Origin of the sequence: Streptomyces sp. NPDC002730, assembly GCF_042888805.1 — a bacterium.
In the GTDB taxonomy this organism is placed as follows: Bacteria; Actinomycetota; Actinomycetes; order Streptomycetales; family Streptomycetaceae; genus Streptomyces.
The window spans coordinates 1-227,658 of the sequence record NZ_JBIAQG010000017.1 but is presented as its reverse complement, the minus strand read 5'-3'; the positions used below and the strand labels follow the sequence as shown (position 1 = coordinate 227,658).

The following is a 227,658-nucleotide window of genomic DNA, read 5'->3' as shown; positions in this document are numbered from 1 at the left end:
CGCCGAGCTGCTGGAGAACGGGATGCCGAATGCCGGCGAGTTCCTGGCCGTCGACGACCAGTTGATCAAGGAACTACGCAGCCGTATCCGCACCCAGGAGCCCGGCGGCTTCATGTTCGACGGCGCCCCTACGTCCGGTGAATCGCTGTGGCTGGCCCACAACGTCCGAGCCGGCGTGCGACGCTCCGCCGACTCTCTCAGTTCCCTGGCATGCGAGAGGTTGCACAAGCTGCTGAATCCGCTGCAAGGCACGCAAGGCATCAACAGCCGGGAACAGCTCGAGGGCTGGCTCGGCGGGCTGGAGCCAGAACGCCTTGGCCACACCGCAGTCCAACGGGTTGTGGAGTTCAAGCGTGATCTGGGTGTCTGCGCTTTAGCCGTCACCGTCCTTGAGGAGACCTTCGGGGACGCTCTGACCGATGACTTGCTCCGCAGGGCAGCGGCGCGTGCCGGGTTCCCGCTGGAGGTGGTGGTCCAACTGCCTTGCCCTTCCCTGCGTGACATGGTGGAGTACGCGGTCCTATGCCAGTCGGCCGTCGCCCCTGCGGGACAGAGCCGGACGCTGGTGCATTTCGTCGCCGCCCTTGCCCACCTGATCAGTCCCCGGGATGTTCTTCCGCGGCAGCTGACCGTCTGGGCGGCCAAATCGGGTGTCGGCACTGCTCTGAACAGCCGGCTGATCGAACTGAGCGGGGCAACACCCCGCCTGGTCCTGGTGGCCGCCGACGACGGCGGTGAGGACGTCGTCCGTGTGGAGGCGTCGCTTCTCTTCGGCTCGGCCGTGGTACACACCGCAGAGTTCCCGTGCGGGTCCGGGCCGGGGCCGGGTGCCCTGGTGTCCGCCCTGGATGACGCCCTGGGCTGGGCGTTGTCCAGGCTGGCGGCCGCGGGCGAGCGGCTGGTCCCGGTTGATGTGTCGGTCCCGACCTTTCTGCTTCTGGATTCCCCTCCGGAGGAATGGCGGGTGGTCCGCGGCAGACGCATGCTGGGCGTCGACTACGACGTCACGACCCGCTGGTCGGGTCTGCTGACACCCCCGCCCGGCGTGCGCCTCGATGACATGCTGCACGCTGGCAGCCAGTTGCTGTCCTCCTTGCAGACCAAGGCCCAATCCGGACCGTCGTGGCTCGACTCCGATGACCTCAGCAGCGTTGAGACGCTGCAGGAGTTACTCAGCCGTCGTCGTATGGGCGGCTGTGTATGGGGAGTGAGCACCCTGCCGGAGAACGACTTCGACCTCATGCTGGAGGAACTCCTCATCCACACCCCGGCCTTGATCTGGCCCCGGCATGGGAGCGTCTACGACACACGGGCGCTGCAGGATGCGGTCGCGGAGCACTGGCAGTCGCTGCCGGAGAAACTCCTCCGCGCCTTCCAGGAGCGGTTAGAGAACAGCCTTGGCGAGGGCAGTCCCGGTCATCTGGCTGACATTCGCACAACATGGCACGACGCGCACTGGCAGGACTTCTGCCAACGACGCGCCGGCCGGGCGGTCGTCGCCCCGCAAGACGTGACGCCGAAGGAGCAAGCATGAACTGGACTCCGTACTACACGGGTACGGGAAGCATTCCTGAGCAGCCTCAGAGGCTTCCTCCCCCGCCTCCGTGGCGCGCGCCGACGGGCACGGCAGGCGCAGCAGACGCAGTGCAGTCACCGTCCCCGGCGAGCACCTACCGGGCGGACCCCGAACTGGTCGACGCGGTCAACGCCGCGCTCCATCTGCGTCGGCCTCTGCTGCTGACCGGGCCGGCCGGCTCCGGGAAGTCCTCCGTCATCGAGCAGATCGCCGCCGAACTCGGGCTCGGGAGTGTGCTGCGCTGGCACATCACCTCCCGCAGCACCCTCGCCGACGCGCTTTACCGCTATGACGCCCTGGGCCGCATCCACGCCTACAACCTCCGCGCCATCGACCGTCCCGCCACGTCCAAGAACGGGCGGGCTGCGCGCCGCGCCACCCGGTCCGCGCGCGACGACATTGGGGACTTCGTCCAACTCGGCCCTCTCGGCACTGCCTTGCTGCCCGGCCCTCTCCCCCGCGCCCTGCTGATCGACGAGATCGACAAGAGCGATCTGGACCTGCCGAGCGACCTCCTCGACGTTCTGGAACGCGGGCGCTTCGAGATTCCCGAACTGGCCCGGCATTCGAGGAGTCACGTCACCGTCCGCACCGCCGATCCCGGTATCCGGCATGACGTCAACAACGGGCTGGTGGAGTGCGCGGAGTTTCCGGTCATTGTCCTCACCAGCAACGGCGAGCGCGACTTCCCCGCCCCCTTTCTGCGGCGCTGTGTGCGCTTCGACATGCCCGCGCTCACGGTCTCGACCCTCACCGGCATCGTCGAGGCCCACCTGGAGAAGGTCGAGGAAGACACCACCCATACCCTGGTGAGCGCTTTCGTGGACCGGCTGAACCGCGGTGAGAACCTCGCCGTCGATCAGTTGCTGAGCGCCGTTCACCTTCTGCGTGGCGACCGCATCCAGGACGACGGGCAGCGGACGCGGTTGCAGGAGCTGCTCTTCCAAGGGCTCGGGCGTGGCTGAGAATCGGGCCGCACAGCTGCTGGCCGCCCTGGCCCGTGCCGGCCTGGACGACATCAACGCCAGCGCGGAGGGGGACATCCGGGAGGCTCTCGACGCTCTTGTTCTCGCCGCCGCCAGATCCGGCGCCAGCCGGATGGGGGACATTCCCGCCGATCCGCCCTCGGCCGCCGAAGAGTCACCCGCAGATGCGCCCCTGCAGCCCGAAGCGGACACCGACGACTCCTGCGCTGGTCCGGCCCCTGAACCCGGTTCGGACGCAGGCGTTCTGGGGGCCGCCTCGGTCTGGCTGAAGGACGACAGCAGCAGCCACTCGATCCCCGGCAGCCCCTTGAGTATCGGCCGCGCCCCGGCCCTGCCGAACGCTCTCGACATCGGCCGTGCCCTGCGCCCGCTGCGCCGCTTTCGGCCGTCACGGGTTCACCAGCGCCTCGACCTGGACGCCACCGTCGACCACTACACGCGAACCGGTGTGCTCGTCCCCCAGCTCGCGCCTGCCGGAGAGCCCTGGCTGGAGGTCGTCCTGGTCGTGGACCGCGGCACCTCCATGACGGTCTGGGACGAGACCTCACTCGCCCTCACCCAGATGCTGTGCACTCTGTCCGCTTTCCGCAGCATCCGCGTGTGGCACCTCGAGCATCCACCGCAGGCCGAACCCGTACTGCGCGACCACCACGGCCGGCCTCTGCCCATGGACCCGTCTGATCCCCGCCACAGCCAGCCCGCCCACCGGCTCCTGCTCGTCGTCTCCGACTGCGCGGCTCCCGCCTGGCGCCGAAGCAAGCTGTGGCAGACGCTCCACACGTGGGGGCGGACGGCCCCCGTGGCCCTGATCAACCCGCTTCCCAAACGCCTGTGGCAACGCTCCGGCCTCGACCTGCCCCGGACCACCGCAACCGCCTCGGTCCCGGCATCCCCCGGACGGCTCCTCGCCTACCGCCGTCCCCGCCTCTTCCGCGACGACGCCCCAGGGACGCAGCCCTGGCAGGCGTTGCCCGTGCTGCAGATGGATGCCCAGCACATCCTCGCCTGGGCACGCGCCGTGATGCGTACCGACCCCAGTGGCTGCGAAGCCGTCCTCGTCCCGGCCTCCGGGCGAGTGCCCCCCAGGAACCGCAGTCGACGACCCAGCGCCGCCCCGCCCGATGCGCTGGCGACCGACGCACACGTCACCGCCGCGGCCCAAGCCTTCACGCACAACCTGCACTCCCCCGCCGTCCGACTGGCGATCGCCGCCTCATCACTCGACGTGTTCACGCTCCCCGTTCTCGACGTCCTCCGTGAGCGCATCGTCCCCGAAGCCGCCCTGGCCGACACCGCAGAGTTCCTCACCGCCGGACTGCTCACGGCAACACGGCACGACAGGGCAGACATCGTGTACCGATTCCACCCGGCTGCGGCGAAGCACCTGCGTGGGCTGCTGAGCCGCGACCAGGCATGGGACACCCACTTCGCCCTCACCGACCATCTCAAAGCTCACCCTCAGGCCCCGCACGGAATCGTCGCTGCGCTTCACTCACCCACAAGCCAGGAAATGCTGCCCACCGGGCTCCGGCCTGTCGCCCAAGCGGCTGCGGCAACGGCGCGTCTCCTGGGCGTCGAGCCCACCGAGCCTTACTCCGGCCTCGCGGCTCGGTCCGGCGATGACGAGAAGGGCGACGCCCAGCAGACCCCCGCCCCAGCGGTGCCGGACGATCCCCCCGAGCCTGCACCCGATGTGGAAGTCGCCCCGCACGGCCCCCAGTTCGACGGGGCGGTCATGTTGCATGCCCACCAGCGCAACATGCTTGACCGTCTGAACGCCAAGCGCGAACTCCACGACCAGCACCGTAATCTCCTCGTCGCTCCCCCCGGCACCGGCAAGACCGTCATGGCCGCCTTCGACTACCAGCACCTGTGCGAGCAGCACCAGCAAGACCTGCGTCTGCTCTTCGTCGCGGGCTCGGTAGAAGCAGTGCACCAGGCGCGCCAGACCTACCAAGACGTCCTCACAACCCCACAGTTCGGAGAGACCCTGCACGGCGCGGGGACCCTCAAGCGTGGGCATCACGTCTTCGCCACGTGGCCGTCCCTCGAACGAGTCATGGACAAGCTGCCACCTGATCACTTCGATGTGATCGTCATCGACGAGTCCCACGGAGCAGGAACGCGGACGTTCGCCAACATCCTGGGGCGCTTCGCGCCGAGGGAGTTGCTCGTCCTCTCGGCGGCTCCCGAGCGGACGAACGGCCCCGGCATCCATGAGGAATTCTTCGAAGGTCGTATCGCTGCGGAGATGCGTCTTCCGGACGCCCTGGCAAGTGGTCTGCTGTCTCCCCTCCACTACTTTGGCTTTGCGGACGGCACCGACCTTCAAAGGCTGGACTGGAAGCAGGGATGGTACGACCGGGCTTCGCTGAACGCCCTGCTGATTGCTGACGACGCGCGGGCAGGGCTGGTCATCCGCGCTGTCCGGGACACAGTTCCCGACGTGAGGGCCATGCGCGCCGTGGGCTTTTGTGAGTCCGTGGCACACGCCGAATTCATGACTCGGTGCTTCCGTGACGCCGGCTTCCCTGCCGCTACTCTCACTGCGAGGGATCGCCTGGCAACACGTCAGGAGACGCTTTCGTCTCTCAGAAGAGGCGGCTTGCAGGCCATCTTCTGTGTGGACGTGCTCAGCGAAGGCGTCCACATTCCCGAGGTGGACACACTGCTCCTGCTGCACCCGACGCGGAGCACCATTCGGTTCGTGCGGCAACTGAGTGCCGGCCTTCCACGCTTTCCGGGCAAGCCCGTACTCACCGTGCTCGACTTCATCGGGCGCCACCGTAAGGAGGTCCGCCTCGACTACCAGTTCCGGGCCATGACGGATCTGACGGGCAGGCAGCTGCTCGACCATCTTGAGCACGGCTTCCCGCGGCTCGGCTCCGATTCCATGATCACCCTTGATGAGACGGCCAAGATTCTCGTCATCGACAGCCTCAGGGAGCAGATGCGGAGCAGCGTCACCGACGCGGCAGATGGCAGCCGCCGGGTGGGTGAGGAACAGCCGGTCCCGGATCTGCCGACGGACACCGAGACGGCATCCGACCCCCCGGCCACGAACCGATCACGGGCTTTCGATCAGTCCCCGCGTGTCGTCATAGTGAGAGGGGCGAACGGCACGGACACACACACCGCCGGCATCATGCTGACCCCCCGTCTCGTGCTGACGTGCGCCCACATGGCGAATGCCGCGGGGTTGCGAATCGCACGCACGGACGGCACGGAGATCACCTGCCGAACCGTGTGGAAGGGGACGGGGGCCCTGGACGCCGCCCTGGTAGTCACGGACGAAGACATCCTCGATAGCGAGGATTGGGAACGTCTCCTGCCATCCAGGCTGAAGTGGGGGCGTATGCCCAGGGGGGTTATGTCACCCGTGCGCATCACCAGCTTCGGGCGGTCCGGCAAACGGACTGAGCTACGTGGGCAGGCACAGCCCCCCGCAGTGATGCTCACCATCGAAGTCACAGAGCCCGTCACAGCAGGGGTGTTGGCTGTAACGTCCGGTGCACTGGTCTCCTGCGACGACTTCTTCGTGGGAATGGTCGTCCTGCGGCATCTACAACGCCCGCAGCTCATGGCAGTGAACGCGGGTTTCCTCCTCCAGGACGAGGGATTTCGCCGGACACTGGCGGCATTCATGACCACGCCGTATGAGCTGGAGGACATAGGAAGCGAGCCGCCTGCCGATTCCTCAATGAGGCCCTCTACCGTATGCCTTGCCGTTGAAGCGCACATTGTCAGTGGCCGCAGGAGTACCCATGCTCCCCGCACAGGACTCGAGTTGGCGCACGCCATCAGGGATTCTCTGACCACGCTCATGCGCCGCGCAGGTATTGACGGGGTAGTCGCCGAGGAAGCGGCGGCTGATACGAGAGCAGACCTGCTGGTGACACTGGACGGCCCGACGGCCGTGCAGGACATGGGCCGAGTGCTCGCCGAACTGCAGACCGCTGTCGCCGGCCATCATGATGTGACGCTCGGGGTCGGGGCCTCTGTGGGTGAGGTGACGGACACTCACCTTGGTCTTACCGGTGGAGCCGTGTCGGAGGCGGTTCGGCTTGCGAGCAACACATATTTGAGGGAGCAGTTGCACCAGGCGGCGCGCTTCACCGACTCACCCGTGCACTTCGCCATGTCCAACGCCCTGCGTGCCCTGACGGCGGGAAGGCTGGACCCGGCCGTGGAGGGCCGGTTTGTGCCGCTCGAACCGACTTCCCAACCGGATCCCGAAGCCGGCTGGCTGTACGAGGGTTCCACTGAGCAGCTGGGTGGAGCGCTCGCCGCTGTTTCGACACCGAAGAGTATGCCCAACACGGTCAGTTACCACCGGAGCCAGCTGGACAAGAAGAATAAGGGCCGCGACGATGCGGAGAAGAAGGCAGGCGAATTCCGAAGAAAGGAAGCCAACCGACGAGCATTGGCCTCAAGAGAGCGGGCGTCCGCGGACAGGACGAACAACGCCAACACCCGGTCGAACAGACTGCGCAGCGCGCAGCGGCACGAGGACGAAGCGAACAAGGCCAGCCGCGAGGCGGGCACTTGGAGCGCGAAGGTGGCCCGGTACGCCAAGGAGGCGGCGGACCTGGCGGCCAAGCTCACCAAGGCGGAACAGGCCGCACGGCGCACTGCTGCCAGTGAGGCCGCGATCGAGAACCGTCTGCCGACGGCCAAGGGAAACGTACGCACCGTGCTCACGGAGGTTCGGGCCCCAAAACCGGAGAAACTGCGAGTACTGCTGCTGAGCGCCGCCTCTGACGACGACCTGCGAGTCGAGCGGGAGCAGCAGAGGATCCATGCGGCCGTGAAAAGTGCCACGCACCGCGACCTGATCGAGCTCGAAGCCCACACGGCTGCAACCACCGACGTGTTCCTGGACGCACTGAGCCGGTTCCGCCCGCACGTCGTGCACTTCACCGGCCACCACACACAGGACCCGACCGCCTACGAGCAGGACGAGGACGGCTTCCACGACCAAGCCGTCCTCAGCGCCGACGCCTTCGCACGGACCGTCGCGACCGTCGACGACAAGCCGCTGATCGTGCTGCTCAACACCTCCTACTCCGCAGCCCAGATCACCCGCCTCGTCGACACAGTCCCGTTCGTCATCGGCATGTCCGACTCCATCGGTGACGGCGACGCCATCACCTACACCGCCCGGTTCTACGCCGCCATCGCTGATGGCCAGTCCGTCCAGGCCGCTCACCTCCTCAGCCGGGCCGCCGTCGAATTGACCGGCCTGCCCGACCACGACCTGCCAGTCCTGAGCTATGCAGCAGACGCCGACTCCCGCGCTACGAAGCTTGTGACGCCACCTCCGGTGTAATGCTGCCGGGACGAAACGAGTCACGCGAGGCGCCACGCGTTGGGCTCACCGCGGCGGAAGGGAGGCGAGATGAGACCGGACGCGTCGGCTGAGCTGAGCTGCGCAACGGGTGTCGCGCACGAGCGCGGCCAGGTTGTGCCACACGATCTGGCGGATGTTCTCGGGTGTCGTCCGGTGGTGGCGTGCGAGTGCCTGCTCCACGAGTGTGACGTTGCCGGGCAGCGGTTGGTCGGAGCTGCGGTCGCCGAAAGGGTGGTCGGTCTCGGTCAGGACGCGGTCGAGGGGGATGGCTTCCAGCAGTGCGGTTTTGCGTACGGCGGAGGCGTTGAGGGAGAAGTAGCAGCCGAGGCTGACGGCACGGGCAGTCTGAGCCAGGTCGCCGAGCCACCAGTGGAGGACCATGCCGGGTGCCGGGGTCCGTTCCAGCTCGTGGAGGACCTGCTCGCAGGCGGCGTAGCTGTGGATGCTGGCGATGCGCGGGGTGCGGGCGAGGATGTCGAGGACGCGGCGGAGTGTGGCCTGTTGGCGGTCCATCGGGACGCGGCTCTTGCCGTCGAGCCCGATCTCGCTGACCAGTGGGGTGCGGTCGATCAGCTGGGTGAAGGTGTCGGGGTCGAAGCCGGTGTGGCTGCGGGCGAGTCCGGGGTGGATGCCGACTCCCCAGATGATCCGCTCGTCGTGCCGCTGGATGGCTTGGGCGGCCTCGGTCAGGGAGCGGGTGGCGGCGAAGACGACTGCGCTCAGGCCGGCGAGGTCGTCGGCCGGAACGCTGGTGTCGATGTGCGCGTGCAGGTCCAGCGGCGGCAGTGCGCTCGTCCTCATGGGTACAGCAGCTCCAGTTCCGCGACGCCCCGCCTGCACAGCTCGTAGGCCTGGCGGGTGGGGTAGTCGGGGGGCAGGTTCAGGGTGGTGATGTCGGCTGGGCGCAGGCCGCGGGCGAGGAAGGTGCGCAGTGATGGTTCGACCGACTTGCTGTGCAGGTATGTGTTGAGGTTCTCGTCGTGGCGGGTGTGGAGGTAGTCGGTCGAGTCGTCGAGCTGTGCCGCGCGGAAGGAGGCCCGGCGCAGCAGGCAGCCGAAGCACACTCCGCAGTGGGTCCGCACGGGGATGTGGTGGCTGCGGTGTCCGGTGTGGGCGCAGGAGTGGGTGCGGCTGAGCAGCCGGGCGGCTGGGGCGGTGCCGACCAGTTCGGCGGCCTGGGTGAACATCTCGCCTTTGGTGTGGGTGGCGAAGGGGTTGTGGATGACGGCGTGGGCTCCGGCATCGCTGGCGATGGCGGCCAGGGTCTGCAGGAAGAAGGGGTGGGTGGTGCGGGTGGACAGGGCGCCGCGCTGGTCGGCGGTGAGCGGCACGTTGAGGGATGCGAAGCCGTTCTCCGGGATCCACAGCGGTACCTTCTCCACCGCTGCGGCGGCCAGGCCCAGGGCGAGGAAGAGCAGGGAGCGGGTGCGGGTGGAGTACTCGTTGGGCAGTTTCGCGCCGGTGGGCTGACGGTTTTTGCGGGAGAACCGCAGGGCCTGATGGAGCTGTGGGGGTCCGTCGATGAGGTGGGCGATGTCGGCGGCGATGTTCCGCTGGATCGGCGCGAGGGTGGTGGCGCCGACGTGGGAGAGCAGCAGATGCTGGCCCGGGCCGAGGTCGTGGCGGGAGAGCAGGGCTCCGATCGCCGAGTCGGCGCCGCCGCTGAGCAGGACCACGCGCCGCACCCCGGGATGTGGTGTGTCGCGGACCGTTTCTTGCGGGGTGTCGGCGCGGCGGAAGCGGATCGACCACCGGTCGCCGGACAGGAATCCCAGGAGGGTTTCGAGCCGTTCGCGGAGCACATCCCAGCGGGTCGGAGCGTAGACGGGTACGTCCAGTTCAAAGGTGCGTTGTGTCCAGTTCGAGCGGGCGGCGCGGCGGGGTGTGGTGCGGTCGGCGGCATAGACCAGGGCGGCCAGGCGGACCAGTTCGATGTTGGGCTCGGGGACGGGGCCCAGTGCTCCCAGGCATGGTCCGAGGGTGGAGACGAAGGAGCCGCCCGGGCCGGGGGGCCACCAGAACGGGGTGAGGTCGGCGGGCTCAGGCTGTGAGGGGTCCGCGGCGTCCAGGCACAGGGTGTAGGCGGGCATCAGGGCTCCATCCAGATGGACCGCATCGCGTCGATGCCCTCTTCGACGGCTCGGGTGATCTCGGCGGTGCTGGGGCCGGTGATCGTGAGGGAGGCCCGGCCGGCCAGGGCGCGCGCGGTCTCGCGCAGTTGGCGTTCGCCGTCGGCGGTGGCCCAGGCGGGACGGGAGCCGTCGTTCATCTTCGCTGCGGTCTCGCTGATGACCGCCTCGAAGATGATCAGAGCCAGGGTTTCCCGGACGACTTCTTCGGAGCTGGGGGGTGTGCTGTCGGTGCCGGCTTCCAGGACCCATTGGGCCACCTCGCTGGCGACGAAGCGGCGTTCCTGGTCCTCGATGGTGCCGTCGGACAGCGGCCCGCAGGCGGCCTCCACGATCCGGCGGGTCCAGTCGATCGGGTCGCCGGCTGCGGCCTGCAGTTCTGCGTAGTTGAGGCCGAGTTCCTGCAGCGCCTGCACGTTGCCGGTGCGGTAGGCGTAGGCCGCAGCCGCGGCGCGGCCCGCCGTGCGGGAGGACTGGGCGATGGTGCGCTGTGCTCCTCCCCCGGTGCGGCCTCCTCCGACGCCCCCGGCGCCGCCTGCTCCGCCGCCGGGGCCGTCTGCGCGCCCGCCGGAGGGCCTGAACAGGCCGAGGGCAGGCACCAGTTGATCCGGGTTGAGGTTGTGCGGGGGTGCACCGGGGCCGGAGCCGGCCAGGGCGTCGAGCCACTGTGTGATGTTGTGCTGCAGTTGTTTGCTGGCCGGTGTGCCGTTTCCGGTGTAGGAGCCTTTGGTGCCCATCAGGGACGGCTTTCTGTGTCCAGGGCCATCTCTAGGGTGCGCTTGATCCGGTCCGGGTCGGCCGGGGCATGACTCTTCCAGTGTTCCAGCACACTGCGGAAGGCGGCGTCGGACGGGAGGGCCAGGATGGTGGCCGGTTCCAGTTCACCGGCCGGGATGGACTGCAGGAGCAGGGCGGCCCGGTCGGTGGTGGCCGGGTAGGCGGTGGCGATGCGGACCAGGCCGCGTACGGCTGCGGTCTGTTCGGTTGGGCGGTCCCGGCCTGCCCGGCCGAGGTACTCGACCAGGCTCAGGGCGTCGTCCTCACCGAGCGCGGTGATGTCGGCGTCGGTCACCCGGCGTTGGTCAAAGCGCACCGTGGACAGCAGGTTGGCCGCGATGTCCCGCAGCCTGCCCGGCAGCCCGGCGTCGAGGAGTTGCTCGCCGGAGAACGCTGCCGCCAGGTAGAGGTAGGGGGCCAGGTCCACGGTGTCGAGGCCCGGGGGAAGTTTGGCCCATCGGATCAGTTCGTCCTCGAAGGCCACCGGCTCGGTCTCGTCCGCATCCGGCGCCGGGTTCTGCTCTTCCTCCGAGGATTCGGCGTCATCGGGTGTGGAGGGCTCCGGCGCGGGCCGGCCGGCAGCTGCTTCCAGCTTGGTCATACGTGAACGCAGTTCGCCGCGGGCCAGCCAGCCCAGGACGGTGGTGAAGGCGTCGGGCAGAAGCTTCTCCAGCACCATGAGCTTGGCCACGATGTCCGGTTCGAGCACGATGCCGCGATGGCCGGCGACGGACTGACGTACCCGTAGGTCGTTGAGGAAGCGCTTGATGCGGCGGGGGCTGCCTTGGAGCTTCTCGTAGAGGATGGGCGTCATCCGTGAGGCAAAGGCCAGTTCGGCGGAGATGTCATTGCCGTCCACGGCTGCGGCCAGGTCGTCCAGCAGACCCTTCTCCCGCCGAAGGAGTACACAGGCGTCGATGTAGGGGGTGAGCCCCTCGACAGGCAGGCGCTGGGACAGCTGCAGCAGGACGAGGAACGCCTCGGTGTCGAAGCGGCTCAGGGTGGGCAGCGGCACTGTGGTCTGCACGATCTTGTGCAGGTAGAGGCCGGCGGGTTCCTCGAAGTACCGCTCGCCTGCACCTTGCTGCCCGTTGCCGGGATCGGGGAAGCGGACCCGCAGAGCATCGGCCACCCGGTGCTCGTCGGCGGCAACGACGAACGCCATCTTCGGCACCGCCAGAAACAGCCGGATGGTCTCCAGTGTGTCCACGACCGTTTCGGGCAGGCAGCGGTCGAGGTCGTCGACGAGCACGACCACCCGCCTGAGGTGGCTGAGCTCCGCAGACTCCATCAGTGTGCGGAATTCGGTGCGGAATTCCTCGAGTCCGCGTGAAGGAGGGTCTGTTGCGTCGGCGTCCTGGTTGTCCGGCTCGGTGTTGATCAGGCTGGTGAGATCGTCGACGGACGGCAGTTGCAGGGTCAGTGACGTCTTCGCCGCCAGTTGGAGCGCCTTGGCCCAGTCGACCCGCTTCCTCAGCTTGGTCAGTAGTACCCTGGTGCGGCTCGGGGGCTGGTCCGGTTCTTCTCTGCTGGCGAGTTCGGCGGCGACGGCGGTGAGCACCTCGCCGATCAGCGTTTCCTTGGCGCCGACCCCAGGGTCGTAGCGCCACGGATCCGTACTGATCACGAGAACGGTCGTGTCTGTCTCGGGGGGCTGCGGGGCAAGCGCATCCTCGATCAGGCGGAGCACCGTGGTCTTGCCGCTCCCCCAGGCACCCGATACCCCCACGGTCACCGGATCAAGGGCGTCGTCGAGCACAGCCTGGACCACGGTCTTGGCCACCGCGTCGAAGGACAGCAGATCCAGGCGTGTCGGCTCGTCCGACCACAGCCGTGAAGACACACCGCTCATGCCATCCCCCAGCCTGCGACCTCTTCGTCGCAGTCAGTCCTCTTGCCAAATCACCACGCACCCGACTGATCTCAAATGTGCAGCGAACGCACACGATAACTCTCGAATCCCCCTCAACAACAGCAACAGACGCATTCGTTGCCGACATCTGCCGGGACACCAAGAACGTCGCCCCGCTCCGCAGGCGCATCCCAGCGCCCTGATGAACCGCCGGCCCCCCGGGGTTGGGTGGACCCACCCGTGCTAGTCAGCCGTCCCTGGCGTGGAGACGGCACGCACCACCACGCGCCCTCCTCGCGGCGGTGTGCCTTGGTCCCTGGAGAACCTCACGGACCGCCGCTGAGGCGACCGGCAGCCCCCGCCCGCGCTCCGGAGAACAGCACCAGCGTCTCAAGGTGGCCGGCGCGCAATACCTGCACACACGCACCGGCCGGTCAGATCGTGTCGCCCTCCGCGGCCTGCCAGCCGAACGGATCCGTGTGCTCGATGTCGTCCGTCCAGTAGCCGTACCGGTCGCCGAGTACCGACAGCAGTGCCTGAGGGTCGAGCGCGCCGGGGCGGATGGCGAGGCCTAGGCCGCGCGCGGTGCTCACCGCTGCCACGGACAGGTGTGAGCGCAGAGCTTGTTCGGTGAATGCCTGGGCAGGAACAGGCGGGTCGTCGGGGTGCTCGGGGGCCTGCATGGCGGCGAGGATGCGGGCTCGGTGTTCCGGGGAATCCCCCGGGGAGGGGCGCAGGCCCTGCTGCTGGGCGCGATGGTTTCCGGCGGCGTTAGCGATGGCGGTCAGCAGGTGCCAGTCGCGCCACCCTTCCTGCCTCAACTGCGTGGCTGTACGCCGGAAGCCGGGGTCCGCGGCCAGGCGGGGAAGGGTGTAGCGCACGATGGGGAGCAGGTTGGCATAGCGGTTGCGGACGGTGTCGAGGGCTGTCTCGTGCTCGTAGCCGGGCCCAGGCCCGGTCCGGGCTGGCAGGGCAGCCGGTTTCGCCTGGCCGCGCGGCGTGCCTGCTCCGACGGCCGGGTCGGCGAGCGCAGCCATCGTCTGGTAGTCGTCGACTCTCAGGAAGTCGGCCAGTTCGTCGTAGGGGCGGCCGACGAAGAGCTTGTGCCAGAAGCCGCCGGCGAGCGCCTGCTCGACGAGGTGCATGAATGCCTCGTCGGAGAGCAGCGACTGGGAGAGCACCACCTTGACCAGGGCGGTGAGCAGACGGGACGGTTCTGTTTCCAGGTCCGCGGGGGCGGTTGTGGGCAGGCGCAGCCTCCACCGGTTGGTGTCACGGTCGGCGCTCTGGTCGCAGACGGCGGGCTGGTCGTGGGGCAGGGTGGCGTCTGCGCGGATCTCGACGCTCAGGCTGCCGGGCAGGAACAGCGGGTCCCCTACGGCGAGTTCGCCGAGGAACACCTGGAGTGCTGCGGTGTAGCGTTCCGCGGCCAGCACCGACAGCCGTTCGTTCGGGCAGATGATCTCCCAGTCGACGCCGAGCGCGTTCCAGACATAGCGGCGTGTGCGGCCTGCGTCGCTAAAGGGCCGTCCCACGCCGTGGGTGTCGGCCTCCTCGGCGTACGCCTCTTCGGTTGCTGTGGGGTCGTCGGCGGTCGGGGCGAGCAGGTCGTCGATGACGGTGTCGATACCCACCGAGGCGGTAATCTCGCGGAGCAGGGGGACGAAGCCGGGCCGCACTGCGCCAGCTATGCGCAGGGTGAGCGCCTGGTCGGCCATCATCTCCCAGACGTACGGGTAGCGTTCGTTGTTGTACGGCTCGTCGCAGTAGGCGTTCTGTGCCATGAGGCCGATGCAGAACAGGCGGGTGGCGGAGATCCAGTTCCCGGCCTGGCGGTCGTACTGGGCGGCGAGGATGATGCCGCGAGGGATGAATCGGCTGAGCTCCGGGGCGGGTGCGGACTTTGCGGCGGTGGCGGCTGCGAGCGCGTACTGCTTGGCGGCGATGGGCAGGCCGAGTTCGCTGTAGAGGCGCGCGCACAGCAGCAGCATGATCAGGCCGCCCTCGAGGGTGTCGCCGCGCAGCCAGTTGGCCTTGGCTTCGTGAATCTCCTGAAGTGCGTGCGGAATGCGACCGCTCTTGATCAGGGCGTGGCCCCGGGACTGGGCGCGTTCGCCTCGTGCGGTCTGGCCGGTGACCCGGTCGGTTGCCTGATCGATCAGGTCACGGACCTCCCGGTACAGCGGGTGGTCCACCAGCACGGGGGTGAGGTAGTCGAAGAGGTCGGCAGTGTGCTCGATGGGGAACAGTGGCGCATTGTCCAGGTGGCGGCCCAGCCGCAGCAGGATACGCATGCCGGTGTCGAGGTCCGTGAGCGGCGGCCCCGTCTGCAGGGCAGGTATCGGTTCACCGGCTTCCACCGCTTCGACGACGGATGCGGTGACCTCCGCGACGGTCGGCAGGTCCTCGGGCACGGATTCGAGGTCGGCGGTCATGTCGGTGTGCAGGGCCAGGCGGGCCCGCATGGCCAGCAGATGAGCCATGGCGTTGGCGGGCGGGTCCGCGTCCAGCAGGCGGTCGATCTTGTCGGCCAGCAGGCGCTGCCAGCCGCACAGGTCGTCTGCATTCAGGGCGGTGAGATTGCGGATCAGTGCCCCGAATCCGTATCCGAGGAGCACGACGGCGTCCTCGAGGATTCCCGGGTCGGTGAGGGTGTCGTCGGCGGTGACCGTGTCGAAGAAGTCGCGGGCCAGTTGGTCCGCCGGGCGCATGTCGCCGAGGCCGCGCAGGGTGGCCACGACGATCTCGTAGCGGGCCAGCAGAGCGGTGTGCTCCCCCGCCGCGGCGATCAGCAGAGCTCGTGCGTGGCTGATCCATTCCGGTAGATCGGCCCGGGCCTCGTCGTGGAAGGTGGCGTGGCGCAGCGGGCCGCGTAGGTCCACCAGGTCGCCCAGGGTGTGGGGCGGCTCGTCGTTTGCCTGCCATCGCCGACGGGCTTCGGTATACCAGTCGGGCAGGTGGCCGGCTCCGTCCGGGCGCGGTGGTGCGAGATCGGAGGGCAGGTGGAGGTACTGGACGGCGAGGTAGAACAGGTCGTAGTCAGCGAGGTGGAGAGCGAGGGCGGCCGCGTCCCAGATCTCCAGTTCAACCTGGTGTGTCCGGGCGGCTTCTTCGATCAGGTCGTGCCGCTTCCTGGTGGGCACGGCGGTCACCGTGAAGTAGATGACGCGGTCAACGGCGGTGCCCTGCCCGCAGATCGATGCCAGGTCCTTTCGGATCTTGCCCGGGATGTCGGTGCTCTGGATGGTGCAGGCCATCACCACCCGCTGGGTGGAGGCCAGGGACGCGAACAGAGACGTCTCGGGCAGCTCCCGGGGAATGTTGCTCCAGTGGCTTTCGGCATCCCGGCCCTGGTCCCCGCCACTACTGACAGGGCCGGTCGCCGGCAGCAGATTGCTGGTGATCCTCCGGCGGGCCAGGCCCAGGCACAGGGCCTCGAACTCGTGGTGGCTGTTGCTCTCGCCGAGGGTGCTCAAGGCGAAGCGGATACGCTTCTCGAGCTGGACGGCATCGTCACTCACGTCGTTCCCCCTGGTCTCACTGCCGCAGTTACGCACGACCAGTGTCCAGTACCCCACTGACATCCCAGGGACCGTGCACGTCGTCTGCGGTGCTGAGCGGACCCCGCGTGGGCTGAGCCTCAGAGCCTCAGCAACGCGCGGTGCGCGAGGATGGGGCCATGGCCGACGACCCCGCTGCTCCTGATGTGCGCCCGGTACAGATCCCCGCGCGGATTCACGCGGTGGGGCCGGGCTGGCGGGGGCTGCTGGAGCGTCTGCATGAACAGATCTGTGCGGCCTTTCCCGGCTACTGCCTCCTCAATCTCAAAGAGAAACTCGGCGGCCTGCGCGTCTACGTGGAAGGGCCGCCGGGCAGCGGCGAAGCCCTGAGGAGCCTGATCGCCACTGCCGAGGAGGAGGCGGAGTGCACCTGTGAGTTCTGCGGCGCACCCGGCCGTATCCGCACTCGCGACGACTGGCCGGGAGGGTGGCGCAAGAGCGTGTGCGGCGCCTGCCACAGCGACTGGTCGGCACGTCGGATCATGATCGTTTGCGGTGTGGTGCGCGGCCGCGAGTGAGGTCACCAGCCCGACGGCGCCCCGTGGGTGAGTGGGCGCAGGAAGAACCTGTGGGCCTGCCCTGTTGCGGGCGGGTGCTGCTCATCCGCGTCGGCGACCGGGCTGTGCCCGGGCGTTGATGGTGTGCTCGGTCAGGTGGGCGAGGACTGTGTGGTTGGCCTCCCAGCCGTCGGCAACCTTGGAGGCGGCTCCGGGGTGTACGGGGTCGTTGGAGGGGTGGGCGTCGAGGAGTTCGGCGATGCCGGCGCGGGCGACGACGATGCAGGCGTGGCGGTGTCGTGAGGTGAGGACGCACAGGCGGCCGGCTTCCAGGTGGAAGGCGGAGGCGTCGCCGCGGCCGGAGAGGGGGTGCAGGACGATGGTGACGCGGAATTCGCAGCCTTGGAGCCGGTTGGCGGTGTCGACGGTGATGCCCTGGAGTTGGGGGTACTGGCGGGCAAGGAGCGTACGGATGTCGTGGGCCTGGCTGCGGTGGGCGGTGCCGATGGCGATGTCACCCGGCGCTAGGACGTGGTCTTCGGGATCTTCCTCGCAGATGGCGATGGCCTGACGGACCAGCAGCCGCTCGGCGATGCCGAGGACAGCCTGGAAGGCTTCGATGTCGTGCTGGCCGGTGATACGGGCCGGTAGTTCGAACAGGGCCCACCCGGTTCGGGCAGCGTGTTCGATGACCTCGTCGGTGGGGGTGCGCATACCGCGGATGGAGAGTGTGAGGGTGCGGTCGGCTTCACGGCTTCCGGCGTGGAAGGGCGTGAAGGGGTAGAAGGCGTTGCTGATGGGGGGGACGGCTGAGGGCGGCAGGCGCCAGGACACGGGCAAGGAGTGGACGGGCAGGTCGCGGTTGTTGGCGAGCAGGACGGCGACCGCGCTGTTCATGGGGTCGTGGGACAGGCCTTGGAAGCGGTCGGTTTCGACCGTGGAGAAGGGGTCGAGTTGGCCGGGATCTCCGACAAAGAGGGCTCGGTCGAAGAGGCCTGCGGTCCACAGAAGCATGTCGGAACGCATCTGGTAGGCCTCGTCGATGATCGCCCATGGCCATCGGCGCTCGGTGACCGTGGCCCATTTCATGGCGGTTCCCACGATGACGTCGGCTGTCTTTTCGAGGGCTTCGATACGGGTGCCGATCCGGATGCCGGGATGTGCCTGCAGCAGGTCGTGCGGGACTGTGTAATCCGTTGCAGTGAGCCGGGCGGTGCGCAGATGCGGGTGGTCCCGGGCGAATCGCCGCACGAGATGGTCGACCTGGCTGTTGGTCTGGGCGATGACAGGGCATGGGGCGCTGGACTGCGCGAGGGCGTCGGCGGCTCGGGCGACCAGGGTGGATTTTCCGGCACCGGGCGGGGAGTCCACGACGATTCCCCGGTGGGTGAGCGTGGACAGTTGCTCCAGGACGGCGCGGGCGGCCATGTCCACCTGCTGCTGCGGCGATGGCTGGTGGGGCGGTGTCACTGCTCTTCCTCACCCTCGTCCGCGTTGTGGTGGTCCGGCTGGTCGGCAGGAGGCCCGCCGTGGGTCCAGGGTGTCTGGGCTCGTGAGGGGAATTCCGGCATCCGGTAGAGGACCGGTGCAGTGGTGAACACAAGGAAAGTGCCGGCTTCGGGCAGGACGTCGTAGTTGGGGCGGTCGGCGTGGCCCATGCCGGCGGTGATCTCGAGTTCGACGAGAGTGTCGTCGTCGGCGGGAGTGATCTCGCAGATCTTGTAGCTGGCCTTGCGGTAGGCGTGGCAAGCCAGGGGCTGGCCGGGTTCCATGCGCAACAGGTCGGGGGTGGACACGGTGAACCGGGGCCGCCATTGTGGCCGTCCGGTGGGCCCGCGAGGGGTGTGCTTCGAGTCGATCGTGGTGACGGTGCCGCCGAAGGCTTCGCCGGTGGTGCGCAGTTCCGCTCGTGCGAAGGGGTCGTCGGCGGCGCATTCGGCAGCGAAGGCGGTGGCCGCGAGTTCCATGTGGGCCAGGCGGACGGCAGCGGCGACGGCTTGGTCGCGGGCCGGCCAGGGGCGTCCGTCCTGGACCAGGTGCAGGCATTCGTCGGTGAAGGCGGTGCGCTCGTGGTCCCAGCGGCGTGCGGTGCCCTTGGCTTCAGGGAGTGCTTGCAGGAGTGCGTATGCCTGCCACATGAGGTCCCAGGTGGGCTGCATGTAGGTAGCCAGCAGGCGGTCGAGTTCTTGCAGGGTGCGGGTCTGCTCCAGGGCCAGGGCCTGGCGCCGGGCGCGGGCGTAGGCGTCGAACAGGGGCGCCAGGTGGTCGTTGTCGAAGGCGGCGTCGGTGGCTGGTCCCGCTGGGCGGTGAGTGGCCGGGTCTTCTGCTGTGTGTGCGGCGTCGCGTCCGGAGGCTGCGTGGCGGGGCGGGTCGATCCAGGCCAGCAAGGTGGCGAGGTCATCGTCCTCCAGGGGGCTTTGGCCGCTGATCCAGTGCATGCCGAGGAAGCTGGTCATGGGGATGAGGGCGGCTGAGCCGGGGAGGTCGGCGCGGTCGGTGAGGTAGGTGAGCCAGTGGCCCAGGCGTTGGACGGTTCGGGAGCCGGGATTCTGGTCGTCGACGCTGCGGAACCTCAGATCGTCTCCGAGGATTTTCAGGTGCTGCACGGTCTGGGGGTTGGGAACGAGGATCTGGGGGGCGTCGGTGTAGCGGCGGCGGGCCGGCTTGCCTGAGATGGCCGGCAGGTGTTCGCTGTGCCGCTGGCAGGCGTCGATGTATGCGGTGACGGCATCTGCCAGGGCGGCGAGCATAGAAGTGGTGCTGCCTGAGGGCGGCGCGACGAAGAGCTGGGGGCGGTGCGGGTCGGTGCCCAGCATGACGGCCAGCGGTCGTGCGGCGGGCCCGGTTCGCGTCAGCGCCAGCAGCATCAGCGGCTGGTCGCTGAGGTGGAGGTGGCGCAGTTGGCTGGCGCGCAGAGCATTACCGGTGGCGGCAGCTCGCATCTTCAACAGTGAGGTGAGCAGGCTCATACGATGTCTGTCTGAAGTTCTGCGTAAATGCGCTGTGCTTGCTGCAGGGCCTGAGTGATGTCCTTCTGGTCCCGTGCCGGGTGCAGTTGGCCGTCGGTGAGGGCCAGGGCCGTGTCGATGGTTTCGATTCCTGCCAGGTCGTCGCGGACTTTGGTGCCCAGGGCATCGACCCTGCGCTGGTTGCGGGCCTCGGTGCGGCAGTGGAAGGCCAGGTCGCAGTGGTGGCGGCAGCCTGGGGTGTAGCGGGCTGGCACGGTGGCGAGTGCGGCAGTGAGTTCGCCGCGGGGCCGGGTCGGTGTCCCGTCGGGGCCGGGGGCCAGGTCGAGGGTGGTGTGGGACGGGAGCTTGTCCAGCAGTTCGGGCAGGCGCCTCAGTCTGCCGAGGTGGCGGCTCAGGGACTTGATCTGCTGGTAGGCGTTGTAGGGCGTGGCGGTGGGGTGCTGGCTGAAGTTGCGCGGGTTGACCAGGATCACGGTGTCGGAGACATGGTCTGGTGGGAGGCCGTCGTCGGCGAGGAGTTCACGCAGGGCCAGGACGTAGGCGGCGGCCTGGGTCAGCGCTGCGGCGACCTTGATGGGGTCGGGCTGCCCGTGGATGACGGGAAAGGATTTGATCTCGACGACGTGGAAGACGCCGTCGCGGTGGAAGGCGATGATGTCGGGCTCTAGGTAGGCCTGGTGGCCGGCGACGGTCAGGTGCAGTACGGGGTGGTTGAGCAGGGTGCGGTGCTGGCTTGGCCTGCGGCGTGCTGCGCTGCGGATGCGGGACCGGGTGTGGATGTGGCGTAGTTGCAGGGGGGACTTGTCGTCGTCGCTGCCGACGCTGTTGATGTCCTCGTAGGACGCCTCGGGCAGGGTCAGGCCCAGGGCTTGGCGTAGCAGCGGCACGAGGGGGGCTCCGGCTTGGGCGGTGACCTTGTGTTCGAAGGCGAGGCCGTAGTCGAGGGCTAGCTGGGATTTTCTCAGCGGCTGCGGCAGGTCCAGGTGGGCGGCGAGGGCGGCTTTGTCGATGCCGGCCGCGTCTATCAGGGAGCGGCGGTCGCAGGTCGGGTTGGCGGTCAGCGCTGCCAGGGTTCGTGCACTGTGCGGGATGGGCGGGGCGCTTCCGCGTAATACGCCCAGTCGTGCGTCGAGCGAACTCACTGTTCTTCCTTGGAGGGGCAGGGCACAGCCGTGCAGGCCGTAGGAGCGGGGTTACGAAGTGCGGCGCAGGCGAGAGACGTTGCGCAGGATGTTGCCGAAAATCTGCTCCGCGTCGCCGAGTTGCTGGCGCGCACGCCGGGCCGCTTCGGCGCGTGTGTCGGCGTCGTCGTCGGCGTGGATCTCCAGTTCCGCTGCAGCGGCCCGGCGGAGCGCGTCCAGGTCGAGCGTGCCTCGGGTGGTGTCGCCGTGAATGTTGCGGCTGTAGTGCAGCAGGAGCTGCTGGAGTGGCTGGGACAACTCGGTTTCGCCGACGAGGTGTTCCGTGGCGTCCGCGAGCCGCAGGGCCGAGGTGAGGAAGTGGACACGTTGGGTGAGTGGTCCCACTAGGCGCTGCTCCAGGGGCCAGGTGCTCAGGGCGAGCAGTGCGCGGGCCGGTGAGAGCAGGTCGAAGGTCAGTGCGGGACAGATGTAGTAGGCGCGGGCGTAGGGGGCGGAGCGGAAGGAGCGCTCCTCGTCGCGGCGCAGGGTGGTCAGGCGTGCCGTGTTCAGCGGGCTGGAGTAGAACGCGTGATGGACCTGGCTGAGCAGTTTGGGCGAGGCGGGGACGGTGAGCAGGGCCAGTGCCTGGTGGACCTGGTCGCGTACGGTCAGGCCGCTTGGGACAGGCTCGGCGTCGGTGGGGACGGGCGCCGGCTGGGCCGTGTCCGGGCTGCCGCTGTCGCTGATTCCGCACAGAACGTTCCAGGCGCGTTGGGTACGCGTCAATTCCTCGCCCAGGAGGCTGACTTGGGCGGTGTCGCGTTGCGTGAGCGCCTGCCGGATCGCTTCCTGCAGCTGTTGCATGCGTTTCTCGAGAGCGACCAGATGCTCGTCCATGCTCGCATGCTAGCAGGGACCAATGGCGCCCAGTTTTCTTCCTGTGTTTTTGGTGTAGTGTCCCGGGCTCGTAAGGCACCACCGGTGCCCTCCTACGCCTCGCTTCCCAGAAGGGCGCATGAAGGCATGAGACTCCTCCACACCTCCGACTGGCATTTAGGCCACGTCTTTCACGGGCACCCACGCGACGAGGACTTCGACGCCGTCCTGGCCGAGATCGTGGCCATCGCCCAGGAAAGCCGGCCGGACCTGATCGTCCACAGCGGCGATCTGTTCCACCACTCCCGCCCCACCATCCGGGCCATGACGCGCGCCATGGGCACCCTGAGCAAACTCGCCGCCATCGCCCCCACCGTGGTCCTGGCCGGCAACCACGACTCCCCCGCGTACTTCGAGTTCTTCGGCTCCATGAATGGCCCCTCCCGGGGTCGGGGCCTGTTCTTCGCCGACCGGTTCCGCCCCGCGCACGAGGGGGGCGTCCTCACCTTCGACGCCTGCGGCGGTGAGCAGCGAATCCGCCTGGCAGTCCTGCCGTTCGTGCATCCGAACCGTTTCTGGCCGCGCTCCGCGACCAGCACGTCATACGCCGACTACGCCGAGGGGATGCGCGAGCTGCAGGCGGAGCTGATGGGGGCCATGCACGAGGGGTACGACCCCGACCGGGACATCCTGCTGTTCGCGGCCCACGTGTACGTCACCGGCGCCACACGCTCCCCGAGCGAACGGGCCGTGGACGACGACTTCGAAACCGGCCCCGAGAACCTTCCGGAGATCTCCTACGCTGCCCTCGGGCACATCCATCGCCCGCAAACGGTGCGGGGCGCCAAGTACACCGCCCGCTACGCCGGGAGTCCGCTCGCCATGGACTTCGGCGAAGCTGACGAATCCAAGAGCGTCGTGATCGTCGACGCCGACCCCGGACGACCGGTCAGGGCCCTGCCTCGCCGGCTCTCGAGCGGACGGCGCCTGACGCGCTTCACCGGAACCCTCGACGAACTCAGGGCCTCAGCTGCCCAGTACGACGGGACCTTCCTCAAACCGGTGATCACCGGCGAGGAACCCGACGCACTCCTCAGCCACAAGATCGCCGAGATCGTCCCGCACGCCTTCCTCATCAACCCTGCACCGGCACGGGAGGCGACCGCCGACGCTGTCATGGACGGTGACCCCGGTGAGGAGCCGGAGCTCCCCGACGCCTTCCGCGCCTACCTGGCATCCGAGGGGCTGAGCGGCGCTGCCGCGGAATCCGCCGTCACCGCATTCACCGACCTTCTCAACGAGCTCGACGACGAGACGCTGCCCCCGGTCCCCGCCGAGGAAATGCTCCGCGCTGCGCTGGAAAACACCTGGACGGAGGCGTCGTGAAGCCCAACCGGCTCATCGTCAGCGGACTGCGCAGCTACCCCGGCACCTGCACCATCGACTTCACCGGGAAGCGCCTGTTCGGCGTCCTGGGACCTACCGGCGCCGGCAAGTCCACTCTCCTCGAGGCGATCATCTTCGCCCTGTACGGGGCGAACTCGTGGTCGAACAAACCCGAGGAAGCCTACGAGCTGATCAGCAACGGCTGCCCCAGCATGCACGTGACGTTCGAGTTCTCAGTGAACGGCCGCCCGTGGCGGGTGCGCCGCACCCTGTATGCAAACCGTAAGAAGCCGCAGGCCTTTCTGGAGTCCATGACCGAAGGCAGCACCGACCTGCGGGTCGACAACATGCGCGCGGTGACAGACGCCGTCACCCAGCTCATCGGGCTGGACTGGAAGGGCTTCATCAGTACGGTCCTGCTGCCGCAGGGGAAGTTCGACACCCTCCTCAAGGCGAACAAGGGCGACCGTACCGACATCCTGCGGCACGTCTTCGGCATCAACGAACTGGAACGCGTCCGCAAGCACGCCAGCGTTCGGCTGGAACGTCTGAGCGCGAGCATCCACGACGCCAGGAGCGCCCGGGCAGACCTCCTGCGATACCCCCATGCTGTCGCCACACAGGCGGCGCTGGATGTGGAACGTACGCGTGGCATCGCCGCCAGCCGGCGCGAGCGGCTGGCCGCTCTGCGCACGGCACAGGAGCGGGCCGTCAAACACAAGCACCGCAAGGCCGACCTGGACAAGGCGGCACGGCTGCTGCGTGAGCGCAGCGTCCCGGATGCGGCCATCACGCTGGCCACGCTGGCCACAGTGAAAACGGAACTCGATGCCGAAGCCGCAGCGCTGGAAGCGACCGGACGCGATCTGAGCCTGAAGCTGGAGGTGGCGCAGGCCGCTCTGGACACAGCCACGCAGGCCGGTGACACGGTCCGGTCCCTGTCCGGTGCGGTGACTGTGCTGTCCGGCCTGCCGGGCCGCACAGCCAGACTGGACGCCATGGTGCAGCGCCTTGAACAGGAGCAGCTACAGCACGGCGAACACGAGCAGGAGCACGCGCAAGCACAGCAGGAGCTGGCCGAACGCGAGCAGCGCCTTTCGGTCCTCGTCGAGGCAGCCGACCTGGCGCAGCACGCCGTGACTCAAGCCCGCGCACACACCGACCAGATCCAGGAGGCCGTCCGGGCCGCGCTGCAGGAAGGCACCGCTGCAGCGACGCATCTGCAGTCGGCCAACACGACGCTCGCGGCACTCGAGGAGCAGCGCGGCCGCGTCGCCAGGCTGGAAGCTGAGCTGCGTAAGCTGCGCGGGGTACGGGAAGCGGCCGAGGAAGCTCTTGCTGCGGTGCAGCGCGGCGAAGCCGCCCACACGGCAGGTTCCACTCTGGCGCCAGGGGACGCCTGCCCGGTCTGCACCCGGCCCGTCCCGAGCGACTTCACTCCCCCATCTCCGTTGGACAGCAAGGCGCTTGGGAAGGCCAACCGTGAGGTCACCAAATCCTCGAAGGCCGTGAACACGGCGGTGACCGCCGCGGCGGAGGCAACGGCCCAGCTGAGCACAGCCGAGCAAGCGGTTCAGAGGCATCAACACGCCCATCTGGCCGCCCTTGAGCTCATGGAGACTTTGCTGCATCAGCTGCAAGAGCTGGTGGACTCGATGCGACCGGCAGCCGCGCCTGGCGTCGCCACGGCCCTGGACACCCTGAGCCGGCAGACGGCCGAGCAGGCGCGTGTCCTCGCAGGCAGCGACTCCAAGAGCCGGGCCCAGATCACCCGCGCGGTCAAGGCACTCGTCCAGCCGCTGCGCGACACGGAAGCAGAAACGCTCGCGGCCCACACGAGCGCCCAGGCAGAGCTGGCGACGGCGCAGGCCGAGAAGGAGGCGGCCCGGGCCGACCTCAAACGCCAGCGCGGCCGCTTGCAGCGTGAACGCAAACGGCTGGAGAAGACCCAACTGCAGTATGAGAGCGACCTGCAGGCACTGCTGACCGAGGTCACCGGCCTCCCGGCCTCGGTACGACCCGCCCAGGACACACCGCAGGACCTCCCCTCCCCGCAGGACGTCACTTCATCGCTGGAGACAGCTGGCCAACGCCTCGCACAGCTCGAACAGACGGCACAGACCCGCGACGAGGCACAGCAGGATCTCACCGAGCACGCCGAGCACCGGCATGCCCTGGACGGGCGCCGCCAGCGCAAGGTTGAGACCCCCACCCGGAATCTCATCAAGAAGCTGGAGCGTTGGGCAGACGCCGCCACCGATGCCGAAAGTCTCCTTGGAAGCGAGACGCCCCAGGAACTGCCTCCTGCCCCGGACGGATCCAACCTGGCCCTTGTCGACAGCTACTACCTGGCCCTCGCCTCGCTGAGCCAGCAACTGGCAGGCGCACTGAAACAATCCGGGCAGCGGGCCATGGAGGAGATCCACGCGTTCGAGAAGGAACTCACCCTCCAAGCCGGGGCGGCCGCCGACGAAACCGATCATGACCCGGGCTTCCCGGTGCCGGAAAAGAGCGACCTGCTGGCACCCGCCGTTCTCGACCCACTCAGCCGCAAGACGAGCGACGCGGATGCAGCGCACGACAACGCCAAGTCCGACTTGCATAAAGCGCAGTCCCAAATCCCCTACGCCGAGGCCCTGGACGCTGCCATCACCGCCGCGGAGGAGCAGGCCGTCGTGTGGAGGAGAGTGAGTGAACAGCTCACCGACACGAAGTTCCTCACCTATCTCACTAAGCAGCGCACCCATTCGCTGCTCCGCCACGGGAGCAGAATCCTCCAGCAGATCTCCACAGGGCTCTACGCGTTCACCGAGGACTTCAAGATCGTAGAGTCCGCCACGAATCTCATGCGCGGCCCGGAGACCCTCTCCGGCGGGGAGAAATTCCAGACCTCCCTTGCGCTGGCACTGGCACTCGTGGAACTCCACAACCGCGGCAACAGCAAGCTGGAGTGCCTGTTCCTGGACGAAGGGTTCGGCTCGCTGGATTCCGACCGCCTGGACGACACCCTTTCCGTCCTGCGCAGCAGTGTGACCCGGGACAAGGCCGTCGCGGTCATCAGCCACCTGTATCCGGTGGCCGAGGCCGTCGATGACGTGCTGTTCATCGAAAAGACCGTCCAGGGTTCCACGGCCACCTGGCTCACGGAGCAAGAACGCGCCGCAGTCATCCGTGACGGGATCCGGCGCCTGCTGGAGCACACCTGAGCAGTACCGGGCTGGCCGACAGCGGCGCCAAGGAGCCCGCCCGCCCCCCGTGCAGCCTCTTTGGGCACCAGTAGCGGTCCTTCCTTCCTGTGCCCGTCCCATTCCCGCACTTCCTCCCGGCGCATCAAGGGCGCCCCTGGAAGGCTGCGGCCGGCGCTGACAAGCACTCAGCTCAGCGCCGGCCGCTGCCATCCGCCCGATGACGCCGTAGCAGGACCGGCCGGCGCCGGGCCGTCTTTGATGTCCCGGCACAAGAGTGCTCCTTGGAGCGGCCGGGCCATCGAGAGCACGCCCCCTCCCTCAGAGTCCCTGATGCTCGCACCCGGCGCGGCTCACGGCCCCCACCGTGCCCGCCCCCGGCATGACGCCGCGTCACAAACCCTGACGCCAGCCCGGGGACCGCCCGCACCGCCCTGCCCGGGCACTGCCAACCCCCGGGGGAAGCACGGCACTTCTGACCCTTTCCACGATTCGTATCTATGTAAGGAGTAGACCCATGAGTGACTCTTCTGCCGGCACGCAGGATGCCGACAAACCGGTGTTCACCGCCCGCTCGGGGCGGCTCGCCGCCCTGCCGCGGTTGCTGTCGCTGGACCAGAGCGGCGAGCTGACGAGCGCGCACGTGAAGCTGGTTGCCACGGCTGTGGGCCGCTCGGAGCGGGCGGTGTGGCGGTGGATCGCCCAGGCGCGCGCCACCGGCCAGGTCGATACGGCGTCCCGGACACGGTTCAGCGTCACCCCGGAGCTGCGGCGGCTGCTGGTGCTGTGGGGAGGCAACGCCTCCGCTGTGCACCGTGAGCTGCATCAGCGGGCCCTGGCCGATCCCCGGCTGCCTGCGGCCCCGTCGCTGTCGACGATCCACCGGGCGCTGCGGCGGGACCTGACGCCCGGGGAGCGGGCCGGGCTCGCCAAGGGGGAGGCAGCCCGGCGTGCCTTCGATGTGTTCGGGCAGCGCCCTCCCGCGCACCGCAACGCCGCCTGGGAAGGCGACCACAAGTGTGTGCCCGTGCGGGTGTTGCTCGAGGACCAGCTCGTGCAGCCCTGGGTGACCTGGTTCATCGACTGCCACGCCAAAGTGATCACGGGGGTGGCCGTGACGCCTCACGCACCCAGCGCGGATGCGGTGCTGGCGGCCCTGCGGATGGCCCTGGACCGGGCCGATCCCTTCGGCCCGGCCGGCGGCCTGCCGGGCCTGATCCGGGTGGACCGCGGCAAAGAGTTCCTGTGTGCCACCGTGGCCTCGGCCCTGGGCGCCTTCGCCGTGCCCGTCGTCGATCTCCCGGCCTACAGCCCGCATCTGAAGGGCACCATCGAGGCGCTCAACGGCGCGGTCGAGGACATGCTGTTCGTCTCCATGCCGCGCTACGTGCACCGGCAGACGCTCACCGGCGGCCGCACCGCGGATCCGGACGAGCCCGCCCTCTCCTTCGAGGCGTTCGTGGAGCTGCTGCTGAAGTGGGTGCACTGGTGGAACACCGAGCACCAGCCCAGGGCGCTGGGCGGCCGCACCCCGATGCAGGCGTGGTCTTGCGACCCCACTCCCCTGCACGACGTTGCCGCCGAACAGCTGGCCCATTTCGGGCTCCAGGACGACGGACGCACCCGCACCATCACCACGCAGGGCGTGCGGTGGCGCAACCGCCACTACATCGCCCCCTGGATGGTCGGCCAGGCCGGCGTCCACGTCGCGGTGCGCCACCTGCCCCACCACGACATGACCATCGAGGTCTTCGACCTCAAGGGTGCGTACCTGGGCAGCGCCGTTCTGGCCGAGGCGGCCAGCGAGGAGCAGGTCAGCAAGGTCCGCACAGCCCGCACCGCCAAGGCGCGGCGGCTTCGCGCGGACATGAAGGCCGCCGCCCGGCTGCGCCGCGAGCGCTTCAAGGCCGTCACCACCGCCGCCCCGCCCGAGCGTCTGGGTGCGCTGACCGAGGCGGAGGCCGAGGCAGAACTTGCCGACTCGGCCGCCACGGACCTGCGGCGGGCCGATCCCGGCTACATCCCGCACCAGCCCGTCCCGGACGGCTGGGCACGCCCGATCCCGCCGGACGCGGACGGGCCGGAAGACAACACCCCTGAGGAGAACGCGTGAGCGACGACATGGACTACGGCACCCTCCCCCCGGAGGACGACGACCACTTCCACCACCTGGACGCGCACCTGGTGGCCACCGACACGCTCATGGCAACACTGGACAACATCCAGGCGACGATCGAGGCCAAGGCCATGATGGTCGCCCACGGAGCGGCCGGCCACGGCAAGACGATGTCGGTGAACTCGGCGCTGCGCAAGGTCGCCCCCGACATCACCTACCGCCTCGAGCTGCGCTCGGGCCCGACGCCCCGCGACATCCGCCACGGGCTCTTCCGCGCCCTGGGGCTGCCCGGGGAACCGCCGACCCGGCCGATCGAATTCGACACCCTCTTGAAAGAGACGCTGTCACAGACGTTCCGCGTGCTGGTGTGCGATGAGGCCCAGTGGATGGGCCGCAGTTCGTTCGAGTACTGGCGCCACCTGTGGGACGACCGCAACACCGACATGGCAGTGATCTTCGCTGGCGGCGACAACTGCTACAAGGTCCTCAAGCGCGAACCGATGCTGGCGTCGCGGTCCGAGGACGAGGTCGTCGCCACGCTGCCGGCGTTCCACTCCCTGTGGGCCGGGGTTGACCCGCAGATGATCCGCAGCATCGACCGGGCTGCGGCGCACGGCAACTTCCGCAACTGGGCCACCATCACCAAGCACATGCTCACCGGCATGGAGAAGAAAGGGCTGACCGAGGTCAATCAGGACCTCGTCAACTGGGTGTACAGCAAGCTGGGCGGCATGTAGCAACGGCCGCGGTGCGCGGCGGCCCGACGAGTTCGGGCCGCCGCGCACCACCTCGCGCGCCGTACAGACCGGCCTGGCGCCTCCAAGTCCGGGGGCGGTGTGTCGGTGCGCGGCCGGGAGGGGGGTGGTGGCACTGGCGTACAGCGACGTCACGATCGTGGTGGACGAGCGGGACGACCTGTTCTACACGCGGGCGGCGCTGCGGGCACACCGTCCCGAGGAAGGCCGCATCACCGTGCAGCCGACGCCTGCCAATAACAGCCCAACCGCGCTGGCGCACGACATGCTGTATGCGCTGGGGAAGCGGTTGGCCCCCGGGCCCAACTCCCCCGACGTGTGGCTGGACTCGGTGAACGCGGCGTGGCTCGCCGCGGCTGCCTGGGGCGTCGCGACCGGAGTGCGGCACGTCGTGGTCCCCCGGGCCCATCTGCTGACCATCCGGCGGATCGACCAACTGCTCGCCTGGCGCGAGATGACGGGAGCTCAGCTGACACTGCTGTGGCAGAAGGCCCCACGCGGGCTGCCGCCGGCGCTGGCCCGCGTGGAACGCCGTATCAGCGGCCGGGACCAGTTCGAGGCGCTCCTCGCCGAGCCAGGACCGATACCCGCACGCCCGTCCTTCCCTCCCGCTCTCCCGGCAAAGACGGGACCGGCGGCGGTGACGGTGGTTCCGAGGCAGTCACCCGCCGCCCGACAGCCGCAGGAGACTCGGTCCGCGTCGATGAGGCCAGGGCAGCGGGCTCACCCTTGCACCGGCGCGATGGCAACGGCGCAGCTGGTCCAGGCCGCCCCTGCCATCGAGATCGCGTCCGAGGAGGCAGCCGCTCTGGCCGCTCTCGCGCACCCGCTCGCCGCCGGAGCGCTGAGCGTGCTGGCCTTCACCCGGGCCGGCCTGGGCAGCCTGCGCTTCACACGCGACCTCGACATCACCGGCGACGTCTCCACCGTCAAGATCCACGGGATCGGCCATCGGTACTGCCCTCTGTACCCTGTCCCGGCCTGGGCACGCCCGCTGCTGGCCGGCGCCCGCGCCCACCACCGTCTGACGACCCACCCGCCCGCGGACAGTGTGTTCGCCCCCGTGATGCTCGCCGAAGCACGACATCTGCGCGCGCACGCCGGACGCCTCCCCCGACTCGACCTGACCCTGCCCGTCGGCATCCTTGTCCCTTGAAACAGGTAGGCGCCCCGGATTCTCGCGCCGCTGCGGGGCCAGGGCTGTAGTGGGGGCGGGATGTGACGGGTCCGGCATGGGTGGTGCCCTGCAGTGGGCCCTGACGCGGGCGCGGTTCCTGCACGGTGAGAAGGCACGCGCATGGCGGTACTGAACCGAAGGAGGAACGACGTGCCTGACGCTAGCGGGATCTTCACACCGGCTCACTGTCTGGGTTGCCGACGGCTTGGGGATGCGGCAGCGGGGATGTTCGTGGAGGTGCAGCGGGCGGATACGAAGGCGACGACGTTGTGTGGCGTGGCCGGCGCTCTGCTGGCCGTGGATGCTGCGGCGCTGTCGAGTGTGCCGAGGTCTGGTTGGCTGTCGGTGACTGCTTTGGCGTGTGCTGCGGTTCTTCTTGGTGTGGCGCTCGTCGTGGCCTTGTCCGCGATTCGCCCTGTGGTACCGCGAGACGGTGAGTTCAGGGTGTTCGCAGGTTCTGTCCCGGGACAGGGTGGGCCTGAGGAGGTCCTGTCTGCTTTCTCGGGGATGAGCGCCGGTGAGCATGTGCGGGCGGAGGCGGAGCGTCTGGTGTTGTTCGCCGGCTTGGCGCAGCGGAAGTTCAGGGCTGTGAAGTGGGCGGTCGATTTCACGGCAACTGCCGTAGCAGTGGCCGGAATTGGGCTATTGAGCATATACATCACCGCTTGAGAACATCGTGGCGTGATGGGCGCCATACTCGGGGGGTGTATGTATCAGCCGCATGTCTCGGTCATCGGTGATGATCTTTGGTCGCAGTTGTGCAAGCTGGCTCCTGTTCGGGTGCGACCAGCCAGGAGCCTGCTCTTGCGGCAGGGGGACCCCGGCACTCACGTCATTCTGCTGGCCTCCGGATCCACCTTGATCACGCTCACCGGATCGCACGGCGAGCGGACTCTGCTGGCGGTGCGGGGCGCGGGTGAACTGCTGGGTGAACTGGCCGTGTTGGACAACCAGCCGCGGTCCGCGTCGGTCATCGCCGCGGAGGACTGCCGGGTGCACATCATCCCCGCTCCTGACTTCCTTGCATTTGTTGACCGCCACGGCCTGCTGGCTGCGCTGCTGCGTCACGCCATCGCGCGAGTCCGCGAAGCGGAGGCGGTACGTCTGGAGATGGCCACTGCGGCGGTGCCGGTGCGTCTGGCCTCGGCTCTCGACCGGCTGATACAGGCCGCTTCGGTGGCCGGCGCCGAATACATCGTGCGTCTGACGCAGTTGGAGTTGTCGCAGATGATCGGTGCGTCCCGCAACGCCGTGGGGTCGGCCCTGAAGCCGTGGCGGGAGCAGGGGTGGCTTGCCACGGAGGCCTCCGGCGGACTCGTCATCCGCGACATGGCGTCGATCCGGTCACACGCGAACGCCCAGAAGTGACCGACCGCACCGGTGCAGTGCCCAGCACTGGGCACCGCCTTGGCACGGGCGCGGCCAGCATAGGGCAGCACACCACACCACACGGTCCCTCCCGATGGAAAGGCTGCTGCCTCATGCCCTCTGTTGTCCTGTCCGACGCCGGCGATGTGCCGCCGGAGCATGCGCTTTTGACTGTCGACATGAAGGAGTACAGCCAGTTACCCGAGGCGAAGATGGCGCCCGCACGAGCCGATCTGGACAGCATGCTGGCGACGGTGTTCGCGCAGGGCGGGATCGACGATGCGACGCTGCTCGGCACAGTCAAGGACCGGGGAGACGGTGCCATCTTTGTGCTGCCGGCCCGGCACGCGGCGAGGCTGATCGATCCTCTCCTCATCCATCTCGGCCAGGCGCTCGAGCGCCGCGAGCAGACCCGGTTGGCCAGCGCGCCGCCGATTCGGCTTCGTGTCAGCGTGCATGTTGGTCCGCTTGCGCCGCCGGACCACCGGGGGGATGCGGCCAACGATGCCTGTCGGCTGGTCGACAGCGACGCGGTCCGCCAGGCCATGGCCGCTGCCGTGGACAACGGAGTGCTGCTGGCTTCTGTGGTCTCGGACACGGTCTTTAGCCGCACGGTTGCCGCGGGGCGCACCTCGGCCCTCAAGGAGCATCACTTCCATCGGGCCGCAGCCCGTGTCGAGGGCAAGCCAGGCTTCGATCAGACGTGCTGGCTCTTCGTCCCCGGCCTGGTCCCGTCGGTGATTGCCCCCTATCTCGCAGAGGGCAGCGACGCGATGCTCTCCGGCCGGCAGCACCAGGCCGCTCAGCCCCGTGCGAAGGACAGCACCAGCGGCGAGGGCAGGGACGGCGTGCGGCAGAAGGGCAAGGCCAGCGGCAAGGCCCGGCTGGTTCAGGTCGGCCGCGACTACATCACCGGCCCGGAGCAGTCATGACGGGCGTTGAGGGCACCGGGACGGTGCCAGTCCAGCAAGCCGAGGCATCCGACCACGCACAGGTGACACAGGTCGCTGGCGACTACGAGGAACACCACCACCGGTATGTACGGGGCTGGGAGTATCTGCGCAGTGTCAGCGTGGACGACGGCGAACTGGACCTCGTGGAGCATGCGTTCGTCGATCCCCCGGGCCCCCATGGGTCCGGTCAGGTGGCGCACGCCGCCAGCATGCTCAGCCGTTGCTACGGCAGGAGCCACGTACTGGTGTTGTGCGGGGAGGCGGGCACGGGGCGGCGCACCGCCGCGCTGCGTGCGCTGTGCCAGGCGGGGGTGCCCAGGAAGCGGATCAGCTGGCTGGTCCTTGACTGGGACCGGCCGCGCACCGAGCAGATCCCCCACACTGCGGGGCATGGCTTCATCCTGGATCTGACGGGCTACCGGATGCACGAGGACTTCTACACCGGGCTTGCGGATTACCAGCAGCAGGCTCAGGCCGCTGAAGCCGTTCTGGTCATCCTGGCCGATCCGAGCGGCTGGAATCCCGGGACGCTCGCGACCGTGCCGACCGTGCACCTCGCGCGCCCGTCGGCAGTACAGGTCGCCGAGGCGCATCTGCGCCACCTTGCGGCCGGTCGGGTGGACTGGCTGACGAATGATCCCCTGGACGGCTTGCTCGCCCAGGCAGCTTCGGCATCCGAAGGCGCGCGACTGGCCCGACTCATCGCGCAGGTCAAGGGAGACGACAGGTCCGCGGTCAAGCAGCAGTTCACCGACTGGCACGACCACTTGGAAGGCTGGTTCGAAAAGCACTCCGCGCCGGGGGACCTGCGTGAGCGCGCACTCCTTGTGGCGGCCGCCCTGCTGGAAGGAGTTCCGGCCGACGTCGTGCTGGGGGCAGCGGACCGGCTCTTTTCAGAAGTCGGTGGTGAACTGCCGCGTGGCGGTGCGCTGTCCGGCCGTGATCTGGACAAGCGGCTGGAGGCCATCTGCGCCTCGCCCACGGGTGACGAGGGCATCTCCCTGGAGGAGAAGCAGCGCGGGCTTTCCGAGGCCGTCCTGAAGTATGTGTGGCGGCAGAGGCCGCAGTTGCGTCCAGTGCTTCTGGAGTGGGCCTCCCAGATCAGTGCACCCAACGGAGTCGCCGTTCTCCATCTGCGGCGCATTACCGACTGTCTGGTGCAATTGTCCTTGCTGCCCGGCGGCTCGACGGTGCGGTCCGTGGCGAGCAAATGGATCGAGACCGGACACGAGGCGCACCGTCAGCTTGCCGTCGAAATCCTGGAGACCATGGCACTCCACCCGGTAACGGGTGTCGCCGTCCGCAAGCAGCTGTACAGCTGGGCGTACCATAAGACGACCAGCAAACAGCTGACCGCCGCCGTCGCCGCGATCTGCGCAGGTCGGCTGGGCCAGAAGTATCCCCGTGTCGCCCTGACCCGGTTGCGGCTGCTGGCCGCACGCGACGACGCCCAGGCTCGCGACGGTGTCGCCGACGCAGTGCGCACCCTGGCGAGCGATCCCGAGCAACGCGTCCTGGTGCTGTCGGAGATCGTGGACTGGGCCGAGTCCACCGACAGCACCATCCACAAGGCCGGAGCGAGCACGTTCCTGGCCCTGACCGACATCACCAGCGACACCCTCCTGCCACTGCCCGCGCCCCAGGAGAGCGCCGACGAGGCTCCCGATGCGCTGGCCGGTCAGCTGTTCGTCCGCGGCTGGCGCGCAGCCCTGCGGGAACCCACGGCGGCACAGGAAGCGCACCGGCATCTGGCAGCCTGGCTGGACTCCTCCAAATTGGAAGACGACCAGGTCCTGCCGCTGACGGCAGAGGTGCTGCGCGGATATCTCGGCCAGGCAGGTGCCGCCGACCTGCTGGTGGGATCGCCCGGCAGCTCCGACCTGGGACGGGTCCGGCGCAAGAAAGTCCTCGACCAGCTGATCTCCGAGGTGGCTTCCCCCGGCAGCCCCAGCACCGCTGTGCAGTCCGGTGACGGCGCCCCCGTGACGGCGTGAGCATGCGGCGCTGGCGCCGCAGAACGGCACGGCCGGCACCGCCTGCGGCCGACACCGGCACGGTTCATCCGCTCGTCCTGAGCGACGAGCGGATGGCCAGCCGCATCAGCAGTGTGTGTTTCACGGTCCACGTCACCGGTAGCTGGCGTTGGACGCATCCCGCTCCTGCGGACCACGACGACCCGACTGTGCTGGCGCGTGACCACCTGCGCCGGCAGACAGCGGGGATCCTGCGCTTGCACTCGGTTCGGAATCTCGCGGCGGCCCAGGACGCAGCCAACTCCGCCCTGATGCAGTGGAACCGCCTCGAATCCGGGCTGGAGGTCGCGGGCGCGGCAGAGCTGGACGTCCAGGCCGCGGACCGCAGCCTGGACGAGGAACACGCCCGCCGGCAACAGGGGGCAGACCTCGAACACGGCGAGGAGTTGCACCGCCTGGCGCATCTGCAGCGTGTACTCGCCGACCCGGACCTGCGCCGGGTGTGGTGGGTTGCCCGGTTTCCCGACCGCTTCAAAGACCTCGATGAGTTGACAACGGCGCTCAAGGGACTGCCTTTGCCGCAGGAAGACCAGGACGACGATCTCCGCGGTGACGTCCGGCGCTTCACCGACCAGCTCGTCACCGCCCTGCACACCCCGCAGCAGCGCGAGGTCTTCCTCCAAGCCCTTATCCAGACCCTCCAGGCCCTCGGCCACCACGACCGGTCAACCATCGCCGCCCTCTGGCGCAGCCCTCTCGATCCCGGGAGCACACCGGAATGAAACTCCACACCACACGCTGGCTCTTGGCACCGGTGCGGCAGCTGCGCACTCGCCAGCTCATGGCCCGGCACGGGCCGACCTTGCTATATGACACCGCCTGGGCCCTGATCACCCTGCACAGGGCACCGGCCGAAACCGCCCTCGTACGCGCCTGGGCCCGCGAGAATCCCGGCACAGCGCCAGGCGTCCACTACGACCACTGGGACGCACTGAGCGCAGCGGAAAAGCAACGCCGTCTCAGGTGGCTGCGGCGGCACGGACACTCCCCCATCCAGCTCCTGCGACTCGACTCGGGCCTCATCCACAGCGCGCGCCTCCACGTCCTCGACTGGGGACCCCCGCCAGGGCCTGCCGAAGAGCACAGCGCGAAGTTGCACCTCTGGTCAGAAACCCGCGAGCAGCCCTAGCTCCCCTGCCGCACGCACCGTGCCAGCAGGCGGTGGTGCGGCCAATCGGCTCCGCCAAAGGAATGTGTCTACGCGTTCGTCACGGCCCCTTTCCGGCGGGCCGCGTGAGCTGGGCCGCCGGTCTCTGTGGCATCAGGGCATGCTGCTGAGGCTTCCCGCGCCGCACGGGTAAGAAGCGGTGGACGGCCATGCCCGCCGGCACGGCCGTCCGAAGCGTGGTGGCGGGTGCGCATCGGTGCAGGGCCCGTGGTACAGCAAACAACCTGGGTCCGTGGCCGGCCCAACCGGCCCTGTTCCGGGGCCGCCGGTCCCGCGCGGGAATCAGCATGGGCGTCCATCATTGGTCGCTATCGTCGTCGACCTCGTTGAAGACGCGTTGCAGGGCTTCGACAGCATGGTCGTGTCCGGCTTCTGAGAGCTCGTTGGCTAGTCCTTTGACAATGAGTGCCTCGCCGGCGTCGATCGCCTTGCGTGCGAGAGCCGTTCCCAGCACGAGTGTGGCCGGATGCTGTAGCCGATGCCACAGCAGCACTCGAAGTGGCTGGACAGTTCCGTGGTCGCGGGCGGTGAAAGCATGTTCGTCGGCCTTGGTGTGTTCACCATGCTGCTCGGCCTGCACCATGAGCCCGGTGGTCTCCCCGGCTTCGATCCCTTCTGCGTACAGGTGGCGAGCCCCTTCGCTGTCGCCTTCCTGGCGGTGCAGCCGGATCAGGTCTTGGTAGCAGTCGACGAGTCCGGCGTCGATCGCCTTGCGGAAGTAGATCTTGGCCTGTGTGAGATCGCCCGCCCATTCATAGCGGTAGGCCAACCGGGAGTAGGCGTAGATGTCCCCAATCTCCGCGATCTGTTCGGTCCACTCGGCGGCCTCGTCGAACAGCCCGTCCTGGGCGAGCAGGAATACCAGGTCCTGCATGGCGTCGGGCTCACCGGCCTTCGCACCCTTGCGGCACCACTGCTCGGCCTCCGTCCGCTGGCCAAGTTCCAGGTAGTGACGCCCGACGTTCACGGACGCATCCGCGTAGCCCGCGTCTGCGAGCTCGCGCCAGACGGCCACGGCCCGCTCGGGCTCGCCGAGCCGTGTGAGGCAGAGTACTTCCTGGCGCCAGGAGACGTAGTCGGACAAGGCATTGCTCTGGAATGCCCCGGACGCCCGCTGCTCGCCGATCTTGGCCAGTGTGCTTTCTGTGCGGGCCATCTCGGCCTCTTGTCCCAACACGTAGGCGGAGCCGCGGTCGTACAGACCGAAGATGTCCACGCCGTCCGCGACCGAGGCGGACACGCGTACACGCCCTCGCTCGTAGGCGGACCGGGCGAGGGCCCGATGGTCCTCGTCGGTGAGGGCATGGCGTAGGGCGGCGGCCCAGAATGGCGTGGGTGGGCAGTCGTGGCGGAGCTCATAGCGCCCGAGTTCGAGGAGGTAGTCGGACAGCCGGTAGAGCCACTGGTCCGGTGGGCGTGTGCCGGGCCGGGGCCGGATCTGGCTCAGGGGACCGGGGACGCCCCGGCATGGGGCAGATAGGTACTCCAGGGCCTTCTCGAGCCACCCGGGGCGGGCGTGTTCATCCCACATAGCGTCAGGGGCGAGGGCGGCCGCGGTGGCTTCCAGCGCACGCACGGGCAGCGCCAGGCCGTGGCCAAAGCGGCGCAGCTCCACCGCGGCGACAATGAGACACTGGGCCATCGGCGCGGCGTGCTCGACACGCTCCAGGAGCGCCGGCACGCCCGCGAGGTACTGGGTCAGCCGCCCGCCATCAGCGAGGGCCGACGCCTCGGCCACGCGCGGGTCTGCCTTTGCCGCCTGGGCCAGGGCCGCAGGTGCGCATTCGAACCGGTCCGGGATCCGCGCGCTGGCGCCGCCCCCGGTGAGCAGCGCCCGGGCATGGGGGTAGCCGTCGTGAGGTGGAGCCGATGTGGCGGTGAGACGGGCCCAGTCCTCCGGGTGGGCGGTGGCGAACGCCAGGATGGGGCCGCGCTCGGGTGTCCGCAGCAGGTCACGCAGGACCGCAGCGACGCTCTCGCCGACGGCCGGGTCACTGGTGAGCAGATAATGCTGGATCTCGTTGAGCCAGAGCACTGTGCGGGGCCCGACCTCCGGCAGGCCCGCGAGCACACCTTCAGTGTGGTTCGGTGTGATCGGATGCCACAATCGCCAGTCATCCGGGAGGAGTTGGACCGCCTCCCAGCAGGCACGCGTCTTTCCAGTGGACGAACCACCGACCAAGGTCACCAGTGCGCTGCGCCCCTGCCGGGCACCGAGCACCGACTCACGCATTAGCGCGTCGTGCGCGCGCTCCACATACACCGGCAGCACCGGCAACGGGCTCACTCCGTCACAGCCGGGGCCTTCGATCGCCAGGTGGACCTCCAGGGCGAAGGGGTCACGGACGTCGCGCACTGGCCACCCCGGCCGGTCGCGAGCCTCCAACGTCGCCCGGGCCTGTGTCATTCGCGTGGCGGCGTGGCGTAGAGCCAGCAACGGCTCGACATCCGTGCCCAGAGCCTTCGCCAAGGCAACCAGCGTGGTCTCGGAGGGCAACTTGTGGCCGTTCAGCGCCTGGCTGACCGTTGTCCGCCCCAGTCCTGTCCGCTGCTGCAACCCGCCCATCTGCAGACCCCGCTGCGCCCTAAGGGTGCGCAGTCGCAGAGCGAGTTTCGCCAACGGATCCCCGTGCCCCTCCACCACGTCCTGCTTCTCCGTCTCTCGGGCGACCGTCTTCATTCATCTTTGTTCAGCCTGAACCCCGGTGAACACGAAAACCGCGAAATTCGCTGGAGTCACCGTCGTCGATCGTCCTGGGAAGAAGGCATGAACACCTCATCCATACACCTGATGCTCCTGCTCCTGCTCTTGGCAGTCGTCGCGCTCTTCTGCGCCTTCGTAGGCGCAGCGACCGGTCTGCTCGCTCGGATCGAAGGAGCCACCTATGCCACAGCCCTGCTGCGCGGTGCTGTGGCCTTCGCGGGAAGTGCCACCCTGTCCCTAGCGCTGCTGACCTTCGCTCTCACGGCGCTGTGAACCGAGGGATGCATTGCCGTTCTTCAACGCGCACGCGTGGCATCGGCGAGACCACTGGTCCCCAGGTGCGGGCCGCAGGAAACCGTACGGCACGCGGCCAGCCAGCACGGAGGACAGCCGGGCGATGCGGCAGCCGGTCAGCCCCAGGACCTTCGCGGCGCGTCCGGGGAGCGGCACGAACACCTCGCGTGCCAGTTGCAGGACCTGCTGGTAGCGGGCGCGGGCCTGGCTGGAGGGGCCGCCGTGCAGGACGTCCGACGTGCCACCGTAGATGTCGCTCCAGGCATCCAGGGCACTCCCCTGGGCTGCGCCCAGGCGCTGGCCCGTCAGCCGCTCGGCCACCCCCATTGCCCGGCGCCGGTGATAGCCGCCCGGCCGCTCGAGTTCGGGGCGCAGCACCTCTGCCGTGTCACGGATGCGGCTCAAGGCCGCCTGTGGGTCACGGGATGGGCGCTTCCTTCTGCCCTCCCCCGCCGCCGGTTGCTCGTCAGGAGGCCAGCGGGCGTCCACCGCCCTCAACAGGGCGCGGGCCGCGCCCTGCAGGCCGGGCGGCTGGCTCCGGTTGCTCTGGGAGCCGGGCAGGCTCAGCAGCACGTCCACCGCGCCCCGTACGCATGATTCGGGCGATCTCCGCCGGCTGCTCGTAGCCCTCGTCCCCCAGCATCCGGTACGCATCCCGCGGCAGCCCCAGCGCCCGGGCCCCCGGCCTGTTCCAGCCGACGCGGCCAACGCCCCGTCCACCGGCTCGAGATCAGGTTCCGGGCCGAGGCCAGGAGGCTGCCAGCGGTGTCGCGTCGTCCATGCGGGCCACCGTAGCGACAGCACGCGGCCGCGCACCCACGACGCAGCCTCGTGTGTCAGCGGTCCCTGGCAGACTTCAGCGATCCCCGGCCGTACACGTCAACGACAGGAGTTTCTTCGTGGGTCAGACCTTCACCGTGCATCTGAAAATTGCGGGACGCTCAATCCGAGGCGTCTCGCTGAATTGGGGATTAATCCAAGGCAGTGAGGTACGCCGGGAGGCGCCCAGTCACGGCCCTGACATCGAGGTCCCTGCTGTCATCGAGATCTTGGACCTGATCACATCTGGCGCCGTCACCGCCCAGGAGGCTCGTGACGTTCTCAACACAGTAGCGACGAAGATCATCGAGAAGAAGGCTTGCGAGTACGAGGACCTCGAAGACCTCATGGAGAGCATGGAGGCTGTGATGAACCTGCGTCGTCGCATTCCCAAGCAGCCTGCTCTGGATAGCCGTTGGGTGTATGTCGTGTCGTCGGAGGACAACCCGAAGACCCTGAAGATCGGCGTGGCCACAGAGGTCGAGAGCCGAATGAAGTCGCTCCAGACGGGATCTGCATCTCCCCTTGTCCTGCGTTGGAGCGCCCATGGGGGCTTCCTTCTGGAACGCCACCTGCATGACGGGTTCGACCAGCGGCGGATCAATGGCGAGTGGTTTGACTTTCGCCGTGTCGCGGACCCCGTACAGGTGATCGCCGAAGCGGCGGAAGAATTCCTACAACAGTTCGACGAGTTCAACCCTGACCAGGAATAGTGCACTTGAAGTTGCAGCAGTGTGACCCGGTCACCCGCGAGTCGCAGCGCTCGCTCCCCCACAGCCTCTTACGAGAGTCCCGCTTCGGCCTGCGTGATGCCCCGGCACGTGCTGCCTATTGCTCGAGTCGATGGCCAGGACGGCAATACCAGACGCCTGGCCAGGGCGAGTTGGCGCGTCACGCCGCGTGTGCCGTGGCTATGGTCCCGAACACATCGTCGAAGCGGTGGGCTTGGCGGGTGCTGATCAGGTAGTAGGAGCCGCTGGAGTGCCGGATCGCGTTCGGGTAGTGCATGACCTCCGGCGGTGTAAGGACTGCCAGGTCGCCGAACACGTAGTACAGGGGCACGGGTGCGTTCATCCCCAGGAATTGGAGGCTTGCGAGGAGGGACTTGCGCGATATGGCGTAGCGGTCGGTGGTGGTGCTGGGCATGCGGGTCTTGGCGTCGATGGTGATGAGGTCGGGGCCGCGGGCTGCGATCAGGTCGGGAAACTGGCGCAGTGAGGAATCGGTGCACCTCAGCGCATCCTGGATCGCGAGGGGGTACGTTCCTTGGCCGCACAACTGCACGGTCCATCCGCGGCGTTCGAGCTCTCGGGTGATGCGCTGCTCGTGCTGGTCGCCGATCTCCTTGCGTAAAGGCCAGTTGGCCACGTGCCCCTCCCCTTAATCTGGGCGTGGTACTAAGTCTCGCTATTTTGTATTACCAACTTAGCGGCTAGCATGCCCTCATGACGGCATACGTTGACCCACGTTTTCGTCCCACGCTCTGGCCCGGGACAGCGATCCCAGCCCCTCCCCTCACACGGCGCATCAGGGACGTCAGGATCAAGGGCGACTGGATTCTGTGGACGCCGGCCCACCTCGACGAACGCCCCCTCGTGCACTTGCCGGAGGACTTCTACCTGCGCGAACTCATGGAGCTGCCCCCGCACGACCTCGAAGGAGCGGCCGAGCTGTTCCGCACCTACGGACACCCGTTCGGCGCAGAACGAAACGATCTCCACGTGGACTCGGAAAATGTGTACGAGGAACTCCAGTCGATCCCCGAAGCCGGAGGTGACGAACAGCCCTACCCGTTCGGCATGCACCGCGACTTGGTCAGGATCTACCTGCAGACCGCCCAGGAAGCGATCACCACATGGCTCGCCTGCCAGAAGGAAGGCGGACTCGAGAAGCTCGTCAAGCCGGAGATCACCGAGGAGAACCTGGCCGGCATCCAGGCGCAGAACGAGGGCCATGAGCCGCCCTGGCCACCCTCCCTCGAGTACCTGGAGGCCCTGCTCATCGACAGCCGCATCAGCACGCTGAAGTACGTGTTGAACGATGCCCTGAGCCCCTTCAGCATCGGCATCGGCGACCTTGCGGACCGCTCTCCCACCCTCTACTCCGTTGCTTTCCTCCAGCTGTACAACCACCTCGTCGAGGGCGCAGTCGTCCGCCGGTGCGCCAACGAAACCTGTCGGCAGAACTTCGTACGCCAACGCGGACGCGCCGAATACGGCCAACACCGCACCACCGGCGTCAAATACTGCTCCCGTGAATGCGCCCGCGCCCAAGCCCAACGCGCCCTCCGCCGCCGACGCAAAAGCGCCAACTCCCCTTCGTAGAGACACCGGACCTGCACCACCTCTGCCCCGCCCCGGGCCACGGCGCAGAATCTGCTGACCGACGGCGCAGCGCCGCTGAGCCAAAACAAGCCGTCAGGGCCGCCCCGTGACTGCACTCCCACCGCGCGTGGCGGCACGAGGTAGAAGCGTGAAACGCGTCGGCAGCAGCTACTGCTCGGTCAGCGAGGCGACGAGGGCGCGCAAGGGTGCGACGAGTTCGGGGTGGTCACCGCGGGAGGCAGACTGCAGCAGATCGGCAGCAACGACCAGCTGCGCCGTGCGCCCGGCCTCGGTGTCCAGGACATACGCGAATTCGGCGCGGATCCGGGCGGCGGTGGCAGGCGCGAGCAGTGAGTAGGTGTATAGCAACGCTTGATCCCAGCCGCGGGGGGCCAGGCCGAAGCCTTCCCAGTCGAGGATGACGCCGGTGGTGGTGAGGTTGCTGGTGTGGAAGTCGCCGTGTGAGCAGGTCCATTCGGTGGTCTGAGGTGCGGGTACTCCCGCGTACGTCGGTACGGCGCGGTCGATCCACTGCTGACGGACGCCGATTCGGTCGGTGGCGACGGTAGCGATGGTGTCCAGGTCGGTGCGGATGGACTTGAACCAGGTGTCGGTCAGCTCGAGTTCGCCGCGCAGGACCGGTTCCGGGGACAGCACCGGGCTCTCGATGAACTCGGTGAGCTCGGCCCGATAGGCGTGTCCGTCGGCGGTGGCGTCGTGCAGGGCATGCAGGGAGGGCTTGTGGACACCGGTGAAGAGGCGGCCAGCAAGTTCCGTGCCGTCCCATAACTTGCCGCCTGCCTTCGCTGCTGGGGCGGAGAGAAGGCGCAGCCAGCACGCGCCGTGGACTGGGTGGTCTGCGCGCAGGCCGAGGGTGCGCCCGTGCCAGCCCCACACCGGATCGCACGTGGCGGTGGCGTCCAGTGCGGCGGCGGCCGCGGCGTGCGCGGCCGTCATGCGCTGGGCATCGACGTCATTGGGGGGCGGCGAGTACATCGAGCACCTTCCGCATGCTCTCGGCGGGAATGGGGCCTTCGTCGAGCGCGGCGAGGGCCTCGTCCCAGTGTCCCGGATTCCCGGTGGACAGCATCAGCATCGAGACACCTGGGCAGGAGGCGGATGCGGCCAGGCAGACGGCCGGGATGCTCGCGCCGGGGCGTAGCAGGCCTGCGAGCTCGCGGGTGGCCAGGGTAGGGAGTTCACCGCCGTGCAGGGGGGCGGAGGCGTGGACCTGCCAGCCGAGGGCGGCCGCGTCGGCGATCGGGCCGCGGCCGACCAAGGCCTGGTCGAAAGCGTCGGCCATGACGAGGCTGACGGGCAGCTGGAGCGCGCGCAGGTGGTGCTCCCGGGCGCCGGCCGCCTCGGCGGCCAGCCGGTCCAGGTCGGGCACCGTGATGCGGTGCTCGGTGAAGCCGGACCAGGTCGCGATGCCATACGTGGTGAGGTGGCCGGCGGCGGCCGCTTCTTCGAGGACTGCGAACGCGGCGCGCAGCTGGTCGTGGAGCTGGTCGGGCCGGGTGGTGCGTTCGGGGTTGTGGAGGAAGAGGGTGTCGAGCCGGTGTCGGCCGAGTTCGGCCCGGTTGCGTTCGAGCCGCCATCGCACATACGGCGCGTGGAGGCTGTGCCCCGCTGCGGCGTCCTCCTGGTCGAGCACGCCGGCCGCGAGCGCGGCCCGGGCGGTCCCCGGGGTGAGGAATCCGGTCTTCGTCGCCACCCGCAGGCCGGGGTGGTTGGCGAGGACGGGGGCGAGGAGGCGGTGGGCGCAGCCGCCGGTGTAGTTGGGGGCAGTATCGATCCAGGCCGCCGGGGAGGATGCTGCGCGCCGGGCGGCATCTGCGAGCTCCTCCCCCGCGATCCGGTACGTGCCCAGCCCCAAGGTGGCGTTCACCGGGCGCCTGTTCGTACGGCTGCGGCTTGGGCGGCGACGAGTTCGCCGACCACAGTGGCAGCATCCGGCACGGTCAGGCCGGCGGCGTCGGCGAGCTCGCCGAGCGGAAGCCACCCGCCGGTCATGAGGCGGCACAGCAGCGGGCCAGTCACTGGGGCGAGGTCCAGCTCGATCCCGGCTGCCGCGAAGCGGACCAGATTCTCACCGTCCACGCTGACGTCGGTCAGGCGGACGCGGCCGGTGGTGAGCCGCACCATCAGGTGCGGGTCGGCGGGGAGCTGATGCAGGAACGGCAGCGAGGGGCGCATCCGGCCGACGTCCTCGGCGTCACGGGCCGTGGCGTACCGCTGCAGCAGGGCCGGTTCGTCGAGGGCGGCGAGGAGTTCCTTGCCCAGGTCGGCCAGGAACTCTGCCTGCTGCTCAAGGCCGTCGTGCAAGGGCAGGTCGGCGCGGACCAGTTCGCTGGAGCGCAGCGTCTGCGACAGCCAGCCGATCAGGTCGGCGCCGGTGTGCGGGGTGATCCCGCAGGTGAGGTGTAGGGAGTGGGTGCCCTGGTCGGCGGTGACGGCATGCCACCAGCCGCGCGGCAGGTAGAGCACGTCACCGGGCTGCAGGACGAGTTCGGCGACCAGCTGGTCCGGGGGCGGTTGCGGGGCGGCGACGTCGCGGTACATCGGCAGGCGCCGGGTGGGGCCGAAGAGCTGCCAGCGCTTGGAGCCTTCGATCTGGACCACGATGACGTCGTGGTCGTCCCAGTGGGTTCCGAAGCCCTCCACCTGGGTCCAGGAGGCGTACGCGTTGACCTGGACGCGTGAGCGCAGCCAGCCCTCGATACCGGCGGCCAAGTCACCGATCGGCTCGTGGAGTTCATCGATCGCATCGATGACGAGGGAGGCGCCTTCGGCCAGGCGCTCGTGAAGCTCGGCGGGGTGGATGCGGTGCCAGACGGTCGCGCGCCGGGTGGTGACGGGGACGGCATAGCGGTGCTGGGGCAGGGCCTCGCCGGCGGCGGACAGGCGCAGCCGAGGGGGCTCGAGGCGGTGGGTGGCCAGCAGATGGTTGAGGGTGTCGAAGCAGACGAGGGCGCCCGGGTTGTCGAGCGCGCCGGGCACGTGGAGGAAGTCGCGGCCGTACGTCTGGGCCAGGAAGGTCTCCTGGCCCAGACGCTCCGCGATGAGCAGGCTGGTCATCGCAGGTTCACCGGTCCCGTGCTAGTCGTTGCCGTCCGAGCGGCCGGTCCCGCCGCCGTCGGACGGGGTGGCGCCGCGGGTACGGGCTGCGGCGATGGCCCGGCGGGCGCGGACCAGGCCGCCGCCGTCAGTGCCGGGGGTGCTGCTGGAGGTGGTCGTCGGCATCAGGTGCCTCCTCGGTAAGTAAGGCGGCCCCGGGGATTCGTGGCCGCCTGCTCAGCGTCGCGGCGCAGGTGACGTCCCGTCATTGCCACCCAGCGGCGCAGACATTGCGGGTCGTCCGCAATCGCGGCGCCCTGCCGGTGGCCGGGGTGCTCGGCTACCGTGAACAGGCTGATTCGCCGTCCGCACCGGGGGTGCGCCCATGGCCACAGTCACCCGCTCGCGCCGCGCCGCCATCCAGCGCGAAGCTGCCCAGATCCGGATGCGCTGCCAGCGCCAGCAGCACACCCTCGAGCAGACCGTGACAGCCATCCGCACCGTGCTGTCCGAGGTCTCCGCGCTGGAGGCATGGCGCTTCGCGCTGGGCTGGTCCAGAGCGGACACCGTCGCCCAGATCGCCGGCCTCTACCTCGCCGACGGACTCTTACCGCCCGGCCTGTCCGAGTCGATGCTGTGCCGGTGGGAACACGATCCGGACGAGTGGCCCGGCCCGGAGTACACGGTGATGCTCTGCCGCATCTACGCCGCCTGCCCCGAACAACTCGGCCTGCACCGCGCCGTGGAGCCGCCATGGGGATACCGGACGATCCGATACGGTCAGCCCGAGCACGCCGCATACGGGCCAGGCCCGCGGGAAGGGATGCAGCCGATGACCACAGCAGCCGGCCTCCCAGCCGTCCGAGAATCCCTCCACCTCGCCCTGCTCGCCCATCCCGACGGAAGTGTGCTGGCCGCCGAGACGGCCGAGGCCGCGGTCGAGCACTACGCCCTGAACTACTCCAAGCACCCACCGCAGGTGCTGTTCAACGAAGTCCGCGACGTGCGCCAACTGCTCGCCCCGCTGACCACCAACGGCAGCAGTGAGCTCGCCACTGAACTGCAGCGTCAGGTCGGCTGGCTCTCCGCACTGCTCGGCAACCTCGCCTTCCACCTGGACGACACCTCCGGCGCACGCACGCATCTCGCCGCCGCGGCCGCCTACGGCGAACGCGTGGGCGACCCGCGGCTGGTCGCGTGGGCGTGGGGCGCACAGAGCATGATCGCCCGCACCATCGGACGTCACGAGGCCGCAGTCGCGCACGCCGAGCGCGGGATCGCGGCCGCCCCGGCCGGTCTGGTGCGCGCCCAGCTCCACGCATGGGCGCTGCTGCCCGCCCTCGCCCGGCAGGGCCGCGGCGACGACGCCGACCAGGCCCTCACCGTCGCGCTCAGCGAGCTGGAATCGGACCGGGAGGGATCAGCGCCGGGCCGGTTCGGATTCGACGAGCCCGAACTCGCGCTCCACCAGGCCGAAGCCCATCTCGCCCTCGGCCGCACCGAACAGGCCCGCCACCGGGCCCAGGCCTCCGCCGACGCATGCCCGGCCGGGACACCTGGCTGGGCCGCCGCCACCCTCGTCCTCGCCCAGGCCGAAGCCACCACCCGCCCCGACGACGCCGCACAGCGAGCCATCGACATCCTCGAGCGAATCCCGCCCCAACGGCTCCGCTCCACCACCCGCGCGCGACTGACCCGCCTCGACCAGCTTCTCCCCGACCGGACCATCCACTCAGTAGCAGACCTCAACGAACGCCTGCGCGTACTCCCCACACCCATCGACGCACACGGACAAGCCCTCAGCAACTGACCACGGCACCCCGTTCAGCCCAGGCGCCAGCCTGTCGGCTCCGCGGGCGAGGGGGGTTCAGGGCAGCGCGGAAGCCGGAGCCCGCCCCGGGAGCCCTTCGCACGTCGACCGGGCGATCCGCCTCATCCGGAATCCTCTCCAACGCGCCCGCTGAGGCGACGGCTCCGCGAAATCGCGCTGGACCCGCCCGCGCGTTCTACCGGAGACCGCTTCCCGGGCAGCCATTCCCCGGTGACGTTGCTCATCCTGTAGAGGCGCCGCACGCAGTCAGGCTTGCCGCAGCGAAACGCCGTCCCGTAAAAGTGATTGGGGTGGATCGGGTGAATGGTCTGTCAACTAGCGGAAGGCGGAGCCGGACGCTGGATTGATTCGGGTTCAGCAGCGGGGTTTTGCCAAGCCTGGATCAGCCCACGGAGGCGGCGGGCAGGTGTCTCGCTGGGGATGAAGACAACAGCCGCCACCAATACCAGGCCTCCGATGGTCAGTGCTTCGGCAGCCCAAGCGGTCAGCCCGCCACGTGCCACTGCCATCACGAACGCGGCCATCGTTCCTAACGCACCCCCGATCCGGGCCGCCCCGCTCATCGGTGCCGCTCCACAGAGGGCGGGCGGCGCAGCGTCATTGAGAGTCGGGGCCCTGCCAGCAGGACACGGAGCGTGAAGCGAGTGCGAGCGCCGCGGGTGGCATGGGCGGCCAGTTCTGCACTCCATTCCTCTTGCCAGCGTGCCCGGTCCTGCACGGGCAGCAGGTGCGTAAGGGTGGTCAGAAGCCGATGTGCGAGTGCGCCTGACGACGGCGCGGATCGCAGGACAGCTGATGCCAGGTCCTGCAGTTCACGACCAACGCTCTCCATTCCTGTCGCGTGAGCCAATGGCGCGAATACGTCGAGGGTTTCGCGGGCATTGCGGTGTTGCCTGTCCTGAGGCACGAACGCGATGGTGCGCATGTTGTGCAGGCGGTCGGCGAGCCGGATGGCCTGCGCGGCCGCCGCCCGGGTCGGGTCGGCGGCCATGGCGGCCGTCTTCGCAGCGGTAGCAGCAGGCGGGAACGGACGGGATACCGCCGAGGGCACCGCTGCCACCAAGTCAGCGATTTCGTCGCCGAATTGGTCAGGGAGCCGAGATGGTGGGCAGTCCGTTTCCTCAAGTTCGTGCAGCAGGGCCGCGCACACCGCAGGGGGAGGCATACGAAGATCGGCGACGATGGCAGCGACGGTGAGACAGTGTGTGAGGACAGGATCTCCGTTGCGACGCGTGTGCCCTTCATGCCAGAACGCGGCCTCCGTATAGGCGCGTTTGAGCAGTCCGGCGTCAGCGTCGGGATGGTGCAAGCGGACTGCGACGAGAATACTGTCAAGGGACGGCACTGTTCCCCTGTGTGCGCTGGGCGGTGCAGCTAACCGCCGCCGGGCCTTCATGACGTCCCTCCGTCGACGGCCGGGCGGGCGGCAACCCATCCGGGAAGGGGCTGTCTCCTGGACCTGTAGGCACGCGCCAGAGCATCGCGGGCCTGCACGGCACCATCCTGTGTGATCCGGTAGAAGCGGCGGCGCGGCCGCCCGGCCTCCTCATGCACCACCGGATCCTCCCAGCTGCTGTCCACCCAGCCCACCTGCTCCAGACGGGCGAGGATCGGATAGATCGTCCCCGACGGCAATCCCGCCAGCTCGCACAGCTCTAGGCCGTACCGCTGCCTGGCGGGGTCCTCCAGCAAAGCCCGCAGCACCAGTTGAGTCTGCAGAGTCATACGCGGCATACCCATACTCGTACTCTACATAGCCTATATACAAGCTGTCTAGCGATAGCAACGGAGCCTCCAGGCGCACCCACTGCGCTCAACCACCCGCGCCCCAGCGCCGGGAGCAGCCACAGACAAGACCTTGATCCGGGTGAGAGCGCCACCACGAAACGGCGAGCTTCCTCATACGAGACGTTGCCTGTGCGGGCGAGGAAGCGTCGGAGGCCAGCCAACGGCCACGGTGAGACCACTCGCTGTTTGGTTCTTCGGCGTCGGAGGAGCGTCCGGCGGCCCCGCCGTGAGCGCGGCGGGGCTGGACGGGCAGTAAGGGTCAGAGGTGTCGCTCCACCCAGACGGCGAGGATGCTCACGGCTCCCGTGCCCGCCCCGTAGCAGGCGCCGCGCAGCAGGAGTCCGGTGGCGGTACGGCGGCGCCGGGCGGCCCAGCGGACCAGTTGGCGTACGGTTTCGGTGGTCTTGCTCCAGCGTGGGCGGGCTGGTCTATTGTGCATGTCAGATGTCCTTGTCTTCAGGGGCGTCGCGCGGGGAGCCCTTCCGACCGGAGGCCTAGGAACCGGGGTCGGAGCTGGGGCTCCTTTGCTTTGTGACGGATGGTCAGCGGCGGGTGAAGTCGTGGAGGCGGTCGGCCAGGCGCCGGTCGGGCCGGCGGACGATGATGCAGGAGTTCTTGCCGTCCTCCGCCAGCCGGTCGACTTCCATCTCGAGGCCTCCGGTGGGAGGACTTGCCGTGGAGCCGTTCTGGCGGACGTAGCGCGCGACCACCTCCAGCATGGTGAGGAAGTTCTCGTCCAGCGCGTCGGCGTCGATCACGGAGTTCGTGACCTGGTGCCGCCAGTGTTTGGCCTCCCGCGTCTCTCCCAGCGCGAGGTGGTGCAGGTGCAGGCAGTACGCCGCTGCCCGGTGACCGGCTCCGGCGGCGAGCTGCCACCAGAACTGGGCGCTCTCCGGGTGCCCGGTCAGATAGAGCAGGCAGGCGAAGACGGCGGCGCCTTCTTCGTCCAGCTGGACCTCCTCGACGGCGGTGGCCTGTGGGCCGTCGGCCAGCCGGTCCACATGGGCGGCGGCGCCGGGCCCGTTGAGGATCCAGCGGGAGACGACGGCCAGGCGCTGGCCGGCCTGAGCGGCCCGGGCCATGTCCGGTGGCGGCGCGGCCTGTGCCGCGTCAGCGGCCAGTCGGCGCAGCGCGGCTCCGACGTCGAAGGCGGCCGGGGATGAGGTCGGGATGACGGCGTCAGCGAGCAGTTCATCGATCGTGGGGGTCACTTCCCTCCCCCTTTCTTGTTCTTGCCCGGCGCAGCGGGCAGCTTCAGCAGGACGCGCAGCCGTTCCTTGCCCTTGCGGCCGTGGTAATCGACGGTGCGTACGTCCAGGCCCATGAACCGTGCGATCCGGGCGGTCTTGTAGCCCAGGAGGTGGCGAAGCACGATGACGTTGAACTGCCGGGGCGGCAGCTCCGCGATGGCCTCGTACAGCCCGCTGGTGCCGTCCCTGAGCTCCAGCTCGTTGCGGACCGCGCGCAGGTTCTGGGCTATCGGCCCGTTGATGACGAATGCCGGTGTGCGGCCCTCGCGCTCGAGACGGCGGGTTACATGGCGGTGCAGGACCGTGAGGGTCTGCTGCTCCAGATCGTCCTCCTGCAGCAGCTGCTCCCAGCCCGCCAGGATCTCCAGGAACACCTGGTGGACCACCTCCTCGGCCGCGCGGCGGCTGCCGAGATGGATCTCGGCGAAGGCGTGGAAGAACTCCTGGTGGCCGAGGTAGAAGCCCTCGTAGTCCAAGGGCAGGGACAGCGGGGCACGCACCGGCTGGCCGTAGCCGCCCTGGGGCGCGACGTCCCCCACGACGTCGTCGTCGCTCACTCGGGCCTCCTGCGTCCAGTAGTCATCGCAGTTCCTCTTCGTTGAGAGCAGCACGGCAACGAGCCCGCGCCGGGGGCCAGTTGGCCCTGACACCACGATGTCGAGAACGGCGCCCGATCACTCATCACGACGAAGAAAAAGTCACCCGATGATCACAAACAGGAACGCTGCGTAATTTCGACAGTCGCACTCCCGTCCATAAAGTCCCTCTGAACAGGACCAACGAGCACCCGCGCACTGGCCACCCACCAAGCCTGGCATCTGAAGTGACACATGTCACAACAGAGTTGGGCGAAATCGAGCGCCCCCGACCCTCCCCTGATCGCCTCCCGCTCACATCCACCGCCCCCGTCACACAAACGAGTGAGCCTCCTCGACTCCCCCTGTGCCCCCCTCGCAGCCCAATCGGCGCCCTCAGCTCAGGCCCTGAGCATGGCCCGCCTCCTCGGCGGCAACTCACTGCGCCTGGCTGTGGCAGGCGGCAGTGCCTTGCAGCTCCGTCCCGGGAAACGGTCGCCTAGCTGTCCGAGCGGAGCGCTACCGTTTCCTCTTCGACCCGATTGGCGGGTCATTGGGAGGTTCGAGCATGAGCGCTCTGGAGCAAGTGGCCTGGGTTCCTGACGATGATCCGAATCGACGATGGGACATCAGCGCAGCGCTCGCGGTGCAGTGGATCGAGGAAGGTTGCGTCGTGGAGGGCGCCCAGGCCCTCCTGGTCCTGGACCGGAGGGGCGCCGAGAAGGAAGTGCCCGCTCTGGCGTACTTCGCCAGCAGAGTGACAACCCCCAAAGCCCACACCCAAGTCCGCGAGGGCGATGGTCCTGTTCTTGCCTTCCTGCCTGATGCAAAGTCGTTGCGGTACGCGACATCCTTGGCCCGGCGGTCATCGCTGGCCGTGGTTTAGGACGTCTCGAACTTCCCGCTGCACGGCTGGGCAGCCGGAATCGGCGCGGTCTGTCGCGCCCTGTGCATCTCCGGAGCCGCTCGCCGGGAGCGTCGCGGCAGCGGTGAAGAACCTGAAGCAGTACGGGAACAACGGCTACACCAATGAATGAGCCCAAACTAACGCCCGTCGAATCCTCCCCGATCTGAGCAGGGACGGGCTCCTTGACAAGGATCTTGTGATTGGGGCCGTAGCCGCCACCAATGTCGTCTCCCCTGACGGGCTAGAGCGCCTCGGGCAGTTGATCGATGGCCTGGCTACGTGACCAAGCAACCCGTCCCGGAAACGGTGGGGCTGGGACGGGTGATGCGCTGGGACAGGGTTCAGGTCAACGTACGGGAGCGGTCCGCCGCCGTCTCTCCACGTACGCGGTAGGTGCCAGGGCTCACTTCCTCGGATAGGGCGTGTGCCTGTTGAATCAGCCCGTCAGGCCACGGCTCAGACCGGGTTGGGCTTGCAGGTCTGGCAGCTGCGGCGTCGAGTCGGCGTTGCCCGCAGTTCCTCGGCGGTGAACAGCTCAGGCAGGGCTGGCCAGTCGTAGCCGAAGCTGTCCTGGTAGGGGTCGGCCTCGCCCTTCCCCCACTCCTCTAGCGACGTCTCCAGGGCTGACATCTTGGACAACCCTGCACACGATCAGCAACGGCGACGCAGCCAAGGACTTCTGTGACCAGCATCGAGGGCCTCACACGACTCGCGCCGCCGCCGGCCGGCCCACCCCAGACGGAGATGTCAATGCTGCTCTTCGCGTGGTGGGGAGTCCCCTGACGGTTCCAGAGCCGCCAGCCGGCGCTGGGGACCGCGCGCTGGGTCTATATCGCGCAGAACTACCCGCAGGGGGCGGGCGGCTGACGGGCCATCGCCCTCGAGATAACGTCCATGCGCACCCGCAGAAGGGCGCAGATCCGCTTCGCTTCCCATCACTCGCTCATCTTGCTGCGAGAGTGGCACCTGGATCTACTCGAAGCGCCGCCAAGCATGACCGTCCGACCTCATGACTCCGACAACGCCCATTCGAGTTGGGTGCGGATCCTTTCGAGGGGTGGTTAAGCTGGGAAGACGCTGATTGGCGTGTGGGCGGTGCCGTCGTACTCCTGCCGTGACGGGGTGGAGGTGGGGCGCCGTGGTGTCTTTGCCAGAAGAGCTTCAGGCCCGGGAGGCCGCGGCTCGGCAGCGAGTCGAGGAACTTGAGGCCGAGGCCGTGGAGTTGGCCAGCGCCTCTACCCCAGCCCTGACCAGCGGATACAGCCTCACCGCTTGATCCCGGCCGCCACTTCAAAGGATCCGCACCTACCCCTATGGCGTTGCTGGGCACGGCCCGGTACCAACTGCGGTGATCGTGCCCCCGGCCTGGGGCCGAACCGGGAAGATGCCCCGCATGGGGGCATCACGCACACGCCGGGTCACTGTTGTCTATCTCGTCCTGCAGGTCGCTGCCGTCGCGCTGGCGCTGTGGCTGTCCAAACACTTCCAGGTGGCCCGCCTGGCCGCCACCGCCATCACCCTGGCGCCCACCGTGCCGGTCGCCTACCTGGCCTGGGCCGCCTACCGCGACGACCGCCGCGAGGCTGCGGCCGACATCGACGCCAAGGCCAAGACGCTGGCCGCCGCCGTGACCGCCGCCGAGACCCGGCAGCGGGCCCAGCTGATCGGCCCCGGCGCCCACCGCATCGACCTGGCCTTCACCCACCGCACCGAGCCCGCCAACAACGCCACCGGGCCCGACCCGCAGGGCCGCCTCACCGACATCGTCGCCTATTACCAAAGCCTGCACCCGGCCCGCCTGGTCATCACCGGCGAACCCGGGGCCGGCAAGACCCTGCTCGCCCTCGAGCTCATCCTCGGCCTGCTCACCCGCCCCGGCCGCAACCAGGCCGACCCCGTTCCGGTCCGCCTCTCCCTGTCTGGCTGGGACACCCACCGGCCCCTGCCCGAATGGCTCGCCGACCAGGTCCACGAGCAGTTCCGCGACCGCGGCCTGACCGCCGCCGACGCGGCGGTCCTGGTCGACCAGCACCGCATCCTGCCGGTCCTGGACGGCCTGGACGAGATGGACGCCGACACCACCCCGCCCGGCCGTCGCCGCGCCGTGCGCGCCCTGCAGCAGCTCAACGCCTACCAGGACCCCACCGGCAACGCCCCGGTCATCCTCACCTGCCGCACCGCCCAGCACGAGCAACTGGCCACCCTCGATATGCGGATGCGCGAGGCCGCCCGCATCGAGATCACCCCCGTCACCCCCACCCAGGTCACCGCCTACCTCACCGCCCGCACCACCAACCCGACCCGCTGGACCACCGTCCTGGACGCCCTGACCACCGCCCCCAGCGGCGTGCTGGCCCGCGCCCTGAGTACCCCCTGGCGGCTCAACCTGGCCGCCACCGCCTACGAAGAGCGCCACCCCGACACCCTCGCCTACCTCCGCCACCCCGCCGACCTGCTCACCCTGACCTCCCCCGACGCGGTCCGCGACCACCTCCTCGCCCGCTACCTGCCCGCCGCCGCCCGCCAACACCCCACCCGCCCCGGCCGCTACCACCCTGACCAGACCCACCGTTGGCTCGCCGCCCTCGCCACCCACCTCGCCAACACCACCTCCGCCTCCGACGGAAGCGGCACCGACATCGTGCTCCACCAGCTGTGGCCGATGGCTGGCCCCCGCCGCGTCCGCACCACCGACACCCTCCTCGCCCTCGCCTTCACCACCCTCGCCTTCACCGCCCGGCTGGCCCAGGTCCCCAGCGGCTCCTCACGCGGCGATCCGATAGGCGCCACATTTACGGCGCTGCTCTGGCTTGCGGCCGTCTGGGTGGCCAGCCGCGCCACCGTCCCCATCCCGCGAATAGCTCAGCTTCACCGGCTACGCAGCCCTGCTCACCTCCGCCAGCTAGCCGGAAATCTCACGGCCGGGTTCACGGCCGGGTTCACGGTCGGGTTCACATCCGGGCTCACGACCGCGCTCACGGAAGGGCTCGCGGTCGGGCTCGCGGTCGGGCTCGCGGTCGGGCTCGTGATCGGGCTCGCGACCGCGCTCGCGGTCGGGCTTACGGAGCCACTGACCAGCGATGTTGCATCCACAGACCCTCGCTATCCGGTACGGGACGATCTCGCGCTCGGGCTCGCGACCGCGCTCGCGACCGCGCTCGCGACCGGGGCCGGGCCCGCGATCGGGCTGTACCTCCTTACCGGCTCCGGCCGCCGCTACGTGGTCTTCCTCTGTTGCTCCCGCGGCCGACTGCCCTGGAGGCTTGGCGGCTTCCTGCACTGGGCCTACGGGGCGGGCCTGCTGCGGATCTCCGGCATGGCGTACCAGTTCCGCCACCGAGAACTCCAGGACTGGCTCGCCACCCACCCCCACCCATAGCACCCGCTGCTGCTCAATAAGGCACTGGACCCCATTCAGGAATGGTGCGGATCCTTTGAAGTGACGGCCGGGATCAAGCGGTGAGGCTGTATCCGCTGGTCAGGGCTGAGGTAGAGGCGCTGGCCAACTCCACGGCCTCGGCCTCAAGTTCCTCGACTCGCTGCCGAGCCGCGGCCTCCCGGGCCTGAAGCTCTTCTGGCAAAGACACCACGGCGCCCCACCTCCACCCCGTCACGGCAGGAGTACGACGGCACCGCCCACACGCCAATCAGCGTCTTCCCAGCTTAACCACCCCTCGAAAGGATCCGCACCCAACCGCGTTCGGTAGTCAGCCCAGTAGCGGGTTCCCCTCGGGGTGGTCGTGGATCCAGGACAGGCCGCCGAGGTCGAGGCGGCTGCGGGTCCGGGTGACGGCGACATACGCGAGGCGGGCTTCGCCGTCGTCAATCGGACCCGGCAGGGGGCGGCCGTTCTCGTCCCGTTGGTCGGTGTCCTTGGGCGGGGTGAAGTCGGTTGCGATCCTCACGTTCGCCCATTCACGCCCCTTGGCCCGGTGGGCGGTGGAGATGGTGACGTCGGCGTGCGCTTCCGGAGCGAGCTGGTCGACCGCTGCGAGGATGGCCTCGGGGCCGTGCTGGTCGATGAGGTCGACGAACGGCTTCAGGTCCCCGCCGGCGGGGTCGTGCTCGGCGTAGTCCTGCAGTTCACCCCAGGAGGGGAAGAGAAGGAGTTCCGGGTGCCAGGTGCGGCGCCCTTCCTTGAGGTCGCGGGCAGCGGTGGCCAGGGCGCGCAAGCTCTCCCCTCCCCCAGCCAGCGCCACCCGCCGGCCTGCTGCGAGATGGGTCATGACCTCGGTCATGGCCCCAATGTTGGTGCGGCACAGCACCGCGTCGGGATCCTCGACGGGGGCGAGTTCGGTGGGGATGGCGGTGGAACCGGTCAGGCGGATCGGGGCGTCGGCGATCGCGAGCCACCGGTTGGCCTCGGTCGCGAGGCGGGGGCCGAAGCGGAAGGACTGCGACAGGGACAAGGCCTGTCCGTCGAAGCCGGTCATGACGTCCCGGGCACCGCGCCAGCCGTAAATGGCCTGGGCAGAGTCGCCAACCATCACCAGCTGGGCGTGGGCGCGTTGGGCGATGAAGACCTGTTCGAGGACGGGGTTGGTGTCCTGCGCCTCGTCGAGGAGGAGAAAGTCGGCGTCAATCTTCGGATCCGACAGGGCCCAGATCTTCAGGTAGTGGTCGTGGTCGAAGCGGACCACGCCGTCGTCGGGATGTTGGAGATCGGCCCAGGCTTTACGGGCGAACGGCAGGACGACCTGGGCTAGTTGGGCGTGCAGATCCTTGTCCTCGAGGCCGCGCAGGGGCGGGACGTGGTGGCGGGTGAGGGTGCGGTCGGCGGAGTGGCAGTAGCGGGTCACCGTGTTCAGCACAGCGTGGGACAGGGCCTTGTGCGTCACGTCGCGTTCGCCGATGCGGACAGGTTTGGTGATGCCAAGGGCCATGCCGGTCCTCCAGCCAGCCTGGCGTGGCCCGTTCAGACGGCGGGCATAGCTGTGGCCGATCGCCGCGAAGGCCAGGGAGTGAGCGGTCTTGCAGGTCACCGTGGCCGGGAAGCGGGCGGCGGCATCGTGGGCGATGGCCTTGTTGAAGGCGATGTAGCGGCCCCGGCGCCGGGTGGAGGAGGCCAGCAGGATCAGCGTGCTGGTCTTGCCGGTTCCCGCGCCTGCCTGCAGGGCAAGGTGGTGGCCGGCGCGGAACACGTCGGCGGCCGCGGCCTGTTCGTCAGTCGGATTCAGCACTGTCGCGTTCCAGAGAGGGTGAGGGTGCGGCCGACGGCTGCCAGGAGCTGGTCTGGGGTGGTGTGGGCAAGCAGGGCATGCAGGGCGTGGTCGAGGCGTTCTGCTTCCTGACGGGCGTGGCGGGCCAGGGCACGGTGGATGGTCCGTTGGAGGAAGGCGCGGGGTGTTTGGCCCATCTGTTCGGCGGCGTGGCGGATGAAGGCGTCTGCGGTGGGGCTGAAGGCGGGGGTGAGAAGGACGTGTCCGTCGGGTGCCGGGTAGTGGGTGGTGAGGGCGTCGAGGGGCAGCAGCTCTTTGAGGCGGTGGTGGGCGCGGCTGAGGGCCCGGTCGGGATTCTTCGCCTTCGCCACGGTCATCAGGCGGGTGGCGTCGTGGTTGGCGGCGAGCGGCATGACGCGGACGGCACGGGCGAGTTCAGCTTGGGTGGCGGGCCGGGTCAAGGTGATCTCAAGGGCGTGGTGCGGCATGGTCGTTCCTCCGTGGCGTATGGGAGGGCCGCTCCGTCTGCCGGAAGCGGGGCGGTTGGGGGCAGGACGATCCGGCCGGTGGAGAACGTCTCACCCGGCCAGGTGCCCCTGACTGGGGGCCGCGTTCAGGGCCGTTCCTGGCGGCGTGGGGCGGTGGCGGGGAGGCGGGTGTGGATGTGCTGGTGGTGGAGCAGCGGGTCGAAGGTCTCCCAGTCTGCGAGCGCGAGGTCGGGTGCGGCAGGGGTGGCAGCGTGGCGGGGCAGCGCTGGGTGCGCCAGCGCAGCTGCTCCGTATAGGGCACGTGGGTGAGGTCATAGACGGCCATATCGGCGGCGGACAGGGCCAGTTGTCCGCGGGTGGCGGTGGCGGGCATGAGCGTCCAGATCCCCGCTGGCGTGTCAGGGGCGAGGACGTGGCGGGGGCAGCGGTGACGCCGGCGGGTCTGGGCGACGCACTGGATGTCATCGACCGGGCGGGCAGCAAGGTAGCGGCCGTACAGAATCTGCACGACGGGCCGGGCCAGCCGACAGACCGGCTCCGCCGCAGGAGTCGGTTCGCCGTCCGGAGGCGGTGCGAAGGCGCCGGTATCGAGCAGGCGCCGGGTGCGCATCGCGAGGCGGCGGCGCAGTTCGGCCAGTTGCAGCGTCAGCGGCTCGGCTGTTTCGTGTGCGGGGCACAGGACGGGGTGCGGGATGCGGGACCACCGGGTGCCGTCGCCCGCGGCGTGCGCGATGCCGGAGTCGACGAGCCAGCGGCAGGAGGCGGGGACGGCGGCTGCGGCGAGCTCGCGGGGGTGAAGGCCGATGGGTCGCCCGTGGGTGCGGGTGTACCAGTCGAGGCGGTTACCGCAGTCCCGGCACCGGCTGGGCTGAGCGGTGCGCAGGAGCCAGCTGGGGCTGTCCGCGTCAACGCGCAGCGCCCGCAGGTGTCGAGGGGCGGCGGGACTGCCGTCCCAGCGTCGGCCAGACGGGGTGGTGAGGGAGCACATGGCCGCGAAGGTGACAGGCGCCGCGCCGCAGGCACGGCGTCCGGGCCGCCTATGTCCCGCCAACGGCCCAAATGCTGGGAACCGATGCGCGATCCATCGCACGTGTGCGCGAGGTCGGTTACCGGATCGGGTGATCTGTCGACAGCGGTGCAGCCGGGCTATTTCGCAGCTTCTGCGGGCGGCGCGTGACCGTCGCAGAGGGTGGCGAAGAGGTGGTCGACGGGCACGTTCAGAGCGTGGGCGAGGGCGTGCCAGGTCTTGAGGGATCCAATCGTGCGGCCCTGCTCGATTTCGATGAGGGTGCGCCTGGCCAGGCCGCTACGGCGGGCCAGTTCGTCGTAGGTCCAGCCGCGCTCGCTCCTCAGCCGCGCCAGCTCCAAACGGAGGGCGGTGAGGTTCGGGTCGGGCGGGAAGATCGTCACCCCACCATCCGACGGTGCAGACACCTGCCCTGTCAGTGCAGACCTCTGCCCTATTTTCGCAGGTGGCCGCCCCAACGACAGGGCAGAGGTCTGCACTACGGTGCGGCCAACACCCCGCCCCCCACCGAGGCGAGCAGGAAGCGGACCGGCCCCGCGCCCACAGCAGGAGGAACGCGCGCCCCATGAGGCTGTGCACCACGCACCCACCGGTGCCCCGCACCTGGACCGTCGAACTACGCCCCTACCGCGGCGGGCCAGTGCTCCACTGCCCCCGCTGCTCACCCGGCGGCCAGGTCCTGCAGGCAGCCTCAGCCCGGCCCGCAGCCCTGGCGCACCTGGCCCGGCACGCCCGCAGCGACACCCTCCCTGCTCATCTGCGCACCTGTCAGTGCCACGAACGCGGCTGCCACTGGCACCGCCGCCACCGCGGCTGCGCCGGCCCCATCCTGCTCGTCCTCACCCGCGAACACGGCGGACGCATCTGGCGCCTGGCCGACACCTGCGCCGCATGCGCCGCCGCCACCCCGTACGCGGCCGTCGTGCCCGACACCGCTCTCGCTGCCCCGTCTAGGCGGCATCCGTCCGGTGACAAGCCCGGCTCCGGCCGTGTGAAGCGCGCCAGGCGGCGACGTGGCCCGTCCGAGCAGGTCCGCATCCAGGACATGCTCAGTTACCTCGCATCCGCACTCCCCCGAGGCACCAGCCCCGAGGCCCGGCTGCTCGCTCTCCAATGCGTACTGCGCGCCGACAACCACGGGCAGGTACGGCTTCCCGTCGGACTCCTGCGCGGCTTGCGCCTGGCCCACGACCCCACACTGTGGCACGAGTTGGAACACCACCGCTGGCTCCACCTTCTGCCGCAGCAGAACACCGCCTGCCCGCACGACAGAAGCCTCACCGCCCAGTTGGTCGACGCCTTGAGCCGGGCGCCCGGCCGCCCCGACCGTCTCCGGGCCGCCGACTGGGCACTACGCGCCACCTCAAGCCCACCACTGAGGGGCCTGCCCGCTGGCGTGCGGCTGGCTGCACTCGCACTGACGGCGCACCACTCGCCCGGCCAGGCACGCACCGGAATGGACGCCGACCTCATGCGCCGCGCATGCGGACTCGATCCCTCCGACCTCGCCCCACTGCTCGATCAACTCATGGCGGCCAGGGCGATTGCAGAGTGGATCTGTGATCCGGTCACCGACGAACTCCGCTGGACCACCCCCTCACGGCCACCGACACGCCAGCTCCGCACCGTCGAGGTGCCTGGCCAACCGGGCATGAAGGCCCGGCTGTACGCGGACGCGCGCCAGCCTGGAACCGAATGACGAAGAACCCGGCCCCGTGCGCCTACCCCGTGCATCGGGCGGGCACTGCGGAAGGTGCGGCGAGCTGGGATTGGGCCTTCTCCGTACGCGCCGTCCCCTACAGCGAGAACAGAGCGGCAGGAGCACTGTTGACCTGGTACTACTTCAGCGATCGCATCCTGTACGACCAGGATGAGTTCTGAGTGCAGATCCGGGACTGATCGGCCGCGCCGTCAGCGGTTCCCCGCAAAGCGGCACCCCCGCCCACCCGGGGGCGCGGCCCGCTGATGCCCCCGCCAGCGGGCATCGGCGGGCCGAAACCTGTCGGCCGGAGGGAACAACCATCATGCATGAGGCACGGATCCGCGCGGCGTGGAGCCGCATCGACGCGTGGCTGTCCTGCCACGCACGCGGCTATCAAGCACGGCTCAACCCGCCCGCGAGCGGCGAGCAATTGCTGCACGCGCAGGAGGTGCTGGGCTTCGCCCTCTCCGCCGACGCCCGACGTGGTGGAGCCAGGTCAACGGCCTGGCACCGGCGCCACCACCCGGCTCACCGCTCCCGGGCCACCTGCTGCCCGAGCATAACGACCCCTGCTCGCTCGCCGACGCGCTGCAGCGCCGCGCCGCGTATATGCAGGCAGCGCAACAAACCGTGTCGGCACCGCAAGCGGGACGACTCGACGCCTGGCTCGCACGACGCGGCAAGGATCCAGCCGGCACCCTATACCCCCACGAAGCGGCACCGGTCTGGCTCCCGCAATGGCTTCCCCTCGCCACAGACGCCGCAGGCGGCGGCCTGTTCACAGACCTACGACCAGGCGCCATGCACGGCTGCGTGGTGCGCCACACACGAACCGGCCATGCAGACACACCCGAATGGCCGAGCATCGCAAGCATGCTCACCCACGTCGCAGACGCCCTCGCCAGGGTCACACCCGAGACCGACGGCATCGGAGACGTCCTGCACATCGGCCGCTGGCCCATTCCCTGCCACTGACCTAGCCGGCAGGGGCGGGACCGCGGCCCCGGCCAGCACCGGCTACCACGCCGCGACACACGAAGGACCTTCTCGGCCTTCCGCCTCAACCCACCAGCTCCCACTGATGAGAGCCGCGCTCTACCGGACTCGACAGCCCCTCCCCGTACACCACCCGCCACGGACCCACCGACGGCTTCGCACCCTCTCAGGGGCACCGCGAACGAGGCTGCTCGGCGAGACGGCGACCGTGCCGGGCTGACACCAGATCGGCGGACCTGGAGCCCATCACCGGCCGTCAATGCTGCTTCTGCCGTAGCGGGCCGAACTGCCCGGCTGACCGTGCTCCCGCGTGTTGTGTCAACTCGGGTGCAGGGACCAGCCTGCGGGTGCTACTCGTTGCGGGTCGTACCGCGAGAGCTAAGGCGAGATCGTGATCATTCTGGACAGCTGCGTCATACGCGGTATGAGCCTCGACGGCAGCGAGGCGGAGGTCCTCCGCGCCATCAAGCGGACCAAGACGGAGCGCGTCGCTGCCCCGTGGATGGCGGTGGAGGAGCTCGCGGCCCAGAAGGCCCTTGAGTATGCCGAGGTGCATGAGGCAGCGGCGACCGCCCTTGCCCAACTGCAGCGCAAGAGCCACCAGGTGGAACCGGTGCTCGGCGCGGCGGACCCAGAGGGGGTTCGGAAGCTCTGGCGGTCGAAGTACGGCGAGCTATTGGAAGTGCTACCGACGAACGAGGCAGCGCTCCGCGAGGGTATGTTCAGGGAGGCCAACGTCCTGCCCCCTGCCAGGCGGAAGGGCGAGGGCAACAGGGCTGTGAAGATCGGCGCGCGGGACGTGGCGATCTGGTTGACGGCCATCGAGTACGCACGGGACCACCCCGACGAGGCCGTGTACTTCGTCAGCAGCAACCACAAGGACTTCACGAAGGGCGGGGGCGCTGCGTATCCCCCGCCGATGGACGCTGACATCGAGGGCCTGGGTGACCGGTTCAAACACCTGACGAATCTCGGCGAAGTTCTCGCGCTGGTCGCCCCGCAAGTGGCGGTCGACGAGAGCGAGGTGCGGACCGTGCTTGAGGAGAAGGCCATCACCTTCGTCCAGAACGCGGCGCGGAGCATCTGGGGCAGTCTCGACGCTCGGCGACCGTTCCCGGTCATGACACAGGCCGGCACGGTCGACGAGGCGCTGGGCTGGCTCAGATACGGGCATATGCCCGCGGTCAAGCTCGTGGACGTGAGCGGCGTTCAGGCCTACCGGCTCGGTGACGAAGAGTACTTCGTGGCCTCTACTCACTGGCAGATCGCCGGTCCGGCACTCGTCGGCGGTCGCTTCGTCATGGCCGCGTGCCACTGGGGCCCGCGCATCCTCGCGAACCTTGCGCCTCAGAACCTCCGCATCCAGATGCTCTCGACGGGAACGATTCAGGCCGTCCCGGATGCGGCAGAGGTCGACTGGCGGTCGCCGATCTACAACACGATCCCCCCCGACCGCATCCTCCAGGCAGCAAGGGACGAAGGCCGCAACCCGACATGGCCTGAGGTCATCCTCTCGGTGATGGCGACGCTGGGGATGACGACCAGCGAGAGGCAGGACTTCCTCAGCAGCAGGCAGCAGCTCGTCGACGCCATGTGGACGGACGGAGACCGTCAATGGGTGGTGGAGGCGAAGGATTACTCTTCGGCGCCCATCGAGGACGAACCGGAGGACGACGCGTAGCGGTGCCGCCTGGCCGGTGTGCCCTCACCGGCCCGACCGCGCCATACTGCTCCCGCCGACGCCCGTACCGGGACGGCACTTGGCTGCCCGTGCCCCCCTTCGCCGGGTCCCTGCACCGTCGACGAGGCCAGCCACGCCGCACCACCACAGGACCCGCGGGCCATGGACGGCACAACGGCGACGCAGGACGCCCGGGACCACGGGCACGGTCGGCGACGTCGGCGGGCCTGCGGCGCGACATCGCGGCGAGACAACCACCACGAGGCCGCCAACCGAGCTGGGCACGGCAACCTGCGACGCGACGCGACGCCGGCGGCCTACCCGCGGCGGGCGATCGACCGGCCGATCTCCATCTTTGTTCGAGGCGGTAGGTTGCTGCGTCATGCCTCTTCTGACCTACACCATGGAGTACTTCGACGAGAGTTCCGCGCGTCTGCGGAAGTGGGGGGTGGTCCTGCTCGCCGCCACTGGAGCCCTGTGGCTCTGGTTCGCCGTTCTGCTGTTCACCCCCTACACCGTCGACCAGGCGCACGGCAGCCAGGCGGACTGCGACTCCCGGTTCTTCACCGACCGGCGGGAAGCCAACGAGCTGGCCGCCGGCGGCGGCCGGTGTGAGGCCGAACGCGACTGGCCTGAACTACTTGCCGTCCTGGGCGCCTCCATTCCGACAGCCATAGCCGGCACAGCCCTCTTCACGACAGGCACGACCAGCATCCGCATGAACCGACACATATCCGAAGTGATCCACGCCATCACACCGCAGAACACAGCTTCCTGACGCGACATAACGCAGCCCCGCGACCGCTCCCACATTGAACACCCGCCGCGGGCTTTGCCGCGCTCGCAGCAGCATCCCCTCCAAACCACGCGACGGACATACCGTCACCCCGCAAACCACATTCATCGGTAGCCCACCAGACACAAACAGCACCCCAGTGCGCAGGGCCAGCCGAGAGCCGACAGCCCACCACCCGCTGAAACGGGCCTGCCGCTGGCCGTCCTCGCTGTCCCCTGCCGGGGAACAGCGAGGACGGCCCCTGACGGGATCCGGGAGACAAGGTGCGGGCCGGGGCCCGTTGGCCCTTGGATGAGTGGCAGCCAAGGCGACGCCCAGACCGACCGCGGCGGGGCTCCTCCCCCGCCGCGGAGCCGCCGAACTGCATGCCAAGTCACGAATAACCAGGACCGGGACGCATCCGAGGGCCCGCCGCGGCAGGCGGCGGGACCGGGGCAGGATCAGGCGGCCAAGGCCGGGCGGACGCGGCGGGCTACAGGCGCGCTTCGGCTGGTTCTCTGCGCTGTGTTCCAGGTCCGTGCAGGTCGCGGCTAGCATCCTGGCCAAGGCATGTCCGCTGAACCGAAGGGGTGCTCGTGGCGCAGGTTGTCCGGCGGCAGCGCGTGAGTGCGTACGTGGGGTACTACGCATTCGGGTTGCAGGAGTCCGACGACGCGGACCTTCCCGTTCCGTTCCCCGACGACTTCCACCGCGACGCATTCGTCGGCACCCATACGGGGCGTCTGGACATCACAAGTGGCGGTCACACCCACACCGCCACGGTGGACGTCGAGGTGTGGGACGCAGCTCCGCCGCCGCAGGATCCTGCGGACTGGGATGAGCAAGCCGAAGCTGATTTCGAGTCGACGAGCGGACAGCTTGCGGTGTGGTCGATGCACACGGGCCGGATGGACGAGGTCATCACACTGGCGGACTCAGGCGGCTCCTGGAGTGTCCGGGTCAGCTGTAGCGGCCGGGCCGAGGCCGCTGCGCTGTCGGAGGGCCAAGGCACCGGTGTCGGAGTGGAGCGCTACCTCATCCAGTTCTGGCCGGCCGACGCATAGAGACTGGTAGCGCTGCGGCGGGAGCGGGCTTGTGGCCGCCCCCGCCGGGCAAGCGCCAGATCAGGCGACGATCTTGACGATGAAGCCGTCTTCCAGTCCGTCGATGATGCGGTTCTTGGCGTAGAAGCTCTTCAGAATCAGGCCGCCGGCCTGGTTGTCGTCCCGGGCGATCGGCTTCACAGAGAAGTTGAACTTCTTGGCGTCCGGGTCGTACTGCGGTTGCGCGGCCCCTTCGTAGGTGCTGGCGAACGGGTACTCGTCGCATTCCTTGCCGCCGCTGGCGTAGTTGGGTCCCCAGTAGCGCTTGCACTGCTTGACCGCTTCATACCTGTTCTTGTCGATGCGGGCGCTGCTCACCGTGCGGTGCAGTGGATCCGCGGCCATCTGACCGGGGACCTTCTTCGCGGACATGTACGGCTTGGTGTCCTGCGGGACAAGGAAGGCCTGACGGATGTGCGCGGCCTCTGCCTGTTCCTCCGCGCCCTGCTTGGCGCTCAGCGTGAGCGCGGTGATGTAGCTGAACGTCGCGGCGCCCCTCCTGGCCGGGTTGCCGCCGCCGGTGGAGTTGGCCAGGTAGGACGCGGCGTCCCAGCGCGGGGCGAGCATGAACAGCTTGCCGCCCGTCGAACCGCTCAGCTTCCACGGCGGTGGGGCCGTGTAGGTCACGACCGGCTCGTACACCGAAAAGATCAGGTCGGTAGAGCCGCTGCTGCCCTGCCCGGGCGCGGCGGTCACGGTCTGGTTGAAGGTGCGCGCCGCCTTCAGCTGAGCGAACGTCTTACTGCCGGCGGGCAGATTTCCGCCGCGCGTGTAGCGCACGCGGGAGGGCCAGCTCTGCGGAATGTTCCCCTTGGTGGTGATGGGCATGGAGGCGGCGCCGGTCCTGCCGGTGGTGATGAAGTCGGTGAAGTAGTACTGGAAGTTGATGGTGCGGCTGTTGCTCGCGATGGTGCCGATCACGCGGACGTTGAACATGCTCTGGCCGACCGGGCGGTTGTTCTGCAGCCAGGTCTGCAGGAACGATGCCCCGTCGCACACGGCGAAGCGAGACTTGACGAAGAACTTCTTGTCGCTGCCCAGGCCCTTCTTGCACTCATCGAAGGTCATCGTCCGGGCAGGCTCCGGAGCAGCCGCCCGCGGCGCTGCAGCCGCCGGGGACCGGTCCCCCGCCTGCCCCGGGACGGCCGGCGAGCCGGACCCCCGCCGCGAGAGGGGAGCGTAGGAGGCGGCCGGTCCCACCGTCTCCAACGGCATCTGCGCCTGTGGCTCTGCCCCGGCGGCGAGCTGCCGCAGTCGTGCGAAGCCGTCCCCGTTCTGCAGCTGCTCAAGTGACGGCTTTGCCGCGCCGGCAGGCAACACGTAAGACTCCACCCGCAGCCCGCCGGTGTCGCTCGCGCTGGCCACCGTCGGCATCACCGCGAAAACCGCCACCGGCAGCATCACGGCCGCAACCTGGCCCGCGAGACGTCTCACCCATCTGTGGTTCATCAGGTCGAACCCCCGAACTCGTACAGTGCCGGGCCTGATGCCCGGCACCGGGTCGGAAGAACACCTATCGAACGAATGATCGACACGCCCAGCGGTACGCCTGACATGGCGTGATATCAGCGCCAGCATGGCCGAGACCACCACAACGGCGGCAGCCGATCCATGGCTGCCTGCGACCCACTCAGACGACGCACCGGCCCTGGTGGAAGACACGGTGCGTGACCCGGACGCTGCCGGACCCGACGCACACGGTCCGTAAAAGCTCCGGGCCTTGGCAGGCACACAGGAAGCGCCCGGCCGCGGGTCCGGATCCGAAGACGGCTGACCATTAAGAGGCTGAACGACCCGGCGCGGCAAGGCGCGGCAACCGGGGGCGCCTGCGTGGGCAGCGGCGGCACCTCCACCGCCATCTTCACGATCCTGGCCGGACGGGCACCCGCTGCGTTCATCGACCAGGTCGCAGACTGCATCGGCGACGAGAGCACGCTCGACGGGCCGCCCGGATGCTGGCCGGCGAGCTCGACGGTGAGCGGCACCCCCTTGGAGGATGCCGCAGGCGGATATGCGAGACACGGTGGGGCCCTTGCACAGCACTAGGCTCTAGGAGTGACGACACCCGCCCCTCAACCCTCCGATGCCGGCAGACATCTGCTCTACCTCGTGGTGTTCGACCCGGAGGACGGCGCTGCTCCCACTGAGATCTCTCCGGTCATCGACGCACCGCTTGAGGACCCCGATCAATTCGCCATCCCTCACGGACTGGCACGGGACGTGGCCCGGGCGCTGCCCGGACTGTGGTACTGCCTGCACCTGCCGCAGTCACGAGGAGACCTGGTCGACCTTGAAGCATGGAAGCTGAAGGGCCTGCAGCAGCTGGCGATGGGACATCACGTGATGCCCGTTCCTGTGACCGCGCTCAACAGCCTGGCTCTGGCACCGTGGTGGCGGCCGATGCTCGCGTTATGCCCGGACGAGCTTGTCGAGCGGACCGCACAGGGTGCGGTCGCGCTGGGGGTCGAACTGCCCGTCGCCTCCTTCTCGTCTCTGGGCGACGCGAGTCTTGAAGAACACTGGCAGGCCATCCAGGAGCGCGTGTGCCCCAACATCCCTCCGCTGGCGAAGAAGGTCACTCTCAGCCGCCGACTGGACCTGGCCGCGCTGGACCTGCCCTGGCGTCTCATGGCTCGCCGGATGGGCTGGAGCATCGATGCGCTCGCCGACGAGGAACCCCGTACGCTGCTTCATCGCACCCTGCAGGGGCACACGCTCGTCGCGGCCACCGCCCGACTGGAGCGTCAAGGCCTGACTCCCGAAGAAGCCGAACCGGTCTTTGAACTGACGGTCGTTGAGGAGAAGGCACGACTGCGGCTGCCGGTTGCTCTGGCGCTGCCCGGGGTCGCACCCGCATACGTACGCGGCGCCTACCCCCCTCAGCTGCGCAAGGGCCGCGTCCGCCCGCTCGCCGCCGTGGACGCCGGCGACACCTGGTCGACCGAGATCGGTGAACGCGATGATGCCCACGTCGAACGGGCGGCCATCGAGTACACGCTGACCCACCGGGCCGTCGCCAACGACAGCCTGGGACTGATGATGCCCTCCGTTCCCCCCAGCGCGTTCACGCTGCTGGCCGACCTGGAAAAGCACTTCCGGGACTCTGCCGCGGACCGCCCCCGCTCGGTGGAGAAACTGCTCAGCCGCCTCAACGTCGTCGTCAGGCCCTTGTTCACCGAACCGGTGATGGAGGCAGTCAACCGGGCGTCGATGCTCACGGTGTTCTCCAACTTCCCGCTGGGCCTTGCCACCATGCCCGGCGACACCGCCCCGCTGGCGGCGCGCCTGCCACTCACGTACGAACCACTGCTGCCCTTGACCCGCACCGTGCAAAACGCCGGTGCCGTCGCCCTCGGCGTCGAGTGGAACAACCGCATCCGTGTCCTGGTGGCGGAATGCATCCCCGCCAACGACCGGGTGGGACAGATCTCACGAGACGGCTGGCGGATCACTCAGGACACCTTGAAAGACGTCGAGGGGCTGAGTATCCACACGGTGCAGACGCTCTCCCTGGATGCCCTGCGCGAGGCCGTCAGCGAGCACACACCAGACCTGCTGATCATCAGCGCGCACGGCACCCTCATTGCCAACACAGCGGCCATCGTCATCGGCAACGAACCACACATCGAGCTCGGCCTGCAGCACACCCCGCCCGTCATCGTGCTCAGCGCCTGTCACGTCGCTCCCCGGGGAGCCAGTGCCGTCTCCATCACCGATCTCCTGCTGCGCGAGGGGGCACTGGCCGTACTCGGCACCCAAGTGCCCGTGGACGTGCGCCGCAACATGATGCTGACCGGCCGCCTGCTGACCAATCTCGCCGACCACCTCATCAACCAAGGACGTCACGCCACACTGCTGGAGGTGTGGCATCACACCCAGACCACCAACACCGTCAACGACATCCTCATGTCCACACCGTCACTCGGCAGCTGGGGACGAACCCCCAGCCCGGGCGGCGGGCCGGCCCCGCTGCAGGAATTCATGATCAGCAGATCGGCCGGGCGGCTGCGCGGTGCCCACATCTACCAGGACACCGAACAAGTCCTCGGCGAGATCGCAGATGATCACGGACGCGGCGAACAGGTCCGCAACTGGTTCCGCCGCCCCGGCTACGTCCCCGAATCACTCTTCTACCTCTTCGCAGGCCGTCCGGAACGGATCCTCATCTCCTCCATGGAGGAACGCGTCGCAGCGCTCTGGCCGCACTCCGACACTCCGGGGACGTGACCCCTCTGACCAGCGCAAACCCAGCACCCGCTATAGCGGTGTGCACGAGAACGACATGGCCCTTCGTCAGTCATGTCAGAAGCAGATGAGCACCACCCGTCAGTGCCAACCGCCAGGTCACCGGGCTTGCGCCACTGACACTTAGATGACGATGCCCAACTGACACTCCCCTGCAGACCATCATCCAGGTTCGCTCTTCGTTCCCCAGTTGCATACGCATGCACCAAAGGCCCGATTCGTCTGTGCAGCAGTTGACGACCGGCCAGCGTGGCGAGTGAGACGGTCCTCCTGCCAACCTGGCCACTGCCCTAAGGGCCTAGCCTGCTGAACAGGCGGGACAGAGCAGACGGCACGTTCGGGGGCCATGTTGAGCGGTAGCGAGATGTACGGGACGCAACCAGAGCGGATCGCGGGAGTCTTGGAAGCCCTTGGCGAATCCGGGATGGTGCTCTCGTACGAGGAGGACCGTGCCTTCGCCGCACTGAGCCTGGAGCGCTTTGGAGCGGTGGGATCGAGCCGGCTGGACTGGCACGGGGCCGAGGTGATCGAGCGGTGTGGGGCGTTCGATGGCGGCCAACTGCGCAGGATGGTGGGCACGTACGCCGGGGCGAATGAACTCGTGGTCGTGTTCTGGGCCAACCTTGCGGTGCCGTCGGTTGCGCTGGAGGCCGCACTGGTGGCGAGACATGCCGAGGCGGTGTTGGAGTGCTCTCCTGAGTGCTGGATCTATCTCACCGACAGTGGGGTGCTGATCGAGTTCCAGGACGGTGAAGGACTGACGGCGGGAAGGGTCCCGCCTGACGCTACGGACGGGGCCGGGAGCACCATGAGGGCTGCGGATGGGGAATCGGAGTGAGCAGGGCTGTCCCACCCCTGAGTACGGGGGTGGGATTTTCAAGGTTCTGGCAGCAGTTTCGTGAACGACGAGGTCAGACTGTGGCTTGGTAGGGAAAGCCCTGGTCATGGGGGTTGCGCGGTTATCGGTTGAAGACCTGCTCTTTCCCGGGATAGCCGGGGTGACGGTGGAGCGTGTGGCGGCGTTCATGGGCGAGCTGCTCGTGGACGCGTTGAGTAACTGCCCTTCGAGACCGTATGGGGGTTGCGGTGCGGTATCCCGTCGGGTGCACAGCCGCTACCGCCGCACGCTGGCCGACTGCCCTGCAGGAGGTCGGCCGCGGCTGGTCCGGCTGACCGTGCGCCGATTCTTCTGCGATTTTCCAACCTGCCTGCGTCGCACGTTCGTTGAGCAAGTCACAGGCCTGACGGAACGCCACCAGCAGGCCACTGCTGAACTACGGAGCTGGCTCCGAGCTATCGCGACAGAGTTGGGTGGCCGGGCCGGCGCACGACTGTGCAGGAAACTCTCCGTGCCCGCCGGGCGAATGAGGCTGCTGCGGCTGATCCACACTCCGGCGGCAACTGAGCGGGCCCCACGAGTATTAGGGGTGGACGAGTTCGCCTTCCGGCGAGGCGTTCGCTACGGAACCATCCTTGTCGACATCGAGACACGGCGGCCGGTTGACGTCCTTCCGGACCGGACCTCCGAGACGCTGGCCGCTTGGCTGCGCGGGCACCCTGGGGTCGAGGTGGTGTGCCGGGACCGGGCCAGTGCTTATACCCGCGCGGTCAAAGAAGCCGCCCCGAACGCAACCGAGGTGGCAGATCGCTGGCACCTGCTGCGCAACCTCTCCATCGCGGTGGAGAAGACCTGCCATGAGCATCGCGCCTGCCTGCAGAAATATGCCGAACACACCCAACGCGCCGAGCCGAGGATGCCAGCATTGGAGGCCCTGCCTCCGACCTTGATCGTGGACCGGGTCGTGCGGCGCCACGAGGAGATCAACCGTATGGTCGACGTCGGCTACCCGCTCAGTGAGATCGCCCGCCGCCTCGGGCTGGACCGCAAGACCGTGCGCCGCTACCGCGACACCAGCTTCGACGTCCTGCTCACATCCGCCCGCGACCGCAGGAACGTACCCCTCGACCGGTTCAAGCCGTATCTACAGGCCGAGTTCGCCGCCGGTAACACCGTTGCCACCGAGCTGTACCAGCAGATCCGCGAACGCGGCTTCCGCGGCGGGTACTCAACGCTCTCCCGCTACGTGGGGACCCTGCGTGACGGCACAGCCGTCCCAGCCCCCGCGCCCATCCCGGCTCCCCGCAAGATCACCGGGTGGATCATGCGGCCACGGGAGAACCTCCCACCGCGAGATACCGATGCGCTGGAGCAAGTCCGCCTGGCCTGCCCAGACATCACCAACGCCTGTGACCTGGCCCGCGCCTTCACCGACCTGGTCCGTCACCGCCGTGGCCACCTGCTGGGTAAGTGGATCCGGCAGGCCGAACGCTGCGACCTGAGGCCGATCCGCTCCTTCGCCAGCTTCCTCCGCCAGGACATCGATGCCGTCACCGCCGGCCTCACCCTGTCCTACAGCTCCGGCGTGGTCGAGGGCCACGTCTGCAGAATCAAGCTCCTCAAACGGAGCATGTATGGCCGCGCATCCTTCGCACTCCTCCGAGCGCGGATTCTCACCCCACCGTGATGCAGACCCTTGTGCCGAAACTCAGCTTGGGTAGCTGCGAGGAGATTCATTGCGCAGCCTCCAGATCTCCTTCCACTGCCGGGCGTGGTCGGCCGCCAACAGCGGGTCGGGCCCGTCGGCCCGCTGCACCGCGAGGCTGACCCCGCATTCCCTGCACAGCTTATGGATCCGGTGGGCGCCGTCGTGCCAGGCGCTGGTGTTGTCCCGGTTTCCGCATACTCGGCACGTCAGCGCAGGAGCTTCAGCGGGCGGGACCGACGAACGGAGCACCCGCTCGACCACCACTGGCAGCGGCTCGTCGGGGTGGATTGTCGGCTCGGGGCAGTAGGCGATGTTCCCCCACCCACGCTGCCAGCCTCGCCAGGACTCGTCTGCTTTCACCTGCCGAAAGCCACGTGCTTTGTCCACTCGGCGACTGTTGGCATAGGCACGTTCGTCAGCGAGCCAGAGCTGTCGGGCGTGGTGCAACTGCTCGACGGCGCGTATGAGCGAGTTCGGATCCTTCTCCAGATTCTTGGGAATCCCGGCGCTGAGGCAGAGGTGGTGATAGGTGGCTCGGAAGCCGTAGGGCGCGAAGTGGACGAGGCAAGACCGCAAATTTGTATGCCTGGCGCGCGGGGACAGGCCCTCGTCGTAGACCCGTCTCAGGTGCGTGTTGAAGCCGCTCATCCCAGGAAGCTACGGCCTGCCGAGCACGGATCGCACTTCACTTTGGCGACCCAAGGTTTCGCCCCGGACGTGTTCTTCACGAAACCGCTGCCAGAACCATTTTCAACGAGCCCCATCAGTGCGGGCGGTTAGCTGTTGTGCCTGGCCAGGCTGTAGACGAGGACGAGCACAGCTACGGCCATCACCGTCACATGCAGCCATGCAGGAGCAGCCGAGGCGTCCACGGCGGCTCTCGTGAGCGAGGTCATCGTGGCCTCCTGGTCGTTTCGTCGTCCGGGGCGGGGCGCTCCGGACGACGAGGTGCGGGCTCTGCTGTACAGGTGGTGGGGCGGTGATGCTGTGGGGGTTTCGGGGTCATGCCCTGCGTGTACCCCGGGGAGGTGGAGTGACGCGCCGTCACTGCCTCGAGGGGGTTGCTGTCAGCGTCGGCGGGCCCGGCCGGATCGCCAAGCGGTGCCGGTCCCCGCGACCTGCAGGGCCAGGAGTGCCAGGCCAAGCAGCATGACGTTTCCTGAGGAGAAGACTTCGTTGGTCGCGATCTTGGCGGCGTTGATCAGGAAGGCGATGAAGAAGAGCGCTGCCGCGGCTAGAGCAAGCATGGCGCAGCTCCTTTCGAGGGGGTGAGACTCGTGTGCCCGCCTTTCTCACTGCCAGGCCTCGAAGGCTTCCGGGCGCCCGCACGGCTTGGAGCCGGATGCTGACGGCTTCACGCGCAAGCAGCTGCTCGACGAACTGGGCATCACCACTGCCCGCACCCTCGCCACCGGGCACCGCGAGTACCGCGTCAGCGTCGGCCTCACCAGCGGGACAAGTCTGGGCGACAGACTGCAGCTGGCCGAGCTCGCCTACAAGCCACCTGAACCCTGGCCCTACATCGACAGGAAGAGCCGGAGTTGGGCAGTGGCAGGGAGGGGCGAAGGAGAACTTTCGGCCGAGGTGGTTCGGCTGGTGCGCGAGCCTGTGGCCTTGCGCGGCTGGTGAGAAGACCGGGGTTGCAAAGCGGCAGCCGGGTGGTGGAGGTGTGGCCCGGGGGTTGAGGGAGCTGCCTGTGTTTCCGAGCTGCAGCGATGCACGAATCGGCCAGGGCTTACCCACAGCGCTCGTCCGAAATAGCGGTCTGCGATGTGCTTTCCACCTATGCGTACGCAACGCTTCTCGTATCGGCACGCACCTTCGAACAAAGGAGTGCTCCATGCGACACCTCGCAGGAAAGGCCATGGCAGCTGCAGGACTGGTGGCGTGCTCAACAGTCCTCCTTGCGAGCCCGGCACACGCTGAGTCAGCACAACCAAGCAGCTTGTACGCCCCCTCAGCGATGGTGCTGGCGATCAGTCAGGGAGAGAACGCGGCTGCCGCGACGGTCCAACGGGCGGTGACGCTGCGGTGCAATCCGACACCCGGCGGCGACCACCCCGACGCACGTGCCGCCTGTGCCGAGCTGCGCGGCGTGAACGGCCGGCCGGCTCTGCTCATCAAGGACAGCAATAAGCGCCTGTGTCCGCAGATCTACGACCCGGTGACCGTCACGGTCGACGGCGTGTGGGAAGGCCGCCGCATCTCCTACGAGGAGACCTTCGCGAACCGTTGTCTGATGGAGGGAAAGGTGACTCAGCTCTTCGAATTCTGAGTCCGTCACCTGCCCGGCCCGGCCTCCGCGATCGTGGAGGCCGGGCCGCTGTTGTCTACGCTCGTCATGAGTGGCGGCCCCTCCCGGCCCCAGCAGCGCAAGGGGAGCTGCTGGAGGCCCACCCTCGGTTTGCTGCCGTTGGGTCCGCGACCGGGAATCACGGTTACGGAAGGTTCTTCTCCTGACTTCCCAACCTGATCTGGCGCCGCGCAGGATATCTGCATCGCAAGAGTGAGTTGGCCTTGATATCCAAGACGTAGGGGCGCAGTAGGACCTTTGAACCTCGGGGCCGCCTGGCTGGACTCGCAGCGCGCTTTGGCAAACGTCCCCGGGGGCTGGCAGTCGTGTAGCGGCAGCTACCAGCGCATGCCCAGCCCATCAAGCGCGCGGATGAGCTCGGCGGAGAGGCTCTCTTTGCGGCGGCGGGCGTTGCTGATCCACTGCCCGAGTCGTACGGGCTCGCCGTCTAGGGTTTCGATGTGCCGCTGAGGGACGTTGGGATGCCCCTCGCGGTCGTGGAAGGCACGGGCTGCGGCGAGCCCTCGCTCCCGGCTCCGGGTGGCTGAGTCTCGTCTCGCCAGGGCTTGATCATCGGCCTTGGTGAGGTCGACCCCGCTGAGCAGGCGCTGCTGGCCGGGGTGGAGGCGCTCGAGGTGGCGGCGCTGGGTGTGGAGCCACTCCCCCAGGCGATGTCCGTCGTCGGTGATGTAGTCCCTGGGCACGTCGGTCAGTGAGTGGCCGGCCTCGCGGCACCGACGGGCAGCGTGGTAGGCGCGCTGCCAGGTCAGGGGCCAGAGCGGGTTCCAGTGGGGGTCCAGGTCCTGCAGGGCTTGGGTGCGGGCGGGGGTGAGCTGGCCGGCTCGTTTGCGCTGGGTGGCGAGCCAGCGGCCGAGAGCGAAGCCGTCATGCTGGTAATCGACCGGGGCGGTGAGGTGGCCATGCTGGTGGGCGTAGGCGGCAGCGTGGGCAAGGCCGCGTTCGAAGGCGTGTTGGCGGAGGTCCCAGACGATGTCCAGGTGCTCGAGGGCCTGGGTGCGGGCGACATCGAGGGCGCCTGTGATGTGCAGGTGGCGTTGCCAGGTCAGCCAGCGGCCCAACGGGTAGCCGGTGTCGTCCTCGTAGGTCTGAGGGGCGTCGAGGTGGTGGTGGGTGCGGTGGTAGCGGCGGGCAGCGGCAAGGCCGCGGCGCCATTCCGCGCTCTTGGGGTTGAGGACGCGCAGGGTGAGGGCGAGGGCGACTTCTTCTTCCTGGGTGGGACGGTCGAAGCGCAGCCAGCTGCCGGGTTCGTCGGTGGTGAGGGTGGGGCGGTGGGTGCGGGGGTCGGCGAGGCGGGCGGTGAGGCGTTCGTCGTGGGCGCGGAGGGCTTGGACAGTTCGCCACAGGGGGGTGTAGGCGTCGGCGCCGAGGAGGTCGTCAGGGTCTTCGTCGGGGGTGAGGTAGACGGGGACGATGAGGGTGGCTTTTTTGCCGGCGCCTGGGGCTTGGCGCAGGGCGCGGCCGACGGCCTGGACGGTGTCGACGGGACTGTTCTTGGGGTCGGCGAAGACCACGGCGTCGATGGAGGGGACGTCGATGCCTTCACCCAGGACGCGGGCGTTGGCGAGGACGGCCGGCTGGTCGGGGTGGGCGTGGGCGGCGAAGTCGAGCAGGATGCGGCGGCGGACGCGGGGCGGGTGGGTGCCGCTGATCCACTGGGACCACAGGCCGTCGGGCTGCAGGTGGGTGGGTAGCGCGGCGGCGGTGTCGGTCAGGGTCGTGGCGAACGCGCGGGCGTCGGCGACCCGGTGGTGGAAGGTCAGCACGCGGCGCAGCTGGTGGTCGTGGATGGCGCGCAGGACGGCGACCTGCCGGCCGGCCAGGCGCAGGCCGTCGGCGCCAGCGCCGGGCCCGGTGGCGAGCCAGTCCCGCAGGTCGGTGTCGTCGACGACGGGGACGAGGATCTGGTAGTCGGCCAGCAGGCCGAGGTCGATGGCGTCGGAGAGGGTGAGGCGGTAGGCGACCGGGCCGAACAGGGTTTCGTCGTCCATGGAGGCGACGGGGTCGTCGCCGCGGTCGTCGTCGGGGTCCCAGACGCGGGGGGTGGCGGTGAGGTAGAGGCGGCGGGCGGCGGGGATCTGGTCGTCGTGATGGATGGCCGCCCAGGCCTTGCCGAGCCGGCCGGCGGTGCGGTGTGCCTCGTCCACGACCGCCAGGTCCCAGGCCGGGAGGTGGTGGCTGTGGTGGGCGGCCAGCAGGGTGGGCAGGGAGGCGTAGGTGGCGTAGACGGTAACCGGCCCGTCCTCAGCTGGAGTGAGGGCGGCGAGTTCGCCCGGGTCGGTCGTCATCGGGATGTCCCCGGCCGAGGGATGCTCGACGGCCTGACGGGCCGAACAGACCGCGACCGCCCGGCTCTTGCGGCCGGCCGCGTGCCAGGAACGCACCGTCTGGGACAACAGGTCCAGCGTCGGCACCAGAACCAGAACCCGGCCTCGGGCAGCCAGCCGGAACGCCGTGCGGGCGGCGATCAGGGTCTTCCCCGTACCGCAGGCGGCCACCACGCTGGCTCGTGGGTGCGTACGCAGTGTCTTGACCGCTGCGGTGACAGCGTCCTTCTGGTGCGGCCGAAGCTCGAGGTCCGTGGTCGGCATGCTCTCCTACTGTCAGGCGTGCGGTGGCTGCAGACGTGTCTGCCCGCGGTTTCCCTGCCCTCTATCTTCTCCCGCGTACGGGGGCCGTGGGGTGGTCGTGGATGTTTTCAGGCTTGCATGCCCGGGTGGAGGCAGGTCTGGAGAGGCGGTCCTTCCCCTAGGGACGGGCTCGGTGCGGTGCGGGCGGATGCTGGGTCAGATGTCAGCGTCGGCCAGGGGGCGCAGGGTGGAGCCATTGCGTTGTTTGATCACTCGGAGTTGGCTGGGGATGCGGCGGCCGGGTTCGGCGACGTGGCTGACGACTCCGACGGTGCGGTTGCCGGCGCGTAGCTGATCGAGTACGTCCATCACGTCCTGCAGGTTCTGCTCGTCGAGGCTGCCGAAGCCTTCGTCGATGAACAGGGTCCCCAGGGGGCGGCCGCTGGCTTCCTGGGTGACAACGTCGGCCAGGCCGAGGGCCAGGGCGAGGGATGTGGTGAAGGTTTCGCCGCCGGACAAGGTGGAGGTTTCACGTTCGGTGCCTGTCCAGGCGTCCAGGACCCTGAGGCTCAGTCCGGCCTTGAGGCGTCCACGTCGGCCTGCATCCCTTTCGTCGCTGTGGACGAGGAGGTAGCGGTCGGAGGTCATGGCCTGCCGGCGGGTGTTGGCTGCGTCGGCGATCTCTTCCAGGCGGGCGGCCAGCACGTAGGCCTCGAGTTCCATGCTGAGCGTGTTGGTGCCGTCGGTGGCTGATGCGATGCGGGCCAGGCGGTCGGCCAGGGTGCAGCGCACCTGTAGTGGTTCGAGGTCGGTCAGGCGGGCTGTGAGGTCGGCGATGAGACTGGTCAGGTTGGTGACGCGGTCGCCGGCCTGCCGGGATGCTCCAGCGGTGGTCTTTACCCGCGCTTCGGCTTCGTGCAGGGCGTCGGCGTCGGCCTGTGGGTCAGCGGGTGGCTGGAGGCCGGCCTCGATCAGGGCGGGTGTCTTCAACGTGTTGGTGACGACCGTGTCGTCCTTGTCCCACTGCTCGAGCTCTTCCTGCCACTGCGCAAGGAGGGCTGCGGGCTGCAGTGCGGCGGCGGCTTCCTCGCGGGTGGGAAAGCGGCGTCGCGGGCCGCGTCGTCGGCAGCGGTGCGGGCGTCGCGGTGGCGTTCGGCCGCGGCGGTGGCGGCTTGTGCGGCGTTGATGGCGTTCGACAGGTGCTTTGCGGCCTGGGTGAGTTCGGTGATGCGGTCGTCGAGGGTCGCGGCGCTGCCGCGTGCGGCGTCCACGGCGAGGGCGATGGCGTGCTGCTGCTGGGCCAGGGCCTTGTGGCGGGTCTGGCATTCGGTCAGCCGGTCTTTGGCCTCTTGGCCAAGCTGGGTGCGGGTGTCGCGCTCGGTGCGGAGTCTGGTCAGTTCCTGCTGGGCGGTAGGCAGCTGTCCGGCTTGGTCGCAGGCGACTTGGTGGGCGGTGCGGGCAGCCTGCAGCTGCGCCTCGAGTTCACCGGCCGGGGTGGCTGTGGCGGCTCCAAGCGCTTGGGCGTGCTGTTCGGCGAGGTCGCTGCGGGCGTGTGTGACCTTGCGGTGGGCTTCTTCTGCCTGATCGAAGGCGGTTTTGGCGCTCTGCTCGTCCTCGCGTGTGGGCTGGTCGTCCCGCAGCCGGGCCGGGTTCGGGTGGTCGGGTGAGCCGCACACAGTGCAGGGGGTTTTGTCGGTGAGCTGGGGCCAGCTCACCGGCCATCCACGCGCTGCTGCGGGCACTCCTGCCTGGCGGGGCACCGCGCGATCTGTCCGCGGCCAAAGCCGAGCGGCTGCTGGATACGGTGGTCCCGGTGGGTTCGGCCGAGCTCACCCCGCCACACCCTCGCCGCTGACCTGGTCGCCGAGATTTGGACCTGGGATGTGAAGCTGAAGGACAACGCCAAAGCCATGGCCGCGCTGGTCGCAGAGTCCGAAAGCCGACTGACCGGCACTCCTGGCATCGGAGCCGTAACCGCCGCCCGACTCCTGGGCCGGACCGGGAACCCCACCCGCTTCCCGACCGCCAGCGCCTTCGCCCAGTACGCCGGCACCGCTCCCATCGAGATCGCCAGCGCCGACCGGGCACGCCACCGCCTGTCCAGGCGCGGTGACCGCCAGCTCAACGCGGCACTTCACACCGTTGCCATCACGCAGATCCGCATGCCGGGCACCCGGGGCCACACCTACTACCAGGCCAAACTCGCAGAAGGAAAGACACACCGGGAAGCACAACGCTGCCTGAAACGCCGCCTCGCTGATCACGTCTGGCGCACGATGGTCGGTGACGAGCGCCGACGCACCGGGACGACGGGCCGGGAGGACAACCGGGGGCGGCTACAGCATCCAGCGCGGCCGGCCCAACCCCGACGGCCGATTCTTCGGACAAGTCACTTCCCGGACCCGCCAAACCCGAGCCTACGACACCACACCAACCAGCTTGACAAACACAGAGGCACCCAAGGGCACCGACCTCACCGTTCACAGCGCCCGGGATCTGCGGGAAGCCGCCCGCCAACTCAACCGCCGTCCCCGCCTCGTCCTCGGTGATAAGACACCCAGCGAGGCCATGAGCGGATGGCTGACAGGCCCATTGACCAGCTGATTCGCAATCACTGATGGAAACCACCTCCACGGAGGAATCCGGATGTATGCGATCGCCGAGGTCGCAGCGTGTCTGCGGAGCTCTATCCCACCGCCTGTTCAGCTTCCGCCTCGCCGTTGCGGACCATACGCGCAAGGTCATGCCGGGAAAGCGCGCCCACCTTTCGCATGGCGCGAGCGACATGCGACTCCACCGTCCGCGGGGAGAGGTACAGGGTGGTCGCGATCTCGCGGTTGCTCATGCCGGAACCGGCGAATTGGGCCACCTCCTGCTCGCGGGGCGACAGCCGCTCGTCGTAGCTGAGGCGGATCGTACGGCGAAGCGGGTGGGTACTCTGGTGGGTTCGTAGTTCCGCTCGTGCGCGAGCGGCATCCCATGTCGCGCCGAGCACCTCGAGCTCGTGTGCGGCGGTGGTCAGTTCCTGTATGCCTGTGGTGGTCTCCCGACCACCTGCCAGAGCACATCGTCCGCTGGCCTCCGCGATGAGGGCCGCCTCATAGGGCCGGGGCAGCGCCTGGTAGAGCCTGCGGGCGTGCCGGAAGTGCTCCCCCGCCGCCGGGAGTTCGCCGTCCGCCTCCGCCAGCAGCGCCCGGCACCACACCTGTGCCGCGGCGGCGGCGGGTGCATGCCTGGTCTCTATGCCTGCCGAGAACTCATCCACCATCGTCCGCGCCGTGTCCAACGCTCCCGCCCGGGCCGTTGCTTCCACAGCCCATGGGGCCAATTCCGCCGCCCATACCCACACGGCCGCCGCTTGGAGCCTGGCCCATGCCTCAGCGGCCTCCTGCGCCGCGGACGCCAGTTCCTGGCGGGCCAGCGCGAGCCTGATGCGGCCGCCTGAGGCCGCCGCCACCTGGGGTACGGTGCCGTCGGCCCCAGATAGGCCGGGTGCGGCGAGCCAGGTGCTTGCTCGGCTCCACTCGCCTTTTGCCAGGGCGAGGAGGCCGAGCACCAGCCTGGCCTCGCCCGCGATGCATGGCAGCTCGCCGACCTCCGCCGCATACAGACGGGCTCGGGCAGCCAGGCCTGCCCATTGGCCGGTCACCATGTCCAGAGGCAGCGACATACCCCGAGACAGCTGTTCTCCGAACGGAGACCCGCTTCGTGCGTACAACATCAGGCCTTCGGCCTGCAGCTCGCGCGCTCGCGCGTACTCGCCCAGCCAGATCGCCGCATAGGCGGCGCTGCACAGACCATATGCCGAGTGCTGAAGGATCCGCGGATCCTCGCTTTCCCGGGGAAGTTGTTCCATGCGTCGCCATCCGTCCGGATCACCCACGCAAACCACCACGGCCGCCCGGTGCACCGCGACCGCCGCCTGGACCGCCGCATCCCCGCTCTCGGCCGCTGCCGTCTCGGCCCGCGCCAGCCAGACGAGACAGTCCGCCAGCGGTTCACCGGGCCAGTAGGGAACCCCAAGGACCGCCATGGCCCGCGCCGCCAACGCCGGACGATTACTCAACTCGTCAACCGTTCTGAGGATTTCGATACGCCCGTGGCCACTTTGCCCAGCACTGAGCAGGATCCGCCCGAGATGGAGGCGAATCTCGCCGCGCACGGCCGCGGGCAGCGCACGGTCGTCGACCAATCGCCGCAGGACCTCCAGCGTCTGGCCGGAGCGCAACCCATGAATCACGCTGCGCGCGAGCATCAAAGCCAGCCGAGCCCGGTCCGACTGACAGACGTCAGGACGCGCCAGCGTGTCCTCGAGCAACGAGATCGCCAGCCGGGGGTCTCCGGCTTCGACGGCCTCACGTGCTGCGGTTTCCACGCTCTGAAGCCAGTCCGCGATCCGGCCGGAGGCGAGCTGCTGGCGGGCAAGGCGCGCCCACGGCACCGGGCGGCGCGCCGCCAACGCCTCGGCCGCGCGACCGTGCAGCTCCTGCCGCACCGGGCCGGGCAGTACGTGGTGTATGGCCGCGGCCTCCATCGGTGCCCGGAACCCGTACCGGCCGAGCTCGGACTCCTGCAGCACCGCTTCGGACAGAGCAGCCGTCAGCGCCGCACGCCCACTTTCCGCCGGCAGGGCCGCTATGGCGGCCAACTCCTCCTCAGTCGCGGCCTCGTCGAGCACTGCCGCCGCCCAGACCACGCGCCGTGGCTCCTCCTCCAGCGCCGCCAAGCGGCCGACCACCGACTCGGCGAGCCGAACCGGCACCCTGACCTCGTCCATGTCCTTGGCCGTGAACCGCTTTTGACCGGCCTGTGCGGTTCCCGGGTCCGGCAGCGACGCGGCCGTCTTCAGTTCCTTCAACAGGTCAGCCACGACCTGTGCGATTCCCCCCGACCGCTCGTAGAGCCGAGCAAGAAACGGATCCGAGTAATCGTCCTCGCCCAGCGCTTCCACCACCATCGCGCGCACCTCGGCCTCACTGAGTGCCCCGAGCCGCAATCGGATGACGGGCAACTCAGCCGGGTACCCCACCGGCGCGCCCAGGATCAGCCCGCGGCTGGCCAGCTCCTCGGGGCGGTAGGTCAGCACAACGCGCAGTCCGGCCGGCGGATCGGCCAGCAGGGTACGCAGTGCACGAGCGTCCTGCTCGTCCGCACGGTGAACGTCCTCGGCCACCAGCAGCACCGGAACACCCGTGCCCAGCGAGGCCGCCAGCTCTTTCAGAGAGGAAGCCGCCGGCGGGGCCGGCCACGCGGGCGCCCTCGGAGCGCCGGACTGCAGGGCTCCGGGCTGCGGGGGCTCGGGACGGCGTGCCGACCTGGTCTCCGGCCCCGCCGGCGCGGCGCCTTTCCCACGGGGGGACTCGCGGACGACGCAAGCACCAGACGCCTTGAAGGTCACCGTCAGGCGATGCACCGTGCCGAGCTCAGGAAGAGCGAGCAACCACTGTACAAACCTGGTCTTGCCGGTCCCTGCCTCTCCTTCGACTATCACCAGGACCGACGCGCCCGGCGCAGCCGAGGCCAGCGACTCCCGTACTGCCGTGTCCCACTCACGCTCACGCATCACGTTCCCCCTACTTCGTTTCCTCGTGCTCGAACTCGATCCGGTAGCCCGCCTGGTCCCGGCCGGCCCCGCCACATGTGTGCTGGCAGCCACCACAGGCATCGCCCGCGTAAAGGAATCGAAGCGATGGCGGCTTCAAGTGGCCGGCCATCGTGCCGATGGACCGGGAGTGGGTTCGCCCTCGCCGGCCTTGCGCAGTCATCCGAGCAGAGACGACGCTCGCTGAGATGCCGAGCACGGAGGCGCCCGTGCCGACAACCCTGAGGGTCTCTTTCACGCCGAGACAGGTCTTGCCGCCACCGTGTGCCAGGCCGCCGTGCGACCACGGCCTGCGTGGCCTTCGGCCCGCAGCAGTCCCCTGCTCGCGGCAGGACGTCGACGCGGAGTGCAACACTCCACGAATCCTTCAGTTTCCGCAGGTCGAGCGATGCGCGACGGCGGCGGGAACAGACCGTCAGATGCCGCTCCAGACCCCGGTGGACGCGGCGGTGCCCCGCGCGGTGGACCGATGCAGCCAGTGGGCCGGCGACATGACGGTATTCGTCCGGCACCGCTGCATCCCTCGCATGGTCGGCCCGGTAAGCCGCCCGCAGACCCTCGCGCGCGCGTGCCGCGAGCGAGGCGGCGCCGCTCGGGCTGAGTCCGGGCAGCGCAGCGATCCCGTCCGGCGACTGGCCCTCGACGGCCGAGTGCCAGAGCGGTCCGCCGGCGCTCGGGCAAGCTGCAGAACGCCTCCGCTCCTCTCCGCTCTCCGTCACCGCCGCCTCACCCGCCAGGTCTCGAAGTCGGGAGCGAGTTGGGTACGGCGGGCCGTGAGGGACCAGGCTGCGGCGGTGCGGCAGACCATGGTCAGCAGGTACGGGCTCCAGGCCCCCTCGGGACCGCTGCCGCCACGCATTGCCTGCAGCGCACGGGCATACGCCTGCGAGGTCACTGGCGGCTGGTGCCGCCGGTACAACTTCTGCAGCGCGGTCCGGGCCTCGCGGAACGTGCCGTTGCGTACGCCGGCGGCCACGTTGGCGTCGCTCGGCGGCAACGGCGGCACTGGCGGCACTGGCGGCAGGGGTGCCGGTGGGGCTGTTGCGCAATGGCGATCACCCTGGCGCGTGGACGGGGCGGAACTTCTTGCGGTGATGAGGAGCCACTTACGGCCGCACCATCCCGCTACGTAACCAAACCGTTATACAGTGGGGTGACGATGCGGCCGCAACCCGCAGCACGGTGAACGTCACAGAGATCTCTCGAGCGACGCAACGCCTGAGGCAGCTGATCACTTCGCGGCCGGTCTTTCCCTCGCTGGTCCGTCGCTTGAGGTACTCCAGGGTGCGTGGATCCCGGCGAAGGCCGCTCTGCACGATGCGGCAGAGCGCGGCATTGGCTTGCCGGTCGCCTCCACGGTTGCAGCGTCTGCGCTGCTGCTCGCCGGAGGAACGTTCGACGGGGCTGACTGCGCACAGTGCGGCCGAAGGCAGCCTCGTCAGGCCACACGCTCGGGGTTGTCGCCTGCGGTGATCAACAGCGTGATGGAACTGTCAGGCCCTGTACCGGTCGGCTCCAGCAACCGCCGGGCGTGGGTCTGGACAACGGCGGTCAAGCGTCGTTGCAGGTCAGGCACTTGCTCCGTCAGTTGCTCCATGCGCTGGGCCAGGAGGTGAGGAGTGACCGGCGTGGCGGCCCGGACATCGGCGCAGTCCCCGCCGCGATCGGGGGCGAGATGGGCACAACGGCGGGTCCGCGTTGCGGGGTTGTTGAGGAAGCCGAAGTCTCTCGCAGAGCCGGCGGACACCGACGAGATCGCCGAAGCTGTCACACGACACCGAAGCCGGGCGGCTGATCGACACCCTCACGCGCGGACCTCGAAGGCGACGAATTCCGGGACACCTGCACGGAGGCGCTGCACGAGGTGATCGCGGCCAGCGTGAGGGTCACGCTCCACCGGAGGCGCCGGAACCGGGGGCGAAGCCGGGCCGGCTGGTGGATCTGATGGCCGCCCTGCAGGAGTCGGTGGCCAAGGCGAAGGCCTCGCGCGGCGAGGACGCCGAGGCCGACGTGCACGAGCCACCGGAGAAGAGGGCAGCGGCCAGGACGACCGCCGCGAAGAAGGCGACCGGGCGGAGGCCGCGCAGCGCCTGGAGGGTGTCCCGTGCAGGGCGTGAGTTATCCGGTGACGGCCAGGTTGTGTAGCCGGGATGCCGAGCATGGCCTGGTGACCACCGCTTCCCTTGAGTCGGCAGTTCCGCAGGATCTTCCAGTTCTTCAGTCGGGACGGGCGTGTTCCACTCGTGCTCGGGCCCGGCGATGGACGGTGTTCTCGGCCTCCTGCTGCGGGCCAGACGCTTCTGGCCACGCCGTTTGCGGTGCGGGACGAGAAGGCCAGTGCCTTGGTAGTCGCCATCTGCGACAACTGGGGCCCCGCGGCAGGCCCGGTCGACACCGGACTCCGTGAACGCCCGGCAGTCGTTGCGGCTGCCGGGCAGCGGAACTCCGATCGCCACGACCAGACGGCTGTTGGCGTCGATGACGACCTGCGGGTTGGTCGAGTACCGGTAGTTCTTGCCGGAGGCGGCGATGCTACGGTCGCGGGTCGGCACCAGGGTGCCGTCGACGATGTAGACGGTGTCCTTGCGCGGCCGGCGGGCCGGCGAGATGGCCAGCGGCTTCGCCCGCAACATCGGCCAGTGGACCGTTCTGCGCGAGCCGTTCGCCCACCGGAGTCCGGCCACTACGCCTGGCGCGACCGTCCGCCCTCGGCCCGCACGGTGCGGCACGCCTGGCTGACCGAGGCCATCCTCGGCATCCGCGCTGCCTCCCGCGGCACCTACGGCTTCCGCCGCGTGCATGCCGAACTCGCCCTGGGATGAGGCATCCACGTGCACCACGGAGCCGTGGAGCTGCTGATGCGGCGAGCCGGCCTGCCCGGCAACCGCACCCGCCGGCCGAGGCCCGAAACACCGTCGGTCGCGGATCTGGTCAACCGCGACTTCACCCGGCACGCCCGCGATCAGCAGTGGGTCACCGAACATCACCGAACACCCCACCTTCGAGGGCAAGGTGTACTGCGCCGTCGTCCTGGACGCCTACTCGCGCCGGGTGGTCGGCTGGTCGATGACACCTCACCCACCGCCGCGCCGGCCACCAACGCGCTGAGCATGGCCATCGGCAACCGCCACCCACAGCCGGGCGGAACCATCATCCACTGCGATCACGGCGTGCAGTTCGGGTCCCGGGCCTTCACCGAACGCGCCCGCGCCTCCGGCCTGCTGCCCTCCATGGGCTCGGTCGGGGACTGCGTGGACAACGCGCTGACGGAGTCCTTCTGGGCCCGCGTGCAGGTGGAACGGCTCGACCGCAGACGGTGGCGCACCCGCCTTGAGCTGTCGACGGCCCTGTCTGAGTACCTGGAGATCTTCCACAACCGGCAACGCAGGCACTCCGCCCTCGAGATGCTGACCCCGTCGAGTACGAGCTGCGCGCAACACCTGTAGCGTGAAATCAGCTGTCCCGACTCCGCGCAACTCGGGACAGGCCCGGGACTCCACGCAACGGGGTGCAGCTCAGTCGCGCATGTGGTCCCAGCGGTGGTCGGCCCAAAAGTGCGGCTTGTTCGAACCGAACGTGTTCCGCAAGGCATACCTGCCATACCAGCCTCCACCCGCGGCCAGTCCACGATCAGCACCTCTGTCCCCACACCCATCACGCCGGCACAGGAAAGGCAGAGCGCGATGACCGACCTCACGGCCCGCACACCCACCGGCGAAGTGACCCCGGACCGGCGCCATAGCCGGCCCGGGACCACACGCGAATCACCGTCACCAAACGCTCAGTGAGTCATTGTCGCCGGCTGCGTCGGCGCCGAAGGGGTCACCCCGCCCGGTGCTCCTATGCGCTGCCGCCGCCACCGGTGTCCGCGCCAGGGGCGTCTAAGCGGATCAGTGGATCAGGGACTGGAGAGCATTATCCATAATTTTCAGTTGCAGCGGACTCCAGTCTCGGCCGACCGTACCCATCTTTGAATCCAGCGGCAGCCTGCTGGCGGCCTTGAGATGGTAGATACCGAACTCCTTACCCTTGCCGCCGCTTTCCAACAAATCGGGATCGAGGCACTGGCGCGAGGGGGAGAACTTTCTCCCGCACGGGTCCTTGGTGACGTTCGGTTCCGTGGGTTCAGGGCCCGTATACCATGTGCGCGGCGTAAAGTACTCGTCGGCCAGGTCGGCGACCGAATGGGCGATTTCATGCGCGAGGACATCAACGGACTGGGGGTCGCGTGCAGACACGACGGCGGCGCCCTTACCGCCGGATCCACCGTACGAGTCGGTGTTGGCTATCACGGCGGTCGCGTCGGTCGCCGGGACATAGCGTTTCGCGAACGAATTCGCCTTGTCACCGGGATAGTCACTATTGTTGCACAGCAGCCGCTGCGTTACCCCGTCGCACTTGAATCCCACGTTCAACGCGGTGTCGCGCGGGCCGCCGGTCTTCGGCTTCTCCTTGGTGCCCTGGTCGTTGTCTACTCCGGACTGCTTGGAAACCGTGAAGATCAGCCACACATTGGTCCGGTCGCGATACTTGTTCCACGGCTCAGTCTTCGAGAGCCCCTCCCACATTTTTCTCGTATCGCTTCGCAGCTGATCCTGCTCGGCTGCGGTGTAGCCTTCGCCGACGAATGTCAGGTCGAAGTTGTCTGTGGACGGGCCGGCGGTGTGTATGGCTTCCACCTTGGGGCCTGCATCTGCCTGGCGGCGGTCCCGTGCGTCGGGTGTGGCGAAGGCCGGCTCCGATACCTGCGCCTGGGCCGGCTGCTGCTCCGCCCCGCCAGGCTGCACCTCCTGGTACGTCTGCTGGTCGGTGCTCGACTGCACGTCCTCCGCGCCAGTGGACTGCGCACCGGTAGGCTCAGCCGCCGACGCGTTGGAGACGAACAGCGCACCGCACAGCACCCCTCCCGCCGCGGCAGCCACGAGTCCCGGACGGCCCTTCTCGGAATCCTTTCTGTGCCTGCCCTTCGCGGACACCTTTTTGTGACTGGCCATCGCGGAATCCCTTTCTGTATGCGGAGTGTTGACGTCGCCATGCTCAAAATTGGCAGTCCAGGTCCCGATACATCGCACCCGCCTGGCGGTCACGACCGGTCGCCGAGGGACGAGAGATTGACGGTGCCCCCAACGCCCCGCAGGGCCCGTTAGCCGGGGCCCTGCAGATACAGCCAATTCGCAAGGCACACCTCGCTGCCCCAGACAGGCACGGCACCTGTCCGGCACAGCGAACCTAGAGACTCAACCGGGCACCGGCTATTCGTAGCCCCAAAACACGGATACGCACTCAAGGTGCAGGCCGTACGGGGCCGTTCCGCTCGTCCGTCGCCGGCGCTATGTGCTGAAGACGGGTGTCCTCGGCGCCCGGCGCCGGGGCGATGTTGAGGATGATGCGTACACCGCCGTCGGGGGATGCGAGGGCCCGGCTGCGCACGAGCCCGTAGGGGTCGGCCAGATCGAGGCTGTCGTCCCGCCTCCAGGCCCAACACGCCCCGGTGGAACAGCGATGCCTCGTCGAACTGGTGCCAGGGCTGGGTGAGGGCGATGTGGTCGATGTGGTGGATGATCCGGCCAGTTCTCTCCGCTCCCGCGACAGAGCGCGGTCGCCGAAGTGGCCGAAGAGCTTCCCGCGATAGGAGCGCACACCGAGCTTCCCCCGATGAGCCGTGGCCGGGCTGGTCGCGACTAGCCGGGCGGGGAGCGCAAGAACGTACAGCGGCAGCGGCTACTCCGTCTTGATCGCCGTCAGCATGTTCAGCTTCGCCGCACTCCGGGCCGGCCACAGCGCCGCCAGCACGCCGACCACCCCGGCCAGCAGCAGGAGGATCCCGATCCGGTCCCACGGTATGACCAGGGCGTAGTGCCGGACGTCTGCCTTGATCGTCTCGCCGATCGCCCAGGCCAGGAACGAGCCGAGCGCGACACCGATCACCGCGCCGAAGAGCGAGATCACCACCGCCTCCAGGCGGATCATGCGCTTGACCTTGCGGCGGTCCAGGCCGATCGCCCGCAGCATGCCGATCTCCTGCTGACGCTCGAAGACGGACATCGCGAGGGTGTTGATGACGCCGAGGACCGCGATGATCAGGGCCATCGCCAGCAGTCCGTACATCATGTTCAGCAGGGTGTTGATCGCGCCACCGAACTTGTTCCGGATGTCCTGCCGGTCCATGACGCTCATCGCCGGGTTGTCACCCAGGGCGTTCACCAGCGCCTGCTCGTTCGCCTTGGTCGCGCCGCCGTCCATCTTCACCCAGACCTCGTGGAAGTCCGGCTTCGCCTCGTACGGAGCGACGGCCTTCGTGGACACCAGCACCTCCGACGAGAGGAAGTCAGTGCCCTGGTAGATCGCACCGATCGTCAGGTTTTTCGTCGCGGCCTTGCCGCCGTCGCTGTCGGTCCCGAACTCCACCGGCACCACGTCACCGGGCTTCCAGCCGTTGGACTTGGCAGTCTTCTGGTCGACCACGAGCTGGCCCTTGCCGAGCGTGGCCATGGAGCCGGAGACCGTCTTGAGGTCGAGGACCTTCTCCACGTCTCCGGGGGTGACCGCGGAGGCGGTGTGTAAATTGTTATTGATCCTCAGCACGGTTTCCTGATTCGGGGAGACCGCGTTGACACCCTGCGCCTTCTCCAGCGCGGTGAGCGCCGACTTGTCGAGGACGCCGCCGCCGGCCATGGTGACCATGTAGTCGGCCCGGAGGTTGTCCGTGGTCGACTTGTCGATAGCCCGGTCCAGCGTGACGCCGAGGACCGTGAGGCCGGTGACCAGGGTGAGGCCGATCGCCAGCGCCGAGGCGGTGGCGCCGGTACGGCGCGGATTGCGGACCGCGTTCCGTCCCGCCAGCTTGCCGGACACCTCGAACACCCGGTGCAGCAGCGGCCGTGCCAGCGCGATCACCGGAACGGACAGCGTGGGGATCAGCACGATGATGCCGATCAGCATCAGGAACGCGCCGGCGCTGATCAGCGTCCGGCCGTCCTCCTCGCCGACCGACACACCGCCGAGGACCGCCGCCGCACCGGCCAGCGTGATGACACCGCCGAGTGTGTTGCGCACGACCAGGGACTTGGTGGTCGAGGGCAGATGGGCACTGCCCATCGCCGCCACCGGCGGGATCTTCGCGGCCCGGCGGGCGGGCAGCCACGCGGCGAGCACGGTGACCAGCACACCGACGCCGAACGCCGCGGCGACCGCGGTGGGCGAGACGATCAGGGGTCCGGCCGGCACCTTCGCGCCGAACGCGGTCATCGCGGAGCGCAGGCCGGTGGCGAGACCGAGACCGAGCGCGAAGCCGACCACGGAGGCGACCGCGCCGACCACCATCGCCTCCAGGATCACCGAACGCTTGACCTGCCGGCGCGAGGCACCGACGGCGCGCATCAGCGCCACTTCCCTGGTGCGCTGGGCGACCAGCATGGTGAAGGTGTTGGCGATCAGGAAGACACCGACGAAGAGCGCGATGGCGGCGAAGGCCAGCAGCATGGTGTTGAGGTAGGACAGGCCTTCCTCGATCTCCCGGGCCTGGTCGTCGGCGAGCTGCCTGCCGGTCTGCGCCCCGGCGTGCTCGGGCACCAGCGGCCGGACCGCGCCCAGGATCTTCTGGTCGGAGGCGCCGGGAGCGGCCGTGATGGTCACGTCCTTGAAGTAGCCGGGCTGCAGATACAGCTTCTGCGCGACCGGTGTGTCGAAGAGGACCAGGCTGCCGCCGGCGTTGACGGCGCCGTCCTCGGTGGTGAAGACACCCGAGAGGGTGTACTCCTTCACCGGACCGTTGGTGGCCACCCGTACGGTGTCGCCCACCTGGTACCTGCCCTTGTCGGCGGAGTCCTGGTCGAGGGCGACCTGGCTGTCCTTCACCGGGCCCGAGCCGTCGGTGAAGGTGTAGGCGGAGTCCTTGCCGTCCTTGCCGGGGGCGAAGTTCGCACCGGTGTTGGACCAGCCGTTGCCGATCAGCTTGCCGTCCTGGTCGGCGACGCCGGCGAAGCCGGAGACCCGCCCGGTGGCACTGGCGACCCCGTCCAGACCCCGGATCCTCTCCAGGGTCCTGGTGTCGATGGCGTCTTTCTTCTTGCCGTCGGTCTGGCTGGTGTACGTGGTGACGGCGACCGCGACGTTGTCGTAGCTCTTGGCCGACTGCTTGCGGTAGGCGTTGCCGAGGGTGTCGGTGAAGACCAGGGTGCCGGAGACGAAGGCCACGCCGAGCATGACGGCGAGTACGGTCATCAGCAGCCTGGCTTTGTGCGCGAGCACATTGCGCAGGGCGGTACGGAACATGTCTGTGTCAGTCCTCAGATGAGAGCCGGAGTTCTAGGGAGCGGAGTAACGGTCGTTCAGCTGGTCCGGCCCCTGGCGTCGAACTCCTTCATCCGGTCGAGGACGCCGTCCGCGGTGGGGTGCAGCATCTCGTCGACGATCCGGCCGTCGGCCAGGAAGATCACCCGGTCGGCGTAGGAGGCGGCCACCGGGTCGTGCGTGACCATGACGACGGTCTGCCCCATCTCGCGTACGGAGTTGCGCAGGAAGCCCAGCACCTCCGCGCCGGAGCGCGAGTCCAGGTTTCCGGTCGGCTCGTCACCGAAGATGATCTCCGGCCGTAAGGCGAGGGCGCGGGCGACGGCGACGCGCTGCTGCTGGCCGCCCGAGAGCTCGGTGGGGCGGTGGCTGAGCCGGTCCTGCAGGCCCACCATGTCGATGACCTGCTGCAGCCACCGCTTGTTGGGCCTGCGGCCGGCGATGTCCATCGGGAGGGTGATGTTCTCCAGCGCGCTCAGCGTGGGCAGCAGGTTGAACGCCTGGAAGATGAAGCCGATCTTGTCCCGGCGAAGCTGGGTCAGCTGCTTGTCCTTGAGCGACCCGAGCTCGGTCTCACCGATCCGTACGGACCCGGAGCTGAAGCTGTCCAGGCCGGCCACGCAGTGCATCAGCGTGGACTTGCCGGAGCCCGAGGGGCCCATGATCGCGGTGAACTCCGCCTGCCGGAAGCCCACGGTGACCCGGTCCAGCGCGACCACCTGGGTCTCGCCCTGTCCGTACACCTTGGACAGTTCCGTGGCGCGGGCCGCCGCTGCGGTGGCCCGGTGAGCGATGGGAGTGGTGGTCACGAGGGAACTCTCCTGTCGAGGTGGTCTGTGGGAACCACCCCCTCCTGAGCGATGGGGGTGGTGGTCACGAGGGAACTCTCCTGTCGAGGTGGTCCGTGGGAACCACCTCATCCTGTCCGCCGCCCGGTTACGGATCGTCAGCCCCGGTGCTCGTTCCTGAGGCTCTCTTGGGTCGGACCGCCCGGCCCGTTCCTCCTCCTTTGGTATGACGGCGTCCCTGAGACGAGAGCGGGCGCGAGCTGAGACGAGAGAGACGGGATCTGAGACGGGACCAGGGAGGAGACCTGGGGCGCGAGGAGGCGAGCTTCCGTCAATCCCACGGGGACGCGGGGGCGCCCGGGGCAGCGCGCGGCGGGTAAGCCCCCCGGAATCACTCCAGGACCGTCCTACTGCACAGAGTCGGCGTGTCGAACGGTCCTCCTTTCAGATGCAGTGCAGTTTCTTCTATACGAATGAGGTGAATTCGCGGCGTAGCAGGGAGGCGTGTGCCCCGCTCCCGCCCCTGGGACGACAGGGCGGGAGCGGGAGAATTCAGCGCTCCTCCCGAGCTGTCCGACTCGCTCGCCGCGTTGTTCAGCAGCACACAACTACCGGCGAGGGACTCCACCTGGACGGTTGTCGACCTGTTGTTTTCCAGGTTCGTCACCCTCAACCTGGTCCCGGCGGGGAACTGGTTGCTGGGCGCCGCCGGCGCGCCTCGCTCTCCGGAGAGCGTCACCGTCGACCCCTTGCAGACCACCTGGCCCGCAGCAGCCCCACCCCTCTGGCGTTCTCCGGGCGGAGTAGCCTGGCGGCAGGCGTTCTCCGGGCGGAGTAGCCTGGCGGCCGCCCGACCCGCGACAGCCTTCGGCCTGCTGCTGCACCTTGATGAGACCGATTACGTCTTGCCGGTTGGCGATACTCGCCTGAGAGTTGGGATGGGGGTTAGCCCGCTCATTGGCGATGAATTGTGGTTGCTCGCCGGAGCCCCGGCCAGCTCATCACACATCCGTGACGACGACTGGTTGAGCCTCACCTGGCCGGCATTGCCGGTACCTGTCTTCGCGAATGCCGTACCACCGACCAATGCGATGGTACCGGCGAGCAGGACGATCTTCTTCTTGCTGACATTCTCTTTCGGGACACCGTCAACTCCGTACTCGATGGCGGAACACGGTCGGATTCGATCCGTGTGCCATGCAGTACGTCCCGATTCAGCTTTCTGCTCAACGTCGGCATTCAAATTCTTTTTTTCGACTGATGATCACAGCCGGAAGGGGATAACTAAGGCCCGGAAAGGACACACTCCCATTCGAAGGAACGTACCGTAGCGCGAAATATCTGATGCCATGAGTTACTTCAAGATGCGCCAGAGCACACCCGCGCAGAAATTGTCATTACCGTGACACGGTGCAGCATGCCCGCAAGTCACCCGACTCGGCCCCGTGTCCGGAAGAGGGGAAGCAGCCAACGGCCACGTCGGGGGCGGGGCTCTCACCTACTGGTCTCGCCGCCCCAGGCCCACCAGCCACGCGGTGATCCCATCCATCTCGGCGACGGTGTGTCAGCGAGCACCCGGCAGGCAACGGTGGTGCGGGAACGCACAGGCGGTGGCCACGCCCCTCCGGCCGCCGACCGGTTGTCGGGCCTGTACGTGAAGTCCGGCGCCATCGGCGCCCGGTTCCACGCCGCAGCCCCGGCATGCGCGCGCTGATCAACACAGTCGTCCGCCACGAGGGCGGACGGGCCATCGCAGACCGCGGCCTTGATACGCGCCGCACGCCCCGGAAGGCCGCGGCTCTACGCTGTCGCACGAGCGTTCCGATCTCCACGTCACTGAGGCGCAGATGGACATGGTGCGTGAGGACATTCGGACCATTGAGCTCCCCGGATGTGCGTCGTGTTTTCGGGCGTCACCAAGGAGGACTGTGTCCGACGGCAGCAATCCCGCTACTTTGCCAATACTTTACCAAGTCGGGCCCTGCAGGGCTGAGTTGATGGGGTTTGTGCGGGTCCGGCCTGTCCTTCACAGGCCCGCGACGAGGTATCGGAACCGTCGCCGCCGGCGACACGGTTCTGCCGGGCGAACCGGCCGACAGCGCCGTCAACGTGCCCGTCGCGATGGGCCCCTGCACGGCAAGCCCTGGGACGAGATGCAACTCGGCATGCTGGACCGGTGCGAGTCGTGCAGCCCGCGGCCCACGGGGGGCAACCTCACGGTCGTGATCACGAACAACTACTACAACGCTCCACGCCTCCGCTACGTCGTCAAGGGCCGGGAGAGACAGGCGAGGCCCGTACACACCCTGTCAACTCCGCGATGCGGGAGCCGGCTTGGTAAAGCATCGGCAAAGAGGCGGGACGGCGGGGGCCGGACGCAGTCCTTCATCATGGCCGGCCCTCCATACGACACACATCTGCAGGGAACCCGAATGGCCCGAAGCGTCCTGATGCACAACGTCGAGCAGCGGCTGCGACTCACCGAGTCGATCCGCTGCTGCCCGGACATCCTCAGACGCACGGGGAGTCGGCCAAGGAGTCGGATGCCGATCCCCGCCGCGGCGTTCCGCCTCTCCGGCGGGAGATCCGTGTCACGGTAATACACATTCCTTTTGGGCGCTCCCCAGCCCATTCTCGAAGTCACGCATGACGTCCGAGATTTCGCTCAAGGGTGCGTTCCGTCAATTCCTGTGCGATCTTTCCGGATTCAATGCCCCCTGCCTTCGGGCGCAATTCACGGGGCGCAAAAAAATCCAATGGGGCTCTGAACGCAATCGAGAATCGACACGTACTCCATGGCACACGGATCGAATCCGAACCGTGTTTCGCCATCGAGGACGGAGTTGAAAGTGTCCCGAAAGAGAATGATCACTAAGAAGAAGAAAATCGTCCTGCTAGTCGGCGCCGCTGCACTGGTCGGTAGTGCGGCATTCGCGATGACCGGAACCGGAAATGCCGGCCAGCGGCAGGGCAACGCGTCGTCGAGGTGCAACCAGCTGGCCAGTCTTGCGTCGGAGCACCAGCGGTTCATCGCCAATGAGCAGGCCAACCCCAACGCCAACTCCCGGGCGAGGATCGCCAGGTCGCAAGCGATAATCGGTCAGATCAGGCAGCAGCAGCAATCCGCAGGCTGCAACAACCGGCAGGGAGGAGGCGCTCAAGGCGGCGGCCGGCAGGGAGGAGGTGGTCAAGGCGCTCAACGCGGCGGCAATGGCAGGTGCAACCAGCTGGCCAGTCTTGCGTCGGAGCACCAGCGGTTCATCGCCAATGAGCAGGCCAACCCCAACGCCAACTCCCGGGCGAGGATCGCCAGGTCGCAAGCGATAATCGGTCAGATCAGGCAGCAGCAGCAATCCGCAGGCTGCAACAACCGGCAGGGAGGAGGCGCTCAAGGCGGCGGTCAGGCGGGCCAGGTGGTCTGCAAGGGGTCGACGGTGACACTGTCCGGAGAGGGCGGTGCACCGGCGGCATCCAGCAACCAGTTCCCTGAGGGGACGCGGCTGAGGGTGACAAACCTCAACAACAACAGGTCGACGACCGTCAAGGTGAATGCGCCCTCCGGAAGCTGTGTGCTGCTGAACAACGCGGCGTTCGAGCAAGTCCGCGAACAGGGCAAGAACGTCATCCAGAACGTGCGCGTCGAGCGCGTCGGATAGCTCGGGAACAGCACCGGGTATTCCCGCTCCCGCCTCGCCGTCCCCTGGGGCGGGAGCGGGTCACCCACCTCCGCACTACTCGGAATTCACCTCGATCCAAACGGAGGCAACTGCACGACACCGGAAAGGAGGTCCTGAGACGCATACGACTCTGCACAACAGGACGCCCCCCGAAGTGAGGTGGCGATTCCGGGAGGTGTATCTGAAAGATCGTCCAAGTCCGTGAGGTGGCAGGTTGGCCGGGTTCGCTGTGGGCCCCTGGCCTCCCGGATCGGACGTGAGCGACAAGGAGAATCCGGCAGTCAAGCCCGATGAGCTGGTGGATGAGGTCGTCGAGCGGTTGATGGACCGTGCCGATGCCTCAGGGGCGGCCCTGCTGGCCGACGGCGGTACGCTGCCGGGCCGCATACGCCCGACGTCAGGCACCCAACACCACACGCACGCGCGTCGACCCGGCCGCGCACCCTCCTGCCGTGCCAGGCGCGGTGAAGACGCCCCACGGTCGGTGACGCAGGAGGCTCGGCCCCGATGCCTCCCATTCAGCCAGAGGGCTTGTCAGGAGGGACCGGCAGGGGTGCGGGCCACACGCCGCTGATACGCCGCGGCCCCGCACCCCGCCCATGGCGGCGGCTGGCCGCCGAGTACTGCCGCACCCACACCAATTAAGGCACAAGGAGGAGCGCTGATGCGCCGACGAAGTTCAATCTTACTGGCCGTGGCCATGCTGTGTGCTGCGGCCGAAGGCCGCGGCGGCGGGCACCGCCGAGCCGACCGAAGGGCGGGAGGTGTTCTCGCCGGACGGCACCATCACCCGAGTGAGAATATCCAAGCAGGTCAAGACCGCAGCCGCGTCGGCCAACGTCAAGGCGGGCGGCCGCGGAAGTGACCGCCCTTCAGAACACCGGACCGTCTGCCTCGCGATTCGACATGGTGATCGTGGGCGACGGCTACACAGCCTCACAGACGGGGTTGCTGCGTCAGCACGCCCAGGCGAAGTGGAACGAGATCGCCGCCACGGCCCCGTGGAACAAGTACCGCCAGCTCATCAACGTGTGGCTGGTCAACGTCCGGTCCAACGAGTCCGGCATGGACAACGACCCCTCTCCGGGCATCAACCGTGACACCGCCCTGGACATGCGCTTCTTCTGCGAGGGTACCGAGCGGCTGCTGTGTCTCAACGAGTCGAAGGCCAAGGCGTACGCCGCCCAGGCCCCCGGCGTCGACGCGATCGTCGCCGTCGGCAACACCACCAAGTACGGCGGCGCCGGTTACCCGAGCCTCGCCAGCGACTCCGGCGGCAACGCGCTGTCCGGCCGCATCGCCATCCACGAACTCGGCCACTCCGTAGGCGGCCTGGCCGACGAGTACGACACACCGGGCACCACCTACAGGGGCGGTGAACCCAGGGAACCGAACGTCACCGCCTACCCGCGCGGGGCCAAGTGGGCGTTTTACCTCGGACGAAACACCCCGACGGCGGCGTCATCGGGGCCTACCAGGGCGGGCGCTACTCGATGGAACGGGCCATCTGCGGCGCAGAAGGCGGCGCCGCCTGCCCCGTGGCAGGCGGGTGCGGGCGCGCGGCGGGGGTCGCGCCGTCGGCGGTAGTAGTGATCAGCGGCAGCAGCGCTGTCATGACTGCCGTCAGGGCCAGGAGAACGAGACCTCTGCTTCTGAAGCGGGACAGCCGGAACAACCGTGACGCACGCACCAGGACATCGCCCCCCGAGAGCAAGGAAGAAAAGGGCCTCACGCGCGTCTTCACGAGCGCGGAAGGCCGTCGGCTGGCCACCAGAGAGGACTCCGTCCGGGCCCGACCATCCCGCCGCTTTGCCGGAGCTTTGCCAAGTCGTCCCGTGCGGCGTTGAGTTGAGCTGTCCGCGCCGAGGTGACGGGCAGTCCGCAGGCCGCTCATCCAGCCGCGCCCGGGCGTGCGCCAGGCTCGAACAGGCGCCACCGGGGCGGCAACCACCACCCGCACCGGTCTGAAAGTGCAGGACGAGCTCGACACCGGCATCATGGTGACCGAAGCCCACATCAACGCACTGGCTGTGACCCGGCATCGCTTCCACGGCGGCCGGAACCACACGCTCCATCCCGAACAGCCCGGTATCCCCTGCGCGGAACGAGCAACGCCGACCGCCTTCTCGACCGAGGCACCCTGAACCCCGATGCAGCGTCACTTCGCAGCCCGGAGCTGACCAGCGGCATGTCTCGCCGGCAACGGGACGCCCTCGTCCTGCGAGCTGACGCCCGCTCTGGGCGAGATGCGCGAGCGTGAACGGCTTTGCGCCCCCGGAACGGGCGCCAAGGACAAGCTGACCGCAGCCGATCGAGTCCTGGCCACCGTGCTCTACCTGCGCAAACTCGCTACCCAGACCTGTTGGCGCAGCTCTTCGGCGTCCACGGCAGCACCCTCACCCGAGCGGTCCACCAGCTCCAGCCACTGCTGACCCAGCGCGGGCACACGATCCCGGCCTCGACGGCCAGATTCCGCGTCCGACTCCCGCTGAACCGGCATCACAGAGCCCCGGCCCGGATCTCGCGAGGCCGCCCTCACGCCGTGGGCCGGGGCGATGTGAATGCTCGAACTGACCGCGTGACCGTAGAAGTTCCAAGTGCACCTCTGGGACCGGGTCAGTGGTCGCTCGCCAGGTTGTGCACGGTGGTCTCGACCCGCAGGACTTGCGGTGGGACGCGGACGTGCTGGAGGTGGCTGCGGAGACGCCGTCAGCCGCCCGGCCTGAATGTCCACAGCAGGTTGTTGTGCTGCTCCCACGTCCACTGCTTGGCCACGGACCCTACGGCGCCCCGTCCGCCGCCATCAAGGACCAGTCCCGTGCTGCGGTTGGCGATCGAGTACTGGCCGGCGCCGCGGTGGGTGATCCGCCACATCTGGTGTTCACCGCCGTTCCAGTTCGCCTGCCGGGCCGGGGCGCCGTTGTTGGTAGCACCATAGCTGTCGGCAACCATGCCGTTGGTGCGGTTGACGAGCCGGTAGTAGCCGTTGCCGAGTTCGATCGCCTTCCACTGGAGGTTGGGGTGGTCTATCGATGTCCACTGCTTCAGGTTCGAGCCTTCGGGGACATTGCCGCCGCTGTCGAGGACCAGGTAGTTGGTGACGTTGATCAGGCGGAAGTACTCGGCAGGGTCGAATGTCACCTTCAGCGAGGCGATGGCGTCATTGTTGCCCATCACGCGCAGATCGGGTGCGTCCGCGGTGAACGTCCAGGCGGTGCCGGTGAAGTTGTCGCCGGAGTAGCCCGTCACCTGGTAACCGCGGGGCACCAGGATCGAGGAGATCGCACCGGGTCCAACTCCTGCGGCCGACAACTGGGAAGAGGTGTAGCCGCCCAGCGGCAGGACAGCACGGGCCCCGGAATACCCGACGTGTTCGAAGACCGTCACGGACACCCGCACGGGCATGCCCGTGGTCTCGACACACACCACGGAGTCGTTGGCGTTCGGCGCGGTGGTCGGCACGGTGACGTTGATCTGGTCGGTGACGGTGTACGGGAGCGAGCTCATGGCTCCGGAGGGGTTGTTCATCAGGTAGACGCGGCTGATCGCGTTGTCGATCGCCGGGATCCGGAGCACGCCGTTGGTGGGCCAGGTGAAGACATGGGCGAAGAGCTTGCCGTTCTTCTTGGTGACCTTCCCCCAGGCGGGCTCGGTGGCGAACGGGCTGCCGCCGGCCCCATGAATGCTGTCGCTGTGCTTCGACATCCACGTGGCCAGGCCATCGAGGATGGTCTTGGATCCGGCTGTGACCGAGCCATCACCCTTGGGGCCGATGTTGAACAGGAGGTTGCCGTCCCGGGAAACGGCCGTGACGAGCTCCTGAACGACGTCTTTGACAGATCTGTAGGAGTTCTCACTCGACACGTCATAGCCCCAGGAGGACGTCGTGTAGGAGCAGGAGCACAATTCCCATGGCCGCTCCAACGGTCCGGGGGGCATACCGCGCTCCGGTGTTACGAAGTCGCCGAGGCTCCCGTCCCGCTTGACCCGTTCGTTGACGATGAGGCTGGGCTTACGGGCGATCAGCCAGTTGTAGAGATCGGCGCCGTCCGACGTGAGCCACCAGTCGTCCAGGGTGGGGCTGGAGGGTTCGGCGAACCAGTCGCCGTCGAACCACAACAGTGCCGGGTCGTAGCGGTCCAGCAGTTCTTGCAGCTGGGCCTTCATGTCGACGATGTAGGCAGCGCGGGCGGCCTGCGAGGACATCCTGGTGAGACCACCCCCGCGGATGGTCTGGGAAGGGTGATTCCAGTCCATTATCGAGTAGTACAGGCAGAACTTGATGCCACGGCTCTCGCACGCGGTCTTGAGATCCATGAGCAGGTCGGTCTGCACACCGCTGTAGTCGCGTAGGTTGTACAGCTTGGTGCCGGTGGTGTCGGTGAAGCCAGGGACCTTGGAGTCCCACATCGCGTAGCCCTCGTGGTGCTTGGCGGTTATCACGAGGTACTTCATGCCTGCGTTCTTGGCCAGTTCGGCGATGGCGCCGGCGTTGAACGAGGTGGGGTTGAACCGCTTGCTGACCTGGTCCTGGTAGGTGGCCTTGCTCCAGTTCTCCCGCTGGAATGCCCACTCGCCGTGGCCGAGGTTCGAGTAGGACCCGAAGTGGATGAACATCCCGAACCGGGCCTGGTACCACCAGTCGAGCTTTGAAGCGACGGCGTACGCCTCGGCGGTGGCGGGCCACAGGGCCTGCGGCACCCCAAAGGCCACAGAGCCGCCGGCGAGCCCGGCAGCCTTGATGAGGGAGCGTCTACTGAGAGGGGCAGAGGGCATGGCGGGCTCCTTGAAGAGTGGCTGCGGGGATCTCCAGCCTGCGGACGCGTGGGCAGCGCTCGGTCCCACAGGCTCAGCGACTTCGGACCATCGAATTCCCCGGATGTGCGTCCTGTCGGTCATGGAGGATGACTGTGTCCGACGGCAGCCATCCCGCCGCCTTGCCAACATTTTTCCAAGTCGGGCCCTGCGGGGTTGAGTTGCTGGGGTGTGTGCGGGTCCGGCCCTGTCCTTCACAGCCCCGCGACGAGGTATCGGCACCGTCGCCGCTGGCGACACGGTGCTGCCGGACGAACCGGCCGACAGCGCACAGCGGCTCGACGGCCTCGGCACGGCCTGGGACGCAGAGCGCGTGCGAGCGAGCCTGCTGCACGCCCCCGTCTGTCCGCCAGGGCTGACGGCTCCACCCCAGATCCCGATCACGGCCGCAGCCGGGGAGGACCAGCTCGTCGCCTCGCTCCGCGAGCGGTGTGAAGGAGTCACCTGCTGGGCGACGGCGCGTACATCAACACCGGTCTCATCGTCCCGCACCGTAAACGCCCCGGCCGGCCACTTCTGGCGGGTGAGGAGAAGGACAACGCGGAACATCGCCGGGTCCGGCCCGCGTCGAGCATGCCTTGGACCGCATGAAGAACTACAGATCCTGTGTGACTGTCGGCAGCCGGCGGCGGGATGCATAGCATGCGTCAGGGAGTGATCGTCGTCAGTGTTCCCGCATCCACCTCGATGATGGTGTCGGCGTAAGAGGCCAGTCGCAGGTCGTGAGTGATGAGGAACGTGGTGCGCTCGGTGGTCAGGCGGCGAAGGGGTTCCGTGATCCGCTCTGCGGATTCGTCGTCCAGGCCCGTAGTGGGTTCATCAAGGACGAGGACCCGTGCGTCACGGATCATGGCACGTGCGATGGCCAGCCGACGGCGTTCCCCTCCGGAGAGGAACTGGCCCTGCCGGCCGACCGAGGTGGCGTACCCGTCAGGCAAGGCGCTGATGAAATCGTGCGCGTCGGCGGCCTTGGCGGCTGCGGCGATCTGCTCATCGTCGGCGTCAGGGCGACCGTAGGCGATGTTCTGCCGGATCGTCCCCTCGAAGAGCATGCTTTCCTGCGGCAGGAGACAGACGTTTTGGCGCAGTGATGCCGCCGTCATCGGGGCAATGTCCAGACCGTCGAGAAGAATGCGGCCGGCCGAGGGAGCGTAGAAGCGTAGAAGGAGCTTGCCGATCGTGGACTTGCCGGCCCCGCTCGGTCCCGTGATCACAACGAGCTGACCGGGTGCAGCAGTGAGCGAGGCTTCCCAGAGCGATGGTCGGGCTGCACCGGGATAGAAGAAGTTGACACCTTCGAAGGCGATCGAGCCACGAACCGATGCGAGGGCTTCGGACCGGGCCGGCCGGTCGAGGCTTGGCGTGTGCGGTGCCGTCGGGCGCATGCCGGAGCCCCGACGGGCCCCAACGGCCGCGCGTCGCCGCGGACAGGCCTTTCTCAGGTGCGGCTTGTCAAGGGAAATGCGTTCAGCAGGACCGTCATCGACGGTGACGAGACCGTCCGCGGGTGCGTCAACGGGCCGAGCCGTAAGCACCTCAAGGACGCGTTCCGCTGAAGCTGTCGCCGACGACGTCTGGATCAAAAGTGCGCTGACCTGCTCCAACTGGGGATACAGGTGTCCGACGTACGCCGAAAAGGCAAGGAGGCCGCCGATGGTGAGCCGACCAGCAGAGATCTGCCAGGCTCCGATGCCCATGACGAGCAGGACGCAGAGGGTTTCGACAAACCCGCTGAGGGGCCGATAGGCACCGTCCAGGAGCGCCTGGCGTAGATTCGCACGCATCCATGTCCGCCCTTCGCGGTGCACCCGTGCGCGCTCTGCTTCCTGCCGGTTGTATGCCTGCACAACGGGCATGTTGGTCAGGTTCTCTTCCAGCAGGGAGGCGAGCTGTCCGTTGCTGTCTCGCTCCTGCCGGGTCACGGTCCGCATGCGCTGGGAGAAGGCACGAGCGACCAGCCAGAACACCGGAGCGGCAGCGACGGTCGCCAGGGCGAGCGGCCAGCTGATCCAGAAGGCAGCGACGGTGAAGAACATGATCTCGAACGTGGCGGTCACTGCTGCTACCGGAGCTGAGGTGACCAGGGACTCCACGGCCTCGATGTCGCCTGTCAGCCGCGCCACCAGGTCGCCGATCCCACGCTTTCCGAAATAGTCCGGAGGAAGCTTCTGCAGGTGCTGAAAGGTGTGGTCACGCAACTGAAGCAGGAAGTGCTCACTCACCCAGTCGGCGAGGTATCCGCCCGCAAATCCCGCCAGTCCACCGAGCACCGCCAGGGCGAGCCATGTCGCGGCGGGCAGCCAGAACGCAGAGACCCTGCCGCCGACAAGCACATTGTCGGTGAGGTAGGAAACCAGCCAGATGGAGGCTGTCTGGAAACCCGCGGAGAGCATGAGCAACGATAAGGTCGCCGCCATGGCGGGTCTGTTCTTCCGGGCCAATGGCCAGAATTCCTTGAAGCTGGCAACAGACGATGTTCTCGCGTGATGGACTCGCTGTCCGTGTGTGATTGCGACTGTGGGCATGGCTGATTTGTTCATCTGGCGCATATAACCGATGTTGGGTTGGAGTGCTGCGTTTTCCGATGCCGAGCCGCCCCCGGCAGACCGCGGCCGCAGCAATTCATGCTGCGGCCGCGGCCCTTTCGTTGCGGTGATCGGAGTTGATGTCCGCGAGAGGGGCTGACGGTATCAATCTCCGGGTCCCTGTCAGGCGGGCGGAGAGAACTCCGGTGTTGTCATCCGCAGGGCCGGCTGCCGGAGCCGGCTGGAACCTCTCGTATCCGCAGAACGGTTACCGGCGGCCGCACTTGCGGGCGCCATTAGCCCCGCCGGCCTTGCCGAGGCCGTTACCCTGCGCCTTCTGACCAGCGCCACGCCGGCAGCGCCCGGCACCCTGCTTGCCGAGCCTGAAGAGATTAAATCCCATGACTTATTCTTCCTTTCCATGCTGGATCTCAGGGCCGTCAGACCCCACTTTCCGGTTGCCTCGAATGGCGACCTCATTGGGCCGGATCCTTGGCAACCTTCACCTGATAGTACGGATGTGGATCCAGGCCTACTCAACGGAACTCATGGAATTTTTCTGCATTCTGACGGAGCGTCGCTTCCGCATGTGCGCACGTCCCGCCCCGGGCAACGCGGAAATGCTGGTCGAGGTTCTCTCGACCAGCATTCCTCTGGGAACTCGACTTGTCCGTAGGCGACTCGAATCAGCGCTTGAGCGCATGAAGGGAGGGACGCGACAACAATGTGCGCCGTCTTGTTCGGATTGCGCGGCGGGGCGAATCAGGCTTTGCGATACGGCTGACCGCTCGCGCACCGTCGATACTGACGGGGTCCGCATCGTCGGCGGCGGGCCCCATCGCCGTTGCCGGCGTCGCGTGGTGATGAGGAACTGCCGCGGCGCCCACCGCCGGAGCGGCACGCGAAGCACTCACCGTACCGGCGTTCGCGGTTCCCCCACCGGGGTGGTGAGTGGCAGCAGCGCGGCCGACACCGACGTGAGCCCGAGAAGGATCAGTCCCTTCGGCTTCCACCAGGGCGGCCTCTTCGCACGCAACAAGGAAGTCGTGGCTGCTCGGTGGTGGCCACGGATGATGGGCATGACGCTCCCTATGGACGGCGAAGGGGGAGCAGAGCCCCAGAGAGCGACGGTGCGGCACCGAACGCAAAGAGTTCGACGCATCGATCGGTGGTCGTCGGGCAGTGCGCGGTGACGTAGACACGGTGCACGCCGACGACGGGGGTGATGGGGACCGAGATGTCGTTCACGGAACCGTCGGCACTTGGCATGATGTGTGCCAGCGGTGGTCGGGCAGGGGAATCGAGCCTGAGCTCTATCCGGGCACCGCCGCCCGACGGCCCCGCGAGCCTCGCCACGGCGAGGGTGTCTCGGACGGTGGAGAAATCGACCCGGTCGTAACGCAGGACAGAAGAGCTTCCGAGGGCACGGGCACCGGGGTGGTCGGGGCCGGCGCTTGTCCCCTGCTGCGATGTGTACGCATTGGCCTGGACGGGGAATCGGGCCGAGAGCGCAGGAGGGGGTGTTGCTTGCTGTGACGGCGGGGCGTCCGGGGCAGGTGAAGGTCCGGACGTAGGGGGCGATTGCCTGTGCGGTCCGAGCTGCTGCTCACAAGCGGTCAGCAGGAGCATGCCGGCGCCAACGCCGACCAGGAAGCCCGCCACCGCGACAGCGGCCCGGGAGCGACGAGGAGACTTCAGGGAGGACGCTGCCCTGCTTCTTCCCCGGCTCCCCCGGGTGGCCGCCGTGGCCCGACGTACACGCGAGGGCTGTGCGGGGGCATCGGCCCGGCCTCGCTCCAGCAACCTTGCCAGGAACGGCGGATCGACCAGTGGTACGGGGATGGCGGCCTTCGCACGCAGGTATCGCTGTCCCGTCCACCATCCCAACAGCCGTACCGGCAGTTGCGCTTCGAGCTGCTCGTCGAGCTGGGACAGGTCTTTGTAGACAGCCGCACAGGCCGGACACGCGCGGAGATGGTCCCAAGCTTCAGCCGGGTCCGCCTCAGGCCGCTGGGTCAGCCGCTCGATCACATCCCTGCAGTCCGGACGCTCCAGCCGCTCGAGGTACAGGTCCGCACGGGCCTGGCGCAGCGCGGTCATGGCCTGGTCGCACGCAGCCGGAACCGCATGGTGATCCAGGCCCGTGATGCGTGCCGTGAACGCGGGATCATCCCGTTCCACCACCGAGTGCCACAGCAGGCACTGGGTGGTGGCCGGGAGGCGCTCGTACGCGAGAGCCAGCTGGCCGTCTTCGCCCCACGGCCACCGTGATCCTGCCGCGACCCAGGCCTGGAAGTCCGGCGACAGCGTGTCGCGCTCCCGGTGCCAGCGATTGATCGCGGCGGTGCGGACCTTCCCCAGTAACTGGGGTCGCAGGCATCCCGGATGACGACGCTCGATGAGCGATTCCCCGGACACCATCTGTTGGAGCAGGTGCGCAAAGACATCTGACGTCACCTCCTGCGCATGCAGCGGACCTCTCACGCATTGCGAGGCGTATGCCTGCACCGCGGCGTAGTGGCGGCGGTAGAGATGCCGAAAGAATTCGATCCGGCCTTTGCGCAACGCAATCATCACAGCAGCGTCGGAAAAAGGTTGCTGTGACGGCCGCGAGCCCAAGAGCAATTGCATTGAGGAGCCTTCCACTCAAGTCCGGTGGTGCCATCGGTGAACTCCGACACGGCGCCACCCTCCCTGCCGGCTGAGACGCTGCTCCTCAGCCGGCAAGGAATTGTAGTGATACTCGCTTAGGTGAACTCGGTAGCGCCGACACGGGGATCGCCTCGGCACCGGCCGTGATGTACGCCGTGCGGCCGCCGATGGCGGACCTCATGACCGCATAAACCCAACGTGCTGAACCCGCTTCGGGAACCGGCCTTGCGGTGACCGACGCGGCGCCGGTCTGGTCGCAACGGACAGTGATCTCCGCGCCCGCCGAACGCAGGGCGCATCGCTGAAGCGCTGGTGGACGTGGTGCGCGAGGACGCTTCGGGCCACCGAGTCCCCCTCGTTATGCGTGTTTGGCTGGTCACAGGAGAAGAGGGTGTTCGACTGCGTCCATCCCGCTGCTTTGCCGAGGCTTTGCCGAGTGGGGTCCACCGTTGAGTGACGGGCTCGTACGGGTTCCGGCCCGGCCTGCCCTGTCACCTGCCCTCGACGAAATAGCGGAGCCGTGTGGAGTTGTAGTAGTTGTAGGTGAGCACGAGGGGGGCGTTCGTCTCGGGCGGCGGGTCGGCCCCTTCCCGCCAGTCCAGCATGCCGAGCACCATCTCCTGCCAGGGCTTGCCGTCCCCTCGGGGGGCGCGCACCAGGTAGCTGCCGTCGTTCTCGACCCACCACAGGGCGAAGCTGAACCGTTGCCCTTCGCCCTCGGTGCGGCAGGGGCACATTCCGACCTCGATGACGTCCTTGTCGATGGCTGCGGAGTGGTAGGTCGCTGCACCGTAGTCGATGCACTCGCCGGTGGCGGCGTTGCGCAGCCAGATGTAGTCCTTGCTGTTCTTGGACCACACGGTCTGCCAGACCTGGTCCTTGCTGCCGTCGCATGTGTTCTGGACGATTGCTGTGCCGGCAGGCTCCACGCATTTCGTGGTGATTCCCCGGTTGCGGAGGGTGCCCGACCATGTGACGGTCCCGAGGTCGACCCCGGTGGGAGACGGCTTGGCCGGCTTCCCCGAGGCCGTACCCGATGCGTGGACGGCCGGCACGGCCTGGCCGGAAGGGGTCTGCTGGGAGGGGGTGGCCGTGATGGTGACGGGCGGCGGATGCTCGACGTCCGTCACGGCCGGCGCCGCCTGCGAGGGCGAGGACTCGGTGCCGTCGTCATCGAACGGCATGGGCAGGATGAGGAGGGCGACCGCGAGGGTGGTGACGACGCCGCCGGCGAGCGCGCCCGAGCGGAGCGGGGAGTCCGCGGCCGGTGGCCACCACCCCGTACCACCGTTCGGGGAGACGCCGCCCAGTGTGCCGGGTGCCATCGCCGCACCAGCGGCACTCGCGCCGGCTTCGGCCATCCGGGCTGCCACATACGCCGAACTGCCCCACAGCAGCACACAGGTCGGCAGCGCCGAGCCCAGCCGCTCGTTGAGGTCGGTGAGTTCGCTCAGCGCGTGAGCGCAGTGCGGGCACTGCGCGAGGTGCCGCTCGAGGTCCTTGTTCGGGCGACGGCCGCTGCGGCGCACCGCGGCTCCGAGCAGGGAACTGTAGCGGCGGCACTCCTCGCTCACCAAGGCGCTTTCGACATGCACGGCCAGGTAGGCCTCGCGCAGCCCTTCCCGGGCCCGGGACGCCAGCGAGCCGACCCCGCTGGCGCCCATGCCGAGCAGGTCGCCGACCTTCGAGGCGGGTTCCTCCTCGACGGCGGTGTGCCACAGGACGGCCTGCCAGCGCTCGGGCAGCGAGCGAAACGCGCGGATGACGAGGCTGTCCTCCTCCAGACGCAGTATCCGCTCCTCGCTGCTCTCCGCCTCGGGACTGTCGGGCAGGTTGCCCAGCCAATGCTCGAAGTCGGCCGACAGCTCGGTGCGCCGTGCTGTGCCCGCCCATTCCGCGGCGACGCGGCGGACAACGGTGAGCAGATACGGGCGCCAGGCGGCCTCCGGACCGCCCCCGGACCGCACCGCCTGCAGCGTGCGGGCGAACGCTTCCGAGACCAGGTCCTCGGCCGTGTGCGGATCACGGCAACACGTACGCGCATAGGACAGAACCGCCGAACGGTGCCGCCGGTACAGCTCCTCCACCGGAGCTTCGGATACTAACTCTCTGATTGCTGACGTGAGTTCGGCGTCGGACAGGGAGCCAACACTATCACCGGACATGCGTAGCAAGGCCTTTCGATGAGGCGGAAGCGACATTGTGTCCGATGCTCGAATGCCAGTGGGAGCGTTTGGGGTAATTCGCTTCGGCGGGGTAGCGGGCGGCGGCACAGAAGCCTGAACAGCTCGAGATGACCTTTGCGACCGCAAGTACCAAGGCAGCGTCGGAGAGCGGCTGCTGCAGCGGTCGCGAGCCGTTGCATAGGAGTCTTCCACTTATCTCCGGTGGCAGGTGGCAGCCGTGGGAGGCGACGGAATTCGCTCAGCTGTAATCCGTGCGTCACTCCGACGAGTTGACGGGGGTGTACGAGGGCGCGCCCGATGCGGGTGCCCGGCCGTCGACGAGACAGCAGAGCCGTACGGCGCCGCACTAGTTGCACGTGAGCACGACCGGCGCGCCCCGCTTTGGATGCGGGTCATTCCCCTCCCCACCAGATGAGCGTGCCGAGCCGCATCTCGTGCCCGGGCTCGCCGGCGCGGAGTTCGATGCGCAGAAGACAACTGCCGTCGCAGCTCGTGCCTGCGGAACAGCCGCCCTTCCCCCGTGGTTCGGCACGGGCCCATGGCGACAGCGATGCTGACGGCATTCCGGTGCGGCGGGCTGTGCCTGCCCGGCCGGCAGCGGTGCGTCGCACGACGGTGAGCAGAGACGGGCGCCGGGCGAGCGTGGGACCGCAGCCGGATCGGGCCTCTCGCACCGCGCGGAATGCCTCCGAGGTGAGATCCTCGGTGCTCCGCGGATCATGGCGGCAGGTGTACGCGTGCGAGAGGACCGGCTCACGATGCCTCCGGTACAACTCCTCCACCACGGCGGCGGATCCAGGGTTCCTCAGAGCGGCGGGGACGGGTTCGGCGTCAGTGGGCGGTTCGTCCTGGTGGTCGACCATGGAGCAGCCAAGCCTTCCGCATTCCATGAAAACAGGGGTCGGTGACGGGGCGACGTACGAACGGGTACGGAAGCCGCCCGGGGTGTGGTGCACGGGGACCTGAGACACGCTGGTGCGTGAGGCGTCCACCGGGCCGAGGAGGCCCCAGGTGCACGCCGTGTACGGTTGTGCCGTCCGCATCCAGGGGAAGCGGATCGTCCGGCGACAGGGCAGCGGCGCCGCGAGCCGGACCTGAACCCGGGCGAGCGGCAGTCCGGGGTGCCGGTCCGTCGTCGGCGACCGGGCAGCCGGCGAGTTCAGGTCGTGAATCACCAGCGCAGCTCTGCGGGCCCGTGCTCCGGTATGGAGCGCCGTGCGCTCTCATCTCACCGCGGACGGTCCGGGGTCGGCAATACGCGGATGGCGGATCACCCATACCCAAGAAATTGCCCGAAGCGTGTCGAACCGCTGTGCTCGCGGACCTCAACCCGGCTCGCGTCCGGCTCAATGACGGGGATACCGGCCGTCACCCGGGTGCCGGCCGCGGTGGCGAGGACGGTGCACCAGCTGCTGTACGCCCGGACCAGTTCGAGTCCTCGCCCGAAGGAGGCGCGGTGCTCCAGCGTGGGGGCCCCGGCGTCATGCTCCAGCCACCGTCCGTTGTCGGTGACTTCGACGCTCAGGTCGACACCGTCGAAGGTGATCAGTAGCGCGACGTCCGGGCTGCCACTGTGGAGCACGACATTCGTGACCAGTTCGCTGACGACCAGCGCCAGCATGTCGTACGGGTCCTTCGGAATCGCCCACCGCCGGGCTGTATGGACCGCGAAGCGACGTAAATCCGGCACGGTGGCGCGCGTCGCCCGGGTGATGCAGAACGCCCGACATCGTGCCCGACCAGGCGGCTTCGCAAGGATCGGTCGAGGGCGGCTGGTGACCGCCCGGCGAGTATGGTCAGTGCTGGCCAAATCGGACTCCGTGGAAGTGCCCGCTGAAACAGGGCATCGAGGATCGGATCGCTCCCACCGTGACTGCAGCCGACCGGCAGGACAAGCAGGCGTGCCGAATTACGGATACGCAAGGTTCGGGCGTTGACTGCACTGCAGGTTGCGGCCGCGGCGCTCGACGAGGCCGCGGTCGACGGCGAGTTGACCTGATCTCCCGGGCACAACAGGGGCCCGGCGCTACGGCACGGGCCATGCCCAACAGCGCCGCCGTCGTACGCGCAGCACCGGCCCCCGTTCGCTCCGCCTTGCTGCCGCCGCCTACGGGAGCGGCGCACCCGCGGAGCGGCAACAACGGCTGAGCAAGCTCTCACAAACCGTCCGGAACAACCCGTCCCCACCACCCACTCACCATGACGAGCACAACGGCCAACTCACCGTGCAGGACGCTGTCTTAGAAGCCGTTCTCTTTCCGAAACCTCGTGTGTGGGTTCGGCTGTTCAGGCATGGGGTCGGGGCTGTTGCGGGAGTCTCGGGCTGTTGCCGGCCGAGATGTCGTGGGGGTGGCGGATGCCGTCGATGCGGGCGGTCCTGGAAGCGCGGCAGAAGGCTGCGGCGGTGCGAGTGGCGACGGCATCTGGTTCGGCCTGTTCACGGGCGAGGAGCAGGTGGCGCCGAACCGCGACGGACGTCGAGTATCCGCGGGCCCCGTCACAGTCACGGCCGCCCCCTCCCAGCAGACGCCTCCGGGCCAGGCCAAGCCGGCCCGTCCACGCATCGGCTGCCGCGCTTGCTCATCGCCCCTCTCGGACAGGCAGGGCGGACCCTCCACACGCACCCCGCCAACTCGGCGCCACGTGGGTCGACTTGGTAAAGCGTAGACAAAGGAGCGGGATGGTCGCCACCTAACACAGTCCTCCCTAGTGACTGCCGTAAACACCACGCACATCTGGGGAACTCGATGGTCCCAAGTGTCCTCTTACACACGGCCGCCCCCTGGCCGCGATCGGCGACGTTGTCAAGACGGCGGAGGAGCTGCGCGAACCAGGCGCCCAGGCGGTCCTGGCCAGTCTGGGGGCGGACGGCCGGCTGCTGGTGGATGCCACCGGCACCTGGTTCGGCCACGCGACCGCGACCGCCCTGCACAGCAACGTCGGCGCGTAAGACGCCTCTCTCGCGGGCTTCCTAGCCAGCGGCAGTGGCCCCCGCCGCCCTGGCGGGCGGCGGTCGCCCACGGGTCCGCGGCCGTCCAGCTGCCGGGCAGCGTCGTGCCGTCACCGGCGGCGCGAGCAAGCACCTGCCGCGCCGCCCTCGGGCAGGCGGAGTGGGCGGCGATCCGGCCGCAGCCGCCCGTGTCGGCCGATGCCGTGCGACCCACGTGGGGCAACTGCATGTCCCCAGTCAGAACGAACCGCACCATCAACTACCCGGAAAGGCAAGACAGTTATGGGTATACGATCCGTCATACGTCGGCGGTCGCTGCTGAGCGCGGCGCTCACCGCACTGGCCACCAGCGCGCTCGTTGTGCCGGCAACCGCCCACGGCAGCACCGGCCAGGACACCGCCCCCGGCTCTGTCGGTACGCGCATCGTCGATGGCCGGTTCGTCACTGAGCAAAAGCCCTCCATCGCCTCGCTCGGTGGCGATCCCCACCGCTGTACCTCCACCATCATCGCCCCGCGCTGGGTGCTCACCGCCGCCCACTGCGTCGGCCCCGGCGACCGCCCCCTCGTGCGGATCGGTTCGCTGGACCGCACCCAGGGCGGCATCACCGCACAGGCTGTCAACGTCATCCGGCACCCCTACTACAACTGGCCCAGCAACGACATCGCGCTGGTGCAGCTGGACCGGGATGTCCGCACCACGTACTCCCCGCTGGCGAGCGCCGGCGACATCGCCCAGTACCAGGCGGCCGAGGTGTACGGCTGGGGCGCCGAGCGGGCCGACTGGGGCGGCCCCCTGCCCACCCGGCTCAAGTACGCCAGGGGCTACATGATCGGTACCCGGTGCACCCCCGCCAACCCCGCCGTGCTGTGCTTCGGGGCGGGCAACGGCACCACGGCCGGCGGCGACTCCGGCGGACCGCTGATGGTGTGGAGCCCTCAGACCGGCAGGTGGGTGCAGGCAGGCGTCAGCGCGGTCGGCCCGAAGCCGTCCGGAGGCTGGAGCGGCTACACCAACATCGCCAACTACCGCACCTGGATCAGGCAGATCACGGGCGTGTAGGCGTCCCGGCCCCGGGGTGGGGAGCGGTCGAGCGGCCAAGAGGAACGACTGCCGCTTCTGGCATTGCCGAACCTGTGCGTGAGGCAATCCCACGGCGACACGCGGCAGTTGAACGCGGCGGGCATGGTCACACAAGACTGCCACAACGGGGGCCTCCTCGGTGCTTGAGCTTCGCAACTCCGAGCTGCCGAGGGGGCCCTGCCTTCATACGCCGGCACCCCAGCGATCACCCGATCCAGAACCCAGCTCGACTGATCAACCCCAGTGAACGGTATGCGGAAGCCTTCTTGGAAGGTGCCTAATGTTGATCAATCAAGAGTGCATCTGGCCTGCGCCCCAGCTTGGCACAGCCCTGGGGCCGCTTCCTGACCCCGCGATCGGGAACGGTCAGGGACTGATCAGCAGCTGTTGGGATCGTGGGCCATGCTCACACGCAAGGCCCTGCCCGTGACCTCACCCACCACCACATCTCCCCCATCTGCTGCGTCCACTCCCGACCAGGATCGGACGAGCCTGCGCACCTGGTGCGGTGCTGCCTGACTTCGGCGTTTCGAGGTAGCTGATCCTGCTCGCGCTGCTGACGGATGGCCGTTTGTCCGGTATGCCGCTGGTGTGCGTTATGTGGATGGGGGCGGGTTGACGGCGAAGGGCCGTCAGCGCCGCGAGGCGGTGCGGTGCGGTGCGGTGCGGTGCGGTTGAAGGCTGCCGGGTTGTTCGCCGAGGGGGTCAAGCCGCCGGAGGTTGCCCGCAGGCTCACCGGCCTGCGCTGGTACCTGGTCGCCCGGGACGTCACCAAAAAGGAATGGCGCACATTCCGCGCCGACCGGGTGGTGAGCGTGCGCCCCACCACCGAACCAGCCGACCTGACCGATCCGCCCGACGCCGCAGCACTGGTCTCCTGGGGGATCGCGAGCGTCGTCTACCCCGTGTACACGACGATCCGCCTTCCGCTCCCCTGGGACCGCGCCCTGCAAAAAGTCCCACCCACCATCGGCACACACAGCCCTGACGGCCCCGAAGCCACCGTGGTTCAGATCGGCGGCAACAGCACCGACCGTCTCGCTGCCTACCTCCTCAGCCTGGCCACACCGCTCACAGTGCTGTCCCCAGACGAGGTACGCCAGGCACTCATCCGCCACGCCCACGCTCTCCTGACAGCCAATCGCTGACAGCGACGACCATCAAGGCGAAGAAACATCACAATCCCCAAGACGGAGAGACTTCACCGCCCCTCACCTTGAAACGCCGCAGTCAGTATGGCCGTGGGCCTTCGGGGCCGTGCTGTTCACTCTCTACGCGGCCGTATCGGTGCGAGACCACCAGCGGACGAGGACCACCGCATTCGACCTGGGCATCTTCGAGCAGGCCGTGCGTTCCTACGCACATGGCCACTTGCCCGTCTCCGAGCTCAAGGGCCCCGGCTTCCCGCTGCTCGGCGATCACTTCTCGCCCGTCCTGGCCACCCCGGCGCCCCGCTGCTGCCGCTGTTCCCGCTCGCACGCCTCGGCCAGCCCACCACCTGGACAAGTAATCCGCGCATCGCCGCCGCCCACCGCGTCCTGGACCACATACCCGACGGAGCAACCGTCGCGGCCTCCAACCGTCTCGTTCCACAGCTCACCAGCCGCACCACTGTCTCTGAATTCGGCCTGCCCGGCCGCAGACCCGTCCCTGAATGGATCGTCGTCGATACCGCCACCCCGCAGGGCCGGCCCGTCTCACGTGCCCAACAAGCTCGCGACATCGATGCTGCACGAGCCCGCGGCTACCGGACAGCCATCGACCGGGACGGCTACCTCTTGCTGCGCCGACCTTGAGCTTCATCCCGTTGCCCGAGCCTCGAAGGCGCTGAGTGTGCGCGATCTTGCCGAGGGTGGCGGCGGTGCCGCGTTGGTCCCCTCGCACGCCGCACATGAGGGTCGAATGACCTGTCCGTCAGTCTTCGGCGAAGTGGCGTTGCCGTGAGCTGTAGAAGTGGTCGTACCTGAGCACGACCCGGAGCGTCCGTCCCGGGCGGCACTACGCAACCACGGGTCCACCTATACGTCTGGCCGGTTCGCTGTCCTCCGGACAGGCCCCCAGCGCGTCTATACGTAAGAAGGCCCGGCGCTACGGGTGTTGAACCGGCTGTGACCGGAACAGCGTCATGGCAGGCATGAAAGCAAGGCAGGGGGACCGTGATGCGTGAGAGCGAGTGGGACACGGCGGTACGCGAGCCACTGGCACTGGCCGCGCCGGACGCGAGGGTGCTGGTTCTGGTCGGTGGAGAGGCAGGGACGGGCAAGAGCTGGTTCGTGAGGTGGCTGCTCGCGCATTCGGAGCTCGGCCGGGCGCCCCGTCTGAATGTGACGTTCACGGCGTCGGGAGCCTGTGTCGTCCGGGAGCCTGCCTGCCCGAAAGGGACCGAGGCGGCGGTGGCCGAGGCCGGGCCCGTACGCCGTCCCGGTGGACGGCTGGCCGCCGCCCCGGTGCCGCCGTGGCCGGGAACGCTCACGGCCTCTTCGCTGGGAGAGCTGGCGGCCTCGCTCGACACCGGTGCTCCGGTGCTGCTGGTGGCCGAGGACGTTCACCGTGCGGACGAGCGGGACGCGCGCGCGCTGCGTACCGTGCTGGCCCATCCCCCGGCCGGACTGAGGGCCGTGCTGACCTATCGGCCCGAGGAGCTGGCCCGTCCTGGGCTGGTGCTGGGTGCGCCGGTGGGGTATCCGGCCGAGTTGAGTCTCGTACGGCTACGGCTCAGGCCGCTCGGCGAGGTCGAGGTCCGCCGGATGGCGATGGAGGCGCTGGGCGAGGACCGCTGCTCGCAGGGGTTCATCGCCCGGCTTCATGAGCGCTCGGGCGGAAACGCGCAGGTGGTGTCCGATCTGGTGGCCGAGGTGAAGACGGGCGCCGGTCTGTGGCACAGCAATGCGGGCGGTCCGCTCCCGGGCGTGAGAGCCGCGGCGGTCGGCCTGGGCCGGCTGACGGCCAGGGACGTGGACGAGGCCGCGGTGCCGGAGCGGCTCACCGAGCTGGTGGTCGGCCGCATGGCGGCGCTGGACGAGGAGCCGCGGCGCGTGGTGTGGGCGGCGGCGGTGCTCGACGAGGCCGCGACGGAGGACGAGCTGGCCTTCGTGGCGGGCCTGTCGGCAGAGGGCGGCCGTGCGGCGCTGACGGCCGCGCTGTCCGAAGCGGTGCTGAACGAGTTGGGGCTCGGCCGGTACGGCTTTCGGGTACCGATGCAGGCCGCGGCCGTGCATCAGCTGCTGCCCGGCCCGGTGCGGCGGCAGCTGCACGATCGCGCGGCCGAGGCCCTGGCGGCACGGCGTCCGGTGCCGTGGGTGCGCCTCGCCCGCCAGCAACTCGCGTCCGGCCGGATCGCCAACTGGCTTCAGAGCGTGGAGAACGCCGCGCGTGAGGCCATCGGCGAAGGGGATCACCCCTCGGCGATCTCGCTGCTCGAGGACACGCTGGCACATCCCGCAGTCGCGCCGTCGGACCGGGCCAGGCTGGCCCTTCTGCTCGCCCACACTGCACTCAAGGGGCTGCGCTCCGACCAGACGGTCGAGGTACTGCGCCGGGTGGTCGACGACCCCGCGCTGCCCACCGCCGCCCGTGGCGAGATCCGGCTCAACCTCGGGAGCCTCATGCACATGGTCAGGCGGAGCGCCGAGGCGCGTGCCGAACTCGTACGAGCAGCTGAGGAGTTGCACAGCAATCCGGTCCTGGCGGCGCGGGCGATGTCATCCCTCGGGGTCCCCTACTGGCCCGGCGGATCACTGGCAGAGAATCTCGCCTGGCTGGCGCGGGCCGAGGCGACAGCGGCCGGGAGCGGGGACCGGATGGTCCAGGCAAGGGTCGCGGTGACCCGGATGACCGTGGTGGTCTGTGTGGGTGATCCGGACGGGTGGCGGCATCTGGAGCAACTTCCCCGGCAAAGCGATGATCTCCGGATTCTGCATGCCTCGGGCAATGGTCTGAGCAGCGCCGCGAATGCCGCCGTCTGGCTCGGTGAGTACGCGCGATCCCGCGAGCTGCAGACCGAGGCCCTGACACTGGCGGCCCGGAGCGGTGCGTCGTGGACAGAACAGTTCACCCGGGCCACGTCACTGGTGGTGGACCTGATGACCGGCCGCTGGGCGGGCCTGGCCGCCCGGGCCCGCGCGATGGTGGCGGAAACGGCCGAGATGCCGGCCGTCGCGGGCGACACACGGCTGGTCCTCGGCCTGCTCGCCCTGGCGAAGGGCGAGTGGGGCCAGGCAGACACCTGGCTCTGCGGTCCCGGCCTGGTCGCAGAGGACGGCGCCGTCCCGCTGACCGCGGCGGCCGCGGGCGGCCGCATCAGGCTCTCGCTGGCCCGTCAGGACCTTCTTGGCGCCGCCCGGGAGGCGGCTGAGGCATGGGCGAGGCTGCGGGCCAAGGCCGTATGGGTATGGGCGGCCGAGCTGGCTCCCTGGGCCGTGGAGGCCACGGCTCGGGCCGGGAGGCGGGACACGGCACGGGAGATGGTGGACGAGTTCGCGGCAGGCATGGAGGGCAGACAGGCGCCCGCCGCCATGGCCGCACTGATGTGGTGCCGGGCCCTGCTCGCCGAGACGGACGGCGACTTCCCCGAAGCAGCCGACCGCTTCCGGCGTGCCCGCACGCACTACCAGGCGCTACCCCGGCCCTACGAGGCGGCGCTCGCCGCGGAGGCCTGCGCACGGTGCGCCGTGGCGGGCGGCCCGCAGAGCGCTGCGGGCGTCCCGGAACTGGCCGCTGCCGCACATGAGCTGGAAGGCATTGGCGCGACATGGGACGTGGCTCGCGTACGGGCGGAACTGCGGGCCCATCCGGGTGCCCAGCGGCGCCGCCCCCGGGGCAGGCCCAGCTACGGCGAACGGCTCTCCCCGCGCGAGGAGGAGGTCGCAGAGCTCGCCGGAGCCGGCCTGAGCAACCGCGAGATCGCGGCCACCCTGCACCTGTCCCCCCGGACGGTGGAACAGCATGTCGCCCGTGCACTACGGAAGCTGGATGCCGCCTCCCGGCAGGATCTTGCCGTCAAACACCGCAAGAACAGCGAACCGGAAAACTGAGCAACGGCCGGTTCCAAGAGTCCTGCGCCGACAGAAAGCCCCGGGGTGCCGACACGCACACGCGCACCGGGGCACGCCGATATCCGTAACCCCGCGCGACGATCCGCCCCCAGAGAGGGCGGCACACGATCAGCCCGATCATTCCGAAACGCGCCGGCTGGCGGCCACTGACTGCACAGGCATCCACGGCCCCGCCCCAGGAACATGTCTTCGACCACCACCCGCCCCAGTCACAGGATCCCGGGTATGACCAGCACACACACGCACAACCACAGGTCACACCGACCAACTGGATCCCGCCGGCCAAGGGCCACGACCGGCCTGCCGTGCTGCTTCAATGAACGAGTCGACCGAGGCCAGGTAGGCGTCGACGGCCTGGCGGAAACCCTCGGCCTCGCGTATGTCTTCCGCGACGGCAACGAGGCGGATGTACGCCTCGCCGGAGGCCGTGTGCACTGCGTTCGCCGCCGCTATCGGCTCGGGGTGACATTCCAGAGAGACGACGGCGAGGGCACGCAGGAAAGGTCCGTAGGAGTCCCGCAGTTGATCCCGGAGCTCTGTGAGGGATGCCAGTCGTGCCTCTTGGTTCTCCACCTTCAGGTACTTGGGGATCCTGCGGTACAGGATCCCCATTTCATTGGCCTGCTGGATGAAGTCCAGCTGTGTGGCTCGGCGTGCCTCGCGCTCCCGAGCGATGTGCGCGGCTTCGGCAGCGGCTTGGGCCTGGATGCGAGCGGCTTGGGCGTTGCCCCTGCTGGTCACCCAGCTGGCTACCACCGCTGTGGCAGCGGTCAGCAGGGCCACCCACAAAGTGCCGTTGTCCATGACACACAGTGTGTGTAACACCGGCCAACTTGCCCAGAGCGCGCCACGCGGACACCGCGGTGGCAACTTCGACGGCTCCGGCTACACCTTCCCCGGTGAAGAACTCCCCTCCGGGCGGCTGGAGATCCACGGCATCGCCTATCTGTTCCCGGCCGCCACCGCGGGAGCCAAGAACAACATCGCCGCCCTCGGGCAGCGAGGTCGGCCCGGGCCTGTGCTCCTCACGCTGAACAACACGGACGGCCCCTGGCCGAGCCGGAAGCCCCACGCGCCGTACTACGGGCGGATCGGGCGGGACCCTGGTGGCTGTCGGAGCCGGTCCGGGTCAGCCGCGCGTACGTCATCGGGCCGGGCGAGATGTATGTCGCCGACCCCCGCTTCACCGCCGTGTACGACCAGCACGCAGAAAGCGCCGCAGAATTCGTCCGCGACGCGCTGAAGGCCTACGTGGAGCGGCACCTGACCGGCCTGCGGCCAGGGCCCTCGCCGCAGCGGATGTGGGCGAGGGCCCCTGCGACCAGATCGAGGACCGCATGCCGAAGGTAGCGCGTGCCTGATGCGCTGAGAGCTCCCAGCCCGTGCGGATGCCGCTGCTGTCGGGTCTCGCTGCAGGGAGAGAGGAGTCGTGCCGAAATACCGTGGAGTCGTGCCGGCCTGCTGCCGTAGCGTTCACTGCGCCCGCACTCGTCCTGACCGGAGACACCGCACCATGAACGTACTTCTGTCAGGGATCGTCGGTTCCACCGCATACGGACTGGCCGGGCCGGGATCCGACGTCGACCGTCTCGGTCTGTTCGCTGTGGACACAGCCGCACTCCACGGCCTGCACCGCCCGGCCGAGTCCCATGTCACCACGGCGCCGGACCGGACGCTGCACGAGGCAGCGAAGTGGTGCCACCTCGCCCTGCGCGGCAATCCCACGGTTACGGAACTCGTCTGGCTCCCCGACGACCTCTACGAAGTGCGCACTGCTCTGGGTGACGAACTGATCGAGCTGCGAAGTTCCCTGCTGTCCGCCAAGCGCGTCCGTGACGCCTACCTCGGCTACGCCACCCAGCAGTTCAAGCGGCTGTACGACCGGGACAACGGATCCCTTTCGGCGGACACCCGCAAGCGGACCGCAAAGCATGCCCGGCACCTCATGCGCCTGTGCCGGCAGGGTTTCGAGCTGTACACCACCGGCCGGCTCAACGTCCGCGTCGAGGACCCTGAGGCCTACCACGCCTTCGGCGATCAGGTCGCGGCGGACGCGACGGCGGCGCTTCCTCTCCTGCAGCGTTTCGAAGAGCGCTTCGACCAGGCGAGGAGCGTCCTGCCGGACCAGCCGGACGAGGCTCCCGTGGAGAAGTGGCTGCACCGTGTCCGCACCGCGCACTACACGCCCTGAGCCGCAGGCCCGCGATACGGACCGGGCCTTGATCCACCCGCCGAACCGGCTCGAGCGGCCCGGGGTTACGGCTCACCGCGGCCGCCGAGGCGGCCACAGTCGGGGTACGCACAAGACCTACAGCCGTGAACTCCCCTGGTCGTGCGAAGGCTACCCCTTCTCCCGCACCGGGTCCGCCCCATCACGAACCGCCCTGTGGCGGTGTGAATGCCCACGATGGCCCCCGTCAGCCAGGCGTGCTTGACCACGCGGTTCGACGACGGTAGGGCGGTCCCGCCAAGCGTAGTAGCCGGACGTACGCCTTCAACGCTAAGGCATACCCGCAGGCTGCTGCGCACGCCTGGATGATCCAGACGTACACGCCCACCCACGCGGGTTCTCTCTCCGCGCGCAAGCCCCTGCACTACATGAGCGACGAGTCGCAGAACACCCGCAGTCGCGCCCGTATCTGCCCCACCGGATGGGCCAAGGACAACGGTGACGCCAGTGCCCTGGTCGACGTGTCCGACGAGTTGAACTGTGACGAGTTCGCGTTCGCCTCGTCGTACAACAGCGGTGGCATGTCCGCGGCCGAGGGCGGCCTGAACCCCGCGGTGCTGCCCGGCAGCACGACCCCTACCGGTAACGCGTGTATCGGCACCTACGCGAAAAAGCTGGGTACGGCGGTGCACCTGTTCAGCATCAACGGCACCGACCCGACGTTCAAGGAGGTGTGCGGCCGGTCGTCGATGTCCGGCATGCACAACAAGGAATCAATGGGCGGAAACTTCGGGACGTTCATGCGCGCCATGCGGATCATGGACAAAGACGCGTACTGGCTGGACACCCGTATGACCGCGGGTAGCACTTGCCTGTACGGCAACGCCACGCCGGTCGTCTGCAAGCTGACCGCCCAATAGCAGTTGCCCCGCCGAACAGGACCGTCCCCCACCCGCAGCGGGTGGGGGACGGTCCTGGTTTCTGGTCACACCATGGGAATCAGGGCCGATGGCAGTTCTCCGGCCTGAACGGCAGCCTGGTCGATGGACAGGCCGCTGTAGTTTCCGATGGCGGTGAACACTGCCTCGGGCAGGCGCGCCCCGTGCTCCTCGTAGTACGCCACTACTTCGGTTTCATCTGTGTCCGGCAAGGACGGGTACACCGCTCCTGCTGCGTGCAGTGCCGCATCCAGGTCCGATGACTGACCGGTGTCTTCTCCGAAGTCGGCTCGCCAGGCGTGGCCGTCACCCGGCGCATGGATGATCGTCGAGGGTGGGCTCCACCGGTCCAGCGTCAGACAGATGATCTCTTCGTCCGGGCAGGGCCGCATCGACTTGACTGCCCGGTAGCCGGTCGACCACGTCGCCATCCCCCAGTCCTCCAGCACGTACACCCAGTCCTCGCGCATCCCGTACATGACGGGGTTGACGCGAGGCGATGGCTTGCCCGGCGGTCCCACCGGCACGGCGAGTTCCTTGTACGGGGTGCGTGCGGCAAGCTCGTCGAGGTCGGCGCCCAACGCGATGAGGAACTCGTCGGGGTCCACGCCCCGGGCCGCGGTCAGCGATATAAGGCCGAGCATCCCGGGCAGGGCGGCAGATGCGTCCGTGCTGCTGTGTACGCCTATCCAGGCGATCCCGTCAGACATGCCAGTCACACTAGCGGCCCAGCCCTCACGAGGAGGTCTATGCCGCTCAGGGGGCGTTCCGGCTCCGCCGCGAGGGTCTCCAGGAGGTGCAAAACTCGGTCCAGCATCCGCTGGGCCTCCTCGCGCGTGTACAGGTCGGGCAGGTAGCCCAGCCGCAGGCCGCGACTGTCCCCGTCCGGCACGACCGCCATGCGGAGCGGGTAGTGCGTGGCGTCCTCCGACCAGATCGCCACCCTGGCGACGTTGAACACGTCGGCTCCAAGGGGTTCGCCGAGCTCAAGGCCGCCGGGATGAACGGCATGTATCTCACTGACCAGGCCCTCCACCAGACCGCGTTGCTGGCCTCCGCCCTGCTGATCACCTTGGTGTGACCTCAGCGGCGGGGCAGGGGGACGACGCTTCCGGCGTCGTCCCCCTGTCCGTTGTTGCGAGCCGGGGCGGCGTGCGTACTCAGCTCGCGCCGGAGACGTCCCAGCTCGTCGTCCTTGGCCGCGAGCACTGACAGCAGTAGCCGATGCCGTTTCTTGAGGAGGGTGAACTCGGTGTTGGTGCGGGCGAGTTTGCTCGTGAGCCGCCCGTTGATGTCCCGCAGTCGGCTGATACGGGCCTCGCGGGGGTCGGGCTGGTGCCCGGCGGCCCAGGCCGCGGCTCGCCGCTTCTCGAACTCTGCCCACCGAGCCCCCACGACTGCCAGCCCTCGGCAGAGAAGTAGTGCACCAACATGCGGCGGGACCGTAGACCCGCGACATGGCCCTCATCAACTGCTAACCCCACTGTCCATCAACGGGAGTTGAGGAATGTGAGACACGCAAAGAGTGCAGCAACAAACTGGGTACAAGGCTCGAAAACTGCGTCGCGGAAGCGCCTGTACGGCGAGGACCTGGTCCACGCCGACGGGACCGACGCCGACTCCACCCGCCCGACCATGACCACCAGCGCCCTCGGCAGGCGTGCCGTGGCCTGCCACGTGCCTTCTCTCGGGGTGGCTCGGTTTGAGCGGCCGGGAAGTGTGATGGTTGCCCAGCTCAGCGGCAGGCGCCGGTGGGTGGTAGGTGCGCGACAGGTGCCGCGGACGGCGGCGGATGGTCTCCCTTAGCGGGACGTGCGCAAGGATGTGTCCAGGATGGTCATGAGTTGTGCAGCACGGCTCTTGCCGGTCGGTGCGAGGGGGTACCGGTTGAGGACATCGATCAGGACCGGTGTGGCGCGTTGTCGAGCCTGCTCGATCAGCTTGAGCCCGACGGCGAAATCACCGCCTGCGTTCAATTCCCCCACGAGCGCCGCGCTTGCAGCGGCTCGCAGGATGTGACCTACCTGGGTGGCTTTCGCAATCGGATGAAGGTAAGCCGCAGAGGCAGCATCGCCGGCGGCGCGCGCGGCGAGCCGTTCGGCTTCGGTGGCCGCTTCCTTCGCCGCGCGGTGAGCATCCAAGGAGGTGATGCGCTGGAGCTTGGTCCTTCTCGCGCCGTTCAGGAACTCCCGTGCGGCGTCGATGGCTGCACGAGGTCGAGGATCGCTGGGGTTGGCGGCCTGGAACACAGGGAGAACTTCCTCAGCGCTCAACACAACGTAGCGTGCGACAACGCGCAGCTCATCCATGGTCAGCTCGAAGTCCCCGAATACGGTCGTCACGGATCCGATACTCCCACCGATCAACCGCATGAAGCCCCAGTATCCGGACGATCGGACCGTTCGACGAGGGACGTCAAATAGGTAGTGAGCGGTGCAGCTGCGCCATCAGCTCCCGGTTCGCGACGCGTGCGGCGGCGAGGTCCTCGTCCCGTTCTGAGCTGGGACAGCACGAACGTGGGCACCGTTCCCAGCGTCGTGGCGTGCGCGAGGAACTCACGGACGCCGGCCAGCACGGTGTTGATCCGGCGCGGCCCGCGGACCGGTTCGCTCCCGGGCCCGGATAGCATCGGACTGCCATCGCCGGGCGAGTGCCGCAGCCAGAAGATGAAGCTGCCCAGGCGACCCGCCGCGTCGTCCAGTCCCGGCCGGTGCAGCCGCACCACGTCAGGTAGAGCGAGACCGCCCCGGCGTATGTACGCGTCGTCGACTCGGCTTGATCACGACCGAAGCACACGTGCCGCAAAAACTCGTCCGCCGCTGGTACGGGCGACAACCGGTCCTCATCCAGCACGGTCCAGTACCGCTGTCCCGACGGCATGCGTACAGGGAAGGGACGGAGTCTTCCGGAGATCACCTGATGAGTCACGAGCCTTCAACGACAACCCCGACGTGCACGACACGGCGACGTGAACCGTCGTACACAGCGGCCCTCCTGGGTGATGCGACAGTGCACGACGCACCTACAAACCAGAGAGAACGTCGCGTCCTACACCGCCGTCCAACTCGGGGCCACCATCGCGATCATTCGCGCGTTCGGCTACCGCGTGACGCCCACCGCGCTGCTCGCCGGCGCGGCCATAAATGCCGGAACGCACGCCGCTATTGATCGCGGCGCGCTGCTGCTCTGGATCGCGAAGAAGACCGGCAAGACCGGCTACATCGAGCACTGCAAGGCCGCCTGCGTCGACGACGCCGGCAAGGCCACCTCGGAACTGACCGGTCCAGGCAGCGCGTGGATGGAGCTGGACGTTGTCTGCACCAAAGTCCATCGCTGTGGTGGCGTTCACGCGCAACGTGCTGTGCATGGGGTAGCAGCGTGGTTAGGCCAGCTCGAGCAGTTCCTCACGCATGGCGTCGTTCAGCCTGCGGTATGTGCCGCGACCCGACCTCCACTCACCTTGCTCAGCGCCACTGTGTCTGTCTTCCGTGGCTTCCAAATGAGCCTCGGCTGCTTCGGAGACGTCTTGGCCACAGATCATGAACAGAGCGTCGGCAGCATCCCGCCAGCCCAGTTCGGCCTCCTTTATCTGTTCTATGAGTTCGATGGGGATCGGTGCACCACTTCTCTGGTGCTCCAGAGCAGTTCGCTGGAGCTCTCGAAGCTGGCGGATAAAACGGTTCCAGCCGGACAAGTAGCGCGCGTAGGTTTCGCGCCGGTCTTGGCGCAGTTGTTGGTCCCGCTCCTTGCGGCCTTGGTTGTCTGCGGTCTGTGTCTGCCACCTGTGATTCAAGACTGCCGTGGTGAGGGCGACGGCACTGGTGAGGAGAACGCCTCCAAGAGCACCAGCAAGGGTGAACCAAGCCCATCCGCACGACGACGCGATCACGGCGTGGGTTGCTGGATGATCCGCTCACCGAGGACGAGGTCTCCTTCGCTGAGCGCGAGTTCGGCGTCGTCTTCCCCGTCACCGACGAACCCCTCGCAGGGCTCCCCGCTCCGGTACGACCACATCAACTTCCCGGCCTCTACGCCTTCACCAGCCCCCAACACCGGGTCAGCGCCCTCTACGCGACCCTGAGCAGGAAGATGAGGACGACGATGCATAGCCGCTGAGCGGTCGGCCGGAGCCGGCGGCTGACGGGGCCGGCCGTTCATGGGCCAGAGGGTGCCGATGGGGCGGAGCCGGCGGCCGTCCAGGAGCACGACTTGCAGCGTTTCCGCTCACCTGCGGAACTGAGAGCGGGAGGGGGCAGTCCGTGCCTGCATGGACTGCGCCCTCCCGTTGGGTTGTCACTGCAGTCCGCTGTAGGCGGCCATGATGATCTCCATGCCGCGGTTGTCCTCCTGCTGGTCTCGGTCCATCATCTGGTTCATGACGTAGGCCACCGTCATGCGAGAGTCGGGGTCGCTCGCGACCAGCGAGCCGCCCCAGCCGCCCCAGCCGAAGGCGCTGCCGAACTTGCCGAAGCCCACGGTCCAGGACATCGGCGACTGCAGGACGCGGTCCTCGCCGCGGAACACCTCCTGCCACGCGGGCTCACAGCCCTGGGGGGACAACAGTCGCCCCCCGCCGGCCGAACCCTGGTTTGCCAGTACCGACTGGACGAGGGCGACAGACCGAGCGTTGCCGAAGCCGTTCACCGCAGGGATCTGCGCACGGCGCCACGCCACGGAGTTGGCATCCCTGACCCGGACCGCGGCACCGGTGTACTCCCGGCGTGTGCCGTCCGGTCCGGGCGGTGCGCTGGAGGCGTACTCGTCGGTCAGTGACGGCGGCGGGATGAGCGGTGCGACGCGGCGGTCGTGCTCGGCGGAGAGCCCGATGTGGAAGTCCGCGCCCAGCGGCTTGGCCACTTCCTCGGCGAAGAACTCGCCGAGGCTGCGGCCGGTGATGCGGCGGACGATCTCACCGACCAGGAACCCGAAGGTGAGCGCGTGATAGCCGGCGGCCGTTCCGGGTTCCCATTCGGGAGCCTGCGCGGCCAGCCCTGCCGTCACGCTCTGCCAGTCGTAGAGGTCCTCGACCGCCGTCAGCCCGGACAGGTCCGGCAGCCCCGCGGTATGGGACAGCACGTGCCGTACCAGCACGTTCTCCTTGCCGGCCGCGGCGAACTCGGGCCAGTAGACGGCGACCGGCGCGGACAGATCGAGCTGGCCTCGGTCGGCCAGGATGAGCGCGCACAGGGCGGTCATGTTCTTGGTCGTCGAGTTCACGCCGACGAGGGTGTCGCGCTCCCAGCTGACAGAGCGGTCCGCATCGGCGTACCCGCCCCAGATGTCGACCACCGGCTCACCGTCGAGGTAGACAGCGACCGAGGCGCCCACGTCGTCCTTGCCGAGCGAAGCTGCAAGTGCCGCACGGACTGCGGCGAACCGCGGCTCGCATAGTCCCTTAATATCAGTCATGGGCGTAAGCCTCAGGTAACGCCGGGGCTTCCTGCCCAACAATTCCCGCACTGGTTTTGTCGGGCGGGGCAGGATCAAATTTTCTCTAACTCCAGCAAGGCTGCCTGACGGCCGCGCGGTCGGCCCGTCGGTCGACCCGGCCGCATCGGTAGTTGTTCCCATAGGGAACGCCCTGGGACCACTCGTCGAGCATGTGCGTCACGACAGCCCGGCCGGCGCCCGAGACCGCAGCGCCGATGACAGCCGGGGTGCCGCGCGCGGCAAACGACTCCGGCTTGGGCTCGGGTGCCGGCCGCTGCGGCTCCTGCGGCTGCGGCTGGGTGTGCGTTCCTACAGGGGAGACACAAGAAGGAAGGACGGATACGCGTGCTGGAGCGGCTGAATCAGGCGCTGAACCACCTGGAGGCCTGGCTCGACCGGGAGGTCGACATGGCCGAGGTGGCCCGGATCGCCGCGGTGTCGGAGTACCACTTCCGGCGGCTGTTCTCCGCCCTCGCCGGGATGCCGCTCCCGGTCTACGTGCGGCGCCGGCGGATGACGCTCGCCGCGGCTGAGGTGCTGGCCGGGGAGCTGACGCTGCTCGATGTCGCGGTGCGGTACGGGTACGGCTCGGGCGAGGCGTTCGCCCGGGCATTCCGGTCGGTGCACGGCATCGGGCCGGGCGAGGCCCGGCGCACGGGTGCGGTGCTCACGGCACAGCCGCGCATGTCCTTCCGTGTCGTCGTTGAAGGGAGTACGACCATGCGGTACCGGATCGTGGAGAAGGAGTCGTTTCGGGTCGTCGGCAGGAAGGCCCGGGTCCCGCTCGTGCACGAGGGGGTCAACGCGGCCGCCGCGGCGTACGTGGAAAGCCTGGACGAGCAGGCGATCGTACGGATGAAGGAGCTGGCCGGCCGGGAGCCGGAGGGGATCCTGTCGGCGGCGGTGTACCTGACCGATAGCCGGGAGGAGGGCGCCGAGGCGGACTACTGGATCGGCGTGGCGACCGGCCCCGAGACGGCCGCCGAGGAGCTCGACGCCCTCGACGTGCCGGCCGGGACCTGGGCGGTCTTCGACAACCACGGGCCCTATCCGAGCGCCCTCCAGGAGCTGTGGCGGGACGTGTTCACGCAGTGGTTCCCCTCGAACCCGTACGCGAGCCGGCCAGGTCCGGAGCTTCTGCGGACGCAGCCAGTGGAGATCGGCGCGGAGACCGACTCCCAGCTGTGGATCCCGGTCGAGCGGAGCAGCGGGAGCGCCGGCGCGTGAACACCGGTACCTGGACGTCGCCCTCCCCGGATTGAGTGGATCGGCTGTCCGACGAACCGGGTCACCGGAACATCCGGCGAATCGTCGGCCTCGGAGACGTTGCCGTGCTCCGCCATCGAGTGGGGGCCGTAGGGATGATCGGCCCGCAAGGAAGCCGGTCGAGGGCGTGTGAAACAGGACCGGGCCCAGCCCCTCCACGTGAAGCCACAGTGCACCAGCGACGGCTTGTCGTCAGCGGAGTGATGCCAAGCGCCGTCACCTTCAGCAGCCGCCGACCGGCGACCACGGACGAGCGAAGCCGGCCGATCAGGATCGGCGAACTCCTGAGAAGCCGACGTGTGCGTGGAACGGCAGGGCCCGCGCCCGGCCAACCGGACCGTCCCCGACGACACCGTCCGCGCGCAGCACAAGGCGATGGTCCACTCCCACCTGTCGCTGCTCTCCGAGGGCTTCAACGAGGTCGTGTTCGCGAGCAGCCTGTATCGGCTGCTGCCGCACCTGCGGCGCCTGAGTGAGGCCCGGAACGCCGGCCTCGGTCTGGACGGCAGGGACGGCCTGGGCGACCTGCTCCTGCCCCGCCGCTTCTTCGGCCGGCGATCCTGCCGCTGTGGCGCTGGAAGCCCGGCTCGGACGTGGCAGGCGGCGACCGCGTCGCGGAGATCCGCCTCGGTCAGCAGTACCTCACCCTGCCCCTTCGCACGGACGTCGACGGCGAGAGCGACATCGGCTTCGACGTCCTGCTGCCCTGCCCCATCGACCCCGAGTGCGCGGGCTACGCCTGGGGACCGGCCTTCAGCATCAGCCTGTACCGCGCGCTGAGCGGCGACATGGACCGCGACGAGGACATCGTCTGCACCGTCCACGGCCCGAACGACAACGAGGACCAGGACGCCGACCCCGAGGGCCGCGCCGACCTCGAAGCGCAGGCCTGGAGGCGATCCACGGATGAACTGACGGACGCTCCGTGCCGCCCCGACCCCGCGAACACGCCGGGGCCGGGGCGGTCGCGGTGGTCCCTCACCACCGAGTGCACGAGAGGAGCTGGACGTCATGCCCCTGCCCTACTTCGAAGTTGACGTCCCGATAAGGAACATCGCCGGTCTGCGCGGTGTGCACGTCTTCACCGGCCCGGCCGACAGCCGCAGCGCCGCCGTACGGATCGCGCACGAGGTCTACGACGCCGCACGCGCCGCGCAGCAGGCCGGACTCGAGATCCCCCACGGACGGCCGGACGGCTGGGGCGCCTGCGGCTACCGGCCCGGCTGGGAGCCCGACTGGCCGGCCGCGATGGCCGGCAGCTGGGACGACCCGTTCAGCTGGACCCGCCCCAGCGACTTCGATCTGTAGCTCTGCCCCGGGACAGCCGCTCTGCTTGCCGGCTTCGACGGCTGTCCCGGGCCTATCCATCCCGCACAAGACGAGACGGAGGACCCAAGTATGGCGTCCAACCTGCGCGTACAGGCCCTGATCGGGCAGCGCACCCTCTTACTGACCACAGCCGCTGCTCTCCCGTTGACCGGCTGGACCGTGCACGCCCTGGCGCTGCACCGGCGCCTGGCCGCCGCCCGCCGCGACCCGCTGACCGGGCTGGCCTCATGGCCCGAGCTCATCACCTACGGCCACGCCGCCGGTGACGCCGTCCTCAGCACCAACGGCCGCCGCCTGGCCCGCTGGACGTCCGGGCGTCAGGCGCTGGCCGTCCGGCTGGGCGGGGACGACCTGTTGACTGCACTACTGGAAGCATCTTCCCAGTTCACGGGACAGGTGGAGTGTGGTGCCGCTACGGTCCCGGGCCATGTCCAGAGACGACTATGGTGGACGGGACTTGGCCACGGTGAAGGTCGCGGCGGTGGGGACGCTGCGAGCCACCGGCGACCCGTGGGAGCCCTACCAGCTGGTTGATCCTGCTGGGGAGCTCGTGTGTCCCGTCGCGGCGTACTTCAAGGACCTGCAAGCGGTCGGCCGTCCCGCAACGACTCAGCGGTCGTACGGGATGGACTTGCTGCGGTGGTTTCGGTTCCTGTGGGCGATCGAGGTTCCCTGGAACCAGGCGACTCGGGTCGAAGCTCGTGACTTCGCCCGGCGCCTGCAGTTGATCGACAAGCCCGTACCGGGACGCCACGGCACGAGGCGGGCGGCAACATCACGTGGGGCTGGCACGCCGAATGCGGTCACTGGAAAGCCGTCGTCCCGTCCCAAGTACGCGCCGACCACGGCCGCGCACAGCGAGAGCGTGCTGCGGCACTTCTACGACTTCCATCTGGAAGCGGGGACCGGCCCCATGGTCAACCCGTTTCCGCTGGCCCGGGGGCGTCGGGATCGCGGCGCGAATGCCCACCGCAGCCCCATGGAACCCGCACAGAATCAGCGATCCGGGCTGTTCCGCTCGACGCTTCAGCAGCGGATTCCGCGGTGCATCCCGGACGAGCAGTTCAACGAGCTGTTCGCCTTGCTGCCGTCGCTGCGCGATCGGGCTCTTGTCTCGTTCTGGATCTCCACCGGCGCCCGGGCCTCGGAACTGCTGGGCGCCCGCCAGGCCGACGTCGACCCCGGGCAGCAGCTGATCACCTTGATCCGGAAGGGCACCGGTGCACTGCAGCCCCCACATCGCCCAACTCGTCTGCGGCCACAAGGACATCAACACGACAATGGGCTACAAAGCGGTCTATCCCGAGGAGGTCATCAACGGCCACCGAGCCTTCATCACCCGCCGCCGATCCCTCCGCCCCGCCGAAGAGTACAGAGTGCCGACCGACGAGGAGTGGGAGGAGTTCCTCGGCCACTTCGAACGGCGCAAGGTCGCCCTGGGGACCTGCGGAAGAGCCTTCAGCACCCCCTGCATCCATGAGCACTCCTGCCTGCGATGTTCCCTCCTGAGGCCGGATCCGGAACAACGGCATCGCCTCGTGGAGATCCGTGACAACCTCCTCGCCCGCATCGAGGAAGCCCACCGGGAGGGGTGGCCTGGAGAGGTGGAAGGTCTCAAGGTCAGCCTCGCCGGAGCCCAGCAGAAGCTCGCTCAGGTCGACGAACGCGTCCGTCGGTCCAGCACCATCAACCTGGGCATCCCAGTCTTTGGACACACCCCGGCGGACACCGGTGGAAAATCAACTCCCTGGTTCAGAGAAGCCAGCCCGGGTTATCAGTGGGCACGAACGTCCCGAAGAGAGACTCATACTCATCGCCCGACTCCGTCACCACCACGTGGCCCGGCTCGGTGCTGGTCACTGCGTCCCGCAGTCGGACGACGAGTTCAGGCACGGGCACCTGTCGCAACGACAGAGCCGCAGCAATGCGGGCCCGGTGTTCGGCAATCTCGGGTTCGTCACGCACCCGGTCCCGCTCAAGGAGCGCAGCGGCGGCCCCCATGGCCTCCAAACTCCCGCCACCGGAGAACTTCAGACAGTCCTGCCACACAGCCAAGCCAGTGATGATCTCCAACGCTGCCCTCAAGTCGCCAGCGATCACACCGCCCTGTCCCTCAGAACTTGCAAACACCACGGGCCGCCGCCCGTCCTCGTCATGGCACAGGAAGAAGGTTCCGCCGGCCCAGTCACCAGCGATAGCCTCCAGCGCGGCACCCGAGGCCGCTCGGACCGCCTCACCGTGGTCGTTGCGGAAGATCCCGAACTCGAAGGACGAATGCAGCAGGTCAGCGATGCCGGGGGTGTCCCGGATCAATGCGAGCAAATGATCGGTTGAGGTCACGGCGCGGACCCTAACAGGACACTGACACGACCGCGGGCCACTCGTTGAGCTAGTTCAGAGAAGAATTCGCGGTCGCCGCTGTTCTGCCGGCGGGCTCCGGGCTCGCGGCCATCAAGGCCCTGCGCGAGCAGCTGCAGCAGCCGCTGCTCCACGACCGGCTCACCCTGCAGCTGGACTTCTCGATCGGCATCGCCTGCGCCGCGGACATGCCCGGCGAGGACGCGAGCCGGATCCTGCGCGGCGCGGACACCTCCATGTACAAGGTCAAGAGGGGCCAGGAAGAGTTCCCCTATCTGGCGACCTGGGCGGATGCCTACGCCGGCACTGTCAACGGCCGCCGCGCGGGCCGTCCCGGCGCGCACCTTCCGGCCGCATAGGCCCGCGGGCCGCACGAGCGAAGATCAGCACGCGCCGCGCGAACGCCCGGGAACCAGACCCGGCCGCTCCCGAGCCGGGCACGCTCCTGGGCTGGCGCGACGGCAGGCACTTCTCCCACTGGGGCGACGAACCGTGCGTGCTGTGCGGCAACCCCACACCGCTGCGCTTCCATGCTGGCGAACCCGCGCACAGGACCTGCGCGGAGTCCTGGAACGCAGCTCATCCGGGCGAGGTCCGCTTCGTGTCCGACGCGCCCAAGCGCAAGCGCGACGGCACCCACGCCTGACCGTCGAGGCACTCCCCTGTTTCGATCACTCCGCAAGGAGGGCTCAGCCATGAGCCGAACCACCCGAACCCCGGCTCCCGTTGAGGCCGACCCCCGGATCCCCTTCCCCCACACCGACGCGCCGCTGGCGTACCGCACGAACCCGGCATGGTTCGCCAGCGAGCACGGCCAGACCAGCCCGGACGACGTCGACCGCATCGAGCGGGCCCGCACCGCCTGCCGCGGCTGCCCCATCGCGGACGGCTGCCTGAAATGGGCGCTCGCCAACCGCGAGTTGACCCCGACCGGCATCTGGGCGGCGACCACCGCCCGGCAGCGGACAACGTTGCGCCGCCGTCTCCGGGTCCGCCTCGGACTCGACTGGGTCGGCGTGGTCGCCCAGTCCGACCGTGACCGCGCCCGTCGGCAGGAGCCCCGCCCGCCGGCGTCCGACCCGGCCCCCGCGGCGAGCCCGATGTGGACCAGCCACTACGAGCCCTGGCGCGAGCCGGTCACCACCGACCAGCAGCAGCGCAACCGCGAGCTCCTGGTGCTCGCCCAGCGCACCACCACCCGCACCACCGAGACTATGGCGGAGGCCAGCTGATGGACACCACGCACCTCGCCGTCGGCGGCGACGTCGACGCCGTCCCCACCCAGGCCCCCGCGACACCGTCCAGTTCGAACTGATCGTCTCCCCCAACGACGCGGCCGGCGCCGCCCCGGACGTCCCCGACACGGCGCTCTCCTGCACCACCGGAGACCCCCGCATCACCGAGGCGCTCCTCAGCGACATACAGCCCGGCGCCTTGCTGCGCGTGTCCGGGACCGTTGTCCAGCCCGAGGACCCGAGCGAGCCCGCACGGCTCACCGTCGACGCCCTGGAGGTCCTGGACGCCGCGCTGCTCCCGGTGCTGCACGACATGGTGGTGGAGCGGTACGGCCCGTACGTCGTGGTGTTCGACCCCGACCGCGATGCCGTGCCGGTCTTCACCGCATTCGGCAAGTGGGTCGGCGAGGCGGAGAGCCCCGACGCCATCGGTGACCTGATCGACGCCTACGAGAAGGGCGGTGGCCGCTGATGGCCGCCACCACCTCGCAGCGCACCCGTGCTGAAGCGGTACAAGCCCGGCGCCGCCCTACGGACTGATCGACGACGAGACGGGCTGAAACCAAGACCGTGGGATCAGGTCCTGTCCGCGAGGACCGGACAGGACCTGAGCATTCCCAGCCGAACGGACACCGGGTCGGCCTCGCCGTCGACCATTTTGTCCGTCAAGGGGCCACTTCGGGTGCGTCCGGCGTAGACGACGAGGTCATTGGCGTGCAGTAGGACCCGCAACTGCCGGCCGATGAACCTGACCGGGACGGAGTATGCGTTGCTGCGGACTGTGAGCTGTTCTCTGAACTTCGCGATCGGATGCCGCGATCCTCAGCGGGATGTCTCTGAACTTGCATGCGAGAATTCTCGGCCCATCGGATTCAAGCTGCATGTCGCTTGGTGTTCCCTCGACCGGCCGCAGGGCCTGGCTGACGGGCGCGTGACGTCGGCAGCCGCCTTCGCCAGCGCACGGCTGCGTGTTCATCACCAGCGAAGATGGTCGTAGTGCCGTGGCCGCTTCTGGCAGGGTGCGGTCATGACTACGACACCGGATGGACGCCCGATCCCGCCTGCGCATGCTGACGAACGAGCCATGCTGGAAGCATGGCTCGACTTTCACCGTGCGACTCTCGCCCTCAAGTGCTCGGGCCTCAAAGATGATCAATTACGGCTGGCCTCGGCGGCACCGTCGTCGATGACGCTGCTGGGCCTCGTCCAACACCTGGCCGAGGTGGAACGCAACTGGTTCCAGCGTGTGTTCGCAGGCCAGGACCTGCCCCCGGTATTCGGGGAGAGCAATGGCGACGGCTTTGCCCTTCATCCAGACCGAGGACTCGACGAGGCGATGACTGACTGGCAGGCGGAAATCGCTCGGGGCCGCGAACTTATCGCCGCTGCCTCGCTGGACGACTCCGGTCGTCTGTCTGAGCAGGAGGCCGGGCATGTCGGGGATCAGGGAGTTTCCCTGCGGTGGATCATGATTCACATGATCGAGGAATACGCACGTCACAATGGCCATGCCGATCTGATCCGAGAGCGCATCGACGGAGTCGCCGGGGCGTGAGCCGCGATGGAGAGGTGCGACAACCGCGCGAGCGGCCGTCTCCCAGCTCGGCAGATACGAACCACACCTCGGTGTCACCCAGTGAGTGTTTCTGAACTCGGTGAAGTGCCTGAGCTGCAGCGCTTGATGCTGGCCTGGTTGCTCTCCCACTTCTCTGCGTGTGTCTAGTGTGGGTGGCGCATCAAAAGGTAGCTGGGAGGGCGGGACATTGCGGCGTGCGGCGGTGGGTGTCGATGTCGGCGGGACGAAGGCGCTGATGCTTGCCGAGGGGCGGGAGCTGGGTGGCGATGCGATCACCCATCGGGTGGAGACCGGGCCCGAGACCACCCCCAGCGAGCTGGAGAAGGCTGTCGAGAAGTTCCTTGCAGACCACCGGCTGGAGCCGACAGTGCTGGGAATCGCGGTTCCCGGACTGGTGGAGAGCGGCCAGGTCAGGGTCTCCGACGTACTGCCGCAGCTCGCTGGGTGGGTCGGCTTGGGCAACCACGCCGTTCCCTCGCTCCTGGTCAACGACATCAGAGGTGCGCTCGCGCAGGAGACCGCCACGCTCTCACGCTCCGCGACCGCCGCTGTGGTTGTGTGCGGGACCGCCGTGGGTTCGGCGTACCTGTCCGAGGGACGGGTCGTCCGCGGCGCATGCGGCTGGGCTGGCGAGATCGGCAGTCTGCCCATGACCACACCACAGGGTGTGCGCCGCCTCGACGAACTGGCCGGCGGCGGTGCCATCGTGCGTGCTGCAGGAATGTCACCTGCCGTGATCCGTGCCGCGCTCACCGGCGGGGACCACCATGTGCAGGCCGTGGTGCACGCGGCGGGCGAGGCGTTCGGGCTGGCGCTCGCCTCACTGATCAACATCCTGAACCCGGACGTCGTTCGAGTCGCAGGCGGCACGCTCGGCTACCAGGGTTACTGGGACGCCGCGCTGAGAACAGCGCAAGAGCACACGCTCCCCGAGTTGTGGGAGACCTGCATGGTCACCCGGATTGAGAACCCGGAGTTGGTCGTCGCCCGCGGCGCCATCCGGCTGGCAACAGCGATGGCTGATGATCCGGCTTGGGCCCGACAGTACGTATAGGCAGGTACTTCGTCTCCACGGTCCGCTCCGCCCCGGCTGGCGAGACGTGCAACGGTGAGGTCAGGGACGGGCTGGTGCGGAAGTGCGCCTGGTCATGAGGGGTGATGGCGGCCCAAATGATCAGGGTCTCGGAGTGCTGGACGAGACGTTCGTAGTCTCTCGCCTGCCGACGGGCGTGCATGATCCAGGCCAGGGACCGTTCGACGACCCAGCGGCGGGGCAGGACGACGAACCCGGAGCTGTCCTTGGGGCGGCTGACGGTCTTGATCGTGAGGTTAGGGTGCCATTTGGCCCAGGTCACGAGCTTGCCCGCGTAGGCGGAGTCGGCCCAGACGATGGTGATCTCGGGGTGCATCAGCCGGAGGCGGAAGAGGACTTCCTTCGCCGCGGCGGAGTCGTGCACATCGGCCGGGGTGACCTCCCGGTACGGGCTTGTCGATCAACTGCAGGCGCCGGGCGAAGTCACGAGCTTCGACCCGAGTCGCCTGGTTCCAGGGAACCTCGATCGCCCACAGGAACCGAAACCACCGCAGCAAGTCCATCCCGTACGACCGCTGAGTCGTTGCGGGACGGCCGACCGCTTGCAGGTCCTTGAAGTACGCCGCGACGGGACACACGAGCTCCCCAGCAGGATCAACCAGCTGGTAGGGCTCCCACGGGTCGCCGGTGGCTCGCAGCGTCCCCACCGCCGCGACCTTCACCGTGGCCAAGTCCTGTCCACCATAGTCGTCTCTGGACATGGCCCGGGACCGTAGCGGCACCACACTCCACCTGTCCCGTGAACTGGGAAGATGCTTCCAGTAGTGCAGTCAACAGGTCGATGACGGTGGCGACCGCGCGGGGCCCTTTGCCTATCTCGCGGCGGATCCGTCCGGCGAGCTGGTCGCGGATCTGGCCGGCTGCCGCGCAGCGGGCCATGAACCCCCAGACGGTCCGCCAGAGCGGGTAGTCGGCGGGCAGGACCCGCCATTTGCAGCCGGTTGTCGGCGTACTTCTCGAAGTGCTCAGCCGCGTACAGGTGAACGTGCGCGGCCGACTGCCACCGCACGCGCGGAGCAGATGGCCCCCAGCGTCACACTGTGTGCTCTGGCAGTAGATCGGCAGCGTCGGAAACTTGTGTGACAAAGCTCCGAGTCTTTGGCACGATCGCTCAGTTGTCCTGCCCTGCCCGGTTCTGGAGGAACACCACGGCCATCAATTACGAGCTCGCTCCGGCCTGGTTGCCGTGGTCCGCCGTCGATCCCGGCCTCATTGCCTTCGTCTGGGACGAAGAGGAGGCATCTGAGATCGCCACCGTGATCGCCTCGATGGCACCTCCTGCCGATGCCGGGTGGGAAGAGAAACATCGCTTCACCACCGATGTCACGGCGCTTCTGGCAGCCCGATACGGCCGGTGGACCTGCGGATGGCATTGGGCGGTCGGCGAGGGCGGTGGGGGTGGCGTCGTCACCAGTTGGTGCTGCACCTCCCATTCGGTGGGCGAGCCCACCGCGACCGCGGCCAACGCGGTCGCGTCGCTGTTGGAGTGGCGCCACTGGCTGGAGGAGCTGGCCGAGCGTTTCGAGCAGCTGGCACCGCCCGCCGGAGCGGACGCCGAGGACCGCAGCTGGCACCTGGAACGGGCGGCTACCCGACTGGTGACCGTGGTCATGGACCGCACGGCAGCCGAATGCGGCTGGTACGGGCTCTGCCACACGGTGCTGACGTGGTTCCTCTCTTCCACGGGCATGGGGCCGGAAGGCGCGAAGGACGCGGTCGAGACCGCGATAGGTGGGCGGTTCAAGAGCTGGACGGTGCCGTCACGGACCCTGGTCGACTCCGTGGGAGAGGATCTTGCCGTAGGTCTGACCGGAGAGCGGCCTTACCGTGACCGCTGATGCCCTGGCCGCCTGGTGCCGTATCAGGAACCAGATCGACTGGACGTCCGCGGTCGGCGAGGCGCCGGCCCCGGTCAAGGCGACCGTGGACGGCCTCGCCACCTGGTGCGTGGCGGGGGGCCGTTCCTCAAGCCCGGATCGAGGCTACCGACTGCTCGCGGCGCTGGCTCGGTCGCGCGCAGACGCTTCCCTTGAGCGCCCCCTCACATGCGGTCTTCTGGCCGAATGGCAGCGGCTTGTCCTTGGCATGCCTGAGGTTCCTTTCCGACAAGGTGAGGCCTTCGCCAAGGGCGGCCGGGAACGCTACGCACTTACGCCGCACACCCAGCGGAACTTTCAGGACTGTCTGCGCGAGAGCGCCGACCTGCGAGTCCCCCTGGCCTCCCGCGCGGCCAGGGCCTACCTGGACGTGGCCTTCTTTCACCCCTTCCCGGATGGCAACGCCCGGCTCGCCATGCTCACCCTCGCCTACGTCCTGGAGCTGGAGGGAGTTCGGCTGGATCAGACCGGCCCCTTGCAGACCACGCGTTACGCGGACGACCCCGCTGGCGCAGCAGATCTGGCTGCCCTGGTCTGCGTCCTCATCCGCTCGACCCATCGCCGGGCCACCAGCGCCCGTCACTGAGAGCCCAGCCTCCCATCAGGCTCTTGATCAGCTTTGCCGGGATGCGGGCAGATACATCCGTACGCGGCTGAACACGTTGGTGTGTACGCCGACACCGGTGTCAACGACGTAGCGGATCGCGTTGACGATCTCGCGACGGGGGTGTTTCTCCGGCCGGCCGCTGCCGGGGGTCTCGCAGGCCGGAGTGGGCAGCAGCGGTTCCAGCAGTGGAGGAGTCCGGCGCAGGCCTGGCGGCGGGCGTCGCCTCGATCGGTGCCCCCGCCAAGGCAGCCGTACTCGGCTGAACCGGCCGACACCGTTCGTTTGACCGTCGACGCCGAGCAGAGCGACAGCCCGGTGATCGAGCTGTCCGTCACCGAGCTCCGCCACATGCTCGACGGTGCCGAGCATGACCTGACCAACTTCCTTGCACTGTCCGCTGACTGGGTGTCTCAGTACCTGCCCGACCACTTCACCCCCGTCATCGCCGCTCTCTCGCGCGTCCTTGCCCTGCCCGCATCGGCCGTACCGCCAAAGCCGTAGGTTACCGCCGGTCAACTGATGGCTGGGTGACCCCGGCACAGTCGTCGTGTACGAGGCAGTGAGCATGTTCGCGTGTACGCGGCTGGACACTTCGACGAGTACTCCGACAGCGGCGGAGCCGTGCGCCACTACGCCGGCGCGCACATGAACGAGATCAGTCCCAGTCGGACGGTGGCTGCTTGACCCTGCCGCCTGTGTGCGGCAGCTGCACGTAGTCCTCGGCGCCGGAGGGAAGGGCAGAAACGCAAGCTGCCGAGCAGGCATTGACCAAGAAAGGCAGGACATCGGTGGCCACCCGCAGAGAGATCCACACTTGGTGGAGCCCGCCCTGCTCGATCGGCCGATCGCAGACACTGCACCCGCGAATGACCGTGGTTCCCCAGCGCCGGGCATCAAGCTGTGTCAGGTCGAGATCAGCAACGGAGTCCTGCGAGGGCTGGAGTCGGGGGAAGGGAGGACGGAGCTTGTAGTTCCCGAACAGTGCACGGGTGCTTACCGTGCTCCGGACCAGTTTGGAGCATCGGGTGATCTCGTAGGGGAACCAGTGCAGCCGATATGAGGTGTAGGGAGTGAACTCCTCCAGGCTGCTCATTGCACCGATCTCGGGAGGTATTCGGACCAAGTTGCTGCCGTAGAGCACGAAGTGCTTGACCGCCGTCAGTTTGGCGATGCTCGGCGGCAGGGTGATGACCTGCCGCCGTTCCTCGGCGCTGAGTTCGACCAGAGGACGGAACTCCTCCCGACCGTCGTCCGCAGCCTCGTCGATCAACTCCAGCAGACGTTGCCACCCAGCGGCCGAGGTGTCCTGGAGCTCGGCGTGGAAACCGACACGAACTCGCGGATGCGGCTTGGCCTGGTCGAAGCACACGCACACATCCCGGTAGGAACCGCGTCCTACAGATGCCGGGTCCGATGTGTCGCCCCACCGGTTCACAAAGAGTCTCGGTTCTCCCTCATCCACCATGGGGCCACGATACGGATCTTCATCTGGCTGGCACAGCGCTTAATGGCAAGTCGAACCCACTCCCAACGCCGCCTCCAACGGTGGGCAGGCGACCGGGTTCGTTGTCTCACCACTACCGGAATCCGCGAACCCGCGCGTTTCCGACCTCGATCACTTCAAGGGCCTGAACGACGAACACGGCCACGCGACCGGCGACATGGCGCTCGCCGCGACCGGCGAGCGACTGGCACGGTGGGCCGAACCCCACGGGGTCGTGGGACGGCTGGGTGGTGACGAGTTCGCCGTCGCCACCCGAGTGGACAGCCACAACGTGGACGCGATCGAAGAGCGCCTGGACCAACTCATGGGTGTACTGCGCGAACCGGTCCTCACCGACGCCGGGCCCATCACCATCGCCGCGTCGGTCGGGCCCGCCGCTCCGGGCTACCTGGGCACCAGCGCCCTGCCGACCCTGCTCCGGGGCGCGGACGTCTCGATGTACCGGACCAAGCACAAGGGGGACTACGGGTGGGCCGAGATTGAGGATCTGGAGACCCCGACCATCAACGGCCGCCGTGCGGACGTCCCGGGACGCACACGCTGACGCGTGCCGCGTGAGCGCCGCCGAACTCGAGGGCGGCGACTGGATCCGCGGCATCACAGTCCGCCAGCCCTGGGCGGCCTGCGTCCTTGCCGGGAAGACCGTGGAGAACAGGCCGAGGCCCTGGAGTTGGCGGGGGTGGGTCCTTCTGCACGCCGGGGGAAAGCTGGAGCGCACCGTGCTGCGTGACTCGCTGGTCGCCCGCACGATCCGCGGCCGCGAGCTGCACCGCGGTGCGGTCATCGGCGTCGCCCGCCTCACCGACTGCCACAGACAGGACACCGGCTCCGAGCTGTGCAGCCCCTGGGCTCAGGCCGGCGCACATCGCCTGGTCCTGGCCGACGTCCAGGAGCTCGCTCTCCCCGTTCCGGCCGACGGCGCGCTCGGACCGTGGAAGCCGACGCAGGACCTCGTGGACCAGGTTCTGCTCCAGCTCCAGCACCTGGGCCCGCCCACGCCATGACCGCCTGGCGTACCCCGAGGTGATCCGTTCCGTCACCAGCCAGGTGGCCAGCCGGGCACCCCGGGGCACTCCACCCTCGCACGCCCAAGGAGCCTCACCATGCACTCCCCCGAACTCCGCCTCGACCGACTCATCGGCCCCGAGCTTGCCGCCCAGTTCTTCGGTGCTCTGGTCCGCGAGTTCATCGCCGACGACCTGCTCCCGGAACCTGTCGCCTTCCGGCTGGTCTGTGAAGGCGTCCTCGACGGCGATCCGTTCCTGCTCGCCGACCCGGGCCAGGCTTGGGTCCTGCGCCCCGAGATCACCGAACCCGTCCCGGCACTGCTGCTCATCATCCGCCGGGACACCGACCAGTTGACCGTTGAAGACGAGCCGGGCAGCGCCACCGGATCCCGCTGTGCGCGCTCGCCACCTACCAGCTCGATCAGTGGTGCTGGGCGCGGCCCGAGAAGGAGCGCGCGTCGTGACCACCGCCCTCCGCACCACGCAGCTCTCGTCCTGCCGTCAGTGCGCCGGCCGCCCGGCCGACGTCCTGGACTCGGTGTCCACCACGAACTACAACGCGAGCCGCGCCGGACAGCAGCGAGCCGACCAGGCAGGAGACGGCGCCCACACCCACATCACCATCGACGGCGACTGCCTCGTGCTCCGCCCCCTCACCCACAACTCACAGGAGGTGGCGCGGTGAGCGTCATCGGACAAGAAGAAGGCATCGACCACGGCAGCATGCGCGGCTACCGCCAGCACACCTACCGCAAGGTCCCCGCGACCGAAGCCTGCGGCTGCCTGGCTGCCGTACGAGAGGCGCAGCGCGCCAGCAAGCCGGTCCAGCAGCGCAGCCAGAAGCAGAGGCAGGGGGCGGGCGGCCAGTACGTCACCAGCGGCACCGGAACCCGCCCCGGACGCCCGATCCTCCCGCCCGGCGAATGCCCCACCGAGGGCTGCAGCCAGGAATGCGCCGGACGCACGATCCAGCGCCGCGGCTGGGTCCGCGTCCACGTCCAGGGCTCCACGATGCCGCCCCGCTCGTTCTGCTCCGGTTCCTGTGCCTCGGTTGGCATCGCGCTGGCCGAGCTGCGCATGGACGCATCTGCCCGCTGAACACCGGCCGAAGACGGCCACCACCATGAAGCGGCCCGCCCTCACAGGTGGGCCGCTTCGTCCTTTCCGGCCCGGGGCGGCCGCCGGCCACGAGCCCGGCCGCCCCGGATGCCCCCGCTCACCACACCCAACACTGACTACCGCTACCAGCTGCTGGCTTCCTGGGCCGATCACGCGCTCGCCGTACTCGCCCGGCACAGCACCGACAGCGCCGAACAGGTCGCGGCCCGCTGCCTCCGGCCGTCCTACGACGGCAAGCTGCTCTAGATGATTGATTCCAAGGGGTAGCTGCGTGAGCAAAGGCGAGTGGTACCCAAGATCAGTGTGTGACGAGTGACTTGGACACGCTCGCTACCGCGCTCTACGTGAAGACCGATGACCTTCTGAAGGCGTCGCCGCAGCTCGCCCCCTGGCGACCGAGGGTTGGGATATCCCCGCGGCTCAGCGATGCCGAGCTGACCACACTCGCCGTGCTGCAGGCCCTCCTTGGCTTTCCCGGCGAGGCCCGCTGGCTGCGGTATGCCCGCTTGCATCTGCGGCAGCTGTTCCCGTACATGCCGCAACAGAGTGGCTACAACAAGCGCCTGTGCAAGTCAGCAGGCCTCCGGCAGCCCCGGCTCGACGACGGTCCGGCCGGCCTCACTCCAGCACGAGTCGGCTGCTGGACGTGACGGACCAGCAGATCATCGAGGTCATGACCGCATGCTCGCCAAGCAATGAGCCGCCGCCGGAAACGCGATGAGGGCCGGGATCTCGGGGCCCCGGCCGGCCTTGAGCACCGCACTCGTGCTACTTGCCTTCCAGCGCCGCCACCAGCTGAGGCAGGTTGCCGCCTGCCACGATGAGGGCAAGGTGGTCGTGGTAGTCCCGGCTGCTGACGATCAGGCCGTCGCGGACCCGCAGCACCTGGATGTTGGAGGCCTCGAAGGTCCGTCCGGTCAACTGGTGGTGCACGTGGTAGTCGAACTCGGCGACGACCACCTCCGGGTCGTCGGTTTCCCGGACGACCACGTTCGCCGGGGCCAGCTCCACGGGCGAACTTGCGGAGACTTGCGCGAACCGCTCCTTGAGTGCGGCCCGCCCCTCGAACCGGCGCGGACCGACCGGCTCGAACACGGTCTCCACTACGGCGTCCTCGGCATAGAGCTCGGCCAGCTCCGTGAACCGCCCCGCGCTGATGCCCTCGATCAGCTTCTGGAAGACCTCGCGCGGTGACAGCGTTTCGGACATGACCAACCTCCAGTGGGATCGGATCCACGGCTAGAATCGGACTAGCGACTCCGTTTTCACGATACGGACTGGAGACTCCGGTTGTCCAGGGCGGTTCTGCCGTCGACGGCGAAAGGTGGGAGAGGGATGGGTGGCGCTCAGGAGCGCCCGCTGCGGGCGGACGCGGCCCGCAACCGGGCCAGGCTGCTGGATGTCGCCACGGAGGTATTCACCACCCGCGGCATCAGCGTGCCGACCGAGGAGATCGCCCGAACCGCCGGAGTCGGAGTCGGCACGCTCTTTAGGCATTTCCCGACCAAGGAGGCACTGCTGGAGGCAGTGATGATGCGCAGACTGGAGACAATGGCAGCCCAGACCGCGCAGCTGGCCGCCGAGACCGGGCCCGCCGAAGCCTTCTTCGCCTGCTTCCGCCTGATGGTGGAACAGTCCGCGGGCAAGAACGAGTTCGCCCAGGCTCTTGCTGCCGCCGGGGTGAACGTACACGCGTCCCTGCAGGAGCCGACCATGGAGATCCAGGCTCGGCTGGCCGATCTGCTGACCGGGGCGCAACAGGCGGGGGCGGTCCGCCCGGAGCTGGGCCTGCCTGAGTTCATCGCCCTCCTGGCCGGCGTCGGCAGGGCGATGGAACAGCTCGGAGCGGATCCGGCGCCCCGGGAGCGGATCTTCGAGGTCGTCTTCGACGGGCTGCGGCCGCGCTGAATCGAAGGTGTACAAACCTCCCACGGAAGTTGCCGAACGGACTACCGACCGCCATCGCGAGCATCGGCGACACCCGACTGACCCCTTGGAATCAATCGTCTAGCCACGGGGAGGCTTCAGCCCCCCAGCGTCCACAACGAAGCCCCCGCACTGCCGGATCTCCTGGGAGTGCGGGGCCTTTTTGCGTTCTGGGGTCGCCGCAGCGTCAACTCCCCATCGTTCGTGACCTGATGGATACGGGGACGAACACGCGACTCCCCCAATTTGGGAGTGCAGCCTGCACGCCAGTCCTGCGATGACGGTGATCGAGGCTACGTCGCGCGTGACGCGCCTGAGTGTTGGCGAGGACATCGGACGGGAGGGCATCCAGTTTCCGTCATGTCCCAAAATTCGTTCGTGCGTTCCTATTTGGGGTGTGAGGCTTCTCCGGAACTGGCCTTGATCAGCCTGACCCGCTGATAGGTGGGGCCACACAAACATGGGGGGGCACATTGAGTATGAGTACGCGGCGGCTGCGTGACGGGGCGTTGGCCGCGACAGCAGTCCTGATGGCCGCGATGACGCCAGCGGCGTCAGCCGACGAACACGGTGACCTTGAACGGGTGTCCTATGTCCTGCCCCTCGGCATCGCCACACCGGATGGGTCGCTCACGGCCAACGCCATAAGAGCACTCGGTGAGAAGGCCGAACTGGTGGGCGGCGGGATGACGGCGCTGGAAACGGTGGGCCCCGTGGCCAGCTACGCACCGCGCGCCGTAACAGCCTCGGCCGCGGCGACTCCGGTTGTTCCTCGCGTGCGGACCGCAGCGCCCGCCGCGGTCTCATATCCCGCTCCGGCCCGGTCGATCTCGCTCGCCGAGTGTCAGGCGAAGATCGACCGGCCTGGCGGCGAGAAGTTCTACGTGAAATCACGCTTCGCCGTATGCACCGGCATCCGCATGACCTCCACCTGGACAAGGAATGGCGCGCCGGTGGGAAGCAGCGAGGCGAAGGTGTTCATCCGGGGCACCGTGCGGGTGACCTGCTACCTGAGACTGGCACCGACTCCTACCGCCTCGCCACAACTCGCGCCCGCGCCGAACAACAAGCCATCGCCTGACCAAACCGCCTCCGGGCACGAGATAGGTCGGCATGCCAGTGAATCGTCGACGATTCTGGGTGTCAGCCGACCGCTATGGTCGCTTTGCTGGGACGGGCTGAAGCGCGGGCCAGCGAGCAAGCATTCGTAGGCGCATAGCGGTGCTGAGGCGGCTCACGCCGCTAAGAGAGGTGTGGCCGGCTGTCATCTGGCCAACGACCCCGAGCCGGTGGACGAGCCGTTGTCGGGCGGTCGCGGTGCCCCACGTCCAGTCCCGGTGCGGAATCAGGGCCAGGTGATCAGTGCTTTCGCGGCGTGCACGCTCAACCAGCGCGTCGCCGCGGAGCAGCCAGCCGGCGCACGCGTCAGCGAGCCCGCCTTGTGTTTCGGAGCCGGTCAGGGTGCGCCACTCGTTGCGGTATGCGCTCTCCGCCCGTTCCAGCAGCGGCTCCGACGCTGAAGTGACACACCAGCAGGTCGGAAAACCGATGCGCAGGTAGGCGAGCTCCATCAAGCCACTGCCCAGTGACGCTTGCTCGAAGTCAATGAATCTGATCCCCGTGGCGGTGTGGAGGTCGTTACCGGGACAGGGATCCCCGTGGAGAAGGGCATGCCCAGATGCCTGGTCGAGCCGGTTCACGAGGTCATTGAGTTCGCCGGACACGTCAGAGGTGACAGGAACCTCCAGAGCCCCGGCCAGCCGCAGGAAAGACTCGACATCGGCCTGGTTCGGGCCCTGCCACCGGGGAAGTACCCCAACGTCCTCCGGGCGGGCGGTGGCATGCAGCCGTGCCAACGCGGTTGCATAGTCGACGATCCAGTCGCTGGCCGGGCGTCGGTGATCCAGATGCTCCAGCACCAAGACCCGCTTGCCGGGATCGGTGGCCAGCAACGCGGGCACCACGGGAGTTTTAGTTCGGGAGGCGAGCCGCAGGGCCGCCACCTCGCGGGCGTATCGCTCGTCGGCATCAGGACCGTCGACGATCTGCTTCACCACTGCCGTTGCCTCTGGCAACTCGACGCGCCACACGCACGAGCGAGGGCTGCTGCCCAGTCTGCGAGCGCGCCTGGGCGATCCCAGCTCGGCCCGTAATTCGTCCCCGAATGGCAGTCGCAACCACATGGGCTCATCCTTCCACGCGGCCGAATGGGCGTGCGGCTACTGCGCACAACTGGCCGTCCTGCTTCACGCCGCCGAGGACCGCCACCCCGCAGGGAGAGCGGGCAGACAGCTGGGACTGCCTCCCCGGGGTGCTGCCACTTCTCATCAACATTCCTGGACAGCTCGATCAAGAACCGGTGCCAGCCCCCATCAACAATCGCTCTCCGTTCTCACCTACGAAGCCAGCTGTTCCTCAAAATCCTGGCCGTAGTAGCTGTCCGCGTCCCCGTCAGGGATCGCCACGCCCCAGGCGCGCAGCTCCGCGTCCAGGGCCGCGCACATCTTCGGCGCCTGCTGCAGCATCACTTCGAGCGCCCAGGTTTCGGCCGCGCAGCGGGGTAGCGGGGCACGGCCGGACGCCAGGTCCTCGGCGAGGTCCCAAAACGCCCGCGCGGCCCGCATCCTGAAGGCTCGATCCTGGCTGTCGCACTCGGGCGGCATCAGCGCGAGCACCGTGCCCCGGGTGGTGGCGTCCGCGCGGTCCAGCGTCCGGTCGGCCCACCGGTCCGCGTCCCAGTACGTGAGCTGCGCCAGTGCGCGGCCGGCCACCATCAACAGCCCGGCCGCGAACGGCGGCAGGTACTCATCCAGATCACCGTTCGGGACATCGAAAAATTCGGCCTCCTCGGTCAGAACTCCGAACGGATCCAACTGAGTGCTCATCGAACCCCGATCACGACGTGCTGTTCGGTACGGCAGCAGTTTCCCGTACCCGCCAGCCCTGGCGCACCGTCCGGGCGGATTCCCCCGAGTCGTGGGCTCTTGGCGCGGGGCCGGCCGCCGGGGGTAGGGTGGAAGTTGTGGTGCTCGATCTTCTGGCGGTAGGGGCCCTCTTGGCCCCCTATCCCCCGGCTGGCCCCGGCCATCGCGCTCCTGGCGATGCTGCGTCATACAGTTACGGTGCCCGCTCCAACAGGACAGCGGTCACCGTGTCCACTTCGCACGTTGCATGGGGCCGTCACCACAGCACGAGGTGCCGCCGGGATAATTGCGGTCACGCGGGCGGTCGCATGGTTCAAATCCTGCCCCCTCTACCAACTCTGGTCTCTTCGACGCCTGAGCGTCGAAGAGACCAGAAGCATTTTCAGCGATCGAGTCGTATCCGATGAGAGCAACGTTGCCCGGCGTCCGGGCGCCCGCGTCGATCACTGCTGCGCGAGCTGCCAGCGAACGGGGCAGGAGCGCTGAATCAGTTCGATGAGCCAGTTCAGGGTCCAGTGGATCCTGCCGGGGAAGTTGGCCTCTTCCAGGCAGGCGGTCCGTGAGTTGTCCATCGCGGTCCCTCCATTTGCCGAGCCCGCGTGCTTCGGCGTGGCATTTCGTCTTTCCCGGGTAGCGGCTGAACTTGATGTGCACTGCTTCGGGCACGAGATGCCCCGCGTCGTAGGGCAGGGAACCTCGGGGCGCCTGTCCCGTATGAACCTTGCCCGGTCTCACCGAAGTTTGACCGCCTTGCTGGTCAGCCAGCCGCGGATGCCCAGGCAGGCTCCGTGCAGTCGGATGCCCGGGCGAGGGCCTACCGCGCTGACCTCCAAATGAGCGGGCGAGTCCGACGGGATGCTGCTTCTGTGCAGCATCCCGTCGGCCTCGCCGTGTATCAGCCGAAGTGGTCCGTCAGTACGCACCCGTCCACGAGAGACGGCTCCTTCTTGTAACCGCTGGGAATGGCGGCGTCGGCCTTGCACGAGAGGTAGAGGAGCCCCGACCCCTTGAGCCCTTCCTCGACCGCGCTTCTCCCCTGGCGGATGGCGAAGTCCTTGCCCATGAAGTAGCCGCCACCGCGCTGCTTGGCCCTGGTCTGGAACTGCTTCATGTTGTCGACGGAGAGGAGCGTGATGCCCATTCCTTTGGCATCCCAGCAGATGCCGCGCTCCTTGACGCCCCACTCAGAGCCGACCGACTCCGCCTCGGGGTCTTCCGCCTTCAGGTGCAGATCCCTGCACGTGGTGCGCTGGGCGACGAACGCCTCGATCTCTGCCATGGTGCCCGCGCTCGGAAGGGCCGAATCCTTGGAGCCTCCGCCGCCCGCTCCTGCCCCGCCGGAGCCGCCGCTCTGGCAGGCACTCACCGTCGCCAACGCCACCAGTACCGCGGCGGTGGCTGCCATCCGCTGTGTCCGCATATCTGTTTCCCTCGTATCGTGCAGTCCAAGCCGCGCCTGGGAGGTGCCGTCGGCCCGGTTCGAGCCTATTTCGCGGCTGGAGAGAACTGGCCTAAAGGCCAATCCCCGCAACCCTCCCGTCCCGACGCGCCGTTGGGGTCCAAAGACATGTCATCACGCCCGGAAGATCAAGCCACACGCGCGGGATCAACGCAAGCACAACTGAGCCGCCTCGCACGGCATCCATCACACGACCCGGACACCCCTTCGTCGCGAGCAGACGCCACCACAGTGACGCTCAATCGTCCGGCGCACAGACTCAACGCTCGGCGGCCATTCGCGGCTGGCTGACCAGCAAGTGGGCGGTCAAACTTCGGTGAGACCGGGCAAGGTTCATTGAGACGGGACAGCGCCGTCGGGCAGGCTGAAGGGGTAGGTGCGGATGAGGGCAACCGACGAAAAGCCCTGATCAGGGACTACGTCGAGTGCCTGGAGATCATTTCCCGCGAACTTGAAGATCCTTTCCCGCCACTCCTGGTGGACGGCGTTGCATCGCACGACGTCAACGCTAAAGATCTACGACGAATGGGATCCACATGGAAGGGCTCGATCACGCGCCGCGGCCGCCACCAGGCTGATGACACGGGCCCCCAACCGAAACGCTACTGGGCTTGATGCCGCCCTGCCCCGGCATGGCCGGTTGGTAGTACGAGGCGACGGCGGGCTGTCCGGTGTAGTTGGGGCCGGCGTGTGGATCTGCGCCGAGATAGCTCCAGGGCAGATGGACCCTCCGCGGGCCGCGGAGGGTGAGTCGGTGATGGCGCGCGCTGTAGGTGAACCCTGCCGCGCGCAGTGCCGCCAGCGCGGGACGGCTGGCTGATCTGCCGTCGGCACACCGGATCGAGTCCGGGTCGAGGTGGGCAATGAGCAGTCCCTGGGGAGTGAGCCAGGACGCTGCCCGGGCGAGCAGGCCCAGCTGGTCGCCCACGTAGTGCAGCCCGTGGACACACGTGATCAGGTCATACACCTGCGGTGCGGTCCACGTCGCGACGGAGGCGGTGACGAGCTCCACTGCTGGGGGCAGCGTGCTCGGCGCGAGCGGACCCACCAGATCGATGCCGGTCAGGACGGAGGTGTCCGGCAGCCTTGCAGCTGCCTCCCGCAGGGCACGGCCCTCTCCGCTGCAGACGTCGAGCCAGGACGGCGCCGCGGACTGGGCCAGAAGATGGTGGATCGGATCGAAGCCGAGCTCGCGGGCGTAGCTGTTGACGCCGGCCAGGCCGCGTTCACGGTTCATGGTGTTGTTGGCGACCACGGCGGATTGCTCCAACTCGTGGTCCGAGAGCGGCCGACGCGCTGTCATCGAGGCTGCTCCGGCGTAGTGGTCACAGGCATTCGATCATTGTCCCAGTGCCCGCGAACAACGGCGGTGAGATCGCGCTGGGAGACAGAGCAGCGGAAGTAGGCACCTACGGTCACCCATAACTCTTCCGATGTCGGAGCATGTGACGGAGAGCTTGACACCGACACTGCCCCCGGCCGAACGGTCCGAAGCCCAGGCGGCCCCGGGCCATGCGCTGCCGGCCCGGGAGAGCCCAGTCTCAGTGATGGATCAGGACCTCCCGCAGTAGCCGGAAGAGGTTAGCGGTAGCGGAGACTGCGGCCAGAACCACACCCCAGTGGGACTTCGAGTTGTGCTGCTCTTTCTTTCGCGCGGTACCGTCAGGAGTCACGATGCATCACCTTTCCTTTGGTGATCTTCGGTGCCCGTCGGGGCGAGTCGAAGCTGTCCAGGCCGCTCGAACCGACGGGCTTCTTATTGGTATTCATTGCATGGACACAGGGGTACCTTCCCAAGAGATCGGCTGTTCGCAAATTCGATCTCGGGTATTCGGACAGCAATTTCCCTGCTCCGGGCGGGAGTTGTGATCGGTAGCACTCGCATGCGTGCAGCGATGCGGCTGACTCGTCGGCAGCTGAACCGGATCTCTCCGCTGCGAAGTCAGCTGAGCGTGACCTGGGCGGTTGGTCATGCCGCCGCGCACGACGCTCGTCGGCGGCCAGCAGTGCATCCGAGGCCAGCTTTTGCTAGCTGCTCGGCGAACTCGTTGGCCGGCTTTTCCACTTCCTCCGCGCCCACCCCACTCGGCAGGGCAGGTCCCAGACCGGCACGATGAGGCTGTGGTGGACGACGCGGTCGAGTCCTCACTCGTACGGGTGTGAACGCGCCCGAGTTGTAAGGGTGTCGGGCGCTGAAGGACGCCACCGGGCAGGTGTCTTCTCCGAGGTTCGACCGGGGCTGAGGTCGCCGGACGGAGTGTCGTTCTGCAGGCGGAGCAGCACGGAGCCGTCGTCGCGGCGCAGCGCGGGCCACGCCATCGGCAGTACGGTCGCGAGGGTCACCGACGGCCTGCGGCGGGCAGTCGTGCGAGGGCGTCCAGAAGCTGCTCATCGGGGTGCGGCATGACCCAGCGCAGGTAGCTCTTCTCCTACCTCTCGCACCAGTACGCGGCGTCCACGCCTGTCAGCCGCACGGTCAAGGATGGCCGCGGCGTCGGTTCGCTCCAGGGAGGCGGCCATCTATCGAGTGGCGTTCTCTGAGTCCGGGCCCAGAACTCGAATGGGAACCCTTGAATCATTCCAGCCACTTTCGGAGAGCGAGAGGCGCTCATTCCGCCCGATTTCCAAGACGGTCCGTACCGCTCAAGCGCCGCAAAAGCTACAGCTCATCTGAACCGGGAACCGCCAGACTCCACAAAGTGCGAGGTAGCTTGTGCCTGGATCACGAGTGAGGGCAGATCAAAGTGGGCCTAAAAATGCCTCTGATGCCGGTTGTCATGTGGGAAGCCGCCGCGGGCCTCACTCCCGTTGGATGCGGGGCGGCGAGGGCGACTGTCCTGCCCGGTACTACAGGGGTGCTTCGAGAGCGCGTTGTCGTCGTTGCCGGTAGTGGATCCGTTTTGCAATCGTCTGGTGGGTTCTGCGCCACAGGGACTGGGCGACGATGATCGCGGGGGCGTGCTGGACGTGCCAGACGGTCTGGTGGAGCAGTCGTCGGATTTCCTCGGCCGTGTAGTCGATCAGGCGTTCAAGGACGGGTGCACGGCCAGCGGCGGCCAGGCTATGGCGGGGACGTCGAGGTCCGGTTGCCCGGCGGCCTCGTGGGGCTGGCTCATGCGTGCGGTGCGGGTGGCGCTGATCGACACGAACGCGAACGCGGCGATGGCCAGGGCGATGTGACGGTGCCACGGCTCCCACTTGCGGACCTCGTACTGGTCCAGACCGCAGTCCGACTTCGCGGTCTCAAAACAATCTTCGATGCTCCAGCGCAACCCGGCGACCTGCACCAATGCGGTCAGGGTGGTGCCGGGGCGGGCGTGCACAGCGAAGTACGCCAGCTCGGTGGGGTCCGCGATGGAGCGGCGTACCAGCAGCAGGTGCTGCCAGCCGGGGCGGGCGCATCCGGCGTCCGAGGGCCAGGCAACCTCTGCGAGCGCCCAGTCGTAGTACCGCTCGCCTTTGGCACCGTTCCCGCACGAGCGTCGCTCGAAGACCAGCGGAAGCTTGGGGACCAGCAGGTCAACGCGCATGCTGCCCATCCAGCCGGCGTCGACGGTCTCATCGCACGGCACCGCCATCACGTAGCCCTTGCCGTGCCGTTCGAGTCCGGCGCGAAGCTTGCGGTCCTGCCCGTAGACGCTGTCGGCGGCCACCCAGGCGAACGGGACTCCGGCGGTACGGGCTCGCTCGACCAGGCGTCTGCCCAGCTCGGGCTTGGTGACCACGGCCTTGCGGCGCTCGGCGGGCACCCCGGCTTCCTTGCAGCGTGCGATGTCCCCCGCCCAGCTCTTGCCCAGGTACAGAGCGAAGTCGATGAAGGCCCTCCCATAGCTGGTGGCGTACGCCAGGAAGACCGCGACCTGGCAGTTCTCGGTCTGCCCGGTAATCCCCGCGTACTGCGGGGCCACGCCTGCCGACTTGGTGCCCTTCTTCAAAAACGCCGTCTCGTCGAGCACCAGTACGGCGTCCGGGTCGCCCAGGTACTCGACGACGAACGCCCGTACCCGGTCCCGCAGCCCGTTCGCGCTCCACACCGTCGTGCGCAGCAGGCACTTGACCCGATCCGGCGTCACATGCCCGACGTACGCGGCAATCTGCCAGGAGTTCTTCCGCTCAACCGTCCCCAGCAACGCCTTCAGGTAGGCCCGCGCCGTCAGCCGTGGCTCCACTCGCACGAACAGACTCGCGAGCATCGCGAAGAAGTCCTCGAACCAGCCCGTCCACATCTCGATGTCACGCTCGGTCTCCACGCCGTAGGCAACGAGTCACACGGTCAGCCGACACGAAGCTCCCCTGTAGTACCGGGCGCAACGTCACTTTCCCCGCCCAAACATTCGAGGAGTCGTAGTGTCCGGGGTTGTGTGCTGAGCGGCGCCGAGTAGCGGCTCGCCTGGCGCGGTGGGTTACACAGCCTGCGACTTGAACCGCCATACGGCGTGTTCCAGTCCGCCAGGTTCGTGCCCGAGGACGGCGGCGGCCTCCTCCTACACGGCTCGCAGCTCCTCGTACCGGAGGCCCGCGACACCGGCATCCGCAGCGAAGGCCCGCAGGTGTACGTCCACTGCGACCTGCGATCGACCGACGAGGTTGCCGATGTAGTCGACGCTCTTCGGCCCCACCCCCTTCACCGCGCGTAGGGCTGCACGATTGTCCCGGTGGTCGAGCCATGCGTGGAGGTCGTCGCGGGAATCGACACCTCTGGCAGCCAGCAGATCGGTGATGGCGTGGGCTGTCGCGACCCTGCTGGGGCTTTTGAAGTTCATGGCGACGGCGAGGTCTTCCGTGGCGAGCCGTGCCTGGAAGCCACGGACCGTGGCGGCGTCAGGCCATGCCGGTTGGAGCTGGACAAGCCGCGGCCGGATGGTCGACTTGTACTTACGGCGCGCATGGAAGCTGGTGTCGCAGATGACGGTGCCCATGTGCGTCCAGCCATCAGGCAGGTGGAACGGGCCGTTGCCGAGGACAGATCGAACGTGGGCAGCGAGCCGCTGAACGGAGCTAGGTGTGGCCATGGACCAATGATGGTGCTCCGTTCTGACAATCCGGGCGGGAGCTTGGAACGCATCGAATGTTTGGGCGGGGAAAGTGACGTTGCTGGTGGGGAATTACGTGACCGTCGACAGTAGGTGCTTTTGATCCCCTGGCCGTTGTTGATCAGGACTGCGTTAGCGTCGGAGACCGGTGCTGTTAATGCAGCAGTGGTGGTTGTTCTGGGAGGAGACAGATGACGCAGACGGTGTTTGATCAGTCCGAGCGGCGGGCGTGGGCAGGGCAGGCCGATGCCTATGCTGCGAGTTTCGCCAAGCTCTGTGCGTATGCGGCACCTGGCCTTCTCCGTGCCGCCGGAGTTCGAGAGGGAGCGCGGGTCCTCGATGTAGGAACGGGCACTGGCACCGTCGCGGCAGCCGCAAGTGAGCGGGGGGCGAAGGTCACGGCAGTGGACGCCGAGCCGGACATGGTTGCCCGAGCCGCGCAGGCGGTCCCGGAGGCCGACGTACGGCTTGCCTCGCTGCCCCGACTTCCGTTCGCCGACGACGAGTTTGATGTCGTGATCGGCAACTTCGTCCTCAACCATGTCGGACGGCCTCGGACAGCCCTGCAAGAGCTGCGCCGGGTGACGCGTCCTGGTGGTCATATAGCGGTCACGATCTGGGCAGTGCCCCCGGCCACCGGGCAAGCCCTCCTCGGCAGGGCGGTCCAAGCCGCGGGGGTCGTCCGTCCCGCTCATCTGCCGCCTCTTGCTCCCGAGGACGATTTCCCACGCACTGAGCAGGGACTTGCCGCGCTGCTGGGCGAAGCCGGACTGCTGAATACTGCCTGCGACACCCTGGTCTGGGACCATCGGACGACGCGCGAGGCATGGTGGAGCGGACCGGCCGCCGGGGTGGCGACGATTGGGCAGATCGTGACGAGTCAGACTCAGCCGGTCATCGCGGAGATCAAAGGACACTTTGACCTGCTGTGTGCGGAGTTCACCGGCCCTGATGGCGCGCTGGTGTTGCCTCACGCGGCCCTGATAGCGCACGGCCAGGCATGACGCGGCTCTGACCAGCATGGCCATGGCTCGGGTAGGAGCGCGACATCATCGCGCCTTCCTCGTCCAGCTATTCGTTGCCACGATCGCAGGGCCGTGCACTTCAACCTCACCCGTTCTGTGAAGCCTTCCAGAGTCGGGCTGCCCACGTGCCGGCGACGGTGCCGCACACGGCACCGAGGGCAGTGCCAAGCCAGCCGAAGGTGAGCACCGCGGCCTCGAAAGGTGCCAAAGGCAGGCCCCAGGGCGTTTCTCCGTAGCTACCCCGGCGGATGTCTGCCTTGTACATACCGTGGCCGATCCACCCCGCCGCAGCGGCGCCAGCGAGGAGGCATCCGATAGCGATTAAGGCGTGCTGGGGCAGGCCCAGATCCCCGAGCGGCTTCGCTTCGAAGAGGAAGACGAACAGGGCAACCCCAGAAGACCAGGCGAGCGTCGCCAAGAACACCCCAAGAAAGCTCCTCTGAGCGGCGACTTCACTGCTGATCACGCCGCTGAGAGCGGAACCAGACAAGGCAACCAGGACGGGCCACAGTTGGTGGAGGGACTTCGCTACTCGGTCGGCTTGCTTCTTCTCCTCGCGGATCTGGCCCAACACGTCCCTCAGAGTTTCGGGCTGAGGACGTTCGGTACGGCCTTCGAAGGTCTGGATGGTGAACTTCGAGGAGTCCCCCGCCTGGTGACGTGCTCAGTTCCTGTTCAGCGGCCCAGAGAGCACCCTCCAGGTCGATATGTACTGACACAGGCTTCTCGTCATTTTCGCGGACCGTCCACAGCTGGCCATCAGAGCAACTATTGACCCTAAGGATTCTCATCGCCGTCGACTATGCCGCCGTCGCCTGACTGGGATCGGCGACACATTCGACGATTCCTCCGTTCCGACCAACATCAACCATCCCCTGAGGACCAGGACAAGCCGATGGGCCCGAGTGATCGTGAGATCGGATGTGGCAGGTCAGCTGGGCGGCCCGCGTGGGACAGAGACCATCAGCTGGGGTCAAAGGCCAGCCGGTATCCGCGTCATGAGCCCATGCGTACTGGTGTTCCGGCTCGACGGTCAGGCCGTAGTCGTACAGGTCCGGCTTGTCCGCCTCCAGCCATCCCTCCCACGCCTGCTCGAGCTCGTCGGCCAGGCGGCGCGGACCGCCCTGATGGGCAAGGGTTTTGCCGTTTTCCACGGCGGAGAGCGCGGCCCAGGAGGTGATGCCGTCATGGAGCCAGGCGTTGAGGCCGTCGTCGTCGGCAGCGACCGTGATCCGTACATCGGGCAGCGCGACGCGCAGCGCGAACCGTAGGTGCCAGTCGTCGCGCAGTGGTCCCAGATCCCGTTCCCAGGGCCGTTTGTCGGGAGCGGGGGCGTCGCCGCGGACCTGGCTGAAGTCGTCCGGGCCGCTGAAGGTGCCGCGGGCGGGCATGAACTGTGCGAGGCCTTGGATCCAGCCGGTCGCCGAGCGGCCGTCTTCGGCGACGGTGAGGGCGACATGCCCGAGCCGGCCCCAGGGGGTGACGATGCGTCCGCCCGGACGGGTCTGGGCTACCCAGGACCACGGGATCCGGTCGACGGCGTAGGTCGAGATGACACGGTCGTACGGTGCGTATGGCGGCCATCCCGCCGTGCCGTCGCCGACCTTCACCCTTACGCGGGCGTCCACCGCGTCCAGCCTCAGGCCTGCTGCGCCAGCAAGTCGCGGGTCCACTTCCACACTCGTGACCTGGCCCGGGCCGGCCCGGAGTGCGAGGAGAGCTGCGTTCCATCCGGTACCGGTGCCCAGTTCGAACACCCGCTGCCCCGGCTCCAGGAGAAGGAGTCGAGCATGTCCACCACCACGGCCTGGCAGGACAGGCTGGACGTCGCACGGCCATCGGTCACCTGGGTAACAGCCGCCGCAGCCGGATCGCCGTACACCTCGGCCACCCACTGTCCGTCATCGGCCTCGCGGTCCACCGGCACGTAGGTGTGACCGTAGGTCTGCACGGTGTTCCCGCTGACCCTGTACCGGATGCACAGGCCAGCGCACGCCCTGGTGACCGCTTAACGCCCGGCAGAGCCTGAGGGGTAAGTCGTACCAGCGGCCACTCGCCCGGACGGCGGGCAGGTCAGCGGTTGTTCCCGTTCGAGTTGCAGTCCCAATAGCCCTTGTGCCAGTGGTGGTGACTGTCGTACCAGCCGCTGTGCCACGAGCAGCCCGTGGGAACCGAGACGGTCGTCGTGGCGGGGGCGGCTGCTGCGGCCGTGCCCGCCACTCCGATTGCGGTGCCGCCGGCCAGCAGGAAGCCGGCCGCGACGCAGGCGAAGGCACGCTTGGCGCGATGTGCTCGCATGGCTCTGCTCTTTCTTCCGCGTTCTCGCGCTGTCCCAGCACGAAAGGGATGGCCGCGGCCTCACGCCGAAGCGTGGGGTCCGGCGATGGCTGGATGGTGCCGCTCAAAGACCGATGCGGCGCTGTCGTCGAGGTCGCCGCGTGAAAGCGAGGGACGCACGTCTCCCGGCTGCAGGCCCACCGTTGCGGGAGCGCGTCGCGGGACGTGTCCTGAATCGCGACCTCACCTCTTTCGACGGTAGCGGCCTATCCGCTGACAGGCACCTCGAGCCCACAGCGCGAGAGCCCCTCCGGCAGACTCAGCTGCCGGAGGGGCTCTACCTGTCGTTGGGCCGATGGCCGTGGACCCTGCGCCCCTGGTAGCCCGTCCTGCGTCCGCTGAGAGCCGTTGGCCGGACGCCGACCTTTGGCAGGACTTCGAGGACAGCGCGCCGGACAGCGAGGCGGACGCCCTGATTACCCCGCCGACCGCCGAGGACATGCGCGCAACGCTGGCCGTTCTCGCTGCCCGACATGGCCGACCCGTGACCGGTCGCATGGTGGCTGACCATTTCGGCGTCAGCGAACGGACCGGACGCCGGTATCTGACAGTGACCGCATGACGAAGCCCCCTAGGGTCCCCTAGGGTCGGCTAGAGGGCCTGTCCGACGGGGCGCATGACGGGTCCACCGGCGAATCGTTGCGCTTCAGTGTGAGGCGAAGGCAGCTCGCTCAGATGTCGCGGGCCAGCTTCTGCCTCGACTCCTGGACGGTGAGCCCCCGATTCATCTGCCGCCGGTAGGTGTCCTCCACCGGTCGACGGCCCGCAGCAGGCAGGTGCAGGGTCTTGCCGATCCGCCCATACTCGGCGAACGCCCCCGTGTGCTGGGGCGGCGGTTCGGGCAGGCGGCGGCCTACGCGGGCGCGGATGATCCCGGCAGGAGCTGAGCCGCGAGGAGCGCGCGGTCGTAGTCGGCTTGTCGGGGTCCAGGCCGGTGCGCCCCATGAACACCAGCCCCTGCTGGGCGGCGAGCAGCGCGCGCCGTCTCGATCGGGTCGGCGTCGGCCGATACGTCGCCTTCGCCCCGGGCCCGCAACACGCACTCGGCGGCCAGGGGGCGGTGGTCGCCCCATACGTGCGCCGAGCTCGGCCAGGACCTCGGGGTCGGCGAGGTGGCGCAGGAAGTCCGGAGAGAAACGCGCCGAAACCGTCGGAGCCCTGGGCGTATACGGCCTGGCTGGTCATGGCGGTGGCGATGACGGCGTGACCGGTAGAGGCGACCGAGCATTCGAGACCCCAGGCAGATGCGGCAGCACCGTCACCCGGCCGTCGACCGGCGGGAAGCGGCTGTCGGCAGCGTCTGTGAAGAAGGTGAGGAGCGGGTGCGATTCACGCACGGTTAGCTACCTGCGTGCTGAGGAAGTCCAGCAGCGCCGCGTTGAACTGCTCGGGCTGCTCGACACCCGGCAGGTGGCCGGCCCGGTCGATGACGGTCAGCGTGGCGTGCGGGACGAGGTGGTGAATGTCCTCGGCGTTGCTGATCGGGGTGTAGACGTCGTCCACGCCGACCACGATCAGGACCGGTGTCTCGACGGCCGCGAGGGTCTCGCGGTAGTCGGGGCGTTCGGCTCGCCCCCGCAGGGCGGCAGCGGCGCCCTGCGGGTCGGTGGCGCGCATCATGGCCAGGACGTGTGACGCCACGTCCGGCAGGGCGGTGACGTTGTACGCGGCGAGCATCTTGTCGATTACCTCGCCCGCGTACCCGTCCATACCCTCAGCCAGCAACCGATCGGCCAGGCGGTTGCGGAACTCCTTGCCTTCCTCGGTCTCGGCGGGCGCAGATGTGTCGGACAGCACGAGGGCCCGCACCCGCTGCGGGTAGCGGCGCTGGAACTCCATGGTGATCTGGCCGCCCATGGATACCCCGCCGATGACCGCACGCTCCACGCCCAGGTGGTCGAGGAGGGCCGCGATGTCGTCCGCGAAATCGGAGAGGAAGACCTTGCCAGGGGTGACGCTGCTGTCGCCGTAGCCGCGCAGATCCGGGGCGATCACGCGGTATCCGGCCGCCTCCAGTGCCTTGGTCACCGGCGCCCACAGCGTGCGGTTGAACGGATGACCATGAACGAGGACGACCGGCAGCCCGTCCGACGGCCCATGGTCGTCGTAGTGCGTCGTGGCATCGTTCAACACTATGCGGCTCATGCCGGACACCCTAACGTCCTGACCAGCGGACCTGGCGCAACTCCTGTGCGCTGCCCCCTCAGTTCGGTCTCCTGGCGCTGCAGGCGGCTGATCTTCGTGAACGGTTGCTGGGGTCTTGCCCTCGGCGAAGAGCCGACCGATGTTGTCCCGGGCGTACTGCCCATCTCCCACGGAGAAGAGGACCTCGAGCACCGGGAGAGACTCGTTCTGCCCTACAGGCCGATGCCGTCGGTGGCGGCGTCCTCCCACTTCTCGCCCTGGGCCCGCCGGCTCACGCCACGCCTCCGGCGCCGACGCCATCAAATTGTGGGCCCGCTACGGCTCGGCCAGCTCGACCACATGCTCAGCACTCGCGCCTGTTGCCCGGGGGGTCAGTGAGGGTGTGGGCCAGGCATGCGGCCTCTTGGGCGAGGTGTCCGGCACGGTCAGAGTCGGTGCCGGCTACTGCCTCGGCCACTTTGGCCAGCGCCTGCGCACGCCACCAAGGGCCGAGGGTCGGGCGAGGCGTTCGGCACGGTCGGGAGCCCAGACCTCGGGGCTTTCCGCCGTTCCCGCCCTGGCCTCGGCCAGGGACTTGATCAGCCGATCTCCCGGCCGCCCACGCCGGTCGGCAGGGGCCCGAAACGCGTCGAATCGGTCCGCAGGACCCACGGGAACCATGGCCTCATCGTGGAGGCAGCCACACATGGCCGCATCCCGGCATCGGCGTGCCAGCGCGTCGGCGGGGTACCCGCGTGGGGACGGCGGCCCTCACCTATGGGCTTGGTCCTTCGAGCCGCGGCGTGTCCCGCGCAGTCGAAGCTGCCGCAGACCGTGCCCGTCGACGCTTCGGGCCGGGAGGCTGTACGTCCAGCCGCTCTGGGCTGACTGACTGCTTTGTCCGAGAACCACGCGCAGGAGGGTGGGCCCAGGTGCGCGGCACGGTAGCGGGCATTCCGGCGCGTGTACGGAGTGCGGTTCAGCGCGCGGAGGGCCGCGTCGGCGATTGACTCGGTCAGGGTGAGTGTCATCCGTCCTGTGGCCAGGTGGCCGAATTCAAGAGTCCGGCGGGGTGGGCGAGGCTGGTGAAGGGCACGCCGGTGTCGGCGGTGAAGGCGGTGGGATCTATGTGCCGGGTGAGGTGAGGAACAGCGCAACGACCGTCCAGGCGCACGGGGTGCGGACACCGCAGGCGCGTGCCGCGGCATCGGGGTGGGCGGCGATGACCGCGGCCTTGGCCAGCGGCTTCTTCCGGTGGCCGGTGAACCGGTCGAGGTGCTGGGCGAGGCGGTGGCTGCCGAGGGCGCCTTCGGGGTTGATGGTGGTCGACAGCGAAGCGAACGGGTCTGCCGCGGATTCCGCAGCCGAAATCACAAGGCTGACCGGCCCAACGGCCCGGGACCAGTGGACTATGGGCCAGGCGGCCAACATCCAGCGACGATGGCAGTGACGCATTAGCCAAGCCGGACAGCACGGGTCCGCACCCGCCGTCCGAGTGACCGGGGATGTGATTGTGATGATGTTCTGGTTCGACCACGACGTCAGCGGCTGGGGCTGGTTCGCAATGTCGGCCAGCATGATCCTTTTCTGGGCGCTGATCATCACCGCTGTCGTTCTGCTCTTCCGTGCCCTGGGCCAGACTTCCGAGCACACCCACAGCCCGAACGTGCCGTCACCAGATCAGGTGCTTGCCGAGCGGTTCGCCCGTGGCGAGATCGACGAGGAGGAGTACCGCCGGCGCCTCGCCACGCTGCACACCTCCGGTCCATCCACCAAGCCTTGACCCGCAGGCCGCAGCCCGCTTGGCAGGGGCCGATCGGGCGGGCCCAGGTCCGACCGGCTCTCCAGTCGTTCCCAGTCGGCCCTATGCGTCGTACGGCTCGTGACGGACGCTCATGACAAAGCATCGCAAACCACTGTGAAAAGTCGGTCATGAAGCATCTGCGAACTGTTGGTGACGTGATGACACACGCGGTGATCGCGGTTGGCCCCGATGAGCCGATCAAGGAAATGGTCGAGAGCATGCGGCAGTGGCGGATAAGCGCCCTGCCCGTTCTCATGGGCGACGGTCGCGTCGCTGGCGTGGTCTCCGAGGCCGATCTACTGGTGAAGGCGCAGGGGGACGACACGTCAGGGGCGGGGACGACACGTCAGGGGCGGTGACGGCACGTCAGCTGATGACCGCTCCGGCGATGACGGTGTCGGCCGAGGCGACGGTCGCCGGAGCCGCTCGGCTGATGGCGCGCGGGCATCTCAAGCGGCTCCCCGTCGTCGACGGCGAGGGTCACCTCGTGGGTGTCGTCAGCCGTGGCGACCTACTGAAGATCTATCTCCGTCCCGACGCCGACATCGCGGAGGAGGTACGGAGCGAGCTGGTCGCGCAGCTGGTCCCGATCGGCTCAGGAACGGTCCACGTGCATGTCGAGGACGCGCTCGTCACTCTGACCGGCACGGTTTCCGATACCTCACTACCGGATGTACTCGTCCGTGCCGCCCGGGCAGTGCCGGGCGTCGTGAACGTGGGGGCAGAGATCGATGTGAAGTTGCCGGTGCACTGAGCGCAGCGCGGGCCTGTTCGGGTCCACACGGGCCGGCCGGAGGAGGTCCCGACCATGGCTGGAACCGTCACCGCGGGCCTCGCGCTACGGTGCGAGGTCCCGACGCGCGAGCAGCACGAACGCCGCGGTCAGTCCGGCCAGGCCGGCACCTGCCAGGACGCCGAACGAGACCCACGGGACCGTGCCGTCGGCCAGCGCGTCACCAGGCGTGTAGTAGTGGAACGGGCTGACGAAGCGCAATGGCGCCGCCCTGGACCAGGCCAGCGCGACGAAGTTCACGGCGAATCCCACGGATCCGAGGGCTATCGTCGCCCCGACCACCTGACCTCTCCTTCGACCCACTGCCGAGACGGCGAGCGCAAAACCGGTCAGGCAGAGGGCGAAGCCGCAGCCGAGCAGCCCCGCGGAGAAGACACCAGTGATCGGCACCTCGCGGTGCAGGCGCGGTGAGAGCAGAACTCCGGCGGCCATGGTGCCTGTGGCCGCCGCGTTGAGCAGCACGGAGGCGAGGGCGAGGGCGGCCGTCCGCTCGGCCAGCAGCCGTCCCCGGGAGACGGGCCGGACCATCAGAAGTTCGATCGTCCCGGTCTCCACGTCCGCAGCCACCGCGGCGGCTGCGAGCGACCCGATCAGGGTGAGCTGCATGGCTATCCAGAAGGGGTGGACCAGTCCAGCGCCCAGCAGTCCCGGGTAGCTGGCGATCGACACATCGCCGGTGGAACCGCTGAAGGCCTTGAACGCGCCCGGCGGCGTTCCTCCCTGCCCGCCGAACAGCTGCGTGGGCGGAATCGTGTTGGCGATCACCACGATGAGGCTTTCGAAGACGACCATCCCGAGGGCCAGCGCCGCGAGCATCCGACGGCGCCGGTGCAGCGCCAGCCACAACAGCGCAAAGCGGCTCCTCACGGCTGGCCCTCGACATCAGGTTGCCGGTAGAAGTCGAGGAAGGCTTCGTCCAGGCCCGCTTCCTCGACCGTCAGATCTCCGATCGGCAGTGTGAGCAGGTCGCGAAGGGCGCCCACCACCTGATCGGGCGGTACGAGCAGCTCGACCTGTTCACCCTCCCACTTCAGCGCCCACTGTTCGGCCACACCGAGCGGGCGCCGCCCCCGGCCGTCGGTGAAGGTGAGCCTGACCTTTCTGGCGCGGGCTTCGCGCAGGGCCGCCACTCTGCGTACGGTCACCAGACGCCCCTCCCGGACAATCGCCACGCGCTCGCAGGTGCGCTGCACCTCGGGCAGCACATGGCTGGAGAGCAGAACGGTGCGCCCCGCCGCCGCGGCCTCCGCCAGCAGTTCGAAGAACGTCTCCTGGACCAACGGGTCCAGGCCTTCGGTCGGCTCGTCGAGCACCACCAGCTCGGGGTCGTGCTGCAACGCCTGGACGAGTCCCAGCTTCTGCTTCATCCCGCGCGAGTACTCCAGGACGCGGCGCCCGAGGACCGCGCCGGACAGCGCGAGCCGCTCGCACAGTTCCGCGCAGCGCGGCACCGCCGCCCCCTGCAGGTCGGCCAGCAGCTCAAGCGTTTGCCGGCCTGTCAACTCCGGGTACAGCCGCAGCTCACCGGGCAGATAACCAAGTGCCGGCGTCAGCCGGAGGTGGTCGGCAATGGGATCCAGGCCCAGCACACGGACACGCCCGGACGTCGGCCGCAGGAGCCCGACCAGGCAGCGGATGGTCGTCGTCTTGCCCGCCCCATTGGGGCCGAGGAATCCGAACACCTCGCCCCTGTTCACGGTGATGTCCAGCCGCTCGACGCCGATGGTCTTCCCGTACCGTTTCGTCAGGGCATTGAGTTCGATCGCCGGTGTCGCGCTCTGCACCGTCCCGCCTCCCTCTTGCCGACGAAGGCGCCCTTCGCCGTCCCCCTGCCGGGCAGGAGGCAGGCAACGTGGCTCAGGCAGCCTCGGTCGGGCCGACTCCTGCCTTGCTGTCCGGCCGGATAATGACCACCGGACACGTGGCGTGCAGAGCACATTGCTGGCTCACAGAGCCCAGGAGAGCACGGGCGAAACCACCCCGCCCCCGGCTGCCCACCACCAGCACCTCAGCCCCCTCCGCCGCGGCGAGCAGCACCGCCACCGGATTGCCACGCACCAGACTTTCCCGCACCTCCACGGACGGCGCGTCCCCGACCACACTGCGCAGCTCTTCGGCGAACCCGGAGCGCGCCACCTCCTCGTCGAGATCGGCGTCCACCGCCGGAGCAGACCAGCCGTGCATCCCCGGAAGCTCCCACGCACCCACTGCCTCCACGAAGCCCCCGATGAGACCGGCGTACCTCATCGCCCACCGCAGAGCCGTCTGCGACGACAGCGAACCATCGACACCCACCACAACCCGGCCCGCCGATGCATTGCTCTCCATACCCTGTCGCCTCTCTCGCTATGCCCCCGTAGCCCACGCTGCCTGCCCCCGGCGAAGCCCGCCACGCAAGGATGCTCCCCACAACCTTGGCGTCCGCGGTGAGGCTCGCCGCATCCGACCGACCGGAGGGGCCCCTCCCCGTCACGGGGTCCCTCCCCGTCACGGGGTGCAAAGCTCCCTGGCGATGCCATCCGCCCAGGTGTCAATGGCCGACCAGTCACGGTAGTCGCCGTACCTGAGGCCCATCAGCCGGAAGATCACCCGCCCGGTGATGGGCAGCTGGCTGGGCTTGATGACACCCGACAGGAGCCGGTGGGTCCTGTAAGGAATGTGATCGGGGAGGTCGTCGATGATGACCGTTTCCTCCTTGCCGGCCCAGCTCTTCCACGGGCCGCGCATCGCGCCGGGCACCCCCACGCTGAAAATCCACACGGGGCGGACCCGGAACAGATCGCTGTTGCGGTGCACAAAGTCCTTCGCCGCGTCCAGCCATGCCTGCCCATGGACCGCGCTGCCGAGCACGAACGCCTCGTACGCGTCCTCGTCCTCGACCTCGCTCATGGGCCGCACATCGGCCTTCAGGCCCGCCTCACCGAGGCGTGCCCCGATGCGCTCCGCGATCTCCCGTGTGGAGCCGTGTGCGGTGGCGTATCCCACCAGAACGTTCATGGCTTCGACTCTCTGTTGTGCCAGGGGCGCGGCGTGGCGATGATCGTCAAGACCGTGCGGCTGACCGTCAACCGCTGACGCGTTAGACCGTTCGAGCGACCAGAACTCCGAGGCATCGGCGAAGGTCGTGAGTTCGGGGTAGTCATGTCTCCGTTTCCATCGCCACCATCCTGGTGCCCCGAGCAGCGGCGGGATCAGGGCCACAGGGTCCACACCTGGGGACGGCAGGCCGTGACGTCGGTCCGCAGGCAGGCAGCCGTGATGGGCCCGACGCGCTACGAGCCCCGGCCTTCCCAGCCGTGTCGAGGGGGTCGCGACCGGGCTCCGGCAGAGCGGGACCGGTAGACGATGTACGGACGGAACAGATAGCCGACCGGCGCAGTGAAGGCGTGTACGAGCCGGGTGAACGGCCAGATGGCGAAGAGCAGCATGCCGATGAGCGTGTGCAGTTGGAAGGACGGCGGCGCGCCGGCCATGGCGTCGATGTCGGGCAGCAGCGTGAAAACGGAACGGAACCAGGGCGAGACGGTCTCACGGTAGTTGTGCTCATCGCCAATGACGCCCGCGCCCAGCACAGTGGACGCAAGTCCGGCGACGATGGCCGCGACGAGGACGACGTACATGCCCTTGTCGTTCCGCGTCGTCGCCATGAACACCGGCCCCGTGGTGCGTCGGCGATAAATGAGGATCACCACTCCGATGAGCGTGGCAAAGCCGGCGACGCCACCGAGTACCAGCGCCTGCACGTGGTACGCCCCCTCGGAGAGGCCCGCGGCCGATGTCCAGCTCAGCGGGATGACCAGTCCGATCAGATGACCGATGACGACCACGAGGATGCCGAAGTGGAAGAGCGGACTGCCGATGCGCAGCAGACGCGACTCGTACAGCTCGGAGGAGCGGGTGGTCCAGCCGAACTGGTCGTACCGGTACCGCCACACGGTGCCGCCGACGAGGATCACGATGGTGACGTATGGCAGAACGCCCCACAGGAGGACATCGAGAGCGCTCACCGCCGGGCACCTCCCGATGGTGCCGGATCGTAAGGCTCCAGCTCCAGGCCGACGGTCTCCTGAGGCGGTCCGCTCCGGGCCAGGCGCTGAGCGGCAGCGCGGTCCTGGGGTGAGGGGCCGGGCAGCAGTACGCATACCGCCTCGACCACGGCGGTGTACGGCGAGCCCGCGTCCCGTAGTGCCAGTCTGAGCAGTTCGATTCCGGCACGGTGTTCCTGCAGCAGGGCAAGCCCGTCCGCCAGGTCGCCGATTGCCGCGTACTCGAGCACGACCGGTAGGTAGTCCGGCAGTTCATTGCCGCCGAGTTCGAGACAGCTGCTGCGGTAGCGGTCCTTGAGAGTGGCCAGGGCCTGGCCACGGCGGCGGGTCTCGCCGTCGGTCCACCAGGTCAGGTAGAGGCAGCAGCGGCGGCGTCGGTCGAAGGTGGCGACGTAGTGCTCGGCGAGGTCGCGTGGCGACCTGTCCGCGAGATGTCCGAGGAAGCGGGTCAACGCGGATCGCGCCGCGCCGGGGGGCAGCGCGGTCACGGCCCCGGTGACCAGGGGGACACGGTCCCGGACGTCCCCGTCGGGATACCGCAGCAGGACCGACGCTGCTTGGCAGACCACTGCGGCGTGGCGTTCGGCGATCACGGTTTCTCCTCCGGCTGCGGGCGCTCGGGCGGGAACATGCCCTCGGGCCGCCCCCTGCCGTCCCAGTTCAGCAGGTTGATCCGAGCGCCCTGACGCTGTGGGTCGGCGATACCGCCGGTGGTCTGCCGTTCCTTGAGCGCGTGGAAGGTCTCCACGGAGACGGGTACGGGCCGACCCGAGGCTTCGCCGAACGGCCCACTGCCGTACATCCCGGGGCCGCCTTCGAAGTCGAGGCTGCAGCCGGTCTCTTCGAGCTGCCGCCCTTCTGCCTCGTACGCGGTGGGGATCACGTAGCGGTCGTGGTACTTGGCGATGGCTAGCAGCCGGTAGAGCGAAGTGACTTCCCGACCGGTCATACCGGCTGCCTCTGCAGTCCGTTCATCAGGTGGGTCACCGAGGTTGACGGCCCGCATGTACGACCGCATGGCCGAGAGCCGCTGCAGCGCCTGGCGCACGGGCTCCGTGTCCCCGGCGGTGAACAGTTCGGCGAGATACTCCATCGGGATCCGCAGCGTGTCGATGGCGCCGAAGAGGTTGTCCGCGTCCTCGCCGTCGTGACCGGTGTCGGTCAGCGCATCGACGATCGGCGACAGCGGCGGCACGTACCAGACCATCGGCATCGTGCGGAACTCCGGATGGAGCGGGAGCGCCACCCGGTATTCCTTGGCCAGGGCGTAGACGGGAGAGCGGAGCGCGGACTCCAGCCAGTCGTCGGGGATGCCGTCCCGGCGTGCCGCCGCGATCACCTGCGGGTCGGACGGATCGAGGAAAAGATCCAATTGCGCCTGATAGAGGTCCTTCTCGTCGGCGACCGATGCGGCGGCGCCGACCCGGTCGGCGTCGTAGAGGATGAGGCCGATATAGCGCAGGCGCCCCACGCAGGTTTCTGAGCACACTGTAGGGAGGCCGACTTCCACACGGGGATAGCAGAACGTGCACTTCTCGGCTTTGCCGGTGCGGTGGTTGAAGTAGACCTTCTTGTACGGGCAGCCTGTCACGCACATCCGCCAGCCCCGGCAGCGGTCCTGGTCGACGAGGACGATGCCGTCCTCGGAGCGCTTGTAGAGCGCGCCCGAAGGGCAGGATGCGACACACGAAGGGTTCAGGCAGTGCTCGCAGATGCGCGGCAGGTAGAACATGTACGCCTGCTCGTACTCGAAGCGCACCTTCTCCTCTGCCTGACGGCGGATGCGTTCGACGATGGGGTCGCCGTCGCACACCTCGGCCCCGCCGCCGAGGCTGTCGTCCCAGTTCGCGCTCCACTCGATGCGCATCGGCTCGCCGGAGATGAGCGACTTGGGCTGCGCGACCGGGAAGTCGTCGCCCAGCGGCGCGGTGGTGAGCTTCTCGTAGTCGTAGGTCCAGGGTTCGTAGTAGTCACGGATGTTGGGCAGTACCGGGTTGGCGAAGATGGTGAGCAGCTTGCGCAGGCGCCCGCCCGCCTTGAGCCTGAGACGCCCGCTGTGTGTGCGGACCCAGCCGCCCTGCCACCTCTCCTGGTCCTCGTAGCGCCGCGGGTAGCCCTGGCCGGGCCGGGTCTCGACGTTGTTGAACCAGACGTACTCGACGCCGCTGCGATTGGTCCATGCCTGTTTGCAGGTGACCGAGCAGGTGTGGCAGCCGATGCACTTGTCGAGGTTCATCACCATGGCCAGCTGAGCCATCACCTTCATCAGTACGTCACCTCCTGGGAGCGGCGACGGATCACCGTCACCTCGTCGCGCTGGTTGCCCGTTGGGCCCAGGTAGTTGAAGGCGAATGACAACTGCCCGTAGCCGCCGATCAGATGGGTGGGCTTGATCAGGATGCGGGTCAGCGAATTGTGGATGCCGCCGCGCCGCCCGCTGGCCTCGGCGATGGGGACGTCGACGACCCGTTCCTGCGCGTGGTGAACGTAGACGGTGCCGGTGGGCATCCGGTGCGAGACGATCGCGCGCAGCACCATCACACCGTTGCGGTTGACGGCCTCGACCCAGTCGTTGTCGCGCACCTCGATGGCCGCCGCGTCTGCGGGGCTCATCCATACGGTCGGACCCCCGCGGGAGAGCGAGAGCATGAACAGGTTGTCCTGGTACTCCGAGTGGATCGACCACTTCGAGTGCGGTGTCACGTACCGGACCGTGACCTGCCGCGCGCCGTCCGGGCCGATCTCGGGCTCTCCGAAGAGCCGGTGCATGTCCAGAGGCGGGCGGTAGATCGGCAGCGTCTCGCCGAATTCGTGCATCCAGTCGTGATCGAGGAGGAAGTGCATCCGGCCGGTGAGGGTGTGCCAGGGCTTGAGTTCCTCGACGTTGGTGGTGAACGCGGCGTAGCGCCGACCGCCGGTCTCGCTGCCGGACCACTCGGGGCTGGTGATCACGGGGACGGGCTGGGCCTGGGTGTCAGCGAAGGTGATGCGCCGCTCCTCGCTGCCTTCGGCGAGATGAGCGAGCGGCTGCCCGACCCGCTGCTCCGCGGTGCGGAACCCCTGTACGGCGAGTCGGCCGTTGGTGGAGCCGGACAGGGCCAGGATGGCGTCGGCCATCTTGGCGTCGGTGTCCAGGGCCGGTCTTCCGTCGCCCGCTCCCCCGAGCATCACTCCGCCTGTTGCGGCGAGCCGTGCGACCTCCTCGTCGGGGCGGTAGGTGACGCCCTTGGTGGTCAGCCCGAGCTGCTCGGTGAGCGGTCCGAGTGCGGTGAGCTTGTCGGCGACCGCGGCGTAGTCGCGCTCGACCACGGTGAATACCGGCATCGTGCGGCCGGGCTGCGGGGCGACGTCCCCGGTGCGCCAGTCGCCGACGGTGCCGAGCGGCTGTGCCGTCTCGCCCGGCGTGTCGTGCTGCAGCGCTGTGGCGACGAGATCACGCCGCACTCCGAGGTGTTCCCGTGCCAGCTCGCTGAACCTGCGCGCGATCGCCGTGAACGCGGCGAAGTCGGACCGGGTCTCCCAGGGCGGGTCGATCGCCGGGTTGAACGCGTGGACGAACGGGTGCATGTCGGTCGAGGACAGATCGTGCTTCTCGTACCACGTCGCGGCGGGCAGCACCACATCGGCGAGCAGCGTGGAGCTGGTCATCCGGAAGTCCAGCGCCAGCAGCAGGTCGAGCTTCCCCTCGGGCGCCTCCTTCCGCCACGTCACATCGCGGGGCCGGAGGTCAGGCGGGGTCTCCTGCGCGCGCAGGCTGGTGTGCGTGCCGAGCAGGTGCTTGAGGAAGTACTCGTTGCCCTTGCCCGAGGAGCCGAACAGATTCGCGCGCCACAAGGTCAGGCAGCGCGGCCAGTTCTCCGCAGCGTCGGGGTCCTCGCAGGCCCAGCCCAGCTCGCCCGCGGACAGCTTGCGGGTGATGTACGCCGATGTCTCCTCGCCACCGGCAGCCGCCTCGTCGGCCAGGTCGAGCGGGTTGCGGTCGAACTGCGGGTAGGAGGGCATCCATCCGAGCCGCGCGGACAGGGCGAGCGTGTCAGCAGTGTGCATCCCGGCCAGGTCGCCGCGGGCCAGGGGCGAGGTGAGCGCGTCGGCGCGATATCCGTCGTACCGCCACTGGTCGGTGTGCGTGTACCAGTAGGCCGTGCCGATCATCTGCCGGGGCGGGCGCTGCCAGTCCGTCGCCATCGCCAGCGTGGACCAGCCGGTGAAGGGCCGGCACTTCTCCTGGCCGACGTAGTGCGCCCAGCCACCGCCGTTGCGGCCCATGGCTCCAGTGAGCATGAGCAGCGCGAGGATCGCGCGGTAGGTCGCGTCCCCGTGGAACCACTGGCAGATACCCGCCCCCATGATGATCATCGTCCGGCCCTCGGACCGCTCGGCATTGCGCGCCATCTCCCGGGCCACCCGGATCGCCGCACCGGCCGGCACCGAGGTCAACTGCGCCTGCCATGCCGGGGTGCAGGGCCGCCCGGCGTCGTCGTACCCCGTAGGCCAGTCGCCGGGCAGGCCCTCGCGGCGGACGCCGTACTGCGCGAGCATCAGGTCGAAGACCGTTGTCACCAACCGGCCTCCGATCCGCCGCGCCGGGACTCCGCGGCGCACCACGGCACCCGTCGCCTCCGCTGTATCGAAGCGCGGGAGCAGCACCTCGACCGGCTCCGCCCGCTCGCCGAGATCGCCGAGATCGCCGAGGAGAGTCAACTGCGGGGCGATGTCGCCGAGATCAAGATTCCAGCGGCCCAGACCCTCGTCGGTCCACCGGTCGCCCAGCGTCCCGCCCGGCACCGCAGGCTCTCCGGTTCGGCCGTCGATGAGCACGGTCCTCCACTGCGCGCCCTCTGCCGTCTCGCCGAGGTCGGAGGCCCGGAGGAATTTGCCGGGTACGCATGCCCCGGTGTGCTCCTCCAGCGTCACGAGAAACGGCAGGTCGGTGTAGCGCTGCACGTAGTCGACGAAGAACGGCACCCGGCGCTGGACGAAGAACTCAGTGAGGATCACGTGCCCCATCGCCATGGCCAGCGCCCCGTCGGTGCCTGGCTGGGCAGGCAGCCACTGATCGGCGAACTTCGTGTTGTCGGCGTAGTCCGGCGACACCACGACAACCTTCTGGCCCCGGTAGCGGGCCTCGGCCATCCAGTGCGCGTCGGGCGTACGCGTGACCGGGACGTTGGAGCCCCACATGATCAAGTAGGCGGCGTTCCACCAGTCGCCGGACTCCGGCACATCGGTCTGGTCCCCGAACACCTGAGGGGAAGCGACCGGCAGGTCGGCGTACCAGTCGTAGAAGGAGGTCATACAACCGCCGATCAGCTCGATGAACCTCGATCCGATCGCCTGCGAGACCATCGACATCGCCGGGATCGGCGAGAAGCCGGCGATACGGTCCGGGCCCCACCTCTTGATCGTGTGCACATGGGCGGCGGCCACCATCTCCACCGCCTCGTCCCACGTCACCCGCACATGGCCGCCCTTGCCACGGGCCTGCTGATAGCGGCGGCGCCGGTCCGGGTCACCCACCACGTCGGCCCACGCGAGCACGGGGTCGCCCAGTCGTGCCTTGGCCTCCCGGTACATCTCGACCAGGACTCCGCGGGCGTACGGGAAGCGCACCCGGGTGGGCGAGTAGGTGTACCAGGAGAAAGCCGCCCCCCGTGGGCAGCCGCGCGGCTCGTACTCCGGGGAGTCCGGGCCGACGGACGGATAGTCGGTCTGCTGGCTCTCCCAGGTGATGATCCCGTCCTTGACGTAGACCTTCCACGAGCACGAGCCGGTGCAGTTCACGCCGTGCGTCGAGCGCACGACCTTGTCGTGGCTCCACCGGTCCCGGTAGAAGACGTCGCCCTCGCGCCCGCCCTTGCGAAAAACCGCCCGCAGATCGGGTGAGACATCGCGCCGGGTGAAGAAGTGACCGGCCCGCAACAGCGCATCCGCTGCGGCGCCTGCTTCACCGCGCCCGGCGGGTGCAGCAGAGGTCCTGGGCATCCCGGCGTCCGTCACGGCCGTCACCTCGTCTACGCATTCCAAATGAGAACCAATCCGGCAAACTACCCCGGCAGGTCTCCGTTGCATGGTTCATATGCCGTCGGACCGATGCGCCGACAGGGGCCGAAGGTCCCACCGCCCGGGTCCAGCGGGCCCTCCCGCCGACGGCCTTCCCCGCGGAGCATCACCCGAAGAGAGGTGCGGTCCTTCAACCTCAGATATCAAGTTCGGATGTGAAGTGACGTAAGCGAGGCAAGCCCGGGAGACAGACATCCGGAGAGGAAGTGCGATGAGCCGGAGCCCCGAGAGACAACCAACCAATGCAGCGGCCACTCCGCAGCCGGCACGGATGCTCGCTCTTGCCACCGCCGGGTTCATGCTCTGCTTCTGGGCCTGGGCTCTGCTGGCCCCGCTCGGCCCGACGCTGCGGGACGAGCTGGACCTCACCTCGTTCCAACAGTCGCTCGTCGTCGCGGTGCCGGTGATCGTCGGCTCGCTCGGCCGGATCCCCGTCGGTGCCCTCACCGACCGCATCGGAGCGCGCCGGATGTTCCCCATCGTCGCCGCTCTGACGATCCTTCCCGTGCTCTACTTGGGCCATCTGGCCGACTCCCTGGCCGAGGTGCTTGCCGGTGGCTTCTTCCTCGGCCTGGGCGGCACGACGTTCGCCATCGGCGTGCCGTTCGTCAACGCCTGGTACCCGCCCGAGCGACGTGGACTGGCTCTCGGAATCTTCGGCATCGGCACCGGCGGCACCGCCCTCTCGTCCTTCACCACCGTCCAGCTGGCCGATGCATTCGCGCGAAGCTTCCCCTTCGATCTGGTCGCCGGTCTCCTGGCCGGCTATGCCCTGGCGGCCCGCCTCCTCCTTCGCGACAGGCCCGGACGTGCAGTCGGGGCCGGGTCGCTGCTGGCGCGCACACGGGCCACGCTGCGGATGCCCGCCACCTTGCAACTGGCCTTCCTCTACGCCATGTCCTTCGGCGGCTTCGTCGCGTTCAGCGTCTACCTGCCCACCTACCTCACCACCGCGTACGACCTCGGGCGCTCCGACGCCGCTCTGCGGACAGCAGGCTTTGTCGTGATGGCCGTCGCCATGCGCCCGGTCGGCGGGTGGCTCTCCGACCGGATCCACCCCGTACCCGTGCTCGTCGCCACGTACGCCATGATCTGCGCGCTCGCGCTGGTCGCGGCGCTCGAAGCAGCCCTGGTCCCGGTCGGGACGCTCGCCTTCCTCGGGACGGCAGCCGGCCTGGGAGCGGGCTCGGGCGCCGTCTTCGCACTCGTCGCCCGGCTGGTACCGCCGGAGCGCGTCGGCGCGGTCACCGGAGTCGTCGGCGCCGCGGGCGGGCTCGGCGGCTTCTTCCCGCCCCTGGTGATGGGCGTGGTCAAGAGCATCACCGACGACTACACGTGGGGGTTTGTGCTGCTCGCCATCACCTCCGCCGGTGCGGGCGCGCTGACCGCGACCGTCGTGCGCCGACGTGCCCATGCGACAGCTCAGGCATGATCTGGAAAGCCAGGCCTGCCCGTTGTCCGTCGCGTCCGCCCGGAGAGCTTCCTCGGTCAGCTGCTCCCCGACATCTACAGCACTTGGGAGAGCAGGAATCCGTGTGCCAGCCGCGCTCCTCGGGCTGCCTGCTCCGCCGTTTTCGTGTCTTTCGACGGGATCTCCTCCAAGCCCTCGGCGAGTACCCGGACGGCCTGGGCCAAGACCTGCACCTGGGACTCCGAGAGGCGTAGTCGTTCGTACACGTTCGGGGCGACGTTCTGTGTCATCGAGCGCCTCCATACAACGGATCGCAGCCGCCCAGCTCGGCTGGGTCTTCCCAGGTAACCGTCCCTTTCGGCGATGAGGCCGCCGGCTGCATCGTCGCGCCTCTCCTCAGTCCGGTTCCATGCAGGGGCGGCGGAAGACTGGGGCCCGGCCGGTGCCGTAAGGGCGTACGGCTGCCAGCGCCTGGACGACCGCGGCCTCCAAGGGACCGCTGGTGTCGACCGTGACGGCCTCCGTCCATGGCGATTCCCTGCTCGCCATGGCGGTGGCCACGTGGAGTCCTGCGTCGGATGCTCCGGGGGCGCGCGTACTCAGGCGGGCCGCCGACACCTCGCCCGGAACCTGGCAGTGCAGGGCAACCAGGTGGGCGCTGACGCGTTCGGCCATGCCCAGGGCAGCTTCGCGCTGTTCCGCATCGGACCAGGTGGCGTCCAGGACGACGGACTCTCCCGAGGACAGCAGGGCGGATGCACGGTCGAGCAGGGCCGCGTAGGTCTTGGCGGTCCACTCGGGTGTGTACAGGCCCTCGCCGTAGCCGGTCGCCGCGGACTGTTCCGCCGGGATGCCCGCCAGCTCCTTGCGGAGGCGGTCGCTGCTGAGAAGCGTGACGCCGAGGCGATCAGCCAGCGCGCCGGAGAGTGTGGACTTCCCGCTGCCCGGTAGCCCGCCGACGAGCGTCAGGCCGACAGCGGACGTCCGCAGGTGACGCAGCGCCGTCAACACCAGTCGCCGTGACGCGGCCTCCGCGCCGGGCGCGCCCTGCCGGGCCTGGATCAGGGAGACCTTGGCACGGACGAACGCGCGGTAGGCGACATAGTGGTGCCGCAGGGACGGCGGTGCCGGGTCTCCGGAGTACTCGCTGTACTGGGCGAGGAAGAGCCCTGCGGCCTCCGGGGCTCCCAGCTGTTCCAGGTCCATGGCGAGGAATGCCGCGTCGTCGAGGCCGTCGACGTAGCGCAGGTGGTCGTCGAACTCCAGGCAGTCCAGGACGCGGGGGCCGTCGTCGAGGCAGAAGATGTCCTCGGCGAGCAGGTCGCCGTGGCCGTCGACCATCCGCCCCTGCGCGATGCGCGTGTCGAACAGCTGCTTGCGGCCCGCGAGGTAGCGGCGCACCAGCCGCTCGACCTCCTCCACGTCGTCCGGAGCGTGTCCGTCGTCGGTCAGAGCGCGGACCTGCGCGAAACTCGCTTCCCAGCGCGACGACAGCGCGTCCCGGGTGCCCTGCTCGTCCACGTCCCGGCTGCGGGGCGCATCCGCGTGGTGGGTGGCGAGCTGCCGGGCTACGGTCCGCAGGGCATCGTCGACGAGGACGCCTTCACTCACCAGCCGGGAGAGGCGGCGCTCCGCCGGCATGCGGCGCATCACAACGAGGGTTTCTGGAGTGTCCGCGCCCGGGCTTCGAAATTCTCCCAGGCCCACGTAGACGTCGGGGGCGAAGCGACGGTTGAGAGCAAGTTCCCGCTCGCACGCGGCTCGCCGAGCCGCCACGGTGGAGTAGTCCAGGAACTCCAGGTCCACCGGCTTCTTGAGCTTGTAGGCGCGATCGCCGACGAAGAAAACGACCGCCGTATGGGTCTCGCACACCTCTGCTCGGGAGAGCGGCGGTGTATCGATGCCGGTGCCTGTCCGGAGCACGGATGCGTCGGTTCGGTGCGTGGACATCGTGCGCCTCCCTGTGGTGGTCGGCTCATTCACGGCCGCCTGTGCTGTCCAGCGTGCGGTCGTCCCCCGTTCGGGGGCATATGTCGAGGAGTACCCCAAACCACCCCTCAGCGCATACGGTCCGCGATGTCGCGCTGGTTCGGGCCCAAGGGGCTGGGCGATCTCACCGGCCAGGGCGCGGTCAGCCTGGCCGTCGCCGCGCGGCCCGGCCGTCGTGGAGCACCAGACCGCCGCTTCGCGAACATCGTCTGTTCGACCACGGAGTGCGGCGCCACGGACCGCCTACGTACTGCTGGCGGAACTCGCAGTGTCGTCGGTCCGGTACGCGATGCGTTCCGAGACCGAAACCACGCCGTCCACGCTCCGACACAGCCGCACAATGATCGGGATCAGACTCTTGACGTCGACGGACCCGCCGAGCGTGACCTGCCCTTCGTGCACCTCCGCGGTCACCTGCGAAGGGCCGAGGCGCATCGTCGACTGCAGCACATCCCCGTTGATCTCGTCGCGGATGGCGTCATCGCGGCGCAGGAAGATCCGCAGCAAGTCGCTGCGGCTCAGGATGCCCTGCAGCCTGTCCGCCGCGTCCACCACGGGCAGCCGCTTGACGTTCTGTACTGCCATCAGGCGAGCCGCCTCGACAACGGTCCAATCCGGACGCGCACACACGGCCGGAGCCGACATCAGCTCTTCGGCGCGGGCTCCCTCGGCTTTGGCTCGCTCCCACGCCTCCGGATGCGGCATCGGCACCCGACCCGACGGGTCGGACTGGCCGGACGACTTGCGCAGCAGGTCTGCCTCGGACACCACACCCATGGGGCGGTCCAGATCATCCACGACGGGTACGGCAGTGACATCGTTCTCGGCAAGCAGCCTGACGATCTCTTTGAACGGCACATCGCGCCGCACCCGGACGACCTTCCGGGTCATGAGCTCTCCGACTGTTCGGTGGTGCATTCCGCCCTCCCTTCGGCGTCGTGACAGCCAGTCACTGTCACGGATCAAGCCTGTCAGTGACCGGCCGTCATCGGATGAGCCGTCCGGCCCCCATCTGGGGCCGATCGGGCCGAGACCGGCCCGTCCGGCCCTCGGGACCCGGGCTTCTCGACCCATGCGCCGGCACACCACACGTGGCACTGGGGGTACAGAGACGGCTCGCAGGAGCGGTGGTGATCATGCGAGCCCACCTTGGCGATCAACTCGTCGTCGAAAACCCGAACACCGAGGACCGCCTCGTCGGCATCGTCACGCGACGCGAACTGCTCCAGGTCTTCCTGCGGCCCGATGCCGAGATCCGCCGCGAGGTGATTGACGACGTGCTGATGCGTGCGCTCTGGCTCCCGCCCGAGACAGTCCGTGTCGACGTGCGTGACCGCGTCGTGGCCCTGACCGGGCGGCTGGAGAAGTGATCACAATGACTCGCACCACATGCGCCCGTACGAGGCCGTCGTACTCGGAGGCGCGCTCCGCATGGGGCGCTGGCACCGGGATGCACGGCGCTTTGCCCGGCGCCACCGTCATGCTCTGGCCGGGCGGCCGCTGTGGCTGTAGCAGTGGCCCCCTCGACCCGTCGGCTCTGGAACGGGACATCCCTGCCGTGCGCGGCGTCCGCCAGGTCGAGCGTCGACTGGGAGCGCTGGAGCACGTCACGTTCGGTGGACGGCCGGCGGACGACCGCGATTACCAAAGCGGGGCAGAACTGGGCCTGTCGGGCCGCGGACAGGGCCGCCCGGCCCTTCCCCGGCGCCGATCGGGTGACTGAAGCTGAGCACGGACAGCGGCCCCGCAGGAGAAACCGGCGAGTGCGGCCCGGACGGCTCACCGGTCATCAGCGAGGAAGCCGCGCGCTCGAAACGGAGGCCCAGCAATGAGTACCCCCTCCCCCACCCGTATGACCGCCGTTCTGTCCCCCGAGCACCGTGCCCGGCTACTGGGCATCACCCGGGACGTCAAATTCTCTGAAGGGACCCGTATCTTCGAAGAAGGCCGCCCCGCCGACCGGTTCTGGATCATCCAGTCCGGCACTATCGCTCTCGACATCCAAGTTCCGGGACGGCGCCCGGCAGTGATCGAGAACCTGGGCTTCGGTGAACTCGTGGGCTGGTCCTGGCTGTTCCCACCGTATGTGTGGCAGTTCGGCGCCGAGGCCATGACACCCGTACGCGCCCAGGAGTTCGACGCGTCAACGGTGCGGATGATGATGGATGCCGACCCTGCCTTCGGCTCCGCGATCGGACACTGGGTCGGCAGGGTGTTTGCTCACCGGCTGCATGCCGCCCGTATCCGCCTGCTCGATCTGTACGCGCCTCACGGCAGCGGCATGACTCTGTGACCGGCGTCCGGGAGCCCCGCCATGCCCGATTCCCCGCACACAGTGAGCGATGTCATGACCCACACCGCAGTCGCGGTGGGGCGCCATGCGACCTACAAGGAGATCGTGGAGCTGATGGAGCAGTGGAAGGTCAGTGCCTTGCCGGTACTGGAGGGCGAGGGCCGTGTGATCGGCGTGGTCTCGGAGGCCGATCTGCTCCCCAAGGAGGAGTACCGCCTCGACGACCCCGCACAGGCGGACCGGCCGCTGTCCGACATGGCGAAGGCGAGGGCGGTCTCCGCAGAGGAGCTGATGTCGAGCCCGGCCGTCACCGTTCACGCGAGCGCCACGGTCGCCGAGGCCGCACGCATCATGGCGCGCCGTCGCGTCAAGCGCCTGCCCGTGGTCGACGATGTCGGCCTGCTGGAAGGTGTCGTCAGCCGCAGCGACCTGCTGAAGGTGTTCCTCAGGCCCGACGAGGCCATCGCCGACGAGATCCGTCGTACCGTCATCCAGCACCTTCCGCCCGCGGCACAAGTGGAAGTCTCCGTCACCGACGGCGTGGTCACCCTTCACGGCAACCTCAGGGACCGGGCGCTGGTCTCCCTGCTTGCCCGGGCCGCCCGCGCGGTCGAAGGCGTCGTGGAGGTCCGCCTCAGCCTCAACAACCAGGCACCCCCAGCGCCCTGAGGCATCAGCACGACAACCTCGGTCCGGGCACGTCAAGGCGAAAAGGGCCCATCCGCTTCTCGCGGATCCTGATTGCGTGGTGCACGGCCACGAGCCGCTTCTCCACGTCCTCGTCCAGGGCCCTTTCCGTCAATTCCATGGAAACACGGGGCGTGCGCTGCTGCCAGGGCCGAACAGTCCCACCGTCGGTGCCGCTCGGCCCCACCTCTCCCGTACCGCTTGACGACTACTGCTTGACGACCAATCGCCGCAGCCATGGCTGCCTGCTGAGCCGGGCGGCGGCGAAACCGGCCAGACCCACGGCCGCGGCCACAGCGACATCCGTCCCGCCGAGCGGCTCGGTTTCAAGTACCGAACGCAGGAACGGTACGTACAGAGCCGCCGCCGCGAGACCGGCCGAGGCGAGCACCGCCGCCGGCAGGAAGAGGTTTTCCCGTGTGAGAAGGCGGTCCCGCAGCCCCATGACGACCCCGAGCTGTGCGGCCAGCAGGGACAGGAACAGCACGCTCTGCCAGGGGGCATCCACGGCACGGGCCGAGAGGCCTGCAGCGAGGCTTGCCATGGTGACCACGGCTGCGAGGAAGAGCACCCGTTGCCACAGGCCGTGCCCCAGCACGTGCTGATGCGGCGGGCGCGGGGGCCGGTGCATGGCGCGCGGGGACACTGGCTCCGCCCCCATCGCGACCCCGGTCAGGCCATGGGTGAGGAGATTGATCCACAGGATCTGCCCCGCCCGCAGCGGCAGTGACAATCCGAGCAGGGGGCCGACGAGCATCACCAGGATCTCTGCGGTGCCCCCGGCGAGTCCGTAGACGAGGAAGCGCCGGATGTTGTCGTACACGCGGCGCCCCTCCTCGACCGCCGCGACCACGGTGCACAACTCGTCGTCGGTGAGCACCAGATCGGCCGACTGTCTCGCCACCTCGGTGCCTCGCCGCCCCATGGCGACGCCGATGTCCGCCTGTCGTAGTGCGGGTCCATCGTTGACGCCGTCACCGGTCATCGCCGTCACGTCCCCGTGGTCGCGCCAGGCTTCGACGATGTCCAGCTTCTGCTGCGGGTCCGTGCGGGCGAACACCCTTACCGCCCTGAGGTCGTCCACGGCTCCCGCCGCAAGGGACTGACCTGTGACGACCTCGCCCGGCTCACTGTCGCGGGACAGCAGACCGACGCGCGTGGCGATGGCCCGTGCGGTGGCGGGATGGTCACCGGTGATGAGCACGGGCGTGATGCCCGCGGCCCGGCACGCGGCCAGCGTGGCGGCTGCCGCCGGCTTCGGAGGATCGTTGATCGCCGCCAGGCCTAGCAGCCGCAGCCCCGATTCGGCGTCCGCTGCCCGCGCCGGAGCCTCGGTCCGCTCGCCGCAGGCCACAGCCAGCACCCGGTATCCCCCCGCGGCGAGCAGCGCTGCCTCATCCCGGGCCCGATCGAGGAGCTGCGCGGGCTCGTCGAGCACAGCGGGGTCGAGGACTGCTTCCGGAGCGCCTTTCAGACACACCATCACTTGCCCTGACGGCGTTCCGTGGAGTGTGCTCATGCGCTTGCGCAGGCTGTCGAACGGTGCTTCGTCGGTCCTCGGGTAGGTCTGGTGCAGCGTGCTCGGTTGCTCGCAGCGCGCTTTGGCCGCGGCCGTCAGCAGCGCGGCTTCAGTGGGGTCGCCGAGGGCAGTCCAGCGGGTGCCGGTGTCGTCGGACGGTTCGTCCGGTGGGCGCAGCGCGGCGTCGTTGCACAGCGCTGCGATGGTCAACAGCTTTTGTACGGGCCTGAGTTCGGCGGGCTCCGCTGCCCGGCCGTCGACGCGTACGTCGCCGGACGGCTCGTACCCAGTGCCGGTGAAGTCGACGGCGCCCTCGGGTGTCCAAATGCGCTCGACGACCATGCGGCCTTCGGTGAGAGTGCCGGTCTTGTCCGTCGCCAGTACGGTCACCGATCCGAGCGTCTCCACGGCGGGGAGGCGTCGTACGACGGCGTGGCGTGCGGCCATGCGCCGCGCGCCGAGGGCCAGTGCCAGCGTGACGACGGCCGGGAGCGACTCGGGTACGGCGGCGACGGCAAGGCTGATCGCGGTCACCGCCATGGTGCCCGGTGCCAGGCCACGTATCAGGCCAAGGGCGAACACCAGCAGACACAGTGCCAGGGTGGCCACGGCGAGAACCCGTCCCAGTGCGGCCAGACGCCGCTGCAGAGGTGTCGCCTCGAGTCGCCCTTCCAGCAGTGCGGCGATGCGGCCCAGTGCGCTGGCGGTCCCGGTGGCGGTCACCGTCGCGATGCCCCTGCCCCGGACCACGACAGTGCCCGCGCTCAGCATCGCCGCCCCCGGCCGTCCGGAGCGCAGGTCCTTGTCTACTGGTACGGATTCACCGGTCAGCATGGACTCGTCGAGGAGCAGCGCCGATGCCTGCTTGAGGAGCGCGTCTGCGGGAACGATGTCCCCTTCGCCGAGTGCCAGTACATCGCCGGGGACCACTTCGGCCGCGGGCACCTCCCGCTCGGAACCGCCGCGCAGGACACGTGCGTTCGGTGCTGACATGGCGGAGAGTGCGGCAACTGCGTTGTCGGCTCTGACCTCCTGGATCACTCCCACCGTGGTGTTCACGACGATCACGAGGGCGATGACGACGGAGTCGGCGTGGTCCCCGATCGCCACGGTCAGTGCCACGGCCCCGAGGAGGACCATGATCAGCGGATCCCTGAGCTGTGCCACCACGCGCGTGTGCAGGCGCACGGTTCTCCGCGCGGCCACCTCGTTGCGGCCGTATTCGGCGAGGCGGCGTGCCGCATCCTCTTCGGTGAGCCCTCGACGGCGCTCGTCGGTGACAGGCGGTGTGCGGGCGGGGTGCGAGGTCACGTGGGTGCTCCGATCGACGGCGACGGGGCCGGTGTGAAGCGGATCAGGTCATCGCGTGCTTCGTGGGCCGCAGTTCACGGGGTGGGAACCGTGATCACCGGGCAGAGCGCTCGGTGCAGCAGGCCGTGGACGACCGATCCCAGCCGCATGCCGGTGTACCGGCCCCGGCAGCCGACCACGACGGCCAGTGCATGCGCGGAGGCCCGCGCAAGCTCCTCGACCGGATGTCCGCGGACCACCTCGTGCGTCAGAGCCACATCCGGGTACTTCTCCGACCAGCCCGCCGTTGTTTCCGACAGCAGCCGTCGGCGCTCCCGCATCGCCTCCGCCTCGCCCGTGAACGAGACCACCGGTGGCGGCCAGATCCAGAGGGCACGCAGGCCGGCCCCCGCAGGCTTGCTTCCTCGAAGGCCTGGGCGACGGCGGCGCGCGAAGCCTGACTGCCGTCGACGCCGACAACCAGGTAGGGCGGCTGCTGCGTCACATGCTCGGGCTCTCCCACGACGACGACCGGGCAGTGGGACTGTGCGCCGACCGGCACCACCACCGAACTCGCGCTGAAGAACTCCTCCGCCCGGCCCAGCCGACGCGAGCCGAGGACCACCATCCGGGCCTGCTCCGAGTGGCGGCAGAGCGCCGGGGCGGGAACCCCGTCGAGCAAGTCCGTCATCACCTCAAGCTTCCCGTGCCGAGCCCGTGCCCATGAGGCAGCGGAGGTGAGCGCCTCGTCTCCTCGCCGCCGCAGCTCGATGTGGTGCCCGGTGGCATCGACGTGGCGTGTGTCGTGCAACGGCGGCACGGCCAGCAGCAGCCGAAGGGCAAGGTGCCTGCGGTGGGCCTCGTCGGCGGCCCAGGCAAGTGCGGGGCGGGACCGGTGCTGCGGGTCGACGCCGACGATCATCTCGCGGCGCTCTGCGAGGGCTGTCACTGTTCCTCCCGGCGTTTTTTGCTCTCGCGCGGAATGAGCTCCACGGGGCATTCGGCGTGGTGCAGAACCGCATGCGTCACCCGTCCCAGCGTGGGGCCGAAGGCGTCGGGCGGCCGCCGGCCGCCCATGACGAGCAGGTCGGCGTGACGCGATGCCTCGACGAGAGCGCCGGCGACTGATGTGCCCTCGTCCACGTCCGCGGTCACGGCGAGTTCGGGGAATTCATCCCGAATCCGGTCGGCCACCACCGAAACACGTTGCAGGTGCTGTTTGGCGATCTCGTCGATGCCGTCCAGCATGGTGGCCACGCTGCCCACGTACCGCAGCACCTGCCAGACGCTCAGCAGACGCAGCGATGCCTTGCGGAGTTCCGCGCCGCGCGCCGCGTGCCGGACGCAGTCGAAGTCGTCCTCGTCGCGGACGGCGGCCACCACCACACCGGTCTCCGCCCCTTGTGCTGCGCCCCTGACCACCACTACAGGGACCGTCGCACCCGCCGCCACGCGGAGTCCGACGGAGCCGAGCAGCAACACGGCGAACCCTCCGTAGCCGCGGTTGCCCACGACGATCGTGCCGTGGTTGCCAGCAGCGTCGTGCAGGCTGACGATCGGCTCCCGTTGGCTCAATTCCCTGTTGATCTGCAGTTCGGGGTACTGCTCCGCCAGCCGGTCCGCCGTGTCCTTGAGCACGTCGCGCCCGCGCTGGCGCTCGCGCTCGACGGTCTCGACCGAGGCGTACAGGGCTTTCCGGTAGGTGTCGGCGGCGTACAGGAGGCGCAGCGGCCTCCCCCGCCGGTCGGCCTCGGCCGCGGCCCAGTCTGCAGCCGTCGCCGCATTCGCCGAACCGTCCACGCCCACGACCACTGTCCCGAGTTCCGGGCCGCCCACAGTGCTGCCGCCCATGGCTCCTCCTTGCCGAGTTCCATCGGGGATCACTCCTCACGGTGTCACCACGAGATCAGCATGGAGAGGGCCACAGGGGTCCATGGCAGGGCCGAAGGTCCCTGTCCGGCCGAGGCTGATCCATTCGGTCCGCTCCGAGGACCTCTCGGCCCTGTGCGCGCGGGCGGGATTCGTTCCACGCTGGCATGCAGGACGGCCTGATCCGGCAGGTGAAGGAAAGGACTGGCGCGCCATGAGGCACCGCAGTGTCGCAGACCTGATGTCCCCCACGGCTGTGAGCGTGCAGCGGGGCACCCCGTTCAAAGAGATCGCCCGCCTCCTCGACGAATACGGCATCACCGCCGTACCCGTGATCGACGACAACGAGCGGCCGGTCGGAGTCGTCTCCGAGGCCGACCTGCTGCGCAGACAGACATCGAGAGGCACATCCAGCGCGGCCGAGGGCCTCATGTCCAGTCCGGCGATCGTCGCGCAGCCGGGGTGGAGCGTGGTCCGGGCGGCCAGGATCATGGAGAAGAACAGGATCAAACGGCTGCCCGTGGTCGACGAATCGGGCCGTCTGGTCGGCGTGATCAGCCGCAGCGACCTCGTGCAGCTGTTTTTGCGGCGGGACCTGGCGATCCAGGAGGAAATCCTTGAGGACGTCGTCACCCACACCCTTGGTCTGCCGCCTTCTGCGCTGACGGTCGAGGTCACCGACGGCAGAGTCACTCTCAGCGGCACTGTGGCGCGCAAGAGCCTCATCCCCATCACCCTGCGGCTGTGCGAGAGCGTCGACGGAGTGGTGGATGTGATCGAGCGACTCACCTACGACATGGACGACTCCGCGGCTGCGAAGGGCGGCGACCGCAATGTCTGAGGTGACCACGACCGATCTGTACGAAGTGACGATGGCCATGTCCTACCTGCGGGAAGGGATGCGCGCTCCAGCCACTTTCAGTTTGTTCGTGCGGGACTTGCCGCCCGGCCGCGGGTTCCTGGTGGCCGCCGGCCTGGAGCCGTCGCTCGACTACCTGTCCCGTTTCCGCGTCGGTCCGCACGACGTGGAGGAATTCGCCGAGGCCCTGCACCGGCCGGCCCTGGACCTTGAGCTGCTGCTCGGCCTGGGATTCGACGGCGAGGTGCGTGCTGTCCCCGAGGGGCGGCTCGTGTTCGCCGGAGAGCCGCTGCTGGAAGTGACCGCACCACTGCCGCAGGCACAGCTCGTCGAGACCTTCCTGCTCACTCAGCTGTGCCATCAGACGGCGGTCGCCTCCAAGGCGGCCCGCTGTGTCATCGCAGCCGCAGGGCGGCCCGTGGTGGACTTCTCACTGCGTCGCGCGCACGGGCCGCAGGCAGGATTCCAGGCCGCCCGGCTGGGCGCACTGGTCGGCTTCGCGGGCACCAGCAACGTGGCCGCGGCGACGAGGCTCGGCATACCCGCTTCGGGCACCATGGCTCACTCGTACATTGAGGCCTTCCCGGGCGAGGAGGAGGCGTTCCGGGGATTCGCGCGTACCCATCCCGGACCGGTGACCTTCCTTGTCGACACGTACGACACCGATGGCGGAGTCGCGATCGCGGCACGGGTGCTCAAGGAGCTCGGGCGCGGTCCCGGCTGCGCCATTCGTCTCGACAGCGGTGACCTCGGGGCTCTCGCGTGCCGGGCACGGGACATTCTCGACGCCGGCGGCCTCACGGACGTCGGCATCATCGCCAGCGGTGGCCTGGACGAGTACGCAGTGGACGAGCTCGTGCGGGCCGGCGTCCCGATCGATGTGTATGCCGTCGGTACCCGCGTCGGCGTGGCCGCGGACGCGCCCTACCTCGACGCGGCGTACAAACTGGTGGAGTACGAAGGGCGGCCGGTCATGAAGCTCTCCTCCGCGAAGGTGACGGCCCCCGCGCCGAAGCAGGTCTTCCGCCGGTCCGGCCGCGCCGACGTGATCGGCGTGTGGAACGAGGACCCACCACCCGGCGCGGAACCTCTTCTCTGCACGGTCATGCGCGGGGGCTGGGGGACGCCGGACCGCCTGTCGGACGCCCGCGCGCGGTTCGACGCCGACCTCGCCGCTCTCCCGGCATCGGCACGGCGTATCCACAGCCCCGAACCAATCCGCCCGGTCACATCCAGGCGGCTGGCGGCCATGACGGCCGTGGTACGTCGCCGTATCGAGGAGGAGATACGGACATGAAACTCAGCAAGGTCGCAAGCGTGATGGTGGGCGAGGTCATCTCGGTCACGCCTGCCACGCCGTTCAAAGATGTCGCCAAACTGCTCGCCGAGCACGACATCACCGGACTGCCCGTCCTCGACGACGACGGCAGAGTGCTCGGGGTCGTCTCCGAGAGCGACCTTCTCGTCCGTCAGGCGTCAGCCGGAGGAGCGGACGAGGAACCGCAGGAACCTCGGCACGGCCGGACCGCCCGCTCGACCGCGGACACGCGGGACGACAAGCGGGAAGGCCTCACCGCGGGCCTGCTGATGTCCGCACCCGCGATCACCGTCCATGCCGAAGACGCAGTCGCCGAGGCCGCCCGGACGATGCTCCGGCGCGGCGTCGAACGGCTTCCGGTGGTGGACGCCGAAGACCGCCTGGTCGGCATCGTCACACGGCGTGATCTTCTCCAGGTGTTTCTGCGCCCCGACTCCGAAATCCGCCGCCACGTGATCGAAGACGTGCTGAAGGACGTGCTGGGGCTGGCGCCGAACCTGATCGATGTCCATGTCGTCGACGGGGTGGTCACTCTGGAGGGGCAACTGAAGCGGCACAGTCAGATCCCTGTCGTACTGCAGCTCACTCAGCGGTTGGACGGAGTGGTGTCGGTGGTGGACCGCCTCTCTTCACGCGTCAACGATTCCGGGCTCACGCCGCCGGAGGGCACGAAGTACGGGTGGCCCTGGTGACCCCGGACGACAGGCCGGGCCAACCGGCCCTGTCGGAGCAGCCCGCCCGGCCCTCGTGTCACCGCCCCGCACCAGCAACGCCTCACGCGCCGCCGCGAGCGGAGTCCGCGGTGCTGCGATGCACCGACCTCGTCGGGCGCTTCCGTGAGCGCACCACGCACCCTCACTGTCGGCGCCGGCCTTGGCAAGCTGTGCGGCCGCTCGCCCTCGTGCCCGGGTGGCCGCGCACCGCCGGCCATGCCGGCCGCACGCATGGGCCGTCGACTCCTGGACCGTCCTGCTGTCCCAGAACGGCGGCGTCACCGACATCCTGCGCAATCTCATCATTCTGTCCGCTTTTGCCGCGGCACTGCTGACCTTGGCCTCATTCGGGCTTCGCCGGCAGCTGACCAGGGCGGCACCCGGCACAAGGAGCTGACCGCCATGACGACGACTCCCGCGGCGTACCGGCCCGTCAGAGTGGAGGCGGCGCTCGATTCGCCGCTGTCGCGCTGGCTGTGGCTGGTGAAGTGGATCCTCGTGATCCCGCACTACCTCGTGCTGTTCTTCCTGTGGATCGCCTTCGTCCTCGTCACCATCGTCGCGTTTTTCGCGATCCTGTTCACCGAGCGCTATCCGCGGTCGCTGTTCGACTTCAACGTCGGAGTGCTGCGCTGGACCTGGCGGGTCTCGTACTACGCGTACGGAGCACTGGGCACCGACCGGTATCCGCCGTTCAGCCTCGCCGAGGAGCCCGGCTATCCTGCCCGACTGGACATCGCCTACCCGGAGCGGCTGTCACGGGGCCTGGTTCTGGTGAAGTGGTGGCTGCTCGCCATCCCGCACTACATCGTGATCGGCTTCTTCATGGGCGGCTTCCACGCCGCATGGTGGAACGTGGGCCTGATCTCCGTGTTCGCCGTCATCGCGGCCGTCGTCCTGGCCTTCACCGAGAAATATCCGCGCGACCTCTTCGACCTGATCATGGGGCTGAACCGGTGGGTGCTGCGGGTCGCCGCGTACGCGGGTCTGATGACGGACGAGTACCCGCCGTTCCGGCTGGACATGGGTGGCGCGGATCCGGCCGACCGCCCGTGATCAGAGGAAGTCCCGCGCGGGGCACCAGGGCCGGTCGGTCCCATCGGGGGCCCCTCGGCCCCTCCTGTCACGGCGGCCGGACCAAGACGCTGGAACTGTGGCCGCACGCGCGGCCCCTGAGGAGGTCCGCACCATGACTCGCAACGTGACCGTCGGCCTGGACGGGTCGCCCGAGAGCCGTGCCGCCGCCGCATGGGCTGCCCGGGAGGCACTGCTGCGCGAAGTGCCCCTGCACCTCTTTCACGCCGAGGAGTGGCCCACGACCACCGCCATACCCATGGTCGGACCCGAAGTGCAGCAGCAGTGGGCCGACAAGGTTCTGGCCGATGCCGCCGACGAGCTGAGGCAGCGCCATCCCGGACTGAAGATCACCACACGACGGCTCTCCGGAAGGCCCGCTGCCGCCCTGCCCATCGAGGCGGGTGAGGCGGAGATGCTGGTGCTCGGCTCCCGGGGTCTTGGCGGCATCATGGGCTTCCTCATCGGCTCGGTCGGCATGGCCACGGTCAGTGCCACCGAGCAGCCGGTCGTGCTGGTACGGGCCCCCAAGCACCACGACAAGGAGTCCCGCACCAGGTCCGGCGGCGCCGAGCAGACCGACGCCGCATCCGTGTACCGCGACATGGTCGTCGGCCTGGACATCTACCAATCCTGCGACAAGCTCCTGGCCTTCGCCTTCGACGAGGCCGCACGGCGTGGCTGCACTCTCCGCGCCGTACACGGCTGGACGCTCCCTCTCCTGTTCAGCTACGCGCCGACGCTCGACCCCGGCATCCAGCTGGAAGTGGGCCGGCAAGTCGAGCAGGCCCTCAGCGACATGCTGCTGCCATGGCGGCAGAAGTTCCCGTCGGTGCAGGTTGTCGAGCGGGCTCTCATCGGTTCGCCTGCGCAGCAATTGGTGTACTCGGCGGCCGACGCCGATCTTGTGGTCGTCGGCCGGCGCCTCCGCCGGGCTCCCCTGGGTGGGCACATCGGCCCCGTCGCCCACGCGGTCATGCACCACAGCGCCGCACCCGTCGTCGTCGTCACCCACGACTGACCCCTCCCGGCAGGAGGATCAAGTGCCCTCACCACCGCTCGACTCGACCACCGTGACAGCCCTCGTCGAGGACGCCACGGCAGCCCCGTCCATGCACAACGCACAGCCCTGGAAGTTCCGGTACCTGAGCAGCACCGGAACGATGCAGCTGCGCGCCGATCCGGAGCGCACGATGCCCAAGTCGGACCCGACGCACCGTGCCGTCCATCTCGGCTGCGCCGCCGCGCTGTTCAATCTGCGCGTGGCCGCCGTGCACGCCGGCCGGGAACCGGTCACCACACTGCTCCCCGACCCCTCCGATCCGTGGCTGCTCGCCGAGGTGAACCTCGCCGATCCCGCGGGCCCAGAGCACGATCTCGCCCTACTCCACCCGGCTGTCCGCAAACGGCACACCAGCCGCCACCCCTTCACCGACGAGGAGATCCCGGACGACATCCTGGACGGGCTGCGCGGCGCCGCCCTGCTCGAAGGCGCCCGGCTGTACGTTCCCGACGCATGGCATGTGAAGTCCGTGCTGAACCTGGTGCACGACGCCGAGGGCCGTGAAGCGCTCCACCCCAAAGTGCGGGATGAGCTGGCTCGCTGGACCGACACGGGCGCCAAGGGTGACGCTTCGCGGCGGGAGGGAATCCCCGCCTATGCCTTCGGCCCCCGTCAGCACGATGTCACCGCTCCCATACGGGACTTCGCCGGCCGGCATCCCGTTCCCGGCCGTGGCTCCGCCACTTTCGAGAAGCAGCCCCGCCTCGCGCTGCTCGGTACGGCCGACGACCGGGCGGAGGACTGGCTGCGAGCGGGTCAGGCGATGGAGCGGGTTCTGCTCCAGGCCACGCTGGACGGGTTGGTCACGTCCCTGACGTCGCAGGCCCTCGAATGGCCGGAACTGCGGTGGGCCGTACGCGACCCGGGGTCGGCGATGGGTCACGTACAGATGGTGATCCGCCTCGGATACGGCCCCGAAGGTCCCGCGACCCCGCGCCGGTCGGTGAGCGATGTCCTCGACATCACGTGACCCGCACGGGTGCCCGGCCCGCCTTCCGGGTCGGCGCGCGTCAGGGACGCGGTAGTGGCCGCCCCGACGGATGTGCTGACTCCCGGCGGCTCCGGCGGGGAAGCTTCGGCGGATGCCGAGGGCCCCGCCGTACGGACGCTGCCGCCCACCGGCGTGTATTCCGCGCTGGACACGTCGCCCCGTGGCCTGACGACCGAGGCAGCCGACGCCAGGCTCCGGCGGTTCGGGTCCAATGAACTCCCGCGCGCAGCGCACCCGGCCATGTGGCGGCAACTGGCAGCCCAGTTCACGGACCTCTTCGCGGTCGTCCTGCTCATCGCTTCGGCGATCACCGCCCTCGCGTACACACTCCAGGAGCCACGGGACCCTGGCACACTGCAACTCGCCGTGGCGATCCTCGGAGTGGTGGTCCTGAACGCGTCCATCGGGTTCGCCCAGGAATACTCGGCCGAGCGGACGGCGGAGTCGCTGCAGGCGATGGTGCCGCACACCTGCCGCGTGCTGCGCGACGCCGTGCTCCGGGAACTGCCCGCGCGGGAGCTGGTGCGGGGGGACGTGGTGATTCTCGAGGCCGGGGATGCGGTCTCCGCCGACTGCCGCCTGGTGGAGGCGCACGACATCACCGTGAACAACGCCGCGATCACCGGGGAGAGCGACGCGGTCGGCCGCGGCCACGAGCCCGATCAGCAGGGCCCGGTCCTGGAGGCGCGCAACTGTGTTTTCATGGGCACCGATGTCGTGGCGGGAACCGCAAAGGCGGTGGTCTTCGCCACCGGCCGGTCGACCGAGTTCGGGCGGATCTTCCAGCTCACGGCCGCCGCACCGCGGCAGAAGACTCCGTTGCAGCACCAGGTCGCCTCGATGGCGCGTCGGGTGGCGGGTGCGGCACTTGCCGTCGGATCGCTTCTGTTCGCCGTACGGCTGCCCACAGGGCAGGACCTCGTGTCGGCATTCGTCTTCGCCCTCGGCGTGATGGTCGCACTCGTCCCCGAAGGGCTGCCCGCCACGCTCTCCGTGTCCCTCGCGATCGGCGTCCGGCGCATGGCTCGCCGCCATGCGCTGGTGAAGCAACTGCTCGCCGTCGAGGCGCTGGGCTCGACCACGGTGGTGTGCACGGACAAGACCGGGACACTGACGCAGGCTGAGATGACCGTCGTCCAGGTCTGGGCCAGAGGGGTCATGCACGCCGTGTCCGGGGTTGGCTACGAGCCAGTCGGTGAGGTCACGGACCCCGAACCCGTGCGTGCAGTCCTGCGGACCGCGGCGCTGTGCAGCAACGCTCGTCTGGTGCCGCCCTCCGAGGGCGGTCGATGGCATGTGCTCGGGGACACCACCGAGGGTGCGCTGCTCGTCGCCGCCGCCAAGGCCGGACTCGACCGGGCCGCCGAAGAAGCGGCTGCTCCGCGCGTCGGCGAGTATCCCTTCGACTCCGTACGCAAGTTGATGAGCACGGTGCACTCCGGGGCCGACGGCTACCACGCCTGTGTCAAGGGCGCTCCCCAGGAGCTGCTCGAACGGTGCACGGCCATCGACCGGCAGGGCGAAGTGACCGCGTTGACCGACGCGCTGCGTGCAGAGGTGATGACTGTCAATGACGGGTTGGCCACGCAGGGACTGCGGGTCCTGGCCGCCGCCCGACGGGAACTCTCAGGCCCGCATCCCGACCGGGACGGTGTCGAGTCGGGGCTGACCTTCCTGGGGCTCGTCGGCATGCTGGACCCGCCGCGGCCCGAGGTACGAGAGGCGGTCGCCGCCTGCCACCGGGCCGGTATCCGCGTCGTCATGGTGACCGGGGACCATCCGCTGACCGCTGAGGCAGTGGCCCGGCGCGTGGGGATCGTGCGGCATTCCGCTCCGACGGTCGTGACCGGTGCCCGGCTGAACGAGCTGGACGACGACGCCCTCGACGGACTGCTGGCCGGCCAGGGCGATCTGTTGCTGTGCCGGGTCAGCCCCGAGCACAAGATGCGTGTGGTCACCGCCTTCCAGCGGCGTCACGAGGTGGTCGCTGTCACGGGCGACGGCGCAAATGACGCCCCGGCACTGAAGCACGCCGACATCGGTGTGGCCATGGGCGCGTCCGGGACGGACGTGGCCCGGGAAGCCGCCGTCATGGTGCTGCTCGACGACTCGTTCGCCTCCATCGCCACGGCGGTGCGGCTGGGCCGTTCCGTCTACCAGAACATCAGGAAGTTTCTTGTCTACGTCTTCAGCAGCAACATCGGGGAACTCGGCCCGATCATCGCGGCGACCTTCGCCGGGTTCCCCCTGGTTCCAATCAGCGCGGTACAGATCCTGGCCATCGATCTGGGGTCGGACGTCCTGCCCGCACTCGCCCTCGGTGCCGAGCGCCCGGAGGACGATGTCATGGACCGTCCGCCACGCTCGCGGCACGAGAGGCTGTTCTCGGCGGCCGTGATGGGCCGCATCCTCTTCCTGGGCGGGATCCAGGCACTGTGTGGGTGCGCCGTCTTCTTCTGGCACGTCAACGGTTCAGGCATTCCGTACTCCCAGTTCACCGAGGACAACGTCGTCTACCGGGAGGCGATCACTCTGGTGCAGGCCGGGATCGTCATCAGCCAGTTCTTCATCGCCCTGACATTGCGCACGGAACGCGAAAGCGTCTTCCGGGCCGGTCTGCTGAGCAATCCCTGGCTGCTTGCCGCCGGGGGTATCGGACTCGTCTGGATGTCGGGCATCAGCTATTGGCCTCTTCTCCAGAACGTGTTCAACACGGCCCCCATCGCCGTCACGGACTGGGCGGTCCTCGCCGGACTCGGCGCCCTGCCGCTGGCCGCCGATGAGGCCCGCAAGTGGTGGCTGCGGCAACGCCACAGCTCCAGAACCGTCGAGCAGGGAGGAAAGCGATGAGGATCATCATCGTGGGCTGCGGCCGGACGGGATCCGCACTCGCCGTCCGGCTCACCGAGGAGCGCCATGACGTACGGCTCGTCGACCGCGAACGGAGCAGCCGACGGCGGCTGCCCGCAGTGTTCCCCGGCCAGTTCCTTGAAGGGAACGGATTCAGCCGGGCTGTGCTGGAGCAAGCGGGTATCGAGCACGCCGACGCGCTCGTCGCCGTCACCTCCGGGGACAACAGCAACATCGTCACCGCGCGGACCGCGAAGGACACGTACCGAGTACCCATCGTGCTCGCCCGCATCTACGACCCATGGCGCGCCGACATGTACCGGGAACTGGGCATCCCCACCATCGCCAGTGTCCGCTGGACCGTGAACCAGATCCATCAGATGCTGCTGCACCGCCATCTCACATCGGAACTCACCTTCGGCAACGGCGAAACGCTCCTGGTCCGTTCGCAGCTCCCGGCCTACCTCACCGGGCGCCGGCTCGCCGAATTCGACGTCGACAGTGAGATCCGTGTCGTGGAAGTGACCAGAGCGGGCCGCTCGCTGGTGCCCGCCCACGGCACGGCAGCCGAGCCCGGAGATCTCGTCACCTTCGCCGTCGCCGCCACCGCGCTCGGCCGTCTGCGTGGCTTTCTCGACAAGGAGCTGGGGACATGAAGGCCCTCATCGCCGGCGCCGGGCGACTGGGCACCCAGATCGCGCAGGTGCTCGCCGCCGCCGGGAACGACGTCACTGTGGTGGACGCGGACGCCGACCGCGTCGATGCGCTTCAGGGACAGCTCGCCGTACACCTCATCCTGGGGGACGCCTGCGAACCTGCGTGTCTGGACCAGGCCGGCGCCCACACGGCCGACCTCGTCATCGCCGCCACCGGAGAGGACGAGGACAACCTCGTCATCAGCCTGCTGGCCAAACGGCAGTGTGCCGCGCCACGCGTCGTGGCCCGCGTCAACGACAGTGAGAACGCCTGGCTGTTCGACCAGCGCTGGGGTGTCGACATCGCCGTCCCCACTGCCACTCCGCTCATCTCCCTCATCGAGGAGGCAACCGGTGCCACCGATACCGTGGCACTGCTGCGCCTCAGCAAGGCGGGCGTCGACATCATCGAAACCGTGATCACCACGCACTCTCGCGCAGTCGGCAAACCCCTCTCGGACATCCCTCTGCCCGACGGAACCGTCGTCGCCACCGTCATACGGGACGGCCGGCCGACCGTGCCCGGACCGGCCGTCCGCCTCCAGCCCGGTGACGAGTTGCTTCTCGTCTCGCACAGCGCCACCGAGCAGGAGATCCACTCGGCGTTCCAGTGAGTGCGCCCACTGGGCCGAAACGAGCCCAACGACCCTGCGCCGGGACCTGTCGGCCCATCCGAACGAGACGCCCGGAGTGTGACAGTGGAGGCCCACTCCGCGAAGCGAAGGAGTGTGCAGCCATGGAAGAAGAGCGGCCTGTTCCAGGGGCTCGCCGACCTCCGGCGGCGCAACTGGCGGCGCCTGCCGTGCGATGCCTCCGACATCCACGCCGTGGTCGTGACACACGCCCACCTCGATCACTGCGGCTACCTTCCCCCGTCTGGTCCGGCAGGGTTTCCGCGGGCCCGTACTGACCAGCGCACATACCGCACGGCTCGCGGAGATCGTGCTGCGCGATAGCGCCCGGCTTCAGATCGAGTCCGCCCGGCACGCCAATGAGCACGGCTGGTCCAAGCACCGTCCGGCCAAGCCCTTGTACGACGACGCCGATGTCGACAACACGGTCAAGATGTTCGATTCGGTACCGCTGAACAGCGAGACCGAGATCATCGCGGGCACCACGCTGACGCTGCACCATGCCGGCCACATCCTGGGCCCGGCCTGGGCGCATCTCACTCTCGAGGACGGACACACTCTCGCTGTCAGCGGCGACCTGGGACGGCCCGGGCACCCCCTGTTGCGCCCCGCCGAGCCGTTCTCCGGGGCAGACGTGCTGCTGGTGGAGTCGACGTACGGCGATCGCCGTCACGACGACGCGGCCGGCAGGGAACGCTTCATCTCGGTGCTGACCCGGACGCTCGGCCGAGGAGGCATCGTCGTCATCCCGGCTTTCGCCCTCGACCGCACCGACGTGGTCCTCCATGAGCTCGCCGCTCTCCGGCGCGAGGGCGTACTGCCCGCCACGGTCCCTGTCTACGTGGACAGCCCGATGGCACTGGCCGCACTGGACGTCTATCGCGATGCGATCCTGGCCCGCGCTCCCGAGCTGCACCCTTCCGTCATCTCCCAGGGCGTGGCCGCGATCAGCCCGGACCCCTTCCTCGCGGCCCGTTCGGTCCAGGAGTCGATCGACATTAACGGCGGGACAGATCGTCGACTGGCTTCGTGGCGCTCCCGCGCCCAGCACGACATACATGGTCCACGGTGAGCCCGGCGCCGCCGGGGCGCTTCGCGGCCGTATCGACCAGGAGCTGGGCTGGACCACGGTCGTGCCTCGCTCAGGTGAGGCCGTTCTGGTCCGCTGATTCCGACCGCTCGGACGCGCGGGCCCGCTCGGCGCCGGATCGCTCGGTGGCCCGCGCCATGACCCACCCTGCCCTCTGCCGCACACAGTGTCAGTCTGCGCGCCTGCAGTCGCTGCCCGACGAGACGCCCGACCGGTCACCCAGCAGCCAAACACAGAGCTCCCCATGCCGCCGCGCCAACTGGCCCGGTACGGTAGCCATGTCGCCAGAGTCAGCCGTCGGCCCGTCGAGGCACACCTGGAGGGAGCAGCGGTGGCAAGCTCGGAGGACGGCCGCGTACGGCTGCCGCAGCTGAGACTGGACGAGCTGCTGGAGGAGGTGCAGGCCCGCCTGGACGCGGCGCGTGGCACCCGGGACCGGGTGCACAGCCTGCTGGAGGCGGTGCTGTCGGTCGGGCGGGAGCTGGACCTGGAGCAGGTGCTGCGCAGCATCGTCGAGGCGGCGGCGGTGCTGGTCGATGCGGAATACGCGGCGCTGGGTGTGATCGGGCCGAGCGGGACGTCTCTCTCGCAGTTCCTGACGGTCGGGGTGCCCGACGAGCAGATCGCCGTGATCGGCCCGTACCCGTCCGGGCATGGCATCCTCGGCGAGCTGATCAGGAATCCCCGGCCGCTGCGGCTGCCGAAGATCTCCGAGCACCCTTCGTCGTACGGTTTCCCGCCCCATCACCCGCCGATGAACACCTTCCTCGGCGTCCCGATCCGGGTGCGCGACCACGTCTTCGGCAATCTCTATCTGACTGAGAAGCGGGGCGGGGCCCAGTTCGACGATGAAGACGAGTCCGTGCTGTCCACCTTGGCTGTCGCCGCCGGGGTGGCGATCGACAACGCCCGGCTGTACGAGGAGGTCAAGCTGCGCGAGCGCTGGCTGCGCGCGAACGCGGACATCACGCACAGCCTTATGTCGGGCAGCCCCCGCAGCGAGGTTCTCACTCTGATCGCCGAACGGGCCAAGGAGATCGCGGGCGCCGAACTGGCCGTGGTGGCGCTGCCGATGCCCGACACCGGCACGCTGGCGATCGAGCTGGCGATCGGGCCGAACGCGGACGCTCACCGTGGGCTGGTGCTGCCGGTGGAGGGAAGCCTGAGCGGCGCCGCTTTCACCGCGGGCGCGCCGGTAACGAGCGCGGATGTCACCCACGACGAGCGTGTTTCGGCCGGGCCGCCGCGGTTCGCCGGGCTGGGGCCCGCGGTGGCTGTGCCCATTGGCACCGCGGACGGGGTACGAGGAGTGCTGCTGCTGGCCCGCGAGGCGGGCGCGACGGTCTTCGCGGACGAGGAGACCGACCCGCTGCGGGGTTTCGCCGGTCAGGCGGCGGTGGCGATGGAGCTGGCGGAGCGGCGCAGCGACGCGGAGCAGATCGCCGTGCTGGAGGACCGCGACCGGATCGCCCGTGACCTGCACGACCTGGCGATCCAACGGCTCTTCGCGACCGGCATGACACTCCAGAGCGCGGGGCGTCTGATCGAGCACTCCCCGGCTTCGGAGCGTGTGCTGCGCGCGGTTGACGACCTGGACGAGACCATCAAGATCATCCGCACGACCATCTTCGGGCTGCGCTCACGTGAGGCGGGGACCGGGCAGGGCCTGCGGGCACGCGCTGTGCGGACGGTCGGAGAAGCGGCTCCGGTGCTGGGCTTCGCGCCGAGCCTCCGGATGGAAGGGCTGCTGGACACCGACGTGCCGCGGGAGATTGCCGACCACCTGGTGGCGGTTCTCTCCGAGGCACTCACCAATGTCTGCCGCCATGCGCACGCCACCCAGGCTGACGTGGCCCTGGAGACGGACGGACGGGAAGTGGTGCTGACGGTCGCCGACAATGGTGTGGGGCTCCCTCCCGACCGGCGCAGCAGCGGCCTGGCCAACATCTCGGAGCGGGCCCAGCAGCTGGGCGGCGAGCTGGAGTTGACCTGCCCGTCCGGTGGCGGAACCTCGCTGGTCTGGCGCGTACCCGTAGGCACCCCCTGAGTCCCACTCCCAGGTTCCACCGGGATCACGGGGCGGACTGCTGCTCGTGCGACGCGCGCGCGTCCGAACGGAATTCATTGCGGTCCACAACACGTCCGGTCACCAGCTCGGGACGGATCCGGATGAATACTCCGTCCGGCACCGGCACCCACGAGCGCGGTCCGGTCCGCAGCAGCCGTTCGCGCTCCCCCGGGTCAGTGACCTGGTACGCCGGGCCCATGACGACGACACTCCACCCGGTACCGGCGGCCTCGTCGAACCGATCCACCTCGAACGCCACCACGGCCTGGCCCACCGCGCGGGCCACGCGGGAGGCCGCCGAAGTGCGCAGCAGCACGGAGAAGTCGTGGTCCAGGGAGAAGTTCACCGGCAGGATGGCAGGCAGGGCCTGGTCGGTGTAGACGATGCGGCCGATCGACACCTGCCCCAGCAGACGCAGGCACTCCTGCGGGTCGAGCTCTCGGAAGCCGTCGTGGTGGTGCATGGCGTCCATCCTTAGGGCGGTCCGCCCGGATTGAGGTAGGGCACGCAAGGCCTCGCCGATACCTCCCTTTGTCCGGAACTGCGGTTGTATGCACCCAACACTCCGGCGTCGGCCGGTGCTTGGGAATGGGCCGAGAGTCCCTGGCAAGCTGGGCGAACGGCCCGCGCCGGGCGGTGTGAGCAGCAATGTTCACGAATAGAAGCGCCCGCCGCGCTTCGGTAACCAAGGCGCGCGGGTGCGAGATGTGCGGCACGGGCCCCGTCGGCCCTCAGCCGTGCCGCACGGGGATGGTCCTGGTACCCGACTTCGGCTCCGGCATCGGGACCGGGATGGTGAGCACGCCGTCCTTTAGGTCGGCAGTCGCATCGTCGCCGCGCGCTCCGGCGGGCAGCCGGACCGAGCGGGCGAAAGTGCCGTATCGGATTCCGTGTGGGGCTTCTCGGTCGTCTCCTCGCTGCGCGCAGCGTCAGCAAAACCTCCGCGACACTGATCTCGATGTCGCTCTCGGGGGCGATGCCCGGGAGCTCAGCCGGCGAGACGTACGTACCGTCCGTGAGGCTCTCCTCGATGCGGATGCTGTGCAGTCCGGGGATCTGGTGCAGACCCGGAACTCCGCCCTCGACCCACCCGAACAGGTCCTGCAGAAGTGGTGGCCAGGCAGGCAGCCGTTCGATCATTGCATTGATCACACCGTCCCTCGGGTCGGCCTCCCGTCGCTTCCAGCCTCCCGCTCCCCGTTCGTACTCCAGGGCCGACCGGCCCCCGTCGGGGACCGGCTGGGGCGGATCAGGTGGTCCTGCGCCGCCACGCCGGGCCGACCTCGGCCCACTCCTTCGCCCACTGGTCCATGCGGAAGCGGTCAAGGCACCCGCGCGCGGCACAGCCGACGGCCACCACCAGGCCACCCCAGGCGCCGAGGGCCAGTGCTCCGGCGGCAAGCGTCTGAGCCGCCACCCCCGCGCCGGTGACCGGCGGCGTGGTCGGAGTCCCCCAGCGATCCGTCCAGAACACGACCTTCGATCCGGCAGGGCCGCTTGCCTCGACACTCACGGTCGCGGTTTGGACCACGCCGTATCGGTCCCTCCAGCGCACCGGCGCCCGGACTTGCGCCTTCACACCGTCTGCCGTGGGCACAGCAGCCGACACGGCCTCGGTGAGCTCGGCCTGGACGGCATAGCGTTCCGCCCGATGCCGCTCATGGATGTGCACGACGGCCGAGCCCGCCGCGAGGGTGACCGCTGCTCCGCCGACCAGCGCCAGCACCCATAGGGCCAGCACGATCCAGGCCTCGACCACGTCGCTGCGGCGCCTGAGCGGGCTGCGCCGCCATCGCCAGAACCTCGTACTTGTACGCCCGTTGCTCCTCATCTTCACTCCACACCCCCTGGTGAGCGGGGACGGCCGTGGCAGCAGACCGTTCAGCCCTCGTGCGCCCGAGGCGTCGCGTCCCGGTGGGGCACGACAGCCACAGGGCGGGGCGCGTGGTGCAGTACCGCGTGGGCGACAGGTCCCAGACGTGAACCGATCGCATGCGTTGACCTGCGGGCACCCACCACCAGCAGGTCTGCGTCCGCAGCCGCCTCCACCAGCGCCCCTGCAGCGGACACCGCCCGGACGATGTGCTCCGTCACCGCAAGGTCCGGGAACTCCTTGCGGACTGGGGCGACGATGCGAGATGTCTCAGCGAGCTGCGCCGCAGCGATTTCACTCGCGTCGTCGAACATCGGCGCCATGCTGCCGACGTTCTGCAGGAACATCCACGCACTCAGCACACGGAGCAACGCCTTGCGCTGCTGGGCGGTCCACGCGGCGAAGCGGAGCGCGTCGAGGTCCCGGTCGTCCCGGACCCCGACAACCACGACCCCCGTCGCGGCGGGCTCGGCATCGCCCCGCACGACGATCACCGGGCCCTCCGCCCGCGCCGCGACCCGCAGACCCACCGATCCCAGGAGCAGCGCTGAGAATCCGCCGAGCCCGCGTGAGCCGACGACGATAGTGCCGTCGACTCCGGCCGCCCTCAGCAGGGACTCCGCAGCACCTGCTTCGCTGAGTGTCATAGCCACAGGTACACCGGGGAAAGCACCGCGCACCTCGCCGGCCGCCTCGTCCAGCAGGCTGCCGCCGGAGTCGAGGACGAGCCGAACGGCGTCAGAGGACAAGTGCCGTGCTCTGGCCTCAGTATCGGTCGCGTGAACGATGTTGAGAGGCTGTTTCCGGGCTTCGGCCTCGCCTGCGGCCCAGAGCACGGCCTTCGTCGCATGGGCCGAACCGTCCGTGCCGACCGCTACGGGCCCGGGTGTCTCCGTACCCGGCGCGGAAGCAATGTTGGCCATGGTGTCCTCCTCCTCCTCGTGTCGCTGTTGGCGGGGGTGACATCTACTGACGCTGCCACGGCGTCCGCGAGGCCGGGAGGGCCGCTGAGGCCCGACTCAGGGGCCAAACGTCCCCCCTCCGCGCAAAGAGCCGCACCCCGGTGCCCGTGCTGCCCGCTACAGGGGCCCAGCCCCCGAAACCGCAGACGACCGCACAGCCCGCAACGGTCCCCCGGCGCGGCCGGCCGGCCCCTCGCGGAGGACCTTTGTCCCCTTCCGCTCAGCCCGGCGCAGAAAGAGGGTGAAAAACGTGCGTTCGACCCTGTCCAGTCCGTCGAGGAGCTGGCCAAGGTGATCCACATCAGAGTCATTGTCAGGCCGACACCCTGCGACGCGGCAGAGACCGCCGACGGGCTGATGGCCCCGCCTGCCGTGACCGCCCACGCCCAGTGGAGCATCGTCGAAACGGCCCGGGAAATGACCCGCCAGCAGGTCAAACGGTCCCCGTGGTCGACGAGGACGGACGAAGCGATCTCCTTCGGGTCTTTCTACGACAGGACAGCGCGATCCGCGAGACGATCACCCGAGAGGTCCAGAGGGACACGCTGTCCCTCTCTTCTGAGGATGCCCAAGTCAGGGTGGTAGACGGCTTGGTGACGCTGACCGGCAAGGTCAAGGAGCGCAGCCGCATCCCGATCGCGATGCGGCTGCGCCAGTCAGTCAGTCAGTCAGTCAGTCAGTCAGTCGACGGCGTCGTCACTGTGCACGGGGCCTCGACTCACCCGGCGAGCTTGGGGCGGCCGCGACGGTCAACCGCCACGGCGTCGTCGAACACACCCGGCGCCATTGAAGCCATCGAACTGGGCAACAGACTCTGCTGTGCGGGACCGTGCTGTCGGTGCTCGGTGGCATCGGTCCGCATCGGAGCCGTCGCCGCTTCAGCCGTGGCAGCCGAACGGGTACCAGTGTTGGGCCGACCGGCTCTCGGCCGGCTGCCCCGGTTCCGTGATGCTGTAGGGACATGGGCCGGTTCAGGTGACCGTGCCCTCTACCCGGTACGGAGGCAGCCTCATGGCCCGCGCAATCGCTGTAGGAGTGGACGGTTCCCCGGAAAGCTTGGCCGCGGCCGACTGGGCAGCCCGCGAAGCGACACTTCGGGGGCTGCCGGTCCGGATCGTGCACGCCTGGCTCTGGCAGCCCCTCGACGTGCCCGTGGTCCAGGACAGGGAGGCACTGACGCAATCGGCGAACGCTGTGGTAAGGGAAGCCGAGACGCATGTGGCCGCCCGGTATCCCGACCTGTCGGTGTCCGCCGAGGTGGTGCCGGACACCGCGGTTGCCGCGCTGCTCGGCGCCGACGAGCAGGCCGAGATGCTGGTATTGGGATCACGGGGGCACGGCGCCCTCGTCGGCTTCATGCTCGGCTCGTACGGTCAGCAAGTGATCGCTGCCGCCACGCGTCCGGTGGTCTCGGTCCGGGCCCAGGCAGGGGACGCAGGCGAGCCGGAGGGCGCTGAGATCGTCGTGGGGCAGCAGGGCGGGGCGGAGTACAGCGACACGGTGCTGGGATTCGCCTTCGAGGCCGCGGCAGTACGGGGGGCGACCGTGCGAGCGGTGCGTGCCTGGAGTCTGCCGCCCGTCTTCGCCTACAGCCCTGGTTCGATGCGCCTGGCCGACGAGGCAGGAGGGCTGGAACCGTTCGAGAAGAAGGCACTGGAGCAGGCACTCGCCCCCTGGCGCGAGCGGTTTCCCGACGTACCGGTGATCGAGCATGTCGAAATCGGGAGCGCGGGGCAGGTGCTCCTGTCGGCGGCCTCTCGTGCGCGGTTGCTCGTGGTCGGCCGCCGCGTACGCCGCTCACCCGTCGGTACGCGCATCGGGTCCGTCGCCCATGCCGCCCTCCACCATGCGACCTGCCCCGTCGCGGTAGTTCCGCACGATTGAGAGCCGGCCGGCCTCCGCAACTTGGGGGCCCCGCGCAGCGCCGGTTCATGCCGGTTTGGCACCACACACGGCAGACTCCGCCGCATCCGCCGAAATCGAGGAGGACAAGAATGGACATCATCGCGTTCGGGGTGCTCGCCGATGAGCGCCCGCAGCTGGAGCAGGCGTTCGCCGACCAGCACGCGGTGCGCTGTCTCGAACTGTTCCTCAACCCGGACACCGCGCCGGCGGCCCGCGGATACGAGGTCGTCTCCAGCAGCGTCAATGACGTCCTGGGCGCGGACGTTCTCGCTGCCCTTGCCGACGGCGGCACCCGGATGATCGCCCAGCGCTCGACCGGCTACAACAACATCGATCTGGACCGGGCCAGGGAGCTGGACCTGACCGTGGCACGAGTCTCCTCCTACTCCCCGTACTCGGTCGCCGAGTTCGCCTGGTCGCTCGCCCTGGCCCTCAACCGCCGGACCGTCCGCGCTGTCGGGCGCACCCGGGAGTTCGACTTTCGCCTCAACGGTCTGATGGGCAGGGACTTCCACGACCGAACCGTCGGCGTCATGGGGACGGGAAAGATCGGCACCGCGTTCAGCCGCATCGCGCACGGTTTCGGAATGCGCCTGCTGGGCTGGGACGTGCAGGAGAACAGCGACTGCCTGGCACTCGGCATGGAGTACGTGGACAAGGACCGCCTGTTCGGCGAAGCCGACCTGATCAGCCTGCACCTTCCCCTGCTGCCCGCGACACATCACATCGTGGACGCCAACGCCCTGGGAAGGATGAAGTCAGACGCAATCCTGATCAACACGAGCCGCGGCGGGCTCATCGATGCGGCCGCGCTGGTGGCAGCGCTGCGCGAGGGCCGACTCGACGGGGTGGGACTGGACGTCTATGAGGAAGAGGCCGGGGTGTTCTTCGTCGACCACTCCCTGGAGGTGATGACGGACGACACCCTCGCCCGCCTCATGACCTTCCGGAACGTCCTGGTGACCTCCCATCAGGCGTACTTCACCAGGGACGCGGTCGGCCAGATCATCGACACTACGGTGCGAAACGTCGCGGACTATCTCGCCGGACGCACCAGCGACAACGTCCTCGTCCGACCCGAGGAGTAGCCAACGGTCCGGCGCCTTGAAAGTAACTGCAGCGCCACGGCTGCGCGTTGTTCAGCAACGGGACGGCAGCAGTGTCCCGTCACACGCTCACCGGAGCCTACTTGGTGTGCCACCACATGCGGGCCCGTTCTATGGCCGTCAGGGGATCGTGGCCGTGGGAGGCACTCGGCGGCCACTCACTGATCAGATGGAGTTATTCGGCGCCCCGTGAGGCGCGTCGGCTGGATCGACACCCACAGCTCGCGGTTGCCCCCTGCCCACGGTTCGGTGTGGGCCCGCTCGGCCAGCCGGCGCACGTCGTCGGGCTCGGTGACCGCCCGCGCGGGGCCAACGGCGAGCACGCTCCAGCCCCGGCTCATGGCCTCGTCCACATGGTCCACCTCGAAGGCGACGTCTGTTCCGACAGCCACTGCCGGGGTGGAGCCAGGGGCGGTCCTGAAGAGGATCGCGTCGTCGATGACCTCGTAGTTCACCGGGATGACCGCCGGGCCATCGGGCGTCGATACCGCGACGCGCCCGACGCCATGTGTGGAGAGCCGGGAGCGGCATTCCTCCGCGGTCAGGTCCTGCAGCCGGGGGTGGAGGAGCGCCTGTCCCTGGCCGGGCGGCAGATCGATGCCGGCTCCGAGTAGGTCGGCGACCCTGGTCCCCAGGGCGCCGGCCAGCCTGATGAGAGTCGCCTGGCTCGGGTCGGCCGGCCGCTCTTCGAGATACTTCAGGTACGCGGGTGCCATTCCGGCGCGGCGAGCCGCTTCCGCCTGGGTAAGTCCCTGGCGCTTGCGTTCGAGGGCCACGCGCCGGCCGATGTCGCCGGGGTCGGGCGCTCGTTGTGACGGGGTCGTGTCGGACACGGCAACCGCCTGCCCTCCTGAATCGTCCGTCCTCGGGAAGGACGGGTGTCGGGGCGCTTTGGGCCCGTGCTCGATGTGTTGTACATGCGCGTCGGGCCCGGGAAACACCAGCGTGATCCGTTCGGTATCCGACCAGCGAACGTCGTAGGGAGGCGTGCCGTCCTCGTGGTGGAGTCCGACGATCTCGCCGTCCCGTCTGGTTACGCCCGTGGTCGGGCTTTCCACCACGAGTTGATCACCGAGTTGGGCTCGCATGACCGTCACCGCCTTCCGGCTCATCGCACCCAACGTGCCACGCCCCAGCGTGCCGACGCATGAGGCGAAATGCCCTGCTGAAAGGGCCGACCGGACCTACGTCGGGCCGACCGGGCCCCGAATTGGCGACGGGCAGCTCTTCCGATGTCTACGCTCCGAAGCAATGCTTCCGTCACGCGGTCACGCACTGTGCCCGGTGGGCTGTCGCACCATCCATGTCCTGGCGCTACTCCTGGGGCAGGATGAGCGTGCAGGATTCCCCGGGCGCCACCGAGACCGTCCGGTCCGGCAGGGCGATGTCGATCGGGGAGCGATCGGATTCGGGCACGGTGATCTGCAGCTCCCCCGCGCGCAGCCGGAGCCGTACGCCCCAGTGGCCCTGGTAACGGATCGCGAAGCCGTACTCCGACAGCTCCGGCAGCGGCACCGGGTTGAGCCGCAGCGCGCCGCCCCGGGTCTCCAGGCCGGTCAGTCCTCGTTGCACGAGATCGAGGGTGCCGGCCATGGCGCCGAGGTGAATGCCCTCGCCGGTGGTGCCACCCTGCAGATCGGCGATGTCTCCTGCCAGTGCCTCTTGGCAGAACGTCCAGGCTTCCGCGCGCCGAACTCTCGCCAGCACCCAGCCGTGCACGAGGCTGCTGAGCGTCGAGCCGTGACTGGTGCGGCGCAGGTAGTAGTCGACGGTCCGCTGCCAGACGGTGTCGTCCACCTCGTAACCGAGCTGATGGAAGAGCCCCTGGAGCTCGGCCGGTGAGAAGAGATATCCGAGCATCAGCACGTCGGCCTGCTTCGATGCCTGGTACCGGTTGACCGTGTCGCCCTCGGCCTCAAGAATCCGGTCGAGGCGCCGGATGTCGCCGTAGCGGTCCCGGTAGCTGTCCCAGTCGAGTTCAGCGAGCTCGCCATAGCCTTCGAACTGGCTGATCACCCCGGCATGGAAGGGGACATACAGCTTGCGGGAGACCTCCTCCCACGCGGCGGGCTCGCCATCGGCGAGCCCGATACGCTCGGCCAAGTCTCGGCGGCGCGGTTCCGCGAGAGAGTGCAGCACGTCGAGGGCGCGGGCGAGCATCCAGGCGGCGGTGACATTCGTGTACGTGTTGTCGTCGATGCCCGGCTCCTTCGCGCCGGGATAGGCGTCGTGATACTCGTCGGGGCCGACGACTCCGCGGATCCGGTAGCGGCCCAGCGTCTCGTCGTACATCGCCGCGTCCGCCCAGAATCGGGCGATCTGCAGCAGCATCTCGGCGCCCTCGGTGTGCAGGAACTCCGTGTCGCCACTCGCCTCGCAGTACTGCCACACGTTGTAGGCGATCGCCGAGCCGACATGGTGCTGGAGCCGGGAGTGGTCGGGCAGCCAGCGCCCCGAGCGCGGATTGAGATGCAGCTGCTGGGTCTCCTCGCGGCCGTTGCTGCCGCTCTGCCAGGGGTACATGGCCCCGGCTCGTCCCGCGTCACGGGCTGCGAAGCAAGCTCGTTCCAGACGCCGGTGGCGGTAGCCGAGCAGGGCCCGGGAGACCTCGGGGAAGTGGAGGTTCAGAAAGGGCAGGACGAACAGCTCGTCCCAGAAGACGTGCCCTCGGTAGGCCTCCCCGTGCAGCCCGCGGGCCGGGACGCCGACGTCCAGGTCCGCGGTGTGCGGGGACAGGGTCTGCAGGACGTGGAAGAGGTGGAGCCGCAGGATGGGGCCCGCGCTGTTCGGCACGTCGAGTTCGGCGGTGCGCCACAGCTGCTGCCAGGCCGTGCGGTGCGAGGCCAGCAGGGCGTCGAAGTCCGGGGCACGGCCCACCCGGTCGACGGCGGCGTGCAGCGGATCGCTGATCGCCCGGTCCCGGGAGGTGTGCAGGGCGGCCGTCTTGTCGACGGTGACGGTCCGGCCCGCGGCCAGGGGAAGGCGCAGGACGTGGGCAACCCGCAGGTCCTCGTGGCGGGTGGTGGCCTGGGCCGGGACGTCAGCCACGGTGCGGGCGGCCAGGCCCACCCGGATGTCGGAGGTACTGGTGCGACAGCGCATCCACACGGTGTCCGACGCGGAGGTCCCCGTGTGAACGTGGGTGAGATGACGGCTGGCCAGTTGTCCGTAGCGGTCAACGCCGGTGTTGGCGATCGCTCCGTCGAGCGCCGACTCGACCTCGATCTCCCCGGACCAGCCCTCGGCAGTGAACTCGGTGCGCAGCAAGGCAAGATGAGGGTGGGCCATGTGGACCAGGCGCAGCTGTCGTACCGCGACGCGCCGGCCGCTCCCGTCCTCGTACCGCAGCGTGCGCTCCAGCGTGCCTGCGTGCAGGTCCAGCGCCTGGTGATGGTCGAGGAGCTTGTGGGTGTCAGGGGAGAGCCAACTCCCGGAGTCCGTACGGAAACGCAGCGGCAGCCAGTTGGGCAGATTGGCCATGTCCTCGTTCTCGACGTGCCGTCCCGCCACGTCCGAGGTCAGCCGGTTGTAGCAGCCGGCCGCGTACGTGCCCGGATAGTGGACGGAGTCCGCCGTGCACTCGGGCGCCGCGCCACGGGTCGCGAAGTAGCCGTTGCCGAGCGTGCACAGGGACTCGCGCAGGCGTTCCTGTGCCGGGTCATAGCCTTCGTACTCCCAGGTCCAGTTGCGCATCGTCAGCCCTCCGGGCGGTCGCTGTCGGTGAGGAATTCCGCGAGGTCGCGGACCACGATGTCCGCGCCGTGCTTCAGCAGTTCAGCGTGGGTCTGCGGCGTACGTGCCCAGTCCACGCCGATGACCAGGCCGAAGCCGCCGCGCTGCCCGGCCTCGACTCCGGCCAGGGCGTCCTCGACGACGGCGGTACGGGAGGCGGGGGCGCCGAGGCGGCGGGCTGCCTCCAGGAAGAGGGCGGGGTCGGGTTTGCCGGGCAGGTGCAGGCGTGCCGCTTCGCCGCCGTCCACAAGAGCGTCGAAGAGGGTCCCGCGTGTTCGAGGAGTTCGCGGGCGTGCCGGGAGGCGGAGGCGGCGGCCAGGGGTACGCCGGCGGAGCGCAGGGTGTACAGCAGCCGGACCGTGCCCGGGTAGGCGTCGACGCCGTGCTCACGCAGCCGCGTGGTGAACAGGCGCTCCTTGCTTGCGGCGACTTCCTGCACTTCCGCGTCGGGCAGCCGCAGCCCGCGGGATTCCGGGAAGGCTGCGGCACCGTCAAGCCTCGACTTGCCGTCGACGTATCGCCGATAGTCCTCCCGTACGTCGAAGGGGCGCCGCTGGGCGGGATCGGCGGGCGGGTGATCTCGCAGGAAGGCGTCGAAGGCGGTCTTCCAGGCGGCGGCGTGCACCCGAGCGGAGGGTCAAGGCGGGGTCGAAGACGCAGGAGGTGGGGTCGCCGACGTCGCGGGAGACGATCGGCACGGTGGACACGCGCAGGATGCCGCGCAACGGACCCTCGGCGGCGTCGGTGAAGGCGGCGTTGATTTCCTCTGTCGTGGTCGCGCGCCGGAGCAGCACCGCGAGGTCGGTGAACGAGCCGTCCTCGGCGGGGACGCGGACCGCGATGCCCTCCAGGGCGCCGTTGATGCCGACGCGTACGGTCATGGTGAGGCTCCTTGGCGTTGATGCGGTGAAGGGGTGAAGGGTGTCAGCCGGTCCAGGTCCAGTCGGCGATCTCGGGCAGGTCGGTGCCGTGTTTGCGGATCCATGCGTGGTGGCGGGTGCGGGCGTCGGCCATCTGCTGGCGTACGGCGGCGGCCCGGACACCGAGGCCTGGGACGCGTTCGATGACGTCCATGACCAGCCGGAAGCGGTCCATGTCGTTGCGGACGACCATGTCGAACGGGGTCGTGGTGGTGCCCATTTCCTTGTAGCCGCGGACATGGAGGTTGGCGTGTCCGGTGCGGCGGTAGGCGAGCCGGTGGATGAGCCAGGGGTAGCCGTGGTAGGCGAAGATGACCGGCTTGTCGCCGGTGAACAGTCCGTCGTACTCGAAGTCGCTCATCCCGTGCGGATGTTCCTCGCGCGGCATCAGCCGGGTCATGTCGACGACGTTGACGACGCGCACCGCGAGGTCCGGCAGGTGTCGGCGCATCAACTGCGCGGCGGCCAGCACCTCTTGGGTGGGGACATCGCCGGCGCAGGCGAGGACGACGTCCGGCTCGCGTTCATGGTTCGTGCCCGCCCAGTCCCAGATGCCGGCGCCGCGTGCGCAGTGGGCGCGGGCCTGGTCCATGGACAGCCAGTCGAAGCAGGGCTGTTTGCCCGCGACGATCACGTTGACATAGTCGCGACTGCGCAGGGCATGGTCGGCCACCGACAGCAGGGTGTTCGCGTCCGGCGGCAGATAGACACGTACGACCTCGGGGCTCTTGTTGAGTACGTGGTCGACAAAGCCGGGATCCTGGTGGGAGAAGCCGTTGTGGTCCTGCCGCCAGACATGGGAGGTCAGCAGGTAGTTGAGGGAGGCGACGGGAGCCCGCCAGGGCAGTCCCCTGGACGTCTTCAGCCATTTGATGTGCTGGTTGACCATCGAGTCGACGATATGGACGAAGGCCTCGTAGCAGGAGAACAGTCCGTGCCGGCCGGTCAGGAGATAGCCCTCCAGCCAGCCCTGGCAGAGGTGCTCGGAGAGGATCTCCATGACCCGGCCGTGTCGGGAGAGGTGTACGTCGGTCACCGTGGTCTGTGCCTGCCAGGCCTTACCGGTGGCGCCGAAGACGGCTCCCAGCCTGTTGGAGGCGGTCTCGTCGGGCCCGACGAGCCGGAAGTCACGGCGCCCCTCCGTCGCCCCCATGAGCTGTTCGAGGAGATCGCCGAGAACGCGGGTGGGCTCGTGCAGAGTCGATCCCGGCTTGTCGACGGGCACGGCGAAGCGGTCCAGCTCCGGGATCGGCAGCTCGTGTAGGAGAAGGCCGCCGTTGGCGTGCGGGGTGGCACCGAGACGCCGGGTGCCCTCGGGCACGCAGGCGAGGACGTCCGCAGTGGGCCGGCCCAGCGTGTCGAAGAGTTCCTCGGGCCGGTACGAGCGCAGCCATGCCTCCAACTGCCGCAGGTGCTGCGGGTTTTCCCGTACGCCGGCCAGCGGGACCTGGTGTGCGCGCCAGGTCCCTTCAACCGGCTGACCGTCGACCTCGGCCGGTCCGGTCCAGCCCTTGGGCGTGCGCAGGACGATGACAGGCCAGCGCGGCCGCTCCGTCACGCCCTCCTCGCGCGCGATGCGCTGCATGAGGGCGATCTGCTCCAGGGCGTGGTCGAGGGCGGCGGCCATGTCCCGGTGGACCTGGAGCGGGTCGTCGCCGGTCACATGGATCGGATCGTGTCCGTATCCCCGGAGCAGGTCATCGAGTTCGGGCTCGGGGATGCGGGACAGGACCGTCGGATTGGCGATCTTGTACCCGTTCAGGTGGAGGATGGGCAGCACCGCCCCGTCGTGGACGGGGTCGAGGAACTTGTTGGAATGCCAGGAGGCGGCGAGCGGGCCGGTCTCGGCCTCACCGTCCCCGATCACGCAGGCGACCAGCAGATCCGGGTTGTCGAGTGCCGCCCCGTAGGCGTGCGCCAGGGCGTAGCCGAGTTCACCGCCCTCATGGATGGAGCCAGGGGTCTCCGGGGCGACATGGCTGGGCACCCCGCCGGGGAAGGAGAACTGCCTGAACAGCCGGTCCATCCCGGCCGCGTCCCGGCTGACGTCCGGATAGATCTCGCTGTAGCTGCCTTCCAGCCAGGAGTTGGCCAGGACCGCCGGACCGCCGTGGCCAGGACCCCAGATACACAGGGCCGACAGGTCGCGGGCCTTGATGACGCGGTTGAGGTGGGTGTGGACGAGGTTGAGCCCCGGGGAGGTGCCCCAGTGGCCGAGGAGCCGCGGCTTGATGTGCAGGGGTTCCAGGGGCTTCCTCAGCAGCGGGTTGGCCATCAGATAGATCTGACCGGCGGCAAGATAGTTCGCCGCCCGCCAGTGAGCGTCCAGGGTGCGCAGTTCCTCGTCGGTCAGTACGGTGCTGTCCTGGTGCTTGACCTTGGGCATGAGTGACTCCGTAGGGGTGAGGAGGCGGCCATGGCCGGCAAGAAGGATCGGCCGGCGGCGCTGCCGCGCGGGCTCTACGAGCGGGAACTCCTGCGGCCGCAGACGGATCTCGTGAAGCTCCAGGAGTGGGTGCGCGCCGAGGGCGCGCGGCTCGTGGTGGTGTTCGAGGGGCGGGACGCGGCGGGCAAGGGCGGCACCATCCAGCGGGTCGCGGAGCATCTCAACCCCCGGGTCGCGCGGATCGTGGCTCTGCCCAAGCCCACCGAGCGCGAGCGCACCCAGTGGTAGTTACATCGCGCATCTGCCCGCCGCAGGCGAAATCGCACTGTTCGACAGAAGTTGGTACAATCCGGCGGGCGTCGAGCACGTCATGGGCCAGTGCACTAAGGAAGAGCACCAGCGGTTCCTCCCTCAGTGCCCGATCTTCGAGCGGATGCTCGTGGAGGACGGCGTCCTGCTGCGCAAGTACTGGTTCTCGGTGAGCGACGCGGTACAGGAGCAGCGGTTCCGCCACCGCCTGGATGACCCGACGCGGCGGTGGAAGCTCTCGTCGATGGACCTGGAGTCGATCACCCACTGGGAGGCGTACTCCCGGGCCAAGGACGAGATGCTGGTGCACACGGACATCGCGGAGGCGCCCTGGTACGTCGTGGAGAGCGACGACAAGCGCAGGGCTCGCATCAATATGATCGCCCATCTGCTCGCGTCCCTCTCCTACCACGATGTGCCCCCAACTGCGCTCGAACTGCCGCCTCGGCCGCCGTCCATCGGCCATTTACGCCCGCCGCGCGATCTGCAGACGTACGTGCCCGACCACGTGGCCGGTCTGGCGGACTGAGACCGCAGGGGGCGCTCACCCGCTCAGACCAGTTGCGGTACGACGGCCACGGGGCACACGGAGTGGTGCAGCACCGCGTGGGCGACCCGGCCGAGCTGGAGTCCAAAGTGCCCGTGCCGCCGCTGGGCGCCGACAACCAGCAGATCTGCCGCGGCCGAGGCGTTCATGAGCACCATGCGGGCGGGGCCCTCGGCCGTTGCCCGGTGCAGCTCCAAGGTGGGGTGGTCCGCTACGGCTTCACGTAGTGCCGCTTCCAGGATTTCCGCGGCCTGGCTCTCGTGGTCACGGGCGGCGTCTCCCGCGACCAGAGGATGGTCGGCCGCCTCATGCGCAGGGCAGCGCCACGCCCGGATGGCGTGCAGGGCAGCCCGGCGCCTCTCCGCCTCGCGGAACGCGAAACGCACAGCGGCCGAGCCCTCCGGGGGTTCATCGACACCGAGGACGATCCGCCGGTGGGTGCCGCTCTGCGGGTCGTGGTTGCCGCGAATGACGAACACCGGGCAGTCGGCGCGGGCGGCGACTGCCAGGCTGACCGAGCCGAGCAGCATCTCGGCGAGTCCGCTGCGGCCGCGCGAGCCAGTGACGAGGGCGAAGGCGTTGCGGCCCTCGCTCAGCAGGGCGCTCACCGTGTCTTCGGGCAAGATGTCCGTCTGAATCTTGAGGTCCGGCTCGCGACGGCGGGCGCGTTCCGCGGCGGTACCGACGATGTTCTCGGCCATGCCCCGCTCCGAGGGGCGTCCCAACTCCTCGGCGAGCGCGGCCCCTTCGTACCGCTCCCACATCGATGCGTTCACCAGGCGCAGCGGTACACCGTGCAGGGTTGCTTCGTCGGCCGCCCAGTCCACGGCCCGCAGGCTGGACTCGGATCCGTCCACGCCTACAACGAGGGGCAGCTCCATTGTCCCCACCTTCTTCCTTGTCCTTCGGAGTGCGGACTTCTCTCAGAGTTCGAAGACGATGCGGGCACGGACTGGCCCCGCAGTACGTCCTCGAAGGAGTCGTTCACCGAGGCCCGCGGCCGAGACACGGAGATCACCCGGCTGCGGCCCGCGGGCGTCCAACTGGAACACCTCGTCGAGGTCGTGTGGGCATCGCCACGCCGCTTGAGGACCTTGGCCGGGTCCGTCCAGACGCTCCTCGACTACCACAGGCTCGCTGAAGGCTCGTACGACTGCTGCTTTCATGGTCCGTTTCTCCTGGGGCGGGTCTTGGCGTGGGCTCAGTCGTGGGGGACCACCGCAACGGGCGAAGTGGCGTGGTGGAGCACGGCATGTGTGACGGGCCCGATGTGGGCGCCGAGCTGCGAACGGCGAGTACGGCGGCCGACAACGACCAGGGACGCGTCATGGGAGGCGTCCACGAGGTGGTTGGCGGGCTTGCCCGATCTCGACCGCTCGACGACCCCGACGGCCGGGAACTTCTGCCGCCAGGGACGCAGCGTCTCGGCCAGGGAGTCCGCCTCCTGGGCTGCCAGTTGGGCGTTCAACCTCGGGTCGGCAGGAAGCCCGTATGCGAAGTAGGGCGGCAAGTTCCAGCCGTGGACGACGTGCAGGGCCGTGGCACGGCGCGCAGCCGCATCGAAGGCGAACTCGATCACCGAGTCGTCCGGGTGCTCGGTGTCCAGGCCCAGCACAACGGGCCGGTCCGCAGTGGGACCGGGCGCGCGCTCGTCCTCGGCCTTCTCCTCTGCCCTTACGAGGACGACGGGCCGCTCCGTGTGGGCCACGGTTGCCATGCCGACGGACCCGACCATGAATCCGGCGACGCCGCTCAGGCCACGGGAGCCCAGGACCAGCAGCTCGGCGCCCCGGGCCTCGTCGGGCAGGACGGTGCCGGGCCGGCCGGCGACCTGATCCGCGGTGATCTCCACATCGGGGTGACGGATCCGCAGCTCGTCGGCCGTCTCGCGGGGAATACGCTCCGCCCAGTGCTGCAGCGTCTCGCCACCCAGGAGCGGAGCCTGAATGCAGGGCTGCGGTTCCCACACGTTGACGAGCCTCAGCGGCAGAGCGCGCAGCCGCGCTTCGCGGGCTGCCCATTCGGCGGCGGCCAGGCTCTCGTTCGAACCGTCCAAGCCCACGGTCACGGTGCGGGACATGATGCGTACCTCCTGGGTGGCGGGCGGATCTGTCGGACGACCCGCTTCCAGCGTCGTGGGCGGGGCGGGCGTCTTGGAGGGGCCGCAGGTCCCCGGCCGGGGCCGACCGGCCCATACCTGGGCGGCCGGCGGCCGGAGACCGGCAGCCCCCTCTTCGAATTGGCGCAGGGGGTCAGCGCAGCCAGTCGTTGCGGCGTACGAACGGCAGTCGCGCCCAGATCCGCCCGAGCCCCCAGGTCTCGCCCGCGGACGTCAGGGCGAGGGCGACAAGGGCGGCCGCATAGATGACGTGGTACTCCACGACGGGGTTGGTGGACATGCTCGGCGAGCCGTCGGACAGGTGCTGGGCAGGCGGCCTCTCCGCCAGCCACATCAGTGCCATCATCGCCGTGCCGGCGACTGCCACCAGACGCAGCGCGGTACCAGTCAGCAGGGCGGCACCGATGCCGAGCAGACCGAGCATGAACAGCCAGTCCACCCAGGCGGGGCCCCTGCCCAGTCATGGAACGTGGACTCCATGGGCCCGGCCGCGACGGAGCTCAGGAAGCCCTTGATCGGCGAGGTCCCTGCAGGACTCCCGCGGCCCGATGCACCGGACCTGGGCGAGCTGCCGCACCTGCTGGTGCCCGCTCTCGGCGTCCTCCTCGTCGCCTACACCGATGTGATCCTCACGGCGAGGGCCTTCGCGGCACGCGAAGGCGGCCAACGGCTCGACGCCGACCAGGAGCTGCTGGCCCTGGGCGCGGCGAACCTCGGCGCCGGCGTACTGCACGGCTTCCCGGTGGGCAGTAGCGCCAGCCGTACCGCGCTCGCCGATTCGACTGGCCTCCTTCCGCCGCCGGGAACTGCTGCTGGCGCTCGGCTGCCTGGCCGGCGTGCTGGCCCTGGACATCCTGTACGGCGTGCTTGTGGCGGTCGGCCTGTCTGGCCGAGCTTTTGGCGCGGGTGGCCCGGCCGCACGACGCCGTCGAGGGCCTGGTGCCCGGTGTGGCCGGGATGCACGACGTGGACGACTATCCGCAGGCCCGCACCATCCCCGGGCTGCTCGCCCACCGCTACGACTCGCCGCTGTTCTTCGCCAACGCCGAGGACTTCAGACTCCGCGCCCTGGCCTCGGTGGACGAGCAGGAAGGTCGCGTCTCGTGGTTCGTCCTCAACAACGAGGCCAAATGTGTGAGGTGGACATCACCACGCTGGACTCGGTCGAATCGTTGCGCGACGAACTGACCCGTCGCGGCATCGTCTTCGCACTCGCCCGGGTGAAGCAGGACCTGCGCGAAGATCTGGACGCGTACGGGCTGACCGAATCGGTCGGCCGCGACAGGATCTTCCCCACTCTGCCGACCGCCGTGGCCGCATACCAGCAGTGGAGTCGCGCCCAGGGGAGCGACCAGGCTCAGTGACCACCCGGCGAGCCGCGCCAGCGAACCCTTACGCGGCCGCACACGGCCCCCGCAACACACACGGCGGAGGCCCGCCGTGACCGGCGAGCGCATCGCCAGGCGCGCCGAGGTCTTCGGCACGGTCCAAGGCGTGGGCTTCCGCCCGCAGGTGCACCGTCTGGCGACCGGCCTGGAGATGTGTCTGGTCATTCCTGGCCGGGTCCTTGAGGTCCACGACTCCGGCGGACTGCGCCGAGGCCGGAACATACGTCACCGTCCATGTCGGATTCGCGATCACGACTGTCGACGAGGCGGAGGCCGAGCGGACGCTCGGGGTGCTGCGCGCGATGGCGGACGCCGTCACCGGCGAGCTGGGCGAGCCGCTGCCTCAGGCGCCCCGGGACAGACCGGACGCGCCCTGAGGGCCGGTCGGCCCCGCTCACTGGCCCGGCCGACCCCTGCGGCCGGCCGTGCTCCCGCCTGAGTCTGGACGTGGATTCACCACGAGGAAGGCACCGTCATGACGCAGATCCACACCACCGCGAGTACCGCCCGGCAGGTGCACGCGCTCCTGACGGACGGCACGACAGTACGGATACGGCAGGCGGAGCCGGCCGATCACGACGCCGTCCTGGCCCTGTACGAGGGCATGTCGGCGGAGAATCTGCGGCGACGCTTCTTCACGGTGAGCCACCTGTCCGCCGAACAGGCGGCCGACCGACTCACCCGGCGCGACCGGTCCGGCTACCGCGCTCTGGTCGCGGAGAGCGGCGGGCGGTTCGTCGGACTCGCCGAGTACGAGGCCATACCGGAATCGGCGACGGCCGAGATCGCACTCAGCGTCGCAGACGACTGGCACCACCGGGGCCTGGGGACCCTGCTGCTGGAGCATCTTGTCGACGCCGCCCGCCAGGCGGGGATCACCGCCTTCGCGGCCGACGCACTGGCCGAGAACCACGAGATGCTAAAGGTGTTCGCCGACCTCGGCCTGCGTACGACCCGCCACTTCGACGGTCCCGAAGTGCGCTGCACGGTCCAACTCGCGGTGGACGAGCACTACTTGTCGGCGGTCGACAACCGGGCAAGCACCGCCGACGTGGCCAGCCTGCAACCACTGCTGCGGCCCCGCACAGTCGCCGTCGTCGGCGCGGGCCGCAAGGCGGGCTCGGTCGGCCGGGCCGTGCTGCGCAATCTGCGGAGCGGTGGCTTCGCCGGCCGTTTGGACGCAGTCAATCCGCATGCGGACGCGATCGAGTGGGTGAGCTGCCACCACTCCGTGACCGAGCTGTTTTCCCGCCCGATCTCGCCGTGCTCGCCGTCCCCGCGGCCGCCGTCCCGCAGGCCGCCGAGGACTGCGGAAAGCTTGGCGCGAGGGCGCTGCTGGTGGTCTCCTCCGGCCTCGACGCCCAACAGGCGGCCGCGCTGCTCGCCACGTGCCGTGCGTACGGGATGCGGCTCGTCGGCCCCAACTGCCTCGGTCTGGCCAACACCGACCCGGATCTGCGGCTGAACGCCACCTTCGCCGCCGACCGCCCCCTGGCGGGCACGGCCGGAGTCGCCGTGCAGTCCGGAGGGGTGGGCATCGCGCTGCTCGACGGGCTGTCCCGGCTCGGCATCGGGGTGTCCACCTTCGTCGCGCTGGGCGACAAATACGACGTCAGCGGCAACGACATGCTGCAGTGGTGGGAGAGCGACGGGCAGACCGACCTCGCTGTGCTGCACCTTGAATCCTTCGGCAATCCGCGCTCATTCTCGCGAACAGCGCGGCGGGTGGCCCGCACGATGCCGATCCTTACCGTGGACGCCGGGCGCTCCGAGGCCGGTCGCCGGGCCGCCGCCTCCCACACCGCGGCGGCAGCCACGCGGACCATGACCCGGCAGGCCCTGTTCACCCAGGCCGGAATCATCGCGACCCGCACGATCGGCGAACTCCTCGACAGTGCGGCGCTGTTGTACTCCCAGCCGCTGCCGTCCGGCTCCTCGGTCGCCATCGTCACCAACGCGGGCGGGGCAGGCGTACTGGCCGCCGATGCCTGCGCAGAGGCCGGGCTGAAGATTCCCGAGCTCGGCAGCGAGCTGGTCGCCGAGCTGCTGACCGGGCTGCCCGCGGGGGCCTCCGCCACCAATCCCGTCGACGCCACCGCCGCCGTCACCGAGACGCAACTGCAGGAGTGCGTCGACCGGCTCGCGGCGCACGGGGCCGTGGACGCCGTGCTGGTGGTGCTGGTCCCCACCGCGGTCGCCGCGGCGACCGGCGACGATCTCGTCCGGGCCCTGTCCCCCGGCCCGGACCACCGTCGCTCCCGAACGATCGCCGCGGTCCTTCCCGCCCAGGCGGCACGGGGCGAGCTGCTGCCCACCGCGGGCGGCGGATTCGTACCCGCCTACTCCGACGCGGCGGACGCGGCCCGCGCCCTGGCACACGCCGTGACGTATGCACGCTGGCGCGCCCGCCCGGAGGGCACGGTCCCCGAGCTCGCGGACGTGGACACCGCGGCGGCGAAAGCAATGGCCGACGGCTTCCTCGCCGAACACCCCGACGGGGGCTGGCTCGACCCCCGTGCGACGGCCGAACTCCTCGGCCACTACGGCATCCCGCAGATTCCATGGGAGTGGGCCGAGGACGAAGAGGCCGCCGTCGCCGCCGCGGCACGGCTGGCGGGACCTGACGGGCGGGTCGTGATGAAAGCCCACTGGCCTGGCCTGATCCACAAGAGCGAGCAGCGCGCCGTCCACCTCGATCTTCAAAATGCCTCGCAGGTGCGGGCTGCACACCGAGATCTGGTCACCCGATTCGGAGACCTGATGACCGGAGTGGTCGTCCAGCCGCTCGCCGAACGCGGCATCGAGCTCTTCGCCGGTGTCGTTCAGGACGAAGTCTTCGGCCCGCTGGTCCTGTTCGGCCTGGGCGGCACGGCGACCGAGCTCCTGGCCGATCACGCGGCCCGGCTCGCCCCGCTGACCGACCACGACGTGCACGACCTCATCACCTCGCCGCGCTGCGCGCCGCTGCTCTTCGGCTACCGCGGCGGCGGTGCCGTCGACCTCGAAGGGCTGGAGCAACTGCTGCTGCGGCTGTCCCGGTTGGCCTGTGATCTTCCGCAGCTCGCCGAGGCCGATCTCAACCCCGTGGTCGCCCGCCCGGGCGGCATCACGGCCCTGGACGTCCGCGTCCGGCTGGTGCCGCGGCGAGCCCGCGACCCGTATCTGCGCCGGCTGCGCTGAGAGGAGCCATGGACATGAAGCACATGAAGATCGGTTCACTGATGGTCGATGACGTCGTCAAGGCCGAGTACGACACTCCGTTCAAGGAAGTCGCCCGGCTCCTCGGCGAGCACCACATCAGCGGACTGCCGGTGGTCGACGAGGACGAAAAGGTCATCGGGGTGATCTCGGAGACCGACCTGATGGCCCGGCAGGCCGAGGGACCGGCTCCGGACGAGCGGGGACGACCGCACTGGCTCAGCCGGCTGCACATCTCCAAGGGGAACGATGCGGACAAGGCCCATGCCCGTGACGCGGGCACCCTGATGTCCGCGCCTGCCATCACCGTGCGGGCCGAGTCGAGCATCGCGGAGGCCGCCAGGACCATGGCGCAACGCCGGATCGAGCGGCTGCCCGTGGTCGACGAGGAGGACCGGCTGGTCGGCATCGTCACCCGCCGGGATCTGCTCCAGGTCTTCCTGCGGCCGGACGAGGAGATCCGCCGCGCGATCGTGGACGAAGTGATCGTCAACGCTCTCTGGCTCGCCCCGGAGACCGTGACGGTCGACGTGAGCGAAGGCGTCGTCACGCTCAGGGGCCAGTTGGAGCGGCGTAGCGAAATACCGATTGCCCTGCGAATGGCCAGCCAGGTGGACGGAGTCGTTGCCGTCGTCGACGAGCTGACGTACCGCACGGACGACTCGCATCTGCGGCCCGACGAGCCGGCCGTCCACGGCGTCGGCGAAGAGTGGCTGCGCAGGCTGTGAGGAGGTGTCCGGATGAACGCGAGAGTACTTGTCGCCTACGGCACGAAGAACGGCTCGACTGCAGAGATCGCCGGCGTCATCGCCGACGCCCTGCAGCAGGAGGGGCTGCGCTCCGAGGCGCGGCCGGCGGCGGAGGCCCGCGATGTCTCGGGGTACGAGGCGGTGGTGCTCGGCGGTGCCCTGTACGCGGGCCGCTGGCACCGAGACGCCGTACGCTTCGCCCGCCGCCACGAGCACGCCCTGGCCGAGCGCCCGGTGTGGCTGTTCAGCAGCGGTCCGCTGGACACCTCCGCGGGCGAGCGCGACATCCCTGCAGTGCCGAGCGCTGCCCGCGCGGCGACCCTGCTCGACGCCCGGGAGCACGTCACCTTCGGCGGCCGGCTCGAGGAGGGAGCCCGGGGCTTCATCGCCCGGATGATCGTCAAGCAGGGGCGGGGCGGTGACTTCCGCGACATGGAGCGGATGCGGGCCTGGGCCCGCAGCATTGCCAAGGAAATCAGCAAAGGGGCGGGGCCGGCATCGCCGACATGAGGCTCGCCCCTGATTCCGCCCCCGCTCGCCGTCCGCTTCCTCCTTGCGGACGCCACCAACCATGCCCGCCCGGCTCGGAGTTGTTCCTCGTGCGACTCCCGCGCCGCTGGGACAACCGGCCCGGCCCACCACAAGCCGAAGGAGATCGCACCATGACCGATGTCCACCCGACGTTCCGCCTCGACCTGGGCGGCGAGGAACAGGAGCCGCGACTGTGATCACGGCACTCCTCGCTGTCTTCCTGATTGCCCACGGCCTTGTCCATCTAGCGGTATGGGCCGGACCGGCCGGCCCCCAGCGCCCCATGTCGTTTTCGCCGACGCATTCATGGATCCTTGCGGAATCCGGTCTGCCGCGGTCGGCGGTCAACGTCTCCGCCGTGTCCCTCGCCGCCGTCACCGCGCTGCTGTACGTAATCGCCGGCGCGGCGGCGGCCGCACACAGCGGCGGCTGGCCGGACGCCGCCGTCGCCGCGGCCGTGTCCGGCCTGGTCCTCAAGGCGGTGTGGTTCAACCCCTGGCTCCTGTTGGGTGCCCTGCTGGACGCGGGGGTCCTCGCCGCCGTCTTCGGCCAGTGGCCGGCCTCGCTCTACTGAGCAGCGTGGGCGCCCCCTGCTGGGCGGCGGGGCCGCACGGCCTGCGACTGGGGACATTCGGCCCCCAGCGGCGCCCGTGGAGAAGGACTGATGCTGGAGGCAATCCGCATGAAGGGAGGCCATCGTGTCCGTGCCCGCTCTCGACACATCGACCGTGGCCGCACTGGCCGGCAGCCCGGCGGACGCGGGCCGCGCGATCACGTCCCCGCTGATGTGGGGGTGGGGGTGGCACTCGATAAGCCGGTCCAGCGCTTGGCGCAGAGTGAGGCGCGCCCTGTCCCGTGGGACTTGAAGCTCCGGCAGGGTCGCGCCGTCACCCGCCATTCCTTCCCAGGCGTGCACAAGACGCAGGGGCCGCCCGCGCAGAAGGGCTTCCCTTGCCGCCCAGTGGGCAGCGGCCAGGCTCTCGGGGGATCCGTCGATTCCCACGACGACCGGTCGAAGCATCATCCGCAACTCCGTCCCGCTCAACTGTGGGACTCGTATCTCCCTTCCATCACATACCGACGCGGGGTGCGACACAGGGTGTCGAGGTTTCCCTGTTGAGGGCCGAACGACCCAGGCCAAGGGCCGGGCGGCCCGTAGTGGCGGTGCGGCGGCTGCCGGACGCTGAGGGTGTGAGCCTCGTAGTCACGTCCAAGGGGACGACATGGATGACACAGCGGCAGTCGCCGTACTCGACAGGACCGGACTCGACGCGCTCGTCAGGCTGCTCGTGTCCCAGGGGCGCACTGTCGTCGGACCCACGGCCCGGGACGGAGCGGTCGTCCTCGCCGAGCTGGCCTCCGCCGACGAGCTGCCCTTCGGGTGGGGCGTCGAGCTGGAGACCGGTCACTACCGGCTGCGCCCCCGCGACGACGGGTCAGCCTTCGCGCACAGCGCGGAGCCCCAGTCGTGGAAGACGTTCCTCCACCCGCAGCGGGAGAAGCTGTGGAGCGCGGACCGTGGACCCGACGGTGAGCTGACGGTACGGGCCGAGGAACCACCTCCGAGCCCGTATGCATTTCTGGGCGTACGGCCCTGCGATCTGCGGGCCATCGCGATCCAGGACCGGGTACTGGCCGGCGGCCGGTACCGCGACGACGGGTACGCGGGGCGACGGACGGGCGCGCTGCTGATTGCCGCCGAATGCACCGAGCCCGGGGCCACATGCTTCTGCACGTCCATGGGCTCCGGGCCCGCAGCCGACGCGGGCTTCGATCTGGCGCTCACCGAGATCGTGGACGGTGCCGGCCGTTTCCTCGTACGCACCGGGAGTGAGGAAGGTGCGGCACCGCTCGCGCCGCACCGGCCCGCCGCCCCGGAACCGAGGCCGACGCACGCGCCGCCGTCGCCGGAGCCGCAGACCGGATGTACCGGTCCCTGCCGCCCGTCGACCTACGGGCGCTCATGAGCGCGAGTGACCGACCGGACCAGGAGGGCACCATGCACGGCACCCCGTACATCGTGAGAGATGTGATGACCCACGCTGTCGTCGCCGTCAGCCGCCAGGCGACGTTCAAGGAAATCGTGCAGACCATGGAGCGGTGGAAGGTCAGCGCCGTTCCGGTCCTGGAAGGCGAGGGCCGGGTGATCGGCATCGTGTCCGAGGCCGACCTGCTGCCCAAGGAGGAGTTCCGGGAGCGCGACGCGGACCGCTACACCCAGCTGAGGCGGCTGCCCGATCTCGCCAAGGCCGGAGCAGTGACGGCCGAGGAGCTGATGTCCGCCCCTGCCGTCACCACCCACCCGAGCGCGCCCCTCCCACAGGCTGCACGGGTCATGGCGCAGCGCAAGGTCAAGCGACTGCCTGTCGTCAACGACATAGGTGTGCTCGAGGGCATCGTCAGCCGCGCAGACCTGTTGAAGGTCTTCCTGCGGGACGACAAGGACATCGCAGAAGAGGTCCGCAAGGACGTGGTGGGCCTCCTGTTCCCCTCGCAGCCGGAACCAGTCCGGGTGAAGGTGGAGGAAGGCGTGGTGACCCTCACGGGACGCATCCGCGACACCGCCCTCGTTCCCGTCGCAGCCCGCCTGGTGCAGGCCGTCGAGGGCGTGGTGGATGTGGAGTTCGACCTGACGAGCCCGCACCGGCACCCCGACGCGGCCGAGGGCGCACAGGCTTCGTCATGAAGTACCTCGACGGGTGCCGCGATCCGGCTCTCGCCCGGCAGCTGCTGGACGAGCTGCACGGGACCGCGACCGCGCCCTGGCAGATCATGGAGGTGTGCGGCGGGCGGACCCACACCCTCGTCCGCCAGGGCACCGACGAACTGCTGCCCGCCGGCATCCGGATGGTGCACGGACCCGCCTGCCGGGCCCGGTCCAGGGTCACCAACGGGGGTGACGCACACGGCGAGGAAGACGACCTCGCGGTCCGGGAATTCGGCGGCCAGACGTACGGCGTCCATGGGTGTGTAGACGACCCTGCCCAAGGCAGGTGCCCATCAACGCCATGCCAGGGCTGCGTAAGGAGGGCCTGCTCGGGGGCTCAGGCCTCAGACGGCGGCCGCCGACGCGAGGGGCCGCTGGTCCGTGGCAGGCGGGCTGACCGGGGCCTCTCACAGGCTCAACTAGGGCCGGTCGGCCCTAGTACTCCTGCCCGGGTAGGGCAATGATCGTTGCAGTCGCAGTGCGGGAGAGATCACAACCGAGGGGCTCGTCATGACCGAGGCACCGACATTCACGGCGGAGGATCCGGTACGAGTGTTCCTCGTCGACGACCATGAGGTCGTACGCCGTGGGCTGACAGATCTCCTCGACGCCGAGCCGGACATCACCGTGGTCGGTGACGCGGGCAGCGTCGAACAGGCGCTGGCGCGCGGTCCGGCGCTGCGCCCGCACGTGGCCGTGCTCGACGTGCGCCTGCCCGACGGCGACGGTATCGGGGTTTGCCGCGAACTACGCAGTCGTATGCCGGAGTTGGCCTGTCTGATGCTGACTTCGTTCGACGAGGAGGATGCCCTGCTCGACGCGATCATGGCTGGCGCCTCCGGGTATGTGCTCAAACAGATCAAGGGCTCCGACCTGGTGTCGGCGGTGCGCACGGTTGCTTCGGGCCAGTCCATGCTCGATCCCGCGACGACGGCCCGGCTGATGAGCAGCCTGCGGGTGGAGCCGAACAGCTCCGAGGCCGTGCCGCCCGCGCTGGCGGGCCTGTCCCCGCGTGAGCGGGACATTCTCGCCTTGATCGGAGAGGGGCTCACCAACCGGCAGATCGGCAAGCGGCTGTATCTGTCCGAGAAGACGGTGAAGAACCACATCTCCCGCCTGCTGGCCAAGCTGGGCGTTCACCGCCGCGTCCAGGCCGCGGTCCTGGCGACCCAACTGGAGCAGCACGAGGCCCCAGGCCACCCGTCCCGCTGAAACGCCGAAAGCGTATGGGCCGCCAGCCGGGGTCGGATTGGTGTGCGGATGCCGTGACCGTCCCGGGCACTGGGCGTGACTCAGGTCCCTGGATCCGTGGTCACGAACCTGCGGCCTGGGCATGTGCACCACCGTGGCATCGGCGGCGTCCTCCTTCTCACGGCGGAGGTTCTCCACCTCGATCGACAGTTCCACGGTGGTGCGGCGCAGGAACGCGGTCAACTGCTGTTGCTGCTAGCTGTTGCTTCGCCTCCTCCAGCTCCTCGACCCTCATTCCCTCCGTCTTCGTCCAAGATCGCCGTCAGCCCAGAAGTGCGCCGCCGGCCACTCTCCGATCGTGCCGAAGTTCTCGCTGGTCAGATCGATAAGCATCAAACAGAACGCCACCGCCGCGGCCGAAACAGGTGCCTTCCCGTCACCTCCCCAAGCGGGCGGAGCAGTTGGAGGAAAACGCCCCCATGGCGCGCACCACGCCGCCGTCATTCAGCGGCTCAAGGAGGACGGACGAGCAACGGTTTGCAGCATGAACGACACTTTCCGTAACGATCGAGTCTCAGGTCGGTCGCGCCAGCCCTCGGGATTCACGTCGCCGCCAGATCGGCCGAGTGTCGCTGATCACCCTTCGGCAGCAGCGCCCAGTACAGGTCTCCCGAGGCAAGGGCCACGTTCCATGAGGCGAGGGGGCCGAACGCCGCCAACTGGTCGAGCACAGGGAACAGAGCCGCGGGAGCGAGCCCACACTCACGTGCGATCCGGTCCATCTCGGCGCACCCGCGACCGGCCGAGGATTCCGCGTGTGCCGCTAGGCAGAGGGCGAACAGTCGCAGGGGCGGGTCGCCGGCGCCCACACAGCCGTCCCTTGCCGCACGCAGCGCCCAGTCAGCAGCACTCCTGCGGTCCGGACGAGCGGGTCGCTGAGCAAACAACCCGCCGTCGAGGATCTGGGCGACCACCACCCTGACGGCAACGTCCAGGGAAGTCGGCGTTCTACAAAGCCACCTTGCCTGCTCCAGCTCACTCCACGGGGCCGGATCGCGGCTGAGGCGAAGACTTCGCAGGACCCCGGCCGGCAACCGGACCTGCCCCTTGGAGTCCATACGCAGTGCGCACTGCACAGCGAGCAGGCGGGCCGCAGCCCCGGTGTGGCTCGGCAAGGCTGCGGCCAGGTAGCTGAGCATCTCCCGCACCCGAATCTGGTCGCCCGGTCCTTTGGGCAGTCGCTTGCGGCGGCGACAGTCGCTGGCAGACGAGGTCGCGGCCACGCGCAGGAGGGTTTCCGGAACCACGGCGGCCTGCGCCGTCATCGACGCACAGGCCGTGCACGCATCGGCAAGCCGCCAGAGCCGTCCACCCCGCTCGCGCGCGAGAAGCAGACGGATAGGGCCGGCGCAGCCGCGGTGACGGGGGTGCCAGTGGCAGCCTCGTTCATGGCACTGACAGGTGCGCATGTGCGACGGCAGAACGTCTCGCCGGGCGTGCCCAGCCAGATGCTCCAGCGCTACGGAGCGCGCGGATGCGGCAGCACGCCCCGGTGGTCGCACTGCTGACACACTAGCTGCGGTCCGCCGGAGCCGGGCCGCAGCTCCACAGTCCAGGCACGCCGCACTGCTGGGCATGTTGTGCGGAGCCTCATAGGGCGCGCGCCTCCTCCCAAATCCTGTTCCGCGCCGTTGTCCGCTCAAGAAAGAGCGACGGCCAGCACACGGTAGTGCAGACCTCTGCCCTCTCGTCCGCGCTGCCACCTGGGGAAATAGGGCAGAGGTCTGCACTGACAGGGCAGGGGTCTGCCCCGTCGGATGGTCAGGTGACGATCTTTCCGCCCGATCCGGACTTCGAGGCACTCCGCCTGGAGCTCGCGCGCCTGCGGGCGGCCCAAGGATGGAGCTACGACGAGCTCGCCGCCCGTAGCGGCCTCGCCAGACGGACTCTTATCGAGATTGAACAGGGCCGCACGATCGGGACTCTGAAGACCTGGCACGCCCTCGCACACGCCCTGAGCACCCCGCTCGACGAACTCTTCGCCACCTTGCGCAACGGACACCAACCCCCGGAAAAGCCCGACAACTGACAGCCCTCAGGACGGCAAGTGCCAACCACCCGAATCGGCGACTCGGCACGAACGCGTGATCGCACGATCGATAACCAGTCTCATCAGATGCGGCCGTCCGGGGGACACCTGCGGTAGTGGCGCCGATTGAACGGCGTGTTGGCTGGCAGGTTCGCCCGCATGCGTTCCACACCCCCTTCTCCGCGTCGTTGGGATGGCAGCCTCATCCATGTCCGCGCGAGGCGTTACCTTCGTGTAAATGCCGACGGCGCCAGTCGACTGCTGCGGTGCGGTCAGAGTGACCGCTGCCGGGATTGCGGCAACCGAATCGAGTGGTACCACCGCACCAACGAGCGGCTCATCCACCTGCATCCACACGAGCTGCCCGCCGGGAACGTGCCCGCTACTTGCCACTGGCACGTCAGCTCCGGTGTCGCCCATCCCGCGGGCGACGGCAGCGGCTGGTGCCGCCTGCCGCACGCCATGCTGTGCCCTGCCCGCGACGGCCTTCCGACCATCCCCGAGTTGGCAGGACTGCGCCGCGCTCTGGCGGTCAACACCCGCCGCCTGATCGACACGGCGCATTCGTTCCCCCGTCCATCAAGCCGAATACCGAAGCCTTGTCGGCGACTGTCTGTCGACCGGCCCGCCCTGTCGTGCAACTCCTGTACGTCCGCTACCTCGCCAACCGCCCAGTGGACGAGATCCAGTGCGTGGCCCAGACCCGACGCCGTCACCGCTGCACAAGTCCGGTGCTCACACCTGACACCCGGGCAGGCGTCTGGATTCTCGCGCCCACCACCGCGACGCACGGCCAGCTACCTTTGCCCGGCGCGGTCATGGCCGTCTACGCGCTCACCGGTCTGTCCTAGGCCGAGCAACTGCGCTGGAGGGCCCAACGCTGCCCCGAACATGCCGCCATTCCCGCCGCCGCCGACGCGGTGGTGGCCGAGTGGGAGCCCTTCGACCCGCTCATCCACCACGAGCACATCCACACCCGGCTCCCGACACTCACCCGACGTCAGGGACCTGCCGACCGGAACCGGAAGGCGACACAGCCGTGACCGCGCACCACGCGATTGAGATCGCCCTGACCCGACCTGCCACCGGCTGAGAGCTGCGTATTGCACGTCGTGCCGTGCCTCTGGGCGCCAACACCGAGCGTACCCGGCTGCTGGCCCTGCAGCGCGCCAAGACTCCAGGGCGCGCGCTGCGAGTACTTCGACATCGACTCGATGCTCTGTTGCCCATCGACGTCCTGACCACCCATTACCCGGACCGACAGGGCTGTGTCCTGCTGAACTTCGCTCTCAGTCACACCGCCCGCACTGCCATCCGCCACGCTGCGGCAGCCCGCAGCCAACGGCCCCAGGACTTCCTGAGCCAAACCGTGACCGATGCCGTCGCCCTACACAAAGAAGAGCGCGCCCGACGCCTGATGACCCAGATGGAAGGGCTGCTGGCCCAGCACACCCCGGAAGAACTGCTGCTCTGCGCAACGAGCACTCTCCTCAGCCATCACAACCGCCTGCAAAGCGGCAAGTCCTCCCCCACCCCTTCCTGAGGAGCCTTTGTGCCCACCCCGACCGACGAACAGGTCCAAGCCGCCGACACCTTCCGAGCAGGACACCACCTCGTCCTGCAAGCGGGAGCCGGTACCGGCAAGACCACCACCCTCGCGATGCTCGCCGCCAGCACCAAACGACGCGGTCGTTACCTCGCCTTCAACAAGGACATCGCTCGTGACGCCGCCACACGCTTCCCCCGTACGGTGATGTGCAAGACGGCCCATGCGACCGCGTACGCAGCACTCGGCCACCGCTATGCAAGTCGACTCAACGGCCCCCGCCAGCCTGCCTGGAGAACCGGCCATGCCCTCGGCATCACCCGGCCCGCGTCACGCCACAGGGGTGCATCGCGATCCCGCGTGGCAGGGCGTCGAGGCCCTCGGCGAGCTCGAACAGCAGCCGGTACGGGCCCGCCTGGGCGGCGAGCTGCTTCAGCTCGGGCAGTTCGGCGAGCGCGGCGGTGATGTCGCAGGCGCGGATGTGCGGGAACGATTTGGCGATCCGGTCCACGTCCGCGGGCGGGATGCCGAGGGCGAGGCCCGTGTCGCGCAGGGCGTGCCGGGCCCGGTAGGTCTCCGGCACGCCGGTGACGGCGACCCGCTCCAGCCCGAACCGGTCAATGATCTTGTCGTAGACCTCGAGACGCCGGGCAGACTCCACGTCGATGTCGATGTCCGGCAGCGAGGCGCGGCGCACCGACAGGAACCGCTCGAACAGCAGCCGGTGATCGAGCGGATTCGCGGTGGCGATCATCAACGCGTGATTGACCATGCTGCCCGCTCCCGAGCCGCGGGCAGCGATGCGGATGCCCATCTCCCGGACGTCGGCCACGACTTGGGCGACAGTCAGGAAGTAGGTGTCATACCGAAGCTCGGCGATGACGGCGAGCTCCCCCTCCAGACGCTGGAACATCCGCCACAAACTCTGGGTCGGTCAGCACGTCCATGCGCCCGAACAGCAGCTCGATCTGTCCCGCACCCCCGATGTCGTTCGAGCCCAGCAGCAGTGCTGGCGCCTTCGCCGACACCATGGCCCGACCCTCATCGACATCTGCGAGGAAGTCACCGCGAAACTCTGGGCCGGCCTTGCCCACCGCCACTACCGGCTCGTCCACCGGGCCGAACTCCTTCACGACCTGGCCCGAGGCAAGGGGCGAGAAGCCGAGCCGGACATCAAGGCACCCTGGCTCACAGCAGCCGGGTTCCCCGAACGCGTCGCGCTGATCCACATGTTCACGTCTCCCCGCTGGAGGAAACTGACGATGAGCGATGACTTCTACGTCTCCGCGGACAGCATCGCCGAGTTCCACCAGCGCTTTCCTACCGAGAGCCCTCTTCGCGGCACGAGCCGCATCTGGCTCACGAAGTCCGTCAAGACTTCAGCCGCGGAGATCGAGTACCGACTCGGCAACCCCGAAGGCATCGCCACACTCCTCGGCAACGACCAAGACCGCGCCAGCGATGTGATCTACGAACGGATCTCCCATTCGATGCAGGTCCTGCCGGAAGAGTGCTCGAAGGTAGTACTTGAACGGGGTGCCCGTCTCCAGAGCATCCGTCACAGCGCGGACGAACTCGGTCAGGCTTGAGCCCCAGAGGGTGCCTTCCAGATCGCCGGAGCCAATGCCCATCTCATACACGTGCCCGTACGTGGGCCCAGGCCGGTGGTCGACGAACGCGACACCTCCGTCGTTGGGCAGCGCGAACGGCACACAGAGATGCAGATGACCAGCGAGGTCTTCTTCATCCCACAGCTCGACCTCGGTGTTGTCCTCGCCGACGTCCACGAGAATCTTGTGCATCGATGCCATCTCAGCGGTCGAGCCGAGCCGATGGCCCAGCGGCAGAATGTTGCCAGCCGGGAAAACTCCTGGCTCGGGTCCTCTGTTCGGCTCGGGCTCGATAACACCGTTCCGCCGCTCCAGCCCCCTGAGCTCAGGATGAAGGGCGAAGCCCAGCTGCTTCTCCAGCTCAGCGATCTCAGCAGCCGTTGCCGGCGGTCGAAGTGCGGCGTGATCCGCTGGCGACTGGGCGGCCAGCCACGACTCGAACCGGGCCCATGCCTGATCAAACAGAACAAGATTTATCGACGTCATGGGCAGACGATAGACGGCGGGTCTGACAAGACTGGCTGCCCGGCTACCAGGCTCACGGCTGATGCAGATGCCCGGATTTCCAAAGACAGGTGCCAAGCAAGCTGTCTCACCCAACTCCGGGCATCGCAGCTCATCCGCCCAAGTTGCCCGGACTTAGAGGTCGTCTCGTTTGGTGCTGAAGTGACTGGAGTTGGGCTCGATCGGTTCAGGCGTTCAGAGGGACGAAGATCCCGGCATCAGTGGCTGCCATTTTTGAGCCAAGTTGTGATCTGCTCTCACTCGTGATCCAGATAGAAGCAAGCTGGCGGCGCAGCACTCCGAATGCGGCGTTCGTCTCCATATGGTGCGTGTTTTGCTGACCGACCGATGCAATCTGCGGTGCACGTACTGCATGCCCGATGAGAGCCTGCAGTGGCCCCCGAAGCGTGATCGGCTCAGCGATGATCGCCCGAGGTCCGCCTCACCCGGGGGGAGAGCCGTTGCCGCAGCGCGTACTGGTCGGGTCGGGGAGTACTGCGCACCCTGTCACCCGCACGTTCTGCACCTTCTGCGACCGCTACCGGCATGGGGGGTAGCAAACGACTACGAGCTTCGTCCCATCGAGCAGATGCCGCTGGTTGCCCGGACTTGGAGGAGTCGATAGGTCTTCACCTGCCCTTCAACGGGAGCTCATGCCCGCCTTGAGCCCGCTGCCCGCCGCCGGCGGACAGTTCCCGCTCTACGGGATCCCTGCCTGATCTCCCGGGCGGAAGAACCACTGCCAGGTGAACTGGAAGTTGTACCGCTGCATGTCGATCGACCACGACCGGTCACCGACCACATAGATCCTGCGCTCCACGCCGCCGATCAGGTCCTCCGTCGCCAGACCGTCGGGAGCCCGCTGCAGCGACAGGCTCGCCATCCGCTGCACCGGCACATGGCCCGGCCATCCGGCTAACGCCTCTTCCGCTGACGTCGCCCCTGCAGGGGGCGGCTTTGTCCACGCGAGAGTTTCGACCGCACCGGCCGCTTCTAGAGCGATCCGCATGCTCAAAACGAAAGTGGCAGCTGAGGGACGGTTAGCACCGCCGTGAGGGCGTAGAAGCCGGTAACGTTCCTCCTGTCGATGTGGGGTGGGATGACCCACGACGAAGGGCCCAACCCGGGTGCCACCGGGTCAGGCCCTCGCGATGCAGTCAGTGAGCCCGGCCGTCTACGCATCGGCCGGGCTCACATTGTGAGCGGCCAAAACGTCCGGACCCCCGCGCGAATCACGGGCAGCTACTGCACAAGCTGGCCCGCACAGCCGACGATCGCCACGAACAACCCCATCAGCGCGATCCCGACCTGCCATCGTTCAAAGCCGGTCCACCGCCGGCCCCGCTTCGTCTCGTGATCAGCCATACGCACAACTCCCTCCCAGTGCGACGCTGGACAGCCACAGAGGGAGCTGCCCGGCGTTTCCGTCGCTCCGACGGGGATGCGGAGCGCACACAAAGTATGCCAAGGGGAACGGAGAGCAGTGCACCGGAACATCATGATTGATCTGAGCTTTTCCTGAGCATTGAGAGCCCAAGGATCAGCTCTGCTCCCGCTTCGGGACGTCCTTCGCGAAGGCGTCGGCCGCCGTCCGGATTCCGCGGCGGACCCGGTGGTGGACTCGGTCGGCGAGTCCGGCGGGGGCTGGTCGGCAGGCTGCTCGGGTACCGGAGCGATCATCGGCCGGGACGGCGCGGGCACAAACGTCGGCGGCAGCGAGGGAGCGTTCTCCCGGCCCGCGTTGGCGATCACTACGGCGACATAGGGCAGCACCAGACCGAGCACCAGAGCCACGATGGCCACATGGCGTTCCACGTTCCACAGGGTGGCGGCGAGGATCACCGACAGGGTCCGTACTGACATCGAGATCACATAGCGGCGCTGCCGGCCGCGCACATCGTCGGCGAGTCGCTGCCGGGCGCCGGTGATCCGGAAGACCTCCGCGTGTCCGTGCTTCCGCATCGCGTTCCACCGTACGCCGCCACTGCGACGCCTACGAGGAGAGGAGTCCCCGGCCGTACCGCGTATGGCGCCGGCGTCCGCCGTACGGCGGACGGGCCGAGACTGACGGCGTAACTGCTCACGTGGATAGAGAGCCGTACGAGGAGGGAGCCGTGGGCTGGTTGTGGGCGATCATCGTGGGACTTGTGCTGGGCCTGATCGCCAAGGCGATCCTGCCCGGGAAGCAGCACATCCCTCTCTGGCTGACCACCATTCTCAGCATCGGCGGTGGCCCGTGCTCCGTCCCGGGACCCCGGGGCGGAGCACAAGCAGGCACGGTCAGCCGCCGATGACCTGACGGGTCAGCCGGTGACCTCGACCGCGGCCAGGTTCTTCCTTCCGCGGCGCAGCACCAGCCAGCGGCTGCTCGGCGCAGAGATCAGGGCCATGGGCGCCCAGCAGATCGACGGGCGACTCCTTGAACCGGAAGTTGTTCACATCGCCGACCACCTCACCGCTCTCCACGGCGTACCGAGAAGATGCTGCCGCGCGATTGGGGCGACCCGAGGACCTGACGCGCTCGGCCTGTTCTTCAAGGTCAACACGGTCCAGATGCCCGACTTGGCGACCAGCCGTGTCCGTGTAGGAATTGTTCTCCTGGACGGTGAGAAGCTGTGTCTGAGCCCGACACGACAACTCCGGGGCTCGCCGATCAGGGCGCCGGTACGGAACCGCACAGCCCGGCGTTGACCCCAACATGAATGACACGGTCGCGGTTGCCATGGTCACCGGCGGGTTCACCTTGCTGGCATCCGCCACCTCCAGCTGGTTCGCCATGCGAGCAGCTGGCCGACAAGTGGCTCAGCAGCTGCGCATAGCTCAGTAGGACAGGGCAGACAGTCGCGCAGCCGGTCAACGGGAGGTCCAGCGCGAGCTGTATCGGCGGTTTTTGCAGCAGGCGATGGACGCGGCCAGGTTCGTTTTCGCTCTGCGGCCGTCGGCAGACCTTGCGCACGAAGAGTTCGAATCGGCGGCGCGGCGGGCCCGGGAGGCGATCGGGGAACTGTCCGCGGTCGAGGCGCTGATCACGCTGGAGGGCCCGGCGGAGATGACGGACGCGGCCGAGAAGGTCATCAGCGCGCTGCGCTACGAGCACAGTGCCGCGCGTGCTTTGCACTTGGACAACGGACCTAAGACGTCATCTCATTTGGTGAGTCTGCGGTAGCAGATGAGGGTGCAGGCGATGCTGGTGAAGGCGAGGAAGTGGTCGGCTTTGCGTTCGTA

Annotated in this window: 201 protein-coding genes and 28 pseudogenes (1 of these 229 only partly in view); 117 read left to right on the top strand and 112 right to left on the bottom strand. The window is 68.6% G+C overall.

Annotation, left to right across the window (positions count from 1 at the left end; genetic code table 11):
- The 3 genes in view from ACFYXH_RS36540 to ACFYXH_RS36530 are tightly spaced (each overlapping or abutting the next) and all read left to right on the top strand, a layout consistent with a single transcriptional unit that may run on beyond the window.
- On the top strand, positions 1-1,534 hold the 3' portion of the coding sequence (locus ACFYXH_RS36540; protein ID WP_389572466.1) for a hypothetical protein. 566 nt of this gene lie to the left of the window's left edge; 1,534 of the gene's 2,100 nt are visible here — the last part of the coding sequence; its start codon lies beyond the left edge, outside the window; the stop codon is at positions 1,532-1,534.
- A complete protein-coding gene (locus tag ACFYXH_RS36535) occupies positions 1,531-2,541 on the top strand; it encodes an AAA family ATPase (protein WP_389572463.1) in 1,011 nt (336 codons plus the stop codon). The genes ACFYXH_RS36540 and ACFYXH_RS36535 overlap by 4 nt, the downstream gene beginning before the upstream one ends.
- The gene (locus tag ACFYXH_RS36530; RefSeq protein ID WP_389572460.1) at positions 2,534-7,891 is read left to right on the top strand and encodes an SAV_2336 N-terminal domain-related protein; all 5,358 of its coding nucleotides are present in this window, start codon (positions 2,534-2,536) and stop codon (positions 7,889-7,891) included. Before ACFYXH_RS36535 ends, ACFYXH_RS36530 begins: the two co-directional genes overlap by 8 nt.
- Before the next feature lie 45 nt (positions 7,892-7,936).
- On the opposite strand, the gene ACFYXH_RS36525 is transcribed toward ACFYXH_RS36530, so the two are convergent.
- The 5 genes from ACFYXH_RS36525 to ACFYXH_RS36505 all read right to left on the bottom strand — a co-directional run bounded on the left by ACFYXH_RS36525 (position 7,937) and on the right by ACFYXH_RS36505 (position 16,191).
- A complete protein-coding gene (locus ACFYXH_RS36525; RefSeq protein ID WP_389572457.1) occupies positions 7,937-8,713 on the bottom strand; it encodes a TatD family hydrolase in 777 nt (258 codons plus the stop codon).
- Positions 8,710-10,002 carry a hypothetical protein gene (locus ACFYXH_RS36520; protein WP_389572454.1) on the bottom strand — a complete coding sequence of 431 codons (1,293 nt, stop codon included), beginning with the start codon at positions 10,000-10,002 and terminating at the stop codon, positions 8,710-8,712. The genes ACFYXH_RS36525 and ACFYXH_RS36520 overlap by 4 nt, the downstream gene beginning before the upstream one ends.
- Complete coding sequence (locus ACFYXH_RS36515; protein WP_389572451.1) at positions 10,002-10,778, bottom strand: hypothetical protein; 777 nt, start codon at positions 10,776-10,778, stop codon at positions 10,002-10,004. Before ACFYXH_RS36515 ends, ACFYXH_RS36520 begins: the two co-directional genes overlap by 1 nt.
- On the bottom strand, positions 10,778-12,670 hold the full coding sequence (locus ACFYXH_RS36510) for a P-loop NTPase fold protein (RefSeq protein WP_389572448.1): 1,893 nt from the start codon (positions 12,668-12,670) through the stop codon (positions 10,778-10,780). The genes ACFYXH_RS36515 and ACFYXH_RS36510 overlap by 1 nt, the downstream gene beginning before the upstream one ends.
- A 434-nt stretch (positions 12,671-13,104) precedes the next feature.
- On the bottom strand, positions 13,105-16,191 hold the full coding sequence (locus tag ACFYXH_RS36505; protein WP_389572445.1) for a hypothetical protein: 3,087 nt from the start codon (positions 16,189-16,191) through the stop codon (positions 13,105-13,107).
- Between the two features lie 158 nt (positions 16,192-16,349).
- Between ACFYXH_RS36505 and ACFYXH_RS36500 the strand changes: the two genes are divergently transcribed.
- Positions 16,350-16,748: a hypothetical protein gene (locus ACFYXH_RS36500; RefSeq protein ID WP_389572442.1), complete on the top strand. Its 399-nt coding sequence runs from the start codon at positions 16,350-16,352 to the stop codon at positions 16,746-16,748.
- An 81-nt stretch (positions 16,749-16,829) separates the two neighbouring features.
- Here the strand turns inward: ACFYXH_RS36500 and ACFYXH_RS36495 are convergent, their stop codons facing one another.
- The 4 genes from ACFYXH_RS36495 to ACFYXH_RS36480 are packed head-to-tail and all read right to left on the bottom strand — an operon-like array spanning position 16,830 to position 21,714.
- Positions 16,830-18,197: an AAA domain-containing protein gene (locus tag ACFYXH_RS36495; protein WP_389572439.1), complete on the bottom strand. Its 1,368-nt coding sequence runs from the start codon at positions 18,195-18,197 to the stop codon at positions 16,830-16,832.
- Positions 18,194-19,696 carry a hypothetical protein gene (locus ACFYXH_RS36490; protein ID WP_389572436.1) on the bottom strand — a complete coding sequence of 501 codons (1,503 nt, stop codon included), beginning with the start codon at positions 19,694-19,696 and terminating at the stop codon, positions 18,194-18,196. Before ACFYXH_RS36490 ends, ACFYXH_RS36495 begins: the two co-directional genes overlap by 4 nt.
- Entirely contained in the window at positions 19,693-20,838 is a 1,146-nt protein-coding gene (locus ACFYXH_RS36485; protein ID WP_389572433.1) for a hypothetical protein, read from the bottom strand. Before ACFYXH_RS36485 ends, ACFYXH_RS36490 begins: the two co-directional genes overlap by 4 nt.
- A 51-nt stretch (positions 20,839-20,889) precedes the next feature.
- On the bottom strand, positions 20,890-21,714 hold the full coding sequence (locus ACFYXH_RS36480; RefSeq protein ID WP_389572431.1) for a hypothetical protein: 825 nt from the start codon (positions 21,712-21,714) through the stop codon (positions 20,890-20,892).
- 126 nt (positions 21,715-21,840) lie between these two features.
- Here ACFYXH_RS36480 and ACFYXH_RS36475 point away from each other — a divergent pair, with 126 nt between their 5' ends.
- The 11 genes from ACFYXH_RS36475 (at position 21,841) to ACFYXH_RS36425 (ending at position 35,795) form a co-directional block, all read left to right on the top strand.
- Positions 21,841-23,079, top strand: a complete 1,239-nt coding sequence (locus tag ACFYXH_RS36475; RefSeq protein WP_389572428.1) for an exonuclease SbcCD subunit D — start codon at positions 21,841-21,843, stop codon at positions 23,077-23,079.
- Positions 23,076-26,285, top strand: a complete 3,210-nt coding sequence (locus ACFYXH_RS36470) for an AAA family ATPase (RefSeq protein WP_389572425.1) — start codon at positions 23,076-23,078, stop codon at positions 26,283-26,285. The genes ACFYXH_RS36475 and ACFYXH_RS36470 overlap by 4 nt, the downstream gene beginning before the upstream one ends.
- Positions 26,286-26,781: 496 nt before the next feature.
- Entirely contained in the window at positions 26,782-28,377 is a 1,596-nt protein-coding gene (locus ACFYXH_RS36465; RefSeq protein ID WP_389572422.1) for a Mu transposase C-terminal domain-containing protein, read from the top strand.
- Positions 28,374-29,117 carry an AAA family ATPase gene (locus ACFYXH_RS36460; protein WP_389572419.1) on the top strand — a complete coding sequence of 248 codons (744 nt, stop codon included), beginning with the start codon at positions 28,374-28,376 and terminating at the stop codon, positions 29,115-29,117. Before ACFYXH_RS36465 ends, ACFYXH_RS36460 begins: the two co-directional genes overlap by 4 nt.
- A gap of 127 nt (positions 29,118-29,244) precedes the next feature.
- Positions 29,245-30,291: a hypothetical protein gene (locus tag ACFYXH_RS36455; RefSeq protein ID WP_389572415.1), complete on the top strand. Its 1,047-nt coding sequence runs from the start codon at positions 29,245-29,247 to the stop codon at positions 30,289-30,291.
- Positions 30,292-30,432: 141 nt separating this feature from the next.
- Positions 30,433-30,981, top strand: coding sequence for a Pycsar system effector family protein (locus tag ACFYXH_RS36450; RefSeq protein WP_389572412.1), 549 nt, complete (start codon positions 30,433-30,435; stop codon positions 30,979-30,981).
- A gap of 15 nt (positions 30,982-30,996) precedes the next feature.
- Positions 30,997-31,680 (top strand): Crp/Fnr family transcriptional regulator, encoded by a 684-nt coding sequence (locus tag ACFYXH_RS36445; protein ID WP_389572409.1) that lies wholly within the window; start codon positions 30,997-30,999, stop codon positions 31,678-31,680.
- Between the two features lie 113 nt (positions 31,681-31,793).
- On the top strand, positions 31,794-32,612 hold the full coding sequence (locus ACFYXH_RS36440) for a hypothetical protein (RefSeq protein WP_389572406.1): 819 nt from the start codon (positions 31,794-31,796) through the stop codon (positions 32,610-32,612).
- The gene (locus ACFYXH_RS36435) at positions 32,609-34,627 is read left to right on the top strand and encodes a hypothetical protein (RefSeq protein WP_389572404.1); all 2,019 of its coding nucleotides are present in this window, start codon (positions 32,609-32,611) and stop codon (positions 34,625-34,627) included. Before ACFYXH_RS36440 ends, ACFYXH_RS36435 begins: the two co-directional genes overlap by 4 nt.
- A complete protein-coding gene (locus tag ACFYXH_RS36430) occupies positions 34,624-35,388 on the top strand; it encodes a hypothetical protein (RefSeq protein ID WP_389572401.1) in 765 nt (254 codons plus the stop codon). The genes ACFYXH_RS36435 and ACFYXH_RS36430 overlap by 4 nt, the downstream gene beginning before the upstream one ends.
- Positions 35,385-35,795 (top strand): hypothetical protein, encoded by a 411-nt coding sequence (locus ACFYXH_RS36425; protein ID WP_389572398.1) that lies wholly within the window; start codon positions 35,385-35,387, stop codon positions 35,793-35,795. Before ACFYXH_RS36430 ends, ACFYXH_RS36425 begins: the two co-directional genes overlap by 4 nt.
- A gap of 337 nt (positions 35,796-36,132) precedes the next feature.
- Here the strand turns inward: ACFYXH_RS36425 and ACFYXH_RS36420 are convergent, their stop codons facing one another.
- The gene (locus ACFYXH_RS36420; protein ID WP_389572396.1) at positions 36,133-38,514 is read right to left on the bottom strand and encodes a helix-turn-helix domain-containing protein; all 2,382 of its coding nucleotides are present in this window, start codon (positions 38,512-38,514) and stop codon (positions 36,133-36,135) included.
- Positions 38,515-38,601: 87 nt separating this feature from the next.
- Between ACFYXH_RS36420 and ACFYXH_RS36415 the strand changes: the two genes are divergently transcribed.
- On the top strand, positions 38,602-38,811 hold the full coding sequence (locus ACFYXH_RS36415; protein ID WP_389572394.1) for a hypothetical protein: 210 nt from the start codon (positions 38,602-38,604) through the stop codon (positions 38,809-38,811).
- Here ACFYXH_RS36415 and ACFYXH_RS36410 read toward each other — a convergent pair.
- Entirely contained in the window at positions 38,776-39,237 is a 462-nt protein-coding gene (locus tag ACFYXH_RS36410) for a hypothetical protein (RefSeq protein ID WP_389572391.1), read from the bottom strand. The genes ACFYXH_RS36415 and ACFYXH_RS36410 overlap by 36 nt on opposite strands.
- A 494-nt stretch (positions 39,238-39,731) precedes the next feature.
- Here ACFYXH_RS36410 and ACFYXH_RS36405 point away from each other — a divergent pair, with 494 nt between their 5' ends.
- A complete protein-coding gene (locus ACFYXH_RS36405; protein WP_389572388.1) occupies positions 39,732-40,364 on the top strand; it encodes a GIY-YIG nuclease family protein in 633 nt (210 codons plus the stop codon).
- 178 nt (positions 40,365-40,542) lie between these two features.
- On the opposite strand, the gene ACFYXH_RS36400 is transcribed toward ACFYXH_RS36405, so the two are convergent.
- On the bottom strand, positions 40,543-41,019 hold the full coding sequence (locus ACFYXH_RS36400; protein ID WP_389572386.1) for a hypothetical protein: 477 nt from the start codon (positions 41,017-41,019) through the stop codon (positions 40,543-40,545).
- Positions 41,020-41,096: 77 nt separating this feature from the next.
- Here ACFYXH_RS36400 and ACFYXH_RS36395 point away from each other — a divergent pair, with 77 nt between their 5' ends.
- Complete coding sequence (locus ACFYXH_RS36395; protein WP_389572384.1) at positions 41,097-41,975, top strand: hypothetical protein; 879 nt, start codon at positions 41,097-41,099, stop codon at positions 41,973-41,975.
- Between the two features lie 168 nt (positions 41,976-42,143).
- Here the strand turns inward: ACFYXH_RS36395 and ACFYXH_RS36390 are convergent, their stop codons facing one another.
- From ACFYXH_RS36390 to ACFYXH_RS36375, 4 genes are read right to left on the bottom strand one after another with little or no spacing between them, the layout of a single operon-like run.
- Positions 42,144-42,971 carry a hypothetical protein gene (locus ACFYXH_RS36390; RefSeq protein WP_389572381.1) on the bottom strand — a complete coding sequence of 276 codons (828 nt, stop codon included), beginning with the start codon at positions 42,969-42,971 and terminating at the stop codon, positions 42,144-42,146.
- Positions 42,949-43,863, bottom strand: a complete 915-nt coding sequence (locus ACFYXH_RS36385; protein WP_389572379.1) for an aldo/keto reductase — start codon at positions 43,861-43,863, stop codon at positions 42,949-42,951. The genes ACFYXH_RS36390 and ACFYXH_RS36385 overlap by 23 nt, the downstream gene beginning before the upstream one ends.
- Positions 43,860-45,053 (bottom strand): cupin domain-containing protein, encoded by a 1,194-nt coding sequence (locus tag ACFYXH_RS36380; protein WP_389572377.1) that lies wholly within the window; start codon positions 45,051-45,053, stop codon positions 43,860-43,862. Before ACFYXH_RS36380 ends, ACFYXH_RS36385 begins: the two co-directional genes overlap by 4 nt.
- 21 nt (positions 45,054-45,074) lie before the next feature.
- Positions 45,075-45,218, bottom strand: coding sequence for a hypothetical protein (locus tag ACFYXH_RS36375; protein WP_389572375.1), 144 nt, complete (start codon positions 45,216-45,218; stop codon positions 45,075-45,077).
- A gap of 199 nt (positions 45,219-45,417) precedes the next feature.
- On the opposite strand from ACFYXH_RS36375, the gene ACFYXH_RS36370 reads away from it, so the two are divergent.
- Positions 45,418-46,842 carry a Twin-arginine translocation pathway signal gene (locus tag ACFYXH_RS36370; protein WP_389572372.1) on the top strand — a complete coding sequence of 475 codons (1,425 nt, stop codon included), beginning with the start codon at positions 45,418-45,420 and terminating at the stop codon, positions 46,840-46,842.
- 580 nt (positions 46,843-47,422) lie between these two features.
- Here ACFYXH_RS36370 and ACFYXH_RS36365 read toward each other — a convergent pair.
- The 5 genes from ACFYXH_RS36365 to ACFYXH_RS36345 all read right to left on the bottom strand — a co-directional run bounded on the left by ACFYXH_RS36365 (position 47,423) and on the right by ACFYXH_RS36345 (position 50,458).
- Positions 47,423-48,208 carry an HD domain-containing protein gene (locus tag ACFYXH_RS36365; protein ID WP_389572369.1) on the bottom strand — a complete coding sequence of 262 codons (786 nt, stop codon included), beginning with the start codon at positions 48,206-48,208 and terminating at the stop codon, positions 47,423-47,425.
- Between the two features lie 47 nt (positions 48,209-48,255).
- Complete coding sequence (locus ACFYXH_RS36360; RefSeq protein ID WP_389572367.1) at positions 48,256-48,603, bottom strand: PadR family transcriptional regulator; 348 nt, start codon at positions 48,601-48,603, stop codon at positions 48,256-48,258.
- A 307-nt stretch (positions 48,604-48,910) separates the two neighbouring features.
- Positions 48,911-49,090 carry a hypothetical protein gene (locus tag ACFYXH_RS36355; protein ID WP_389572364.1) on the bottom strand — a complete coding sequence of 60 codons (180 nt, stop codon included), beginning with the start codon at positions 49,088-49,090 and terminating at the stop codon, positions 48,911-48,913.
- 103 nt (positions 49,091-49,193) lie between these two features.
- On the bottom strand, positions 49,194-49,862 hold the full coding sequence (locus tag ACFYXH_RS36350; RefSeq protein ID WP_389572361.1) for a hypothetical protein: 669 nt from the start codon (positions 49,860-49,862) through the stop codon (positions 49,194-49,196).
- Positions 49,859-50,458, bottom strand: a complete 600-nt coding sequence (locus ACFYXH_RS36345) for a sigma-70 family RNA polymerase sigma factor (RefSeq protein ID WP_389572360.1) — start codon at positions 50,456-50,458, stop codon at positions 49,859-49,861. Before ACFYXH_RS36345 ends, ACFYXH_RS36350 begins: the two co-directional genes overlap by 4 nt.
- A 586-nt stretch (positions 50,459-51,044) precedes the next feature.
- Here ACFYXH_RS36345 and ACFYXH_RS36340 point away from each other — a divergent pair.
- On the top strand, positions 51,045-51,362 hold the full coding sequence (locus ACFYXH_RS36340) for a hypothetical protein (RefSeq protein WP_389572359.1): 318 nt from the start codon (positions 51,045-51,047) through the stop codon (positions 51,360-51,362).
- Positions 51,363-51,839: 477 nt separating this feature from the next.
- Here the strand turns inward: ACFYXH_RS36340 and ACFYXH_RS36335 are convergent, their stop codons facing one another.
- A complete protein-coding gene (locus tag ACFYXH_RS36335) occupies positions 51,840-52,022 on the bottom strand; it encodes a hypothetical protein (RefSeq protein ID WP_389572357.1) in 183 nt (60 codons plus the stop codon).
- Between the two features lie 754 nt (positions 52,023-52,776).
- Between ACFYXH_RS36335 and ACFYXH_RS36330 the strand changes: the two genes are divergently transcribed.
- Complete coding sequence (locus ACFYXH_RS36330; protein ID WP_389572354.1) at positions 52,777-54,762, top strand: NACHT domain-containing protein; 1,986 nt, start codon at positions 52,777-52,779, stop codon at positions 54,760-54,762.
- 328 nt (positions 54,763-55,090) lie between these two features.
- On the opposite strand, the gene ACFYXH_RS36325 is transcribed toward ACFYXH_RS36330, so the two are convergent.
- The 4 genes from ACFYXH_RS36325 to ACFYXH_RS36310 form a co-directional block, all read right to left on the bottom strand.
- Entirely contained in the window at positions 55,091-56,560 is a 1,470-nt protein-coding gene (locus ACFYXH_RS36325) for a UvrD-helicase domain-containing protein (RefSeq protein ID WP_389572517.1), read from the bottom strand.
- Positions 56,557-57,030, bottom strand: a complete 474-nt coding sequence (locus ACFYXH_RS36320; RefSeq protein WP_389572351.1) for a hypothetical protein — start codon at positions 57,028-57,030, stop codon at positions 56,557-56,559. Before ACFYXH_RS36320 ends, ACFYXH_RS36325 begins: the two co-directional genes overlap by 4 nt.
- Positions 57,011-58,018, bottom strand: a complete 1,008-nt coding sequence (locus tag ACFYXH_RS36315) for a DUF6083 domain-containing protein (protein WP_389572349.1) — start codon at positions 58,016-58,018, stop codon at positions 57,011-57,013. Before ACFYXH_RS36315 ends, ACFYXH_RS36320 begins: the two co-directional genes overlap by 20 nt.
- Before the next feature lie 158 nt (positions 58,019-58,176).
- Positions 58,177-58,440 (bottom strand): helix-turn-helix transcriptional regulator, encoded by a 264-nt coding sequence (locus ACFYXH_RS36310; protein ID WP_389572346.1) that lies wholly within the window; start codon positions 58,438-58,440, stop codon positions 58,177-58,179.
- 182 nt (positions 58,441-58,622) lie between these two features.
- Here ACFYXH_RS36310 and ACFYXH_RS36305 point away from each other — a divergent pair, with 182 nt between their 5' ends.
- From ACFYXH_RS36305 to ACFYXH_RS36285, 5 genes are all read left to right on the top strand, one after another.
- A complete protein-coding gene (locus ACFYXH_RS36305; RefSeq protein WP_389572343.1) occupies positions 58,623-59,756 on the top strand; it encodes a hypothetical protein in 1,134 nt (377 codons plus the stop codon).
- On the top strand, positions 59,753-59,938 hold the full coding sequence (locus tag ACFYXH_RS36300; RefSeq protein ID WP_389572340.1) for a hypothetical protein: 186 nt from the start codon (positions 59,753-59,755) through the stop codon (positions 59,936-59,938). The genes ACFYXH_RS36305 and ACFYXH_RS36300 overlap by 4 nt, the downstream gene beginning before the upstream one ends.
- Positions 59,939-61,146: 1,208 nt before the next feature.
- On the top strand, positions 61,147-62,436 hold the full coding sequence (locus tag ACFYXH_RS36295) for a PIN domain-containing protein (RefSeq protein ID WP_389572338.1): 1,290 nt from the start codon (positions 61,147-61,149) through the stop codon (positions 62,434-62,436).
- Positions 62,437-62,818: 382 nt separating this feature from the next.
- Positions 62,819-63,214 carry a hypothetical protein gene (locus ACFYXH_RS36290; RefSeq protein WP_389572335.1) on the top strand — a complete coding sequence of 132 codons (396 nt, stop codon included), beginning with the start codon at positions 62,819-62,821 and terminating at the stop codon, positions 63,212-63,214.
- A gap of 593 nt (positions 63,215-63,807) precedes the next feature.
- The gene (locus tag ACFYXH_RS36285) at positions 63,808-64,275 is read left to right on the top strand and encodes a hypothetical protein (protein WP_389572332.1); all 468 of its coding nucleotides are present in this window, start codon (positions 63,808-63,810) and stop codon (positions 64,273-64,275) included.
- A gap of 60 nt (positions 64,276-64,335) precedes the next feature.
- On the opposite strand, the gene ACFYXH_RS36280 is transcribed toward ACFYXH_RS36285, so the two are convergent.
- Complete coding sequence (locus tag ACFYXH_RS36280; RefSeq protein WP_389572329.1) at positions 64,336-65,748, bottom strand: hypothetical protein; 1,413 nt, start codon at positions 65,746-65,748, stop codon at positions 64,336-64,338.
- A 621-nt stretch (positions 65,749-66,369) separates the two neighbouring features.
- On the opposite strand from ACFYXH_RS36280, the gene ACFYXH_RS36275 reads away from it, so the two are divergent.
- The 3 genes from ACFYXH_RS36275 (at position 66,370) to ACFYXH_RS36265 (ending at position 71,084) form a co-directional block, all read left to right on the top strand.
- Positions 66,370-68,541, top strand: a complete 2,172-nt coding sequence (locus tag ACFYXH_RS36275) for a CHAT domain-containing protein (RefSeq protein ID WP_389572326.1) — start codon at positions 66,370-66,372, stop codon at positions 68,539-68,541.
- Positions 68,542-68,905: 364 nt separating this feature from the next.
- Entirely contained in the window at positions 68,906-69,397 is a 492-nt protein-coding gene (locus tag ACFYXH_RS36270; protein WP_389572324.1) for a hypothetical protein, read from the top strand.
- Positions 69,398-69,503: 106 nt separating this feature from the next.
- Positions 69,504-71,084: an ISL3 family transposase gene (locus ACFYXH_RS36265; RefSeq protein ID WP_389572321.1), complete on the top strand. Its 1,581-nt coding sequence runs from the start codon at positions 69,504-69,506 to the stop codon at positions 71,082-71,084.
- Positions 71,085-71,105: 21 nt separating this feature from the next.
- Here the strand turns inward: ACFYXH_RS36265 and ACFYXH_RS36260 are convergent, their stop codons facing one another.
- Both ACFYXH_RS36260 and ACFYXH_RS36255 read right to left on the bottom strand, forming a co-directional pair.
- The gene (locus ACFYXH_RS36260; protein WP_389572319.1) at positions 71,106-71,753 is read right to left on the bottom strand and encodes a hypothetical protein; all 648 of its coding nucleotides are present in this window, start codon (positions 71,751-71,753) and stop codon (positions 71,106-71,108) included.
- A gap of 419 nt (positions 71,754-72,172) precedes the next feature.
- Positions 72,173-72,352, bottom strand: coding sequence for a hypothetical protein (locus ACFYXH_RS36255; RefSeq protein WP_389572316.1), 180 nt, complete (start codon positions 72,350-72,352; stop codon positions 72,173-72,175).
- 85 nt (positions 72,353-72,437) lie between these two features.
- Here ACFYXH_RS36255 and ACFYXH_RS36250 point away from each other — a divergent pair, with 85 nt between their 5' ends.
- Together ACFYXH_RS36250 and ACFYXH_RS36245 are read left to right on the top strand one after the other, a co-directional pair.
- Positions 72,438-72,734: a hypothetical protein gene (locus tag ACFYXH_RS36250; protein WP_389572314.1), complete on the top strand. Its 297-nt coding sequence runs from the start codon at positions 72,438-72,440 to the stop codon at positions 72,732-72,734.
- A 316-nt stretch (positions 72,735-73,050) separates the two neighbouring features.
- Positions 73,051-73,380 carry a subtilase-type protease inhibitor gene (locus tag ACFYXH_RS36245; RefSeq protein ID WP_389572312.1) on the top strand — a complete coding sequence of 110 codons (330 nt, stop codon included), beginning with the start codon at positions 73,051-73,053 and terminating at the stop codon, positions 73,378-73,380.
- Between the two features lie 356 nt (positions 73,381-73,736).
- Here ACFYXH_RS36245 and ACFYXH_RS36240 read toward each other — a convergent pair whose 3' ends face one another.
- The 3 genes from ACFYXH_RS36240 to ACFYXH_RS36230 form a co-directional block, all read right to left on the bottom strand.
- Positions 73,737-76,007 carry a Helicase associated domain protein gene (locus tag ACFYXH_RS36240; RefSeq protein ID WP_389572308.1) on the bottom strand — a complete coding sequence of 757 codons (2,271 nt, stop codon included), beginning with the start codon at positions 76,005-76,007 and terminating at the stop codon, positions 73,737-73,739.
- Positions 76,008-76,202: 195 nt separating this feature from the next.
- Entirely contained in the window at positions 76,203-76,976 is a 774-nt protein-coding gene (locus ACFYXH_RS36235) for an SbcC/MukB-like Walker B domain-containing protein (protein WP_389572306.1), read from the bottom strand.
- The gene (locus ACFYXH_RS36230; RefSeq protein WP_389572303.1) at positions 76,973-77,701 is read right to left on the bottom strand and encodes a hypothetical protein; all 729 of its coding nucleotides are present in this window, start codon (positions 77,699-77,701) and stop codon (positions 76,973-76,975) included. Before ACFYXH_RS36230 ends, ACFYXH_RS36235 begins: the two co-directional genes overlap by 4 nt.
- 195 nt (positions 77,702-77,896) lie before the next feature.
- On the opposite strand from ACFYXH_RS36230, the pseudogene ACFYXH_RS36225 reads away from it, so the two are divergent.
- Positions 77,897-78,121, top strand: a pseudogene (locus tag ACFYXH_RS36225) (IS110 family transposase); the annotation flags it as partial.
- A 304-nt stretch (positions 78,122-78,425) separates the two neighbouring features.
- Positions 78,426-78,590, top strand: a complete 165-nt coding sequence (locus ACFYXH_RS36220) for a hypothetical protein (protein WP_389572533.1) — start codon at positions 78,426-78,428, stop codon at positions 78,588-78,590.
- 82 nt (positions 78,591-78,672) lie between these two features.
- On the opposite strand, the gene ACFYXH_RS36215 is transcribed toward ACFYXH_RS36220, so the two are convergent.
- The 3 genes from ACFYXH_RS36215 to ACFYXH_RS36205 form a co-directional block, all read right to left on the bottom strand.
- Complete coding sequence (locus tag ACFYXH_RS36215) at positions 78,673-81,549, bottom strand: LuxR C-terminal-related transcriptional regulator (protein ID WP_389572301.1); 2,877 nt, start codon at positions 81,547-81,549, stop codon at positions 78,673-78,675.
- A gap of 754 nt (positions 81,550-82,303) precedes the next feature.
- On the bottom strand, positions 82,304-82,594 hold the full coding sequence (locus tag ACFYXH_RS36210) for a hypothetical protein (RefSeq protein ID WP_389572299.1): 291 nt from the start codon (positions 82,592-82,594) through the stop codon (positions 82,304-82,306).
- A 100-nt stretch (positions 82,595-82,694) separates the two neighbouring features.
- Entirely contained in the window at positions 82,695-83,006 is a 312-nt protein-coding gene (locus tag ACFYXH_RS36205; RefSeq protein WP_389572514.1) for a transposase, read from the bottom strand.
- 526 nt (positions 83,007-83,532) lie between these two features.
- Here ACFYXH_RS36205 and ACFYXH_RS36200 point away from each other — a divergent pair.
- On the top strand, positions 83,533-83,733 hold the full coding sequence (locus tag ACFYXH_RS36200; protein WP_389572297.1) for a hypothetical protein: 201 nt from the start codon (positions 83,533-83,535) through the stop codon (positions 83,731-83,733).
- On the opposite strand, the pseudogene ACFYXH_RS36195 reads toward ACFYXH_RS36200, so the two are convergent.
- A pseudogene (locus tag ACFYXH_RS36195) lies at positions 83,707-84,203 on the bottom strand (transposase); the annotation flags it as partial. The gene ACFYXH_RS36200 and the pseudogene ACFYXH_RS36195 overlap by 27 nt on opposite strands.
- 24 nt (positions 84,204-84,227) lie before the next feature.
- Here ACFYXH_RS36195 and ACFYXH_RS36190 point away from each other — a divergent pair.
- Positions 84,228-84,410 (top strand): hypothetical protein, encoded by a 183-nt coding sequence (locus tag ACFYXH_RS36190; protein ID WP_389572294.1) that lies wholly within the window; start codon positions 84,228-84,230, stop codon positions 84,408-84,410.
- A gap of 9 nt (positions 84,411-84,419) precedes the next feature.
- Positions 84,420-85,034: an integrase core domain-containing protein gene (locus ACFYXH_RS36185; protein WP_389572291.1), complete on the top strand. Its 615-nt coding sequence runs from the start codon at positions 84,420-84,422 to the stop codon at positions 85,032-85,034.
- Positions 85,035-85,478: 444 nt separating this feature from the next.
- On the opposite strand, the gene ACFYXH_RS36180 is transcribed toward ACFYXH_RS36185, so the two are convergent.
- The 5 genes and pseudogenes from ACFYXH_RS36180 to ACFYXH_RS36160 form a co-directional block, all read right to left on the bottom strand.
- Positions 85,479-86,582: a M64 family metallopeptidase gene (locus ACFYXH_RS36180; RefSeq protein ID WP_389572289.1), complete on the bottom strand. Its 1,104-nt coding sequence runs from the start codon at positions 86,580-86,582 to the stop codon at positions 85,479-85,481.
- A gap of 289 nt (positions 86,583-86,871) precedes the next feature.
- Positions 86,872-87,228: a hypothetical protein gene (locus ACFYXH_RS36175; RefSeq protein WP_389572286.1), complete on the bottom strand. Its 357-nt coding sequence runs from the start codon at positions 87,226-87,228 to the stop codon at positions 86,872-86,874.
- Between the two features lie 81 nt (positions 87,229-87,309).
- Positions 87,310-89,862 carry an ABC transporter permease gene (locus ACFYXH_RS36170; RefSeq protein WP_389572284.1) on the bottom strand — a complete coding sequence of 851 codons (2,553 nt, stop codon included), beginning with the start codon at positions 89,860-89,862 and terminating at the stop codon, positions 87,310-87,312.
- A 56-nt stretch (positions 89,863-89,918) separates the two neighbouring features.
- A complete protein-coding gene (locus tag ACFYXH_RS36165; RefSeq protein WP_389572281.1) occupies positions 89,919-90,689 on the bottom strand; it encodes an ABC transporter ATP-binding protein in 771 nt (256 codons plus the stop codon).
- 556 nt (positions 90,690-91,245) lie between these two features.
- Positions 91,246-91,833: pseudogene (locus ACFYXH_RS36160) on the bottom strand (hypothetical protein); the annotation flags it as partial.
- A 1,699-nt stretch (positions 91,834-93,532) separates the two neighbouring features.
- On the opposite strand from ACFYXH_RS36160, the gene ACFYXH_RS36155 reads away from it, so the two are divergent.
- The 3 genes from ACFYXH_RS36155 (at position 93,533) to ACFYXH_RS36145 (ending at position 96,489) form a co-directional block, all read left to right on the top strand.
- Positions 93,533-94,324: a hypothetical protein gene (locus ACFYXH_RS36155; protein ID WP_389572280.1), complete on the top strand. Its 792-nt coding sequence runs from the start codon at positions 93,533-93,535 to the stop codon at positions 94,322-94,324.
- Positions 94,325-95,206: 882 nt separating this feature from the next.
- Positions 95,207-95,932: a M64 family metallopeptidase gene (locus ACFYXH_RS36150; RefSeq protein ID WP_389572277.1), complete on the top strand. Its 726-nt coding sequence runs from the start codon at positions 95,207-95,209 to the stop codon at positions 95,930-95,932.
- A gap of 323 nt (positions 95,933-96,255) precedes the next feature.
- Positions 96,256-96,489: a hypothetical protein gene (locus ACFYXH_RS36145; RefSeq protein ID WP_389572274.1), complete on the top strand. Its 234-nt coding sequence runs from the start codon at positions 96,256-96,258 to the stop codon at positions 96,487-96,489.
- Between the two features lie 565 nt (positions 96,490-97,054).
- Here the strand turns inward: ACFYXH_RS36145 and ACFYXH_RS36140 are convergent.
- Complete coding sequence (locus tag ACFYXH_RS36140) at positions 97,055-99,121, bottom strand: alpha-L-fucosidase (protein ID WP_389572272.1); 2,067 nt, start codon at positions 99,119-99,121, stop codon at positions 97,055-97,057.
- 451 nt (positions 99,122-99,572) lie between these two features.
- Between ACFYXH_RS36140 and ACFYXH_RS36135 the strand changes: the two are divergent.
- Positions 99,573-99,818, top strand: a pseudogene (locus tag ACFYXH_RS36135) (transposase family protein); the annotation flags it as partial.
- Here ACFYXH_RS36135 and ACFYXH_RS36130 read toward each other — a convergent pair.
- The 5 genes from ACFYXH_RS36130 to ACFYXH_RS36110 all read right to left on the bottom strand — a co-directional run bounded on the left by ACFYXH_RS36130 (position 99,808) and on the right by ACFYXH_RS36110 (position 108,333).
- The gene (locus ACFYXH_RS36130) at positions 99,808-101,709 is read right to left on the bottom strand and encodes an ABC transporter ATP-binding protein (protein WP_389572269.1); all 1,902 of its coding nucleotides are present in this window, start codon (positions 101,707-101,709) and stop codon (positions 99,808-99,810) included. The pseudogene ACFYXH_RS36135 and the gene ACFYXH_RS36130 overlap by 11 nt on opposite strands.
- A gap of 1,065 nt (positions 101,710-102,774) precedes the next feature.
- On the bottom strand, positions 102,775-104,259 hold the full coding sequence (locus ACFYXH_RS36125) for a carbohydrate-binding protein (protein WP_389572266.1): 1,485 nt from the start codon (positions 104,257-104,259) through the stop codon (positions 102,775-102,777).
- Positions 104,260-104,828: 569 nt separating this feature from the next.
- Positions 104,829-106,424, bottom strand: a complete 1,596-nt coding sequence (locus tag ACFYXH_RS36120) for a sigma-70 family RNA polymerase sigma factor (RefSeq protein WP_389572263.1) — start codon at positions 106,422-106,424, stop codon at positions 104,829-104,831.
- 491 nt (positions 106,425-106,915) lie between these two features.
- Positions 106,916-107,698, bottom strand: coding sequence for an RNA polymerase sigma factor (locus ACFYXH_RS36115; protein WP_389572260.1), 783 nt, complete (start codon positions 107,696-107,698; stop codon positions 106,916-106,918).
- A gap of 95 nt (positions 107,699-107,793) precedes the next feature.
- Complete coding sequence (locus ACFYXH_RS36110) at positions 107,794-108,333, bottom strand: ATP-binding protein (protein WP_389572256.1); 540 nt, start codon at positions 108,331-108,333, stop codon at positions 107,794-107,796.
- A gap of 963 nt (positions 108,334-109,296) precedes the next feature.
- Between ACFYXH_RS36110 and ACFYXH_RS36105 the strand changes: the two are divergent.
- The 6 genes and pseudogenes from ACFYXH_RS36105 to ACFYXH_RS36080 all read left to right on the top strand — a co-directional run.
- Positions 109,297-109,589: pseudogene (locus tag ACFYXH_RS36105) on the top strand (PfkB family carbohydrate kinase); the annotation flags it as partial.
- Between the two features lie 166 nt (positions 109,590-109,755).
- Positions 109,756-110,535 carry a S1 family peptidase gene (locus tag ACFYXH_RS36100; protein ID WP_389572253.1) on the top strand — a complete coding sequence of 260 codons (780 nt, stop codon included), beginning with the start codon at positions 109,756-109,758 and terminating at the stop codon, positions 110,533-110,535.
- 689 nt (positions 110,536-111,224) lie between these two features.
- Positions 111,225-111,704, top strand: coding sequence for a WYL domain-containing protein (locus ACFYXH_RS36095; RefSeq protein ID WP_389572250.1), 480 nt, complete (start codon positions 111,225-111,227; stop codon positions 111,702-111,704).
- Between the two features lie 109 nt (positions 111,705-111,813).
- Positions 111,814-111,948: pseudogene (locus ACFYXH_RS36090) on the top strand (DUF2079 domain-containing protein); the annotation flags it as partial.
- Between the two features lie 62 nt (positions 111,949-112,010).
- Positions 112,011-112,352, top strand: a complete 342-nt coding sequence (locus ACFYXH_RS36085) for a DUF2079 domain-containing protein (protein ID WP_389572510.1) — start codon at positions 112,011-112,013, stop codon at positions 112,350-112,352.
- A 363-nt stretch (positions 112,353-112,715) separates the two neighbouring features.
- Positions 112,716-115,589 (top strand): LuxR C-terminal-related transcriptional regulator, encoded by a 2,874-nt coding sequence (locus tag ACFYXH_RS36080; RefSeq protein ID WP_389572248.1) that lies wholly within the window; start codon positions 112,716-112,718, stop codon positions 115,587-115,589.
- 276 nt (positions 115,590-115,865) lie between these two features.
- On the opposite strand, the gene ACFYXH_RS36075 is transcribed toward ACFYXH_RS36080, so the two are convergent.
- Positions 115,866-116,414: a hypothetical protein gene (locus ACFYXH_RS36075; RefSeq protein WP_389572246.1), complete on the bottom strand. Its 549-nt coding sequence runs from the start codon at positions 116,412-116,414 to the stop codon at positions 115,866-115,868.
- On the opposite strand from ACFYXH_RS36075, the gene ACFYXH_RS36070 reads away from it, so the two are divergent.
- The 4 genes from ACFYXH_RS36070 to ACFYXH_RS36055 all read left to right on the top strand — a co-directional run bounded on the left by ACFYXH_RS36070 (position 116,413) and on the right by ACFYXH_RS36055 (position 118,700).
- Positions 116,413-116,853, top strand: a complete 441-nt coding sequence (locus ACFYXH_RS36070; protein ID WP_389572530.1) for a hypothetical protein — start codon at positions 116,413-116,415, stop codon at positions 116,851-116,853. The two genes, ACFYXH_RS36075 and ACFYXH_RS36070, sit on opposite strands and share 2 nt — an antisense overlap.
- Positions 116,772-116,960 carry a TipAS antibiotic-recognition domain-containing protein gene (locus ACFYXH_RS36065; protein ID WP_389572243.1) on the top strand — a complete coding sequence of 63 codons (189 nt, stop codon included), beginning with the start codon at positions 116,772-116,774 and terminating at the stop codon, positions 116,958-116,960. The genes ACFYXH_RS36070 and ACFYXH_RS36065 overlap by 82 nt, the downstream gene beginning before the upstream one ends.
- Before the next feature lie 163 nt (positions 116,961-117,123).
- The gene (locus ACFYXH_RS36060) at positions 117,124-117,801 is read left to right on the top strand and encodes a DNA polymerase beta superfamily protein (RefSeq protein WP_389572241.1); all 678 of its coding nucleotides are present in this window, start codon (positions 117,124-117,126) and stop codon (positions 117,799-117,801) included.
- A 344-nt stretch (positions 117,802-118,145) separates the two neighbouring features.
- Positions 118,146-118,700, top strand: coding sequence for a hypothetical protein (locus ACFYXH_RS36055; RefSeq protein ID WP_389572239.1), 555 nt, complete (start codon positions 118,146-118,148; stop codon positions 118,698-118,700).
- A 65-nt stretch (positions 118,701-118,765) separates the two neighbouring features.
- On the opposite strand, the gene ACFYXH_RS36050 is transcribed toward ACFYXH_RS36055, so the two are convergent.
- The 6 genes from ACFYXH_RS36050 to ACFYXH_RS36025 all read right to left on the bottom strand — a co-directional run bounded on the left by ACFYXH_RS36050 (position 118,766) and on the right by ACFYXH_RS36025 (position 122,607).
- The gene (locus ACFYXH_RS36050; RefSeq protein ID WP_389572236.1) at positions 118,766-119,428 is read right to left on the bottom strand and encodes a hypothetical protein; all 663 of its coding nucleotides are present in this window, start codon (positions 119,426-119,428) and stop codon (positions 118,766-118,768) included.
- A 5-nt stretch (positions 119,429-119,433) separates the two neighbouring features.
- A complete protein-coding gene (locus tag ACFYXH_RS36045; RefSeq protein ID WP_389572233.1) occupies positions 119,434-119,661 on the bottom strand; it encodes a hypothetical protein in 228 nt (75 codons plus the stop codon).
- A gap of 140 nt (positions 119,662-119,801) precedes the next feature.
- Positions 119,802-120,113: a hypothetical protein gene (locus ACFYXH_RS36040; RefSeq protein ID WP_389572230.1), complete on the bottom strand. Its 312-nt coding sequence runs from the start codon at positions 120,111-120,113 to the stop codon at positions 119,802-119,804.
- A gap of 407 nt (positions 120,114-120,520) precedes the next feature.
- Positions 120,521-121,060 (bottom strand): putative immunity protein, encoded by a 540-nt coding sequence (locus tag ACFYXH_RS36035; RefSeq protein WP_389572228.1) that lies wholly within the window; start codon positions 121,058-121,060, stop codon positions 120,521-120,523.
- Positions 121,061-121,740: 680 nt separating this feature from the next.
- Positions 121,741-122,085, bottom strand: coding sequence for a hypothetical protein (locus tag ACFYXH_RS36030; RefSeq protein ID WP_389572225.1), 345 nt, complete (start codon positions 122,083-122,085; stop codon positions 121,741-121,743).
- A gap of 15 nt (positions 122,086-122,100) precedes the next feature.
- Positions 122,101-122,607 (bottom strand): hypothetical protein, encoded by a 507-nt coding sequence (locus ACFYXH_RS36025; RefSeq protein WP_389572222.1) that lies wholly within the window; start codon positions 122,605-122,607, stop codon positions 122,101-122,103.
- 8 nt (positions 122,608-122,615) lie between these two features.
- Between ACFYXH_RS36025 and ACFYXH_RS36020 the strand changes: the two genes are divergently transcribed.
- Complete coding sequence (locus ACFYXH_RS36020) at positions 122,616-122,834, top strand: hypothetical protein (RefSeq protein WP_389572219.1); 219 nt, start codon at positions 122,616-122,618, stop codon at positions 122,832-122,834.
- A 177-nt stretch (positions 122,835-123,011) separates the two neighbouring features.
- Here ACFYXH_RS36020 and ACFYXH_RS36015 read toward each other — a convergent pair whose 3' ends face one another.
- Positions 123,012-124,127, bottom strand: coding sequence for a serine hydrolase domain-containing protein (locus tag ACFYXH_RS36015; RefSeq protein ID WP_389572217.1), 1,116 nt, complete (start codon positions 124,125-124,127; stop codon positions 123,012-123,014).
- Positions 124,128-124,493: 366 nt separating this feature from the next.
- Between ACFYXH_RS36015 and ACFYXH_RS36010 the strand changes: the two genes are divergently transcribed.
- The 4 genes from ACFYXH_RS36010 (at position 124,494) to ACFYXH_RS35995 (ending at position 127,277) form a co-directional block, all read left to right on the top strand.
- On the top strand, positions 124,494-125,375 hold the full coding sequence (locus tag ACFYXH_RS36010) for a GyrI-like domain-containing protein (protein ID WP_389572215.1): 882 nt from the start codon (positions 124,494-124,496) through the stop codon (positions 125,373-125,375).
- Positions 125,376-126,007: 632 nt separating this feature from the next.
- The gene (locus ACFYXH_RS36005; RefSeq protein ID WP_389572213.1) at positions 126,008-126,451 is read left to right on the top strand and encodes a hypothetical protein; all 444 of its coding nucleotides are present in this window, start codon (positions 126,008-126,010) and stop codon (positions 126,449-126,451) included.
- Positions 126,426-126,722, top strand: a complete 297-nt coding sequence (locus ACFYXH_RS36000; protein ID WP_389572210.1) for a hypothetical protein — start codon at positions 126,426-126,428, stop codon at positions 126,720-126,722. Before ACFYXH_RS36005 ends, ACFYXH_RS36000 begins: the two co-directional genes overlap by 26 nt.
- A 90-nt stretch (positions 126,723-126,812) precedes the next feature.
- Positions 126,813-127,277, top strand: coding sequence for a diguanylate cyclase domain-containing protein (locus tag ACFYXH_RS35995; RefSeq protein ID WP_389572207.1), 465 nt, complete (start codon positions 126,813-126,815; stop codon positions 127,275-127,277).
- A 662-nt stretch (positions 127,278-127,939) separates the two neighbouring features.
- Here ACFYXH_RS35995 and ACFYXH_RS35990 read toward each other — a convergent pair.
- Positions 127,940-128,458, bottom strand: a complete 519-nt coding sequence (locus tag ACFYXH_RS35990) for a hypothetical protein (protein WP_389572205.1) — start codon at positions 128,456-128,458, stop codon at positions 127,940-127,942.
- A gap of 37 nt (positions 128,459-128,495) precedes the next feature.
- Positions 128,496-129,083 (bottom strand): hypothetical protein, encoded by a 588-nt coding sequence (locus ACFYXH_RS35985; RefSeq protein ID WP_389572202.1) that lies wholly within the window; start codon positions 129,081-129,083, stop codon positions 128,496-128,498.
- Between the two features lie 83 nt (positions 129,084-129,166).
- On the opposite strand from ACFYXH_RS35985, the gene ACFYXH_RS35980 reads away from it, so the two are divergent.
- The 3 genes from ACFYXH_RS35980 to ACFYXH_RS35970 all read left to right on the top strand — a co-directional run bounded on the left by ACFYXH_RS35980 (position 129,167) and on the right by ACFYXH_RS35970 (position 130,808).
- Positions 129,167-129,460 (top strand): diguanylate cyclase domain-containing protein, encoded by a 294-nt coding sequence (locus ACFYXH_RS35980; protein WP_389572508.1) that lies wholly within the window; start codon positions 129,167-129,169, stop codon positions 129,458-129,460.
- Between the two features lie 336 nt (positions 129,461-129,796).
- On the top strand, positions 129,797-130,333 hold the full coding sequence (locus tag ACFYXH_RS35975) for a WhiB family transcriptional regulator (protein WP_389572199.1): 537 nt from the start codon (positions 129,797-129,799) through the stop codon (positions 130,331-130,333).
- Between the two features lie 211 nt (positions 130,334-130,544).
- Positions 130,545-130,808, top strand: a complete 264-nt coding sequence (locus ACFYXH_RS35970) for a hypothetical protein (RefSeq protein ID WP_389572196.1) — start codon at positions 130,545-130,547, stop codon at positions 130,806-130,808.
- A 104-nt stretch (positions 130,809-130,912) separates the two neighbouring features.
- Here the strand turns inward: ACFYXH_RS35970 and ACFYXH_RS35965 are convergent, their stop codons facing one another.
- Positions 130,913-131,143, bottom strand: coding sequence for a hypothetical protein (locus tag ACFYXH_RS35965; RefSeq protein ID WP_389572507.1), 231 nt, complete (start codon positions 131,141-131,143; stop codon positions 130,913-130,915).
- 220 nt (positions 131,144-131,363) lie between these two features.
- Between ACFYXH_RS35965 and ACFYXH_RS35960 the strand changes: the two genes are divergently transcribed.
- Positions 131,364-131,891, top strand: coding sequence for a DinB family protein (locus tag ACFYXH_RS35960; protein WP_389572193.1), 528 nt, complete (start codon positions 131,364-131,366; stop codon positions 131,889-131,891).
- 223 nt (positions 131,892-132,114) lie between these two features.
- Positions 132,115-132,966: an ROK family protein gene (locus ACFYXH_RS35955; RefSeq protein ID WP_389572191.1), complete on the top strand. Its 852-nt coding sequence runs from the start codon at positions 132,115-132,117 to the stop codon at positions 132,964-132,966.
- A gap of 96 nt (positions 132,967-133,062) precedes the next feature.
- Here ACFYXH_RS35955 and ACFYXH_RS35950 read toward each other — a convergent pair.
- Positions 133,063-133,384 (bottom strand): annotated as a pseudogene (locus ACFYXH_RS35950) (transposase); the annotation flags it as partial.
- A gap of 736 nt (positions 133,385-134,120) precedes the next feature.
- Here ACFYXH_RS35950 and ACFYXH_RS35945 point away from each other — a divergent pair.
- Entirely contained in the window at positions 134,121-134,843 is a 723-nt protein-coding gene (locus ACFYXH_RS35945) for a hypothetical protein (protein WP_389572187.1), read from the top strand.
- Positions 134,833-135,468 carry a Fic family protein gene (locus tag ACFYXH_RS35940; protein ID WP_389572184.1) on the top strand — a complete coding sequence of 212 codons (636 nt, stop codon included), beginning with the start codon at positions 134,833-134,835 and terminating at the stop codon, positions 135,466-135,468. Before ACFYXH_RS35945 ends, ACFYXH_RS35940 begins: the two co-directional genes overlap by 11 nt.
- A 93-nt stretch (positions 135,469-135,561) precedes the next feature.
- Here ACFYXH_RS35940 and ACFYXH_RS35935 read toward each other — a convergent pair.
- Positions 135,562-135,693 (bottom strand): annotated as a pseudogene (locus tag ACFYXH_RS35935) (transposase); the annotation flags it as partial.
- Between the two features lie 78 nt (positions 135,694-135,771).
- On the opposite strand from ACFYXH_RS35935, the gene ACFYXH_RS35930 reads away from it, so the two are divergent.
- Entirely contained in the window at positions 135,772-135,990 is a 219-nt protein-coding gene (locus tag ACFYXH_RS35930; protein ID WP_389572527.1) for a hypothetical protein, read from the top strand.
- Between the two features lie 154 nt (positions 135,991-136,144).
- On the opposite strand, the gene ACFYXH_RS35925 is transcribed toward ACFYXH_RS35930, so the two are convergent.
- On the bottom strand, positions 136,145-136,858 hold the full coding sequence (locus tag ACFYXH_RS35925) for a leucine-rich repeat domain-containing protein (RefSeq protein WP_389572181.1): 714 nt from the start codon (positions 136,856-136,858) through the stop codon (positions 136,145-136,147).
- A 247-nt stretch (positions 136,859-137,105) separates the two neighbouring features.
- On the opposite strand from ACFYXH_RS35925, the pseudogene ACFYXH_RS35920 reads away from it, so the two are divergent.
- The 6 genes and pseudogenes from ACFYXH_RS35920 to ACFYXH_RS35895 form a co-directional block, all read left to right on the top strand.
- A pseudogene (locus ACFYXH_RS35920) lies at positions 137,106-137,537 on the top strand (GGDEF domain-containing protein); the annotation flags it as partial.
- A 10-nt stretch (positions 137,538-137,547) separates the two neighbouring features.
- Positions 137,548-137,997, top strand: coding sequence for a hypothetical protein (locus ACFYXH_RS35915; RefSeq protein ID WP_389572179.1), 450 nt, complete (start codon positions 137,548-137,550; stop codon positions 137,995-137,997).
- Between the two features lie 463 nt (positions 137,998-138,460).
- Positions 138,461-138,685 carry a hypothetical protein gene (locus ACFYXH_RS35910; RefSeq protein WP_389572176.1) on the top strand — a complete coding sequence of 75 codons (225 nt, stop codon included), beginning with the start codon at positions 138,461-138,463 and terminating at the stop codon, positions 138,683-138,685.
- A complete protein-coding gene (locus ACFYXH_RS35905) occupies positions 138,682-139,098 on the top strand; it encodes a hypothetical protein (RefSeq protein ID WP_389572173.1) in 417 nt (138 codons plus the stop codon). Before ACFYXH_RS35910 ends, ACFYXH_RS35905 begins: the two co-directional genes overlap by 4 nt.
- A gap of 108 nt (positions 139,099-139,206) precedes the next feature.
- Positions 139,207-139,365, top strand: a complete 159-nt coding sequence (locus tag ACFYXH_RS35900) for a hypothetical protein (RefSeq protein WP_389572170.1) — start codon at positions 139,207-139,209, stop codon at positions 139,363-139,365.
- Positions 139,366-139,424: 59 nt separating this feature from the next.
- Positions 139,425-139,703: pseudogene (locus ACFYXH_RS35895) on the top strand (IS982 family transposase); the annotation flags it as partial.
- Between the two features lie 184 nt (positions 139,704-139,887).
- Here ACFYXH_RS35895 and ACFYXH_RS35890 read toward each other — a convergent pair.
- Complete coding sequence (locus tag ACFYXH_RS35890) at positions 139,888-140,328, bottom strand: nuclear transport factor 2 family protein (RefSeq protein ID WP_389572168.1); 441 nt, start codon at positions 140,326-140,328, stop codon at positions 139,888-139,890.
- A gap of 126 nt (positions 140,329-140,454) precedes the next feature.
- Here ACFYXH_RS35890 and ACFYXH_RS35885 point away from each other — a divergent pair, with 126 nt between their 5' ends.
- On the top strand, positions 140,455-141,027 hold the full coding sequence (locus ACFYXH_RS35885) for a TetR/AcrR family transcriptional regulator (RefSeq protein ID WP_389572166.1): 573 nt from the start codon (positions 140,455-140,457) through the stop codon (positions 141,025-141,027).
- A gap of 548 nt (positions 141,028-141,575) precedes the next feature.
- Positions 141,576-142,256, top strand: a complete 681-nt coding sequence (locus tag ACFYXH_RS35880; RefSeq protein WP_389572162.1) for a hypothetical protein — start codon at positions 141,576-141,578, stop codon at positions 142,254-142,256.
- On the opposite strand, the gene ACFYXH_RS35875 is transcribed toward ACFYXH_RS35880, so the two are convergent.
- The 9 genes and pseudogenes from ACFYXH_RS35875 to ACFYXH_RS35835 form a co-directional block, all read right to left on the bottom strand.
- Positions 142,200-143,228 (bottom strand): phosphotransferase, encoded by a 1,029-nt coding sequence (locus ACFYXH_RS35875; protein WP_389572158.1) that lies wholly within the window; start codon positions 143,226-143,228, stop codon positions 142,200-142,202. The genes ACFYXH_RS35880 and ACFYXH_RS35875 overlap by 57 nt on opposite strands.
- 213 nt (positions 143,229-143,441) lie before the next feature.
- On the bottom strand, positions 143,442-143,930 hold the full coding sequence (locus ACFYXH_RS35870) for a hypothetical protein (RefSeq protein WP_389572155.1): 489 nt from the start codon (positions 143,928-143,930) through the stop codon (positions 143,442-143,444).
- Positions 143,931-144,412: 482 nt separating this feature from the next.
- Entirely contained in the window at positions 144,413-144,541 is a 129-nt protein-coding gene (locus tag ACFYXH_RS35865; RefSeq protein ID WP_389572152.1) for a hypothetical protein, read from the bottom strand.
- A gap of 323 nt (positions 144,542-144,864) precedes the next feature.
- Positions 144,865-145,389, bottom strand: a complete 525-nt coding sequence (locus ACFYXH_RS35860; protein ID WP_389572149.1) for a hypothetical protein — start codon at positions 145,387-145,389, stop codon at positions 144,865-144,867.
- A 589-nt stretch (positions 145,390-145,978) separates the two neighbouring features.
- Entirely contained in the window at positions 145,979-146,731 is a 753-nt protein-coding gene (locus ACFYXH_RS35855; RefSeq protein ID WP_389572146.1) for a class I SAM-dependent methyltransferase, read from the bottom strand.
- Between the two features lie 842 nt (positions 146,732-147,573).
- Positions 147,574-147,747, bottom strand: coding sequence for a hypothetical protein (locus tag ACFYXH_RS35850; RefSeq protein WP_389572504.1), 174 nt, complete (start codon positions 147,745-147,747; stop codon positions 147,574-147,576).
- A 28-nt stretch (positions 147,748-147,775) separates the two neighbouring features.
- Positions 147,776-147,989: pseudogene (locus ACFYXH_RS35845) on the bottom strand (DUF5926 family protein); the annotation flags it as partial.
- A gap of 459 nt (positions 147,990-148,448) precedes the next feature.
- Positions 148,449-149,678, bottom strand: a complete 1,230-nt coding sequence (locus ACFYXH_RS35840) for an IS701 family transposase (RefSeq protein ID WP_389572144.1) — start codon at positions 149,676-149,678, stop codon at positions 148,449-148,451.
- A gap of 234 nt (positions 149,679-149,912) precedes the next feature.
- Positions 149,913-150,440 (bottom strand): hypothetical protein, encoded by a 528-nt coding sequence (locus tag ACFYXH_RS35835; RefSeq protein ID WP_389572141.1) that lies wholly within the window; start codon positions 150,438-150,440, stop codon positions 149,913-149,915.
- A 212-nt stretch (positions 150,441-150,652) separates the two neighbouring features.
- Here ACFYXH_RS35835 and ACFYXH_RS35830 point away from each other — a divergent pair, with 212 nt between their 5' ends.
- Positions 150,653-151,465: a class I SAM-dependent methyltransferase gene (locus tag ACFYXH_RS35830; RefSeq protein ID WP_389572138.1), complete on the top strand. Its 813-nt coding sequence runs from the start codon at positions 150,653-150,655 to the stop codon at positions 151,463-151,465.
- A gap of 106 nt (positions 151,466-151,571) precedes the next feature.
- Here the strand turns inward: ACFYXH_RS35830 and ACFYXH_RS35825 are convergent, their stop codons facing one another.
- From ACFYXH_RS35825 to ACFYXH_RS35810, 4 genes are all read right to left on the bottom strand, one after another.
- On the bottom strand, positions 151,572-152,060 hold the full coding sequence (locus ACFYXH_RS35825) for a hypothetical protein (RefSeq protein WP_389572135.1): 489 nt from the start codon (positions 152,058-152,060) through the stop codon (positions 151,572-151,574).
- Positions 152,061-152,286: 226 nt separating this feature from the next.
- Complete coding sequence (locus tag ACFYXH_RS35820; protein ID WP_389572133.1) at positions 152,287-153,243, bottom strand: protein-L-isoaspartate O-methyltransferase; 957 nt, start codon at positions 153,241-153,243, stop codon at positions 152,287-152,289.
- Positions 153,126-153,437, bottom strand: coding sequence for a hypothetical protein (locus tag ACFYXH_RS35815; RefSeq protein ID WP_389572526.1), 312 nt, complete (start codon positions 153,435-153,437; stop codon positions 153,126-153,128). The genes ACFYXH_RS35820 and ACFYXH_RS35815 overlap by 118 nt, the downstream gene beginning before the upstream one ends.
- Positions 153,438-153,559: 122 nt before the next feature.
- Positions 153,560-153,784 (bottom strand): hypothetical protein, encoded by a 225-nt coding sequence (locus tag ACFYXH_RS35810; RefSeq protein ID WP_385300889.1) that lies wholly within the window; start codon positions 153,782-153,784, stop codon positions 153,560-153,562.
- A 334-nt stretch (positions 153,785-154,118) separates the two neighbouring features.
- On the opposite strand from ACFYXH_RS35810, the gene ACFYXH_RS35805 reads away from it, so the two are divergent.
- Entirely contained in the window at positions 154,119-154,385 is a 267-nt protein-coding gene (locus ACFYXH_RS35805; RefSeq protein ID WP_389572131.1) for a hypothetical protein, read from the top strand.
- Positions 154,386-155,152: 767 nt separating this feature from the next.
- On the opposite strand, the gene ACFYXH_RS35800 is transcribed toward ACFYXH_RS35805, so the two are convergent.
- Positions 155,153-155,968 carry an alpha/beta fold hydrolase gene (locus ACFYXH_RS35800; RefSeq protein WP_389572128.1) on the bottom strand — a complete coding sequence of 272 codons (816 nt, stop codon included), beginning with the start codon at positions 155,966-155,968 and terminating at the stop codon, positions 155,153-155,155.
- A 1,104-nt stretch (positions 155,969-157,072) separates the two neighbouring features.
- Positions 157,073-157,378, bottom strand: coding sequence for a hypothetical protein (locus ACFYXH_RS35795; RefSeq protein ID WP_389572125.1), 306 nt, complete (start codon positions 157,376-157,378; stop codon positions 157,073-157,075).
- An 85-nt stretch (positions 157,379-157,463) separates the two neighbouring features.
- Between ACFYXH_RS35795 and ACFYXH_RS35790 the strand changes: the two genes are divergently transcribed.
- The 3 genes from ACFYXH_RS35790 to ACFYXH_RS35780 all read left to right on the top strand — a co-directional run bounded on the left by ACFYXH_RS35790 (position 157,464) and on the right by ACFYXH_RS35780 (position 158,505).
- A complete protein-coding gene (locus tag ACFYXH_RS35790; RefSeq protein ID WP_389572122.1) occupies positions 157,464-157,730 on the top strand; it encodes an SHOCT domain-containing protein in 267 nt (88 codons plus the stop codon).
- Between the two features lie 149 nt (positions 157,731-157,879).
- Positions 157,880-158,110, top strand: coding sequence for a CBS domain-containing protein (locus tag ACFYXH_RS35785; RefSeq protein WP_389572119.1), 231 nt, complete (start codon positions 157,880-157,882; stop codon positions 158,108-158,110).
- On the top strand, positions 158,107-158,505 hold the full coding sequence (locus tag ACFYXH_RS35780; RefSeq protein ID WP_389572116.1) for a CBS domain-containing protein: 399 nt from the start codon (positions 158,107-158,109) through the stop codon (positions 158,503-158,505). Before ACFYXH_RS35785 ends, ACFYXH_RS35780 begins: the two co-directional genes overlap by 4 nt.
- A gap of 84 nt (positions 158,506-158,589) precedes the next feature.
- On the opposite strand, the gene ACFYXH_RS35775 is transcribed toward ACFYXH_RS35780, so the two are convergent.
- The 8 genes from ACFYXH_RS35775 to ACFYXH_RS35740 all read right to left on the bottom strand — a co-directional run bounded on the left by ACFYXH_RS35775 (position 158,590) and on the right by ACFYXH_RS35740 (position 168,572).
- A complete protein-coding gene (locus ACFYXH_RS35775) occupies positions 158,590-159,411 on the bottom strand; it encodes an ABC transporter permease subunit (protein ID WP_389572114.1) in 822 nt (273 codons plus the stop codon).
- Entirely contained in the window at positions 159,408-160,328 is a 921-nt protein-coding gene (locus tag ACFYXH_RS35770; protein WP_389572111.1) for an ABC transporter ATP-binding protein, read from the bottom strand. Before ACFYXH_RS35770 ends, ACFYXH_RS35775 begins: the two co-directional genes overlap by 4 nt.
- A gap of 73 nt (positions 160,329-160,401) precedes the next feature.
- Positions 160,402-160,872 (bottom strand): universal stress protein, encoded by a 471-nt coding sequence (locus tag ACFYXH_RS35765; protein WP_389572108.1) that lies wholly within the window; start codon positions 160,870-160,872, stop codon positions 160,402-160,404.
- A gap of 159 nt (positions 160,873-161,031) precedes the next feature.
- Positions 161,032-161,541, bottom strand: coding sequence for a flavodoxin domain-containing protein (locus ACFYXH_RS35760; protein WP_389572105.1), 510 nt, complete (start codon positions 161,539-161,541; stop codon positions 161,032-161,034).
- 275 nt (positions 161,542-161,816) lie between these two features.
- Positions 161,817-162,551, bottom strand: coding sequence for a respiratory nitrate reductase subunit gamma (narI, locus tag ACFYXH_RS35755; RefSeq protein WP_389572103.1), 735 nt, complete (start codon positions 162,549-162,551; stop codon positions 161,817-161,819).
- Positions 162,548-163,183 (bottom strand): nitrate reductase molybdenum cofactor assembly chaperone, encoded by a 636-nt coding sequence (gene narJ / locus ACFYXH_RS35750; RefSeq protein WP_389572099.1) that lies wholly within the window; start codon positions 163,181-163,183, stop codon positions 162,548-162,550. Before narJ ends, narI begins: the two co-directional genes overlap by 4 nt.
- Entirely contained in the window at positions 163,180-164,856 is a 1,677-nt protein-coding gene (narH, locus tag ACFYXH_RS35745) for a nitrate reductase subunit beta (protein ID WP_389572096.1), read from the bottom strand. The genes narJ and narH overlap by 4 nt, the downstream gene beginning before the upstream one ends.
- A complete protein-coding gene (locus tag ACFYXH_RS35740) occupies positions 164,856-168,572 on the bottom strand; it encodes a nitrate reductase subunit alpha (RefSeq protein ID WP_389572502.1) in 3,717 nt (1,238 codons plus the stop codon). Before ACFYXH_RS35740 ends, narH begins: the two co-directional genes overlap by 1 nt.
- A gap of 289 nt (positions 168,573-168,861) precedes the next feature.
- Between ACFYXH_RS35740 and ACFYXH_RS35735 the strand changes: the two genes are divergently transcribed.
- Positions 168,862-170,082, top strand: a complete 1,221-nt coding sequence (locus ACFYXH_RS35735; RefSeq protein WP_389572093.1) for a nitrate/nitrite transporter — start codon at positions 168,862-168,864, stop codon at positions 170,080-170,082.
- A gap of 74 nt (positions 170,083-170,156) precedes the next feature.
- Here ACFYXH_RS35735 and ACFYXH_RS35730 read toward each other — a convergent pair whose 3' ends face one another.
- The 3 genes from ACFYXH_RS35730 to ACFYXH_RS35720 all read right to left on the bottom strand — a co-directional run bounded on the left by ACFYXH_RS35730 (position 170,157) and on the right by ACFYXH_RS35720 (position 172,968).
- Positions 170,157-170,351 (bottom strand): hypothetical protein, encoded by a 195-nt coding sequence (locus tag ACFYXH_RS35730; RefSeq protein ID WP_389572090.1) that lies wholly within the window; start codon positions 170,349-170,351, stop codon positions 170,157-170,159.
- Between the two features lie 106 nt (positions 170,352-170,457).
- Positions 170,458-171,933 (bottom strand): AAA family ATPase, encoded by a 1,476-nt coding sequence (locus tag ACFYXH_RS35725; RefSeq protein WP_389572499.1) that lies wholly within the window; start codon positions 171,931-171,933, stop codon positions 170,458-170,460.
- A gap of 360 nt (positions 171,934-172,293) precedes the next feature.
- Positions 172,294-172,968, bottom strand: a complete 675-nt coding sequence (locus ACFYXH_RS35720) for a CBS domain-containing protein (RefSeq protein WP_389572088.1) — start codon at positions 172,966-172,968, stop codon at positions 172,294-172,296.
- Positions 172,969-173,186: 218 nt separating this feature from the next.
- On the opposite strand from ACFYXH_RS35720, the gene ACFYXH_RS35715 reads away from it, so the two are divergent.
- The 4 genes and pseudogenes from ACFYXH_RS35715 (at position 173,187) to ACFYXH_RS35700 (ending at position 175,012) form a co-directional block, all read left to right on the top strand.
- On the top strand, positions 173,187-173,420 hold the full coding sequence (locus tag ACFYXH_RS35715; protein WP_389572085.1) for a hypothetical protein: 234 nt from the start codon (positions 173,187-173,189) through the stop codon (positions 173,418-173,420).
- Positions 173,421-173,448: 28 nt separating this feature from the next.
- Positions 173,449-173,773, top strand: a pseudogene (locus ACFYXH_RS35710) (flavodoxin domain-containing protein); the annotation flags it as partial.
- 105 nt (positions 173,774-173,878) lie between these two features.
- The gene (locus ACFYXH_RS35705) at positions 173,879-174,343 is read left to right on the top strand and encodes a Crp/Fnr family transcriptional regulator (protein WP_389572083.1); all 465 of its coding nucleotides are present in this window, start codon (positions 173,879-173,881) and stop codon (positions 174,341-174,343) included.
- Positions 174,344-174,364: 21 nt separating this feature from the next.
- Positions 174,365-175,012, top strand: a complete 648-nt coding sequence (locus ACFYXH_RS35700; RefSeq protein WP_389572080.1) for a CBS domain-containing protein — start codon at positions 174,365-174,367, stop codon at positions 175,010-175,012.
- Positions 175,013-175,238: 226 nt separating this feature from the next.
- On the opposite strand, the gene ACFYXH_RS35695 is transcribed toward ACFYXH_RS35700, so the two are convergent.
- The 4 genes from ACFYXH_RS35695 to ACFYXH_RS35680 all read right to left on the bottom strand — a co-directional run bounded on the left by ACFYXH_RS35695 (position 175,239) and on the right by ACFYXH_RS35680 (position 179,690).
- Complete coding sequence (locus tag ACFYXH_RS35695) at positions 175,239-177,860, bottom strand: cation-translocating P-type ATPase (RefSeq protein WP_389572077.1); 2,622 nt, start codon at positions 177,858-177,860, stop codon at positions 175,239-175,241.
- A gap of 74 nt (positions 177,861-177,934) precedes the next feature.
- The gene (locus ACFYXH_RS35690; protein ID WP_389572074.1) at positions 177,935-178,210 is read right to left on the bottom strand and encodes a universal stress protein; all 276 of its coding nucleotides are present in this window, start codon (positions 178,208-178,210) and stop codon (positions 177,935-177,937) included.
- Positions 178,108-178,788, bottom strand: coding sequence for a universal stress protein (locus ACFYXH_RS35685; protein WP_389572071.1), 681 nt, complete (start codon positions 178,786-178,788; stop codon positions 178,108-178,110). Before ACFYXH_RS35685 ends, ACFYXH_RS35690 begins: the two co-directional genes overlap by 103 nt.
- Positions 178,785-179,690 (bottom strand): universal stress protein, encoded by a 906-nt coding sequence (locus ACFYXH_RS35680; protein WP_389572068.1) that lies wholly within the window; start codon positions 179,688-179,690, stop codon positions 178,785-178,787. The genes ACFYXH_RS35685 and ACFYXH_RS35680 overlap by 4 nt, the downstream gene beginning before the upstream one ends.
- A gap of 232 nt (positions 179,691-179,922) precedes the next feature.
- Between ACFYXH_RS35680 and ACFYXH_RS35675 the strand changes: the two genes are divergently transcribed.
- The 14 genes from ACFYXH_RS35675 to ACFYXH_RS35610 all read left to right on the top strand — a co-directional run bounded on the left by ACFYXH_RS35675 (position 179,923) and on the right by ACFYXH_RS35610 (position 193,040).
- On the top strand, positions 179,923-180,549 hold the full coding sequence (locus ACFYXH_RS35675; protein WP_389572065.1) for a CBS domain-containing protein: 627 nt from the start codon (positions 179,923-179,925) through the stop codon (positions 180,547-180,549).
- Positions 180,542-181,864 carry a nicotinate phosphoribosyltransferase gene (locus ACFYXH_RS35670; RefSeq protein ID WP_389572062.1) on the top strand — a complete coding sequence of 441 codons (1,323 nt, stop codon included), beginning with the start codon at positions 180,542-180,544 and terminating at the stop codon, positions 181,862-181,864. Before ACFYXH_RS35675 ends, ACFYXH_RS35670 begins: the two co-directional genes overlap by 8 nt.
- Positions 181,861-182,577, top strand: coding sequence for a CBS domain-containing protein (locus ACFYXH_RS35665; RefSeq protein ID WP_389572060.1), 717 nt, complete (start codon positions 181,861-181,863; stop codon positions 182,575-182,577). Before ACFYXH_RS35670 ends, ACFYXH_RS35665 begins: the two co-directional genes overlap by 4 nt.
- Before the next feature lie 217 nt (positions 182,578-182,794).
- The gene (locus tag ACFYXH_RS35660) at positions 182,795-182,995 is read left to right on the top strand and encodes a hypothetical protein (protein WP_389572058.1); all 201 of its coding nucleotides are present in this window, start codon (positions 182,795-182,797) and stop codon (positions 182,993-182,995) included.
- A gap of 5 nt (positions 182,996-183,000) precedes the next feature.
- Positions 183,001-183,654: a DUF4389 domain-containing protein gene (locus tag ACFYXH_RS35655; RefSeq protein ID WP_389572055.1), complete on the top strand. Its 654-nt coding sequence runs from the start codon at positions 183,001-183,003 to the stop codon at positions 183,652-183,654.
- 133 nt (positions 183,655-183,787) lie between these two features.
- Positions 183,788-184,693 carry a universal stress protein gene (locus ACFYXH_RS35650; RefSeq protein WP_389572053.1) on the top strand — a complete coding sequence of 302 codons (906 nt, stop codon included), beginning with the start codon at positions 183,788-183,790 and terminating at the stop codon, positions 184,691-184,693.
- Between the two features lie 22 nt (positions 184,694-184,715).
- Complete coding sequence (locus ACFYXH_RS35645) at positions 184,716-185,705, top strand: Acg family FMN-binding oxidoreductase (RefSeq protein WP_389572050.1); 990 nt, start codon at positions 184,716-184,718, stop codon at positions 185,703-185,705.
- Between the two features lie 54 nt (positions 185,706-185,759).
- Complete coding sequence (locus tag ACFYXH_RS35640; RefSeq protein WP_389572048.1) at positions 185,760-188,576, top strand: cation-translocating P-type ATPase; 2,817 nt, start codon at positions 185,760-185,762, stop codon at positions 188,574-188,576.
- Positions 188,573-189,232, top strand: coding sequence for a potassium channel family protein (locus ACFYXH_RS35635; RefSeq protein ID WP_389572045.1), 660 nt, complete (start codon positions 188,573-188,575; stop codon positions 189,230-189,232). The genes ACFYXH_RS35640 and ACFYXH_RS35635 overlap by 4 nt, the downstream gene beginning before the upstream one ends.
- The gene (locus tag ACFYXH_RS35630; RefSeq protein WP_389572042.1) at positions 189,229-189,885 is read left to right on the top strand and encodes a potassium channel family protein; all 657 of its coding nucleotides are present in this window, start codon (positions 189,229-189,231) and stop codon (positions 189,883-189,885) included. The genes ACFYXH_RS35635 and ACFYXH_RS35630 overlap by 4 nt, the downstream gene beginning before the upstream one ends.
- The gene (locus ACFYXH_RS35625) at positions 189,886-190,227 is read left to right on the top strand and encodes an MBL fold metallo-hydrolase (protein ID WP_389572040.1); all 342 of its coding nucleotides are present in this window, start codon (positions 189,886-189,888) and stop codon (positions 190,225-190,227) included.
- Positions 190,214-190,975, top strand: a complete 762-nt coding sequence (locus tag ACFYXH_RS35620) for a hypothetical protein (protein ID WP_389572037.1) — start codon at positions 190,214-190,216, stop codon at positions 190,973-190,975. The genes ACFYXH_RS35625 and ACFYXH_RS35620 overlap by 14 nt, the downstream gene beginning before the upstream one ends.
- The gene (locus tag ACFYXH_RS35615; protein WP_389572035.1) at positions 190,962-191,072 is read left to right on the top strand and encodes a hypothetical protein; all 111 of its coding nucleotides are present in this window, start codon (positions 190,962-190,964) and stop codon (positions 191,070-191,072) included. Before ACFYXH_RS35620 ends, ACFYXH_RS35615 begins: the two co-directional genes overlap by 14 nt.
- A gap of 252 nt (positions 191,073-191,324) precedes the next feature.
- On the top strand, positions 191,325-193,040 hold the full coding sequence (locus ACFYXH_RS35610; protein ID WP_389572033.1) for a GAF domain-containing protein: 1,716 nt from the start codon (positions 191,325-191,327) through the stop codon (positions 193,038-193,040).
- A 25-nt stretch (positions 193,041-193,065) separates the two neighbouring features.
- Here ACFYXH_RS35610 and ACFYXH_RS35605 read toward each other — a convergent pair whose 3' ends face one another.
- From ACFYXH_RS35605 to ACFYXH_RS35590, 4 genes are all read right to left on the bottom strand, one after another.
- Positions 193,066-193,524, bottom strand: coding sequence for a pyridoxamine 5'-phosphate oxidase family protein (locus ACFYXH_RS35605; protein ID WP_389572030.1), 459 nt, complete (start codon positions 193,522-193,524; stop codon positions 193,066-193,068).
- Positions 193,525-193,792: 268 nt separating this feature from the next.
- Positions 193,793-193,915, bottom strand: a complete 123-nt coding sequence (locus ACFYXH_RS35600; protein ID WP_389572497.1) for an Hsp20 family protein — start codon at positions 193,913-193,915, stop codon at positions 193,793-193,795.
- A 395-nt stretch (positions 193,916-194,310) separates the two neighbouring features.
- Entirely contained in the window at positions 194,311-194,892 is a 582-nt protein-coding gene (locus ACFYXH_RS35595; RefSeq protein WP_389572028.1) for a hypothetical protein, read from the bottom strand.
- A 50-nt stretch (positions 194,893-194,942) separates the two neighbouring features.
- A complete protein-coding gene (locus ACFYXH_RS35590; RefSeq protein WP_389572025.1) occupies positions 194,943-195,857 on the bottom strand; it encodes a universal stress protein in 915 nt (304 codons plus the stop codon).
- A gap of 1,050 nt (positions 195,858-196,907) precedes the next feature.
- On the opposite strand from ACFYXH_RS35590, the gene ACFYXH_RS35585 reads away from it, so the two are divergent.
- Together ACFYXH_RS35585 and ACFYXH_RS35580 are read left to right on the top strand one after the other, a co-directional pair.
- The gene (locus ACFYXH_RS35585) at positions 196,908-197,780 is read left to right on the top strand and encodes a universal stress protein (RefSeq protein WP_389572022.1); all 873 of its coding nucleotides are present in this window, start codon (positions 196,908-196,910) and stop codon (positions 197,778-197,780) included.
- Positions 197,781-197,890: 110 nt separating this feature from the next.
- The gene (locus tag ACFYXH_RS35580) at positions 197,891-198,889 is read left to right on the top strand and encodes a 2-hydroxyacid dehydrogenase (RefSeq protein ID WP_389572019.1); all 999 of its coding nucleotides are present in this window, start codon (positions 197,891-197,893) and stop codon (positions 198,887-198,889) included.
- Positions 198,890-199,065: 176 nt separating this feature from the next.
- On the opposite strand, the gene ACFYXH_RS35575 is transcribed toward ACFYXH_RS35580, so the two are convergent.
- From ACFYXH_RS35575 to ACFYXH_RS35555, 5 genes and pseudogenes are all read right to left on the bottom strand, one after another.
- Entirely contained in the window at positions 199,066-199,995 is a 930-nt protein-coding gene (locus ACFYXH_RS35575; RefSeq protein ID WP_389572494.1) for a pyridoxamine 5'-phosphate oxidase family protein, read from the bottom strand.
- Positions 199,996-200,221: 226 nt separating this feature from the next.
- Complete coding sequence (locus ACFYXH_RS35570) at positions 200,222-202,600, bottom strand: glycoside hydrolase family 65 protein (protein ID WP_389572016.1); 2,379 nt, start codon at positions 202,598-202,600, stop codon at positions 200,222-200,224.
- Between the two features lie 2 nt (positions 202,601-202,602).
- Positions 202,603-203,273: pseudogene (locus ACFYXH_RS35565) on the bottom strand (HAD family hydrolase); the annotation flags it as partial.
- Positions 203,263-203,496, bottom strand: a pseudogene (locus ACFYXH_RS35560) (type I glyceraldehyde-3-phosphate dehydrogenase); the annotation flags it as partial. The pseudogenes ACFYXH_RS35565 and ACFYXH_RS35560, both read right to left, overlap by 11 nt.
- Before the next feature lie 67 nt (positions 203,497-203,563).
- Positions 203,564-205,945, bottom strand: a complete 2,382-nt coding sequence (locus ACFYXH_RS35555; protein WP_389572013.1) for a phosphoketolase — start codon at positions 205,943-205,945, stop codon at positions 203,564-203,566.
- A 30-nt stretch (positions 205,946-205,975) separates the two neighbouring features.
- Here ACFYXH_RS35555 and ppk2 point away from each other — a divergent pair.
- Positions 205,976-206,783 (top strand): annotated as a pseudogene (ppk2, locus tag ACFYXH_RS35550) (polyphosphate kinase 2).
- A gap of 23 nt (positions 206,784-206,806) precedes the next feature.
- Here ppk2 and ACFYXH_RS35545 read toward each other — a convergent pair.
- From ACFYXH_RS35545 to ACFYXH_RS35535, 3 genes and pseudogenes are all read right to left on the bottom strand, one after another.
- Entirely contained in the window at positions 206,807-207,682 is an 876-nt protein-coding gene (locus ACFYXH_RS35545; protein WP_389572010.1) for a universal stress protein, read from the bottom strand.
- Between the two features lie 320 nt (positions 207,683-208,002).
- Entirely contained in the window at positions 208,003-208,881 is an 879-nt protein-coding gene (locus ACFYXH_RS35540) for a universal stress protein (protein ID WP_389572007.1), read from the bottom strand.
- 172 nt (positions 208,882-209,053) lie between these two features.
- Positions 209,054-209,469 (bottom strand): annotated as a pseudogene (locus ACFYXH_RS35535) (hypothetical protein); the annotation flags it as partial.
- Between ACFYXH_RS35535 and ACFYXH_RS35530 the strand changes: the two are divergent.
- From ACFYXH_RS35530 to ACFYXH_RS35500, 7 genes and pseudogenes are all read left to right on the top strand, one after another.
- Positions 209,432-210,284 (top strand): annotated as a pseudogene (locus ACFYXH_RS35530) (SulP family inorganic anion transporter); the annotation flags it as partial. The pseudogenes ACFYXH_RS35535 and ACFYXH_RS35530 sit on opposite strands and share 38 nt — an antisense overlap.
- A 203-nt stretch (positions 210,285-210,487) precedes the next feature.
- Positions 210,488-210,685 (top strand): HypC/HybG/HupF family hydrogenase formation chaperone, encoded by a 198-nt coding sequence (locus ACFYXH_RS35525; RefSeq protein ID WP_389572005.1) that lies wholly within the window; start codon positions 210,488-210,490, stop codon positions 210,683-210,685.
- A 98-nt stretch (positions 210,686-210,783) separates the two neighbouring features.
- A pseudogene (locus ACFYXH_RS35520) lies at positions 210,784-213,488 on the top strand (GNAT family N-acetyltransferase).
- 14 nt (positions 213,489-213,502) lie between these two features.
- A complete protein-coding gene (locus ACFYXH_RS35515; RefSeq protein WP_389572002.1) occupies positions 213,503-214,234 on the top strand; it encodes a CBS domain-containing protein in 732 nt (243 codons plus the stop codon).
- Positions 214,235-214,246: 12 nt separating this feature from the next.
- The gene (locus ACFYXH_RS35510; protein ID WP_389572000.1) at positions 214,247-214,765 is read left to right on the top strand and encodes a flavodoxin domain-containing protein; all 519 of its coding nucleotides are present in this window, start codon (positions 214,247-214,249) and stop codon (positions 214,763-214,765) included.
- A gap of 89 nt (positions 214,766-214,854) precedes the next feature.
- On the top strand, positions 214,855-214,983 hold the full coding sequence (locus ACFYXH_RS35505) for a hypothetical protein (protein ID WP_327322647.1): 129 nt from the start codon (positions 214,855-214,857) through the stop codon (positions 214,981-214,983).
- Positions 214,980-215,360, top strand: coding sequence for a hypothetical protein (locus ACFYXH_RS35500; protein ID WP_389572524.1), 381 nt, complete (start codon positions 214,980-214,982; stop codon positions 215,358-215,360). Before ACFYXH_RS35505 ends, ACFYXH_RS35500 begins: the two co-directional genes overlap by 4 nt.
- A 303-nt stretch (positions 215,361-215,663) precedes the next feature.
- Here the strand turns inward: ACFYXH_RS35500 and ACFYXH_RS35495 are convergent.
- Positions 215,664-215,807: pseudogene (locus ACFYXH_RS35495) on the bottom strand (universal stress protein); the annotation flags it as partial.
- A gap of 202 nt (positions 215,808-216,009) precedes the next feature.
- Here ACFYXH_RS35495 and ACFYXH_RS35490 point away from each other — a divergent pair.
- From ACFYXH_RS35490 to ACFYXH_RS35475, 4 genes and pseudogenes are all read left to right on the top strand, one after another.
- Positions 216,010-216,761, top strand: a pseudogene (locus ACFYXH_RS35490) (4Fe-4S ferredoxin); the annotation flags it as partial.
- A 24-nt stretch (positions 216,762-216,785) separates the two neighbouring features.
- Positions 216,786-217,472 (top strand): CBS domain-containing protein, encoded by a 687-nt coding sequence (locus ACFYXH_RS35485; RefSeq protein ID WP_389572492.1) that lies wholly within the window; start codon positions 216,786-216,788, stop codon positions 217,470-217,472.
- Positions 217,469-217,654, top strand: a pseudogene (locus ACFYXH_RS35480) (hydrogenase formation protein HypD); the annotation flags it as partial. The gene ACFYXH_RS35485 and the pseudogene ACFYXH_RS35480, both read left to right, overlap by 4 nt.
- A 349-nt stretch (positions 217,655-218,003) precedes the next feature.
- Complete coding sequence (locus ACFYXH_RS35475; RefSeq protein WP_389571998.1) at positions 218,004-218,705, top strand: response regulator; 702 nt, start codon at positions 218,004-218,006, stop codon at positions 218,703-218,705.
- Between the two features lie 581 nt (positions 218,706-219,286).
- On the opposite strand, the gene ACFYXH_RS35470 is transcribed toward ACFYXH_RS35475, so the two are convergent.
- Positions 219,287-219,967, bottom strand: a complete 681-nt coding sequence (locus ACFYXH_RS35470; protein WP_389571995.1) for a hypothetical protein — start codon at positions 219,965-219,967, stop codon at positions 219,287-219,289.
- 542 nt (positions 219,968-220,509) lie between these two features.
- On the opposite strand from ACFYXH_RS35470, the gene ACFYXH_RS35465 reads away from it, so the two are divergent.
- From ACFYXH_RS35465 to ACFYXH_RS35445, 5 genes and pseudogenes are all read left to right on the top strand, one after another.
- On the top strand, positions 220,510-220,773 hold the full coding sequence (locus tag ACFYXH_RS35465; protein ID WP_389571992.1) for a helix-turn-helix transcriptional regulator: 264 nt from the start codon (positions 220,510-220,512) through the stop codon (positions 220,771-220,773).
- A gap of 159 nt (positions 220,774-220,932) precedes the next feature.
- A pseudogene (locus ACFYXH_RS35460) lies at positions 220,933-221,268 on the top strand (DUF6083 domain-containing protein); the annotation flags it as partial.
- Between the two features lie 140 nt (positions 221,269-221,408).
- Positions 221,409-221,624, top strand: coding sequence for a hypothetical protein (locus ACFYXH_RS35455; protein WP_389572522.1), 216 nt, complete (start codon positions 221,409-221,411; stop codon positions 221,622-221,624).
- Positions 221,625-221,995: 371 nt separating this feature from the next.
- Complete coding sequence (locus tag ACFYXH_RS35450; RefSeq protein ID WP_389571990.1) at positions 221,996-222,316, top strand: hypothetical protein; 321 nt, start codon at positions 221,996-221,998, stop codon at positions 222,314-222,316.
- 9 nt (positions 222,317-222,325) lie between these two features.
- Positions 222,326-222,646: pseudogene (locus tag ACFYXH_RS35445) on the top strand (DNA helicase); the annotation flags it as partial.
- A gap of 4 nt (positions 222,647-222,650) precedes the next feature.
- Here ACFYXH_RS35445 and ACFYXH_RS35440 read toward each other — a convergent pair.
- The 3 genes and pseudogenes from ACFYXH_RS35440 to ACFYXH_RS35430 form a co-directional block, all read right to left on the bottom strand.
- Positions 222,651-223,223, bottom strand: a pseudogene (locus tag ACFYXH_RS35440) (DNA polymerase III subunit alpha); the annotation flags it as partial.
- A complete protein-coding gene (locus tag ACFYXH_RS35435; protein ID WP_389571987.1) occupies positions 223,180-223,629 on the bottom strand; it encodes a hypothetical protein in 450 nt (149 codons plus the stop codon). The pseudogene ACFYXH_RS35440 and the gene ACFYXH_RS35435, both read right to left, overlap by 44 nt.
- Before the next feature lie 69 nt (positions 223,630-223,698).
- Entirely contained in the window at positions 223,699-224,415 is a 717-nt protein-coding gene (locus ACFYXH_RS35430) for an SMI1/KNR4 family protein (RefSeq protein ID WP_389571984.1), read from the bottom strand.
- A gap of 340 nt (positions 224,416-224,755) precedes the next feature.
- Here ACFYXH_RS35430 and ACFYXH_RS35425 point away from each other — a divergent pair.
- Positions 224,756-224,860, top strand: a pseudogene (locus ACFYXH_RS35425) (GTP 3',8-cyclase MoaA); the annotation flags it as partial.
- A 300-nt stretch (positions 224,861-225,160) separates the two neighbouring features.
- Here the strand turns inward: ACFYXH_RS35425 and ACFYXH_RS35420 are convergent.
- Positions 225,161-225,355, bottom strand: a pseudogene (locus ACFYXH_RS35420) (TldD/PmbA family protein); the annotation flags it as partial.
- A 745-nt stretch (positions 225,356-226,100) separates the two neighbouring features.
- Positions 226,101-226,395 (bottom strand): annotated as a pseudogene (locus tag ACFYXH_RS35415) (DUF3099 domain-containing protein); the annotation flags it as partial.
- A gap of 152 nt (positions 226,396-226,547) precedes the next feature.
- On the opposite strand from ACFYXH_RS35415, the pseudogene ACFYXH_RS35410 reads away from it, so the two are divergent.
- Positions 226,548-226,667 (top strand): annotated as a pseudogene (locus tag ACFYXH_RS35410) (GlsB/YeaQ/YmgE family stress response membrane protein); the annotation flags it as partial.
- Positions 226,668-226,713: 46 nt separating this feature from the next.
- Here ACFYXH_RS35410 and ACFYXH_RS35405 read toward each other — a convergent pair.
- Entirely contained in the window at positions 226,714-227,211 is a 498-nt protein-coding gene (locus ACFYXH_RS35405; RefSeq protein WP_389572520.1) for a hypothetical protein, read from the bottom strand.
- Between the two features lie 124 nt (positions 227,212-227,335).
- Between ACFYXH_RS35405 and ACFYXH_RS35400 the strand changes: the two genes are divergently transcribed.
- Positions 227,336-227,599 (top strand): hypothetical protein, encoded by a 264-nt coding sequence (locus tag ACFYXH_RS35400; protein ID WP_389571981.1) that lies wholly within the window; start codon positions 227,336-227,338, stop codon positions 227,597-227,599.
- Positions 227,600-227,658: the final 59 nt, after the last annotated feature.

What these genes read in the sequence shown, in the direction of transcription:
- ACFYXH_RS36535 (WP_389572463.1), top strand. Translation starts at nt 1,531, where the DNA reads ATGAACTGGACTCCGTACTACACGGGTACGGGAAGCATTCCTGAGCAG.
- ACFYXH_RS36525 (WP_389572457.1), bottom strand. Translation starts at nt 8,713, where the DNA reads ATGAGGACGAGCGCACTGCCGCCGCTGGACCTGCACGCGCACATCGAC.
- ACFYXH_RS36520 (WP_389572454.1), bottom strand. Translation starts at nt 10,002, where the DNA reads ATGCCCGCCTACACCCTGTGCCTGGACGCCGCGGACCCCTCACAGCCT.
- ACFYXH_RS36515 (WP_389572451.1), bottom strand. Translation starts at nt 10,778, where the DNA reads ATGGGCACCAAAGGCTCCTACACCGGAAACGGCACACCGGCCAGCAAA.
- ACFYXH_RS36510 (WP_389572448.1), bottom strand. Translation starts at nt 12,670, where the DNA reads ATGAGCGGTGTGTCTTCACGGCTGTGGTCGGACGAGCCGACACGCCTG.
- ACFYXH_RS36500 (WP_389572442.1), top strand. Translation starts at nt 16,350, where the DNA reads ATGGCCGACGACCCCGCTGCTCCTGATGTGCGCCCGGTACAGATCCCC.
- ACFYXH_RS36490 (WP_389572436.1), bottom strand. Translation starts at nt 19,696, where the DNA reads ATGAGCCTGCTCACCTCACTGTTGAAGATGCGAGCTGCCGCCACCGGT.
- ACFYXH_RS36480 (WP_389572431.1), bottom strand. Translation starts at nt 21,714, where the DNA reads ATGGACGAGCATCTGGTCGCTCTCGAGAAACGCATGCAACAGCTGCAG.
- ACFYXH_RS36475 (WP_389572428.1), top strand. Translation starts at nt 21,841, where the DNA reads ATGAGACTCCTCCACACCTCCGACTGGCATTTAGGCCACGTCTTTCAC.
- ACFYXH_RS36465 (WP_389572422.1), top strand. Translation starts at nt 26,782, where the DNA reads ATGAGTGACTCTTCTGCCGGCACGCAGGATGCCGACAAACCGGTGTTC.
- ACFYXH_RS36450 (WP_389572412.1), top strand. Translation starts at nt 30,433, where the DNA reads ATGGCGGTACTGAACCGAAGGAGGAACGACGTGCCTGACGCTAGCGGG.
- ACFYXH_RS36445 (WP_389572409.1), top strand. Translation starts at nt 30,997, where the DNA reads ATGGGCGCCATACTCGGGGGGTGTATGTATCAGCCGCATGTCTCGGTC.
- ACFYXH_RS36440 (WP_389572406.1), top strand. Translation starts at nt 31,794, where the DNA reads ATGCCCTCTGTTGTCCTGTCCGACGCCGGCGATGTGCCGCCGGAGCAT.
- ACFYXH_RS36435 (WP_389572404.1), top strand. Translation starts at nt 32,609, where the DNA reads ATGACGGGCGTTGAGGGCACCGGGACGGTGCCAGTCCAGCAAGCCGAG.
- ACFYXH_RS36425 (WP_389572398.1), top strand. Translation starts at nt 35,385, where the DNA reads ATGAAACTCCACACCACACGCTGGCTCTTGGCACCGGTGCGGCAGCTG.
- ACFYXH_RS36420 (WP_389572396.1), bottom strand. Translation starts at nt 38,514, where the DNA reads ATGAAGACGGTCGCCCGAGAGACGGAGAAGCAGGACGTGGTGGAGGGG.
- ACFYXH_RS36415 (WP_389572394.1), top strand. Translation starts at nt 38,602, where the DNA reads ATGAACACCTCATCCATACACCTGATGCTCCTGCTCCTGCTCTTGGCA.
- ACFYXH_RS36395 (WP_389572384.1), top strand. Translation starts at nt 41,097, where the DNA reads ATGACGGCATACGTTGACCCACGTTTTCGTCCCACGCTCTGGCCCGGG.
- ACFYXH_RS36390 (WP_389572381.1), bottom strand. Translation starts at nt 42,971, where the DNA reads ATGTACTCGCCGCCCCCCAATGACGTCGATGCCCAGCGCATGACGGCC.
- ACFYXH_RS36380 (WP_389572377.1), bottom strand. Translation starts at nt 45,053, where the DNA reads ATGACCAGCCTGCTCATCGCGGAGCGTCTGGGCCAGGAGACCTTCCTG.
- ACFYXH_RS36375 (WP_389572375.1), bottom strand. Translation starts at nt 45,218, where the DNA reads ATGCCGACGACCACCTCCAGCAGCACCCCCGGCACTGACGGCGGCGGC.
- ACFYXH_RS36370 (WP_389572372.1), top strand. Translation starts at nt 45,418, where the DNA reads ATGGCCACAGTCACCCGCTCGCGCCGCGCCGCCATCCAGCGCGAAGCT.
- ACFYXH_RS36360 (WP_389572367.1), bottom strand. Translation starts at nt 48,603, where the DNA reads ATGGGTATGCCGCGTATGACTCTGCAGACTCAACTGGTGCTGCGGGCT.
- ACFYXH_RS36355 (WP_389572364.1), bottom strand. Translation starts at nt 49,090, where the DNA reads ATGCACAATAGACCAGCCCGCCCACGCTGGAGCAAGACCACCGAAACC.
- ACFYXH_RS36340 (WP_389572359.1), top strand. Translation starts at nt 51,045, where the DNA reads ATGAGCGCTCTGGAGCAAGTGGCCTGGGTTCCTGACGATGATCCGAAT.
- ACFYXH_RS36330 (WP_389572354.1), top strand. Translation starts at nt 52,777, where the DNA reads ATGGGGGCATCACGCACACGCCGGGTCACTGTTGTCTATCTCGTCCTG.
- ACFYXH_RS36320 (WP_389572351.1), bottom strand. Translation starts at nt 57,030, where the DNA reads ATGCCGCACCACGCCCTTGAGATCACCTTGACCCGGCCCGCCACCCAA.
- ACFYXH_RS36315 (WP_389572349.1), bottom strand. Translation starts at nt 58,018, where the DNA reads ATGTGCTCCCTCACCACCCCGTCTGGCCGACGCTGGGACGGCAGTCCC.
- ACFYXH_RS36305 (WP_389572343.1), top strand. Translation starts at nt 58,623, where the DNA reads ATGAGGCTGTGCACCACGCACCCACCGGTGCCCCGCACCTGGACCGTC.
- ACFYXH_RS36300 (WP_389572340.1), top strand. Translation starts at nt 59,753, where the DNA reads ATGACGAAGAACCCGGCCCCGTGCGCCTACCCCGTGCATCGGGCGGGC.
- ACFYXH_RS36290 (WP_389572335.1), top strand. Translation starts at nt 62,819, where the DNA reads ATGCCTCTTCTGACCTACACCATGGAGTACTTCGACGAGAGTTCCGCG.
- ACFYXH_RS36270 (WP_389572324.1), top strand. Translation starts at nt 68,906, where the DNA reads ATGTTGAGCGGTAGCGAGATGTACGGGACGCAACCAGAGCGGATCGCG.
- ACFYXH_RS36265 (WP_389572321.1), top strand. Translation starts at nt 69,504, where the DNA reads ATGGGGGTTGCGCGGTTATCGGTTGAAGACCTGCTCTTTCCCGGGATA.
- ACFYXH_RS36260 (WP_389572319.1), bottom strand. Translation starts at nt 71,753, where the DNA reads ATGAGCGGCTTCAACACGCACCTGAGACGGGTCTACGACGAGGGCCTG.
- ACFYXH_RS36255 (WP_389572316.1), bottom strand. Translation starts at nt 72,352, where the DNA reads ATGCTTGCTCTAGCCGCGGCAGCGCTCTTCTTCATCGCCTTCCTGATC.
- ACFYXH_RS36240 (WP_389572308.1), bottom strand. Translation starts at nt 76,007, where the DNA reads ATGCCGACCACGGACCTCGAGCTTCGGCCGCACCAGAAGGACGCTGTC.
- ACFYXH_RS36215 (WP_389572301.1), bottom strand. Translation starts at nt 81,549, where the DNA reads ATGCGTGAGCGTGAGTGGGACACGGCAGTACGGGAGTCGCTGGCCTCG.
- ACFYXH_RS36200 (WP_389572297.1), top strand. Translation starts at nt 83,533, where the DNA reads ATGGCCGCCCTGCAGGAGTCGGTGGCCAAGGCGAAGGCCTCGCGCGGC.
- ACFYXH_RS36180 (WP_389572289.1), bottom strand. Translation starts at nt 86,582, where the DNA reads ATGGCCAGTCACAAAAAGGTGTCCGCGAAGGGCAGGCACAGAAAGGAT.
- ACFYXH_RS36170 (WP_389572284.1), bottom strand. Translation starts at nt 89,862, where the DNA reads ATGTTCCGTACCGCCCTGCGCAATGTGCTCGCGCACAAAGCCAGGCTG.
- ACFYXH_RS36155 (WP_389572280.1), top strand. Translation starts at nt 93,533, where the DNA reads ATGATCACTAAGAAGAAGAAAATCGTCCTGCTAGTCGGCGCCGCTGCA.
- ACFYXH_RS36140 (WP_389572272.1), bottom strand. Translation starts at nt 99,121, where the DNA reads ATGCCCTCTGCCCCTCTCAGTAGACGCTCCCTCATCAAGGCTGCCGGG.
- ACFYXH_RS36130 (WP_389572269.1), bottom strand. Translation starts at nt 101,709, where the DNA reads ATGCGCCAGATGAACAAATCAGCCATGCCCACAGTCGCAATCACACAC.
- ACFYXH_RS36125 (WP_389572266.1), bottom strand. Translation starts at nt 104,259, where the DNA reads ATGATTGCGTTGCGCAAAGGCCGGATCGAATTCTTTCGGCATCTCTAC.
- ACFYXH_RS36100 (WP_389572253.1), top strand. Translation starts at nt 109,756, where the DNA reads ATGGGTATACGATCCGTCATACGTCGGCGGTCGCTGCTGAGCGCGGCG.
- ACFYXH_RS36080 (WP_389572248.1), top strand. Translation starts at nt 112,716, where the DNA reads ATGCGTGAGAGCGAGTGGGACACGGCGGTACGCGAGCCACTGGCACTG.
- ACFYXH_RS36070 (WP_389572530.1), top strand. Translation starts at nt 116,413, where the DNA reads ATGACACACAGTGTGTGTAACACCGGCCAACTTGCCCAGAGCGCGCCA.
- ACFYXH_RS36075 (WP_389572246.1), bottom strand. Translation starts at nt 116,414, where the DNA reads ATGGACAACGGCACTTTGTGGGTGGCCCTGCTGACCGCTGCCACAGCG.
- ACFYXH_RS36065 (WP_389572243.1), top strand. Translation starts at nt 116,772, where the DNA reads ATGTATGTCGCCGACCCCCGCTTCACCGCCGTGTACGACCAGCACGCA.
- ACFYXH_RS36060 (WP_389572241.1), top strand. Translation starts at nt 117,124, where the DNA reads ATGAACGTACTTCTGTCAGGGATCGTCGGTTCCACCGCATACGGACTG.
- ACFYXH_RS36055 (WP_389572239.1), top strand. Translation starts at nt 118,146, where the DNA reads ATGATCCAGACGTACACGCCCACCCACGCGGGTTCTCTCTCCGCGCGC.
- ACFYXH_RS36050 (WP_389572236.1), bottom strand. Translation starts at nt 119,428, where the DNA reads ATGTCTGACGGGATCGCCTGGATAGGCGTACACAGCAGCACGGACGCA.
- ACFYXH_RS36030 (WP_389572225.1), bottom strand. Translation starts at nt 122,085, where the DNA reads ATGCACAGCACGTTGCGCGTGAACGCCACCACAGCGATGGACTTTGGT.
- ACFYXH_RS36015 (WP_389572217.1), bottom strand. Translation starts at nt 124,127, where the DNA reads ATGACTGATATTAAGGGACTATGCGAGCCGCGGTTCGCCGCAGTCCGT.
- ACFYXH_RS36000 (WP_389572210.1), top strand. Translation starts at nt 126,426, where the DNA reads ATGCCCCTGCCCTACTTCGAAGTTGACGTCCCGATAAGGAACATCGCC.
- ACFYXH_RS35995 (WP_389572207.1), top strand. Translation starts at nt 126,813, where the DNA reads ATGGCGTCCAACCTGCGCGTACAGGCCCTGATCGGGCAGCGCACCCTC.
- ACFYXH_RS35975 (WP_389572199.1), top strand. Translation starts at nt 129,797, where the DNA reads ATGAGCCGAACCACCCGAACCCCGGCTCCCGTTGAGGCCGACCCCCGG.
- ACFYXH_RS35960 (WP_389572193.1), top strand. Translation starts at nt 131,364, where the DNA reads ATGACTACGACACCGGATGGACGCCCGATCCCGCCTGCGCATGCTGAC.
- ACFYXH_RS35900 (WP_389572170.1), top strand. Translation starts at nt 139,207, where the DNA reads ATGCCCCCGCTCACCACACCCAACACTGACTACCGCTACCAGCTGCTG.
- ACFYXH_RS35890 (WP_389572168.1), bottom strand. Translation starts at nt 140,328, where the DNA reads ATGTCCGAAACGCTGTCACCGCGCGAGGTCTTCCAGAAGCTGATCGAG.
- ACFYXH_RS35885 (WP_389572166.1), top strand. Translation starts at nt 140,455, where the DNA reads ATGGGTGGCGCTCAGGAGCGCCCGCTGCGGGCGGACGCGGCCCGCAAC.
- ACFYXH_RS35880 (WP_389572162.1), top strand. Translation starts at nt 141,576, where the DNA reads ATGGCCGCGATGACGCCAGCGGCGTCAGCCGACGAACACGGTGACCTT.
- ACFYXH_RS35875 (WP_389572158.1), bottom strand. Translation starts at nt 143,228, where the DNA reads ATGTGGTTGCGACTGCCATTCGGGGACGAATTACGGGCCGAGCTGGGA.
- ACFYXH_RS35870 (WP_389572155.1), bottom strand. Translation starts at nt 143,930, where the DNA reads ATGAGCACTCAGTTGGATCCGTTCGGAGTTCTGACCGAGGAGGCCGAA.
- ACFYXH_RS35865 (WP_389572152.1), bottom strand. Translation starts at nt 144,541, where the DNA reads ATGGACAACTCACGGACCGCCTGCCTGGAAGAGGCCAACTTCCCCGGC.
- ACFYXH_RS35860 (WP_389572149.1), bottom strand. Translation starts at nt 145,389, where the DNA reads ATGCGGACACAGCGGATGGCAGCCACCGCCGCGGTACTGGTGGCGTTG.
- ACFYXH_RS35855 (WP_389572146.1), bottom strand. Translation starts at nt 146,731, where the DNA reads ATGACAGCGCGTCGGCCGCTCTCGGACCACGAGTTGGAGCAATCCGCC.
- ACFYXH_RS35850 (WP_389572504.1), bottom strand. Translation starts at nt 147,747, where the DNA reads ATGGCGTGGCCCGCGCTGCGCCGCGACGACGGCTCCGTGCTGCTCCGC.
- ACFYXH_RS35835 (WP_389572141.1), bottom strand. Translation starts at nt 150,440, where the DNA reads ATGGCCACACCTAGCTCCGTTCAGCGGCTCGCTGCCCACGTTCGATCT.
- ACFYXH_RS35830 (WP_389572138.1), top strand. Translation starts at nt 150,653, where the DNA reads ATGACGCAGACGGTGTTTGATCAGTCCGAGCGGCGGGCGTGGGCAGGG.
- ACFYXH_RS35810 (WP_385300889.1), bottom strand. Translation starts at nt 153,784, where the DNA reads ATGCGAGCACATCGCGCCAAGCGTGCCTTCGCCTGCGTCGCGGCCGGC.
- ACFYXH_RS35805 (WP_389572131.1), top strand. Translation starts at nt 154,119, where the DNA reads ATGGCCGTGGACCCTGCGCCCCTGGTAGCCCGTCCTGCGTCCGCTGAG.
- ACFYXH_RS35800 (WP_389572128.1), bottom strand. Translation starts at nt 155,968, where the DNA reads ATGAGCCGCATAGTGTTGAACGATGCCACGACGCACTACGACGACCAT.
- ACFYXH_RS35795 (WP_389572125.1), bottom strand. Translation starts at nt 157,378, where the DNA reads ATGTTGGCCGCCTGGCCCATAGTCCACTGGTCCCGGGCCGTTGGGCCG.
- ACFYXH_RS35790 (WP_389572122.1), top strand. Translation starts at nt 157,464, where the DNA reads ATGATGTTCTGGTTCGACCACGACGTCAGCGGCTGGGGCTGGTTCGCA.
- ACFYXH_RS35785 (WP_389572119.1), top strand. Translation starts at nt 157,880, where the DNA reads ATGAAGCATCTGCGAACTGTTGGTGACGTGATGACACACGCGGTGATC.
- ACFYXH_RS35765 (WP_389572108.1), bottom strand. Translation starts at nt 160,872, where the DNA reads ATGGAGAGCAATGCATCGGCGGGCCGGGTTGTGGTGGGTGTCGATGGT.
- ACFYXH_RS35760 (WP_389572105.1), bottom strand. Translation starts at nt 161,541, where the DNA reads ATGAACGTTCTGGTGGGATACGCCACCGCACACGGCTCCACACGGGAG.
- narH (WP_389572096.1), bottom strand. Translation starts at nt 164,856, where the DNA reads ATGAAGGTGATGGCTCAGCTGGCCATGGTGATGAACCTCGACAAGTGC.
- ACFYXH_RS35740 (WP_389572502.1), bottom strand. Translation starts at nt 168,572, where the DNA reads ATGCCCAGGACCTCTGCTGCACCCGCCGGGCGCGGTGAAGCAGGCGCC.
- ACFYXH_RS35735 (WP_389572093.1), top strand. Translation starts at nt 168,862, where the DNA reads ATGAGCCGGAGCCCCGAGAGACAACCAACCAATGCAGCGGCCACTCCG.
- ACFYXH_RS35730 (WP_389572090.1), bottom strand. Translation starts at nt 170,351, where the DNA reads ATGACACAGAACGTCGCCCCGAACGTGTACGAACGACTACGCCTCTCG.
- ACFYXH_RS35720 (WP_389572088.1), bottom strand. Translation starts at nt 172,968, where the DNA reads ATGCACCACCGAACAGTCGGAGAGCTCATGACCCGGAAGGTCGTCCGG.
- ACFYXH_RS35715 (WP_389572085.1), top strand. Translation starts at nt 173,187, where the DNA reads ATGCGAGCCCACCTTGGCGATCAACTCGTCGTCGAAAACCCGAACACC.
- ACFYXH_RS35705 (WP_389572083.1), top strand. Translation starts at nt 173,879, where the DNA reads ATGAGTACCCCCTCCCCCACCCGTATGACCGCCGTTCTGTCCCCCGAG.
- ACFYXH_RS35700 (WP_389572080.1), top strand. Translation starts at nt 174,365, where the DNA reads ATGCCCGATTCCCCGCACACAGTGAGCGATGTCATGACCCACACCGCA.
- ACFYXH_RS35680 (WP_389572068.1), bottom strand. Translation starts at nt 179,690, where the DNA reads ATGGGCGGCAGCACTGTGGGCGGCCCGGAACTCGGGACAGTGGTCGTG.
- ACFYXH_RS35675 (WP_389572065.1), top strand. Translation starts at nt 179,923, where the DNA reads ATGAGGCACCGCAGTGTCGCAGACCTGATGTCCCCCACGGCTGTGAGC.
- ACFYXH_RS35670 (WP_389572062.1), top strand. Translation starts at nt 180,542, where the DNA reads ATGTCTGAGGTGACCACGACCGATCTGTACGAAGTGACGATGGCCATG.
- ACFYXH_RS35665 (WP_389572060.1), top strand. Translation starts at nt 181,861, where the DNA reads ATGAAACTCAGCAAGGTCGCAAGCGTGATGGTGGGCGAGGTCATCTCG.
- ACFYXH_RS35655 (WP_389572055.1), top strand. Translation starts at nt 183,001, where the DNA reads ATGACGACGACTCCCGCGGCGTACCGGCCCGTCAGAGTGGAGGCGGCG.
- ACFYXH_RS35650 (WP_389572053.1), top strand. Translation starts at nt 183,788, where the DNA reads ATGACTCGCAACGTGACCGTCGGCCTGGACGGGTCGCCCGAGAGCCGT.
- ACFYXH_RS35635 (WP_389572045.1), top strand. Translation starts at nt 188,573, where the DNA reads ATGAGGATCATCATCGTGGGCTGCGGCCGGACGGGATCCGCACTCGCC.
- ACFYXH_RS35630 (WP_389572042.1), top strand. Translation starts at nt 189,229, where the DNA reads ATGAAGGCCCTCATCGCCGGCGCCGGGCGACTGGGCACCCAGATCGCG.
- ACFYXH_RS35615 (WP_389572035.1), top strand. Translation starts at nt 190,962, where the DNA reads ATGGTCCACGGTGAGCCCGGCGCCGCCGGGGCGCTTCGCGGCCGTATC.
- ACFYXH_RS35605 (WP_389572030.1), bottom strand. Translation starts at nt 193,524, where the DNA reads ATGCACCACCACGACGGCTTCCGAGAGCTCGACCCGCAGGAGTGCCTG.
- ACFYXH_RS35595 (WP_389572028.1), bottom strand. Translation starts at nt 194,892, where the DNA reads ATGAGGAGCAACGGGCGTACAAGTACGAGGTTCTGGCGATGGCGGCGC.
- ACFYXH_RS35590 (WP_389572025.1), bottom strand. Translation starts at nt 195,857, where the DNA reads ATGGCCAACATTGCTTCCGCGCCGGGTACGGAGACACCCGGGCCCGTA.
- ACFYXH_RS35585 (WP_389572022.1), top strand. Translation starts at nt 196,908, where the DNA reads ATGGCCCGCGCAATCGCTGTAGGAGTGGACGGTTCCCCGGAAAGCTTG.
- ACFYXH_RS35580 (WP_389572019.1), top strand. Translation starts at nt 197,891, where the DNA reads ATGGACATCATCGCGTTCGGGGTGCTCGCCGATGAGCGCCCGCAGCTG.
- ACFYXH_RS35575 (WP_389572494.1), bottom strand. Translation starts at nt 199,995, where the DNA reads ATGCGAGCCCAACTCGGTGATCAACTCGTGGTGGAAAGCCCGACCACG.
- ACFYXH_RS35570 (WP_389572016.1), bottom strand. Translation starts at nt 202,600, where the DNA reads ATGCGCAACTGGACCTGGGAGTACGAAGGCTATGACCCGGCACAGGAA.
- ACFYXH_RS35555 (WP_389572013.1), bottom strand. Translation starts at nt 205,945, where the DNA reads ATGCCCAAGGTCAAGCACCAGGACAGCACCGTACTGACCGACGAGGAA.
- ACFYXH_RS35545 (WP_389572010.1), bottom strand. Translation starts at nt 207,682, where the DNA reads ATGGAGCTGCCCCTCGTTGTAGGCGTGGACGGATCCGAGTCCAGCCTG.
- ACFYXH_RS35540 (WP_389572007.1), bottom strand. Translation starts at nt 208,881, where the DNA reads ATGTCCCGCACCGTGACCGTGGGCTTGGACGGTTCGAACGAGAGCCTG.
- ACFYXH_RS35515 (WP_389572002.1), top strand. Translation starts at nt 213,503, where the DNA reads ATGAAGCACATGAAGATCGGTTCACTGATGGTCGATGACGTCGTCAAG.
- ACFYXH_RS35510 (WP_389572000.1), top strand. Translation starts at nt 214,247, where the DNA reads ATGAACGCGAGAGTACTTGTCGCCTACGGCACGAAGAACGGCTCGACT.
- ACFYXH_RS35485 (WP_389572492.1), top strand. Translation starts at nt 216,786, where the DNA reads ATGCACGGCACCCCGTACATCGTGAGAGATGTGATGACCCACGCTGTC.
- ACFYXH_RS35475 (WP_389571998.1), top strand. Translation starts at nt 218,004, where the DNA reads ATGACCGAGGCACCGACATTCACGGCGGAGGATCCGGTACGAGTGTTC.
- ACFYXH_RS35430 (WP_389571984.1), bottom strand. Translation starts at nt 224,415, where the DNA reads ATGACGTCGATAAATCTTGTTCTGTTTGATCAGGCATGGGCCCGGTTC.
- ACFYXH_RS35405 (WP_389572520.1), bottom strand. Translation starts at nt 227,211, where the DNA reads ATGGCGAACCAGCTGGAGGTGGCGGATGCCAGCAAGGTGAACCCGCCG.
- ACFYXH_RS35400 (WP_389571981.1), top strand. Translation starts at nt 227,336, where the DNA reads ATGGACGCGGCCAGGTTCGTTTTCGCTCTGCGGCCGTCGGCAGACCTT.